Genomic DNA, 230,686 nt, shown 5'->3' with positions numbered 1-230,686 from the left:
CATGGTAAGACAATATCGTAATGCACCAGAACGTTATACCCTTGAAATACCCGCAGGCGGTTTAAATGGAGCAGAAGACCCAATGCTAGCAGCGGCAAGAGAACTAGAAGAGGAGACTGGATTTAAGTCGAATAAAGTAGAGCATTTAATAGATCTATATACAACCGTAGGATTTTGTAATGAATTAATTCATATATATTATACAAACGAATTATTACCATCTAAACAACATTTAGATGAGGATGAATTTGTTGAGGTTGAGCGTTATAGCCTAGATACTTTAGTTCAAATGATCTTAAATGGCGAAATTCAAGATGCGAAAACAATCTCTGCAATTTTAGCTTATAAAAGTAAAATGAATTTGTAAAATAGAAGGTAATAATATAAGCTGGTAAATGTCGATATTGTTGATTTTACAGGCAATTCACCATTTTTCTTTACGGCAGATCTGGCACATATATTGGAATAAATCAATACGTTTTGGCTTATTAAAGTAGAAAAACGGTATTAAATATCGTTTATCTACTTTAATAAGCCTTTCTATATCTTTGTCGAAACAGTGCCTTGGTTATTTTATATTCTTTCGTAATTTTCTATAAAAGATTACTCGGATTGTATTTTTTTCAATAAGAAGCTGCAAAATACAATTGATATTAATAGAATAGCAAATAAAGGTATTAGATTACCTAAATAATGTCCGTCGTTTACTAATAATTTATATCCCCATGCCGCAGGAAATACCATTCCTATGGATTTTAGTACTTTCGGGAGCAAATCCACTGAAAACATAATTCCTGATAACATAATAGAGGGTAAAAATACTAATTGAGAAAACATAGTTAATTTCGCTTGATTTTTTACCAATAAACCTAAGATACTGCCAATGCTTAAGGATACAGCAATAAAAATAGCAACTGAGCTAAAATATAAAAGTAAATTTGACGGAAGTTTTGCATCAAAAACAATAGGAGCAACAGCCAGTATAATAATGCTCATAATTAATAAATGGATAAAAGTCGATAAAATAATGGAAGTCAGACCTTGAAAAAGAGGTACTCCATTTGCTTTATACATTTTCTTCATATCACTTCCATATATCTCTACAAGAGAGGGCGGTAAACCTATTAATGCTCCCATTGATATGCCCATTACAGTCATGGATTGTATCAGTGTATATTTATCTTCAGGCATTAGAGATGTGAATATGCCACCCATAATAGCAAAAAATAAAAGAGGAACTACGTAACAAGTGATTAACAGAGTTTTACTACGTATATCTAATTTAAATTGCAATCGTATTCCATATAAAAAGGCACTCATTTTTGTTCCCCCTTTGCGATATCAATAATATGTTGTTCAAGTGTTCCTCTATTTATCTTTATATCTAGCACAGCAATGTTTCTTTTTTTATAATCTTCAAGTAATGTGAGCATGGCGTCTCCAATATTTTCTGCTTCAAAGTTTTCTTCGCCTTGGTCGCTTATAATTTTAATATTATAACATCTTCCAATTTTTGTAGTTAGTTCGTTAACAGTGCCTAAAAAGGTAATGTTACCTTCATTAAGAATCGCAATACGGTCACATAAAGTTTCAACTTCTGCCATATCATGGCTTGCTAAGATGATTGTCTTCCCTTGTGCTTTTAACTTACGGATTTGGTTATGCAGCGATATTCGTCCCTCAACATCAAGTCCAGCAGTTGGTTCATCAAGAAATATAATATCTGGGTCACTGATTAAAGCAAGTGCCAAATGTAAACGTCGTTTTTGTCCCATTGACATATCTTTATAATATTTTTTTTGCAATTCATCGATGCCTAGAGCGTTTAGCATATCAGTGTCTATTTTCGTTTTATTCCATTTAGAAAATAGTTGTATCGCCTCCATTGGTTTGATATGAGCAGGAAGAGAAGATGATTGTAATTGAATGCCCATTCGTCCGTTTACCACGATACTACCACTGTCATATTTTCTTAATCCCTCAATACATTCAAGAGCCGTAGTTTTACCTGCACCGTTAACGCCAAGTAGCGCAAAAATTTCGCCTTTTATGACGCTAAAATCTAAACCTTGCAACACGATATGATTACCATAACTTTTCTTTAGTTTCTCAACTTGTATCGCATAATTCATATTAATCCCCATTCTCGCGCACGTTCTTTATACATAACAAGTTTGTGGTGCGCAAGCACAAACTTGCGTTTGAAAGTTGATATTTATTTTTACTCTATTTCTTCTTTATTTCTCCTCAAATGGATTCACATTTAATTTTGCAAAATAAATATTTAAGGCTGATTCAATATAAGCAGTAACAATTTTTTGCTTTTGTACCCATTCATTATCCATACCATCAAAGCGTCCTAGTTCCATAAGATTAGGAAGCATACTCATATCCCCACCTGTAAACTCCATGATCATATCCCAGTAAGCTTTCGCTATATTTTGAGCTTCTTCACTTTCGGGTGGTATGTTATTTTCTTGAAGTTGTATTACTTTATCACATAATTGATTAAAGGTATCCATAAAAGCTAAACCACTTTCTTTATCAAAACGACCACGAATATAGTCTAGGGTTTTATCATCAAAATGCTTTATCAGCCAATAAAATTCATTTTTCATTTGCAAATTTACAATAATATCAGCATATTTTCTAAAATCCACAGATTGCATTTGCATGACTTCTGCTTTTAACGCTTCAATTTCTTTTAAAGATTCTGATAGGCTTACAATTTTTTCTTGAATCTCATTGATTTGCTCCGAAAGGGCATTGGCAACATCAGCGGGTGTATCAAGAGAAATCAAACGATTTTTTATATCATCTAAGGAAAATCCTAAAGATTTTAACGATAAAATTTGATGAAGCTTAATCATATCTTTGTAAGAATAAAGTCTACGTCCACCGTTACTTTCTGAGGAGGGGGATAGCAAACCTTCCTTATCGTAATATTGTAACGTACGAACAGTAGTACCCATTTTTTTTGCAAGTTCTCCTACTGTCATATATTCTTTTGGTATCGCATTATTTTTCTTCATGTTCTTAACCTCCTGATTATATTATAATTCATTACGTTACGTCATAAGCAAGTGTTATTTAAAAAATATTACAGTAAAGGGAAATTCTAGTTATTTAATATTGATGGACTGTGTCTATGGCTTGAAATTGCTTCAAAACCACGACGTATCAAAGCCTATTTATAAGTAGTAAATAAGGTATTTTGTTTTTATATTCCTAGGAGGTGCCGTTAGATAGAGTGATTTAAAGAATAATCAGATTCTTTTATAGCTATTAAAATAAATATGAATTGTTTGGTATCTAAATCATAAATATCGTTTTTCTTACATATAGTATTTTTAAAGGAAGGCTTGACCATATTTAGTGGAAATAAGAGTAGCATTTCGAAAGAATACTTATGTTGGAGGGGCGTATGAATAAGATTAAATTCAAACTACAAAATAAAGAGCCATTGGTCGTTGCCTTGGTTCTTTTTGTGTGCAGTTTTATTATTGGTATTTTAGTATCAAAACTAGGTTCTAAGCTATTAATGGAGGGGTTTGATAATTTAAATCAAAATTACTTTAATCGAATTACGGATATGGATATTGCCTATGGGGATCTATTCCGGTATATCATTTTTTCTAATTACAAGAAGTTTATCATATTCTGGCTGCTTTGCATAACAATACTTGCTGTACCGTATATGGGACTTAGCATTATCAAGCAGGGATTTCAAGTTGGATTTTTATTATCCGCTTTGATTATGCAATACCATTTTAAAGGTTTTATACTAATGCTTGTCTACATATTTCCTCAGGGACTTATCTATATTCCAATTATGTTATATTGTTTAAAGACTGGATACGATATTTCCTTTCAAATCCGTACGAGTAATAATTCGGATGGGTTACATAATATATTCATATTGCGAAATTATAGAAAACTAATTATACTATTAATAATAGGTATTTTCATCGGCGCTATTATTGAAACATTTATTGGGAGCTTTTTATTAAGAAGGGTTCTTACATTATTTTAAATGTTGTTATTTATAATAGCTTTTTTAGATATTTTTCAATAGGAACTTAAGAAAAGTTTTCTCGGTTATTATTGAAATGGAACGTTTTATAAGTAAGAGTGCTGTAATTTAGGGTTGAAAGTTTTTATTATTAATTTCTATGTTGTTTAAGGACATTGGAGAGGGGGATATGATGGAACAATTAATGACGGAATATATCAATTATTTAAAAGAAATCAAGCGAGCATCGAAAAATACAATTGATTCTTATGTAAGCGATTTAAAACAAGTTATTACTTATTTAGAGGGACTGGGGATTCAAAACTTTGACAGTGTCTCAGAGACCAATATTAATTCATATCTCTTAAATATGGAAAAGCAGGGAATGTCATCTGCTAGTATCAATCGAAAATTAGTTGCAATACGAAGCTTTATTTTATTTGGCATTAAAAGAGGTTATATTCATCAAGATGTTACTGAGCGAATTACACCGCCGAAGTTTGAAAAAAAACATCCAAAGGGAATTACGGTTGAACAAATGGAGGCGTTATTAAATGCACCAGATTTGAGTACTTCTCGTGGTAGAAGAGATAAGGCAATGTTAGAACTTTTGTATGCAACAGGGATGAAGGTATCCGAACTTATATCTTTACATATTGAAGATGTAGTATTAAAGCTAATGTATGTTGTTGTAAAAGAAAAAACAGGAGAGCGTTTGTTGCCTTTTGGACATGCAGCAAAGGAGGCATTAATTAAATATGTAGAAGATCGAATAAGTGCAGATAATAAAAATGCAGATAATATAAATGAAAACGATAAAAATGAAGACAATAAAAATGAAAACAATAAAAATGCAGACAATAAAAATGAAGGCAATAAGAATGGAAGCAATTTAAGTGCTGTCAATAAAAACGTTATAGATTCCATAGAGAAAATAAAAGACGAACCGTTATTTTTCAATCGTTTTAGAGAGCCCTTAACTAGGCAAGGATTTTGGAAAATTCTAAAGGAGTATGCGAGAAAGGTTGGAATCGAGGAAGAAATAACTCCACAAGTGATTCGTAATTCCTTTGCAATACATATGCTTGAAAACGGAGCGGATGTCTATAGTTTGCAAGAACTGTTAGGGCATGGAGATGTTAGTATTACACAAAGATATACAAGTCAATCTGCTGGAAAAACAAGAGAAGTTTATTTAAGAACCCATCCAAGAGGAAAATAAATTCTGAATGAAGCATAGGTAGATTAGATAAGTATAGACAAACCTTATTAAAAGGAGGTTCACGATATGAAATACCTTAAATATATAGCTGGCTCAATCCTCATCATTATAGCTATAGTAACGATTGCTATTTTAATAAAACCCAATAATTCTTATAATACAGAGTCCTATGGAGAATTTGTAGATGAATTAGAGCGTAATGGTTATAAAATAAAAGAAGAGGATGTAAATAAGGATATTTTTGCAGGTCAACGGAAATGGTTAACCGTTAATGATAACGAACATATTTCTGTATACATCTATAAAAATAACAAAAGTATGGAAAAAGATGCAGGCTATATCTCTCCAGACGGTTTTTCATATGATACTTGGAAGAATCACACAAGTATTGACTGGATTTCGGTACCTCACTTTTTTAAAAGAGATAATATAATAGTTTTATATGTTGGAGAAGATAAGCAGATTATTAATCTTTTAGAAAGCCTATTGGGAAAGCAATTTGCAGGTTCATAATAGGAATAGAAAGCTTATGTAAATAAGGAGAAAACAATTAAGATGAATTCTATATCGGGTAAAATAACAGAATTAAATGATCTTTTCAATCAAGAAGAGGAGATTTCAAAAAGATCTAAACTAGTTACAGTGACAGATGAGAAAAATGGTTCTAATAGATTTGTAATATCAAATGATTCCTTATGTATAACAGGTGGTTCAATTGACAAATTAAATGTTGGAGATAATTTTTTAGGGTTTTATGACGAGAGTTTACCTGTAATTTTGATTTATCCTCCGCAATATGCTGCTGTTGCTTATGCGGTAAATTTCCCAGACACAAAGAATATCAAAATAGATGTATTTAATGAGGATTTAACAAGCCCTGATCATCAGCTAACATTAAATGTATCTGAGGAAACTGAAATTGTTATGAAAAATGGAGAACCTTATACGGGCGAATTAATAGGAGAAACGTTAGCTGTGATTTATACATTTACCACAAGAAGTATTCCAGCGCAAACAACTCCTGAAAAGATTATAGTAATGAATAAAAATGTGTAACATGCATGCACTTATTAAGTTAAGTCATGTTAATAGAAAATAGGCTGTTGCATTCATACTGTGCCCCCATAAATTAGACCAAAAATCTAATTAGGGGTCAGCTCATTTATGCAACAGCCTATTTTTTAACAAGTTAAAGCCAGTTTTTCTTCTGCATACTCATCTAGCATATACACACTGCCAATGGATGATACTTTACTGGTCAAATCTACGCCCATATCCTGATTTAAGTTAACAATTAACTTTCCACCAGGCATATGCACCGTAATATTAGAATCAATCATACCTAATTTATACACAACACCAGCGGAAGCAATGGCAGCATCAACGGATGCTGATTGATAACCAATACCTTGCTCATAGGCTTCAATCTGGATATTTTTTTTATCAAGTACCTTAACAATTTCAAAAAACATTGGTTTGGTAAAATAATTTTTATGTTCTGAATTTTTACCAATGCTTCTGATTTTATCACTGGATACTTCCTGCATTGGTATTACACAATGAGGGCGGTCTGTATAAACACAAGTGCTCCAATACTCTCTACCGCCAAAATAAAGTGGAATATTAATCATTTCACCTGTTAAAGTATTCATACCAACTTTTTCACTATCGAATGATAACGCACCCATGGAAATTGTAATCATATGACCTGCCTCCTTCAAATTCGTTATAATTTCGCTTATGTAGCTATCCTTTAATTTCATATCAGTAGATTGAATATAACCAGCATCTTTTAAATATTGAAAGAAGATAGCTCTTTCAATCTTATTGTTCTCTACTTGGACACCCCGTGGATTATAAACTTTAAAATGGTATTTATTATTTATCTTATAAGGACCAGCAATAATTCCATTGCAACCAAGTCCTAAGTTACCTCTATATAAGGATCGAATTACATCTGTATGAAATATTTTTTTATTCTTATTTATATCATAGATTAAATACTCATGATAAAATCCTTGATATTTTGAAAAGATTAGACTCATATGAAACCTCCATGCGCCTATAAAAGTAGAACCCTGTAGTTCTAATGGAATAATATTATTTATTTATGCGTTCTTTTTCTCTTATCTTAATCATATACAACATTAAGGTATAAAAATATGAATATTGTGCTATGTTTATTGCAGATAGTGCTGTATAATAAAAAAGAGGTGATTTCATTGGAAACGAATAAAAAAATGGGATATTTAAATAGTGATTTTAAAATATTTCATATCATTGATAAAGAGCAGAAAGAATTTAGTTACCATTATCATGATTTTATTAAAATAAATATATTTATTAGTGGGAATGTAAGCTATTTTATTGAAGGTAAATCCTATCAATTAAATCCCTATGATATCGTTTTAGTAAATGCAGGTGAAATTCATAGACCAGTGATTCATGATACCACACCTTATGAGAGAATTATTATTTACATTTCACCTAGCTTTTTTGATGACTATAAAAAAGAAGATTATGAGCTGGATTATTGTTTTAATCAAGCAAACCTTCATCATACAAATGTATTACGTATTAATGAGGTGCAAAAAAATCGAATTCTTAATGTAATAAATCGCTTAGAGCAATCTTTTAATGCAGTAGGATTTGCAAATAGCTTATATCAGAAAATTCTATTTCTAGAATTTATGATTTTTATAAATCAGGTCGTGATAGATCAGGGCGTTTATTATTTGGACACAAGCACTTCGAATGTAAAAGTGCTTGAAATTATGAAGTATATCAATGAACATCTAAATGAAGAACTAAATATTGATGTAATAGCAAATGAGTTTTATTTAAATAGATCGTATTTAATGCATTTATTTAAAGATAATACTGGTTATACCATTGGTAAATACATTACAGAGAAGCGATTATTTATGGCAAAAACCTTAATTCAAAATGGAACTTCAGTTACAGAGGCATGTTTTGAATGTGGATTTAAAAATTATGCAACTTTTTTTAGAGCATTTAAAGACAAATTCCATATATCACCAAAGGATGCGTCGGAAATCTTATAAAATGCCTGAATACTGTTATAAAATAACTGAAATTAATTGCATATTTATAAAAAATGTGTTAACATTTTCAGAAGAATAAACAAAAAGCCTATGTAAATGCAGCGTTGCATGTATATAGGCTTTTATATTGAATGAGTTGGAGGAAATTTAGTGAAGAAGTCATTGTTTTATGGAATACTGGCCTCGTTCTTTTTTGCATTTACGTTTATTTTAAATCGTAGCATGAATTTGGACGGTGGCTATTGGATGTGGAGTGCCAGTTTACGGTATATTTTTATGTTGCCTATTCTTTTTGTAATCTTAATATCTACAAAAGGAATTAAGATGACACTGGTACATATAAAAGAAAATCTTGTTTCATGGATTGTATATAGCTCCATTGGTTTTGGTATTTTTTATACATTTATCACACTTGGTTCTGTCTATGGAAATTCATATTTTGTTGCTGCAACTTGGCAGATTACGATTGTAGCAGGAATCCTATTAACACCCTTATTTCACAGTAAAATACCAGTAAAGAATCTACTATATAGTATTTTAATAGTTATTGGCGTATTTATCTTGCAACTAGAGAATATGGAAGGATTAAGTTTAGGGAATACATTACTACCTCTTGCAATTATTTTGGTTGCTGCCTTTGCCTATCCACTAGGGAATCGTAAGATGATGTCTTTATGTAAAGATTCATTAAGCACTCTAGAAAGAGTTTTTGGTATGACACTTTGTAGTATGCCTTATTGGATTATACTTTCAATAATAGCTTACAGCAAAGAAGGATTACCAAGTAAGAGTCAAGTTGAAATGTCAGTTCTCGTTGCCTTATTCTCTGGTGTTATAGCAACATTGTTATTCTTTAAAGCAACAGATATGATAAAGAACAATCCAAAACAGTTGGCTATTATTGAAGCCACACAATCAGGAGAAGTTGTATTTTCATTGCTTGGAGGAATTATTATATCTGGTGATCCAATTCCTTCAATCGTTGGTTTTATTGGACTTGCATTTATTATTATTGGTATGGTGATCAATAGCATGGCGAATAAGTAAGACGTAGCAGGTATAAAGATTTTATTATATAATAATGGTAGAATATTAGATAGTCTGATATTGATAGACGTATGTAGGATTGTTGCGTAATAATACTCTGATATTGATAGACATATATAGGATTGTTGCGTATTAGATAGTTTGATATTAGATAATATGATAAAGGCATATTGGTTTTTACATCTGAAACAGCTTGATATTAAATACTCACATACAAAATTGTCAAATAAAAATGCTTATATGAATGCTTTGTGCATTTATATAAGCATTTTTTGTATATTAATTTAAAGTTTCCATAATATTTACAACAAAATAGTTAATTAAATAACAAAATTGCAATTTGTTTTTAAGTGTGTTACAATAGCATCATCAAAAAGAAGTTATCACACAATTACAAGATAAATTTGATAAATACAAATTATTGTACAAATGGAGGATTATTATGAATATACAATTACAGAACAAATATCAACTATATATTAATGGTGAATGGAAAGATGCATCCGATGGTGCGACAATTAAAACTTACAATCCTGCAAATGGAGAATTTTTAGCAGAAATTGCAGATGCTTCTAATAAGGATGTAGATGAAGCAATTGCAGCTGCGAGAGAAGCATTTAAAACATGGGGAAAAACAACTCCTGTAGAAAGAGCAGCGATTCTTAATAAAATCGCAGATATTATAGATGAAAATGCAGAATTTTTAGCAACTGTAGAAACAATGGATAATGGTAAACCAATTCGTGAAACAACTGGAGCAGATATTCCATTAGCATCCGATCATTTTAGATATTTTGCAGGTGTTATTAGAGCAGAAGAGGGCACATCTACTATGATAGATGAAAATACATTAAACCTTATTCTTAGAGAACCAATTGGTGTAGTTGGTCAAATTGTTCCATGGAACTTCCCATTCTTAATGGCAGCTTGGAAGCTTGCACCAGTGCTTGCAGCAGGCGATGTATCCGTGTTTAAGCCATCCAGTACAACTTCACTTAGTGTATTAGAGTTAATGAAACTCATTGAAGGGGTTGTGCCAAAAGGAGTTATTAATATTATCACTGGTAAGGGTTCAAAGAGTGGTGAGTACTTACAACATCATAAAGGTCTTGATAAATTAGCATTTACAGGATCTACAGAAGTTGGTAGAGAAGTTGGAATCTCTGCAGCAGAAAATCTTATTCCTTCCACACTTGAACTTGGTGGTAAATCTGCAAACATCTTCTTTAGTGATGCGGATATGAACATAGCATTAGAAGGTATTCAATTAGGTATTTTATTTAATCAAGGTCAAGTTTGCTCCGCTGGCTCAAGAATCTTTGTACAAGAAGATTTCTATGATGAATTTGTAGAAAAAGCAGTGGCTGCCTTTGAAAAAGTAAAAGTAGGAAATCCTCTTGATCCAAATACTCAGATGGGTGCACAAGTAAGCGAACAACAATTAAATAAAATCTTAAGCTATATTGAAATTGGTAAGAATGAAGGAGCAAAAGTTGCTACCGGCGGTGAAAGATTTGTAGATGGCGATGCTGCAAACGGTTACTTTATGAAACCTACTCTATTAGTCAATGTAACTAACGATATGAGAGTTGCTAGAGAAGAAATCTTTGGACCAGTTGGTGTTGTTATTAAATTTAAGACAATTGATGAAGTAATTGATATGGCAAATGATAGTGATTACGGTCTAGCTGGTGGTGTATTTACAAAAGACATTAACAAAGCAATTCGAGTTGCTAGAGGTATTAGAACAGGACGTATTTGGGTAAATACTTATAATACTTTCCCAGCAGGTGCATCCTTTGGTGGTTACAAAGATTCTGGTATTGGTAGAGAGACTCACAAGGTAATTCTTGATCATTATAGTCAAATGAAGAACATTATAATCAATCTTTCTGAAAAACCAGGTGGAATGTATGTGAAATAATAATTTGGAACTAAATTATTATTAAAAATATAGTTATAAGCGGAGTATTTCATATTGAGTGCTCCGCTTTTTTCTGATTTATATGAAATTCATTTACAAAGGGGATTCTAATAGTCCTTGAAGATTTATAACTTTGTAGTAAAATAACGGGGGAACACCGTTTAAATACAGGAAGAAATATAAATATAGATAAAAGGATTATATAAAAAATGATACATGAGGTAAAAAGTCTTTATTTACCTCATGTATCATTTTTTATTCGCCCGACAAAATTACATTACAAACCTTACGAAAGAAGAATGGGGGGTAAAGATTCATGAAGCGACATATGGAGAACCTTAGTATATCTTAGTCGAATGTGAGTACCCTAGTGATGATTTGCCAAGGATGGCAAATCAAGATGTCACTGAGCCATGGATGGCGAATTGACATCGGTCACGATCACTCGGAATAACTCCCCATTCGTCTTAGATATCCTTAGGTTCGTAACTTGAGCCGAATGAATCTTTACCCCCTATTCTTCATCTAAAAACCTATCATGTAGTTTTGTCGGGCGAATCAACCTATTATAAATGAAACTAAATATTATCAGCAATCGTATAAAGTAAACGTTCTGTTTCATTCCAACCAAGGCAAGCATCGGTTATTGATTTACCATAAATATGCTCACCAACTTTTTGGCTACCTGGTTCGATATAACTTTCAATCATGACACCCTTTACTAACTTAGCGATATCAGGATTTACTTTACGACTATGAAGCACTTCTTTTACAATACGTGGTTGTTCGGAATACAATTTATTTGAATTCGCATGATTTGCATCCACTATTGTAGCAGGATTTAAAAGCTGTGGCTTTTCATTATACATATTAAGTAATCTTACTAAATCTTCATAATGATAATTTGGAATGGATTGTCCATGCTTATTCACTGCTCCTCTTAAAATTGTGTGAGCAAGTGGGTTACCATCTGTGTTTACTTCATATGTACGATAGATAAATGTGTGCTGTGCTTGTGCAGCAATACAAGAATTTAACATAACGGATAAGTCGCCAGAGGTAGGATTTTTCATTCCTGCTGGAACATCTAAACCACTAATTGTTAATCTATGTTGTTGATCTTCAACGGAACGAGCGCCAACTGCTACATAGGAGAGCATATCATCAAGGTAAGCCCAGTTTTCTGGATAAAGCATTTCATCGGCAGCAGTTAAACCAGTTTCATTGATTGCACGAAGGTGTAATTTACGAACCGCTAATAATCCTTCATGTAAATCTGGTTCCGCTTCTGGATCTGGCTGATGAATGATTCCTTTGTAACCTTCGCCAGTAGTTCTTGGTTTATTAGTATAAATACGTGGTATTATTATTAATTTATCGGAAACTTTTTCAGATACTTTTGCAAGACGGCTTATGTAATCGAGTACAGCATCTTCATTATCAGCAGAACATGGACCTACAATAACTATAAATTTATCTGAATTACCCGTAAACACGTCTTTAATTCTTTCATCGCGTTCTTTTTTAATTTGTTTTCCAAAGTCAGTCATAGGAAATTGGCACTTTAATTCTTCGGGTGTTATAATATTTCTTACATAATGAAAACCCATAATCTTACCAGCCTTTCTTTTGTCAAATTTGTCGTTATATAATAATGAAGTATGTTAGTAATAAGAAAATAGCAGGTATATAAAACCTTTAAAACAAATAGTTGTAATCCAATTACGTACTTTAAATGTATTATTATAAACGGGTACATGTATTCTATAACTTTTTAAAGGGATTTGTCAATGAACTTTATTAACATAATTTAGTATCCATTATAACATAAATTCGTGTATAACGTGGGCAATACCATCATTATCATTGGATAAAGTGATAAAATTAGCAGCCTCTTTCACTACGTCCCTTGCATTTGCCATAGCAACGCCCATTCCTGCATATTCTATCATTGTTAAATCATTATAACCATCCCCGCAACTTATCATTTGCTCTTTTGATAATCCCAAGTGATCAAGTAATTTTCCAAGGGAATAAGCTTTATCGATATTTTGAGGCATGATTTCAAGAAAGAATGGTTCAGAACGGTATACATTTAGTGTGTCTTTATAACGTTCCCTTATAATAGGTTCAATTGTTTCAAGGTATGTTCCATCTGCTGTCATAATGCATTTATTTACATCAAAGTTCATATAATCGATAAAATTATCTACTTTTTTAATTGGTATATTGTTTATCCTAGATTCAAGCTCCATATATTGATCAATTGGTGTACCGGCTATAATGTAGTCATTTTCATAGGACATGATACCAATATTATGTTCAATTGCATCATGATAAAGACTTGGAATTAAGTCCTTGTTTAAAAGTTTTTGATATATGATTTCATTTGTACTGCAATTTATTATTTTTCCACCATTGTAAGAAAGAATAAAACCATTGTAGTTTGATAATTTAAGCTCATTTGCTAACCTAGTAATACCAGGGGTTGGTCGTCCAGAAGATAAAACAACCGTATGGCCTCGTTCTTGAATTGTTAGAATTGCCTCTAGTGTTTTTGGTGAAATTTCTTTCTTTGAGTTGGTTAAAGTACCATCAATGTCGAGAACTAATATTTCGTATGCCAATGCAAATACTCCTTTATTTTTAATTACTATATAGTATCCTTATTTAAAGCTTTTTGTCAAGTTTTAGGGATAGTAACATTTGTTAAAATATGAAATAAGAAATTTATTTGTCACCTTGTTATACTTCTATATTTTATGTATACTAAGGTATCATAACGTTACATTATGGATATATTTCGGTAAAGGAGAAGAAGCATATGAGAATGTATGATTTAATTTATAAAAAGAAGAATGGCGAAGAACTCACAGAAAGTGAAATTGAGTTTATTGTTAATGGATATACAGATGGTACAATTCCAGATTATCAAATGTCAGCATTTTTAATGGCGGTTTGCTTAAAAGAGATGAATACAAAAGAGACAATTGCACTTACAATGGCTATGGCACATAGTGGTGATATGTTAGATTTATCAGGAATTCATGGAATTAAAGTGGACAAACATAGCACAGGTGGAGTCGGCGATAAAACATCTCTAATTATAGGACCAATGGTAGCAGCACTTGGGGTGCCAGTTGCCAAGATGTCAGGCAGAGGACTTGGCCATACTGGTGGAACGATAGATAAGTTAGAAAGTTTTAAAGGATTTTCAACTTCCTTATCAGAAGAAGAGTTTATTAATAATGTAAATCAGTTGAAATTAGCGATAAATGGACAGACTGCAAACTTAGCACCAGCGGATAAAAAGATTTATGCACTAAGAGATGTTACGGCGACTGTTGATAATATTTCATTAATTTCTAGTTCCATTATGAGTAAGAAGTTAGCATCTGGAGCAGATGTAATCGTTCTTGACGTAAAAACAGGAAGTGGCGCCTTTATGAAGACATTTGAAGGCAGTCTTGAATTAGCTAAAACAATGGTTGACATTGGAAATGGAGTAGGAAGAGAAACCTATGCAGTGATATCGGATATGAATCAACCACTAGGTATCTCTGTTGGTAACAATCTTGAAGTAATTGAAGCAATTGAAACATTAAAGGGCAATGGTCCAGAAGACTTGCTAGATGCATCTTTAACGTTAGCTTCCTACATGCTAATAGGAGCAAAACGTGCAAGCTCAGAAAAAGAAGCAAGAGAATTGCTACTTGGAACAATAGCGGATGGATCTGCATTAAATAAGTTTGCTGAGTTTGTAAAAGCACAAGGTGGAGACGAAAGAGCTGTATTTGACACCGATCTATTTGAAAAGGCTAGCCTTACTTATGAGGTAACAGCAAAAGAAGCTGGATATGTTACGAACTTCCACACCGATGAAATTGGTATGACTTCCTTAATATTAGGGGGCGGACGTGAAACGAAAGATAGCGTAATTGACCTAAGTGTAGGTATGAAGATACACAAAAAGATTGGTGATCGTGTAGAGGTTGGAACAAAGATCGCAACCCTTTATGCCAACGATGAAGAAAAGTTAAAAGCCGCAATTGAACGTTTTGAAAATGCATATACAATTTCAAAAGAAGCAATAAAAGCACCAAAACATGTGTATGGAGTTGTATCAAGAGATGGCTATAGACCATATGGTTTAGATTAGATTAAAAACAGACTTAAAAAGCAGACTTAAAAGCAGACTTAAAAACAGACCTAAAATAGACCTAAAAACAGACCTGAAAAAGACATAAAAAAGACCTCTTTCCTAGGATAGCTTATGTAATTAATTCTAAGTTCTAATTTTATATTGAGATATTCGTTAAATTACAAAATATATGAATTAATAAATGGATGTATTTTTATAAATTCAAAAGAATTCAATTGGTTACATCATAATTTTTAATCATCAATTTATAAAATATTGTTAATTGTTTATAAAAAACTAATTTGCTGTTTTAAAATGGCTTTGCTATAATATGCTTAGATAAAGGATTTTTAGAATTTTAAATGTTATAAACAATTATACGAAATACAAAATTTTGGTATTGTATGAAAGCTCTAAGGAAAGAGGTTATTATTATGTCATCTTATGTAAGTGTAAGCGAGGTTAAAAAAAGTTATAAAATGGGCGAAGTAGAGATACATGCCTCAGACGGAATAAGTTTTGATATTGAAAAGGGAGAATTTGTTGTAATTGCAGGTCCAAGTGGAGCTGGTAAAACAACGGTTCTTAATATCCTTGGTGGTATGGATTTTTGCGATACTGGTTCTATCATTGTAGATGGAGAAGATATCAGCAAGTATAATGAAAAAAGACTAACCACCTACCGTAGAAATGATATTGGATTTGTATTTCAATTTTATAATTTAGTACCAAATCTAACAGCAAAAGAAAATGTTGAGTTAGCACTTCAAATATGCAAAGACCCGTTGGATGCAGAAAGTGTTTTAAAAGATGTTGGTCTTGAGGAAAGAATGAATAATTTCCCAGCTCAATTATCTGGTGGAGAACAGCAAAGAGTATCCATTGCAAGAGCATTGGCAAAGAATCCAAAGTTGTTATTATGCGATGAGCCAACAGGTGCACTTGATTATAACACAGGAAAAGCAATTCTAAAATTATTACAAGATACATGCAGAAAACAAGGTATGACCGTTATTGTAATCACACATAACTCTGCAATTGCGCCTATGGCTGACCGAGTGATACGAATTAAGAATGGTAAAGTGTCAGAATGTGTTAAAAATGAACACCCAGTGGATGTACAAACCATTGAATGGTAGTTTCGTAAGTTACATTAGAAAGAGGTTGTCATGAAGAAGAGTGCATTGCATAAGGATTTTTTTATTGAGATTAAAAAAACATATAATCGATTTATTTCTATATTATTAATTGTTGCATTAGGAGTCGCATTTTTTGCTGGTTTACGTGTATGTAGAAGCGATATGGAATTAACTGCGGATACCTATTATGATGACATGAACATGATGGACTTTCGTGTTATTAGTACCTTGGGATTAACTAATGGTGATATCGAGGCTATAGCAAAAGTTGATGGTGTCAAAGAGGTTGAAGCTGCACATACCAAAGATGTGTTACTTAATTTAGGTGATAGTGAAATCGTTGTAAGAACTTACTCAATGAATGACTCTATAAATCTATCATATTTAGTGGATGGTAGAATACCAACAGCAAATAATGAATGTATCGTTGATACTATGTTTTTAGAAAACACAGGATTTCAAATTGGGGATAAAATAACGATGGAATCGGGGGATGAGTCTGATTTATCCGATACCTTTAATGAAGTGGAACTTATAATTGTTGGTAGTATTAAAGATTCTAGATATCTAACTTTTTCTAGGGGAAATGGTACCATTGGCAATGGTAAGATTAATAGTTTTATCGTTTTACCGAAAGAAAATTTTGTTTCTGATACATATGAAGAAGCATACGTAACTATTGATGGTAGCAAAGAATTCATGACTTATTCGAAAGAGTATGAAGATTTTATTGAAGAAGCAAAAGTTAAAATAGAAGCAATTGCAGATGCTCAGCTAGATATACGATATCAGGAACTTGTAGCAGAGCCATTACAAGAAATAGAAGATGGTAAAAAAGAGCTTGAGAATGCTAAGAACACTTTTTATAAAGAAAAAGAAGATGCGTTACAAGCATTTGATTCGGCAAAAGAGAACTTGGCTAGTTTTGAAAGTACAGTAAAAGACTTAAGAGATGCCTTAGAAGAGAAGAAAGCAGAGCTATATGCTATTAGCTATAGTGAAGCGGATGTAAATCGTTTATTAGCACCTCAAGAAGCTCAGATAAGTGCGCAAGAAGCGGAATTAGAGAAACAAAAAACACAACTAAATGAAAAAATAGACGAAGCAAATAAGGAATTTGAAAAGGCAGAAGCAGAACTTCTAGAAAAAGAGACAGAATTAAAAGATGCGGAGGATCAATTAAGCAAATTAGAAAATCCAGAATGGTATGTTCTAGATCGTAATACAATTGAGTCCTATGTTTCCTATGGAAGTGATGCAGAACGTATGCAAGCAATTGCAGAAGTATTCCCTGCAATTTTCTTCCTTGTAGCAGCACTTGTTTGTCTTACAACAATGACACGTATGGTAGATGAACAGCGTGTACAAATAGGAACATTAAAAGCATTGGGATATAGTAAATCATCCATTGCAGCTAAATATATTTTATATGCGCTTTTGGCAACAGTTACTGGAAGTATCATTGGTGTATTAATCGGACAAAAAGTATTTCCATACATTGTTGTTACTGCATATAAAATTTTATATAGTAATTTACCATATGGAATTTATCCATACAGAATTGGAAATGCAATTTTGGCTGGTGGTATTGCAATCTTTACAACAACAATTGCTACTTATTTCGCATGTTATAAAGAATTAAGATCAGAACCTGCTAAATTAATGCGTCCAGTTGCTCCAAAAGTGGGCAAGAGGATTCTATTAGAACGCGTGCCTTTTATTTGGAAACGTTTAAATTTCACTCAAAAATCAACCCTTAGAAATCTATTTCGTTATAAAAAACGTTTGCTAATGACAGTCATTGGTATTGCAGGCTGTATGGCATTGTTGCTCGTAGGTTATGGTGTAAAAGATTCCATAGGAGTTATGGCAGATGTTCAATATGGACAGCTTTTGAAGGCGGATGCTACAGCAACTTTAAAAAGTGATTTAAGTGATGAAGATAAACAAACATTTATACAAAATATTCGTAACAATGAAGCAATTGATAATGCTGCATTATCCTTAGAGAGTGTTGTGGATCTTTCCAAGGAAGATATCACAAAATCGGCTTCTTTAATTGTACTTGATTCTACCAATGATTTTGAGACATTTTTTATCTTTAGAGACCGAGTAAGTAAGGAACAGTACCATATTTCAAATGATGGGGTTATCTTAACTGAGAAACTTGCAAAAGTATTGGATGTTTCAAAAGGTGATACGATTTCTCTTAGCATAGATGAATTTACTAAGGTGGATATTACAGTAGATGCTATCACTGAAAACTATATAAACCACTATATTTATATGACACCTGAGTTATATGAAAAGGTTTATGGAAAAGAAGTTAGCTATAATGAGGCTTTTATCATGCATAGTTACGCAGATGAAAATCAGGAAGAACAATTGTTTACAAAATTGCTAAATGAGAACGAGTCAATCGTATCAATATCATCCATTCGTTCCCTTCAACAAAGAATTGATGAAATGCTTCAAAGCTTAAATATTATCGTATATGTATTAATCATTTGTGCTGGTTTATTAGCATTTATCGTACTTTATAACCTTAGCAATATTAATATTAATGAAAGAAAGCGAGAGCTAGCTTCCTTAAAGGTTCTAGGTTTTTATGATAAAGAAGTGAATTCCTATGTCATGCGTGAAACGATACTTCTTACTTTGATTGGTATCTTGTTTGGTATCGTACTTGGTGTTGTACTGCATCGATTCGTTATCGTGACATGTGAAGTGGAAGAAATGATGTTTGGTAGATTGATAAAAGGTGTTAGTTTCCTTTATAGTGGGCTATTAACATTACTATTTTCAATTATAATTTCAATTGTAATGTATTTTAAATTAAAGAAAATTAATATGATTGAATCATTAAAGAGTGTAGAATAACAGCGAGAAATAAAATAATGTGTGAAATCAATAATGATTGCATATAGTAGAGTAAGACGTACAATGTTAAGTAGGGATTACTTTGGGAAAATCAGAAAAGATATTCGGGAATGTTTTTCGAATTATCATAATTGGTCTCATTATACTTGTACTAATGAAATATATCATTCCAAGGACTTCGATTTATTATCGTGCCAAGCTCTATTACCCTGTATTCGGCAATTATTTAAACGATTATGATTTGGTGCTTATAAAAGGTGAAAGTAAACGAATCTACGTCAAGAATGTAAACGTACGTGTTAATTATAAATCTACTGATTTCAAGGTGGCATTTGTAAATGATCTTGGGAAAGTTACAGCGAAAAGGCCTGGACTTTGCTTTATTAATGTTCATGTAAAGGGGAAAGTATTAAGGTGTAGAGTTCGTGTCATTTCGCTGAATTATTCCTCCTTAAAATTATCCGTAGGCGATAAGAAGTGGTTAAATGTTAGAGGTTGTGTTTTAAAAGAACGTTATTATAGCAGTAATACGAGCGTTGTAAAGGTATCACGATTTGGAAAGCTTACTGCTGTTAGTAAGGGAAGTGCCACCATCACTGTTAAGGCCTATGGGAGAGAGATGAAGTGTAAGGTTGTTGTAAGATAGTGGAATGAGAAGTTATAGTAATACAACTATAATTTTGTATACATGTTTCTGCTATTACTTGTCATAAAATTACGACTACTTGACTAAAATATTAGTAATTAAGTTGCGTTGGGTGGTTTATGAAACACTTCATTAAAAGATATGTTAAAGTAGCTTTGGCTTTGTCATTTACCTGTGTGTTACTTCTTATGAGTTGCATGGAAGTATTTGCTTCTACGATTCAATATGAAATCTCAAATACGGATGTGACGCCAATTGCGAATGAATCTGAAATTGATATAACAGCACAAGCGGCTGTATTAATGGAAGGTTCCACTGGTAAAGTCATTTATTCAAAGAATGCAAATCAAGAATTACGACCAGCAAGTATTACTAAGATTATGACTTTATTGTTAATATTTGAAGCAATTGAATCGGGGCAGATTACCTTAACGGATTCTGTACCAGTTAGTGAACATGCTGCTTCTATGGGTGGTTCTCAAGTATACCTTGAACCATTTGAAACACAGGATGTAAATACAATGATAAAATGCATTAGCATTGCGAGCGCAAATGATGCAAGCGTAGCTATGGCTGAGTTAATCGCAGGTTCTGAAGAAGCTTTTGTGAAAAAGATGAACGAACGCGCCAAAGAACTTGGTATGATGAATACGAATTTTGTAAACTGCTATGGACTAGATACGGATAATCACTATACAAGTGCTATGGATGTTGCATTGATGTCAAAAGAATTAATTATGAATCATCCGCAGATCAGTAATTATTCAACCGTATGGATGGACACTTTTATACACACTACAAAAAAAGGTCAATCCGAATTTGGACTTACCAATACAAATAAATTAATTAAATCCTATCAAGGAATTACAGGATTAAAAACTGGATCTACAGGTCTAGCAAAATATTGTTTATCCGCAACAGCTAGAAGAGATAATATGGACTTAATTGCAGTTGTAATGGCTGCGCCTGATACAAAAACTCGATTTGCAGAAGCTACGAAACTATTAAACTATGGATTCGCAAATTGCAGTATTTATAAGGATACGGGAGAAGGTCTCGTTTTCCCTAACGTATTCGTTAAAAAAGGCGATATCGATGAAGTGCCTACAAAAGTGAATGGAACTTTTTCTTACTTATGTACAAATGGCATGAATCCAGCAGATATTACAAAGGATATAAAAGTTATGCCTGAATGCATCGCTCCAATTAAAGAAAACGATGTGGTAGGGCAAATTACATATTATTATAATGGTAATGAAATTGGAACTCTTCCATTAGTAGCTTCTTCACCTGTAGGAAAAGCCGGATATGTAGATTATTTTATGAAACTTATATTTAAATACTTCTAAAGGAGAAAGAATGGGGCTAATCATAGGAATCCTAATCGTTATTGCGATTGGCATTGTATATTTAATCTTTGAAAATAAAAATCTCGCAATTACAAACTATTTAATCGAGCAGGAAAAGGTACCAAAAGCATTTGATGGTATGAAATTCGTCTTCTTAACCGATCTTCATAATAATAGTTATGGTAAGGATAATAAACGATTGCTTGCTCATATCCATGCATATAAACCTGATGCGATATTAATAGCAGGAGATATGATCATAGCGAGGGAGCCTAAGAAGCTGGATACAGCGTTAAACTTATTAAAAGAACTAAGTGATAATTACCCAGTGTATTATGCTCCTGGTAATCATGAGTTAAAATTGGAAATTTTTGAATCGAACCATACGGATTTACAAGGAACTTATAAATTTTCTAATTATTTATCCGATATAAAAAAGCAAGGTGTTTGTTACCTTGACAATGATAGTATTATCATAGAAAAGGATAAGGATAAGTTACAAATTACAGGATTAAATCTACCACTTATGTTTTATCATAAGGGTGGGAAACCAGTTCCTTTAGATAAACGTGATATGAATGAGCTTGTTGGACCAGCAAGTAGCAAAGGATATCAAATACTACTTGCACATATGCCAAATTATTTTGAAACCTACGCAGAGTGGGGAGCAGATTTTGTTTTATCTGGTCATGTGCATGGTGGTATTATGCGTATCCCTTATATAGGTGGAGTAATCTCGCCACAATATGAGATATTTCCAAAGTATGATGCGGGTATATTTACTCATAATAAGTCGATTATGTTATTGTCCAGAGGCTTAGGGACGCATACAATACCGGTGCGAGTATTTAATCGCCCTGAACTTATCTGTATGCAATTAAAGAAAAAATAGTGTTCACAAAATAAAAAGAGTGGTATAATAATAGTGTTATGCCAAAAAAGAATGTCCCGGAATCGTTTTGGTTCCAGGACATTCTTGTGTATACTAAAGCAAGAAACAGTTAGTTATTGAGGAAGAAAAAAGAAAGGTTACTTAATTCATGAGAGAAATTCTAATTGTATTAGTTGCAAGTTTATTCGCAGGAATTGTAATAATGATTTTACACGAATTCCCTAAGGCTTTTCTATATCAATTATTAGATAAGAAACAAAAAAGCATAGAAGATCAAACATTAGAACAAAAATCACAATTACCAGCCCAGAAAATATGGAAGCTACATCAATACATTGACCCAATCGGACTTCTTTTTTGTGGTATTTTGCATATTGGATTTTCTAAGCCATATTACTATCGAATCAAAGATAAGAAAGTAAGTCGTATTTTAGGCATTACTGGGTTATTGTCCTTATTATTACAATTTTTAATAAGTACCAGTATATTAAGATTTGGATTTGGGTTAAATTCTAAACTAATAATTTCTGCAAAATCATCATTCGCGTTCGAATTTTTAATCTATTTTTTGTCTTGCTATGCTATAATAAGCATTGGAATGTTATTAACCAATTTATTTCCAATCGTTGCATTCGATATGGGATTATTAGTTGCGGCAGCATCACCAATAAAGTTCTTCACGATTATACGTGCGGATTATTTAATTAAAATGGTTTGGTTATTTACAGTGTTACTTGGATTAATGAATGCAGTCAGTTCCACTATATTTGGATTATTTATGGGATAGGAGATATATATGGGAATTCCTGTTAAGTTAGAAGCTTTTGAGGGTCCACTTGACCTCTTACTTCATTTAATTGATAAAAATAAGGTCAGTATTTATGATATACCAATTGTTACAATCACGGAACAGTACATAGAGTATATTCGTGGTATGGACGAAAAAGATTTAGATGTCATGAGTGAATTTTTAGTTATGGCAGCAACGCTTCTTAGAATTAAATCACAAATGCTTCTTCCTGCACCGAAAAAGGAAGAGGAGGAAGAAGAGGTTGACCCTAGACAAGAACTTGTAGAGCGCTTACTGGAATATAAAATGTTTAAGTTCATTTCATATGAACTAAAGGACAAGCAATTAGATGCAGAACTTATGTTATTTAAAGAAAGTTCGATTCCAGAGGAAATTGCGGATATAAAGGAAGAAGTAGATATCCCTTCTTTATTGTCGGATTTAACTCTTGCAAAATTGCATGCAATTTTTAAATCTGTAATGAAAAGGCAAGAAGATAAGATAGATCCGATTCGAAGTAAGTTTGGTAGAATCGAGAGAGAAGAGATTAATTTAGCAGAGAAGATTCTTGAAATACAAGAATATGGTCTAATACATAAGACCTTCAGCTTTCGCAGTCTTCTTGAACGTCAAGCGGATAAGATGGAAATCGTTGTTACCTTTCTAGGAATTCTGGAGTTAATGAAAATGCAACGAATTGAAATTGTTCAAAAAGAGCTATTTGATGATATTTACATTGAATATCTTGCAGATGATGTTGCATCCGTGGACGAATTTTCTATGGAATAATTTACGATTAAGTAATTTACTATAAAGTAATTTACTATTTAGTAAAGGAGTAATTCTTTTAAGAAAGGTTAGGATTACGTATGGAAATTGAAAGATTAGAAGCCATGATAGAAGCAATTTTATTTACTATGGGAGAAGCCGTAGAATTAGAGAGAATTGCCTCTGCATTGGAACATGATGAAGATACCGTGAGAAAAATTATTCGAAATATGATGGATAAGTATGAGGCATATGATCGTGGTATTCAGATTATTGAATTAAATAATTCATTTCAACTATGCACGAAGGCTTCTATGTATGAGACCCTTGTTAAAATAGCGCATGTTCCTAAAAAACATGTATTAACTGATGTTTTATTAGAAACACTTTCTATTATAGCTTATAAACAACCAATTACGAAACAAGCTATTGAAGGGATTCGTGGAGTTAAGAGCGACCATGCTGTCAATAAGTTAGTCGAGTATAATTTAGTTTGTGAAGTTGGACGTATGGATGCACCTGGTAGACCGATTTTATTTGGTACCACCGATGAGTTTTTAAGAAGCTTTGGTATTACTTCGTTAGGGGATTTACCGATGATAAACCCTGAAAAAGTGGAAGACTTTAAGTTAGAAGCAGAGGAAGAAGTTCAACTTAAGTTAGATATTTGATAACATAATAAGAAAATAATTTGAGTGATAATTAATTTATACATTTACTATGATAGAGTGGAATATTGTTTTGCTCTCTAATCAAATTTAACTTAAATCTTTATTAAAATTGTGTAAAAGTACTAGACTATAGTCCTTTAACTGCTATAATAAATAAAGCACATATCACGGAGGGACGAATGTTTGGCTATATTAATATAAATAAACCAGAATTAAAGGTAAAAGAGTATTACGAATATAAAGCTTATTATTGTGGTTTATGTAATACGTTAAAAGATCGTTTTGGACGTTTTGGTCAGATGACGTTAACTTATGATATGACATTTTTAATTATTCTGCTAAGTTCTTTGTATGAAAGTGAAACAACTTGTGAAAAACACCGTTGTTTAGCGCATCCAACGACAAAACATGCGATGCTTCAAAATGAAATAACAGAATATGCTGCAGATATGAATATTGCTCTTAGTTATCATAAGATGTTAGATGATTGGAATGACGACAAAAATGTTCTTAAAAAAACGGGAGCAGTTTTGCTTCAAAGAGACTACAAGCGTGTAGAGAAAAACTATGAGCGGCAATGTAATGTAATTAAACAATGTTTGCAGCAGTTAAGTATTTGTGAAAAACAAAAGGAAACGAATTTAGATATTGTTTCACGCAGCTTTGGTGAATTGATGGGTGAAATGTTCGTATATAAGGAAGATCATTTTAGTAATACATTAAGAAAAATGGGATTTTATTTAGGTAAATTTATTTATCTTATGGATGCATATGAGGATTTGCCGAAAGATGAGAAGGATGGTAGTTATAATCCACTCTTATCTATTTCAAAGCAAGAGGATTATGAGGAAAAAATATTAGAAATACTTACTATGATGATGGCAGAGTGTACGAAGGAATTTGAAAAATTACCTTTGTTACGTGATGCGCAAATACTTCGGAATATATTATATGCAGGCGTTTGGTCAAAGTATGATAAAATTCGCCAAAAGTGTGTGAAGGAGTAAACTTCTTCATTATAATTTAAATATTATATTTTAATATCGTAAACGGTATTATTAGAAAGATAAGAGAAAGGGACGAACCGTATGATAGCTGATCCATATCAGGTACTTGGAATTTCAAGAAATGCATCCGATGAGGAGGTTAAAAGAGCATATCGCGATTTAAGTAGAAAATACCATCCAGATTCTTATATTGATAACCCACTTGCGTCTCTTGCAGAGGAAAAGTTTAAAGAGGTGCAAGAAGCATATGACCAAATCATGAATGAACGACAAAATGGCGGAGGTTATTCAAGCACTACTTCCAATACCTATTACAATCAAGGAAGTGATTCCGGAGAGTTTGCACAGGTATATAGTTATATTAATGCTAGAAGATTTACAGATGCTGTACAACTTCTTAACAATATATCAAGTAGAAATGCGAGATGGTTTTACTTAAGTGCTATTGCTAACGCTGGACTTGGAAATAATATATTGGCTTTAGACCATGCTAGAACCGCTGTTTCTATGGAACCAATGAACCGCGAATATGTTAATTTTTATAATCAGTTGCAATATGGCGGAGCTCGTTACAATACTACAGGGCAAACATATGGTAGAACTGGTATGGATACTGGTGACTTATGTTGTAATCTATGTATTGCAGATACTTGTTGTGAATGTATGGGAGGCGATCTGTGCACATGCATCTAAGCACAAAGCATTTATCGTTATTAGGTCTATTATTAGCATTTAGTGTTGTACTTACTGTTTTAAGTGGAATTATTGAAACCAGTACCTTGTTTTTGCTAGCGGCAGCATCCTTCTTTGTTGGAATTGCCTTTCGTGAGACAAATAAGTTACTAGGTGTTGCATTTTATTTAGCAAGTGTATTCTTAAGTTTTATTCTTGCACCTAATAAAATGTACTGCATTACCTATGGGGCAATTAGTCTATATATTGTGTTAATAGAATTGCTAGGTGGGAAAGTGATAGGGAAGGAGAACAGAGAAAATATTTCAAGAATAAAAAGACTTCAACTGATAGCCTTGAAGTTTGGTTTATTTAATATAATTTTTGTTCCGATTCTTATATTCTTTCCACAACTTATTATTGCAAGAGACTTAAATTTATTACTTTCAATTGCGTTTTTTTTAGGTGGACAAGTTGTCTTTTTTATTTATGATAAAGCATATGATTATTTTATGATTCATTATTGGTTGAAATTTAGAAGGAATTTCTTTCGTTAAATTTATTAAAAGCTCTATTTCATAGTGTGTGGGATATTACGTTGACGCACTACTGATGATAGAGCTATTTTTATGTTTTTGGCCTATTAACAATTCTGAAACAATTCTCAAACAATGGATTAATAATATGAGTGTAAAATATGCTGGTACATAGTTTAAAACTAATGGAGCGTACATATGAAACACAAAAAGTATAGAAGAGTAATTCAATATGCGAAAGAGACAAGCAATTTATTCGCGAGTCAATATGGAAATAAATTGAGTCGTTCACTTAAAATAACTGGAGCAGCGGTAACGGCAAGTACATTGATTGCAGTAGGGAAGCTTATAATGGGGATTTTCTCATTGTCATTTTTTACATGTGCAAGTTCATTTTATTCTTTTGGAATGATTGGAGCAAAATGTATCGCATTGCTAGGAATTCGAAAAGCGAAGAATAAAAATGAACAATATCAATATTATTTATGTTCTGGTGTAGTATTGATCGTATCCAGTTTACTATACATTATTTATTCGATACGATTATTTAGCTATCCAATTACAAGTTCGTATCATTTGTATGTAGCGATTGGAATTGCTGCCGTGACATTTGCAGAAATCGGTTTAAATATTAAAGGGGTGATTGTAACAAGACATAACCATACATTATTAATTCACAGCATAAAAATGATTAATCTATCAGCTTCACTAATTGCACTTGTTTTAACGCAGACGGCGCTACTGTCAGTTACAGCAGAAGTAGATTCCATAGAGATTTCAAAAGCGAATGGAGTGACTGGCATATTAATGGGTACGGTCGCAATATTGTTAGGAAGTTACATGATTTACAGGGCAAAGAGACTAAAATGTAGTGAGTACTTTTTGATTGAAGATTAGTAATATTGATAGATTTGCAGTTAATAGAAAACTTGTAATATTTACGGGATAAGCAGGAGGAATAAAAATGGTAAACATATTAGTAGTGGAAGATGATGCAGAATTGAATAGAATTGTCTGCACTTATTTAAACGACAGCGGTTTTCAGGCCAAAGGCTGTCTAACTGCCAATGACGCATATGATGAAATGTATAACAATCTGTATGAGCTAATAATATCCGATATAATGATGCCAGAAGTTGATGGATTTGAGTTTGCGAAAACAGTACGTCAGGTGAATAAAACAATACCGATTATTTTTATGTCAGCTAAGGATGAACTGTCATCAAAGCAGAAAGGATTTCAACTTGGTATTGATGATTATATGGTAAAACCTATTGAATTAGGTGAGTTATTGCTACGTGTTAGAGCACTTTTGCGTCGTGCCAATATTGAAATGGAGCGAAAAATAACCATAGGGAATCTTACACTGGATGCAGATGCTATGAGTGCTACAATTGACGATGAAGAAATAACAGTTACGACTAGAGAATTTAATATCTTATATAAGCTGCTTTCCTATCCGAAAAAAACATTTTCTAGAGCACAGCTTATGGATGAATTCTGGGGGATTGACACAGATACAAGTCTTCGTGCAGTTGATGTGTATATAACAAAATTAAGGGATAAGTTCTCTAGGTGTGATGGATTTAAAATAGTCACAGTAAGAGGAATTGGATACAAGGCGGTTTTGTCATGAAAATAGATGGTAAAACGGATTTAAAAAGAAGAAATTATTGGAATGGATTAATGATTTTTATTCCTACGTTGATATTTTTCTGCTTTATTACTACTGCACAGTTCATTATTTTAGGAGAATACATAGACTACAAAAATGTAGCAACGATCCATATCATAATGATACTTTTTTTCTGGTTTTTGTGTGCATCAGTATTTACCTATATCACATTCCATCAGATAAATCGACGTTATGAAAAGCCAATGAAGGATTTTGCAGCCGCAACGAATCAAGTAGCCAACGGTGATTTTTCTGTCTATGTGCCTCCAATTCATTCTGCGGATAAGCTGGATTATTTAGATTATATGTTTCTTGATTTTAATAAGATGGTAGAGGAACTTGGTAGCATTGAAACATTAAAGACGGATTTTATTTCAAATGTGTCTCATGAAATAAAAACACCAATTGCAGTGATTCAAAATTATGCAGAATATTTGCAAAATGAAGTTATCTCAAAAGAACAAAGATATGAATATGCAAAAGCAATAGAAGATGCTTCGAAACGCTTAGCAAATCTGATTGCAAATATTTTAAAGTTAAATAAACTTGAAAATCAGAAGATACAACCAGAAGTTTTTCCTTATGATATTAGTAGACAGTTAAGTGAATGTGCAATTCAATTTGAAGATGCATGGGAAAAGAAAAATATTGAATTTGAAGCAGACTTGGAAGATAAGGCGATAATATGTGCAGATGAAAGTCTTATGGAATTAGTATGGAATAACTTGTTATCAAATGCGATTAAATTTACGGAAAATGGTGGGACTGTAACGTTAAATCAAACATCGACAAAGGATTATGTCATAGTATCTGTTTCTGATACAGGTTGTGGAATGAGTGAAGAAACTATGAAGCACATTTTTGATAAATTTTATCAGGGAGATACTTCACATTCAAAAGAAGGAAATGGACTAGGCCTAGCTTTGAGTTTACGAGTGCTGCAATTGCATGGGAGCAGAATTAGCGTAAACAGTATAATTGGTAAAGGAACTACCTTTACAGTTACCATTCCAACTTATAATGAGAACACTATGGAATATGAAAACAAACGTGAGGAGATCTATCTATGAGTGATATAATTAAAGATAGCCATTCATTTGTGGGTTATGAGTATAAGGAAGTAATTACAAATAAAGAAAAAATTTCATTTCTAATTGATAGTTATAAGAATTTTGGTTGGGTAGTCGATGATAATCTAAGTTCTGAAATATCTAGTAATTTACCAAATTCCCATGCCAATGTTGTACTACGTTTAAAGAGAGATCGTAAGATTATAAATAAAATGGAACTTACCAGATTACAGAGAAATTTTGAATTTTGTATAAAAGAAATAGATCGTTTGGAAAAGTCAAAAACTTCAAAAGCTACCATGTATGCACTTATCGTAGGAATTATAGGAACAGCTTTTATGGCAGGTTCTGTATTTGCGGTAACGGCTACGCCACCAATGATCGTATTATGTATCATTTTGGCTATACCGGCTTTTGCAGGTTGGATATTACCTTATTTTATATATAAGAATGTTGTAAGAAAAAGAACTGAAAAAGTTACTGCATTAATTGAAGAAAAACAGGATGAAGTTTATGAAATTTGTGAAAAAGGAAGTAAGCTTTTACACTAATAGGTAACGTCACATTATGTTATAAAGGACACATAGCTAAAAATATTTGGCTTGTGTCCTTTTTTTATCACAATCATAAAAATAAATTACTAGCTATATGAAGTGAATCCCTTTCATTAGGTTTCTGTCTAACAAAAGGGGTATGTTTAGGTCGGTGGTCATGATTGTAGTTGAAGTTACTTTTAATAAATGAATTAGATACACAATGATATTAGATTTGATACACAAAAGATGAATTAACGTTTCTTAAACAAAATTTAAATATTGCACAAACAATTCGTTGGTAATATATGAACATCGAATGAAACATAAACAAATCAATTTAAAAAGGAGATAATAATATGGCAAAATCAAAACTTGTAGAAGTAAATAAGAAGATTGAGGAATGTGTTGTAGGTGGTTATAAAAAAATTGAAAATGGTGTTGTAGGTGGCTATAAAATGGTTGAAAATGGCGTTGTAGGAGGATTTAATAAAATATCAGACAGATTCGTGGATAACTATCTTACAAAAGATGGAGAAACTGTAGAAGAGGCGAAGGAAAGATTGGCAGCAGAGCATAAGGCTCGTGAAGAAAAAAGCAAGAAAGAAATGGAAGAAAGAATGCAGTCTCAGCAGGAGATTTTAGCAGAAAATAAAAGAAGAACAAAGTTACATAATTATTAAAAAGATAAAATAGGGAGATGATTGGATATGAAGAAAAGTAGTTTGGTAGCGATGGTTTTAGGAACACTAGGAGGAATTTTTCTGGCACTTGGCATGTGTATGTGCCTACTACCAGAATGGAATGCATTTAAGCCAGGTGTTGCAATGGGGGGGCATTGGTTTAGTAGTACTTTTGGTTATGTTAATTACCTGGAGAAAGATGGAGAAGAAGGAGCCGATAAAGCTCTCAAGAAAAACAGTTGGTACTGTTATAATTGCAATTATTGGATCATTGCTATTTGGCATTGGTATGTGTATGACTATGGTGTGGAGCCAAATGGTAATTGGAATTGTTATTGGTATCGTCGGAATCGTTGTATTACTTTGCTTGATTCCTTTCGTAAGGGGGATAAAGTAAAGCTACGGAAAAGTAGATAGATTTTACAGTTTAACCCGACACTCTAAATGATGATAGTTGGAAAATTGTTGGATAAATGACTAAGGTGTGCATTTCTCGTATGGGATTTGCACGCCTTTAATTTTGTATAAAATGAAAATCTTTATGAAATCTTCAAGAATGCTTTGTATTCTATATCTGAACTTAAAGAAAGGATATTAAAATTATGAATATGATATTGAAAACACGCAATCTTTGTAAAGAATTTAATCAACAAAAAGCAGTACAAAATGTATCATTAAACATTAGAAAAAACTGTATATATGGTCTTTTAGGACCACTGAAAACATTGGAACGCTTATTGCAATGCCACCATTATATGAAAATTTAACAGCTTTTGAAAATCTGAAAGAGTTGCTTTGATAGCAGTATATATGTGGGGCAATCGATGGGAGGAAAGAAGAAATTATGAGTAAACCATTAAAAAGAGGATTTATTATTGTATGCTTTTTATGTATAAGCAGTGTTATTTCTGGGTGTTCCTTAATTAGAAATAATACAGAATATCAAGAAACAAAAGAGAAAGGTTTCGTTAATGAAGAAGATATCACACGATTTACTTATAATATGAATGATTATGTAATACTTAACGATACAGTCGCAAATTCGGATTTAGGCGAATGGGTGGGATATATTCATAAATTGCTTGTTGTTGATGAACAGGGAAATCTTTTGGAACAAATAGATTCGGATAAAAAACTAGCTAATGAAATTGTGAAGATTTCTCAAAAATATACTAGTGAGGTCTATACTGTGTCTTATCTCAACATTTATAATACTAAGGATAATGACCTTGATTCATTGATTATTGATGTAAATGGTGGTTTTCATAGGGCAGTTCTGGTAAACAAGATTACTAAAAACGATAATCTTATCCAATTTTCTAATATAGGAAATTCACTCCATAGTCAGAAGTTTACCATCAGTAAAGAAAACTGTACCCAGTTAATAAAAGGAGACATTGTCTATCAGATTACAGATGAAATTATATCTTCTGATCAGTTAGGAAGTTATTTAGATATACTGGCAGAAAGTATATTGTTTGATATGAATACGAAACAGCCTATTTCTAAAGAAGAGCAAAATAGAATTGATTGGACTGGAGAAAACAGTAAACATATCCAGCGTATAAATTGGGTCTATAAAACTATTTATACAATCAATAGAACAGACCCCGAAACAGCAGTTGCTGTTAATATCAATAATGAGTATCATGTAGCAAAAGCTATCTCTTGTGAAGAATAGTAATCCATGAGGGATTATATATAGCAAGTACGATTGTAAAACAATATGGCGGATGAACAAGGTCAGTCTGTTCCAATAAGAAAAACCGACGTGAATCCCGTAAAATCAAGGAAAACCAGGAATTCACAATTTTTTCACAAACAAATTAGCACTCACCTATTGACAGTGCTAATAATGTGTGTTATAGTACAAGTATAGCAGATGAGGATTATAAATAATCCAATTAACTAGAAACACATTGTTAGGTGTCAACATATTGTGAGAATAAAAAAGGAGGAATGACTTATGATGATGCCAAGTATTTTTAGAGGAAGTTTATTTGATGATTTCATGAGTAACCCATTTGATTCAATGTTTTCAACGGATCGCGATCTAATCTTTGGTAATAGGAATTCCAATCTTTTAAAGACCGATGTAAAAGAAAAAGACGGTAATTATGAATTTGATATTGATCTTCCAGGATACCAGAAAGAAGATGTAAGCGCAAAATTGGAAGATGGCTATTTGACAATCAGTGCTTCTCGTAATGTAAATAATGATGAGAAGGATGAAGATGGTAATTATATCAGACGAGAAAGATATACTGGACATTGCCAGAGAAGCTTCTTTGTCGGAAAAGGTGTTAAACAAGAGGATGTAAAAGCAAAATTTGAAAATGGTATTTTACATCTAACGGTGCCAAAAATAGAGGAACAGAAATTAGTTGAATCTGAAAAAAGAATTGAAATTGAAGGGTAAGCAATTAATTTAAAAACATTAAAAAGAGAATACTAAGAATTAAATAGAGAAATAAGGAATAACAAAAAATGAAATAAAAAGAAGTTGCCTTACAAAAGGAAGTTGTATTGTAGGGCAACTTCTTTTTTTGTAATTCTTATGGATTTAAAGTTTATATATATTAAAAGGAATATATGAAAGGCATATATGAAAAACATCAAAGTTCGACATTTTATGTACCATTAAATAAAAAAACATGGTAAAATATGATAATAAAACAAGAGGATAATTATTAAGGGTTCATAGTTACTTTGTGATAAAACGTACATAGAAAGGATAGATAAGAGAATGTATAAGATTATTACTGATTCAGCATCGGATTTACCAAAAGAGATAATTGAAAAATATGAATTGCATGTGATACCAACACCTGTTGTTATTGATGATATTGATTATTTGGATGGTAAAACTCTAAAAACAAAAGAATTCTATGAAATATTAGATGATACAAAAAGAGATGTAAAAACATATCATATAAATCCTGCTATGTTTGAAGAAGCTTTTTTGCCTTATGCAAAGAACAATGATTCTGTTATTTACTTATGTTTTTCAACAGGGATTGCAGGGACCTATAATGCAGCCAGCATTGCAAAAGAAAACATTTTAGAACAATACCCTGAGTTTGATTTAACAATTATAGATTCAAAATGCGCTTCTGTGGGTTTTGGTTTATTAGTGTATAAATTATTACAAATGCAAAGCAATGGTGCATCAAAAGACTTAATTATAGAAGCTTCTAAGTTTTATATTGAACATATTCGTCATATTTTTACGGTAAGCACACTTAATTATCTAATCAAGGGTGGAAGACTTTCAAAGTGGAAAGGAAATATAGCTGAAACACTTGATATGAAGCCGATTATTACTGTTGATGAAAATGGTGCACTCAAAGTTTTACGAACCGTTCGTGGGCGCAAACGTTCATTAAAAGAACTGGTGCAGTTTGTGAAAGAGAATGGCGTGGATGTAGAGAAACAAACCATCGCATTTTGTCATGGCGAAGATGAAGAAGCACTTCATTTTGTGCTACAGCAATCAGACGAATTGTTGCACCAAAAAGATTCATTAATTACGGTGGTAGGATGTGCTATAGGGGCACATACTGGACGTGGTATCATTGGAATTTGCTTTTTAGATGCGAAAGAAACTGCCTATGAGCAATATTTAGATTAAATATTTATATCAATTATATAGATGTATCAATTATAGATGTATCAATTATATAGTTGTATCAATCAGATAGTGTAAAATATTTTGTGTAAATAAAAATAGAGAAGTTCCATCTGACATGGTAAAATGTTTAACGACGAAGAAAAACATAACCAAGAAAGAAGGACTTCCCTATGACTAATAATAACAAAAATCAAAAAGAAAATCTAGACTTAAACTCTTTTTTTGAAGAGTATATTCTTGGTCTATTAAAACAAACCATGGAAACCTTGATGAAGGAAGAACTCACTAACATTCTCCAGTACAGTAAATATAGCTACGAAGGACATGGTACTGGCAATTCACGCAACGGATACTATACCCGTAATTATGAAACCAAATACGGTCTGATTGAGAATCTTAAAATTCCTCGTGACCGTAATAATGAGTTTGAACAACAACTCATTCCACCATATGCAAGAAGAGATGATTGGCTAGAAACCATGATCATCCGCATGTATGCAAGTGGAGTATCTACACGTGAAATTGCTAACATCATTGAAAAACTTTATGGAAATTCTTATAGTGCGGCTACAGTAAGTAATATCACTGATGTTGCTCTTGAAGAAATTGAACAGTGGCATAAGCGTCCTCTAAAGAAGAGGTACAGTGTCATTTATATTGATGCTTTACATCTTAAATTAAGAAGAGATACAGTATCAAGTGACGCCGTTTACTTCATTTTAGGTGTCGATGAAGATGGATACCGTGAAGTATTAGACTTCTTTATCGGTGTAAATGAAAGCGCTTATGTTTGGGAGGATAATCTTCGCCAGATAAAAGAACGAGGCGTAGATGAAGTTCTCCTCTTCGTCATGGACGGTCTCTCTGGACTTGACGATGCTGTTCATAGAGTATATCCAAAAGCGGATATTCAACGATGTATTGTCCATAAAGTTCGTAATGCAATTCGTAGTGTTCGTAAGAAAGATATCAACGATTTTACAGCTGATTTAAAAGTTGTATACGAATCTCCAAACCTAGAGCAGTGTAGAGCAGCTTTAGACGAATTTGCTGTTAAATGGAGTAAATCTTATAAACGTGTAGTGGAATCCTGGTTAAATGACGAGGACTTATTCACATACTATAAATACCCTGTTTCTATGCGAAAATCCATCTATACAACGAATTGGATCGAGCGCTTTAATAAAGAAGTACGTCGTCTTGTAAAAACTAAGGATGCACTACCCACAGAAGACGCATGTAGTAAACTCGTTTATTATAAAGTGATTTCTTATAATGAATCATGGTCTACAAGAAAGCTTAGAGGCTTTGCTTGTTCATCAGATAAACTTCAGGATATGTTTACCGAAAGGTACGCATAAACTATTTACACAAAATTATTGACACTACCATCAATCATGTAGTTGAAAAAATCACTTTTCGTTACTATTTTATCTTTAATATTAGAGTTATGTATGGATTGGTGTCTATGATATTAACATAAACAAATACTCTAATAGTAGATAAAACGGTAATGTAAAAGTGATTTTTTTGAATACGTTTCTAATTACGGAGACGGCATTATACTCTCTAGAAGCAATTCAGATTCACTCACTTCTATGCCATTAGAGTTTAATAAAATATAGGCATTTCTAATCGTTTCACTCTCAAAATATCAGTGATAAATACCCAATATTCAAAATTATAAAGAAAATCTTTAGAATTTCTTTCGTTTTTTCTGTAATGCCTCTTTCGTTCTGTTTTTTATAATAATCCCATAGTAACAAGCATGCATAAATAAATCATAAAAAGCCATGTTTTGATATATCGTTTATTTGGTTTTACGAAACAAAAGAATGTATAGGAGTTGTGGGAGAGAAAATGGATGTAAATTTTGTAATGGAATACTTAAGTAAATACGGTGCAATCTTTTTATTTTTAATTATTCTACTAGAATATATGAATTTACCTGGATTCCCAGCGGGGATTATTATGCCAGTTGCAGGAATCTTATCAGCCAATGGTAGATTAAGTTTAATCATGACATTACTTATTTCATTGTTTGCTGGACTTGTAGGAAGTTGGATTTTATATGGTGTTGGATTTTTTGGTGGTGAACTTTTTTTAACTAAGTTTATGAAAAAGTTTCCAAAGCAGCAAGAAAAGATTACATCGTTAATTCAGTGGGTAGGAAGTAAAGGTTGTATTGGAATCTTTATAGCTAAATTAATACCAATGATACGTACCCTAATATCTATACCTGCGGGTGTAGCTAAAATGAATTTTATGAAATATACATTATTTTCAGCACTTGGTATTTTTGTTTGGAATTTTATTTTCATTGGTGCTGGATATATTTTTGGAGATGCGGTGTTTCAATATTTAAAATGATGGGAGGAGACGTTGTTATGCGAATTGCAATGCTAACTATTAATTATTTGCCATTTGTAGGTGGAGTACCAATCTCGATACAAAGACTCTCGCAGGGGCTTAGAAGCTTAGGTAATGAAGTATATATATTTGCACCTACTTATGAAAATGAAGTTGAGGAAGATTATGTTATAAGATATCGATCCTTTGATAAAAGAATTGCAAACGGATGTGTTATTCCTAATTGTATGGATCCTGTAATTAAGAAGGCATTTGAGGAGAATTCCTTTGATCTTATCCATGTACATCATCCGATGCTTATTGGAAACACAGCCCTGCATTTAGGTAAAAAATATGGAATTCCAGTTGTATATACATACCATACAAGATATGAACAGTATTTACATCACTTAAAACCATATCATAAGCTTTTGTCTCATTATGAAAATGAGGAAAATAAAGTTATAAAACAAATCGAAGAAAAGGTAATTGATTTTAGTGAAAATAAATTCATTCCTTACTATATTAAAAGATTTACAAAGCAATGTGATATGGTCTTTGCACCAACCAAATTAATGAAATATCATCTTATAAATCAAGGAGCAACGACTGATATCGAGGTACTTCCAACTGGACTTAACGAAGCGTTTTTTCAAAAGAATCAAGTACTTGCAAATGAGATAAGAAAAACTTACGGTGGGAACGACAAATTTTTATTATGTACGGTAAGTCGTTTAGAAAAAGAAAAGAATTTATCCTTTTTATTACAAGGAATGATACGATTAAAAGAAAAACTAGGTGAGCATTTCCATTTATTAATTATAGGGGATGGAACAAAGAGGGCTGAATTAGAACAAAGTGTAGCCAGATTAGGGTTAGACCATCAAGTAACCTTTGTTGGAACAATCCCACAAGAAGAAATTTCTCATTATTATGAGGCATGTGATTTGTTTGTTTTTTCTTCGAAATCGGAAACACAGGGGATTGTATTATTAGAGGCAATGGCAGCAGGCCTTCCTGTGGTAGCAATAAAAGCAAGTGGTGTAAATGATATCGTAAGGAATCATGTTAACGGATATACGACAAATGAGGATGTAGAAGAATTCTCAGAGGAGATACGAAAGCTATTACTTGACAAAGAAAGATATGAGATTGTTTCTTCTGGTGCGAATAAGACGGCAAATGAGTACCGATTAATCTCGGTTTCTAAAAAGGCAGAGGAATTTTATAAAGAAGCTATAGTTATGAAAGGAGAGAGCTATGCAAGTAAGCGTCTACAAAAGAAGCAAGAGAAGAAGGATCTTGTATCATATCATTCACTCATATCTTAATTTTGTTGATTGTACATCAACCTTTGAATTTATCGGAAAGGAGAAGATTCATAATAATCAAATGGTTGGTTATTGGCATTCGGATAGTTATCCAATGCAACTTTTACTAAAGAAGATACAATATGATTACAAATCTATTTCAGTCATTGTAACGGCAGACACTAGAGGGGACTATATAGAGGATATGATTGAATCTTTTGGAGCGAATGCTTTAAGGGTAAGAGATGGATTAAAGATGAAAGATAGTTTCTCCAATATGCTACTTGAAGCGAAAAAGGAGGGGAAAATACTTGCAACAGCTCTAGATGGCCCATTAGGTCCTCTACATAAACCAAAGAGATTATTATTTTTATTAGCAAAACAAGCGGATAAAGAGATGGTTTATATTTATTTTACGTATAGCAGATGTATACGACTAAGGCACAGATGGGATAATTACGTAATTCCGCTGCCATTTACAACAATAAAAGCAAATGTTGAAACGATTGGAAATATAACGAATATGCATTTAAATGGTATTAAAAATGAAACCTTTAAATTAAAATATGAATAAAATTCGATTCAGTTGAAAAAAACAACTTGTATGTGTAAAATGATATGAGATTAGTTGTATGCGAAAAATTAAAATGTCTAAAAACACATACTTGTTGTATAAATAGGAGGAGTAACGTGAATCAGTATCATATTTTAGTTGTTGAAGATGACTTACAAATACAAGAAGGTTTAGCAATTTATTTAAGAAATCAAGGATATAAGGTATTTGCTTGTTCCAACGGAATTGAGGGACTTGAAATAATCGATAAAGAAGAAATACATTTAGCAATCGTTGATATCATGATGCCGAAAATGGATGGCATAAGCATGACAATGAGGCTAAGAGAAAAATATGACTTTCCAGTGATTATGCTATCTGCAAAATCAGAAGATATTGATAAAATCACAGGTTTAAATATAGGTGCAGATGACTATGTAACGAAGCCATTTACTCCTATGGAATTGTTAGCAAGAGTAAATTCTCAGTTAAGGAGATACTCAAAATATCTGCAGGCAATTGAACAACATAATGAGAAAAAAGAAAATACCATAGTGATTGGTGGATTAGAATTAAACGAAGATACCGTAGAGGTAAGCGTTGATGGTAGTTTAATTAAAGTTACACCTATGGAATTTAAAATTTTGCAACTATTAATGAAAAATGCTGGCAAAGTATTTTCCGCGGAGGAAATATACGAACGGGTTTGGAATGAACGTGCAGTAAATACTGATACAATCATGGTACATGTGCGTAACATTCGTGAAAAAATAGAAATTAACCCGAAAGAGCCAAAATATTTAAAGGTGGTATGGGGAATTGGATACAAAATCGAAAAGCAGTAGAATTGTTGGAACCATAATCGCATGGATATTAATACTTATTACAGCAGTCTGTGTTGTTAATGCATATCCACTCGTATGGGATAAAGAAAAAGATAAAGAAAAAGAAAACTTATACGAATCATATGAAATGGTGGAACTACTTACTAAAATGAATTATGCGTTCTATATGGATGTAGCAGAAGAACGAGCACAGAAAACACTTACACCATTTGAAGTATTTGGAGTTGAGGAAAATTTAAATACTCAAGATAATAATACACAAACCGATAATGGAAAGGTCAATAATACTCAAGACAATAACACACAAGGCAATAATGCTCAAGTAAATAACAAGCAAAATAGTTCTGTGAATGACACTGAAGAAGAGACTGTAAATGAAGAGGAATCTATAAATGCAGATGAATTTCCATATGATGAAGAAACTGATTATGTAGACGAATATGACTATGAAAATGAATATGTAGACGAGTACGACTATGAAACTGAATATAAAAATGCGATAAATTATATTAATGAAAGGGTATCCTATTGGGAAAGACTTGTACGAAGTAATGTAAATTTAGATTATGTAGTAATTGATGACTTAACGAATAAAGTTGTAACTTCTAGTTCGGAGAAATTTGCTAATTTAGATTTATCAACTCTAGATTTATCAAAGTATGCATTCAGTGTAAAGCTTACTTATAATGCGTATGGAAAGGTTGAAGTAAATAACGTTAATGGAGCAAATGAAAGGAATATTTCGAACCTTTTTTCTAATTATAATTACGATGATTTTATCTATGATGTCGAATCTTTTGACAATAACATTTCATTTTCTATGCCAAAAAATATGACGGTTATTTATGCCGCTCCTGAAAATATGACGATTCAGGATGATTTTTACTGGAGTGTTTATAGATACGAACAGAATTATTTTATGAATACAGGTTTCGTATTTATTAGCATTGTAAGCATTGGTTTTGTTATTGCGTTAGGAATAATATTTACAATGTTAAAGCCACGTCAAATGGCACAGGGACTGTCATCTAAAATACCTTTTGAAATTGTTCTTATTGGAGCATTTTGTTTGATTTTTCCAATAGGAGAATTGGGAAGATTTGCGTATGACTGGATTGGTGGATATAATAGTATTACCATTTTTGAAAACTTACCAGAGGTAGATAGATATTACGCTAATTTTGCAACTCATACCTTAGTGTGGTTTCTTGTCTTAGGTGCTGCTTTTATGATGACACTGTCCTTGTTACAGGTTTTTGTAATCGGTTTTAAGCGTTATTGCAAAGAAAAAGTATTAACAATCCGATTATGTTATTGGATAAAAGGAAAATGTGCGAAATTTTATAACAAATTAATATCTTTTGACTTATCCGATAATACAAATAGAGTAGTATTTAAATTAGTTGCTTGTAACTTTATCATATTATTAATCCTATGTAGTATATGGTTTTTTGGAATTCCAATTCTATTTATTTATTCAGTCATCATATTTGTTTTACTTGTAAGATATTTAAATAATATAAAGGATAAATATTCTTATCTTTTAAAAGCAACCAATCGCATGGCACAAGGCGATTTAGAGGTTGAAATTGAAGAGAATTTAGGATTATTTGAACCATTTAAAGATGAAATTAAGAAGATACAGACTGGCTTTAAAAAGGCAGTGGAACAGGAAGTAAAAAGTCAACAAATGAAAACAGAGTTAATCACAAATGTTTCTCATGATTTAAAGACACCATTGACTGCAATTATCACATACATCGATTTATTAAAGGATGATTCAATTACGAAAGAGGAAAGAGATTCTTATCTTCAAACATTAGAACAAAAATCTTACCGACTTAAGAATCTAATCGAAGATTTATTTGAAGTTAGTAAAGCTACAACGAAAAATATTGAAGTTGCAAAAGAAGAGGTAGATATTGTTGCTCTTATAAAGCAAGTACTATTTGAGTTAAAAGATCAGTTAGAAACAGCAAAGATTGAAGTACGTACCCACTTACCAGAAGATAAAGTGATATTAACCTTGGATGGTCAAAAGACCTATCGTATTTTTGATAATTTGCTTGTTAATATCAGTAAATATGCATTAGAAAATACAAGAGCATATGTGGATTTAGAGGAAAAAGAAGATCAGGTTATTGTAACAATAAAAAATATTTCAGCAACGGAACTTGATTTCTTAACAGAGGACATCACAGAGCGATTTGTAAGAGGAGATAAGTCAAGAACTACAGAAGGATCAGGTCTTGGTTTGGCTATTGTGAAAAGTTTTATGGAATTACAAGGCGGGGATTTTTCAATTGTAGTAGATGGAGATTTATTTAAAGCAATCTTATTATTTCGAAGATAAAAATGGCAATGAATTCACGATTATGGTATAATAAAAGCAATGTGAAGTTTAATAGCTTATAGATACCAATTAAGTAGAACATAAACGATGTTTGTTCAGGTTCTGAAAGCAAAATCGTGTATTTGCAAGCTAGCGGAAAAGCGATTGTAGCAACAAGAGTGTGAATAGTTTTATATTTAAGATATCATATATAATAAAAACTTCGCGGGTAGTATGAATCTACTACTGCGAAGTTTTTTATTTTGAATTCATTAAGGCGGTCTTACAGCTTTTCTCAAAGAGAAAACTGATAGCCCCTTATTACAATCGTTTTTGAATCGAGAGAAGTACTACAAAGTGGTAATATGGATATTAATAAGTAACATAAATGGATAGTGAATATCCACTAAATATTATGATTATAAAGGAGTGTTAATCATGTTTGAACAAGATTATATTATGAGATTAATTCGTGAAATGGTAAGAACTATGACTAAACTAGTTTTTAAAGTAGATATCGATGATCCGAACCAAATTGACTTTGAAAATGAAGACTTAGAAGAAGAATATTATAATCTGATAGCCATGATTAATTCAGGGATGGTAAATGAAGCGGAAAACATGTTATTAGATCAACTTGATTTATCCGATAAGAAAGCATTTGAAATGTCTCTTATGTTTTATTCCTATTTGAATGAAAAGAATGATGATTTTCTTGAAACACATAATTATTCAAGAAGGGAAGTTGTGGATGGAATAAAAAGCGTGTGTGATAAATTTGGATACAGTGGTTTCACAGAATCCTTTTTAGGTGATATGATTCCATAAATTATAGGTTAATAGAATGTAAGAAAACGGATTTTATATATCCGTACTAATTGAAAAGGAATAGAAAATGGCTTGGAGTAAAACAAAACAACAGTTAGAAAGTTTTTTATGTGAATCATTAAAAAAGAGAGTTGAATACCGTGCAACTGCATATCGTTATTCACCTGACAAATCAGGAAAATGTTATATATCAGTTGATAAAAAAGAAGTATTTGATATGAGCGAACAAAAAGCTTTTGTTAGATGGTATAAATCAGAGCAAGAAATAAAGAATGATACGAGTATATTTCTTCCAATAGATGAGAATGATATGAAAACAGTGCGCGAAGAAGGTGGGAATAAGATTCCAGAAGAACGCATCCAAGTAATTGCAAGAAATAAAAAGATAGCGGATTATGCAAAGAAAATGATGAATGCTCAAACGCTACTAAGTAAGTCTGACTTTTATACAGTTGCAAATACTTTTTTATCGAGCAATGTAAATCAATGTCTCGCGTCTGAAGATATTCTTTTAAATATATTAGCCTTAGTAGATCGTAGGGTTGGTAAAAAGCGACTTAGGGATATGCGTGAAACCATTTTATTAAAACATCCAATTGTACAGTATTTCTATAAGCTTCGTTGCGAAGAAGAAGGAATCCTTTAAATTTTCAATTTTCATTGTTGAATTTTCGGTAGAATCTAAATAAATTAGGACATCCACATATTGCCATAAAAACAACATAAATTCCTTGTAAGATTATGTTATTATATGGAATAAGTAATCATATGTCATTGCTAATGACTGGGAGAGGAGAATTTATGGAAAAGATACGGAAGGAAACTTATAAAACTAAAATTATTATTATGTTTTTATTGGCATTTGCATTCATTGGATGTTTTCTTTTACGGGCAAAAACTGTATATGCATCTGATTTGATGTCTGGATACCAGAATCCAGAAGATATCATCATCACGACTCCGAAAGACAAATTTTCAACTAAGGCTAGCAAGATAAGTATTTTAGGAGCAAGTGACTATGATTATCCTCTTTATCTGAATGGGGAAGAAATTGAGACAACCTTATATGGATTTTTTACGGTATATGTTGATTTAGAAGTTGGTGAAAATGAATTTGTTTTCGAGAATAATGGTAAGCTAAAAACTTTAACCGTCACTAGAAAAAAATCAGCAGCGAGTTCTTCTAACTCATCTGGTGGTTCATCTACACCAACGACAACACCAAAAGAAACATACAAGAAATATGAGACCGATACCTATGGTGTAGTTACTGCTAATTATACCATGCCAAGAACTAAAATTAGTGCCTCTGACTTATCGCTTATGCCAATAACCAAGGGAACTACATTTCGTATCTTAGGAGAAGACGGTAACTATTATAAAATAGTGGATGGTACGTATGTTAGTAAATCCAGTGTGAAAACCTATAAGAAAACGTTAGGGAATAATAAGATTTCAAAAGCAGTAGTAACGGATAATAAGAAGACCAATGTACTTGTAACAAAGCTTACCATGGATATCAATACAATGTATTCTGTTACAATGAATGAAAAATCAATAGAATTGACACTATATGATACAGTTACAGTTAAAAAACCTACGGTTATCAGTAATGACACCGTACGTGCGGTTTCTGTAAGTGTTGATAAAAAGAAAAAGACTGCGACTTATGAATTTTCGTTATATGATGATGCAACCGTTTGTGGTTATGATGTAGATTTTAAAGATGGTGCAATGTTTTTTGAATTAAAGAAAGCACCACACCTTAAGTTTGAAGGCTCTTTAGAAGGAGCAGTTATTTATCTAGATGCAGGCCATGGTGATACGGATAATGGTGCACTTGGACCTTTATCAACCTTCGGGCCAACGGAAAAAGATATTAATTTAGCAATTACGATGTATACAAAAGAGTATTTAGAGGAGCTAGGTGCTACAGTTGTATTAACAAGAAGTGATGATACATTTTACAGTTTATCCAATCGAGTAGCAGCGATTCGTAACTTAAAGCCAGACATTTCGGTTTCGATTCATGGTAATTCCATTGACTTAACGTCTGATTATTCCAAATCCAGTGGTTTTATAACGTATTATAGTTATAATTTACTTCAAGATGTTCCGTTTATAATGAATGAGAGCATATCAAATGCTTTAGAGTTTTCATCAAGAGAGCCAAGAAGTAGCAGTTTATCCTTAACAAGACTTACAACTTGCCCGGCTGTACTATTAGAGACGAAGTTTTTATCAAATCCAGAAGATTATGAATATCTGATACAAGATGCAAATCAACAGCTTTTTGCTGAGGCAATCGGAAATGCTATCAAAGAGTATATTGAAGAAATAGCTGTATATGAAGGAGAAACAATTATTCATATCGTTCAAAAAGGAGAAACATTATCAGCGATTGCTAAAAGCTATGGGGTATCCTTAAAAGATATACTTAAACTAAATAGAATTGATGATGTAAATCATATTATTTCAGGACAGAAAATAAAAATACCGAGATAATTTGTGAGCAAATCTAAGTTACTAAGTTTAAGTAACTATTTCTAAGTAACTAATTCAAGGTTACTAATTCTAAGTTACTAAATTTATGTACTAAATAAGTTATCTATTTAAAAATGCGAAACTCTTAGTTTAAATTTAAAGTTTGACTATTAGGAGTTTCGCATATTTTATTGAAAAATTACAGTAGAAAGAGGATTAAATTATATAAATGAAAAAGCTTATCACATTCTTTAAATATCTACGAATATTATTGAAAAGATATAATAAAATGAAATGAGATGAAAAAAATGGGATGAGTTTTTGAAGAAAGAAAAACAATGGAAGATTCTACTTGTTGCGTTACTTTTTGCTGTTACTGCTTATTGTTATAGAGGGCTAGAAACAAGCGTGAATGCTATTGAGTGGTATGCAAATTATACTAATTTCACAATAAATACGGCAACAAGTCATATGGAGTCATTAAGACCTTTTGTAGATGAGGATAAAGCAAGTTTAAAACTTTATGCTCTTTCTGCCTGTTTAATGGATGCATCAACTGGACGTGTACTCTATGAAAAAGACGGTTACAATAAGATGTCTATGGCTAGTACAACTAAAATTATGACTTTAATTGTAGTTTTAGAGAATGCAAATTTAGACGATATCGTAACAGTTTCTTCAAATGCTGCTAGACAACCAGATGTTCAATTAAATATTAATACTGGGGAGCAGTATAAATTAAAAGATTTGTTATATCCATTAATGCTAGAATCCCATAATGATGTAGCAGTTGCTATTGCAGAACATGTAGGTGGTAGCGTTGAAAATTTCTGTAATATGATGACAGCAAAGGCAAAATCAATTGGGGCAAAAAACACTCAATTCAAAACTCCGAATGGCTTGGATGCGGAGGGACATTTTACAACTGCAGCTGATTTGGCATTGATTGGTAGTTATGCGATTAAAAACAAAGATTTTCGAGATATTGTTGCCACAACATCGTATTCCTTTAAAGAAATAACTAAAAACCGTAATTTTAACGTTACAAATAAGGATCGATTCCTTTATATGATGGATGGTGCAATTGGGATTAAAACAGGATTTACAGGAAAAGCAGGATATTGTTTTGTTGGAGCAATTGATATCGAAGGTAGAACATTTGTAAGTGTAGTTCTTGGATCCGGGTGGCCACCAAATAAGAGTTATAAATGGGCGGATACACAAAAATTAATGAAATACGGACTGGACAATTATACGGTACACCGTTTACTTGATGACCTACATATCCAACAACCTGACTTTGAAGTTCCATCTAAAATTGCAATCTCCAATGGAAGACAGACAGAGGGAACTCTTTATATGAAAGAAAATATTAAAAATGAGGAGCTTTTATTAAAAGAAGGCGATATGGTGCAAGCGAAAGCAAATATTAAAGCCTATGTTGAAGCCCCTGTTCTTAAGGATACGATTGTTGGTAGTATCGAATATTATGTGAATGATACATTATATCGTGAAGTACCTGTTTATGTGAAAGAAGAAGTGAAAAAAATTAATTTTCCGTTTGTTTTAAGTGAAGTATTTAAGTTATTTTTTAACTAGAATTAGGGTGTCACAAGTTATTTTTAGATTTATCGATGGAAATGTTTTTATAATGGACTGTTGCAAAATAGAGTTTTGGACATGGAAAAACTTATATTTTGTGGTAGTCCCTTTTTATGTATTGAATATCCATTTTTTTCTTCGTAAAAAAGAATAAATATTGATTCCCTTTGAAGATATCTTTGTGCATTTAGAAAAAAGTTTAAATAAATGTACACATTTTGTGACTATTTATCGATTTTGTGGTATAATATCATGATAGCTAATCTTATTTGATACAAATGTGTGCTTTGGAAGGAGCTTTTACTATGCTACGTTTATCAAGAACCGGAATTAGGAATTTAGCTGCGAGTGATATAGTTTTTTCACGAGGGCTACAGTATTATAAGGGAAATCGTATTGTTAATGCTGCATTTTCTAAATCATCGAAACAATACCGGTTTATAGTGAAAGGAAGTTACAATTATAATGTTGTGATAACAGAAGGAGAAGATGGTAATTTTGATTATACCTGTAATTGTCCTACTCATTTAAAAGAAAAAGGGGCATGCAAACATGTAGTTGCATCTTTACTCTTTTTACTAAAATACCAAGAGAAATCTCAGATGAAAGAACCAAAAAGTCCAGAGGAAAAAAGGGCATTTCAGGTTCTTGACTATTTTGCGAACCAAGATGAAACGAAAGCCGTAGGGGAAATATTTCATATAGAAGCTACGATTACGATTCCTGCAATATTACGAGCAGACTCGGGATATGCGTTTTTGACGTTATATGCAGGTAGTAATCGCATGTATAAAGTGCAATCATTAAAGAAATTTTTACTTGATTATATTACTAAAGAAAATATCGTATTGGGAAAAGATTTTAAATTCGTGGCAGGAGAGAGCGAATTTGATAAAGCTTCCGTGAATTTACTAGATTATTTGTTAGAAATATATGAGATACAAGAAGCAATTGATAAAGTTACAAACACGAAATTGTTTAATAAGTCTCAATTGCAGTTATCGAAGAATATGCTGGTAAAGTTATTAAAAACAATCGGTAAGAGTTCTTTTAATTTGGAACTTTATCAAAAAAAATATGAGGATGCAAAATTTATACAAGGAAATCCAAACATAAAATATGAGTTGGATATTTTTGAGGATTCCATATTATTAGATTATAAAGATAGAGAACCTGTAATACCAATCTCTGAAGATGGTGGATTATTCTTTTTTAATGGTTTTATTTATTTACCAAATCCAAAGTTTATACGTAATTATGTACCATTTTATAAGACACTTGGAAAAGAAAAAAAAGCATTGGTATTTCGAGGAGATAACAAACAACGCTTTTTAGAAGAGGTACTCCCAAAACTTCACGATACAATGGATATAGCAATTCCTGAAAGTTTAAAGAGTAGATATCTAGATTTAGATTTAAAGGCTCGTGTTTACTTTGACAAATACAAAAATAGCATAAAAGCAGAACTTAGATTTTGCTACGGAGATTATGAATTTAACTGCTTTGAGGACCCTAAGTCGGATTCTTATATTATCATTCGTAAAAAAGAAGAAGAATATAAGATCATGCAATTATTTGATGATTTAGATTTTGAGGCACATAGCAGTTTTTATTTGCTAAAAAATGATAATAGTATTTTTGAATTTTTAACAGGTAGAATTGATGAATTATCACAAGTGTGTGAACTTTATTATTCCGATGCCTTTAAGAATATGGGAATACGATCCACTGGTAATTTCACAGTTGGTATTAAAGTGAACTCAGAAATTGACTTACTTGAGTTAGATATCAATTATGAAGATATTTCAAAGGATGAACTAAAGAATTTATTCCGTTCTTACCAGTTAAAGAAAAAGTACTATCGATTAAAAGATGGAAGCTTTATAAATTTAGATGATGCTGGAATTGAAAAAATTAATGATATTCTTGATTCTTTAAATGTATTACCTAAAAACATGGAAGAAGATAGCATTAAATTATCGAAAAGCAGTGCCTTTTATTTGCAAGATGCGCTTCAAGATAGTGAATTTATCGTTAATACAGATGAGGAATACCATAAGCTCATTGACTCAATTCTTTCACCAGAAGGGAATACTTTTGAAGTTAGCAAAAATATTAATGCTGAGCTTAGACCTTACCAATTGGTTGGTTATCGCTGGTTAAGAACACTTGCAAAAAGCAGTCTGGGTGGAATATTAGCAGATGACATGGGTCTAGGAAAGACTCTTCAGTCCATCACTTATATGGCATCTGTCCTTGATGAGCATAAGGAAAAAGCCGATAAAAATGAAAAGATTCATTTTCTAGTTGTTTGCCCAACTTCTCTTGTATATAATTGGTTAGATGAAATTGAGAATTTTGCACCAAATTTACGTGCTACAGTTGTATCTGGAAATCCGCAAGAAAGACAAGAGATGATTGAGCGTGTTGATGATTTTGATGTATTTATTACTTCCTATCCACTGATTCGAAGAGATATTGTACATTATCAGAAATTATCATTTGACACAGTATTTATTGATGAAGCTCAATTTATTAAAAACGCAGCTTCTCAAAATGCTCAATCTGTTAAGTTAATACATTCTAAGCATAGGTTTGCATTAACAGGTACACCAATTGAAAACTCATTATCTGAGTTGTGGTCAATCTTCGATTTTATAATGCCGAATTATCTTATGAGCCATTCAAAATTCGTAAATCGATTTGAAAAACTTATCCTTAAAGATGATAAGGAGGCAATGGAGAATTTAAATCGTAGAATTCGTCCTTTTGTATTACGAAGAATGAAAAAAGATGTTTTATCTGAACTTCCAGATAAGATTGAAGAGAAGATTTTAACTGAAATGACAGATGAACAATGGAAAGTATATATGACTTACTTAGAAAGTGTTCGTAGTGATCTTTACTCTGATATTTTAACTGGTGGTTTGGAACAAAATCGTATGAAGATTTTAGCAGCATTAACAAGACTTCGTCAGATTTGTTGTCATCCAGCTACCTTTATTGATAACTATAAAGGCGGTAGTGGAAAATTAGAATTATTACTGGAAGTAGTTGCTGATGCAATCGCTAATGAACATCGTATTTTAATTTTCTCACAGTTTACTTCGATGTTAAAAATTATTGAAGAAGAGTTAAAGAAGAAACAAATTGAGTATTTCTATCTTGAGGGCTCTACTAATATAGCTGAGAGAAATGATTATGTAAAACGCTTTAACCAAGGAGAAGGACAGGTATTTTTAATTTCCTTAAAAGCAGGTGGTACAGGTCTTAATTTAACTGGTGCAGATACGGTTATTCATTATGATCCATGGTGGAATCCAGCAGTAGAGGAACAAGCAACAGATCGTGTATACCGTATTGGTCAGAAAAATAACGTTCATGTGATTAAATTATTAACTAGAAATTCAATTGAAGAAAAGATATATAAGCTACAAAAAAGAAAGAAACAATTATCCGATTCAATTATCACGTCCAAGGAAGTCTTTATTAATAATTTAACCAAAGAAGAACTAGAAGAGTTATTTCGATAATAACTTATGTACAAGTTAATTTAAGTTAATTTGATGATAGTTAGTATACGATTCATTTTAAAAATAGTAGATAAGTAAGTGGTTTTAATAATAGTTAGAGGCTGAATATTTTAAGAATAATTAGCGAAGAAACAATTACGATAATCGTTAATGAATAAGTTGACTTTTAAAGTGTTTTTAATTATAATTAAGTTAAATTAGCTTAAATTAATCTAAAACTCAGATTACTTCAATGGAAAGGTGAGGTTAACGATAAATGGGAAAGTCGGTTAAATTAGCGGATATTGCAAAACAGCTAAATGTAAGTACAGTAACAGTATCAAAAGCATTGGCTGGAAAAAGTGGTGTAAGTCTTGAGTTAAGAGATAAAATTAAAGAATTGGCGAATGAGTTGGGCTATAAACGCCCAACCATAGCCTTAACTGAAACGAATACCTATAATATAGGAGTTCTTGTATCTGAACTTTACTTAGAGAAAAACACATCTTTTTATTGGGAACTATATCAAAATGTTGTTACCCATGCAGCAAAAAAAGATTGTTTTACGATGTTAGAAGTACTAAGTTTAGAGGATGAGAAAAATTTAGTAATTTCTAGAATGGTACGAGAAAAGAAAACAGATGGAATTATAGTGATTGGAAGAATCAATAAGCAGTACTTAACTTTATTAAAAGAAAATTGTGATGTACCGCTGATATATCTCGACTTTTATTATGACAGTCCAAATGATGATTTTATAATTTCAGATAGCTTTTATGGAACATACATAATGACAAATTATTTATTTGACATGGGTCATAAAAACATAGGTTTTGTTGGAACCGTATTGGCTACAAGTAGTATTACAGATCGCTACTTTGGCTATTCTAAATCCTTATTAGAGCATGGGTTAAAGCCAAGAGAAGACTGGATTCTTGATGACCGTGATTCCATTACTAAAGATCTAAAAATAGAGCTACCAGAGGAATTACCTAGCGCTTTTGTTTGTAATTGTGATCGTACGGCATATGAATTGATGCGTATTCTTGTGAAAAAAGGTTATAGAGTACCAGAAGATATTTCAGTAGTGGGCTTCGATAATTATTATATTCCTGTTGTGTCTGATGTTGATGTAAGATTAACAACTTACGAGGTTGATATGAAAGAAATGGCAAGAAAGAGCATTCATATCATGCGAAAGAAACTTCACAAAGAGCAATATAAGTCTGGAATTACAATGGTTCAAGGAAGAATTGTAATTAGAGATAGTGTTAAAAAGTTAAATTAAGTAAGTTGATTGATGGAATTAATTATTCAAATTTATTAATGAAATAAATTAGTTGATGAAATTAATTGACTGAGTTAAAAAGTAAATTTAATTGATCAATTTAATCACTACTTGAATTACGAAAAAGATAAAATAAAAAGCTTATAAAAATCATTTACTATGTTAATAGAACTAAGAATTTAGTAATGATTTTATAAGCTTTTTTTAATTATCAAATCAAAGTAACTAAATTAAGGTCAAATTAGATTATCAAATAATCTTTCTTTGATGCTGATTGCGATAAGTAAGGGGAGTAACACCTGTTTTTTTCTTAAATGTTGATATGAAATGATTGGTATTTTCCATACCGATGGAAATTCCAATATCATGGATCATATCGTCTGTTTGACAAAGCAGCTCTTTCGCATTTTCAATTCTTCTACAGATTAGATATTCTATGGGGGAAATGTTCATGTACTTTGTAAAGTCTCTTGATAGTTTATACTTGCTACGATGAAATGTTTTTGCGATTGAATCAAGGGTATGAACTTCGGAATAGTTATTATCAAACAATTCTTTAATTTTTAGGATATAGCTTGGTATGATTTCTGTTTTATATTGTGAATTGTTTTTTTCGATTATAATTTCCGTCAATAAATCCGTAATTAGCTTGGAATGAACGGCTTCATCTTCGATTGACTTCGTAACTATGCTTCCTTCTAATTTTTTTATAATGAATGGTATGTTTGAAATATTTGAAATAGGTAACAAAGAAAGTCCATCAGTTGTACATAATTCATAATACGAAGTAATATTATTTCCATTCAGTAGGATGAAATAAAAGTTCCAAGGCTTCATTTCTTTTGCATGAATATGACTTAATAGTTTCATATCTATAAAGAGTATACTACCAGATGGTAATGTATAATCTTGTCCATTGTATTTGATAATACCTTCTCCTTGATCTGTGTATAGCAAGCAATAATCTGCATTTGATTTAATCCCATAATAGTTTAAGTTAGATATCATGCATCTTTTAAAAAATGTAATATAAAAAAAAGCTTTTTTAGCTTGCTCAGATACTGTGTAAAAAGTAGGTTGATATGTATTTAGTTTGCCTGGTAATAAAATAGCCTCTTCTGTAATTAAGTTTTGAAATAAATCACTGGGAGAATTCATAGTTTACTCCTTTTTTTATGTTAGGATAGATAAGTAGTTATGATGTATGAGTGTCAAAAAAAAGTAATAAATTTCCTATTCAGTATACACTAATACCATACATATTTCAACAATTACTTACAATGTCAAATAAACATAGGCTAATAAATCACTTAAAAACACTTAAAAAATTAGTTACTATTAAAATATCAGTATTTGAATTTACAATATAAGTATAAAGACCTAGAAGATATGCATAAAAAATTCTCTTTATATAAAAATAAATGTTAAATTTATACAAAAAAGACAAGATATTGGTATTCTTAGCAAGATAGTTTAATGACTAATTTAGAATTATACTATATAATTAATTTAAGTTAAAAATAATTAAATTAACTTAATTGAAAAATAGGAGGATAAGAGATGAGATTTATGAAAAAGTTATTTAGTCTTGCTTTAGTTCTTGTACTTGTTATTTCTCTAGTTGGTTGTGGCAATAAGGACAAAAACACAGGTGCTACAAAAGATGGTATTCCAAAGATTAATGAAATTAAATTGGGTGAAGATTACAAAGATATTAAAACAACAATTAAAGTATTAACTCACAGAACGGATCTTGTAGATAATGTGTTTAAAGATTATGTTACAAAATTCAACGAAGTATATCCGAATATTAATGTGGAATATGAAGGTGTTACAGATTACGCATCCGACGCATTGATTCGTCTTACATCCGATAACTGGGGTGATATTATGATGATTCCAGCAGTAGATAAAAATGAACTTAGTCAATATTTTGTTTCCTATGGAGATTTTAATACTCTAGATGGAATCTATAACTTTGCAAATGGCTGGGAGTATGGAAAACAGGTATATGGAATTCCATCAACAGGAAATGCTCAAGGTATCGTTTATAACAAAAAGGTATTTGAAGCAGCTGGTATAACTGAACTTCCAAAAACTCCAGAGGATTTTATTGCTGCACTTCAAAAAGTAAAGGATAGTACAGATGCGATTCCGTTATATACAAATTATGCTGCTGGTTGGACAATGGGAGCATGGGATGCATATTTAGGTGGATCAGCAACTGGTGATACAAATTACATGAATCAAGTACTAATACATGAAGCTGCTCCATTTTCAAATCGTTCGGATGGTACACACGCATATGAAGTATACAAGGTATTGTATGATGCAACTAAAAATGGCTTAATTGAGGATGATTATACTACAACCGACTGGGAAGGTTGTAAAGGAATGATTAATAATGGTCAAATCGCTACAATGGTTCTTGGCTCTTGGGCTATTATACAAATGCAAGAAGCAGGCGATAATGCTGCAGATATTGGATATATGCCATTCCCAATCACAGTAAATGGTAAACAATATGCATCTGCTGGTGGCGATTATAACTATGGTATCAATGCAAAAGCATCAAAAGATAATCAAATTGCATCTAAGGTATATGTAAAATGGCTAACAGAAGAATCTAATTTCTCTTACGATCAGGGTGGTATTCCAATTGCAAAAGGTGATAAATATCCGGATACATTATCTGCTTTTGATGGAATAGAACTAGTTGCCGATGCATCTGCATTAGAAGGTGAAGAAGACTTTTTAAACAAATTAAATGCAGAATCTGAATTAAATATTAATGCAGGTGGAAATTCAAAAGTTCAAGGGATTATTGAACATGCATCCAATGGTGATATGTCTTATGACGATATTATGGCAGAGTGGAATCAAAAATGGTCAGATGCCCAAACAACTTTAGGTATTGATCAAAAATAATTACATAGTATTTATAATAAGTTTGAGCCAAGAGGGGAAACTTCTTGGCTTAAACTTAGAAAAAGGGAGGATTATATGAATAAGGAGCCAAGGCAGTCTTTTCAAATCATAAAATGGTTTAAAAGTAGAAAAGGGCAACAAGCAACCATTATAGTTACCTTTATGTTAATACCACTTATATTGCTATTTGTTTTTACATATCTTCCATTTTTTAAAATGTTTGAATTTAGTTTTTATAGAATGAAATACATTGGAGAACGTACCTTCGTTGGTTTAGATAATTACAAAGCTGTTTTTACAAGAGATGATTGTTTTAAGGCTCTTTGGCTAAGTTTATATTACATGGGTGGATCAGTTATTCAGCTTTTTATATCTTTGTATTTAGCAACAATTTTAAGCTATAAGGCAAAAGGAGGTAGCTTTTTTAAGGGCGCAATGTTTTTCCCTTTTTTGATTAACGGAATTGCAGTAGGATTTATTTTTAAATTCTTTTATACAAGAGGATTTGTATTTGACACGGTACTGCAGTGGATTGGATTTGACCTTGAAAATCTTCCGTACTGGTTGAAAAACCAAAGTATTAATAATATATCTTTGGTTGCTGCTTCGATTTGGAGGTATTTTGGACAGAATATGGTGCTGTTTCTTGGTGCTATTATGTCCGTAGATGCTGAGTTATACGAAGCGGCTAGCTTAGACGGTGCAAATAAATGGCAACAATTTAAGTACATAATATTACCAAGTATTAGAACCATTATTCTCCTAAATGTTATTTTATCTATAACAGGATCCTTAAGTGCATTTGAAATCGCCTATGTTGTTACCACTGGTGCCAATGGTACTGCTACGTATTTTGTTAAAATGCATGAAATTGCACATAAAAGCCAAAAGGTTGGCTTAGCATCTGCAATGGCAGTGGTATTATTGGTGATAATTACCTTTGCGGCAATTCTACAAAAATTATTCTTTAAATATGTCTTTAAAGAAAATGAGGATAATGATTTACGACGTAGAAAATTAGAGAAAAAAAGACAAGCGAAGGAGGTAAATGGTTAATGAAGAAACTATTGAATTTCATTTTAACATTTATTAAATATGCTTCGCTAATATTCTTTTCATTTATAGCAGTTTGGCCAGTGGCTTCCTGTGTAATTACAGCTTTTAAAACAGAAGCCGAATATAAACAAACCAATGTCATGGAAATGCCGGGAAGTTGGCTTTATTTTGATAATTTTATCACCGCTTTTCAAAAGGCGGATATGGGGATTGCATTTCGAAATTCGGCGATTATTTTATTCTTTGTTTTGCTTGGCTCCATAATGATAGGTTCAATGCTAGCGTATATTCTAAATCGTTTTAAATTTCCGGGGAATGGTTTAATAAGAAACCTATTTCTATTTGCCACATTAATTCCTGGTATCGCAACACAGGTAACCGTTTATCGAATTATGACAGTTCTAAATTTAGTAGATTCGATGCCTGGCTACATTTTATTAATGATGGGAACAGATGTAATTTCTATTTATATTTTCCTTCAGTTTTTTGAGAATATATCGGTTTCCTTAGATGAATCTGCAATTATGGACGGAGCTAGTTATTTTGGCGTGTTTTTAAGAATTTTGTTCCCCTTATTAAAACCAGCAATTATTACCGTTATGATTTTAAAAGGTGTCGGTACGTATAATGAGTATTATATGGCTAATTTATATTTACAAACAAAATCTAAATTAGTAACGGTATCAACTTCGTTATATAAGTTTACTGGTCCTCTTGGAAATCAATACAATTACATATGTGCAGGCGTTATCATTACTTTAATACCAGCATTAATAATTTTTATTCTATGTCAAAAGCAAATTTATAGTGGACTTACCCAGGGGGCCGTAAAAGGGTAATTTTGAAAGAGTTAATTAGATAGAAAAAGTAAGGTATAAAAGAGAGGTAGAAAGGATTAGGAAGACTGGTAATTTAGAAAGAGTAAGGCAGGAAGGGCAATGAAGAAGGGCAATAAAGAATGGTAAGGTAGAATGAGCAATGTAGAAAGAGCAGGTGGGAGATTTGCTGATTGAGGAAGTTAGAGACCATTTAATAGATAAGATTATTCCTTTTTGGAAAAGCATGAAAGATAGCACCTATGGTGGCTACTATGGCTATATGGATTTTGATTTAAACATTGATAAGTTGTCAGTGAAAGGTTCTATTTTAAATAGTAGAATACTTTGGTTTTTTTCAAATGCATATATGATTTTAAAAGATAAATCCTTATTGAATGATGCAAAACATGCTTTTACATTTTTAAAGAGTTACTGTTATGACATTACAAACGGGGGAATTTACTGGTCATTAAACTATGATGGAAGTGTTAACGATAGTACAAAACATACCTATAATTTAGCTTTTGCAATTTATGCATTATCCTCTTATTATGATGTATCGAAAGAGGAAGAGGCGCTAAGGATAGCAAAAGATATTTTCCATACGATTGAGCATAAATGTAAGGATGAATATGGCTATCTTGAAGCCTTTGATGAGAAATTCATACCAGTATCTAATGAAAAGCTTTCTGAAAATGGTGTCCACGCAGAAAAAACGATGAACACATTGCTACATGTGATGGAAGCTTATACAGAACTGTATCGTGTAACAAAAGAAGATGAGGTAAAGAAATGTCTGGAATGGATTCTTAATACTATAGCAGAAAAAGTCTATAATCCTTTACTAAGTCGTCAAGAAGTATTTTTTAATAAAACCTATCAAAGCATTCTTGATTTGCATTCTTATGGCCATGATATCGAAACCGCTTGGCTTATTGATAGAACCTGTGAAATTCTAGGTAATAATGAACTTACGAAGCATTTGGGGAAAATCACGTCCGAGTTAGAGAGAAAAATTTTTACGACCGCTTATCATAAGCATTCCCTTTGGAATGAATGTGATAGAGGAGTTGTTGATAAATCGAGAATATGGTGGGTTCAAGCTGAAGCTTTGGTTGGATTTTTAAATGCTTATGAAAAAGATACGAGTAAACAAGAATACTTACAAGCAGTAAAAGATATATGGAATTACATAAAAGAAAATATCGTTGATAAACGGGCAGGCTCTGAGTGGTTTTGGAAAGTAGATGATGAAGGAAAACCAAGTAGCAGACAACCAATTGTTGAACCGTGGAAGTGTCCATATCATAACGGAAGAATGTGCTTTGAAATCATAAGGAGGAACATAGATGCTTCATAAAAATTACTACATTGAACTTGAAAAATATAAAACCACAATAGAAAGAAAGAATCAAAAATCTGATTTTTATAATGGTATCTATGATCGTTGGCAAAATCCAGTACTTACAAGGGAACACATTCCAGTAACTTGGAAATATGATTTAAATATGGAAACGAATCCATATTTTATGGAGCGTCTTGGAGTAAATGCAGTTATGAATTCAGGCGCTATAGAGCTTAACGGTAAGTTCTATTTAGTTGCTAGAATTGAAGGAAATGATAGAAAATCCTTTTTCGGAATTGCGGAAAGCGACAGCGGTGTTGAAGGGTTTGAGTTTAAAGAAGCACCTATTTTATTTGAAGATGTATGCAAAGAAGAAACCAATGTTTATGATATGAGACTTACAAAACATGAAGATGGTTATATTTATGGAGTATTTTGTTCAGAACAAAAGGATTTTAGTGTTAATAACCTATCGGCAGCCATAGCAAGCGCAGGCATTGTAAGAACCAAAGACTTAAAACATTGGGATAGACTTGATAATTTAGTAACCTTAAATTCGGCTCAGCAAAGAAATGTAGTGTTACATCCGGAATTTGTAAATGGGAAATATGCATTTTATACAAGGCCAATGGATGATTTCATTGATACTGGTTCTGGTGGTGGCATTGGTTTTGGATTATGTGATGATATTATGCATGCTGTGATTGATGAAGAAATTATCACGAGTAAACGTAAGTATCACACAATTACTGAGGCAAAGAATGGAGCAGGAGCTGTTCCAATTAAAACGGATCGGGGATTTATTCATATTGCACATGGTGTTAGAAATACCGCCGCAGGACTACGTTATGTGATTTATGCATTTGCTACCGATTTAAATAAACCTTGGGAAGTGATTGCTGAGCCATCTGGTTATCTCATTGCTCCAATTGGGTATGAAAGAGTGGGGGATGTCTCGAATGTAGTTTTTACGAATGGAGCTATCGTTGCAGAGGATGAGACCGTGTATGTTTATTATGCATCCTCGGATACAAGAGTTCATGTTGCAACTACAACGATTGAGAAGTTGAAAGACTATGTATTTAAAACGCCAAGTGATCCATTGCGTTCGGTAGAGTGCGTTGCACAAAGACGTGAGTTAATTGAGAAGAACTTAGAAATTCTAAAAAAGTATAATATTTCTAATGAAACAATAACAGAGATTTAAATATGAATTTAAAATAATAAGTCGATTTCGTACTCTGAATCGCTACTTAGCATACTATAATATCATAATAACTTATGTTGATGAGGGTGAATGTTTATGGTATCGTTATTGATTTTCTTTATAATAGTTTTCATTTGTATTTTTTGTTTTATTAAATTATATTGGAGTAAAATTAAATGAACACAGTTTAAGTTGAATGTGAGGATACACAAAGGACGGATTTTTAATAGAATCAATTATGAATTCAAGGATAACTTCTGATTTTACAGAGGTTATCCTTTTATTTTATGCAGGAACTGAATAAATAAGTGAGTTATTCTGATAAATCGTTAAAATGAAAATTTGTAAAAGTCATTTTTGTAGTTTTATACAATTTATAAAGATATGAGTAATTAGAATTAACAGTTACTTAAAAATTGAAATTGTGCATTTTGTATAGAATAAATAAATATTGAAAATATTTTTAACTATATTGCAATATAATATTGACTAATTTAGGAAATGATGATAATATACAATTATGAAATAAAGATACATAAAATTATTGAATTTATGAAATATAAATACAACATTAATATGAAACAAAGCATAGAACAATGTTAATACGAAACAAAGCATAGAACTATATTATGAATTTGTTTCCTTTATTAATACTGTGTTTATCATTCATATATTTTATGCATCTCAATTCTCATTAGAATAAAATAAAAGGCTTGGAGGAGGTATACAATGAAAAAACTGGTAGCGTTGTTATTAACACTAGCAATGGTTGTAAGTTTATTTACTGCATGTAGTAAAGGTAAGGATTCTATTGATACTGGTTCAAAGGATTCTAGCAAGGGAACAACGAATGGATCAGATAATCAAGATCCAGTAAAAATTAAGATTTATTACTCTGATAATGCGACCTTACCATTTAAGGAAGATTGGCTAACAGTTACTGAAGCTGAAAAAAGATTTAATGTCGACTTTGAGTTTGAAGTAATTCCAATTGCTGATTATGCAACAAAAGTTTCATTAGCTTTAAATACCGGTAATAATACTCCCGACGTAATACTTTATCAAAGTACAAAAGGTGAAAATGCTTCTCTTGCATTAAATGGAGCATTGGTACCAATTAGTGACTATTCAGATCTTACTCCAAATTTTAATGCATATGTTGAAAAATTTGGTTTGACAGATGCCATAAATTCATTGAATTTAGCGGATGGTAAACGTTATTACTTACCAAGCTTATTTGATATACCGTTTTATGATGGCGGCCTTATTTTAAGAGAAGATTTTTTAACTACAGAGGGATTAGCAGCTCCTAAAACATATGATGATTTATATAAGATTTTAAAAGCATATAAGGAGAAAAATCCAGATTCTTATCCACTTACAATCTTAGCAGGACCTCGCGTTTTGTATCGTATGACTATGCCAGCCTTTGGAGTTAGTTTAGGTAAAAACGGAGCTTCAGGTACTAACACTTTAAGTTGGAATTATGAAAAAGGTGAATATTTCACAGGTGCTATTAGTGACGGTTATAAACAGTACATAAGCTATCTAGCAAAATTATATGCAGAAGGGCTATTAGATCCTGAAATGGCTGATCCAATTGATGGTGATGCTTGGTCACAAAAATTAGCGAGTGGTAAATCTATAGCTACGTATGCATATTATGATCAAATTGGTGGTGTAACCGCAGCTTCTGAAATAGATGGCTTTAAACTACAGATGTATCCAGCACTTGAAGGACCAGCTGGTGCTCATCACCAACCAAAGAGTCGTACTGGTTCTGGAATTATGTTCCCAGCAGCAACTGCAGAGAGAAAAGATTTTGAGCGTGTTGTGAAAACTATTGATGAGGTATTTTTCTCAGAGGAAGGCGCTAAATTATGGTGTCTAGGAGTGGAAGGTGTTACTTATACTGAGGAAAATGGGAAGATTACATATTCGGATGAACTAGTAAATTCTGCTGAGGGTGTCTATAAGACACTTCAAGTAAAGTATGGCTGTGGTTCTGATGTTACTCAATTGGTTTGGGTTAATGAACGTGAAATGACAAAATATGATGAAAACTATGCAAGTATAAATAAAGTAGTAGCAGCTATGGGGAATGTAATTCAAGAAATTCCACCAACACCACTATTTGATGATATGACAGCAGAGGATGCTGGGGTTTTACAAACTCCGTTATTGGATGCATTTGAAGTATGGGCAGATGCATTTATAACAGGAAAGAAGAGCGTTGAGAATGATTGGGATACATATGTAAATGAGATGAAAAACTTAAAAATTGATGATTTTTGCAAAATTTACAATGATAATCTGAAATAGGCTTTTCTTTTATGAAAGGCTGTTGCGAATTAGATATTGAAAGCTAATTTTGCAACAGCCTTTTGACTTTATATATAAGGCATTTATCATACTCTTTATTATAAAAAATAAAGGAGGTTTTCTATGTTTCTAGCTAAAAACAAAGTTGAAAGTACGAATGATATAAAGCAGAGAAGTAGTGGAAGAAAGCATCTGAAACGTTATTGGCAATTATATTTAATGATGGTTTTGCCAATTGCTTATTTTATTATATTTAAGTATATCCCGATGTTTGGAAATGTTTTGGCCTTTCGAAGATATCGCCCTGGCATGGGACCGTATGGGGTTTCATGGGTTGGTTTTAAATATTTTGAAGCTTTTACTAAGGATCCAGCATTTTGGAGAGCATTTCGTAATACTTTTATCATATCATTTATGAACTTAATCATTAACTTTCCAATACCGATTATTTTTGCAATTTTATTAAACGAGATTCGAAATGTACGCTTTAAAAAAGTTGTTCAAACAGTTTCTTATATGCCGAGGTTTATTTCTACAGTAGTAGTGATAGCGATTTTGGGAGAATTGCTTTCTCCTAGTTCTGGCTTAGTGAATCAATTTTTACAAAATGTATTTGGTATCGAATCAGTTTATTTTATGAATGAACCTCAGTATTTCCGTTGGTTATATGTACTTACGGATACTTGGCAATTTACCGGGTGGACGGCAATTATTTATTTGGCGGCAATCACAGGTATCAACGCAGATTTATTTGAAGCTGCTCAAATCGATGGTGCAAATCGTTTACAGCAAATTCTCCATATTACGATTCCTTCGATTTTACCAACCATTATGGTAATGCTCATTCTTAATGTTGGACGTATGCTAAGTCTTGGATTTGAAAAGGTTTTATTAATGTATACACCATCAAATTCTCAGGTAAGTGACATTATAGATACATTGGTATACCGTACCGGTCTTGCGAATCAGAATTATTCCTATGCGACTGCAATTGGATTATTCAGTGGCATTATCGGAGTTATTTTAGTTTCAAGTTCCAATGCATTAAGTAAAAAATTTACCGGCGATGGTATCTATTAGGGGGTGCCTTGTGAAAAAATATCGTACCAAAGGTAATATTATATTTGATCTTTTTATCTACATAGTAATGTTTTTAGTGTTGCTTATATGTTTAGTACCATTTATCTATATGCTTGCAATGTCTCTTTCTGATTCAAAAGCTATTATAAATAATAAAGTTACATTGATTCCAATTGGTTTAAATTTCGAAGCGTATAAACAGATTTTTACGTATCCTAATTTTTTTAGAGCGTACGGAAATACAATCTTTTATACCTGTGTTGGAACTTTAATATCCCTGATTATGACGACATTGTTTGCATATCCATTATCAAAACCGAATTTAAAAGGTCAAAAGTTAGCAATGCAACTTGTTGTATTTTCAATGTTTTTTTCCGGTGGATTAATTCCGAATTATTTACTTATCTCTAATTTAGGTTTAACAGGGACTAGATTTGCAATGTTACTTCCTTTTGCGATTAATCAATTTAATTTAATTATTTTAATAAATTTCTTTAAATCAATACCGATAGAACTTGAAGAGGCTGCATTTATCGATGGACTAAGTTATTTTGGTGTATTAAGAAAAATAGTGGTACCTTTATCAAAGGCTGCGTTAGCAACTGTGGGCTTATATACTGCAGTTTTTTTCTGGAATGATTGGTTTAACGGTTTGATTTATTTAAATACAAAACAATATCCAGTAATGCTATTTTTAAGGAATATTGTTAATGGTACTTCTATGGTGGGAGATGCCGCAGGTTCCGCGGATAAAGCAACAATTGCAATTTCTATAAAATCAGCAGTTATTATAACATCTACATTACCAATTATTATTTTATATCCTTTTTTACAAAAGTATTTTGTGAAAGGACTTACTGTAGGTTCCGTGAAAGGCTAATAAGACAGAGAGGTAGAGGCTATGGTAGAATTAAATAATTTAGATACCGAACAAAAAAATGAACGAACTAAAAATATTGATATACTCTCAACAATAGAAGTCTTAAAACTTATGAATGATGAGGATAAGAGAGTAGCATGTGCGGTTGAAAAGGAATTAGAGCAGATTGAAAAAGCAGTAGATTTAATATATGAGAAAATGTCCGTAGGAGGTAGATTAATTTATATCGGTTGTGGCACTTCTGGGCGTATTGGTATATTGGATGCTGTTGAATGTCCCCCAACCTTTGGTACAGAACCAGAATTAGTGCAAGCATTAATCGCTGGTGGAATTATGGCGTTTGTCAAAGCAGTTGAAGGCGCAGAGGATAACGAAGAACTAGGAGCTGTTGATTTAAAGGGAATAGGATTTTCTAGTAATGATATATTGGTAGGGATTGCTGCCAGTGGTAGGACACCATATGTGATTGGTGCTCTAAACTATGCAAAATCCATTGGTGCAAAAACCATTAGCCTTACGAGTTGTTCGAATTCGTTATTAAATGAAATTTCCGATGTTTCAATTAATCCCCAAACTGGACCGGAGGTTATTACTGGATCTACAAGGCTAAAGTGCGGTACGGCTCAGAAAATGGTATTAAATATGCTAAGTACATCTGTTATGATAAAGCTAGGGAAAGTATATGGCAACTTAATGGTTGATTTAAAAGCTACCAATGAGAAATTAGTGGAGAGAGCTGTCCTTATAGTAAGGACCATTACTGGTGTGAATGATTCTGTTGCAAGAGAACATTTAAAAGCATGTGATTTTTCTGCTAAAACCGCTATTGTCATGCTAAAATGCAATCTAACAGCGGCTGAAGCAGAAGAGGCTATTATAAAAGCTGGTGGGCATATCTCTAATATTATTGATAAAAGTATCCGGTGAGTTGTTGCCAGTTATCTTATTGATAAAAGTATCCGGTGAGTTGTTGCCAGTTATCTTATTGATAAAAGCATCCAGTGAAGTTGTGTCCAGTTATACTTTATGGCTGCGACATACTTCAGAACTCTTTTCTAAATATTTTTGAACAGAGGTATAATTTTTATTTGCAAGGCTAGTGAATAATAGATCGACAATTGTTAACTGTGCGATTCTACTACTCATTGCTCCGCTTCGAGAATTAATCTCTGGCGCAGAAATATAGATCGCATAATCAGAATTTAAAAGTAATGGGCTTTTTGTATACTTAGTAATTGCTATGGTTGGACATTTTGCATCTTGTGTTAGATTCATTATTTCAAGCATTTCCTTTGTTGTACCAGAATAGGAAAAAATGATAGCCACATCCTCAGGTCTAGCGTTAGCACCATAAGCAAGTTGCGTATGCATATCATAACTAAAGACAACATTTTTATTGATACGGAGAAGTTTTTTACAAAAGTCATCCGCCACAAGTGCAGAAGCACCAACACCAAATAATTTAATACAAGACGCTTTTGATAGAAGATTTACTACAGTTTTTAATGTGTCATAATCAATGAGCTTCATGGTATCTTCCACTGCTTGAAGCGTTGAATTACGAATTGTGTTACACATCTCTTCTAAGGAACTGTGCTTTTTGATGTCTGAAAAGTCAGAGGTATCGTTTACTTCTGATGAAGCGCTATTTAGTTCCAAAAAAAGACTCTTTTTTAAGTCTTTTAAACCATCAAAACCAATCGCCTTACAAAAACGAATCCATGTTACTTGGCTGACACCAGATTCTTCCGCAAGTCTAGCAATTGGAACTGAGAAAATATTTTCGATGTTATTTAAGAAGTAAGTGGCAACTTTACGTTCGGAGTTATTAAGGGAATCCATAATACTTCGGGTTTTTATTTCGATATTGGTCATATAAGACACCTGCTTTCGTTAAATTGTTATTTTGCCCATTACAACGTTATGGCTTGCGCCAGTAGCAGAAGGGACATTATTGGTGTTACCAAATATAGTTTCGTTAGCTAAGATAGCAAATGCTATGGCTTCCTTTGCATTACTGTTAAATCCAATGTCTTCGTTTGTTATAACGTTGCATTGTGAAAGAGTGTTAGATATGTACTTCATAAGCGTTTTGTTTTGACTTCCGCCACCTCCTACAATAAGTGTATCAGGAAGTTTTGGCAGGTGATTTAATACACTTATTTCAATTGATTTTGCTGTAAACATGGTTGCAGTAGATACGATGTCAGGGAATGAAAGGTTAAGCTCATTTGCTTTGTTAAGTAGTCTTTTTACATAGTCTGCACCGTAGTATTCTCTACCAGTGGTTTTTGGCGGTATTTTATACAGATAAGGATCCGTTAAAAGCCATTGCAGTAATTCCTCATGTATCGTACCAATGGAAGCAATTTTTCCACAATCATCGTAGGTTTGCCTCATATTCGTATGGATAGACACTAAAGAATCAATAATCATATTACCTGGACCAGTATCAAATGCAAGTATATCTTCTAATTTACCATTGGATGGTAGATATGTAATGTTGCCGATACCTCCAATGTTTTGCAAGGCTATTGTTTTATCTTTTTTACTATATAATAAATATTCTGTGTAAGGAACTAAAGGAGCTCCTAAACCGCCAGCTGACATATCACGGACACGAAAATCTGAAATTACCGGGCAATTCATTATTTCACTTATGACAGATGCCTCTCCAATTTGTAACGTTGATGTAACTGTTTGACCATGATAATTCTCTGGTAGCGGTTGATGATAGATTGTGTGACCGTGGCTACCTATAAAATCGATTTCAGATGGTGATATTTTTGCCTTTTCACAAACAGATAAACATGCATTTGCGGATAATTTACCAAGTAGAAAATTCATTTTACTAATTTCATAGCTTCCTCCAAAATCTCCGGAGGAAAGTTGTAAAAGTTTTGAACGAAGCTCAATATCATATGGTATTGTTACAAATTCAATGAATTGAACTTTTGTATGTATGCTAGAACCTTCAATTTGTACTAGTGCAGCATCAATTCCATCTGTACAAGTACCGCTCATTAAACCGATGGCTAATCTTTTTTGCTTAGTTGTAAGTGATAAGAGCTGATTCATAAGACCACGATCCTTTCATGTAATTAAATTACATAATAATTAGAATATTATGTAATTATTAAACTATAAAGAAATGGAGTTGTCAAGAATATGATTTTAAAAGGAGTCGATAATATCAAACCTTACGATGATTACTTTAAAAATAAAAAACTAGGTTTGATAACTTCAATATCAGGAATAGATAATAATTTAAATTCAACGATAGATATTCTACATAAGAAATATTGCGTAACAGCCTTGTTTGCGCCAGAACATGGTGTACGAGGTGATAAGGATGCAGGAGAGAATGTTGATACATATTTAGATACCGAAACAGGCTTACCTGTTTTTAGTTTATACCGAAAAGAGTCAAAACGATTTACGAATGAAATGTTAGAGAATGTAGATGCGATTGTTTATGACATTCAAGATTTAGGGGTTCGATATTATACCTTTATTTCAACTATGATTTACGCCTTAAAAGATTGTGCAAAGTATGGGAAAGAATTAATTATTCTAGATCGTCCCAATCCTCTTGGTGGAGAAATAATTGATGGAAATGTTTTAGAAGAGGAATATAAAAGCTTTGTAGGGGCATACCCTCTTGCAACGCGTTACGGTTTAACAATAGGTGAACTTGCGAATATGGTAAATGATGAGGAGGATATAGGGTGCCACTTAACTATTATTCCTTGTTTAGGGCTAAAGAGAAATGTTTTATTCCCTGCAATGAAACAAATTTGGATGATGCCAAGTCCTGGGATGCCTAGATTTGATACAGCACTTCTTTATACAGGTACCTGCTTATTTGAGGGGACAAATGCATCAGAAGGAAGGGGGACTTCTTGTCCATTTGAAATCATAGGTGCGCCTTATATCGATGCAAATCAATTAGTTCAGCATATGAGGAAGCAAGATTTATCAGGGGTTGCATTTACTCCAGCTTACTTTAAACCTACAAGTTCAAAGCATAAAGGAGTATTCTGTCAAGGAGTTCATATCCATATTACAGATTATGAAACTTATGAAAGTTATAAAACAGGGTTGATTCTATTAGAACAGATTCGAAATTTATATCCGAAAAATTTTATGTTGTTAGAACCCACAAGTGATAGCGGAAAGCCATTTATCAGTCTATTAGCAGGGAGTAATATATTTGAAAATGAAAACTGGAATAGCAAGGATATTTTAGAAAGAAATAAAATACAGCTAAATCAATTTAAAATTAGAAAGCAAAAGTATCATATATATGATTAAAATTATTCCATAGTCGACGGATGTTTGAAAATTATATGATTAAAATACTCCATAATCGACTAATATTTTGTAATTAGAATACGGCGTTTATGATTGAAAGAGGTGCGGTAATGAATTTATCATTTAGAGAGAAAATCGGACAACGGCTTGTAGTCGGTTTTCCAGGAACAGAGATTGATGAAGAGTTAGAAGAATTGATACGTACTTATAAAGTTGGTAATTTTATTTTGTTTAAACATAACATTAAAGATGCATCGCATTTAAGAAATCTGTGTGAACGACTACAGGAACTTTCACGAAAGCATACTGGACATAGTGCCTTTATTACAGTTGACCAAGAAGGGGGAATGGTTACTAGATTAGGAGAAGACTGTGTTAATATTCCCGGTGCAATGGCATTAGCAGCTCTAAATAACGAAGAGAAGATTTATAAGGCAGGTAAAATAACGGGTGAGCAATTAAAGACATTAGGGATTAATTTTAATTTGGCACCAGTAGCAGATGTGAATTCGAATATGGATAATCCAGTCATTGGAGTAAGAAGTTATGGAGATGACCCAATTCAAGTGGCAAGGTATAGTACTGCTATGATGAAAGGTCTAGTAGATGGTGGAGTTTTAGCTTCTGCAAAACATTTTCCAGGGCATGGTGATACGAATGTGGATTCTCATCTTGGCTTACCTCAAGTCAATAAGACATTAGAAGAGATGAAACAATGTGAATTGGTACCATTTCAAGCGTTGATAGATGCTGGGATACCAGCAATTACGACTTCCCATATTATATTTCCAGCATTGGAAAAGGAAAATCTACCAGCTACTATGTCACGAAGTATTATCACTGGTTTATTAAAGGGAAGTTTGGGATTCCAGGGTTTAGTTATTAGTGATTGCATGGAAATGAGTGCAATTCAAAAATATTATGGAACGATAGAAGGAATCAAAAACGCAATAAAGGCAGGAGTTGATTTAATCTTTGTTTCACATACGATGCATTTAGCTAGAGAAGCATCTGATGTTTTGACTAAAATGCTTGAAGAGGGCGAGCTGGCTGTAGATGAAATGGATGCATCTGTTCGTAAAATATTAGATTATAAGGAGAAATATATAAATGCTAGTTTAGTAATTAACGAAAGCTATGAATCAAGTGAACTCAATGAATTAAGTAGACCACATGAATCAAATGGACTCGAGGAATCAAGTGAACATAATGAATTAAGTAGACCTCATGAATCAAATGAACTCGAGGAATCAAGTGAACACCATGAAACAAGTAGACCCGATGAATCAAGTGAAGTCAATGAATTGAGGAAACCTTATGAAACAAATGTACCTTATGAATTAAGTGAACCTTATGAATCAAGCGAACCTTATGAATCAAATGAACTTGATGAATTAAGTGAACATCATGAATCAAGTGAATTCGATGAATCAATTGAACACCATAAATCAAGTAGAGCATATGAATTTACATCTCATGAATTTAATGCTACCGAGGGGATTAAATATTCAAATCAATTACTTAAAGAAAGTTTAACCCCCGTTCAAATGCCCAAAAACCAAATTCCGAAAATTGATCAAAATACCCTTTTTCTTGGTTGTGTGCCATTTCGAGCTACGAATATCTTGAATCAAGATGAAGGAATGTTTCATTTCGCTGAATATATGGCAAGGTATTTTCATGCTGAAGGAATCCTAACTTCACCGAATCCAACCACTCATGAAATAGAATCCTTAGCGTTAAAGATGGAAGAAGCAAGTTCGGTGGTAATTGCTACATACAATGCTCATTTATATAAAGAACAGTTGCAGTTGGTTAATATGGCAGCACAAAAAAATCAAAATGTTATTGTATTTGCAATGAGAAATCCATATGATTTAAAAGATTTACCATCCAATGTGTTTGGAATAGCAGCATATGAATATACGAGAAAAAGTTTAGAGATATTGGCAGAATACTTAGAAGCACCATTTGATTTAAAAGGTAAGCTACCAATTAAGATGTAGATAAGAGAAAGTACAAAACTAAAAATAATCTTCACACGCAAGTTTGTGTTTGCGCACCATAAACTTGTTATGCATAAATAAACTTGCTATGCATAAATAAACTTGTTATGCATAAATAAAGTTGTTATGTATAAATAAAGGCGTTATGCATAAAAAATGTGCGCTAGAATGGGGAATGAGATGCAATATGTTGTAGGGTTAGACGGTGGCGGAACAAAAACTCAAATGCAAATTATAGATATGACGGGAACGATTATACGAACTGCAAGGGCAGGTTCTCTTAATTATAACAGTGTAAGTAAAGAAGAACTTTCAAATACGATTGAATCATTAATGAATATACTTTGTGAGCTACCAGAAGGAATAAGTAATTGTAAAGGTATTTGTATTTCAACCGCAGGTATTAGCAATAAAGAAGCGATTGAATTTATAACAGAAAATTTAGTAAGCAGAGGGTTAAATTGTGACATTCACATTGTTGGTGATCATGAAGCAGCATTATACGGAGCGTTTGGAAAACCAGAAGGAATCGTGCTAATTAGTGGTACTGGATCTATTTGCTTTGGTATGAATCGTGAAGGAATCAGACACCGAACTGGAGGATATGGACACCTAATTGATGATGAAGGAAGTGGTTATGCCATCGGGCGAGATATCTTAAAAGTTGCAGTACAGACCTATGATAAACGTATATCAGACAGTGTTATATTGGACTTTGTTTTAAAAGAACTAAACTGTAATTCCATTGAAGATATTATTCGTTATACATACAACCCCAATTGGAACAAAGCAAACATAGCTGCACTAGCTCCTTTGTTATTAAAAGCAATGGAAGAAGGCGATGTTCATGCCAATCACATATGTAAGAAGGCTGTAGATAATTTGGTAAATTTGGTCTTGCCTACAGCAGAGATTCTTAATTTAAAAGAGGGTAACCTTGCCTTATTAGGTGGTATTTTAACTCATTATATACCAATTAAGGAAATGCTGATACAGAAGCTTTCAATGGTTTTACCCACATTAAAAATTATTACTCCATTGAATGATAGTGTAACAGGAGCTGCAAAGATTGCGTTGAATCGATACAAACTTAAAAACTAAAGGAGAGAGAAAAAATGCCGGATATGTTAGTGAACTTATTAGCGATTGATGATTATCATGAAGATATCAATCATTTAAAATCTGAAGGGATTGAGATATTTCGTGCTCTATCTCCGGATAAGTTTCGAATTGTTGATTGGGTAAAAGAACATTCAAGTATTAATGCAGCAGGAGAGTGCGATAAATGTTTTTCCAATCAGCCTGTTTCGTGTTTTATCGCAGTGAAAGGGAGTAGTATTATTGGTTATGCCTGTTATAATGCAACTGCTCTGAACTTTTTTGGACCAACTAGAGTACTATCTGAGTATCAAGGGAAAGGAATAGGAAAGGCACTTCTTCTTCGATCGTTACATGCAATGAGAGAGGAGGGCTATGCTTATGCTATAATTGGAGGTGTAGGACCAGTCAAGTTTTATGAAAGATGTGTTCATGCAACTTTAATTGAAAGTTCGAAACAATATAGCATTTATGAGAATTTTTTAGGTGGTAAGAAAAGACAAGAGATGTAAAACAAAATATAATGATTTATTCATATTTGTAAATTTGCAAGACGAATCCCCTGTTAAGTACATCATCCTTATGAGTACTTAACAGGGGATTCTTTATTCACTAACTATTCAAGGCTATCAAAATGCTTGTTATAATATTCTTCTATCACATATTCTAAATAAGAATCATCCATTTCACCAAGTGCTTTCGTTACCATTTCTTTTAAATGATCCATGGTTTTTATAAAATTCACTTCGCTAGAAAGAGAATTATCTTGAATTCTTTGTATATACTCTTCACTAATGTTTTCCTTTAGCCAAGCGTTGATATTTGAGGTTAATTCTTCCTCAAGGATAGCATCTGCAGCAGCTTTTTTGGAGCGAGAGATGGAGTTAATTCCAACGAGGATAAAACCTAAAAATACAAGTGACATTATAATATAGCCAAAAGTTCCATTGATGATAGAAATAGTTCCAAATACGTTTAATGCTACAAATATCAAGCCACCAAAACCAAACAAAAGAAAAGTAATTGCTGTTGACTTTAAGTCTTTATATTGATCGGATTTCTTAACATAGGCAGGTGTTGTAACCTTAATCAGATCATTTTCATCTTCTTTATCATGGAATTTCTTCGAAGTTCCATGATCAGAAACCTCATCCAGAATAAAGTCATCATCAACGTTGGAGTACTCTACATCTGTTGCATTAAAATCATAGGAATTACAGGATTCTAGAGTATCATATGTTTCTTCTAAATCAGTATTCGCAAGATTATCTACAGTATCTTCAGAAATAACCTGGTCATTAAAAGATTCCTCTTCAACTTCTGCAGCATTTAAGCTTTCAAAAATTTCATTGTTTTCATCTGTTTCTGACTCTGTGTTATCTGAAAGACTCTGTAATGGTTCTTCATCTAGAATATAAGAATCTGGAGTGCTACTTTCCATATTCTCTAATTCTACTTTATAAAATGCTTCAAAGCATCGTTTTGCTTTCTTAATTTCTGCATGAGGTGCATATACAGAATAAGCTTTATTTACTTCTGAATACTCAAAATAAGCAGTGACTTGAGAAAAGGTTAGGAATTCAACTAACTTTTTAGCAGTTGTTTCTTCCTCTAATGCAATAACCTCTTCGTAATCATTGGTTTTATCCAATGTTTCTAGTTCCTCAACTAATTCAACATTACAATCAGCACAGGTTGTAAAACCGTCCCGATATTCTGTCTTACATTTTGGACACCATGGCATACTTTAAAACACCCCAATCTTTTATGATAGCTTGAATAAAATAATTCAATTAATCTATTTTAAATAAATGATATACTTTTTTACCTTTTCTTACAAGTAAAGCACCATCAGCATTGAAATCCGCTGGTGTGAACTTTCTTGAAAATTCAGTAACCTTTACATCGTTTACAGAAACGCCACCTTGTTCAATGTTTCTTCTTGCATCGGAACGAGAAGTAGCCATTTTTGCATCCATCATTAATGTAATTAAATCAATGCCTTCTTCAAAGGCTTCTTTAGAATAGGTAGTAGTTGGCATATTTTCGGATAGAACACCACCAGCAAATAAGGATCTTGCAGCTTCTCTCGCCTTTTCAGCCTCTTCTTCACCATGAACGATTTTTGTAATCTCGTATGCAAGCACTTCTTTAGCTTTATTAATTTCAGCACCTTCAAGTGCACCAAGTCTTCTTACTTCATCCATTGGTAAGAAAGTTAGAAGAGCAAGGCATTCTTCAACTTTAACATCTTCGATGTTTCTCCAGTATTGGAAGAATTCATATGGAGATGTCTTTTCTGGATCTAGCCATACAGCACCCTTCATGGTTTTACCCATTTTAATTCCTTCGCTAGTAGTTAGAAGTTTAAAAGTTAAACCATAAGCAGGTTTTTGTTCTTTACGACGAATTAAATCAACGCCACCAAGAATGTTGGACCATTGATCATTACCACCAAGCTCAAGAGTACAGCCATACTTTCTGTTTAATACTAAGAAGTCGTAAGACTGCATTAGCATATAGTTGAATTCAAAGAAAGTAAGTCCTTTTTCCATTCTTTGTTTGTAGCATTCAGCAGTAAGCATTTTATTTACTGAGAAATGCACACCTACTTCACGTAAAAATTCAACATAATTTAAATCAAGTAACCAATCTGCATTATTTGCAATAATTGCACTATCATTATCAAAGTTAATAAATCTTGATAACTGTTTATAGAAGCAATCAGCATTGTGTTGAATGGTTTCTCTTGTCATAATCGTACGCATATCGCTCTTACCAGATGGATCACCAATCATAGTAGTTCCACCACCAAGTAATGCAATTGGACGATGGCCTGCTCTTTGCATATGCATCATTGCCATAACAGTTAAGAAGTGACCAGCAGTTAAACTATCTGCAGTTGCATCAAACCCAATATAAAAAGTTACCTTCTCTTTTCCAAGTAATTCTCTAATTTCTTCTTCATGTGTTGCTTGTTCAATAAATCCGCGCTCTAAGAGTACGTCATAAACATTGTCTGACATAGTCTTTTCCTCCTATTCTATTTGTAACTCAGACTAAAGTTCATTATAAATTAAAAGCGTGGATTTTTCAATGCTGTATCAACCTCTTTTTTATGATTACTATTATTTTATGAATATCCTGTAAAATGTGACATATATTATTGTAAGACATGCTATGAAATGGGGTGTACCTATGGAAGCGGATATCAATACCAAAGAAAGTAATATCAATATGGAAGAAAGTAATATGAATACGATAGGAAGTAATATCAATACGAAAACAGGTAAGAAGAAAAAAAATCAATATATCAAGGGATTATTAATTCGAATCATTATTTGTTGCACGATATTTTTGATATTATTTACAATGGACATGGCAAAGGTTGAAATATTAGACTATGATACACAAAAAATTATAACTATGATTGAAGATAATAGTATAGTTAATTACATAGAAGAAGTCATCTCTAATTTCATAAAAGAATAATATTTAATTTTATTCTTAGTAATCTTAAGTTGGGTGATGATTCATATTGACATACCTACATTTATTTTATATGATATGTAAGTGAGCTGGTGAAAAAAGTAATCAGCTAGAAGATTATTGCCTAAGTATGATGGCGTAATCTTTGATGTTGTAACATTTACGTATAAAATAGGATAAGATACACTACCAAAGTATCAATTCTTCCTGAAAACAAAGGGGGGGTGATATGGCTGGTAGTTTTTTTATGAAAGTAGGTTGATATAGCATGTTTACAGTAGAATCAAACACAAATTCGGTGACTCAAGGTAATAAGTCCTTTATTTTAAAGGGTGATATTTGTTTTAGTAGTGATTTGTCTCATGTAAAGACATATGAAAACCATTATTTAATTTGTGAAAATGGTGTAAGTGTTGGAGTTTTTAATGAGATTCCAGATAAATATAAAGAATTTCCATTGACGGATTACACTGGAAAATTAATCATTCCAGGTCTTGTTGATCTTCATATACATGCCTCCCAGTACCCATATCGTGGGCTAGGAATGGATTTAGAATTACTTGATTGGTTAGAAACACATGCTTTCCCAGAAGAAGCAAAGTATAAAGATATAGAATATGCGAAAAAAGCATATGAAATATTTGTAGAAGATGTGAAGCATTCTGCGACGACTCGATTATGTGCATTTGCAACGCTACATTCTAGTGCAACTACTATATTAATGGAAAAGCTAAATGAAATCGGTGTGAAAGCATTTGTAGGTAAAGTAAATATGGACCGTAATTGCCCAGAGTATTTAAGAGAGGAAAGTGCTTCCCACGCGGCAAAAGATACAGAACAATGGGTTTATGATACCATGAATGCGTTTGAAAATGTAAAACCGATTTTAACACCAAGATTCACACCAACGTGCTCGGATGATTTAATGAGAGAACTTGGAGATGTCCAAAAGAAGACAAAGGTTGGTATGCAATCACATTTATCTGAAAATCTAGGTGAAATTCAATGGGTTAAGGAGTTATGTCCAAATACAGAATTTTATGGAGAGGCATATCATCAATTTGGACTCTTTGGTGGTGAGTGCGATACAATAATGGCACATTGTGTCTATTCTAATGAAGATGAAATGAAACTGATGAAGGACAATAAAGTTATGGTGGCAATTTGTCCTCAGTCAAATACCAACATTGCATCGGGAATTGCCCCTACCAGAAAATACTTAGAATTTGGATTGAGACTTGGACTAGGAAGTGATATTGCTGGTGGTAGTTCCTTATCAATGTTTCGAGCAATGACAGATGCAATCCAGTGTTCTAGACTATATTGGAGATTAATTGATCAATCTGCAGAACCATTAAAAGTAGAAGAAGCCTTTTATCTTGGCACCATGGGTGGAGGAGAATATTTTGGTAAAGTAGGTTCCTTTTTACCAGAATATGAGTTTGATGCAGTTATTATTGACGATAGTTCAATTAAACATCCTCAACCACTTACTTTAAAAGAGCGTTTAGAAAGAGTGATTTATCTTTCTGATGATCGTAATGTAGTTGGAAAATATGTAGCAGGTGTAAAAGTTTTATAGAAAATAATAATTTAAATAAGGTTGCTTTTGAAACAATCTTATCCTTATATATAAATAATATGTGAAGAAGCTGTTATAAAATAGAATTTTATATGTTTTTCTAATTTTTTTGCCTGAAGAAATAAGCTTGTTAATCTTGTATGTAAGGAAGAGTATGTACAAAATATAAGTTTATGCAGTAGCAAAAACAAGAGAAAATCCGTATGAAATATATCTATTTTTAACAGCTTCTTATTTCGTATAAGTTTGTAGTATTAATATATGCAGAGATTTACCATAAAAATGGAGAATACGGTCAAATAAATGGTAAAAAAATCAAAAAATTATCAAAAAACATATTGACAGAATAAAAATGATTCGATATATTAAAATCAAAAAATGATGAAAAAGGTGGAAAAATGTTTCAGAGAAAGTTGGAAAGTAAATCAGGGGCTGCTATGTTAATTGCCTTAATTTTTCTTTTACTTTGTTCCATGGCCGGCTCTGTTGTATTGGCTGCATCTTCTACATCATCAGGTCGATTAAGTAATTTAAAAAAGAATGAACAGTCTTATTATACGTTATCATCCGCTGCGAAATTGTTAAAAAAAGAAATAGAAGGAGAAAAATACTCCAGATATCAGATTTTTTTACAAGATGAAGCGCAACCAATCGATGAGGATTATAATGAGAAACCTCAAAATGAGCTAAAAGATCTTTTACAAAAAGCAGCAGACTACATTTATGACGCGAATGAGAATGCAGTAGATGCTACATATGTTGATACATTAACGATAGAAACTTCTGATACGAACATAAGTGAGGTACAGGCAGAGTTTACGATGGATGCATTTTATAATATTACTATTGTACTATCACTAGAGAATTCTACTTGTATTTACAAGGTTCCAGCAGTTCTTTCTGAAAATCAGAGAGAGACTTTATTTATGGATGAAGTCTTAACAGGAAATGAATACGGAATAAAACGCACAACCACATTAATGTGGACAGGCGGACAAATTGAAATGGATTGATTTACTATAGGTAGGAAAGCTATGAATAAAATAAGTGAAAAGGTAAAGGACGTAAGAGGAGAAACGCTGGCAGAGGCATTGCTTGCTTCGTTACTCGCAGGAATCGCACTTTTAATTCTGGCATCTATGATTATGGTTTCTCATCGCATGATTGATAAGAGTAGCGAAACGATCGAAGCGTTTTATGGTGATATCAATAATATAGAAAAACAAGAGGGACCTTGTAATGAGGGAACGGTTGTTATAAAAAGTAAAAATACTCCGGAAAAGGAGATAAAGATCGAAGTTAAAATATTTAAAATAACAGATGGTAGCCTTGCAGCCTATACAAAATAACAGATTGGTAGTCATGCAGGAAGTGATAAAATGATGAAAAAATTAAAATCACAAGATGGATTTAGTTTATCAGAAATGATGTTGGCAGTATTGATTATTGCACTTACAATGGGGTTTATCGGTGGCGGTATTACAGTAGTTAAAGATGCTTACTTAAGAATTACTTTAAGAGCAGAAGCACAAACACTGTTGTCCACTGCGGTGTCAGCGATATCTGTGGAGCTTAGAAATGCTGATGAAATTCAAGAACAAATTTCGGAATCAGGTGAGAGTACATATTGGACATTTTATAATGTTCAAAGAGGTTATAGAATTTATTTTGAACCCATGCAAGAGACCGTGCAAGATAATATTTACATAAGAACGGTTGAAGATTCTTCCTCTATTATTCCACTATTAACAGAGCTTACGAAAACCAACGGTTTGGTTCCCACAATAAAAAATTTAGAGTATAAAGATCAAGTATTTACATATACAATAATTATTTCTTATAAGAATGAGATATACGCAGAACAAACGATAAATGTACGCCCTATGAATGCAATTTGATGTAATCTATATAGATTATTGTTAGGTTTTATTTAAAGAAGGTGTTATATGAAAAACAAACGTTTAGGAGAAATGCTGATAGATTTAAAGCTAATTACCGAAGATGATTTAACGGAAGCTTTAAAATTGCAGAAAGGTTCAGGAAAAAGGCTAGGAACTGTTCTTATTGAAAACGGTTTCATAACAGAAGGCCAACTAATAGAAATGCTTCGTATGCAGCTAGGTATCGAATTTATTGATTTAACGAAGGTAAATATCGATCCAGAGGTTGTTAATGTTCTTTCAAAGAATTTAGCTAAAAAACATGGGATTATTCCAGTTCGAGTAGAAAAAGATGTTTTATATCTGGCAATGGAAGACCCGCTAAATTTTATGGCAGTGGAAGCAACTAGAGTTGCCACAAGAAAGAAAATTGTGCCTATGATTACAACAGCTGCGGGGATTGCTAGGGCATATAATATTTTATATGAAAATGAAGGTGCTGTTAAGGCTATGGCGCAGATGCGTCAAGAAGGCGGTTTTAATACGAATACGGAAACACAAATTCCAGATCAAGACTTAGATGATGTGAATGCAGCGCCTACTGTACGCCTTGTGAATTCTATTATAGAACGTGCTTTAACAGAAAGAGCCAGTGATATTCACATTGAACCAGGAAATGAAGAGATGAATGTTCGTATCAGAGTCGATGGTAGATTAATGAAAATTCTAACCATCCCGAAGGAACTTCAACAGGTAGTTATCTCACGTTTAAAAGTTATTGGACAGATGGATATTGCTGAAAGGCGTGTGCCACAGGACGGTAGAGCAGCTATGAAAATAAAAGGTCAAGAAGTAGATTTACGTTTGTCTACATTACCTACTATTTTCGGCGAAAAAGTGGTTATCCGTATTCTCCTTAAAGATCAATCAATGCTTACAAGAGAAGGGATTGGTCTTAACAATAAAAACGGAGAAAAATTTGAAAGGTTGTTAAAAAACAACAGTGGAGTAATTCTAATTGTAGGTCCTACAGGAAGCGGTAAGTCTTCTACTATGTATACAATGATTAGTGAGCTAAAATCAGAGGCAGTGAATTTAATCATGCTTGAAGATCCTGTGGAATATCAGATGGAAGGTGTTACTCAGGTACAGATTAATGAAAAAACAGGTATGACTTTTGCAAGTGCTCTACGATCCGTTCTTCGTCAGGATCCAGATATTATCGGTGTAGGTGAGATTCGTGATGGTGAAACAGCTGAAATCGCTATGAGAGCAGCCATGACAGGCCATCTAGTTATTTCTACAATACATACAGAAGATGCTATTTCTGCACTGGATCGACTAAAAGATATGGGTGTAGAACCATATTTGATTGCTGGTGGTGTTAGAGGAATCATTTCTCAGCGTTTGGTAAGAAGGGTATGTGGAAACTGTAGACAAGAAGAAGAACCAACTGACTTACAAAGAGATTTGTTAGGTATTTCTACAACAGACAAACGAATTTTCTATAAAGGAACTGGTTGCCATATGTGCTTTGATAGCGGTTATACTGGACGAATTGGCGTATTTGAGATTTTACAATTAAATCAGAGAATACGTGACTGTATTACAGAAGAAAGACCAAGATCAGAGCTTCGACAAATCATTGCAGAATCTGGTTTTGAATCAATGATGCAAAGTGGTTTAGTCCTTGCAGAAAAGGGAATAACAAGTCTTGAAGAGCTTTGTAGGACAATCAGTATTGTGGAGTGATGAGATATGAGTATAGAAGAACTTATTTTAAAGGCAAAAGAAGATGGCGCATCGGATATTCATCTCGTGTGCGGACTTCCTCCAAAATATAGATTAAATGGAGAATTGGCCAATATGTCTTTCCAGCCACTCTCCTCCTTGGAGTGTGAAACATATGCAAAAGAACTTGCTGGTAAGGAATATGAAAAGATAGAAGAAATCGGAGAACTAGACTTAGCTAGAACCTTAGCAGGAGAGCGTGTTCGAATCAATCTTTTTAGACAGCAGGGAAATGTATCGGCGGTACTTCGTATCTTAAGTAGTAAAATTCCAAGACTAGAGGAATTAGGGCTGCCACCTGCAGTGAGTGAATTTAGCTCATGGAAAAAGGGAATTGTACTCGTAACTGGTGAGACTGGAAGCGGTAAATCAACAACTCTTGCAGCTATTTTAAATGAAATCAATCATACGAGAAATGTACATATTATTACGTTGGAAGACCCAGTAGAGTACATTTATACTCCAGATAAATCGGTTATTAATCAAAGAGAAATTGGGACAGATACTAGAAGTTATGCCGATGGATTACGCGCTATTTTAAGAGAGGACCCAGACATCATATTAATTGGGGAAATGCGTGATCAAGATACGATAGAAATTGCTTTAACGGCAGCAGAAACTGGACATCTTGTATTTGCTACTTTACATACAAATTCAGCACCGGATTCCATTGACCGAATTGTCGGTTCTTTCCCAGGAGAGAAACAACAACAGGTGAGAATGGAACTGTCCACTTGTTTAAGGGCAGTAGTATCCCAGCAGCTTTTACCAAAGAAAATGGGAAAAGGTCGTGCGGCAGCATGTGAAGTTATGATTGTAAATCCGGCAATTAGAAATCTAATTCGTGAAGGAAAAACACCTCAGATGTTTTCAGCTATGCTAAGTGGAGCAGCAGAGGGAAGCGTAACTATGGATAATGCATTGATTAAAATGGTTAGAGAAAGAGTGATTGATACCGAGACGGCATTAGATGCTGCTCATGATCGAGAATATATCAGGAAAAACTTTAGATAAATAACAAATGAAGGGAGGGGCATAAACTGAATACTTATCAGTATAAAGCATTGTCTGCTAATGGTGCAAAAGTGAACGGTGTTGTGGAAGCAATAGATGAATATGCGGCGGTAGCTCAAATTAAAACCACTTGTAGCATTGTTCTTGATATTAAGCCAGTAAAAGAAAGAAAAGGCATTCTTTCTATGGAAATAGGAAAACCAAAAGTGGATTATAAGGCATTATCTGTCATGTGTTCACAGTTTTCTATTATTTTAAAATCAGGTGTTTCTATTGATACTTGTATGTCCTTAATTAGTAAACAAGTCAATAATAAGCTTTTGAAAAAAGTATTGGAAAAGTCTGCAGAAGACGTTTCAAAAGGACATAGCATTGCCTCTAGCTTTGAAAAAAACTGTCCATATCTACCTGCTACATTTATTGAAACTGTTCGTGCAGGTGAAGAATCTGGAACCTTAGAGCATTCTTTTGAAACACTATATAAATATTATGATAAGTCCTTTAAGACGAAACAGAAGATAAAACAGGCTATGTCCTACCCAATTTTCGTATTAATTGTGGCAATCATTGTACTGGCAGTGGTAATGGTCCAGGTTATTCCTACTATAGCATCTACATTTGTTGAATTAGATGGTGAAATGCCTGCTATGACTAAAGTATTGATAAACTTATCTGAATTTACTAGAAAGAATATCTGGTGGATTGCACTTGTTATATTATTTATTGTAATATCATTAAAATTATATTTTAATACGGAAAAAGGAAGAATCCTTTGGAATAAAATCAAGTTAAAGGCTCCAGTGATTGGAAACATTGCTTTATTAAGCGGAGCAGGTCAGTTCGCTAACACGATGACCACGCTTTTAGCCGCAGGACTTAGTGTTAGTCGTTCCCTAGAAGTAACCGGAAAAGTTATGGAAAATTATTTGATGCAACAAGAAATATCTAGAATGACAGGAAGCATTGAAGAGGGAAAGCGACTTGGTGATTGCATGAAGAAAAGTGAGTATTTTCCAGATGCACTTACGGAGATGTGTGCCATTGGTGAAGAGACCGGTGAATTAGAGCTAACACTTGAAACTATTGGTACTTATTATGATAACGAGGCACAGTATGCCACGACAAAAGCGATACAAAAGCTTGAGCCAACTATTTTGATATTAATGGCATTGTTTGCTGGTTTTATTGTTATTGCGATTTATCTACCAATGTTTACTATGTATGATTTAATGTAAGGTGTAGATAGAAAGATAAATGTTATTTAGAATCAATGAGTGGTATATTGCAACCCGTACTGCTCTTGAGATAGATATATAGATACATAGATTCATATGAAGAAAGGATGATTTATATGCTAAAGAATAAATTAAAAGATACATTAAAGAATAAGAAAGGTTTTACACTTGCAGAGTTATTAATTGTAGTTGCAATTATTGCTATTTTAGTGGCAATTTCTGTGCCAATATTTACTGGTAAGTTAGAAAGTGCCAAACAATCAACGGATAAGGCAAATGAAAGAGCAGCTAAGGCAGCGGCAGTAAATAAATATTTAGATAATCAGGAAAAAAATACTTATTATTATGATGCAGAGAATGGAATCTTAGTTGGAAAAGAAAAAAAAGACACTATAAAAGCTTATGGTCAATCAGCTAAATATCCAGAAGGTACGGATGGAAATACAGCTAAAGGAAATATTATTGAAGTAAATATAAGCGCAGAAGGTGAAGTTAAAATCACATGGGTTACTCCAGACAGCAGTGCTACATCTACACCTACACCTACACCTGGTCAATAGTTATAATAATTAATTCAATATATAAATTTATTACAAAATAGAGACATATAATATTCCAAAATCAAAAGGAAAACTTGATTATGTCCAATAAATTCCTTGTGATTTAGGCCATAGGGTTGCGGCCTAATCACAAGAAAAAAATATTTGAATTTTTCCTGATTGCCTGTCAAACGGACAATCAGGAAAGTTTCAAATGAGGGGAATTAATTAATAACAACATTTTTCAATAAATGAAAGTGAGATGAAAGTATTCATTAAATACAATCGATGAAAGGATTCGAATCAAATGCTACATATGGATGTTTTTATTACAGTTTATATTTTATTCATAACAGCAGCGTTTGGAGCTGTATTTGGTAGCTTTATTAACTGTATGGCGTGGCGTATTGTTCATAAAGAGAATGTATTAAAAGGAAGAAGTCACTGTACGTCATGTGGACATGAATTGCGGATGGCTGATATGATTCCCGTTTTTAGTTATATATTACTAAAAGGGAGATGCAAATACTGTAAATCAAAAGTCTCCGTGCGATATATGTTAACGGAGATTTTTCTAGCTCTAGTTTTTGTTAGCGTTGTGTTAAAGTATGATATTAGTATCTTAACGCTACGATATCTTGTTCTTGCATGTATCTTATTAGGTTTATCATTAGTAGATTTAGATAGTTATGAGATTCCAAACGGATTTATTACTGCTGGTATATTCTGGTGGTTGGTTACGCTACCATTTTTAGAAGAGTCTATTACAAAACAATTAGTAACAGGATTGATTGGAGGAACTGCAATCGGTGGAGGCATTCTTCTCCTCTCTCTTATGATGGATAAGGTGTTAAAAAAAGAGAGCATGGGTGGAGGAGACATTAAGCTATTTTTTATGCTAGGGCTTTATATGGGGCCTGCCTTAAGTCTTTTAAATCTGATTATTTCTTGTTTTGTTGGATTAATTTTGGTTGTACTTTTAAGAAAGAATAAGATTCCTTTCGGACCAGCCATTGCAGGGGCCTCATGGGTTACATTGTTATTTGGAACGGATATTGTAAGCTGGTATCTGGGATTGTTTGTATAAGTATCTGTTGGGAAAGGAAGTAGTAAATGATAAAAACATATTTAGGAATTGAAATAGGAAATTTCGTAATTAAATTTGCAGTATGTTCAGATAATAAGGTAAAAGACTTTGTGGTTGAACGGTTGCCAGATAATATTGTAAGAGATGGAAATATTGTATCCTGGGAAGTAATGACCGATTTTATTAAAGAAAATTTGAAAAAGCATCGTATTTCTTGTAAATATGCTGCAGTCGTATTGCCTGAGAGCAGTACATATGTTAGAAGAATTCTCTTACCATATATGACCGTGGATCAATTACAATTTAATCTACCTTACGAATTTCATGATTTTATTACTGAAGAAAAAGATCAATATTTTTATGATTATGCCGTTGTTGGAATGGTAGAAGAGGAGAAGAACGGGAAAATATCAAAAAGTATGGATCTTATGGCCGCGGCAGTATCAAAAGAAACTATTGAAAAATACAGGTATATGTTAAAACGTTGTGGCCTTAAATTAAAGGTGGCAGCACCAGAATCTTCCGCTTATCAAAATGTTATTAGGAAACACTTAGAACATACTAAGCCAGAAAAACCGGGAGATTATGCATTACTTAATATTGGTCATGATGCTGTATCTCTATGGATTTTTACAGATGGAATATACGAGACAGGAAAAAAGATTGAACTAGGTCTTGGAGCTGTTACTAAGGTAATTGCAGAAACTCTTGGAGTGGATGAACATATAGCCGAAATATATAAGCATGAAAATCATAACAATGTGATATATTCAGAAGAATGTGTTGCTATTTATGGTCAGATTGCTTGGGAAGTTATGCGAGTAATTAACTTCTTTAATTACAATCATCCAAGTAATACACTGGATACTCTATATTGTTGTGGCGGTGGAGTAAAGATTGAGCCTTTGATGGAAATACTGGGTGATACATTGGACTTAAAAGTAAAAAGTATTGATGAGTTATTTGATGGGATCATTGAAAATAAAGATGCAATGGTGCTTGGTGCAGCAGCAGTGGGAATTACATGGAATTAGGAGGGTGTAAGTGTGATACAAATTACAAAACCAAAATATCCAGTGAAGCAGACAATAAACCTTGCAATACAGAAGAAAAATAGGTTGAAAACAAGCATTCAGCTTGGAAGCTTTGTATTATTTCTTTTAGTTCTTGCTGTTTTTGTAAAATTTGCGGTGATTGATAGAATAAATGCTGCAGTTGAAGCAGAACGTCTTTACAAGGAAACTCAAAAGCAGATTGAGTTATTGCAAGAGAAAACAAAAGAGTATGACGAAGTTTTAAAAGCATATCGTATTTATACAAATGCATTTTATAATGAATCAGAGGCTGCGGAGTTAGATCGTTTGGATATTATTAGCTTTGTTGAAAATTGTGTTTTAGACAAGGCGGACATTCGAAATATTAATATAGCAGACAGTATGCTTACCATTGCTCTTGAAAACACAAACTTACCTTCTGTGTCTGAGATTGTAGCAGCAATTGAAGAAGATGAAAGGGCAGTTTATGTAACCGTAACTACTGCTGCAAATGGTAATAATCAAAAACAAAATAAAACCGTTTCAGCTAATATAGTGATAAGGCTGAAATCTGGAGGTGAAGAATAAATGAGCAGAAAATTTACGGTAAAGGAAAACATTCTTCTGCTGATATGTGCATGCTTATTTCTTGGAATCTTTTATTACCAAGCAGTATGGAAAAGCACTGCGAAAATGATGGAAACGTACAATGTGATTAATTTAGAAGATGAGCTTTTGGCAGTGCAGTTAAAGGCACAAAAATTGATACAGATGCAAAAAGTGCTAAAGGAAAACGAGGGACAATCTGGCGGACTCCTTTTAGATTATAATAATCTTGAAAATGAAATAACAGAAATAAATAGTATTTTATCTAAGGCTAAAACGTTTAATTTAAACTTTGATAATGCGACAACGGATGGAAGTATTGTACGACGCAATATTAATATCACCTTTACGACTGGAGATTATGATACAGCAAAAGAAATGATTCAATCTTTGAAAAATTGTAAATATAAATGTTTGATAAGAGATGTTAATCTGTCAGCGACAGAGGGCGGATTACAAACTTCGAAGAATATTAATGTAAGTTTACAAGTGACATTCTTTGAAGGTGTGTCTGATTCAGTATCAAGCGCAGGTCTACAAGAAATAAAGTCAGAGAATTAATAATAGATAAAAGCTTACAGCACAATCTAAGTGCAGTTAGTGGAGGTTATATTATTGATATACATAAAAAATAAGAACGAAATGAAATGTAAAAATAAAAAAAATGCAGGATTTACCTTAGCTGAACTGCTGATTGCAGTAGGGATTCTATCTATATTGCTATCTATAGGAATGGTTGGTGTTGCGCATTACCAGAAAAGCCTTAAGCTTATGGAAATGGATGCTACCGCACGTGAAATATTTGTAGCAGCTCAGAATCATATGACAGCATCAAAAGCTTCCGGAACATGGAAAAGTCTTGAGAAACAACATGACGATAATGCAGATGGATATTTTGGGAGTAAGATGACGGAAAAACCATCTGATTATCCAGCAGGAGAAGTATGGGCTGAAAATGATGGGCTACATGAATACTACTACATTGTATACGATGGTGAAAAAGATAGTTTGAAAAATACTATTTTAGAAACTATTTTACCCTTAGGTGCAATTGATGAAAAAGTTCGTAGTGAAGGATTTTATGTTATCGAATATGATTATCTAACAGCAACGGTGTATGGCGTATTTTATACAGACGACCTTAATAAATGCACTTATGAAAATGATATCATGGGAGCCAACGGACTTGATAAAACAAATGGCCGTGATAATTCTTCCACAGGAAAGCAAATAAGAAAGAATTATAAAAATGAACATGGTAATGTAATTATTGGATATTATGGTGGAGCAATCACAAAAACATTAAGTTCTACAGAGCTTGATCCCGTTGAGATTCAGGTGGATAATGCAGATGTGCTTAAAGTTACAATAACTGACTCGAATTATTGGAAAAGAGTGAATGGACAGGAAGTTAAGAGTCAAATTTCTGTAACAGTAACAGGTGAAGAGAGTCAAGCCTCTGTGACAAAATCCTTTGAGTATGACGAGTTAGGAACGGGCTCTATTTCACGAGAAGAATGGTGGTCCGCTAAAAAGGAAAATGATAAGGTGAAATATACCCTTATTCTAGATGACATTACTAGACAAGGTGGACATTTTGCTGATATTTTCCCTGATTTAATTCCTGGTGAAAATATTATTATAACAGTAGAGGTTTTTAGTAACCAAGTATTATGTAAAGCTGTTAAATCCCAGGCATATACCAATAGTCTGTTTGAAGCAAATTATGAATATACAGTGAACGGAAAAACTGCTTCTAAAGTGACAATAGGAAACGTTAGACATTTACAAAATTTAAGTCCGGAAGTTTCTAATTTACCTAGTAATCTAACGCTTAATAACAACAAAAATATAAATAGAATTGTAGATAGGGCAGAACAGACATCATCCATTGATTGGAATTCTTTTATGCCAAATGGTAAAAAAGAAAATATAGTTATTTATGCATATGATGGGAATGTAATGCAACAAAAGGAATTGGCGAGAGATAAATTTTACGGAATTACCAATCTTGCTTTAATTGAATATGAAGGAAATGGTCACCAATTAAGCAATTTTACTCTTATGGAAAATGAAACTGGTAATGTGGGACTATTTTCACAGATTGGAACAGATGTATTGCCACAGACTTTTGCAGCTAAAAATCTTGTTTTGAATAATTTTGTTTCTGTAAATAGCAAAAATGTAGGAAATGCTGGTACTCTTGTTGGAACGGTAAGTGAAGATGGACATTTTACAGGGCAGAATATAACTGTGATAAACTCTACTGTGAAAGCATCTGGTAATGGAATCGCAGGAGGGCTTGTAGGTGAACTTAACAATGGAAATCTAGAAAATTGTGCTATTTATTTAACGGATGATGAAGTTGATGCTACTAAAATTACAGCAGCAGAAAAATATGAGTTAGGTGCTTTTAATCAGAAAAAGAATCAGATCGGTAACAAATTCATGGTTTTTGCTTCAAATGGGGTCGCAGGTGGCCTCGTAGGAAAGACGGTGAATACAAGCATAATAGATTCCTTTGCGTCAGTCCCAGTAGTAGCTGGTGATGGTGGAATATCTGGTGGCTTAATCGGTGTGAATGATGGTGCTACACAAAATGAAACACTAATTAAAAATAGCTATGCAGGAGGATATACAAAGAATGGCCAGTATTCAGAATTCTTTGGAGCAACAGCATTAGGAAGTACAGGGATTGCTGGTGGTTTTATAGGGAAAGATGGGGCTTATAACACAGTAATTATGAACTGTTTTTCAACACTTTCCGTTTATGGTAATTTAACAGGAGGATTCACTGGAAAGATAGATGCTGGAGTGAATACGTATACCAATTGTTATTCCATCGGTAAGGTTGAAGGCATCAGTGGAAATTCTAAAAGAGGTGCGTTTATCGGTAGTGTAGAAACAGCAGCTACAGTTACTGCGAAGCAGTGCTATTTTCTAAAAGACAGCAATAGTGATTTAAAACCAACGATATCAGATGTTTATGGTTATGATTATGATGGAATGATAAACGCTGTATATGATGAGAGTAAATCAGTAGTTTTAAGTGTAAGTGGACGAGCAGGTAATGATAATGAAAATGCTGAAGTTTACAGTTATGATCAAACGCTAGAAGCTATATCCTATCCTTTTAGGCTTGTTAACAATACTGCAGCTAAGAAGGTTGGATCTGAGAAAGTTTATTACGGAGACTGGCCACTTAAGATTGAAAACGCAAATGAGCATGATTTTGATTTTGGAATTATTTATTATGAAAAGTTATTAGATGATTCAACTTTTTATTATCATGGTTGGGTAAGTAAAGAAAGTGACAATCCTGATAATAGAGATAATTATGAAGAAGTAAAAACCCAAAAAGAAGGTCTTAGCAATGGTTTAGAGCTAAGTAAGGGCAAGTATGTGGAAGAGGATGGATATTTGATTTTACTTCCTGAAGATGTAGATTTAGAATCTTTGTACTATACAGATTGGGGAACTTCAATCAAAGAAATTGTGAAAGAAAGAAAAGACTTGAATCTTCCTGAAGAATTCAAGGGCTTCATAGCTTATGAGTTTCTTGGTGAAGCTTCCTTTAATCTTGGTCAGAAGGGAACTTTAAGTTTTTATAGGGGTAAGCAAAATGAACATCCAAAAAGAAAAATTGCTTATTTTTCTTTTACACCATATTTTGCGGATTCAGTACAACCTATGAAAGAGGGAGTAAAAGATACAACATACTATATTCGTTCTACTCGTCAATTGGTAAATTTGCAACAGTTGGAATCATTTACTATTTGGGATCAAGCAATAAATAATTATTTTATTCAGAATATGGATATAAGTTTTATAAAGGTGAGAAATTATCTATTTAGTGATTCCATTAGTAAATTTAGAGTAAAAGAGTATGAATCTCAACATTATCCAGATAATAGTGGAACTTATACAATTCAGGGGATGAATGTAACGATGTTTGGTTATATTTTCCCAAATACAGTAGTAAAAGGTATTACTTTAACTGATGTACAAATCTATTCAACTGATTTAGAGATAGCAGCTTTAGCACGCTTTAATGAAGGAATTATTGAAGGATGCAGTATACGTTCAAGTATAAATTCTCCATCTGGGTATGAAAGTGTTGTAATCGAAGGATATGGTAAAGCTTCTGGTTTAGTTTTTACAAACCAAGGTACGATAAGAAATTCTTATATGACTGGAACAGTTAAGGGGGATTCAGTGAGTGGATTTGTTGATACTAACAGAGGTAGCATTGAAAATTGTTATGTTAATGGAATATTAACAGGAATTACTCAAACATCTGGTTTTTTGAGATATAATAATGGTGGAAAGGTTCTAAACTGTTTTACGATAGGCTCAGTAGAAAGTACTGGAGATTCTAGTATCTCTTATGCATTTGGTAATAACAATGATGAAGGAATAATTGAAAATTGTTATTCCGCATTATTCAAACTTTCAGGGAAACAGATTTATCGATTTGGAACTAGCGGTAAAAATAATCCACTTCGTAATTGTACATGGTTAGACAATAACTATATAGAAGGTGAAGTACAGTTTGGGGATATTTATAATCTTTATGAACAAGGAAAACCAATCGATTATGACGAATTAGCGAAATACGGGACAAGTCCACAAACATATAAGTATTACAGTGGCTATAAAAATGCTGATAATGATAAAAAGAACACTGTATATCCATTCCAATTACTATCCACAGAGGATGCGTATGTCAAAATGCAATTCTGGGGCGATTGGCCGGCAAGGGATACTCAAACAATGGAATACGCGGATGACCAGGAAACGGATAATTCTTCTTTAAACGCCGGGCTAATTTACTACGAGCTTATTGATGGCAAATTATACTATCACGGATATTTGACAGAAGCATGTGCTGATGATGAAACGCCAGAGTACCAAGAAATTTTTACACCTGGTTTTGAATTAACAAATGGTCTGTTGGAAGAAAGTGGTAAATATGTAACGGAAGAAGGTTATATGATTTTAATACCGAAAGATAAAGAGGTTAGTACGCTCGGTATTTCGTTTGGCAATGAGAATACATACAAACTAGAAAACCTTACAGAGAAAGTCAGTGAAGATTTACAGAATCAACTTTCAGAAATTGGTGAATTTGAAGCCTATTACGTTATCCAAGAAAATATACCGCAACACTTATATGAATATCAGGCGGTTTTAGTTCAGATTGGAAATAATCTTGGACAAGCTGATGATATTGTTATTGACTCAAAAACTGCTAGATTAAGTTTTCAACCATTGTATGGGGATACTGTTAAGCATATGGATGCTAAGCAAAGTATCTTTTACATTCGATCTCCAAGGCATTTGAACAATATTGCAAAGGAAGAGTCTAGTGCTTCATATACTTTTATACAAAGTGCAGATATAACATTTGTGAAAGGAAAGGTTCCTTATACGAATAGAGGCAAGAGTTGTGATGATTATATATTCACAGAAAGTATAAATAATTTTAGATCAAATTATGAATCTAAAACATATAAGCTTGAAGATAATACGTATGGATATGTAATTGAAGCATTGGATAAACAATTGTTCCAAACGATTGAAAGTGAGAGTGAAATAAAAGGTATTACGTTAATAAATACAAATGCATCATTTGCAGAAAATAACAAGGGTATCATTGAAAGTTGCTCTATTCGCCCAGATGTAGAAGGAGAAGACGGATATAGTAAAGTGCAGATTAAAAATCAATATGGATTTTTAGCAATTAATCAAGGCATGATCATAAATTGCTATGTCTCAGGAACTGTTATTGGTAACAGAGTCGATGCTGATGTAGAGGGAGAAGAAGAGGCAGTTATTAGCGGTTTTGTCTTTGAAAATTATGGCTTAATTGAATCCTGTTATGCCAATGTGACCGTATCAACTGAAGATGGCGAAGAAGTTAGTGGATTTTGTTATAGAAACTTAGGAACCATCAAAAATAGTCACTCTCTTGGAGTAGCAGCCAGTACAAATACAGTGTATGGATTTCTTGGAGTTGCAGATTCATCAAAAGAAATAAGTAATTGTTATTCTGCAATGCTTAAACTAAGAGGAAATAAGATTTACATGTTTGGAAAGTCCTTGGCTGGTGAAAAAGGTAATATTAACAATTGTAGATGGTTAAAGATAGATCCACAATATATACAAGGTGATGTTCAATTTGAAAATGAGATAGGAACAGAGGCTAGTTATGAGAAATTACAGACTGTACAGACTGACAAAGAAGCGATAACTCATAAGTATAATAATATTAAATATGCAAATACAGATAGATCAAACAAGAGCTATCCCTTTGAATTAATAGCTACAAGTTCAGCTTATTTAAGTCTAGAACATTGGGGAGATTGGCCGATGCAATGGTTAGAAATGATATTTTAGTTCAAAGATATAAGTTTTATTGTGATTCAGACTGTTAATAAAGTAAGGATACAAAGGATAAGGATAATAAAAGAACAAAAGATAAAGAAAAACATAAAGGATAAAGAAAAATACAAAGGATAAAGAAACGTGCGAGGGACAAAGAAAAGAACAATAGGGTAAGAAAAAGCACAAAGGACAAAGAAAAGCACAAAGGACAAAGAAAAGCACAAAAGATAAGGAAAGTCACAACAGATAAAAAAAGAGTTCAAAAGTAATGAAAAACCAAAGATAAAAAAGGACACAAGAGATAAAATCAAAATGAACAAAAGCACAAATGTAAAATGAATAATTTCGCTTAAGTAACACATATTTAGCGAAAGAGATATGGGATAAGTTTCTGTATCAATGAAATAAAAGCTGTGTAAAAAGCTCGATGACAGTAACACTATGTTTTTAGAAGCAACAACTGAGCTTTTAAGTATAAAGTGAAACGAAAGGAAAGTGACCTAGATTGAAAAAAAGATATGAGCTTAAACAGCTACTATTTTCATTATCAATTGTTTTATCTTTAATTGGTGTTGTAATCATTTGCCTTTTTATATTCATGTTTTTTAGAAATAGGGCTATGGATGAAGAAGTTATTGAAAAATTAGAACGAATAACAACGAAATATACTGAGATATTTGAATCTTCAAATACAGAGAATATCGAATACATAAATTCAATCGCATCATTCATAAACCCAGAAGATTCATTAGATGAAATAAAAGATTTTCTAGCCAATGAAATAAAAAGAGACATTTTTTCAAAAATAATCTATGTTCGAACAGACTTAACTGGGGTTTCTGTTGATGCCAATGGCTTTAGTAAAGACTATTCTTATAAGAAACACTTAGACTATTTTGAAAAAATTTTTACTGAGAATCAAACGGTTTATAATGTGTTTGTAGATGATATTACCCAAGAGGGAACCATATGCTATGCTACACCCGTTTATGATAAAGAGAATGTGATCGGTGCAGTGCTAGCAATTGATAACTTAGAAGAATACAAAAATATTGTTAAACGTTTAAATAGTTTAGATGAAACCAATATAATAATTATAGATCGAGATGGTAAAATCGTTATCGATGCTTCGGAAGATGAGAATAATGGCAAACAGATTGAGGATCTTTATAATCTTGAGGAATTAAATTTAGAAGTTCAGGATTTTATATCCCTAGATAATCATATAGTAAGTCGTTCCCTACGTATTCATAATGATTATTATATCACCTCACATGTAATCGATGATAACAATATGTGGTATGCCCTTAGCATGGTTAAGCTATCCGATTATAAAACGTCCCTTAAACCAATAACTATGTTTACTCTTGGTATTATAATATTTATTACTTTATTATTCCTGTGTATGAGCGTATATATGTTAAAGGTTATTCAAAAAAGTAATAAGCGAATGAATCGAATGGCATTTTACAATTCTGTTACTGGAGTAATTAATAAAAATGGATTTATGGAAAAATTGCCGGAGTTATATTTAAATAAAATACTATATTCCTTTGTTGCACTTGATATACATGATTTTAAATTTATTAATTATTCCTTTGGATATCAAATAGGAAATAAGCTTCTTAGACATATAGCAGATGTGTTAAAAGAAGAACTACATGAAGATGAATGTTTTTATCATAGGGAATCGGACAAATTTGGAATTCTGTTACATACTCAAGAATCTAGTAAAATAGCAAAAAGAGTTGAAGAAATCATGAATAAGATTTCGGATTTTGATTTATTACCCCAACAACGCTATCCAATAAATTGTCACTGTGGAATCATCTTATTCGATACTTTTTCTTATGATTCTGATATAAATTTAATGATAGATCGAGCATACATTGCTAAAAAGAAAATAAAAGATTTACATGGAAATCAGTACGCTTTTTATGACGATGTCATGTATAGAGAAGCAGAGAAAAAAAATGACATCGAAAAACGTATGAAGGATGGTATAGTGAATAAAGAATTTAAGCTGTATATTCAGCCTAAATATGATTTGGTAAATGAAACCATTTGTAGTGGAGAGGTATTAGTAAGATGGGTTAATAAAGATGGTAAAATTACATTACCAACAGATTTTATACCTATTTTTGAACAAAATGGTTTTATATCAAAGCTAGATTTATATATGTTAGAGGAAACATGCCGCTTTCAAAGTATGATGAGAAAACAGGGGATGGATATTTTTCCGTTATCAATAAATCAATCTCGTATTTTGTTATTTGAAGAAAATTATATAAATAATGTTAGTAATTTACTAAAAAAGTACGCGATAGAGCCCGGGGATATTATTATTGAAATAACAGAAAGTATTCCAGCAGATACATTTAATGAAATTAAAACGATTATTTCAAAATTACATAATTTAGGCATCAAAGTATCCATTGATGATTTTGGCAGTGGATATTCCTCCTTAAACATTTTAAAAGAACTTACAATTGATGAATTAAAATTAGATAAAGAGTTTTTGTCAAATATCAAAGATGCAGTTAAGTGTGAAATTATTATTGAAAGTATTATCACAATGGCGAAAAAATGCAATATTCAAGTTGTATGTGAAGGTGTAGAAACGAAGGAACATGTAGAAATGTTACAAGAAAAAAATTGCGATATTGCACAAGGATATTACTATTCTAAGCCGATATCGGAAGCCGAATTTAAAGAGCAGGTCTATGGACTAAGCGAAGCATAACTTTTCAAATCAATAAAAGGATAGACTGTTAAATATAAGTATGAACAAAAGTTACCTACTTGAAGTTCTTCCCTAAAATGTATATAATACTTTAGGCTTTACTTATTGAATTGATAATGTTAATGTTTATTATATGTATTTTACAAGAAGAAAGGAAAAAAATGAGAAAGTTAGCTTTAGATGATGCAGTTTTATTAAAAATTGATAAACCAGCAAGATATATTGGCAATGAAGTCAATATGGTTGTGAAGGATCTTAATAATATAGATATACGTTTTTGCATGTGTTTCCCTGACGTGTACGAGGTTGGTATGTCACATCTTGGAATGCAAATTTTATATGATATGTTAAACCAAAGAGAAGATACCTACTGTGAGAGAGTATATTCCCCTTGGGTAGACTTAGATAAAATAATGCGTGAAGAAAATATTCCTTTATTTGCACTTGAATCTCAAGATCCTATTAAGAATTTTGATTTCCTTGGTATTACACTTCAGTATGAAATGTGCTATACGAATATTTTACAGGTGTTAGACTTATCTGGTATTCCTCTATATGCAAAAGATCGAACAGAGAAAGATCCTTTTGTTATTGGTGGTGGACCATGTTCCTATAATCCAGAACCAATTGCAGACTTTTTTGACTTCTTCTATATTGGAGAAGGTGAAACAGTTTATAACGATATCTTGGATATTTATAAAGAACATAAGGCCTCCAATGGGACAAGAATGGAGTTCCTTGAAAAGGTTGCTGAAATTGAAGGAATGTATGTCCCAGCTTTTTATGATGTTACTTACAAAGAAGATGGAACAGTAAAAGCAATCACTCCAAACAATCCTCATGCAAAAGAAAAAGTACTTAAACAAGTAGAAATGGATTTAAGTAATACGTATTATCCGAAAAAACCAATTGTTCCTTATATTAAGGCAATTCAGGATAGAGTTGTTCTAGAAATTCAACGTGGATGTATTCGTGGCTGTCGTTTCTGCCAGGCAGGTATGTTATACCGTCCAATTCGTCCAAGAGATTTAAGCACATTAAAGGAATTAGCAAAGGAAATGATACGTTCTACTGGTCATGAAGAAATTTCTTTAAGTTCTTTAAGTTCAAGTGACTATTTACAACTACAAGAATTGGTTTACTTTTTAATTGATGAGTTTAAAAAGCAGGGAGTTAATATCTCTTTACCATCTTTACGTATCGATGCATTTGCACTTGATGTTATGAGTAAAGTGCAAGATATTAAGAAGAGTAGTTTAACTTTTGCTCCAGAGGCAGGTTCTCAAAGACTTCGTGATGTTATTAATAAAGGCTTAACAGAAGAAGTAATTTTAAAAGGTGCTATGGATGCGTTTATTTCTGGATGGAATAAAGTAAAACTTTATTTTATGCTAGGGCTTCCTACAGAAACCGATGAGGATATTGAAGGAATTGCTATTTTATCGGACAAGATCGCAAGAGAGTATTATACAATTCCTAAAGATCAAAGAGATGGTAAAGTTGCAATTACAACTTCAACTTCTTTCTTTGTTCCAAAGCCATTTACACCATTCCAATGGTCTGCGATGTCTACAACGGAAGAAATTAAGAGAAAACGTCGTGTTCTAAGTGCAAAATTAAAAGAACAATTAAACTATAAGAGCATTCGTTATAACTGGCATGATGGAGATGTAACTTTACTAGAGGGTCTTTTTGCAAGAGGAGATCGTCGTATTGCTTCCTCCATTTATGATGCTTATATGGAAGGTTGTATTTATGATGCATGGTCTGAATATTTTAAAAATGATGTTTGGATGCGTGTATTTGAAAAGAATGGTGTGGATGTAGCATTCTACACTAGTAGAGAACGTACCGAAGATGAAATTTTCCCATGGGATTTTATTGATATCGGTGTAACAAAACAATTTTTATGGAAAGAATACAAAAGAGCGAAGGAAGAAACAATTACACCAAATTGTCGTCAGTCATGTTCTGGTTGTGGTGCAGCAGCATTTAAAGGTGGTGTCTGCGTAGAAGCTAGAAATTAGCAAGATATAAGGAAAGCAAAATGAGGTATTTACAAGCTTTTTTGTGGATACCCATTGGATAAAAATAGATTATGAACGTTTTTTGTTCATGTATATAAAAGTTGAAAGGCTTGAATTAAAATGAATGTAAGAGTTAAATTTTCAAAATATGGAGCCATGAAGTTCATTGGACATTTGGACGTTATGAGATTTTTTCAAAAAGCAATCAGACGTGCAGAGTTAGATGTTGTGTATAGTAACGGATTTAATCCACATCAAGTTATGTCATTTGCATCTCCACTTGGCGTTGGTTTAACAAGTGATGGAGAGTATTTGGATGTTGAATTAAATACAATCGAGGATAAGGAAAGTATGATCCGACGTTTTAATGAACAAATGACGGAAGGATTTTTAATTACAGACCTTAGCGTAATTCCAGATCCATTGCCAAATCAGAGACGTGAAACAGCGATGTCTTTAGTAGCGGCAGCAGACTATTTGGTTTCTGTTAAGGATGGCTACGAACTAAACGAAGATGGAAAGGCTTTAAGTAAAGAAGAATTTGAATTAAAGATAAAAGAATTCTTAGAAAAAGATAGCATTACGGTTTTAAAGAAATCTAAAAAATCAGAACGTGAGTTAGACATAAAACCATTTATCTATGGATTTGGTGTAAATGAATCAGAATTTTTACAAGCTACTGCTAACTTTCCTAGAGAATTAGGTTTAGCCCATGCAGATCGTTATGAGAATGGAAAACGAGTGTTTCTACAATTGTCTGCTGGTAGTGTAACGAACATTAAACCAGAATTAATTATTGAAGCGTTTTGTAATTCTATAGGTGTAGAATACAATCCACTTGCTTACCAAATTCATAGAATGGATATGTTTGCGGATGTTTCAAGACGTGGCATGACACAAGTTATGCTTGAAAAAGCGACTGCAGAAGGAACTTTACCTGAAAGACAATTGATATCTTTGCTAAGCATTAATGAATAAAGTAATCAAGAAATAAATATTAGAAAAACTTAGGTTGATAGAAAAATATTTCTATCAACCTAATTACGCAAAAACATGCGTAAGAATGGATGTCATTATGGGGAAGAAATTAATCATTACAAAGTTGAATCAAAAAATCATTTCCTCACTATTTGAAGAAAATGAATTGATTCAAGTGAATGTAGAAAAAGAAGAAGAGGATTCCTTACTTGGAAATATCTATGTTGGTAAAGTAAAGAACATAGTGAAGAATATCAACGCTGCTTTTGTAGAAATAGAACATGGCAGGATGTGTTATCTTTCGTTAAATGAGGTAACACATCCTATTTATACTCAGGAACATAAAGCAGATCATGTCCGTATTGGTGATGAATTGATTGTGCAAATATCCAAGGAGGATGTTAAGACGAAAGCACCTGTTATAACAACGAATATTAATTTAACAGGAAAATATGTTGTCTTAGTCCATGGAAAGCCTGGAATTGGTGTTTCTAATAAAGTAGAAAACGATAAAGATCGGAAACGTTTAAGAAAATTATTGGAACCTTTTATTTCTGGACAATATGGTTTTATTATTCGAACTAATGCATGCTTTGTATCAGAAGAGTTAATTAAGAATGAAATTGAAGTTCTTCTAGGCCTATATGAAAATATTAAAAATTATGGGATTCATCGCTTGCGTTTTTCTAAAATTTATGAAACACCAAAGGCTTATATTTGTTCCATTCGTGATGGATTATCCCATGAAATAGAGAATTTCATTACTGATGATGCAGATATGTATTCTGAGATGAAGGAATATCTTGAAACTTATCAAAAAGAGGATATTCATAAACTAAAATTATATACCGATCCGATGCTACCTTTGATTAAACTTTATGGTATTGAATCTAAAATAGAGAATGCGTTAAAAGAAAGGGTATGGTTAAAGAGTGGTGGAACACTAATCATACAACCAACGGAAGCTCTAGTAGTAATTGATGTTAATACAAGTAAAGCGGTATCAGGGAAAAAGAATGTGGAAGAAACCTTCTTAAAAATTAATTTAGAGGCAGCAAAAGAAATTGCAAAACAAATTCGTCTTCGTAATTTATCAGGCATTATTATTGTAGACTTTATTGATATGAAAAAAGAAGAGAATAAGGAACTTTTATTAAATACTTTAAACGAATATTTAAGACAAGATCCCGTAAAGACTATGCTTATTGATATGACTGCTCTAAATCTTGTAGAAATTACAAGAAAGAAGATTAGAAAACCACTTTATGAACAAATTAAGTAAACGACAACTATAAAATAGTTTTTTTGTTTGATTTTTAATTTAAGATTAAACAAGTGACTGTTTTGGTTGCCTTTCATAGAGAAAGAAGTATTTGGAGGATAAAGGCATGGTTAAAACAAATGCAATGCGTTTACTTGAACAAGCAAATGTAAATTTTACAACAATAGAATATGAAGTAGATGAAGCAAATCTTTCTGGGACACATGTCGCAGAGCAAACGGGACAACCCGTAGAACAGGTATTTAAAACTTTAGTAACGAAAGGCGAGAAGAAGGGATACATGGTTTTTTGTATTCCTGTAGCCGAAGAATTAAACTTAAAAAAGGCAGCAAATATTGTTGGCGATAAGAAAATAGAACTGATTCCTGTGAAAGATCTGCTTTCACTTACTGGTTATATTCGCGGAGGTTGCTCCCCAGTAGGTATGAAGAAGAAATTTCCTACCTATATAGATGAAACTGCAATATTATTTGATGAAATTATAATAAGTGCAGGTGTCAGGGGCTGTCAAATGGTAGTTAACCGAGAACAAATCGTTAACTATCTAGAGGCTGAACTGGCAGATTTCGTTATGTAACAACTTGAACTTCGTAGTTTTAAAATCAATTCTATACTTGAATAAATTCAGAGAAAAGGTATATAAATTACCATGATTAAAACTTTTACATCGTCGTGAATATAACGATGTAAAAGTTTTAATCATGGCAGTTAGATCATCTGAATTCTGAATTTATTATGTATTCATTTAACTTTTATACTGCGCAGATTAACAAAATAAGAAAAAATAGAATTAATTTTAAAAGGAGTTTTGAAAATGGCAAACAAGGGTATTATATGTACTGTAAACAATGTTGAATATAGCACAATTCGTAAAGCAATGTGTGAGGGTGCACGTACAATAGAAGAAATAGCAGAAAAGACAGGAGTTTGTACTACCTGTGAAGGATGTAAAGAGAATCTTGAGTACATTCAATCTACATTATGCGGATGTAAAAATGTATCCATGCAAACTGTAATTGATGCAGTGAACAATGGAGCAGATACTGTAGAAAAAGTAGTTGAACTTACTGGTGCAGGTAGTCAATGTGGTAGATGTAAAGCATTGATTCAAAATGTAATTGAACTTGGTAGATAAGAAAAAAATCAAAAATTGAAAAATCTTTGGTTTTTAATATAAAAATATAATTGACAATTTATACATACTGTGATAATATATCATAGTGTGCCGCACAACGAGGTTTTAAAGTTCTGTTCTTTGAACAGGCACCAAAGTTGGCGAGTAATGATAATGGGAGGTGCCATATGTACGCGATTATAGCAACAGGTGGTAAACAGTACAAAGTAGCCGAAGGCGATATCATTAAAGTAGAAAAGCTTGGTGTAGAAGCTGGTGCAACTGTTTCTTTTGATGAAGTACTTGTTGTAAACAATGGTCAGTTAGTAGTAGGAAATCCTACAGTAGCTGGTGCTAGTGTTTCTGCAACAGTAGTTGAAGAAGGCAAGAACAAAAAAGTTATTGTCTACAGATACAAGAGAAAGTCTGGATATCATAAGAAGAATGGTCACAGACAGGCTTATACCAAGGTTAAGATTGAAAAAATCAATGCTTAATCAGCCAATGTGAGGTTGATATGGTTAAAGTATCAATTTATAATAATGATGAAGGCAGAATTTACGGATTTTCATGTAGTGGACATGCGGGATATGCTGAATATGGTCAGGATATCGTATGTGCAGCTGCATCAGCTCTTGTAATTAATGCCATGAATTCCATTGATACATTTTCATCGGATACTTATGAATATAACGTGGAAGAAGAAAGCGGAACGGTTGAATTCAAAATTGTCTCTACTCTAAGTTCAGTATCAGAATTGTTATTGAATTCTTTAGTCCTTGGACTCCAAGGAATTATGGAAGAGTACGGACAGGAATATATTCAGATTATTTCATAGGATTGAACTTAATTTTCAATTCTTAAGCCTAGTATATAAAGGAGGTGTAGGTCATGTTTAAGATGAACCTTCAATTATTCGCTCATAAAAAGGGTGTTGGTTCTACTAAGAACGGTAGAGATTCCGAATCCAAGAGACTTGGTGCTAAGAGAGCTGATGGTCAGTTCGTTTTAGCTGGAAACATCCTTTACAGACAACGTGGTACAAAGATTCACCCAGGCGTTAACGTTGGACGTGGTGGTGATGATACATTATTTGCTTTAGTAGACGGAGTACTTAAGTTCGAAAGAAAAGGTAGAGACAAGAAGCAAGCTAGTGTTTACCCAGTAGAAGCAAAATAATTAAGTTTAGCGAGGGGCTGTTATTTAACAGCCCCTTTTTTAGAAAGAACAGGTGATTTTATGTTTGCAGATAGTGCTAATATCTATATCCGCTCAGGCAAAGGTGGCGATGGACATGTCAGCTTTCGAAGAGAGCCATACGTTCCTGCTGGTGGACCGGACGGCGGTGACGGTGGAAAAGGCGGAGATATCATATTTGAGGTGGACGAAGGATTAAATACACTCGTAGATTTTCGTTTTAAAAGAAAGTTTTCTGCTATGGACGGTGAGAATGGCGGCAAACAACGCTGTTCTGGCAAAGACGGTGAAGATTTAGTTTTAAAAGTACCAGAAGGTACTGTAATTAAAGAAACAGAAAGCGGCAAAGTAATTGCCGATATGTCTCATGGAAACCGTCGTGAAGTTATTTTACGTGGTGGAAGAGGCGGAAAAGGTAATCAGCATTATGCTACAGCTACAATGCAGGTTCCAAAATATGCGCAACCAGGTCAAAAACCTCAAGAATTAAACGTGACTTTAGAGTTAAAGGTGATTGCTGATGTTGGATTAGTTGGTTTCCCTAATGTAGGTAAATCAACATTTTTATCTCGTGTTACAAATGCAAAGCCAAAGATTGCAAATTATCATTTCACAACTTTAAATCCAAATCTTGGTGTTGTAGATTTAAACGATACGGAAGGATTTGTAATTGCAGATATTCCTGGATTAATTGAGGGTGCATCCGAAGGGATTGGCCTTGGACATGAATTCTTAAAGCATATTGAAAGAACAAAAGTTATCATCCATCTTGTAGATGCTGCTGGTACAGAAGGTCGTGATCCAGTGGATGATATTAAAAAGATAAATAATGAATTAGTATCCTATAATGAAGAATTGTTGCAAAAACCACAGGTAATTGCCGCAAATAAAATAGATGTGTTATTTGGTGAAGAAGAGGAAGAAGCAATCCAAAGAATTAAGGATGCGTTTGAATCTGAAGGAATTCAGGTATTTCCAATTTCTGCTGTTAGTGGTAAAGGAGTAAAAGAGTTACTTTATCATGTGAATGAAATGCTAAAAGGTATTGAAGAAAAACCAATAGTATTTGAACGTGAATACTTCCCAGAAAACTTAACTCAAAGTGAGGAACCATATAGCGTAACATTTGATGAGGCTGAAAACGTTTATGTAGTGGAAGGCCCTAGAATTGAACGTATGTTAGGTTATACAAATATAGATTCTGAAAAAGGATTTGAATTCTTCCAACGTTTCCTTAAGGACAATGGAATTCTTGATGAATTAGAGGCTCTAGGCATTCAGGAAGGCGATACCGTTCGAATGTATGGTTTAGAGTTTGATTATTATAAATAAAGAGAAGAAAAGGATAAACGCTAAGGGTTATAGAACATTATAATCCTAGTAATATCTTTATATACTTCTTCAATTATTAAGATGTCGATAAGCGGCAACATGGAGGAAATATGACATTAACAAGCAAGCAAAGAGCATATTTAAAAGGTTTGGCAATGAACATTGATCCAATTTTTCAAGTTGGAAAATCAAGTGTTTCGCCAGAACTTACCAATGGGATTAGTGATGCATTAGAAGCAAGAGAATTGATTAAAATATCAGTATTGAAAAATTGTCTTGATGATCCTCGTGAGATTGCAAGTGTATTATCAGAGAGAACAAAATCTACTGTAGTACAAGTAATTGGTAAGAAAATAGTTTTATATCGTGAATCAAAAGATAAGAAAAAGATTGAACTTCCAAAAGCATAATAAAGTGGTACGGAGGTCTTATGAAAAAAGTTGGTATCATGGGCGGAACATTTAATCCGATACATTATGCCCATTTGATTTTAGCAGAGAGCGCTTATGAGCAGTATGATTTGGACGAAATTATATTTTTGCCATCCAATCAGCCTGCTTATAAGTCTTTGCGAGAAATTGTGTCCAATGAGCATAGAAAAAATATGATTCAATTAGCGATTGAAGATAATCCCCATTTTTCTTTTTCAACCGTGGAATTTGAACGAGAAGGAAATACGTATACTGCAGATACCTTACTTCAATTAACAAAAGAATACCCGGATGTCATGTTTTACTTTATTATCGGTGGGGATTCTTTGTTTCAATTAGAACATTGGAATCGGCCAGAAGTAGTTCTCTCTCTAGCGGAGATTTTAGCTGCTGGAAGAGGCGAAAAAACAGAGGATGAAATGTTAATTAAAATAGATGAACTGAATGAAAAATATCAATCTAATATACAGTTTTTAAAAGTACCTACCTTTGATATTTCTTCGAAAATGATTCGTAATCATTTGAAAAAAGGCAATTCAGTGAAGTATTTTCTACCAGAAAAAGTAATATCCTATATTAAAGAAAATAATTTATATAAATAGTTAACGTTTCAAGAATCGAGCCAAACCAATTAAGGGAGTTATATTATGAGCTTACTTAGTATAAGTGCACTGGATGAAATTCAAGAAAGTGTTTCAAGTGAAATTCCAAAGAAACGTTATTATCATACTTTAAGTGTGGCATATTTAGCGGTAGCACTTGCTATGTGCTATGGTGAAGATACAAGTAAAGCTATGGCTGCAGGTTTGTTACACGATATCGCAAAATATACTACTGGTGAAGAGGCTATAAGAGAATGTAGAGAAGCGAATCTTCCAGTTTCTGAAGTGGAAGAGAGAAATACATTTTTACTTCATAGTAAGTTAGGTGCTTATTATGCAGAGCATAAATATGGAATTACGGATTCTGACATTTTAGCTGCAATATCCAATCATACGACTGGAAGGCCTAATATGTCAACACTTGAAAAAATCGTATTTTTAGCAGACTATATTGAGATGCGAAGAAATCAACCAACAACTCCTAGCCTTGCTATTATTAGAGAAACCGCATTTAAACAGCTAGATTTAGCGGTTTTTTATGCACTTGACAATACCTTGCGATATTTATCGAGTACACAAAGGGAAATTGATCAATTAACAGTGACAACATATGAATATTATAAAAAGGAGTTGAATCTATAATGAATCAATCAAAAGAAATGGCATTATTAGCATATAATGCGCTTGAAGATAAAAAATCTGAAGATATTAGAGTAATTGAAATTGGAAATATCTCAGTTATTGCTGATTATTTTATTATTGCCAATGGTAATAGTTCTTCTCAAGTAACTGCCATGGTAGACGCAGTAGAAGAAGCACTTGGAAGAAAAGGTTTTGAACCAAAGAGAATTGAAGGTGTTCATTCTTCTGGATGGGTTTTAATGGACTACGGCGATGTAGTTGTTCACATCTTTTCTAAGGAAGATCGTTTATTCTATGATTTAGAAAGAATCTGGAGAGACGGTAATACTGTATCCTTAGAAGATTTAAAGAAATAATAGAGTAGAATGTGCAATAGAAAAAACTATATGAGTTTAGTTCCTATAGTTTAAGATAAAAGCTGCCATACGTGTAGATTACAGAATAAGAATCTATATGTATGGCAGCTTTTCGTTTAAAAGGTTTAAAACATACGAAATAAACCTATAACTTTACCTAATATTTGAACTTCAGTAACGATGATTGGGTCCATAAAATCATTCTCTGGTTGTAAACGATAATGATCCCCTTCTTTATAAAATGTTTTTACCGTTACAGAATCATCTAATAATGCAACTACAAAGTCACCATTGTTAGCATAAGTTTGCTTTTGTACAAGTATCTTATCGCCATTAAAGATACCTGCATTGATCATACTATCACCCTTTACACGTAACATAAAGGTTTCCTCGTTTGGCATATATTCGGTTGGAATAGGAAAGTACCCATCAATGTTTTCAACTGCTAAGATAGGTTGACCAGCAGTAACGGTACCTACAAGTGGTACATTAACAACTTCTCGACGTGAGATATTAAAATTATCATCGACAATTTCAATTGCTCTTGGTTTGGATGGATCACGTCTTATGTAACCATTCTTCTCAAGTGTTTCTAAATGAGAGTGAACTGATGATGTTGATTTTAAATGAACTGCTTCACAAATCTCTCTTACAGCAGGTGGGTATCCTCTATTTATAATTTGAGCTTTTAAATATTCAAGTATTTCTTTTTGTTTGGAACTTATCTTACCATAACTCATTTATCGTACCTCCGTTCGATTTTATATATTATATCATACCGTCAGGAAAAATGCAAAACTAATGTTCGGTATTTATAGTAAATTATTTATCTTGTTTTATGTAGATTTTAATAGAAGATATATAAAAATAATTCATAGAATGCCAGTATGTTTTAATAGTGTCTATTCAAATGCAAAGGTACAATAAATGAAATGAATTAGTAAAATATTAGTTTACCGGCGTATAGTTTATTTCAGAAGTTTCATCCGTTGCTGTTATTTTAAAGATAACGGGTCTAAGACCGTCGTTACAACTACAAATCGCCACACCTGGTTTATCAATCCAGTCTCCATAATAAAAGATATCACTGCCATGGGAAAGAGCGAATACATATTGGTACATAGCTTTCCACGCTTCGTCACATAATCCTTCCGGTTTTGCGTAATCTCCGTAGAAGACATCGCCTACCTTATGCATAGGACATTTACCTAAGCCTTTGCACCCATATTCTTCAGCTAATTCTTTGTCAAAGGTTGTTTTAAGTACTTCAATTTTACACTTTTTCATAATCTATTCTCCTTTACGATGTTATGCTTTTATTGTACAATAAGTTGAATTACAAAAAAAAGTACGCACTTTTTTGTCACATACTTACGAGAAGGGAAGTGTAAATATGAGTATGAAGGAATTTAAATCTATAAAAAAGCTAGATGACACACCATTTGGCTATACTCTATCTGTAATCGGTGGGAAATGGAAAATGGTTATATTATATTGGTTAATTGAAGTTCAACCAGTTCGATTTAATGAATTACAACGATTAATAGGCACGATATCCTATAAAACTTTAAGTGTACAATTAAAAGAATTGGAAGATGACGGAATCATAATAAGAAAAGAATATCCTCAAATCCCACCTAAGGTTGAATACTCCTTATCACCAAAGGGATTATCTTTATATCCAATTATGGAATCTATGTGCCAGTGGGGAGAGGCAAACAAGATGGGAGATTCTACAAAATAAGAGATTAAAACATAGATTAAAACATAGATTCAACGCATAGTTTAACATATATTAATAAAAGACAATAGACTACTATATAAAAAACCAAAATGTTCTTTAAGGATAAAGTGAACCCCTCTTGTTAGACAAAATCTAACGAAAGGGGTTTTTCTTGTGTAATCGTAATTTCTTGATTTTATGTTCGATATTACATAAGGCTGATATCATTCGTATAAAAAGTATAAGTAATACTTCTTAGCCTTGTAATCCATTTTCTTGACGCTCCATGTTTTCTACAACAATATCGTAGATATCGCCTAGAGTGGAGCAGTACTCCAATACCTTCCATGGGGAATTGGTATGAAAATGTATTTTTATCAAATCTTCATCTCCAACGACAAGTAAACAATCGCCTTCAAAATTTTGTGTAATATATTCATTGATTTTATCTTCCGAAAGATCATGACCTTCGATTAATAATTGAGTATCAAATTTAAATTCAAGCATAATTCCTCTCCTTATATTTAGTTTATTACTGTAGTTACGTAATATATGATGATTTTCTGTATGTAACAACAATTCTATTATACCAGTGTTTAACAAATTTGAAAGTATTTATTTTACTACCTCAATTTTCCTATTAACAAAAATATATATTGACAATCGAATGAATGTTCGATATAATTTAGAAAACATATGTTCGGGAATGTATGTTCGATAACAAAGGAGGTACTATTATGGTTCAGGTAAATCAAAGAAATAATACAATGGATAAAACGATAACATCACTAGAGGTGATTTTTAATCGAAAGGTATTTGGCTTTGTACTTATTGTTTCACTCGTTTTGTTATTATCATCTGTAATGTCACATAATGTTTTTGCTCAAAAATCAGGTGTAAGAAAAAAAACGGTTACATCAATATTAATAGAACCAGGCGATACTTTATGGAGTATTGCAACTAAATATTATACAGAAGAGTATGAAAGTATACCAGTTTACATAGAAGAGATTAAGAAAAGTAATAGATTGTATACCGAAGAAATTCATGCAGGAAAATACATTATTGTTCCTTATTATTATGATGTTAATTAAAAGAGGAAGATGTATTTATCTATCATCATATTAAATTCTATGTTTAATCAAATTTATAAAGATACTAATGAAGTTGTGTGAAAAATGTTATAATATATAAAATTTATATAATAATAGAAACAATATATTTTATAAAAATATAAGTGTTCAAATCCTGCAATTTAAGGTATAATAATCTTATTATACGATAAGGAGAGACTCAAAGAATGCTTAAAACTTTAAAAAAATATGGAAAAATTCTAATCTTGTTGTTTATATTATTTATCTTAACAGAGACAACATTTACGATAAATCGTTTGATTGAAAGAAACTTAGAGCAACAAGAAACAGATACCACATTAAAAAAATTGCAAGAAATGATTGATAAATCTGGTGCGAAAGAAAAGGGCTTAAATGAATATCAAGTTATTTGGGATTATGACCTTCGATTATTAAAGGAAAAGTATCCTGAAGATAATGCAATCTTATTTGAATATATCGATAAAGAAACGTGGAATTCAGAACTTGATACTTTAATCGATGATATTAGCAAAACATTATTAACAGACAACGAGATATTTGAGAGAGTTAAAGAAATTATTCCAGAGAAATTTCAATCCGATGCATTTGATGATTATTTATTATCCATTAAGGTTTTAAACCCTGATCTTTTCAATGAAAATAGTACAACCTAATAAATTTGATATATTTGGACTGTTGTGAATAAGCAACAGTCTTTTTTATTTGTAGAAAAATATCCATTGTATAAAAATGCTAAGATATTGGTCTGATTTATTTATTGATAGCGTCGTGTGTATGCTTGGACTGCGATTTGTTTCTGGTAATGTATATGAAGCTACAAAAAAAGTAAATGATCAATACAAATTAGTAGCATGATACAAATAAATCCAAAATACTACAAAAATAAAGAAAATGACCTATATTTAATAAAAGTATGACACATTTATAACACTTTTTTCAACTATTGTTAGATAGTAAACAAAAAGTTAAGATTAGCAATAGGTGAGTAAAATGAGAAAAAACTTTAAAAACTACAAAAGAATATGTACTTTATTAATCATGAGCTTATTGATTGGTTCAACTCCTGGGTCCGTAACTTATGGTGCGAATAGTCTTAAACTATATAGTTATGAAACCAAAAAAACAACTACATATAAAGATAAACAAATTTCATATGTAATTAATGGGAAAATAATCGATTTAGGCAATACGCCAGGAATTCTAAGTGACAATGGTGTTGCACTTGGCTCTTATATACATGTATTCCAAAAAACTTTAGGATTAAAATGTTCTTTGAACAAGTCTACAAAAAAGATAACCATATCCGATGGAGATACAACTCTTACGATGACCGTAGGAAGTAAAAAAGCATATGTAAATGGAAAGGCAGTCTCAATGAATGCAGCTCCTGTTACATATAAGTACGTTAGTGCGAATAAGGCATTAACTTTAGTACCAACTAGATTTGTTGCAGAGACATTTGGTTATAACTATAATTGGAATAGTTCAACGTCTACTGTTACGATTACAAAGCCATTAAAGCTTAATTATGACAACAAAGATGTTACTTATACTGGCGTAACAGGTAAGGTAGTCGTAGATGGAAAGAATATCAATGTAACGACACTTCCAACGATTCTTATTTCTAACACAGCAATGGTACAAGCATGGAAGGTCTTTGCACAGTCTATGGGAGTTACTTATAAGATTAATAATTCAACTAACGAAATTACATTTACCAAAGGAAATATCACAGTTGAAATGAAATTGGGTAGTACATCAGCAACAATCAATGGTACTGTAGTAGATTGTGGTGTGGCTCCAAGATATGTTACAAATTTAGATAATAATAAAGAATTTGTGTTAGTTCCTGGTCAGTTCCTTGCAAAAGCCCTTGGCTACGATTATTCATGGAGTGACAAAACCCAAACTTCTACAATAACAACAACAAGTTCTGTAGGTGAAAGTAGTAAAATAACTCCAACACCAACAGTAGCACCAACTTTAACGCCAACGCCAACACCTTCCACTGGTGGCTCTGGTAATTCAGGCTCAATTCCAGCTGAGAAAACAAATTATTTTACATGGAGTACAGAGGACAAATATAAAACGGAAGTAGATTTAGCTACGAAAGAAATAGAAAATTATAATGCAGAACAGACAATTACAACAGACTCAACAAATGATACAAGTATTTTAAGTATCTATCGTGATTCTTCAATTCAAGATGTATTTTACGAAACTTTTGTAGTGTCACTTCTTAATGCGCCATCTGCTGTAACTGCAACTAAAAAGGATGACAATATTACCTTAAGTATTAAGAATGCAATTATAAATGAACAAGCTTATTATGTAGATAGTCAACTTGTTTCTAGTGTATCTGTTTCAAGTGACAGCAGTACAAGCGATTTATCAGTTAATTTTAAATTAAATAACTCAGGTTACTTCTATACTATGAAGTTATCAGAGGATGGTACAAGTATTATTGTGACCGTTTATCCAAATTATTTAACAAAAGTAACTGGTGGAAAAGATACAACAGGAAGTGAATTTATATCATTAAATAGTATAAATGATATGAATGTAGAAGTTACTGATGATAATTATTATGTTTATTTAAATATGCCAGACGCTACTAGCACAATGGATGAAATGCAATATGCTACAGATTCCTCAACAGAAGTAAGTTTCGTATTCTTAGAAACTACATCAAAAAATTCTTCACAATTAGTCATTCAAAAGCCATTCGTTGGTGCAGAGTACAGCGTAAAGAAAGATAAAAATCAGTTCTATCTATCTTTTGAAGAAAATCAAACAAGTACAGTAGATTCTGATACAGTTGCCATTTCTCTACCATCTGGAGTAACAGCTAGCAGTATCAGTGATGAAGATCAATATTACAATAAACAAATCGTGATTAGCCTAAGTGGCAATTATGTGGATTACTATAAAGCAAATCCAATTATTACAAATCATGAACGAGTAACCAGTGTATCTGTAAAATACGAAGGCGGAAAAACAAAAATCATTATAAAAACTAGTAAAATTCAAGGTTATGCTTTGGATTATGGTACAAACCAATTGAATGTAAAAATCGCCAATCCAAGTGAAATGTATCAAAAGATAGTAGTATTAGATGCAGGTCACGGTGGAAATGACCCTGGTACTATGAATGGAAGTACAAAGGAAAAAGACATTGTATTTAATATCTTAAACAATTACGCGAAGGATTATTTTGAAAATTCCGATATTAAGATTTATTATACAAGAATTGACGATACAAGAATTGATTTGTATGAGAGAGCAGGTTTTGCAAAACAGGTTGAAGCCGATTTATTTGTAAGTCTACATGTAAATTCAGCTACCAGTACAGCAGCAAGAGGAACCAATGTATATTATACAGCAGCCAATAAAGCAGCATTAAAAAGTGGACTTGATAGTAAAAAACTCGCTACTCTATTGGTAAATAACTTATCTCGTACACTAGGTACGAATAATCGTGGTATTGTTAATGGTAACTTTGTTGTTATTAGTAAGAACTCAGTACCATCCGTACTAATTGAATTAGCCTTTTTATCAAATCCTAGTGATTATCAATTATTAATCAATAAAGATTTCCAGAAAAAGGCTGCGAAATGTATTTTTGATACAATTGATGCTGCACTTAAATCTTATCCAACAGGGCGATAAGCTTATTTTAAGAAAGGGCGAAAAGCTGTATTTTAAGAAAGGGTTATATTGTTCATGAAGAAAAGAAAGTTTAAATTTTTGGCATTATTGTTATTATTATGTAGTTTACTAAGTCCTATTAAGTATGCCAATGCGGCGAGCACAGATACTACAGCAGGACCTATGATATCAAGTACCTATACTGTTATGAATCAAGTAGCAACAGTAAAACTAGATATTTCATCGAAAAGTGATATTAAGAAGCTTATCTATGCTCAAGGAGAAATAAGTAGTGTAGATTCTCCAGATTGGGATATTATCGGTATTGATATTACTGGTGAAACGAGTTTTGAAGTAATTGAATCTGGAATTTATAGTATTTTAGCACAAGATTCAAAGGGCAACTATAGTTTAAGCTATGTAAACGTTGATTTAGAGTTTCGTGCTGTTTGGATTTCATACCTAGAATTTAATAGTACTGGGTATGCAACAGAAGCAGCGTTTCGTAAGCAAGTAGATGAGATGTTTACGAATGTTGTAGATATGAATATGAACGCAGTCGTTGTTCAAATAAGACCTTATAGTGATGCTATGTATAAATCATATTATTTCCCATGGTCAAAGTATGCATCTGGTACTCAAGGGAAAGCACCTACATTTGATCCAATGGAAGTAATGATTGAAATAGCACATGAAAAAGGTTTAGAGTTTCATGCGTGGATTAATCCATATCGTATTACTACAAACTCAACGGATGTAAGCGCACTCGCATCGAATCATCCAGCAAGAAAATGGTTAACTGATAATAACAAAGCGAATGATCGCAATGTTTTAATTTACAATGGAAATTTATATTACAATCCAGCTTCCGCACAAGTACGTGGTCTAATTGTAAAAGGTGTGAAGGAGATTGTTCAAAGATATGACGTTGACGGTATCCATTTTGATGATTATTTTTATCCAGTCTTAGGAAATAATTATAAAACTGTGTTTGATGCAAAAGAGTACGATACGTATAAGAAAAATGCCACAGCAAAAGGAGAAACTGTTTTATCGATTGCTGATTGGAGAAGAAATAACGTAAACACATTAGTAAAAGATGTTTATACTGTAATCAATAAAGTAGATCCTAGCGTTGAATTTGGTATTAGCCCTGCTGGATACTATGATAAATTAATGATGGATGATCGTTATTACGTTGATGTGAATACTTGGTTATCCAATGATGGATATGTTGATTATATTTGCCCACAGCTTTATTGGAGTTTTGAGCATAAAACTTATCCATATTTAGATGCTTTAGAAAAATGGTTGGATTTAAGAACAAGTTCTTCTGTTAAAGTATATGTTGGTATTCCGGTATATAAAGCTGGTTCCAATGAAGATACAGATTTTAAGAAGAATACTGCGATATTAAAAGAAATGGTTGAATGCGGTAGAGACAGTGGCATGGTAGATGGTTATATGTTCTTTCGATATGGTTTCTTTAATAATAAAACAACAAGAAAAGCAGTGAATGTTCTACTTGATTACTTAAGTGAAAATCCTATGTAATATTTGGTATGTTTGAAGCAATTTTATAACGAGTGAATGAAAAACGTGTTATGCAATTAAGCGGTTGCAGTAACACGTTTTTCTTATTTTTTAAATGATAGGAAATAAAAGCATAAATGCTTTATCCTAACATTTAAAATCTCCCGAATGTTGTATAAAGTGAAATTATTATTATTCAGTTGGTAGATAGTGTAAAATAAGTTGTTCTATAGTATAATATTTTAGAGACAGCTTTGTTGGAGGTATTTATAAACTTGTATCATAAAAGTAATGTAGGGGGAAAACTTATGGATAAGAATTGCATCGCTTTAACACCACCAATGGGGTGGAATAGTTGGGATTGCTACGGAGCATCTGTGAATGAGGAACAACTAAGAGGAAATGCAGAGTTTATGGCAAGATATTTAAAAGAATATGGTTGGGAATATATCGTTTGTGATATACAATGGTATGAGCCAACGGCAACATCAACGGAATATCATCATTTTTACCCGTTAGAAATGGATGAATATTCTAGATTATTACCAGCGACAAATCGCTTTCCGTCTGCTGCAAATGGTGCCGGTTTTCGCCCAATTGCTGATTATGTTCATAGTTTAGGTTTAAAGTTTGGAATACATATCATGCGAGGAATTCCTCGTCAAGCGGTACATGCAGCAACGCCTGTTAAAGGGAGTAATGTAACGGCGAGAGATATTGCAAGTAGTTACTCGATTTGTCCTTGGAATACAGATATGTACGGAGTGAATGCAAAAGCAGAAGGAGCACAGGAGTACTATAATTCACTTTTTGATTTATATGCTTCCTGGGGAGTTGATTTTATAAAAGTGGATGACATTTGCAATACGGAATATAAACCTCATGATCCTTATTCAGCAAGAGAAGAAGTTGAATTAATTCGAAATGCAATGGATCAATGTGGTAGAGAAATGGTGCTTAGTCTTTCACCAGGACCAGCAGTACTTTCTGAGGCAGAACATCTTTGTAAGTACGCAAATATGTGGAGGATGACGGGAGATTTTTGGGATAATTGGGATCAGTTATATGCAATGTTTGAACGCTGTAAACAATGGAGCCCATTTGTGGCGGAAGGTTGTTGGCCAGATTGTGATATGTTACCCCTTGGTCATATCGCAATAAATAATGATGATAAAAACAATACAGCTAGGTTTACGAATTTTACAAAAGATGAACAGATAACGATGATGACATTATGGTGTATTTTCCGTTCTCCTCTTATGCTTGGATCGGAACTTCGTGATATGGATGAGTTTACAATGTCTTTATTAACGAATTCGGAAGTTTTAGAAGTACATAGAACAGGAAGTAAACCCAAAGAAGTATTAAGAACTCATGATACTGTTATTTGGAGGAGTGAGAATGCAGATGGAAGTATAAATGTTGCTTTTTTTAATACAGCCTTCGCATCGACATATCCTGAGGTAAACTTTATGAAATTAGGAATTGAATCTGGTACGTATGAAGTACGTGATTTATGGAATAGATGTGATATAGGTGAAGTGAGTGAACGAATAAGTGCAAAAGTTAACATTCATGGAGCAGTTCTTTATCGGTTACATAAAGTAAGATAATATAAATTACACAAGCTTTGCAGTTTCAAAATCGATAGATAGACCTTAGGAGGATTTTATGAATATTTTAGTAATGGGCGGAACTCGCTATTTTGGAGTACATATGGTATCCGAACTACTTAAAAACGGACATCAAGTTACCTTAGCTACCAGGGGAAATACAAAAGACCCTTTTGGTGAGCAGGTACAAAGACTTTTCTTTGATCGTTCAAAAAAAGAAGAAGTTCAAAATGCATTGCAGGGAAAAAGTTTTGATGTTATCTGTGATAATATTGCATATTCTTCAAACGAAGTTGATTATTTGTTAAGTACAGTAACTTGTAAGAAATATATTTTAACTTCTACCATGTCCGTATATAAGAAAATGACATTTGACACAAAAGAAGAAGAATTCTTACCTTTGGTGCATGAACTGGTTTTATGTGACCGCACTGACTTTCCTTATGATGAAATAAAGCGTCAAGCAGAATGTGTGTTGTTTCAAAAATATTCCCATATACCATCGGCAGTGGTTCGTTTCCCATTTGTCATTGGAGAAGATGATTATACAAATCGTTTATATTTTTATGTGGAGCATGTGGTAAAAGGATTACCTATGCATATCGATAATCTAAAAGAACAAATCGGTTTTATTCATTCTATAGATGCGGGTAAATTTCTTGCATGGTTAGCGCAAAATGATGTTACGGGTATTTATAATGCTTATAATGAGAGAACATTTTCACTAGAAGAAATTACAGATTATGTAAGTGAAAAATTGGGCCAGCTCGCAGCTATTTCTACGGACGGAGAAACTTCTCCATTTAATGGGGCGATGTCTTATAGTTTAAATATTGAGCGAGCAAAAGAAATTGGATATTCGTTTCCTACCGCTGATACGTATATGTATCAATTATTAGATAGTTATATAAAACGTGCAGTTGAAAGCAGGTAATTTTATGTTAGATCAAACAAAAGATGTATATAAACATATTAAGATTTTTTGGGATTCTATTTTTAAAAATGAATCTGAGGGTAGTATTGTATTGAAGGATTTTGAAAACAATGCACTTAATAAAGCTACCGATTTTTTATGTGAAAACACGGAATCCGTTCTGGATTTTGGATGTGGAAATGGTAGTTGGCTTTTTAAATGTTCAAAGCGAGGTACTAAATATCATGTTGGAATTGATTTATCAAAAGAAGGCATTGCAATTGCGAACAAATTAAAGGCTCAAGTTACAGATGCTCAGTTTAAATTTTATCAAGGAGGAGTATCCAAACTTGAGAAAATTAAAGATTCGTCAATGGATGCAGCTATTTTATCGAATATACTTGATAATTTAGTGCCAGAAGATGCGAATCAATTAATTTATCAGGTTCACCGAATTTTAAAACCAAATGGTAAAGTAATAATTAAGTTAAACTCATATCTTACACAAGAACAAATTAGTGAATGGAACATTGGTGTAATTGAAGGTAATTTATTAGATGATGGTCTTTATTTGTGGAATCTAACCACGGAGGAATGGAGAAATTTATTTTCACATTATTTTAAAGAAGTCTACTATGAAGATGTGTATTATAAAGAACATGATCAATACAATCGATTATTTTGTATGGTAAAAAAATAGAAATATTAATAACTCAAACTTCGCAGTATAACAGTTAAAGGAATACAGGAAAATTCATTAGATTATATATATTACCATGATTAAAACTTTTCATCTCTGTAAATTTTGTTTGTTAAAGTTCTATTTATGATAGGTAATTAATTTATTCCGGATTATATAAGTTATTAAATACGAAAGCCTAAGGAAGATGAAAGAATGAAGGAAGATGAGGGAATGAAGTTAGAAGAAAGTATGAAGTTAGAAGGAAGAATGAAGTTAATAGCAGATTTACATATGCATACAAAAGGTAGTGATACGTTATTTGATACACTTTCGATAATGACGAGCATAGCAAATAAAAATGGGCTTCGTTATATCGCATGTACGGACCATGCGCCCATTACTTCAAATAAATATACCTCTTGGGATTTTGATGAATGGGAAGACATACCTAAAAAACTAAATGAAGTTCGTATCTTACGAGGAGTTGAAGCGGATATCCTTGATTTTAAAGGGAACTTATCACTGGGAGAAGAGACATTATTTAACCTTGAAATTGTTCTTGCTGCTTTACATACTTATTGTATCAAGCCTGGAACTTTAAAGGAGCATACAGAAGCTTATGAGGCAATTCTATGTAATCCTTATGTGGATATACTTGCACATCCAGGGGAATCGTTTTTCCCATATGATGAAGAATACATTATGAAACTAGCAGCAGAACAAGGAAAAGGAATTGAGTTAAATTCTTTATCTCAAAAGAATGACCCTAAAAGTATTCAAAATCAGATGAATCTTATTAAGTTGTCAAAAAAGTATGGAACTATGTTATGTGTATCTTCGGATGCGCAAAAACCTTCTTCAATAGGAGAGTTTGATACAATACCTGCGATGCTATCTAAGGAATTGATACCAGTTGAACTTGTAATTAATTCATCAGAGGATAATATGGAGAAGTTTTTAGAGCAAAGAAAAAAAGTTAAAGAAAAGAACTATATGTTAAGTCGTAAGGAAAAGGAGTAAGTTTATTTTTCTAGTTTTGATTTTTCTTTTGCAAGACATAGATTCTAATTTGAGGTGATTCGATATTTTACTTATATACCATTTAAAACAAATGGTATATTTATATCATAGTATTTCTATAATATAGTACGACAAAATAATTACTACATGATAGTTATAACTAGACTATATAAAAGCAAGGAGTTATCCTATGATATTGATTCGTTCTCTAAAAACAACAGAAATTCCAGAGGCAATGAGACTTAAAATTGATAGTTGGACAGAAGAGTTAGCAGGGAAAGCTGAGAATACACTTATCTTAAGTGAAGAAATTAACTTTTGGAGTAGATGGGTTAGTAGAGGAAAAGAATTTAATGATATTCGATTGTTACTGGGGGCCTTTGAAAATGGGGAATTGCTTGGCCTTGCGGCAAGTAATATTGCGAAATATGATGATATCCCGGTAAATGGGATAGAACTAAATTTACTTGCGGTTAAACCTAAGCATAGAGGAAGAGGTATATCTATTAGGCTGATTTTGTATATATTGAATTTTTATCAATGTTTGGGAGCGACTAAGGCTGTGATATATAGTCATCACTATGCACCATCCAACGGATTTTATGCTAAGTTTGGAGCTGAGCTACTTAGGAAAGAACTTCAAGAAGATGGGAAACTTGAAGTCGATGTTTTTATTGCAGATATACATTATTTCAAGTGGATGTTAGAAAAATCTTTATTAAAATACTAAAAAAGAGAGTTGGAATATGGACTATAGCAAATGATTCGCTATGGTCCTTTCTTTTTGCTAGATGGAGTTTCTTATATTATAATAAAGTATAATAATTTTATTTAGCAGAATAGATAAAATATAGAGAATTAGATGAGAAAATAGTATAGGGTATCATGCACGTACATTACCTTAATTGAATAATTGGGTTTAAATGAAAGATTCCCGATTATCAGTAAGAAATCCTTGAGTAAAAGTTCAGGAATAAAGAGTTATCAGAAATGAGGTTATGAGATATGAAGTATAAAATATTAATAGTAGACGATGAAAAAGATGTAATTTCTCTTTTAAAAGATTATTTTGAAATGGAAGATTATCTTGTATACACTGCAAAAGATGGAGTAGAAGCAATAAACCAACTGAATTGCAAACCTGACATCATTTTATTAGATATTAATATGCCTAAAATGGATGGCTTTGAAGTTTGCAAACGAATTCGTTCTTTTATTCACTGTCCTATCTTATTTTTGACAGCAAAAATTGAAGATCAAGACAAAATCAATGGATTACTGCTTGGTGGGGATGACTATATTGTAAAACCATTTAGTATAGAGGAACTAGGAGCTAGGGTACTTGCTCATCTACGTAGAGAGGGGCGGAAAAGTGGGAAAGAAGAGGTACAATTTTTCGATGAGTTGATTATTCAATATTCTGAGAGAAAGTTGTTTTATAACCAGGAAGTCATTCATTTAACAAAAACAGAGTTTGATATTGTTGAAATACTAAGTATGAATAAAGGTAGGGTATTTAGTAAAGAAGCCCTCTATGAAAAATTGTGGGGCTATGATAAAGAAGGCGATAGCAATATTATCACAGAGCATATTCGAAGAATTCGAGGAAAAATCGCGAAATCTTATAATCAAGAAGTTATAGAAACCGTATGGGGAGTTGGATATCGATGGATTGGATAGATGGGAAAATTGATGTTATCAGACGGAAAATACACAATATGTCGTTAAAGAGAGCTTTGGGAGCATACATAGTAATTGCTATTATTGTTTTAATCCCGTGTTATTTTGCAATTCTTACTATTTGTAATACATGGAGAACTACGATTATAAGTAAGTATACCAATACTGTAGAACCAGTCTCGGAGTATAATATTATAGACATTGAATTTCAATATAATATAGAAACAATTGATATTAGTGCTTTTGATAAAAAGATACTAACCATAATCGAAATTGCCGAACCATTGTCCATATTTATTCTTGTGGCTTTAGCAATTGCTCTTACCTCACATTTCTATTATAAAAATAAATTGGAAGAACCTATAAAACTCTTAAAAGAAGAAGCAAAATATATAAGTAGAGATGATTTAAGTTATGTCTGCTGGTATGATACATCAGATGAAATGGGTGATATATGTGAAGCATTTGAAAAAATGAGAAAACAGTTAATTTGTAACCAAAAAAACATGTGGGAAAGGATGGAGGAGCAACGAACATTAAATGCCGCTTTTGCACATGATTTACGAACTCCTTTGACCGTGATGCAAGGATATACTGAATTTCTAAATAAATATTATCCAAAAAATAAAATTAGTGAAGAGAAATTAATAGAAACCCTTTCTTTATTAAATGAACAAGTGATTCGATTAAAAAAGTTCTCAGACACAATGAAAAATATACATTCCTTTGATTCCATGGAGATTAAAAAGAAAAGAAAAAACATCACTTTAATACGAGATAAGATTGAAGAAATTACAAATGGCTTGAAAGAACATCATAAAGTTCGAATTACGATAGACAGTCGCTTACCTAAAATTGAAGGTTATTATGATGAGGAAGTCATTTTAGAAGTAGTAGAAAATATATTATCAAATGCAGTAAGATATACGAAATCAAAAATTGACATTTTGTTAGAAATGGAAGAAGAAAAGCTTTTTATCTATGTAAGAGATAATGGAAGAGGATTTTCTAGTGAAGAGTTGTATAAGGCAACCAGTCCCTATTATTCTGATAAAGAAAACTCAGTGGAGCATTTTGGTATAGGTCTATCCATATGTAAAATACTTTGTCAAAAGCATGGTGGAAACATTAGTTTATCCAACAGTACGAACGGTGGAGCTATCGTTTGTACAAATTTCTTTGTTTTGTAGTGAAAATATAGAGATTTGAATTTTATAATGGCTACAAAAGAAAGGAGCAAAGATTGAATAAATGGTATTAATGAATGAAATGGTATTAATGATTGAAATGGAATTATTGATCGAAGTGAAATTAAAGAACGAAGGGGGGACCGGTTCCATGCCAGCACTTTCATTGCTAATAGTGTGGTAGGGGAATGGACATAATTATGGCAACAGAAATCATTTTAAAAAATGTAAATAAGTACTATGGAAAAAATCATGCTTTAAAAGATATCAATTTAACAATTGAGAAAGGTATGTTTGGATTACTTGGTAGAAATGGTGCAGGTAAGACAACCCTTATGAAGGTGTTGGCAACCCTTTTAACTCCAAATAGCGGTGAAATAACGGTCTGCGACATACCGATTGAAATGGCTTCTAATATCCGAAGTATCACAGGATATTTACCACAAGATTTTTCTATGTACGGAAATATGAAAGTGTATGAAGCAATGGATTATATTGGGGTGCTGTCCGGACTTAAGAAGCAGGAGAGAAAAAATAAAATTCCTATGTTACTTGAACAGGTGAATCTACAAAACAATGCTAACACGAAAGTAAAAGCAATGTCTGGCGGTATGAGAAGACGTTTGGGAATTGCGCAAGCTATTTTACATGATCCTAAGGTATTAATTGTGGATGAACCTACTGCAGGGTTAGACCCAGAGGAAAGAGTCCGTTTTCGTAATTTACTTTGTGAAATAGCAGAGGAGCGAATTGTAATTCTATCCACTCATATTGTAGGTGATATTGAAGCTACCTGTGAGAATATTGCTGTGATGGATGAAGGAAATATTATCTATCAAGGAACAGTAGCTTCTCTACTTGAGCTTTCCAATGGAAAGATATTTACCGCAGAAATATCAAAGATGGAGCTTGAGGAAGTGAAACAAAAATATACGGTAACAAGTATGCTTACCATGGGAAATAAAATAAATATCCGGTTTATTAAAAAAGGTAGTAGAGAAATTCCTTTTCCAGGAGCTGTACCAACCTTGCCAAATGTAGAAGATGCCTATATGTATTTGATGCATGAGAAAAGAGGTGTTTAATTATGTTTGGTACCTTATTTTTAAAAGAATGCAAACAGATAAGTAAGAGTATTACATACTATATATTTGTTGCATGTATGGCTATTTTTATTATATCTCAAATGGGTGAATTTGCTGGTGTACATGCACCAAAAAAAGGATTGGACAATTACGGTTATACATATTCTGAAGATGAAAATGAAATCATGCAAATGTCCATAGAAGGTCTAGTGAATGAGTATGTTAGAAACTCATATATCGCTTACCCATTCGGATTTTATAAAAAAGTAATATTAAGTGAAAAGAAGCAAGAGCAAATAGGAGCAATTCTTGAGGCTATAACAGGTATTACAATACTAGAGCTGAATGAGCAAATTATTGATTATTGGAATTTCTTATCTAAAAATGCTTCCAGTGATGGTAATAGTGAAATTAATAATGATGTTGAATTTCCTATAAAGCCAGCAAAGGATCTATCCTATGAACAATTTTTAACTTATATGGACGAAGTTGATGATCTAATAGGGAATGGGAGTAATTATAGTAGAAGTAATATAAAGAGTGTAAACCGTGTTCCAAAGACATATGAACAAGCAGTAAGGGAATATGAAGAGATTATTTATGAAGATCAAGTTACTAGAGCGTTTGCAAGGATTTTTAGTGATTATATGGGAATTGTACTAGGTATCCTACCAGTATTTTTAGCAGTAACAAGGGGATTAAGGGATAGAAGAGCACAGGCAGCAGAAGTGATTTTCTCAAAAAAAGCTACTTCTACAACGATAATATTATCTAGGTACTTATCAACCATAGTAATGATACTTCTACCGTTATTAATTCTTAGTATTTCTCCAACCTTGCAAGGTTTATATAGTGCAAAAGCAGCGGGGGTATCTGGTGATGCATTTGCGTTCCTAAAGGTAAGCTTATGGTGGTTGTTACCTACTGTTTTAGTAAGTGTTTCGGTTGGATTTTTCTTTACGGAATTAACGAATAGTGCTTTGGGGATTTTAGTTCAAGGGATATGGTGGTTTATCAGTTTAGTTCTAAGTATGGATAATTTAGTGGGAAATGTAGGTTGGAATCTCATACCTCGTTTTAATGCAGTTGGAGAGTATACTCTATATAAGGATATATTGCCCGAATTAATAAGAAATCGTTTGTTTTATACTGGAATCAGTATTCTTCTTATAATTGTAACTATCTTTGTATATGAATACAAGCGAAAGGGGGTTTTACATCTTAATGGAAAGAAACTTTCAAATCGCAAAAGTAAGCTTAAAATATAACTTATTACCTCACATTGTTATTTGCTTTTGCTTTTTCCTTGCATCTCCAGCAATGATGGGAATAGAAAATTTAGATGCTTTTCAAACAGCGCAGGTTTTAGAAGTGTTTGTTTCTTTGTTTGGAATCATTCTCTTTATTCCACAGTTTCTACCCGATCAAGATAAGAATATTAGAGATTTATTAGAATCAAAAAAAGAGTCTGTGCTAAAAATACAATGCATTCGTTTTTTTATTGCGTTGCTTAGTGTATCATTTTTTATTCTTATGTTTTTACTTCGCTTAAAATATGGTGGATGTACCTTTGAATTTGGAAAGTTATTTTATGGTACAATGGCAAACTGTATCTTTCTTGGCGGTCTTGGAATTCTGATATATGGATTTGTTGATAATGTTGCAGTAGCATATATGGTCCCAATTCTTTATTATATTTTAAATTATGGTTCAGGGAAGAAACTTGGAAAGTTCTATTTATTTACCATGGCCAGAGGAAGTTCTGATGAAAAATTATATATATTAATTGCTGGTATTATTATGATTGCCTGTGGGATAGGGGTTAGAGTAAAAAAAGTGGGAGTTATAAATAATTAATTATATTATGGCGATAGAAAATCCAAATCATTTATTTCCTTTGAATGATTTGGATTTTTATATTAAAAATTATCATATTCTTTAGTTGAAAAACATCAAAAAGAAATACTCCTCCATTCTTTAAAATAATATTCTTTCAACAATATTTGACAAGAAAATAAAAAAAATTATCTTTTTTGATAAAAAGTAAAGCAAAAATTAAATATTAGAGTATAATATGGTATAAACACTATTACGATAAAGAATAATAAGATAACAATCTCTTAGTTCAATGTATTGAAATAGTTCAAGTAATATGAAAGGCATAGGTGTTATTATGTTTAATCCAACAAAATTATTAAAAATAAAATCCTCATGGGATACATTTACTAAAAATCATCCAAAGTTTCCAGGATTTTTAAAGGCAGTAAGTGCAAATGGAATAGAAGAAGGTACTGTTATTGAAATAAATGTAACATCGGCAGCTGGTAAAACGATTAGCTCGAATGTAAAGCTTACTAGTTCAGATATTGCATTATTTAAAGAACTATCAAACTTATAATAATATTAAAATTGCTTAAGAAGGCATACGCATGTGTTGGCGTATGCCTTTACTTATGCTTTTTTTGCTTTTGGTAGTAAAATTATAAATGCTTTGCTTTGCCCAATAATATAAGGGCGCTCCGTTTAGGATATGTTTGAAAATTCGTTTAATTAGGGAGTTATATATTTCTCATTTCCTTTCCCTTGTAATAGTATTCACTATTTGCTAAAATTATCTTCATAATAGTGATACATTAGAAAAGTGTATAGAGAATAGAGGAAAAGATGGGGAGAATTTTAAAAGGATATTGGGACTGTGATTATTGTAATACTAAAAAAATTGGTGGAGATATTAGAGTTTGTCCCCATTGTGGAAAACCTAGAGGTGAAGATACAAAGTTTTATTTAGATAGCAGTAGTACATATGTGAATGAAAGAGTAGAAGGAGTAGTTAGTAGAAATCCCGATTGGTTATGTGGATTTTGTAATAATTTAAACCCTGATCGAGCAAAAGCATGTTTATCTTGTGGGGCAGTAAGAAATAGTAAGGATATGAACTATTTCCAAAATAGAGAAAAGAAAGAGGCAAGAAAACAAGCCACGAATCAATCACAACCAAGGGTAAGAAACTCAAAGCCAACGGGAAAAGAATATTTTATAACATGTTTAATAACATTAGGAATCATTGCCTTTATCATAAGTGGTTTAATTAAATTGGCTGCGCCTAAATTCGTAGAGGTTACTGTAAATAGTGTTTCGTGGGAAAGAATTATAAACATTGAAGATTATAAAACAGTAAATGAGAGTGGTTGGTCACTTCCTAGTAATGCGAAGTTGTTAAACTCCAATGTTGAGATTCGGACCTACAATCAAGTACTAGACCATTACGAAACAAGAACGAGGCAAGTATCAGAACAGGTTTTGGATCATTATGAAACACAAGTAACTGGTACTAGAGATTTAGGAAATGGATATTTTGAAGAAATTACAATGCAAGTACCAGTATATCGAACAGAATATCGAACGGAAACATATCAAGAACCTGTTTATAGAAACGAACCTGTCTACGGGACAAAATATTATTATGAAATTGATAAATGGATCGTTACAAGAAGTATAAAAACAAATGGAAATGATAAAGAAGCAGTGTGGGGAGAGGTTGTTCTTGTTAACAAAGAAAGAGAGAAAAATCGGAAAGAAGAATATAGGATTGTTTTAGCTGATAATGAGGGAAAAGAATATAAAATGAAGTTAGACTATAGTAGATGGAAAGAAATTGAAATTGGTCAAAAGTTTAAAGCTAGGATATCGTATGGTGGAATCGAAGAATTAATCGATGAAAGTGCAGAAATTACAAATGTAGAACAAGCAAAATGATATATTTATAGAACTTTATTCTGTATTATATTTGGAAATTTTTTATTAATTATATTTATTTAATGTGGATACAAAACAAGTTATATTAATAATTTAAATCTTCATAAGATTATTTATACTTTCTTATAGAGATAAAAAGCCGTTACCAACTATTTGATTCATTAGTTTGGTAACGGCTTTTATAGTAAGTAGCGTTATACTAAATTCTCTTGATATGTAATGTATTATCAAACCATTTCATATAGCCAATTATATAAGATGATATGTGTAACAATATCATTATGAAATAAAAAAATTAAGGAAGAACGTGATGATGGATTTTTGTCATCAAAATAATAAATATATGCAAATTTTTCGTATACTCCATAGTCAAAGTCCGCTTGGTACTCAGCATCTCCATTAAGTTTAGGTCTATCTTTTCTAGTAAGCATGTTATATATCATATTTCCATCTAAAGAAGTAGCAGAGTCATTGATTGAAAATTCCTGAATGTTCGGATAAGTATTCTTAACTTCATCTAATGAATCACCAACTTTAATACCAGAATATGTAGCATACTCCGGTGTGAAAACGTCAATTTCGGATAATAAATAATCACTATCCTCAGCATCCACTGTCATTTTTAGCTGTTTTCCTGTTCTTATTGTGAACCCATCATATTCCATCATACAACGCAGTTCTGCCCATGCTACACCGTTGTATAAATAATAATTTAAATTATGTTTCGGCTTGCCGAGTTTATCAATAATCTGTTTTTCGGTAGCGTTTATAGTCAGACCACATAGTTGATATTCGTCCATGTTAGTATTTTTAATTATTTCAGATTCTTCTACAGTCTGATTAGTTGGATTTTGTTCTATAGATATCGTCGGTGATATCGTCAGTGGTATTTTTATTTCTTTTGTTGGAGCCGTAGTTAATTCATCTGCTGTTATTTGAACTGTATTATGCTTCGAACATCCAATTAGGGTTATTGTAACGAGGAGCAAAAATATAAAATTTAAAATATATTTCATAACAGAATCCTCCATAATTTATATTGTTATATTAACATGTTAAAAATTGGGAATCAACATATTTGCAAAACATAGTGTTTTGATATGGTAATTATCTACCACATTATATATATTTCTTGTATCATTTCGAATGAGCAGGGATTTAAAATGAGCACGACTTTACAAGCTGAAATCACCGTGCTAAGTTAAATATAGAATATTTTACGAAAGGATAAAATGATAATGGACAATACGAATCAAACAAATGACATTATAATTATGGATTTCTCAAGAATTTATGAAAAAGAAGATTTTTTTGATCATGAGAAAATCAAATGGATTGACTGTACGGATATTATAGGTACAAATTGTTATTGCGATGAAGAAGCAGAACGAAATATTAAGGAGCGAATCATAAACTATTCACCAAATGCGTTACACTTTATAGATTCAGGGAATTACCATTATGTCACTGAATTCTGGATGGAAAAAATACAAACAGATTTTGCATTGGTAGTATTTGACCATCATTCTGATATGCAAAAACCAATATTTGAAGACATTTTAAGTTGTGGCTCATGGATATTAAAGGCAATAGAAAAAAATGAGTATCTAAAGAAGATAATATTAGTAGGCTTAAGTAGGGAGCAGGAAGCTTTAATAAGTTCAAAATATATTAATAAGATACAGTGTATTAATTCTGAATCTCTAAAGGAAAGTAATTATTTTAATAAAATGCTGAATCATCTAGGGGATTTACCGATTTATATTTCTATAGATAAAGATGTTTTAAGTAAAAATGTTGTTGAAACAACTTGGGATCAAGGGGATATGACGTTAGGAGATTTAAAAGAAATTTTACATTTTCTAATTAACAATCATCAAATCATTGGTATAGATATCTGCGGTGAATGTAGAAATGATATTACTAAAATTTCTGCAATTAGTAAGGATAATAATATCAACGCAAATTTATTGGAATTTTTGAAAGAAGAAAAGCCCTTATAAAGTATATATAAAGTGATATATTCAGAGTGGCTAAGCATTTTATTTGTTAATTATAACAAATGAAATGCTTAGCCACTCCAAATACTTTAAATATTTATTGAGATTCGTTGTATGCTCCATAAAACTATTAAATAATAGGAAACTTTTATATGCAGATCAATTATTACTTTCGTTTAATTGTAAATGACACTAAGCCATGTTTCACACAGTAAATATATAGTTTTCCACCGGGCATATAAGGGATTCTAACGGTTGCATTTTGCTCAGGATATAAACGATTCAGATAAACTTTATCGCTTTTTACGTAAGCAGCAAATAATATATAATGATCTCTTGTCATTTCATGATCAATTGTTATATAGTAATCGGTATCGCTTACCTCAACTGTTATCTGTGGTGTATGTTCATTTTCAATTGGAGTAAGTTGCTCCATCTTTCTACCACAACAAAATATGGAGGAACTACCGGTACTGAAAAGAATATTATTGCAGGACGGGCACACATAAAATCGGATTTTATTTATATTCCCTTGATCTGGTTGGTTCATGGTTATTTCACCGTCCATCATTTGTTTCATATCAATACCTAAAATTACTGATAAATCGGACCATAAAGAGACATCAGGGCATCCTAATCCACATTCCCACTTAGAAACTGTTTTATTACTGATACTAAGGGCATCGGCGATATTTTTCTGGGTAAGACCTTTTTCTTTTCTAAGTTGAGCAATTAAACGGCCAATTTTTGCACAATCCATAGTTATCCCTCCGAGTCTATAAAGTATCATACCTATTGTAGGTATGATGCAATCATATATATTTTATATATCAACGCCAAATCCTTGACGCATTCTTGTCATTTTCCAAGCATTGTTCACATAGTTCTTCAAGTTCTTTGGAATGATCCGCATGAGGATCTTCATATTTTAATGTCTTTAGCACTGATAATTCGAAACCACGTTCGCCATATTGATTCCAAAGAGAGAGTAAACGTTTATTTGGATGTGAATTAGTTGAAAGTTTACATCGAGTGCTATTAAAATCAGCTTTTGTATCCTTTGATGTACTTAGGAAGACTTCACCTGTTTCGATGCAACGAAACGAAATTATACCCATTTCAGGTTTTCTATTTTTATACTCTTCAAGGAGTTGCTTTTTTCTATTTATATCCATTTTAACCTCCGAATTGCTTAAAATTCTTGAGAAGAAGCAGTTGAGTTGTTTATAGCAAAGGGTTGCTTCTTTCTGAATTAAATCAGATTATATTATATCGAATGGATCTATGAAAAACAATCTACGTACCGTAGATATATAGGTGAGATTGTAGGTCATTATTATTTTTATTCTAAGTTATTGATTACCAAAATATAAAATGGTAATATAAGTAAATAAAGATGGGGAGGTTTATTTATGAAATATGTATTCAAATATATATTTTTGATTTTCATTTCATTAAACTTTATCGGTTGCTCAAAAGATAATTCAAATAAAATTGTTGATAGCTTAATCACTACTATTCCTACCACTGATATTGAGATTATACCAACATTATCGCTAGTTCCAACGAATTTGCCAGAAGAAGAAATTCCTAATGATACCAAAAATACAGATATTGATGAATACTAACTGAGTGGACTCACTATAAATGCTACGGAAGAAAAGATTGTTGATATTCTTGGTAAACCTAAATATGGATTAAACTATTATTTGCATGATGGAGTAGCATGGGCGGAACTACGTTGTATGATGCAATATGTTAAAAGCAATAGAATGGTATGATCGCAAATAGTATAGTTACTTATAAAGCTCCCAAAATATAAAGGTCCTTATCTAAGCCTTACATTTTGAGAGATTTATCTGAATTCTAATATTCAATAATTCTTATAGCTTTGATATATATGCTCATAATAGCTTGGTTACCTAAAAATAGTTAGTTTATAATACTTCCTCCCCATTCTATTAATGTAAATCCCGTTCTTTCAAATTTATCTAGTTGTGGTTCTTCAATCTCAATAAATTCTTCTAATGGCTGAAACACCATATATATTCGAAGAATACTATCAACTTCAGGAGTTATTGTTAATTTTGCATTCTCTGTATAGGTTTCATATTGAAAAGTAATTTTATTATAAGGATTTTCTTTCATAAAAGGTATCCAAAACTCTATAAAATCTTCTAATTCTCTCTGATTTAATCCCATAAAGCTGAGTTTTTCTCTTAAAAATGCTTCTGTTTCATTACCAGGGATACAAAATCCCTTCGACATATCATATTCTATATTACTTATGCCCTCCCAGAACAAGTACGGGTACTCTATACCCATATCATCGATTAATGTTCCATCCGGATATGCTGTTACATTCCAGCCATTTAAGTAACTTGGATACGTGTGAGTTAAGGTACCATTATATTCTAGCGAAACAAAAACCTTTGTATTTTCTGTTGGATAAAGATATATAACAGGCTTGTAAGATACACCTTCTTTTAGTTCAAAATCACTTGGTTCTACTAATTTAGAAATAATTTCAAAAAAATTCTCGCTGGTTTCAACTAATTCTTCATAATAAACGTCTACGTAATCTCCTTCACATAGATCTTCATTCAATGTAGCAATCACTTTATAGTGCATAGGAGATGCCCAAGGATGTGCTGCGTTAAAATATCCATCTTCAATATCAACAATTGTTAGAACAACTTTTTCCAGACCTTCTAACTCTATGATTGGTTCAATTTTTTCATCTTTTTCTTTTTAGCGATCATTTTCACCGCTGGTTACATTTTGTTACCATATATGAAAGCTGAGACAAAGATGTTTTTTAGTCTGAAAGATAATAATAGAACAGTGTATTCTACAACATACGATGGAGTAGTAATTAGAGATTTAATAGGTCGTGCTAGTTTTAAAGATGGTGTTAAAATGGATACAGATGAGATACTTTCATATAAACCAGCTATGTGGATGCGCTATGGTTTTCAAAATGTTTCTGAGTTATTACAAAATGAAAATTTTAATAATATTAGTATTGAACAAGAGAAACAGATACGAAATATTGGTGCATTACCAGAGATAAATAATACCAATGCATCTGTAGATAAATTGTTACCCTCATTTGCTGGTACTTACTATCAAATCGCCCGGATGATTATACGTCATGGTTGGTGGATAGGATTGGTAGTTCTTATTCTTATAAGTTTTATATCATTATATTTAATTAAAGTCAGCCTTCAAATGAAAAATAAACTGGCGTTCATTTTAGCGGTTGGATCAAGTAGTATGTTTATATTACAAATGATAAGTAATGTATTACTCAATTTCGGATTCATGTTCTCTGAACCAATTGCATTTCCAATTGCAGGATATTCCCTTACAATAGCATTAGGAAATGTCTTACTCCTAGGGATTATATTTAGCGCCTATCGATACGATACTGTAATTAGAGATAAATATAGATAGTGATGGTAGATCTAGCCGTTGCCAAACAATTAAAAGATTGTTGATAACGGCTATTATATTTGCATATAAATAATAAAAATGTAACAAATTTTTTCTTATTCATCATAGTCAAAGACTGCTTGGTACTTATAACATCCATCAGGCTTAGGTATAATTTTTCTGGTAAGCAGAACTATTATTTCATCCTACCTCCTTGTTTTCATCCTTTTGTTTTGTTAAAATATAACTGGAAAAAATAACTATATATCGAAAGAGATTTTTATATAAATAGGAGGAAGCACCTTGCCGTCAAATTCACTGGATCTTTTTGATAACTTAACAAAACAATGGTTTACAAAAGCATTAGGTTCACCAACAGCAGTACAGGAAGAAGCATGGCCTGCAATTGCAGCAGGTAAACATACATTAGTTTCAGCACCTACTGGTACTGGTAAAACATTATCAGCATTTTTAGTGTTTATTGATCGGTTAAAGGAAGAAGCTCGAAAAGGTACCTTAAAACAAGAACTTCAATTGATTTATATATCGCCATTAAAATCACTTGCAGGCGATATCCGTGAAAATCTTCGTCGTCCATTAAACGGTATATTTGAAGAAGAGAGAACAGCTAACCCTCATACTACTAGCACACCATATGATATAACGGTAGCAATACGAACAGGAGACACCTCATCTAGTGACAGACGCAGTATGATAAAGACACCTCCGCATATTCTTATTACAACTCCTGAATCCTTATATTTAATGCTTACAAGCAAATCGGGCCAATCCATTCTTAACACGGCAAAGGCAATAATTCTTGATGAATTACATGCAATCATAGATTCAAAGCGTGGTGCTCATTTGATGCTTTCACTTGCTAGACTTGATAAGCTATGTAATAAACCACTGCAACGCATCGGACTTTCTGCTACCATCGAACCTTTAAGTACGGCAGCAGATTACCTATCCCCGGAACTAGTGACTATTGTTGCACCTAAAATGCACAAGCAAGTGGAACTTATTATTACTAGCGCTAAATTAAATTCCCATGAATATCTAAGAAACACAGTGTGGGAGGAAATTGCAAGAACTGTTTATGAGCATTGTTCTGGGACACGCAGCGTAATCGCATTTGTGGAAGGACGTGCCTATGCAGAAAAGCTTGCATATTATGTGAATCAAATCGCAGGAGAAGGCTTTGCTAGAACACATCACGGAAGTTTATCAAAGGAACAACGTTTTATAGTAGAGCAAACATTAAGAGATGGAAGTTTACGACTACTTTGTGCTACTTCATCCATGGAACTTGGAATCGATGTTGGTGATATTGATCAAGTATTTCAGATTGGTGCGCCAAGATCAATCTCAAGTACGATGCAAAGGCTAGGGCGTGCAGGCCATAATCCTGGTCGAGTAAGTGTGATGCATATCTTTCCACGGGAAGCCTCAGAAGGACTATATTGTGGTTTGTCGGCTGAGGTAGTTAGAAATGGTGGGATTGAGTATTCAAAACCCCCTAGGCTGTGTCTGGATGTTTTAGCGCAACATTTAGTTTCCATGGCAGCCTATGGTAGTTATGATTTAGATGAAGTTATGGAAATATTGTCACGAGCATATCCATTTTATGAAGTAACGAAAGAGGATGTGAAAGATGTATTAGGGATGCTAGCAGGAGATTATGAACATCAACAAGAGATACCTGTGAGGCCAAGAATACTTTATGACCGCATTCATGAGCGGGTTGAGGGTGATACTTATAGCCGTATGCTTGCAGTTTCAGCGGGAGGTACGATTCCGGATAAAGGAATGTATACCTTAAGAACGGAAGAAGGTGTAAAAATTGGTGAACTTGATGAAGAGTTTGTTTTTGAAGCTAGAATTGGAGATAAATTTTTACTAGGTACCTTTGCCTGGAAGATAAGGCAGATTCAAAAAGACATGGTAATCGTACAGCAATCTTCGATTACTGGTGCACGTTTGCCCTTTTGGAAAGGAGAAATGAAAGGGCGTAAATTGCAAACAGGATTAGCATTCGGAAGTATATTTCATCGATTATTTAACGCATATGAGGTAGGCACACTGAATGAGGATTTACGTAAGTTAGGACTAGATGACATTGCGGCAAAGAGTGCCGAGGATTTTTTAAAACGTCAGATCGATGCAACGAACGTGTTACCGGATGATAAAACGATAATAATTGAACATTTTTCGGATGAAACAGGAAACCGTCAAATGATGGTTCACTCTATCTTTGGTAGACAGGTGAATGCACCACTTGCTCTATTAACCAGTGTAATTGCAAAACGTTTAACTAACACAAATATTAATTATGTCGATGACGATGATGGCTTTTTGTTATTTCCTTACGAGGGAGTTCCCATACCAGAAGGGCTTTTACAAAGAATAAGTCCTGAAACGGCAGGAGCTATTTTAGAGGCATTACTACCTTCCACACCATTGTATAATATGACATTTCGTTATAATTCTGCTCGTGCTTTAATGATGGGCGTTAAAAATGCAAGACGTCAGCCACTTTGGGTACAACGGCTACGGAGTTCTGAAATGCTTGATAGTTTGTTAAAGGAAGATAAACACCCGTTGATTCGTGAAACAAAGAGAGAATGTTTAGAAGATTATTGGGATTTAGAGGGAGTAGAGTTTGTTTTAAATGGCATTCGTTCTGGAACGATTCAGGTACATGAAATGTATTTGGAATCGCCATCACCAATGTCATTGCCTTTACGAAGACAAACAGAAGCTTCTATGATGTATGATTATGCACCAACGCCACATAGCATTCATCGTTCTACGGAAGAAGCATTACAAAAAGTAGAGTTGGCGCAGGATGAAACCTTAATTTCGCCTGCAGAAGAACAACTGAAACAGCAAATGGAACGAAAAACTCTACCAAAGGACGAAAAGCAACTACATTCTCTGCTTATGATAGAAGGAGATCTTGTTGCCGGAGAAGTTGATGTTCCAATTGAATGGTTTGAATCCTTGGTTAAAAAGGAACAAGTAAAATACATCGAGCCTGGATTGTGGATTGCGGCAGAACATTTTGATTTATATCATGCAGCGTTAATTGATAAGGATATAACAGCTAGAATGAATATCGTTCGCCGCGCCTTGCGGTATCGTGAAGTTCAGTCTTTAGATTTAATTGTAGAACGGTATTTGTTTACCGAGGAAGAGGCACAAAAGGTTTTAGAAACGCTATGTGAGCAGGGAAGTGTTGTAGAAAACAATGGTTTTTATTATCATGCAGAATTATATGACAGAGCCAGAAAAGAAACGGTAAAGAATTTAAGAAGACAGATTCGAACGTTACCACCGCAGCAGTACGCCGCATTAGTAACAAATCGTATCCGTGGTATGGCACCAGCAAAAGAACAACTTGAGAAATCCCTTAAGCTATTAAGTGACCAAGCATTTTCACCAGAGTTGTGGGAAAATGTAATACTTCCAGTAAGGGTTTCGGGATATCGACCAGATTTATTAGATGGATTACTTGCGCAGGGAAATCTATTTTGGAAAATTACTTCTGAAAGGAACCTTAGCTTTCACCTTTATGAAGACATCAATTGGGATTCTGATCTTTTATTCATTCTAGATCGCTTAGAGGATAATGAAAAGATAATATATGAAGCACTTTTAAAACGTGGAGCCAGCTTTGTACAAAGGCTATCTACACTTATCAGTGGTGTATCCCCATATGATATCTTATTAAATTTAGCCGAAAAAGGTCTGGTTTCCGCAGATAGTTTCGTACCAGTACGTCAATGGATGGATAGAGAAAAGCAGAAGAAAAGTACTGCTAGACAAAGAGTGAATGCACGTGTAAAGGCAATGACAGCAGGAAGGTGGGAGGTTTTAAGACCTTTAACTGAGATTTCAATCGAGGAAAAGCTGGAGCGTTTGTTTGATCAAGTAATTATACTAAGCCGTGAAACAATACAAGGAATTTCATGGGGAGTAGCATTAGAGACTTTACGTGTATGGGAATATACAGGAAGAGTACGCAGAGGGTATTTTATAGAAGGGTTATCAGGAATTCAATTTATTCGAGCAAAAGATTTTGAAGGGATTATGACAGAACTTATGCACCCACGCGACCAGGTAATATGGATATCTGCTGTAGATCCTGCACAACCTTGGGGAAAGAGCCTTCCTCACATGAAAGATCGTTCCTTTCTTAATGTAGCTGGTACCACTGTGGCACTTCAAGCTGGTAGACCAGTTGCAGTGTTTGAACGACAGGGTAAAGTACTTCGTGTGTTTGATCATAGCAATTTAGAGGAGGTTTTACGTACGTTTAGCCAGGATTTTAAAGCAAAACGTATTTTACCGACGTTAAAACGGATTACAGTAAAAGAATATCCACCGGAGGCTACAAATCCTTTGGTTGCTGCTGGATTTTTACATGAAATTAAAGATTATGTTTTGTATAAGTAGTGCTGTAAAAACATTTAAGCGAAGTTGGAGAAAATGTAAGGTGGAAAAGAGAGCAATTAGTAACTTCGAGCAATCAATGTGATGACATTGATTGCTTTTCTTAAAGATTTAGAAGCTAAAGCATTAGAATGGTATCATGGTTTAAACTGAATTTTATATATTGTAAAATTAAGTAATAATTAGTATAATATGTCTATATTAATGAAAAGGATGTGGAATGTATGATTAAAGATTTAAGCATTGTTGTTGAGGTGGCATTCGAATAAAGCCAAAGGCTACTTAGCAACATAATAAGTGTACAGCCACCTTTGGTTGTTATTCTTTTGTCACTCTAATTAAGAAATTAAGAGTTCATAAAATAACAACAATTGGAGGTTCGCAATGCGAAAATTTATTTTAAAAGAAAAGTATGAAACACTAATTCAAGAATTAATAGACGACTATAATTTAAGCCATAGCTATCAATATATCATGGGACCTAATGCGTTATGCCTTATAGAGATTTTATGTGAAAAGATGACTCTTAAGCCAGGAATGCGTGTTCTTGACAGTAAAACAAGGAGGACAATTTGGTATTGTAAATCCAAGTCTTTCAAGGGAGTTTAGCGATGGTTTGTCTGAAAACTTAAAACCATTTTGGGAACCTAATATGTTCGCTTGGCATAGCGCTCAGTGGTGGAAGAGCTTATGGCAAAAATCTGGCTTAGTGGAAGTGACTTGTGCTGAAGAAATTCCAGATGGTAAAGAAATTTGGAGACAGACTGCGGATTATGATCTTCATGATGCCGATAATGAAAATTATCTTACGCTAATGCTTATGACAGCAATTAAAAAATAAATTTTAAAATTTATCTTACATATCTAAAAATCCTGAGACCTACTTTAAAAATGGTAGGTCTCTTTTGGATTATTTTAAATTTATAGATATAAGAAGAATGTTAATAAAAAACATTCGAAATATGTTGCCATCCATTCTTTAACGAAAGGAGAATGACATGCAAGAGCTACAACTTTATGAGAAAAAAATAATTGCGGATAGTGAATTCCCAGTTCAAATTTTTGAAAATAATATAAGAGAAGTTTGTACTTATTGTTACGAGCATTGGCATGAACATATAGAAATGCATTTTGTGCTTGATGGAGAGGCGGTATTATATTGCAATCATAAACCTGTTCATATGCATGAAGGCAATTTAATTATCATTAATAGCAATGAGCTTCATAAGGCATTGAGCAAAACTGAAATATTTAATGCACTTGTTATTATATTTGAAATGGATAATTTCTCAAAAGAAATTGTAAACCATAATATGATCTTTCAGACATTAATCGAATCTGATGAACATATCAAAGAGCTATTAAGAGCAATCCATAAAGAGGAAAAAGATAAGAAGCTTGGATATAAATTAGCGCTAAAAGGAAAGATATATGAGTTGCTTACTTACCTTATGAGATTTTACGTGGTAGAGAGTATTTCAAATAAAGAGCATTTGAATAGAAATAAAAATCTAAAACGGTTAAATACCGTATTTCAGTACATACAAAATAATTATACAGAGCCTTTAACCAATATGGAATTGGCAAAAATCATACATCTAAGTGAATATCGATTTTGTCATTTATTCAAAGAGAGTATGGGGCAAAGCCCGTTAGCATATATTAATGATATACGGTTAAAAAAGGCATACCACTTATTACAGCAAAAGGAATTTACTGTATCTGAGGTTGCATTGATGGTAGGATTTCAGGATTTTAATAATTTTGGACGGTTATTTAGAAAAAAATATGGTTTTCCACCTTCAAAGGTTTGGGAAATCTGTGAGAAATGAAACAGTCAAGACCAACGGTTTGCGGTGGCCTTGACTGTTTTTATGTAATATTAATAACTCTTAATTTTTCCCAATATATTAATATGGCTCTCTTCTTCCGAATTCTGCATCTTCTACCCATTCTTCTGGTCTTGAAACCAGTTTTACAAGTTCCTCTAAGATAATACAGTGTTTATCTTCTTGATTAATTAAATATTGGAACACTTTCTTAGACTGCTCTTCAGAAGCTTCAGCATGTAAATCTTGATAAAACTTTAAACTTTGTTGCTCTTTTTCTAAAGCCTCTCTGTAAATATCCAGTTGAGTTGGAATATCATGAAACTCAGACGTAATATGATCCATATCTTTAAAAATTGATTGTACTTCATGAAGAATATTACTGTCTCTTAAAGGTAAAGTGAGTTTATCCGCTTTCGACATTAAAATATTTGCATGATTTTCTTCTTCTTTAGCCAGCATTGTGAACACTACATTTAATGTATTATCTTTGTTCAGTTCTGCTTGTTCCGTGTAAAACTTCTCTAAATCAAGTTCCATTGAAAGTGCTAATTCTAATATTTCCATAGTAATCCCTCCTTTATTGTGAAAAGAATATAAGTCAATCACTTATTTTACAATTATAGCTATCTTATTGTAGAATTGCAAGAAAATTTAGTAAATTAAGGTTGAAATTAATAATAACTACATATTTTATATTTATTTATGGGACATCTATGCATAAAGGAATTAGCATCATTTTTCTTTACTTAGTTATATTTATTGGAGAACATTCAACAATTACTTCTAATAATTTTAGAACGCTTTCATTTTTAATGCTGTTACATTGTGCCTTATGTTAAAAAATTTAAATAGCAAGATTGTATGTATTTATAGCAACAGTTCGATAGTAATAAATATATATAAGAGATATGATAGGTTCATAAAGAGATGATAAAAAATAGGAAAAAAGATTGGTTAAAGTAGTGGGGAACAAATCTAATTATTAGGTAACGATGAGAATCACAAAAAGTAGGAAAATGATAAGGAGGAAGTACTATGAAATTAGGAGTATTTACAGTTGTTTTGGGTGATATGTCACTAGAAGAAGCATGCACGTATTTAGAAAAAAGCGGTGTACAAATGGTTGAAATAGGTTGTGGTGGATATCCAGGAAAGGCTCATTGTGATCCGGATATTTTATTAAACGATGAAACAGAATTAGAAAAATTTAAAGATACGATACGAAATCACAATCTTCTAATAAGTGCGCTAAGCTGCCACGGGAATATGGTGCATCCACGAAAAGAGATAGCAGCTGCATTTGATGATGACCTTACAAAAACGATACTTTTAGCAGAAAAATTAGGCGTATCAGTTGTAAATACCTTTTCTGGATGCCCAGGGGGAAGCAGTGAGGATTTAGAACCTAATTGGGTTACCTGTCCTTGGCCAGAGGATTTTAGTAAGATATTAGAATATCAGTGGAATGAAATATTAATTCCTTATTGGAAGAAAAAAGTGGCCTTTGCAAAAGAACATGGCATACATAAAATCGCATTAGAACTTCATCCAGGATTTTGTGTCTATAACACAAAAACATTATTAAGATTAAGAGAAGCAGTAGGCCCTGAAATTGGGGCAAACTTTGATCCTAGTCATTTGATATGGCAAGGTATGGATCCTTGTGCCTGCATTAGAGAATTAGGAAAGGCGAATGCTTTATTTCATTTTCATGCAAAGGATACGAAGATTGATGTGGCAAACACCAGTATAAACGGTGTGTTAGATACCACACATTATGGAGAAGAGATTAACCGCTCTTGGATATTTAGAGCCGTTGGATATGGTCATGGAGAAGACTATTGGAAAGCGATTGCCTCGGAATTAAGATTGGCGGGATATGACTATGCAATTAGCATTGAACATGAAGATAGTCTAATGTCTGGCAATGAAGGCTTACAAAAAGCCATCCAGTGTCTTAAAAATGTACTTTTATATGAGGATAAAGGTGAAATGTACTGGGCGTAGGAATGGCGCTAGAATGGAGCGATTATGGGAGAAAGTAAAAGAGAAAGTATGAATGTAGGAATTGTTGGTTTTGGTGGAATGGGTAACTGGCACAGAGAAATCATTGAAGAGATTGACGGATTAGAAGTGGCAGGAATATATGATATAAAAGAGGAACGTGTGCAGGTTGCAAAACAGTATCATATTCATACATACGGTAGCTTAGAAGAATTATTAAATGATAAAAACATTCATTTGATACTTATTGCGACTCCAAATGATTTGCATAAGACCATAGCGATACAATCCATGAGAGCGGGGAAACATGTGGTTTGCGAAAAACCAGTGACATTAAGTTCAAAGGACTTACAAGAAATGATTGATGTATCAAACGATACAGGAATGTTTCTTACAGTGCATCAAAACAGGCGCTTTGATGAAGACTTTCTTACAATAAAGAAGATTTATGATGAGAAAAAATTAGGAGAAGTATTTCGTGTTGAATCAAGAGTTCACGGTTCAAGAGGAATTCCTGGAGATTGGAGGCAGGAAAAAGAACAGGGCGGTGGAATGGTTTATGATTGGGGCGTTCATTTGCTTGATCAGATACTTCTAATGTTAGAAGGGGTTAAGCTTCGTACCGTTTTTGCTACTACAACGAATGTAACGAATCAATTCGTAGACGATGGTTTTACCGTGATTTTAACATTTGAAAATGATATAGAGGTGCTGATAGAGGTAGGAACGAATAATTTTATTTCACTACCTAGATGGTATATGTTAGGTCAAAATGGTACTGCTATTATTTATGATTGGGGGTTGCATGGCGAAATTATTTGTGCCTCGGGAATGAATGAAACGGATGTTGTCCCAGTTAGGACTGCAGCAGGTCTAACGAAAACGATGGCTCCTCGTAGGGAGGAAACGATTTATAAAGAGTCATTGCCAGTTGTAAAAAGCGATATTAAAGATTTTTATAAAAATGTCCTTGCAGTTCTTCAAAATGGTGAAGAGTCTCTGATTAAGTTACCAGAAGTTATGCGGGTGATGAGACTCATGGAGACAATTTTTGAATCTGCGAAACAAAATCAAGTGTTAGAGTTTAATGAGTGGTTTTAGATTTAATAGCATTGTTGCATAGTTTAAAAATGCTTAGTAATTTATAATGAATTTAAGTTGTAAATAACATGGAGGAACTTGCTATGGAAAAGTTACCAATCGGACTACAAGTGTATTCTATTCGAGAAGAAGCTGAAACTGATTTTATTAAGGCAATGAAAGCAGTCAAGGACATGGGGTATGACGGAGTAGAATTGGCAGGAATTTATGGGTATCGTTCAGAAGAAATTAGGGATTGGTTAAAAGAAATTGGTTTAATTCCAATATCAGCTCATGTTCCATATAATGAGCTACGTGATAATTTGGAGAAAACAATAGCTGTTTATGCAACAATAGGATGCAACTATATAGCCATACCTTATTTGATAGAAGAGGAGCGATATGGAACTAAGGCATATGAAGAATTCATAGAGTATATTCCGCGGATTGCAGAGGAGTGTAGAAAATATGATATGGTTTTAATGTATCATAATCATGATTTCGAATTTCAAAAGACAGAGAAAAATGAATTCATTTTAGATGATATGTTTCAGCGGATCCCTTCAAGTGTATTACAAGCTGAGATTGATACCTGCTGGGTAAAAGCCTCAAAGGTTGATCCTATTTCTTATATAAATCAATACAAAGGAAGATGTCCTGTGGTTCATCTAAAAGATTTTACAGGAAACTTGCCTGTAGAATTTACACCAATTGGTCAAGGGGTTCAAGATATCAAAGGTATTTTAGAAGCATCCATAACATCGGGTGCCAAATGGGTGATTGTTGAACAAGATAGTCATATCCTAAATTCACCAATGGAAGATTCTAAGCTCAGTATTACTTATTTAAAAAGTTTAGGGTGGTAATTGGATTTTGATATTGGTTTGAGGATTTAATATTTAAAATCTTATTTTAGTATAGTGGTAATTTAAGAAAAGATTGGAGAGGAATCATAATGAAAAAATTGAAAATCGGTATTGTTGGTTGCGGTGGTATCGCTAATAATAAGCATTTACCTGCCATAAAGAAAAATGGTAATTTCGAAGTAGTTGCATTTTGCGATATAATAAAAGAAAAAGCGGAAGAGGCAAAAGAAAAATTTGGTGTTCCAGAAGCAAGAGTGTACACTGACTATTTAGAATTAGTCAAAGAAGAGATTGAAGCAGTATATGTACTGACACCAAATAAATCTCACAGTTTTATTTCAGTGGCTGCAATGAAGGCAGGGAAACATGTTATGTGTGAAAAACCAATGGCAAAATCATATGCGGATGCTAAGTTGATGCTTGATACAGCAAAAGAAACGGGGAAAATATTAACGATTGCTTATCAAAATAGATACCGCGCAGATTCTACATACTTAAAACGTGCTTGTGAAAATGGTGATTTAGGTGAAATTTACTACGCAAAAGCTCATGCCCTTAGAAGACGCGCCGTTCCTACATGGGGAGTCTTTCTTAATGAGGAAGAACAAGGGGGAGGCCCTCTTATCGATATTGGAACCCATGCACTTGATTTAACTCTATGGATGATGGATAATTATGAGCCAGAATCCGTTACAGGATCCGTATATCATAAGCTTTCGGACCAAACTGAAACTGGAAATGAATTCGGAGAATGGGATCCTAAGCAGTTTACAGTAGAAGACTCTGCCTTTGGTTTTATTAAAATGAAAAATGGTGCAACCATTCATTTGGAATCCTCTTGGGCTTTAAATACATTAGATGTGGATGAAGCAAAAACTAGTCTATGCGGTACAAAAGCAGGAGCTGATATGAAGGATGGATTACGCATCAACCGAGTTCAATATAATAAACAATGTATTGAAATTCCTGATCTAAAATCTGGAGGAGTTGCATTTTTTGAAGGAGAAAGCGAAAGTGATGCCGAAGTGGAACAAAGAGTTTTTTATAATGCGGTTGTAAATGGAGAAGATTTAATCGTTAAGCCGGAACAGGCCATTGTGGTGACTAGGATTTTAGAAGGGATTTATGAATCAGCAAGAATTGGAAAGACTATTTATTTTGAGTAATTAAATAACATTAAAAAACGACGATTTGAAAAATCAAATTGTCGTTTTTTAATGTTATTGATATAAGATTATACCAAAAAGAGCAAAGACATCGCCACTTTTTAGTATTTCAAAAAACTTTGCGTATCCGATATCTTTTGCCATCCAGTGAAAAGCAGAGTACATATCGGTGATCGTGTTATTACGCTTAAAGGAAACAGAAGTCTTTTTATTTGATCCTATGATAATGGTTTTAGTGTCGTTTCTAAAAGATAAGCACGTATATAAAGCTGAATAGAAAGCATGGAATAAAGCGCATATATAAAGCTTCCGATGAACTAATTTTTAAGCTTTTCTTTTCGTACCTTCTGTAGGTATCGATATACACTCGATTCGCTGCATTTTAGCTTTGGCGCTATATAGGAGATAGCGGTTTTTATTTCAAATACTTCTTTTTCATCCAGATGTTGTATGATATTTATCCGATCTTCCTGTGTAAAATTCTCTGGTATTTCATTTCCGTAAAGGTTTCTAATAACAGAAGTAAAAGATTCCGCTATACTATTTGTAAACGTTTCTTGTTTAGAATCATGTTCATTTCCAATCAATACTGTCTTTCCGGTCATTGTCAGACCGCCTAAACCAAGAATTAATTCACTTATCTGACTGTAATGGGAAGTATCTAAATTAATACAAAGCATTCCTACAAGTTTACCATCATCTTTTATAAAAAAAGTAGAAGAACGAAGCAGTTTACCGTCTAGTGTTCTCCCTTCATAGCCAGTGATATAATCATACTCTTGCCAATCATTATTTTTAATTATTCGCTTAGCAAGATCAGTCAGTGGGTCACCAACTTTTCTACCACTGATATGTCCGTTTACTATCATATCAATACAGCCTTTGCTGCAATTTTGTAGAACAACCTCGCAGTGTTCCCCTAGTGATTCCCCAATAAAATAAACGAGTTGTTTGAAATCTGAGATTTTCATAGATTCAACTCCCTTCTGGCGGTTTTAAGACGTAGATTTCACGTTGCTATCAATAATTAAAGTTTATCATCTTTTATGACAAAATCAAGCTTTTTTGATAATAAATTATTATTAAACACTAACATTAGAATTTACATAAAAAGGTTGACATTTGTATAAAATATGGTAAAATATATATAAATCAAACAATAAACTATGCATTATTACATAAAACGAGTTAAAGAAATAATAATTAATTATTACGCCGTGAATTGCCGTAATAAAAAATTACAATATTGTATGCTCCAGAAGTTAAAATAGACATGTGTTTCAGATTAATTTTGAAGCGTTATGTACCATTTTATATATATACAAAGGAGGATTTCAATGAAAAAAAGCTTTAAAGCGGTTTACCATGACCGCAATTCTCGCCCCCCCTAATAATAGAAATATCAGATAACATAGTTATGGATATTTTGAAGTTAATGCCCTATCTAAGTAACAGATTATTACTATGACGTACATAAGGCTTAATATTTTTAGAAGGATGAGGAGGAACCTTTTATGAATAATACGCAGGTAACATCATTAATAATTATCTTACTTTATATGGCAGCTACCGTTGCCATAGGTCTCTTAGTTTCAAGGAAAAAATCAAACAAGAGTAATGACGACTTTCTGATGGCCAGCAAATCCTTAGGCCCAATCGTTCTTGCTGGTACACTGTTTGCAGCAAATACTGGTGGTGCAAGTACAACAGGTATTGCTACCAATGTCTATCAATATGGTTTATCATCAAGCTGGTATGTTATTGCTGCTGGTATTGGTTTTATCCTAGTTTCTTTTATTGCTCCATATTTTCGTCGAGCATCCGCTAATACTGTACCGCAAATCATTAGTTTACGTTATGGTAAAGCATCACATATTTTCACTGCTTTTACTTCTATTGCAGCTTTGTTCATGGCTACTGGTGCCCAGATAATAGCTACTGCATCAATTATATCTGTAGTAACAGGTCTTTCCTTTAAGATTGCTGCAATTATTACTACCATCGTAGTTATTGCTTATACCATGATTGGTGGTTTCAAATCGGTAGCTGCAGCTAACATGATGCATGTCCTTTTTATCACTGTAGGTATGACAATTGCTATGTTCATAATGGTCAACAATTCCGATGTCGGAGGATTTTCAGAATTATTTGCAAAAGCTAAAACTGTTACTGATAACACAGGAGCTAATCTGGATTTACTTAGTATGACAAAAATTGGTTTCCCAACCATTATCGGTTATATCGCTATGTATTATATGACTTTCCCAACAGGTCAGGAAATTGTACAAACTTTCTGCTCTGCAAAGGATGGTAAGAGTGCAAAGGTTGGTTCCGTGATTGCTGGTTTAATTTCTTCAGCATATGCTATCGTACCTGCTATCATTGGATTAATAGCTTATACTTGTATCAGTGGTTTTGCTGCAGGCGGATCTCAAAAGAATGCCTTGGCAGAGGCAACCATTCAATTTACCCCATCAATTATAGCTGGTTTAGTACTTGCAGCCATAGTTGCAGCAACTATGAGTAGTGCTTCTGGTAATATGATTGGTACCGCTACTATGTTCACAAACGATGTATTCCGTCCTTATATCAACAAAGGTGAAAAGGATGATGAAAAAGAAGTTTGGATTTCCCGTGTAACTATGGTTATCGTTGGAGCTGTAGGTCTTTTTATAGCACTAACTGCTTCAAATATCATCAGTGTTATGATGACAGCTTTTACTCTACGTAGTGCCGGCCCATTTGCAGCCTTTATCTGTGGCTTATTTTATAAAAATGTAACGAAACGTGCCGGATTTATATCCATTTTAACTGGTACTGCAGTAGCTGCAATCTGGATTTATCTTTTAGATACCCCTTGGGGATTAAGTGCTATAGTTCCAGGTGGTGTTGTTGCATTTATTGTAATTTTTGTAGTATCTGCAATCGATCGAAAGCTTGGTATAAAACCTGCTGCGCCGATTGAGTTTACAAATGACTAATATTTTAAGAAATGGAAGGAGAAGAATTTATGAGTGCTAAAGTATTAATTAAAAATGGTATGATTATCGATGGTACCGGTAATCCAAGGTTTACAGCAGACATCTTAGTAGAGGATAAAAAAATTGTTAAAATTGGAACTATAGCAGACGAAGGTGACGCGGAAGTAATTGATGCAACGGGACTTGTTGTAGCTCCTGGTTTCATCGATACTCACAGTCATAGTGATTTAAGAATTCTTCTTGAACCAGAAGTGGCTCCAAAGGTACGTCAGGGTATTACCACTGAAGTATTAGGCCAAGACGGAATTTCAATGGCTCCACTTCCTGTAGAATATATTAGCCCATGGCGTAAAAATCTAGCTGGTTTAGATGGTGACAGTGACGAAATCAATTGGAAATTCAAAAATACAGAAGGCTACTTAAAAATGATCGAAGAGGTAAAGCCAGGACTTAATGAATGTTATCTAGTACCTCACGGTAATATCCGTATGGAAGCTATGGGCCTAGAAAATCGCCTTCCAAATGATGAAGAACTTAAAAAGATGTGTGATATCACCCGTAGAGAAATGGAAGCCGGTGCTGTCGGACTTTCTACTGGTCTTATCTACATGCCATGTGCTTATTCCGAATCCAAAGAAATTATTGAAATGTGTAAAGTTGTTGCTGAATATGATGGTATTTTTGTAATTCATCAACGTAGTGAAGCAGATACCATTCTTGATTCTATGGAAGAGGTTATCAAGATTGGTCGTGAATCTGGCGTTAAGATTCATTATTCTCATTTTAAGGTATGTGGTAAGAAAAACTGGGATAAGATTGATAAAGTTATAGAACTCCTTGAGAAAGCGGAAGAAGAAGGAATCAAAGTAAGCTTTGATCAGTATCCATATGTAGCTGGTAGTACTATGCTTGGTGTTATTTTACCACCTTGGGTGCATGATGGAGGTACGGATAAAGTTCTCGAACGCCTTGCAGATCCTGAACTTCGTAAGAAAATGGTATATGATATCGAACATGGTATCCCTGGTTGGGACAATTTCGTTGAATTCGCTGGACTTGATCAAATCTTCGTTACCAGCGTAAAAACCAAGAAGAATGAAGATGCGATTGGTTTGAGTTTGGTTCAGCTTGGTGAGTTACGTGGCAAAGATCCATATGAAGCTACCTTTGATTTACTTCTAGAAGAAGAAAATGCAGTTGGTATGGTAGATTTCTATGGTACAGAAGAGCATGTTAAGCTATTCATGAAACGTCCAGAAATGAATGCCTGCACCGATGGTCTTCTTGGTGGAAAGCCACATCCACGTGTATATGGCGCATTTCCACGTATTTTAGGAAAATATGTTCGAGAAGATAAGGCATTCTCTTTGGAAGAAGCTATTTATAAAATGACTAAAAAACCTGCCACAACATTTAATATTGTTAACCGTGGTGAACTTCGTGAAGGATATTTTGCTGATATCACAATCTTTAATCCAGAGACTGTTATCGACAAGGGAACATTCACTGAACCTGCACAATATCCAGAAGGAATTGAATATGTATTAGTTAACGGTACACTTACTGTATCAAAAGGCGAGCATACCGGTAATCGTGCTGGTGTAGTACTTCGTAAGAAGGGAACTGATGTAATGTAGGTGTTCTGTTAAAAACAGCAGATGGGGTTGTCGCATTAGTGATTGAAAAATTACTGATGGGATGGCCCCTTTTTCTATTGTTTTCACAAAAATTACTTTATTTTTGCTTTCATTACTTTTTCTTTACGTTTCAGGGAGTTAAGCATATAATAAAGAAGAGATAACAATGTTAACTAAGACTTGTATTTAGGTATTAGACATGTAAACATATTCGTATCAAAATTTCATATAATGGTATTAATTTAATTTCATAAAATGAAATTTATTACCCTAAAACTCGTGCATTTGATTCAAGAGAATTGAGATGAAAATTATGGACATAAAGAAAATTAAATTAAGTAAGACTGAGGTTTTTAATATCAAAGATGGTACTAAAATTTATTATGGACCAAATCAAGTTTGGTATCCAAAACGATTTCAAAAGTTAGCAGGCTGTGGACCTACCTCTTGTTCTAATATTATATGGTACCTATCTCAGACACAAGAGAAATATAAAGGGCTTTGTCCATATGATGGTACAACTTTGCAAGGTTTTCTAGAACTTATGGAAGATGTATGGCAATATGTAACACCTGGATTTATGGGAGTAAATAAGCTTGAGATGTTTGAAAATGGAGCGATTCGTTATGGCAAGGAGAAAGGATACTTACTATCCTGCGAATCTCTTAAAATACCAGGGAAAAACCATATCAATGAGCTTGAAATTGAAAAAGCCTTTGATTTTATTGAAAATGCACTAAAAGAAGATATACCAGTTGCCTTTTTAAATCTTCACAATGGACAATTGTTAAACTTAGAAAGTTGGCATTGGGTAACAATATATGAGATAGATAGACAAAAGGGCAGTGTATCTATTTTAGACCAAAGTAGATTAGTGGAGATTGATTTAAAACTATGGATGAACACCTCTAGCAAGGGTGGCGGATTTGTTGTGGTTCGTTGATTTAATATAAATTAGCAGAAACGACTTTTTCTTTTACTTTTTAATTCAAGTAGTTTATAATAATTATATTGTTGCATAAGCACCCTGTGATTGTTTGGTAGACTGGCACGGGGTGTTTTTTTAATATCAATTAATAATTAGGATAGCAAACTGTTTTATTCACATACCTTGACGTTAATTATAGAACTTATTATAAAACAAAATAGTGGGGGATTATTCAGTGCTATATTTTTGTACATTATTCTAATATAGCAAATAAGATAAGAAAACTAATATTTAGAAGACAATTCGTAAATCATAGTTACATCAGCGATTATAGTTATGAAAAAAAGAAAAATTATGAAGTAATTATATAGTTTATTACTAATTTAAACATAAGAATAAAGGAGATTATGAACAAATGAAAGAGCAATTTTCAACGAGACAGCCAGACATTATAGGCGAAGAAAAATTCAGACAATACTCTGTATTTGTCCCAATGATAGATATCTCAGGAGTTACTTATTTACTATTTGAAAAGAGATCGAATAAATTAAGACGTCAGCCTGGAGAAATCTGTTTTCCAGGTGGAAAACGAGAAGAAGGTGAATCATTTCAGGATTGTGCCGTGCGTGAAACGGTTGAGGAGCTGTTAATTCAGCAACAACAAATTGAGGTGATTGGACCTGGTGATATTTATATATCGCCTTTTAACTTAGTAATTCATCCTTTTATCGGTGTAATACACAATTATCAGGATACGTTTAGTACGGATGAAGTAGATCAAATCATAAAAATACCATTAGATTTTTTTCGTAATCATCAACCAGAGAAATTTGAAAGTAAATTGATTAATGAACCACCTGAAGATTTTCCATATGAATGGATTCCAGGAGGAATAAAATATCCGTGGGATAAAGGTACTTTTGATATACTTTTTTACCAATATGAGGATTTTAGAATTTGGGGTATGACGGCTCAAATAGCAAATTCAGTGGTGAAATTGATGGAAAAGTATAACATTAGGTAATATACGGATATCTAATCTGCATAATCGAGAGTTTCTTTATAGAAAACTAGACTAGTCATCATGTTAGTGGTTTGGTATAATAACAAGGACTTAGTAGCTAATGAATATTGAATTTAGCAAACTCAGAAGTAGAAAAAAGAAATGGAGAGAATTTATGCCACATTTAAATTTTAAAAATATAGAAAGAAATAAAGTAAAGCAACTTTGTAATGACCTAACTCCTCAATTAGCAAAAGAAATTGAATGTCCAGAGGATTGGATTACCTTTAATCACATAGAGAGTCAGACATTCGTTCAGGGTATTGAGAATGACGAAATCGTATTTGTAAATATTCAATGGTTTCCACGAACTCAGGAAGTGCAGGATAAGGTTGCTTCCATTATACATGAAGGAGTAATAGGAACTGGTGCGAAAGAAGTTGTGATTATATTTAACGACCTTAAGAAAGAAAGTTATTATGAAGAGGGGCAGCATTTTTAATAAATGATGAAAAGGGTGTAGCAAATGATTGGGAAATATGAAATAGAAACTTTTGTGAAAGAAAAGCATGGCAAAGGCGTATATAAATTGTATCAAGCAATTGCCGCTAAGTATAAAAATTGTGTTTACTGGCATCCTGGCAATACGAAAGAAGAGTGGGATAACGTATTTGTCTGTATACACAATGACACAGTGATTGGTAAAGGGCAGGTAATGCTTAATGAGAAACAGGATGCGAATTCCCCTTCATTTGCTGAACACCGTATTTTTATTAATATCAGAGTATTGCCAGAATTTGAGCAGGACGAGGATGCGTTGGATTTACTATATAATGCAGTATGTCAAAAGGCCAATGACATCAAGGCTGGTTTGTGTGAACGTAAATGCCAATTATGTGTAGGTAATAAAGAGGAAGAAGAGGTATATAATCGTTACTTCATAAAAAAAGGATTTCTATCCCATGGGGACATATACTTTATGAGTACTTCAATAAGCAATCGTACATATTTTCAAGAGCAGTATACTTTAGAGGAAAATATAGATTTTCATGAATTTAATCTTAATACATTGGAAGCGAAAATTGATTTTCTTGAACTTGAAGGAAAATGCTTTACGGATGACATTATGAGCCTAAAACATCTAGAAGAATATATGGATTCAGAATTTTTCCTAATGTATGGTGTTTTTGAATCAGATAAGCTAATTGGAGCAGTGATGGTTGTGGAAGATGGTAATTCCTTGCCAGAAATTGAAGATGTGTTTGTTCTAGAAGAATACCGTGGAAGGCATTACGCACGAATTTTATTGGAAAACGTAATGAGCATTCTGAATCATAAGGGATACGAAAGAGTAACCTTATGTGTGCTTACGCATAATGATGCTGCGTTTAGAGTATATCAATCATTGGGGTTTGAAATTGATTGTGAGGAAAAACGTTTTTTAAGATATATATAGAAATCTGAACATTAAAGAGAAATCATTTCTGCGAGAGCCTGAAGCGAGTATTTACTACGATCATTAACCAGTATTTACTACGATAATTAATCAGTATTAACTACTTGACAAAACAGGAATAATATATTAAACTTTGCAGAAGTACGAATTCGTACTTCTGTATTGAAAGGAGAGGTGATGTATGTCGGTATCAATCCGCCAGCAGCTTATGCAGCTTAACCGTTTATATAAAGAAAGTGATGAAATCTATCACGATATTTCCGCTAGTATGGGACTTTCGGATAGTGCTCTTATCATATTGTATGGCTTATGTCATGCGGACCATCCCTGTACGCAGAGTGAATTATGTGAAGTATGGTCGATTAAGAAGCAGACTGTCCGTTCTGCAGTGCATACCCTTCTTCGCAAAGGTTATGTGCTTCTGGAACCGTTACCAGACAATCCCCATATCAAGCAGATTGTACTGACAGAGGCAGGAAAAGATATTATGAATCAAACGGCGATGCCTCTCATTGAAGCGGAAGAAGCTGCTTTCGGGTGTCTTACCACCGAAGAACGCGAAACGCTGTTGGCCTTAACCCAAAAACAGGTGAGCTATTTTCGTAATGAAGCTAAAAATTTATTGCAACGGTACAATATGAACAAAGATTGTACCTCTGTTGGAGGATTAAGATTACATGAAGAAACAGAAAAAGAAAACGGATTATGATATGGTTTTGCTTACCGGAAAGGTGAGTAAGGTTTTTAATAAACAAATTGAGGTTTTGGTGGAGGAAGACACGATTACCTGTATTTTACCAGGGGCTTTACTGGCAAAGAAAAATTCCATTGTTGTTGGTGATATTGTGCAGCTTGGCTTATCTGGATCACGACAATATAAGTTAGTGCAGGTTATGCCGCGGAGAACAGAAGTTTACCGAGGCAACAGGCGATCTCCCGGCGAAGAAATTCTAATTGCCGCAAATGTGGATCAGGTGCTTACCGTTGTAACTGCAGACTATCTGCTCCATCAGGCTGGATATTTTGAAAATGCGGTAATTGCTGCAAGACGGGCAGATTTAGAGATTATTCTTTATATTAGCAAGTGGGATGCCGTCAGTGAACAGGCTCAGGAATTGCTATCGGAGAAAATTGCCCTTTACCAGAAAACAGCAGACAGTGTTTTTGTGGGGACACCGGAATTTCTGGATGACCGTCTGATTGAAGCAGTCACCGAAAAAAGCACAGTTGTGATTGGCGATAGGGCAAGTGGAAAGACAACGTTGATTCGGAAATTTATGAATCGGTTAGGCAGTGGAGAAATCTCCCATGGCAGTCTTTCTAGCACCCATACTAGTAATATTTTTGTTGGCAGCAATGAAACAGTTTTCATTGACACTCCTGGTTTCCGTGATTTTGCCTTACAGAAAATCACAGAAGAAGAACTAGGGACAGCGTTCCCAGAAATCGTGGAAGCGGCGGAAAACTGTGGGTTCAATAACTGCTCCCATACCCATGAGGAAAATTGTGCAGTTGCCAAGGGATTACAGGAACGGAAAATAGGCAGAGAGCGTTTTAGTGTCTATCAAAAACTCTCCGGTGTCGTGACGGTTTCTACTCCTAAAATCGACTACCGGTACAATGCTTGTGAAGAAAGTTTCGTCTGTAAGGTATGTGGCAATCTTGTGACGCCAGACAGCGCCGGGACCCAGCATCGCAATCACTGCCCGCACTGCCTGTCAAGCATCCATGTAGACAACGAACCAGGTGACAGGGCTTCCCTATGTCACGGTATAATGGATCCAATTGGAGTGTGGGTACGAAAGGACGGAGAATGGGCGATTATCCATCGGTGCCGTACCTGTGGGACTTTAAGCTCTAATCGGATTGCTGCTGATGACAGTCCTATGCTTTTAATGTCTATTGCAGTAAAGCCATTATCAAGCCCGCCTTTCCCATTGTCGCAATTAGAAAGTGCAGCAAAATAGGTTTACTCTGAATCCGTTCTGGTCTGGACATTTCTAATTCAGAGTGGATTGTGAAGGAGATAAATATAGAATCAAGTTTAGAAAAAGATGAAGGTTATTTTACTGGGGCGACACTGTGGGGCCGCCCCAATTTCTTATACTGGGAGCGGCGGTGAGGTGATCAACAGATCATAACGATGTTCGAGAGAAACTCGTTTCATGCATCATTATAAATGAGAAGACCATTTACTAGGATTCGTATCATCAGGAATTGTATTATTTACGATTTCTAGATAGTGAGCAGCTTTATTATGTAAATATTCAACACGTTCCTGTGCTTCTTTTAGTTGCTTTTCTGCAATTTCTTTTTGTTCTAAAATTATTTGATATCGTTCTTGAATGGTGGATTCACCTTTTAAGCATAAATCAACATATTCTTTAATCGATTCTATGGACATACCAGTTCCTTTTAGATACTTTATACCTGTTAACCAATTGATTGATATTTCATCAAAAAGACGAATATTGTTTTTATCACGAATAACACTAGGGACTAGTCCTTTATCTGTATAGTACCGAATCGTATGTTCTGTTAGATCTAAAAGCTCAGATACTTCTTTTACAGTATACAAATTTTACACTCCTTTTAAAAAAGTCTTGACTTCGAGTAACACGAAGGTGCTAGAGTAACTATAACACATGAAATATGTGCGTACAACTACTAGTAATTAATTTTACTAATCGGGTCAAGAGTGAAAAAATCACGTTCACTCAAAAAGAAGCCGTTATGAGACTTCTTTCATTAAAATTTGCGCCGATAAAGACGGCGGATTGGGAGGTTATTATGAAAAATGTAACTTTAAATAATGGAGTTGAAATGCCAATCCTTGGATTTGGTGTTTACCAAATTGCAGATGCAAAAGAATGTGAGCAAGCTGTTTATGATGCTTTAATGAGTGGGTATCGATTAATTGATACTGCTGCTGCATACATGAACGAAGAAGCGGTTGGACGAGCAATTAAGAAAAGTGGGATTCCTCGAGAAGAAATTTTTATCACCACAAAGCTATGCATTCAAGATGCTGGATATGAAAGTGCTAAGAAAGCATTTCAAAGGTCTTTAGATCGACTAGACTTAGAATATCTTGATTTATATTTAATTCATCAACCATTTAATGATTATTATGGTGCATGGCGTGCAATGGAAGAGTTGTACAAGGAAGGAAAAATTCGTGCAATTGGAGTTGCAAATTTCATGCCGGATCGTCTTGTTGATTTAATCGCTCATAATGAAGTGGTACCTGCCATCAATCAAGTTGAAGTAAATCCATTTTGCCAACGAGTAGAGGATCAAAAACTTATGAAGGCGAAAAATGTTCAGATTCAATCCTGGGGTCCGTTTGCTGAAGGTAGGAACAACATGTTTGAGAATGAGACTCTAAAAGCGATTGGTGCGAAATATAATAAATCGGTAGCACAGGTAATATTAAGATGGTTAGTTCAACGCGATGTCGTTTGTATCCCTAAATCTGTACATAAAAATCGTATTGAAGAAAATTTCAATGTATTTGATTTTACATTAAGTGCAGAGGACATGGAATTAATAGCTACTTTAGATACAAAACAAAGCTGTTTCTTTTCACATTATGATCCTGAAATAGTGGATTGGCTTGGTAATGTTAGATATGATGTGTAAAGTGAAAAGAAAGTAGAAAAGAATATAACGTATGAGACTAGATTGCAAATTGAGCTTTTATATGTAAGTTGCTAAAAGGACAGATGAATTGCAAGTAGTTATACGAAGGCTTTTGCTAAATATAAAATATTAGGCAAAAGCCTTTATTTGAATATAGCCCATAAGATACAATTTAGTGCCAACCGTTTTATTCTTGAGGTTGGCGCTTTTTTCTATTATTTACTGTCTCTGTTGGTCTGATAACACGTGTAAAGCTAAGCAGATATATGATTTTTCTTTTCTGAATTAGTCATCTACTCGAATTAGGTTACTGATGTAAGGACACTTACCGGAAAGTACATCATCATAGAATCCCTGTTTCCAATCTACATAGGCAACGCAATCATTTAATTCTGCAATAGAAACTAATAGAGCTTCGCGCTTCTTGGCAAGCATTTCTTTACGTTGGGGAATGGTAGATTCACCTTGCAGGCATAAGTTAAGATAGATTTTCATTTCCTGAATACTCATACCGCATTTTTTCAAGCAGACAAGGTCTTTAATCCATTTTACATCCCGCTCATCAAAAATACGGCGATTATTATCATCACGTTTGACATTTGGAATCAGGCCCTCGTTACAATAGTATTTCAGAGCCTGATAGGTCATATTTGTTTCCTCGCAGACCTGCTTCATGGTATACATTACCAATTACCTCCTTGAGATCATAAAATTCAGAAATATTAAAAAATTTTTCAAAAATTCTCTTGACCGGTTGTTACTATCGGTTGATACAATTGCATTGTACAACAGAATTAGGAAAGAAATCAAGAGTACTGCTGAATGAAGTGGCGAGGACTTTGTAGATGTAGTATTTCAAAAGCTTAAAAATGAATAGAAGGAGGTATTTACTATGAACAAATTTACATATTCTTATCCTACAAAGGTATATTTTGGTGAAGGGATAGTAACAGAAGCATTACATGCGGAGCTTGGCAAGATTGGTGAAACTGTTCTGCTAGCCTATGGTAGCGGTTCAGTCAAAAAGAATGGTGTTTATGATGAAATAAAGGCACTGCTTGAGCAGGCAGGTAAAAAAATTGTGGATTTCTCTGGCATCATGCCGAATCCTACCTATGCCAAAGTACAGGAAGGCGCTGGGCTTGTTCGTGAAGAACATGTAGATTTCATTTTAGCGGTTGGAGGGGGAAGTGTGATTGACTGCTGTAAAGTGGTTTCTGCTCAGGCTATGTTGGACGAGGATATTTGGGACATGGAGTATAGTAAAGGTAAACTTCCGGTAGCAGGGATTCCATTGGGTGCAGTTGTTACCGCTTCCGGTACCGGCGCAGAAATGAATGCAGGCGCAGTGATAACTCACGAAGAAAAAATGTGGAAGGGGCCGATTTTTGGATCCAGTCCAGCCTTTGCTGTCCTAGATCCGGCGTATACCATGTCCGTACCGCCTATGCAGGTGCTCTCTGGTGCTTTTGATACACTGAGTCATGGAATGGAAACTTATTTAGGCAGCTCTGATCAGGATAATGTGTCTGATGATGTGGCTCTAGCAATTATGAGGAATACAGTAGTCAATATGCGTCATTTGCTTACGAATATCAATGATATGCAGGCTCGAAGCAATCTGATGTGGGATTCTGCTATGGCGGAAAATGGTATTCTCAAATGTGGTCGCTTGACTGATTTTCAGGCTCATCAGATTGAACACCAGTTGGCAGCTTACACCGACTGCAATCATGGGCAGGGTCTGGCGGTGATTCATCCCGCATATTATCGCCATATTGTGAAGGATGCGCCTGATAAATTTACCAGGTTTGCAAAGGTTGTATTCGGAGTGGATACCGCTGAAGTCGGTATTGAAGCTTTGGCTGACTTTATCAAGGAGTGTGGTTTGCCCACTAGAATGGGAGAATTGAAGTCCAAAGTAGAGATTACGCCAGAGCTATTACGTCAGGTGGCTGATACCACTAATATTATTAGGTGTAATCCCCGTGAATTAAGCCGGGATGAAATTTATGATATTTTGATGGAATGTCTGTAAGGATGGTTCCAATGAAGCAAAAGGGCGGAGTAGCGCCCTTTTGTGTTTCCTATGGATTAGGACAATTGCTGTTAACAAATTATAAGTCAGTATTCTTTTTGATTTTTTACTAAAAAATTGTTACAATATAAAAGGAATACTTACGAAAAGAGGGACAATATGAAAATTGACAATAAAATGATAGAAAAACAGTTAGACCATAGAACAATACGTGAATTTAAGGATGAGCCAATACCAGTAGATATGTTTGAACAAATAATGGAGGTAGGTAGAAGAACAGCAAGCTCTACAGGAATGCAAGCTGCTTCCATCATCCGAATTACTGATAAAAAGATAAAGGAAGAAATCGCAAAAGTATGTAATCAAGAATATGTAGCTAGAGCACCTGAACTATTAATCTTTATTGTAGATCAGTATCGAAATAGTCTCATTGCAAAAGAAAAGAATTGCAACGAGGATGGCTCAAAAGATATGGATCGTTTCTTTTCTGCTTTTACCGATGCTTGTATTATGGCTCAAAATATGGTGAATGCCGCTGAAGCAATGGACCTTGGAACTGTATATTTAGGAAGTATTTTAAATGATAGTGAAAAAATATGTAACATACTTAAACTTCCAAAACTAACATTTCCAGTGGTTGGATTAGGAATTGGATATCCAAATCAGGCACCACAATTAAAACCTAGAATGGATATGAAATTTCGTGTTTTTGAGAATAACTATAAAACATATGAAAATTATTTAGAGGAAATAAGTGAGTATGACGAAGCTATGCAAACTTATTATGACCTTAGAGATGCGAACAGGAGAGTAGATTCTTTTAGCAATCAAGTTGTTACTAGGTTAACGAGCCATATACCAAAACGTGAAGAAATTCTTAATATAATCAGAAAACAAGGTTTTGACTTAAAAATTAATGGGCAATAATATCATATATACATATGCAACAAAGAATATATGTTTTAGGCAAAGATGAAATAAAGGAAACTTTGGAAAATATTTCACCTAGAATATAGCTACATAGCGCTTGTAAGGAGGATATAATGGAAATTAAGCCATATGTTAGAAAAGCACAATATTACGAAACAGATCAAATGGGTATCATTCATCACGCAAATTATATTCATTGGTTTGAGGAAGCTAGAGTTGATTATATGGAGCAAATGGGATTTGGCTATGAAAAATCTGTAGAAGTAGGGATTGATTTTGCTTTATTAGGTATTAGTTGTGAATATCGTTCTATGACTAAATTTAATGAAACAGTAGAGATTTCAGTCAAGATAACGGAGTTGACACCTTTTAAAATGACAATTCAGTATCAAGTTACCGATGCTGTTACCCATGTAGTGCGTGCTGTTGGAGAAAGTAAGCATTGTTATTATGATGGTGTTAGAAAACGTCCAACCTCTTTAAAGAAAGCACTACCAGAGTTATATGATATGTTTATGGATGTATATGAAGCAGGAAATAATGAATTAGAATCAAGGTAATATAAAATTGTGCTTTTAAGGTTACTTATCTTGAAAATATTATGTCTGCAATGTGCAAATTAATTAGCTCATTGCAGACATTTTTATAGTGTGCCCAGCATGGGCGCAATCTAATGGGTTAAAGTCCCTAACACAGCCTAGTAGTGGCAAGTGTATAGCCTAAGACAAGGGTGTCGTTCGTGAGGGCGAATCTGAAGGAAGTCCGTGGGCAAATCTCTGGTCTGACGAACAGAAATCACATACAAGGCATTAATTAAGGATAAGATTGCTATACAAATCGAAGTCCAATAACTACTCGAAATTAATTAATGTAAATGTGGCAGATAGATGGAGAGGAAGATTGCGTTCTTACCTGGGGAGGTCTTAGTGATACGTCATGGAAGTGAACTCTGAAATGACAACCCATGCAGTGATGTATGGCTGAACACTAAGAAGTCAGCAGAGGTCATAGTACCGGAGGTAGTCGACGACCTATGGGAAGGACTGAACAATAGGAGGTTTTGAAAGTTTGAAAGAAACAAAGAAATGTGATGACAGCAGACAACTGAATACAGAATCAGGTCATTTGCAAAAGGATAGAGTGGAACTCGAAAGCTATGCAAAGGCGCCGAGCATTTCTATGACGTCGGATAACAGACAGAACGCCCGAAGAGAATATCACTATGGATTGCTAGAGAAAATCATTAGTAATGAAAATCTAAATGAAGCCTTTAAACGTGTAAAGAAGAATAAAGGAAGTCATGGAATCGACAAGATGGGAGTAGATGAACTTCTACCATATCTAAGAAGTCATGGCGAAGAGCTTAAGCAATCCATAGCAGATGGAAGTTATAAACCGAATCCCGTAAGAAGGGTAGAGATACCAAAGGATAACGGGAAAACAAGACCATTAGGGATACCAACTGTAGTAGACCGAGTGATACAACAGGCAGTATCACAAGTACTAACGCCAATCTTTGAGAAGAAATTTTCAGAGAATAGTTATGGATTTAGACCAAATCGAAACGCGCATCAAGCAATTCTAAAATGTAAAGAATACATGGATGAAGGCTATAAATGGGCGGTAGATATAGATTTAGAAAAGTACTTTGATACTGTCAACCACGATAGGTTAATTGGGCTGATTTATAAAGAAGTCAAGGATATACGAGTAATCGGACTGATAAGGAAGTATCTAAATGCAGGAGTGATGGAAAAGGGATTAGTAAGTGCTACTGTAGAAGGAGTGCCTCAAGGTGGGAACTTATCTCCACTATTAAGTAATATCATGTTGCATGAACTAGATATGGAATTAGAACGAAGAGGACTTAAGTTCTGCCGTTATGCAGATGATTGCAATGTATACGTGAAATCAAAGAAATCAGCAGAGCGAGTTATGAAAAGTATCACGGAGTTTATAGAAAAGGACTTGAAGCTTAAAGTTAACAAAGAGAAAAGTAAGGTAGACCGACCATGGAAACTAAAATATTTAGGATATACCTTTTACAATAAGAAAGGTGAAATGGGAATAAGAGTACATCAAGTTTCTGTTAAGAAGTTAAAAGGAAAACTTAAGAGTATCACTGGAAGAAGTAATGCAATGAGTATGGAACTCAGAGCTATTAAACTAAAACAATTAATTGTTGGCTGGATAAGTTACTTCAAACTAGCAGATATGAAAGGTACTTTACGAGAACTTGATGAGTGGCTAAGAAGACGTTTACGTCTTTGTTACTGGAAACAGTGGAAAAAGATTAAAACGAAACATGATAACTTAGTTAAACTAGGGGTAGAGAATTGGAAAGCATGGGAACATGCGAATACAAGGAAAGGCTACTGGAGAATCTCCAATAGCCCAATCTTAAATTCAACTCTTACCAATAAATATCTTAGAGAACAAGGTTTTATAACACTTAGTGAAAGATATTCGCAAATAAGGTAATCTTATTGAACCGCCGTATACCGAACGGTACGTACGGTGGTGTGAGAGGACGGAAATTCAATTAATGAATTTCCTCCTACTCGATTGATCTTACTATCTTTTATGCCTGTATTTCAATTCGGTTCAGCCACTCTTTAACCAAACATTCAAATAACAGTGGTTGTTCATATTGTAAATTATGGCCAGCGATATCTAAAACTGAAAAAGTAGCTCGTGGATAATCTTCGATTAAATTCCATAAATCATGATATCCAACACTGGTGTCTTGACGTCCAGTAATAAATAGAACTAGCTTATTATATTTTAAATGATGTAGTTTTTCATCTACATCAAAAGTAAATGCATAGTTTTGTAATAAATTCTCTATATAATCTTTATTTGAAATTTCTAACCCTGCCACAACTTCATCTTGAAATCGTTTATATGTATATTGATTAGCGATAACTGCGAATTCACAAAAATCTATTTTTTCATTTTCAGAAAGGGTTGAAAGAAAATCTTCATCCGAGATAAATACATTTTTTACTGGGATATTTCTTTCTCTATGTTCTGGCTTTACTACAGGGCATAATAGCAGTAATCCATTGGTACGATTTGGCATTTGTGATAAAATTCCACGTGCTAAATAACCACCATATGACTCACCCACTAATAGAAAATTTTCATTTGTTAAAGTGTTAATAAAAGAAATTAATAGTTCTAAAATTTTGTCAGAGCTACAAAATTCAATCGGAGCATCAGACTGTCCCATTCCAGGTAAATCAACATAAATCCTTTTATACTCTAACTTATTCGTAAATAATGGTTCCATGCATCCTAACATTAATTTGTGGTCGCAACGTAAACCATGTAATATAAAAATAGGTTTTCCCTCACCGATTACATGATAATGAATTTTAACGTTACAAATAGTAGCAATCATACATAACCCCCTCATTATTTATATATTTAACCGAAAACTTTTAATTAATTATATCGTCAATTTGGTACAACTATCAAGTTAATTATTGGAATTAATAGTAAATAATATAGCTGTATTGAGTATGTATAAACACCGTTTTGTTATGGTTTGATTTAACAAAAGCGATTTTCAAGTGTTGAAATCAAAAATCCATGTATAAAGGGACCATCTATCATAACGGTTGGTGGTATTTTTACATTCATAACAGCTTCTAATGACATAATAAAAAGGCCTGTTAATACCAAGCCTTGTTACCTATTTTTAAATAAAATTAATAATTTAATTTAAAAAACAAAATCCTTGCTATTTTTACAAAATTAACTCACCGTTTGTATTTTTTCGCTCTCAATACGTTTATGAGTCACTCTTAAATAATAACAAACACTGATACATACAAATATTTCAAGTAAGCTACTCACAAACCCTACTAAAGTTAGAGTTATTACGGATACCACGACAATGATTGTAAGTTCCAATCTGGCACGTTTAAACCTAGCTTTATTAATTCTTTCCAGATAAATTTGAAAACAAATGATACTACATAGCAGTAGTAAAGGTGAGCAAAAAGCAAATATAAAATGTAACTTCGCTTGTTGTGGTAACGCATCCGGCATGTAGGGGGTTGTAATAGCAAAAATCAAGCTTATTGTAGCAGCCCAAAGAAACGTAATAGCTAATTTTCCATTAAAGTTAACAATACGAAACAAGTATCTGGAATAAGCATTATAATACCAAGCGGTTAAAAAGCCCCATACTAAAAAAGCAATCTGTTTATTTTTCGCATAAGCAATACTAGAAAAATTGGATGAAGTCCATCCATCCAGACCTGCAAATAAAATCGTAGAGATAGGAATTATATACAAACTAAAGATATCCCAATGCTTTTTGCTGAATTTCTGATACATTATGCCTCCAAAACTTCGATATCATAAAAGTGTAGTTAGAGTTTAGTATTTCACAAATTTATAAGAATTAAAATTACATTGATTTCCATGTAAAATAATAGTAAAATAATTAAATTGGGATAACACTATATCGCTTTCATTTATTTTAAATAAATAACATATATGTTATTTTTGAATATTTATATTTTAGAAGTGATAAAGAGAAAAAAGTAATAGGAGAGGTTGTGTATTATGATAAACAGTAAAACTTATTTGCAAGTTAACGGTGGAAATCCACTGATGGGCGAGGTTGAAGTTAGTGGTTCTAAGAATTCAGTATTAGCGTTAATACCAGCAATGTGTTTAGGCGAGGGTGTTGGTAAATTAACACATGTATCTGGGATATCTGATATAGATGCAATGAAGGAAATATTAAGTGAAATTGGCATTCAGATGATTTGTGAAAATAATAACGTAGAAATCAAAGGTGAAATGGTTTATTCGGAATTAAGCAAACAATATGTTTCAAAAATTAGAGCATCGAATCTATTTCTTGGAGTTTTACTTGCTAAATTTGGTATGGCATCCGTACCACTTCCAGGCGGAGATAAGATAGGCAACCGGCCGATTGATATTCATTTAGATGTATTTAATAAGTTCGGGATTGAGACAGAAATTATCGAAGGTTGTGTGAAATGCAAGGCAACGCAATTTCCTTATAAAGGACAAAAAATATTTTTAAGATTTCCTAGTGTTGGCGCAACTGAAAATGCTATGTTAGTAGCTAGTTCAGCCACTAGTGAAACTATTATCTATAATGCTGCTATGGAACCTGAAATAGTGGATATGGCTACATTATTAAATTCTATGGGTGTCAAAATTACTGGTGCAGGGACACCTGTGATTCATATTATGCCATCGGGAAAAAAATTAAATCGAACCATTCATGAGGTTATACCTGATCGTTTGGAAGTAGGAACCTTTTTATTTATGATAGCGGCATCAAAAGGCTCAGGTATCATTAGAAATACAAATCCAGATCATGTAATGTCTGTAATAACGATTTTATCGGATTCAGGTGCGAAAATAGAAATAAAAGAGAAAGATATTATCGTTGATGCTACAAATTGTGAACTAAAATCAATCAATGTTGATGCATTGCCATATCCTGGATTCCCTACGGATCTACAACCGTTTGCCACCGTTTACGCTATAAATTGTAAGGGAAAGTCATTTGTTAAAGATGTAATCTTCCCTGTAAGATTTAATCATTTATTTGAAATGAGCAGAATGGGGATGTTATATACAAGTATGCCTTCTCAGGTTGCTATTCATGGGATACAAAAGTTAAATGGTACAACAATGGAGGGTACAGACATTCGCATGAGTGCAGCACTGGTTATGGCGGCATTGATTGCAGATGGGGAATCTAAAATCTATGGATTAGAGCATATTTTAAGAGGTTATGATAATTTCTTTCAAAAGTTGCTTGATTTAGGAGCAGATATTACCATTATGAATGAAGAAGATCCGGAAGAAATTCCTGAAGCGAAATGTATGTAATGAAATGAATTAAAATAAAACTTGAATATAGGATGGGAGGGGAGTTATGAGAAGAATATTGCTTCAAATTTACACAAAAAATAGGGAGGAAGCTTTTGAATTTTATAAAAAGGCATTTAACGCAGAACTTGGTTATTGTGATAGAGCTGAGGATGGAACCATTATTCATTCCGAGCTTAATTTTTGTGGACAGAGTATAGCAGTAGGGGAATTGGACGAAAATCAAAGTGAAATGATCGTAGGTAATACGATGCAGTTTTGCTTGCAGTTTGAACCAGGAGAGGAACATATCATTAAGCAGGCATACGAAACAATGAAAGAAGGCGGTAACGTCTTATATCCGCTAGGTTCAAGTTTTTTTAGTTCTTACAATGCAGCACTTATTGACAAATATGGGGTGTATTGGTGTTTATTTATTTAGTAAAACATTATGTATGCAGTACGTTATTTAAATTCTGTATATTCAAAGAGATGAAATAGATATAAAAAAATCCTGTATACAGCATGATGAGATACGCTGTATGCAGGATTTTTCTTATGCATTTTTTCTCTTTTCTTTGTACTGGTTACCCCATTCTAACATTGCATCAAGAACTGGCTTTAGGCTATATCCAGTTTCAGTTAAGGTGTATTCCACCCGTGGTGGGACTTCTGCATATACTTTGCGAGTTAAAAGTCCACTTTCCTCCATAGAACGTAGGTTAGAGGTTAAAACCTTTTGCGATACATTTCCAAGCGATTTCTTTAGTTCTCCAAAGCGTTTAGTTCCCTCTAATAAATCGCGGATAATTAAAACTTTCCATCGATCACTAATTAACATAAGAGTTGTTTCAACTGGACAATTTGGTAATTCTTTATCCATAATAAACCTCCATTTTTCACAATAGTATCTATTTGGTAACTATAGCACAAAAAGGTGCTTACTTTACAATATAGCTGTATGGATTTATTATAATCTCAGAAGCAATAAAAAACAAGTTTTAAATATGAGCTTAAATAACAAGTTAAAAAAACAGCTGAAATAATAACTTAAAGACATTTAAGCGTATTTAGCAAATTGTATCTATGGCTTGGTAATATTTTATAGCCAAACGAAGTTTAAGAAATTTAAAGGAGGAAAATTATATGAAAATAGCAGTTGTATGTGCAAATGGAAAAGAAGGAAGATTGATTGTAAAGGAAGCAGTAGAAAGAGGTCTTGATGTAACTGCAGTAGTAAGAGGAGAGAATAAGAGTGAAGCAAAGCAGGTAATTCAGAAAGATTTATTTGATTTAACTGCAGCCGACTTGGAAGGATTTGATGTAGTAATTGATGCTTTTGGTGCATGGGAACCTGAGAAATTGCCACAACACAGTACTTCTTTGAAACACCTTTGTGATCTTCTTAGTGGCAAGGAAACAAGACTTTTAGTCGTTGGAGGCGCTGGTAGCCTTTATGTGAATCCAGAGCATACTGTGCAGATTATGGATGCACCAGATTTTCCTGATGTATTCAAACCATTAGCTTCAAACATGGGAGTTGCACTTGATAAACTACGTACTAGAAATGATGTTAAATGGACTTATATTAGCCCTGCTGGAGATTTTCAAGCAGATGGTGTAAGATCTGGAAAATATATTCTAGGTGGCGAAGAATTGATATTGAATTCTAAAGGAGAAAGTGTAATCAGCTATGCTGATTATGCGATTGCTATGATTGATGAAGCTGTAGAAGGAAATCATGTTCAGCAGCGAATTTCTGTTGTATCTGAATAATATAAACAATAATATAACCCCTTTGCCTCTAGCTTGGTAAAGGGGTTTTTTCATGTAGAATTATAAGATTATAAAAAAGTCTACAGTAGTAGAAAATATATATGTTAAATTCAATGAAATAGAATATACCAAGCATATTAAGTCTATATTTGTAGAATGAACAAATAACCACAAGTCTACAAAAGTAGAAAACAGTAAAATATAGTCATATTTACAATGTAAAAAAATATGCTAGATGCAAGATATGAATATATTTACCAATAAGCCATTTGATCATGTTTTTAAATATCAGAGCATTTTGTAAAGTAAAAAACTCCACTACGGATACGCATGATATATCAGAATAATACAAACAATATTATTATATGTTTACTATATAGTAGACAAAACATATATTATTTGTTATATTAAATAAAAAAGAATGGAAGTGATACTATGATTTGGAATTACACAATGTCTGAAATATTAGATGGATATGCTGAAAAAGATAATAATTTAGTCTGCGTTATGTGTGGTAGACAATATGAAAAAGGACGAATATACGAAATTGATAATTCTTTATACGACTCGTATGGTGCTATTAGGCAACACATCAAAAATGGCCATGGCAGTATAGCTAGCTATTTATTAAATCAGGAATTAAATATAACGGGAATTTCAGAAATTCAAAGGCAAATATTAAAACGAATCATGGAGGGAAATTCCGACAAAGATATATCAAATGAGCTTGGAATTGCACCATCAACAGTGAGAAATCATCGTTTTAAACTTCGAGAAAAGGAAAAACAAGCAAAATTATTCTTAGCACTCATGAGTTCGTTGGAGAAAGAAACTAGTAATACAATTGAAAAGAGCGATACTGGTGTTATTGAAGATATTCATATGACGGCTACTATGGTAGATGAACGTTATAACATAACAGATAAAGACCGTGAAAAGACAATTGCTACATATATGGACGAGAACGGTGCATTAAAACAATTTCCAGCGAAAGCAAAGAAAAAGATTATTTTAATTGGTGAAATTATGAAGAATTTTAAAAGAAATGTTGAGTATTCAGAGGCAGAAGTAAACAGGGTTTTAAAACGAATATATGAAGAAGATTATCCAACCATTCGCAGAGCTTTGATTGAATATGGTTTTATGGATAGATCTGCGGACTGTGAAGTTTATCGTGTGAAGGAGTAGTGATAAGTATGTTATCTTTAGTGATTAATGCAATTTTATGAGGTGATTAGTGTGGAAATTGATTCTTTATCTAAAAGGTTTTATGTACGTAAATTAGATAGAAATGATGTAGAAATGATATATGATATGAGTTGCAAAAATCATATTTTTTATCAGTATCATCCTCCTTTTGTTACAAAGGAAAGTATATTAGAAGACATGGAAGCATTACCGCCAGGAAAAAGTTATGATGATAAATTTTATATTGGTTTTTTTAAAAGTGATTCTTTTGTTGCAATTATGGATTTAATTCTCGATTACCCTACAAAAGAAACAGCTTTTATTGGATTGTTTATGACAAATGTACAGTATCAAAATAAAGGTATTGGTTCAAAAATTATTAGAGAAATCGTAGCGTATTTAAAATCATTAGGTTTTAAAAAAGTACGTCTTGGAGTTGATAAAGGCAATCCGCAAAGTTATGCTTTTTGGTCAAAGAATAAATTTAACACCATTAATGAAGATGAGTATATTCTTATGGAATTGATAATATAAATTTCAATTTGTAGGATAAAAAAGGAGAACGTAGTAGACAGTAAAAAGTTTCAAAGAAGTTAAGAATGTTTATTTTATAATACTTTGCTACATATTATACAGTCTACTACTAAAAATAAGATATGGATTATAGAGAGTTATTACAAAGGTACTTGACAGAGAATGGTAAATTAAAACAGTATCCTTCTAAAAAATCATTAAGAATGGTGGCTCTGGCTTATATAACAGAGCACTTTGAAAGGAATAAAAAGTATAAAGAAAAAGAAGTAAATGAAATCATTATGAATTGGTTATCCTTTAGTGACCATGAATTAATTCGTAGAGAGTTAATTGTATATGGTTTTATGAATCGGATGAGAGATGGATCTGCATATTGGGTGGAGGAAATACAGCCCGATGTGAAAATGGGATAATACAATTGAAAGATGGTATTCATTGGGATATAATTACCTCAGCTATAAATGTAAATTTAAGGAGTTTATATGAAGAGAAGTAGTTTATCTTATGAGGAATGGACATGCATTCAATCAAAAAAAATAACGGGTATTACGGTGAATAATAAGTTATTGAATGGCTACATAGGTTTAATTGATATTGAAGAAGTGGATGAGCCACAGATATGGAAGTTTAACGGAGAAGAAATTATTGTTTGCGATAAAGGATTAAAATGGTTAACTATTTTGCCTAAGAATGATCATTACTGTATTACCGCAATGATGGATGAAAATTCAGAAATATTATTATGGTATATCGATATGATAGCAAGTCAAGGAATGGAAGATGGTATCCCATATTTTGATGATTTATATTTGGATTTAGTGGTTTATCCAAATGGAGATATTATCGAAGATGATATGGATGAGCTAATACAAGCTTTGAAAGAGAATGATATTAATAGTAAACAATATCAATTGGCAATTGATACGAGTGATAAATTAAAGAGTGGTTTAATATCTAATGTAAACAGCTTTAAAGAATTTACATATGCTTGTTATGAAATTATAAATAGCGATAGGTAGATTTTTAGGACAATTTGTTTTTTTAGCTTAACATTACAAAAAGAATTTAGAATAGATTTGATATCAGGATAATAAACTATAACATATCTCCGCGAAATCTTTGAATGGATTTAATAGTACATTGAAAGATTCACGGAGTATTTTATTTTGAATAATAAAAGTATCAATGATTTATATTTTAAACGCTCCATTAAAGATGCATATGACATAAAATCCATAAGCAGATTGAAATTCCCCATTTGTTTCTATAGCGTAAAATTATCCATCTCGATTTTCTTTACGGATGTTTTGGGATAAAATAATTGTGTTATAATGCAAGTGTTTAAGTGTTTAAACAGATAGAGGTGAATGAAAGATTTGAATACAATTGAAGATATCGAACGATTAAGGGAAGAACTTCAAGCTTGTCAGAAAACTCTACTAGCTATGGGAGATGAGACGAGGCAACATTTACTTTTAATTATGCTTAGTAGCGAATGTAGTGGTATTCGAGTAGTGGACTTAGCTAAAAAAACTAATCTTTCAAGACCAGCAGTATCTCATCATATGCAGATATTAAAAGATGCTGGGATTGTAAAATCACGTAAAGAAGGAACATTAATTTATTACTATTTAGACCCAGAAGACATTGAAATTGATAAGATGATACGTCTTTTTAATGATATAAAAAGAATTATGAAGAATGTTCCAGACAGGAGTGGTGATGATTAAAATTCATATATTACAAACAGGGCGGGTATCTGTAGATATTGGAGTGCCCTTAAAACAGAAGAATCCATTCGCTGTAACAGGATTTTTTAGAAGTGCCAAACATCGAGTTTGGTTACCTGTAACAACTTACCTGATAGAGCATCCCGATGGGCTGGTATTAATTGATACTGGATGGCATACAAGCAAACGAAATATTACAGTGAAACGTAAATTTGGTTTGCTACCTATTAGCTATGCAGACTTACCAAAAGGCATGGCAATCAATGAGCAGCTAGATAGGTTAGGATATAAAACGTCTGACCTTGATTATGTATTCATTAGTCACATGGATGGTGATCATATCGATGGATTAAGGCTTGTAAAAGATGCAAAAAATATTATGGTATCCCGTGAGGAATGGCAAGATAGTCAGATGAAAAGATATAGTTTTCGATATCATCCCGAATTATGGAATGGTGTAGAAGTTGGTACATTTGAATTTACAAACAAGGGTATCGGCCCTTTTGGTAAAAGTTTTGATGTATTTGGGGATGGAAGCATACAATTAGTAAGTACTCCAGGGCATTCTCATGGACTATTTACTACACTAATCCAAGGAAAAGAAAAATTTATTGCTATTATTGGTGATACAGGTTATATGAAAAAGTCATGGGAAGAAATATGGATACCAGGACTTACTGTCGATAAGGATGCAGCAATACGTTCTCTTAAGTGGGTTCAAAATATTAGTAGGAAGCAGACTTGTGAAGCAATTTTAGCAACTCATGATCCGAGTATTAAGCCGCACACAATAGAAATATAGGGGGATTATGTATGGAAATTTTAGAAGCAATGAGAAAGAGACATTCTGTACGTTCATATGATGACAGAAAAATTACTGGAGAAACAAAAGAGAAATTACAGCAAATGATAGCAACTTGCAATAAAGAAAGTGGCCTTCATATGCAATTAGTTTTAAATGAAGAGAAAGCATTTGATGGGTTTATGGCTCACTATGGTAAATTCTCTGGTGTAAAAAACTATATAGCACTGGTTGGAACAAACAATTCTGAATTGGAAGAAAAATGTGGATATTATGGCGAAAAGATTGTCTTATATGCACAACAACTTGGACTTAATACTTGCTGGGTTGCTCTTACTTTTAGTAAAATTAAAGATGCATTTATCGTTGAAAAAGGTGAAAAACTATGCGTTGTGATTGCCATTGGTTATGGAAAGACTCAAGGAGTGGAACGTAAGTCAAAGTCTTACGAGGATGTGTGTAAAGTAAATGGTGCTGCACCAGATTGGTTTAGAAAAGGAATTGATGCCGCATTACTTGCTCCAACTGCAATGAACCAGCAAAAGTTTAAATTTATTTTAAATGAAAATAAAGTGAAGGCAAAGGCAGGAATAGGTTTTTATAGTAAAATAGATCTTGGAATAGCGAAGTACCATTTTGAAATTGGTGCCCAAAAAGAGAATTTTATATGGGAATAGATATTGGGTTACCACATCTCGGGGACATTTGTAATGAATGTTACCGTTTGTTCTAAGACTTATTAATAAATCTTGTTGTTCTCGTTTAAAAGACTATCTTATAGTGTGTATACATTATGAGGTGGTCTTTTTTTATATGATGAAAAGGAAGTCTATAGAAAGAAGGGATATATCATATGTAAATTTTATGTGACACATCCTTTCAATCAATTTTACACATATTTTTATTATAATTAATATTTTAGCTTAAAAATGTTTCTAATCAGTTAAGCATGGAAATTAAACAAACGCATTTTTTTTACTGTCTCGTCAATAGTGATACATTCTGCGTATCTACCTTTCCACATGAAGTCATTGTAATATTGATAGCTTTGTTCAGCTGACATAAATTGATTATTTACTGTTGTATTTGCATATGCAGGAACGATAATATGAAAACCATGTTCAAACCCGCATTTAATTGTTGCATCAATACAAAAATCCGTTTGTAGCCCAACGATAATTATATCGTTTTCTCCTTTTTCTCTTAAGTATTCTAATAAGCCGCTTTCTTTAAAAGCACTGTTAACCGTTTTATCAAATATCTTTTCATCGTTCATTGGTTGGAATTCTTCATAGATTTCAAAGCCAACCATTCCTTTTGTTAGTTCATTTCCAATACCATCATCGTGGCGAACATAGATTACTTCAATACTGTGTTCCCGTGCTTCATGTATCAGATCCTTTACATTAGAAACAAACGTATTGAACTTATATAAGTTTTCATTTGTGATTAACTTTTGTGTATCAACGACTAATAGAACCATTTTAATCTCACTTTCAAATAATATTTTTTAATGAATGATTATATCACTACTTTGATGAAATGGAAAGTTAAATAATTATGATTTTAAGGATGAATAAAGTGGGATAATATGGTATTATTTCAAATATAAAGTCAGAAGTATTATTAAGTACATTTTAAGTGGAAGAGGTGAACTATTATTGTTGCCAACAAGAAAGGAAGCGGAATTAGAATTGCAATTAGCGAATGAATTAAATCCTGGTCCGTGGATTAATCATTCTAAAAATGTAGCAAAAGCAGCAGAAACGATAGCGCAATTATGTAATCTAGACGCAGATAAAGCGTATATTTTAGGATTACTTCATGATATAGGAAGAAGAAATGGTCCTTCTGCCGTAAAACATACTATAGATGGATATCGTTATATGTTATCGAAAAATTGGAATGAAGTCGCAGGTATTTGTTTGACGCATTCTTATCCAACAAAAAATATATATCAGGATATTGGAAACATGGATATTGATCAAGAAGATCAAAAAGAGATGGAGAGATTTATTAGTAAACATAACTATACTGATTATGATAAGCTGATTATTTTATGTGACTCTTTGGCATTACCAGATAGATTATGTATTCTAGAACAGCGTTTTGTTGATACCACAATAAGATATGGTGTATTTCCGTTTACTGTTTTACGATGGATAGCTACTTACGAATTCAAAAGCTATTTTGAAGCTAAAATGAATTGTTCTTTATATGACATACTTCCGGAAATTAGAGAATCAATACAATAAATAGAATGAATAACAAAAATTATTATGAGAAGTGTTTAAAGATATTTTTATATAATAGAGAGCTTAAATCTCTTTTACATTAATAATCTTAATAGCGAGAAGTTAAGTGCAATAAATTAACTAAATATAATATAAAGGGAAAAAAATATGGATAAGAAGGCTAAAATAATAATTCTTAGAGGTAACTCGGGAAGTGGTAAAACTACAGTAGCAAGATTGTTGCAGAAAAAATTTGGTCACGGTACATTACTAATATCACAAGATGTGATACGAAGGGAAATTCTATATGTAAAAGATGGGATAGAAACAAAGGCACTTCCATTACTCATAGAACTTGTAAAGTATGGTAAGGAAAATTGTGATATTGTTATTCTGGAAGGAATTTTAAAAGCGGACTGGTATAGAGAACTATTTGAACAAATCAAAATGGAATTTGGTCAAGAGATTTATGCATACTACTACGAAGTACCTTTTGAGGAGACGCTAAAACGCCATCAAACTAAGCCAAATTGCAATGAATTTGGAGAAGAAGAAATGAAACGTTGGTGGAATGAAAAAGATTACATTGATATTATCCCAGAAAAGATAATAACTACAGAATTTAGTTTGAATAAGACTGTGGATATGATTTTTCAGGATGTAGTGAATGAATTATTTTAACGTTAAGTTGCTAAGTGAATACAAGTTAATCAGAATTATATGTATTTTAGAGGAGAAGTAAATTGTATGCTATTATTTTTAAGTATACTAATAATTTTTGGAATATATTTTTCTAAGAATAACCGATTCAAAAAAGGAAGCTACTATAAGATAACTCATAATCCATTTTTGTTTACAATATTTGATGCGGGTCGGAATGGGGAATACCAGATTTATAATCGACTTCGTAATCATGAAAATATGGGAGGGAAATTTCTGTTTAACTGTTATCTACCAAAGGAAAATGGAGAAACAACAGAGATTGATGTACTTCTTATTAATTCCAACGGAATTTATGTTTTTGAAAGTAAAAATTATAGTGGTTGGATTTTTGGAGATGAAAAAGCAAAAAATTGGACACAGGTATTACCAAAGGGGAGAGGCCGGTCCCATAAAGAACGTTTCTTTAATCCTATCATACAGAACAAGGTACATATTAAATGGTTGCGTAACATAGTGGGAGAGGAGATTCCAGTTTATTCTATCATTGCATTTTCCGAAAGATGTACATTAAAAAAGATTAATGTAACTAGTCAAGACGTACAGGTGATAAATAGACATATGATATTAAGTGCTGTTAATAAGGTAGAAAACACACAGAGTAGGAAATTGAGTATGGAAGAAATTAATGAATTATATAATAAATTATATCCATTCACACAGGTGACTGAAGAACAGAAACTTCAACATGTTCAAAACATAAAAAAGAATTATAAAACTCCTAATTTAGAGAATGATGACGTAAGCATTAATAACGCAACGGATGAAAATATATCAGCAACCCCGATATGTCCTAAATGTGGCGCGCAGTTAGTATTACGAACAGCTAAAAAGGGAATGAATGCAGGACAACAATTTTATGGATGTTCGAATTATCCTAAGTGTAGGTTTATTCGTTAAAATAATCTATAATACCAAAGTTTTATGGGATGTACCAAGAATATATAAATTTAAAAATTTAGTTTTAATAGATGAATTCATATCTTGGAAAGAACATCCTTCATTAAGATGTTAAAGTAACTTCAAAAAATTAATTTAAGAGTTTAAACGATAGTTAAGTTAGACATTACAGAGAAAAAACATTTAATTAAAACATTAATAATGGTATAATATTACCAATAAGTATAATGGTAGTTTATAGAGGATTTTGTAGCCATCAATAAGAAAAAAAGCAAGTTTTATATACAAAAGAGGTGAGCCAATGAGCGTTTCAAAAGAGGAATTACAAGAAGTAGAAATAGGGGCAGCGACAGCTAGCAATGTTTCAAATAATTACAAGCCCATTCAATGTAATGACTATAATGAATTGAATAAAACAGACGAAGAAGCATTACAGAACTTTCTACTAGATATTGAATGTTTGGATGAATTAAGTCCTTGGACAAGCAAGCTTAATATATTTGACGTACTTAAAGTCTCAAAAACAGAAATTCGTCATAGCAATATGCTTTCATGGCTTTTGAATCCAAATGAAAATCATGGTTTAGGAGATCTGTTTATTAAAGGTGTTGTGCAACGAATTGTAGAGAATGATGTGGAAGGTAAGTATAATATTTTTCAATTGTTGTTAATGGATTTTTATAGTTTTATTATCTATAGAGAGTGGAAAAATATAGATTTACTTCTTGTATCAGAGGACGATCGTATCTTGATTGCAATAGAAAATAAAATTGGTTCTCGTGAGCATAGCAATCAGTTGAATCGATACAGAAATATTTTAGAAAAAGAATATCCTGAATATCAACGGATATATATATATTTAACACCAGATGGAGAAGAACCAAGTGATGTTGAAAATTGGAGTATATTAACTTATACTGATATAGTTGAAGTATTGGAAGCTACAAAAAGGAAGATAAACTTATTACCTGATGTAGAATTAATTATTAAAAATTATTTAGATACTTTGAGGAGAGATATTGTGCAAGACGAAAGGCTAATTGAAATTTGTAATAAAATATATCAAAAACACAAGAAGGCTTTGGATTTAATATATGAATACCGTGTTGATGGAAGAAGCCAAGTTTCAGAGTGTATTATGAAAGTGTTGAAAGAACAGGCAGAGCGTAATGAACTGATATTTGATTCATCTATTTGTTCTAACAGTTTTCTTAGATTTAATACATATTTTATGGATCAATACCTTACTCCTATTTGTGAGAAAAATAGTTCATGGAATACACAGCAAATTTATTTCTATTGGTTCGATATAAAAGAGGATAGATTTCGAGTGGTTTTTGAAGTGGGCGGTTTAAATGTTCCAAATAATCAAATGGAAAATATGCAAAAAATAATTAGTATCTTAAAACCTAACGACAAGAATAAAAACAATTTTAAATATAAACGCTTATTTAGTACAAAATGGTTCAAATTTGATGATTTAGATAACAACGAAGAGGATATTACAGAAAAGACCATATTAGCATTAAAGGATATTAAAAAATTTGAAGAAAAATTGTCTACTGAGTTAATAAATATTAAAAGAAGACGGAGTATTAGTTGATAACTTAAAAGATAAACCATTTTTAGAATGGAAGTACCATTATGAATGTTGATGAGGTGTTTATTTATAAAAAATTATGTAAATATGAACGTGAGTGTATTAATGGTAAAAACTTAAATTGGGATAAATTTATTAATCTTATTGATAGATTAATAACCGAATATGCAGATTTGGATGCAATAGAAGAAATTTATGTGTATCATTTAGCACGTCACTTTTCAGAGCCAACAGAGTTATTCCCATTAAGAGATCTATTATTATGTGAAAATCCTCTTTCTTGTTTTCTTAAAGAAAATGGTATTGAGTTCAAAGAGAAAGAAGGAAATCTTGAGTTTTACTATAATACAAAAATTATTACACCTCAGGAAATACTATCGAAAAGGCATTTTCATTTGTTATCAAGACGATTAGGTTATTTAGATGAAAACGATTTTTGTGTTAATGGTTTTGCATTCTGGCCTGATATTAAAGAAACTTCAGACGGCTATTATGATGACCTTCAGCGAGGACCAGAGGTGATTGAAAATATAGGAAGATTCATTGGAAAGGATTTGTGGAGAAAATTTAAGGATAACTCAAAATATTACGGCGTTGTTTTTCGAGTTCCTATTGAAAAAGCTATCTTTGATAATAAAGATGGTATAGGATGTAAAGCAAATAAGGTTCGATGCTTTTTAAAACATGCGATATTAACAATGTATGGTTACTATAATCAATGTCAGTCAAGTGGAAATAATATAATGTTACGAATTAAGGATGATGCTAGAGTTAAGGTTGATCATTGTATCTTGATTGATGAATGAATCTCATTCAGTTAGATCATTATTTAAAGTATAATAGTTCATGCCAAAAGCCTGGACTTTTTTTACGTATAATAATTGAGGAGATGTGGTATGTTGATAAATTTAAGCGTCTTTAAATGTTATGACTTAAAGGCTAAAATTAGCGTAACGTAGATCATTAAGTTTCTAGATGACTTATGTAGAATTTACTTATTAATTGTAAAAATTTATGATAAATGTTACAATTACATCAACAATTATTATATTAAGAAAAACTTGTTAGATAATAGATAGGAGAACTAAAATGGCAACAGGAACGACAAATGTGGGTTTTGAAGATAAACTATGGTTAGCTGCAGATAAGTTACGTGGAAGCATGGATGCTGCTGAGTACAAGCATGTAGTACTTGGACTTATCTTTTTAAAATATGTATCTGATTCTTTTAATGAAAAACATTTGGAGCTAGTAAAAGAAGGCTCTGGTTTTGAAGAGGATAAAGATGAATATACTGCTGAAAGTATCTTTTACGTACCACTAGAGGCTAGATGGAGTACAATTGAAGCATATGCTACTTCACCTGATATTGGTAAGGTAATTGATCGTGCAATGGAATTAATTGAAAAAGAAAATAACACTCTAAAGGGTGTATTAAATAAAAACTATTCTAGACCTGAACTTGATAAAACTAGATTAGGTGAACTAGTCACACTGTTTGCCAATATTGAAGTAGGTACGGATATTGCAAAAGAACGAGATGTATTAGGAAGAGTTTATGAATATTTTCTTAGCAAATTTGCCAGTGCAGAAGGAAAATTAGGAGGAGAATTCTATACTCCTTCTTGTATTGTACGTACATTAGTAGAAATCATAGAGCCTTATAAGGGTAGAGTATTTGAAATTAAGACTCGCTATTTAATACAAAGAAATGCGGCATAGGCACAAGGGTGTCGGGGTGTCGTTTAGGGTGTCGGTTTTAGAACCGGCTCTTTTTTTATGCCTGCAAATGTAACATTTTTATTAACACTACATTTTAATACTACAAAACACTTGTTAATGCTACATTTTTGTGATATACTATGTTCAGTTAGGAAGGAGGCGATGGCGTGAAAACCTATAGCGTAAAAGAAATCGCTGAAATGCTGAATACAAATCCTGAAACCGTGCGTCGATGGATTCGTGACAAAAAGCTCGATGCGACAATAGAATCGAAAAAAGGTGGACACATTGTCTACGAAGCGGCGCTTCATGAGTTTCTCAAATCTTCACCGAAATATGCAGCTGCGGCAAAAGCCTCATTAGCAGGTGCAGTGGTTGGAGCTGCCGTACTGCCGACCGTTATGGTGGGAGGTCTGGTTGCGCAGAAGCTAATTGATGCAGAACAGCTGAAGAAGGCCCGCATTTCTAACAAAGATGTTATCAACTTCCTCCGTGGTGAAATCCAAAGATATACTGAGGCCATCAAAGCGAAGGAAGATACTATTCATCAGCTTCAAAAGCAAATTGAAGCCGACCGGTCGCAAATCACAGAATTTCAAAAACTGATTGATAGCCTATCTGGAGAGAAGGAGGACGCTCATGATTGACGATATTTTAGAACAGCTGATTGCACAATTACCTGAATCGCCTACCTTGCTGGATAAAGCCAATACAAAGAAAATCCATGAATATATTCCTGTCCCAACAGATCATAAAATCAGATGGGCAGATATTTCGAGTTTTGGAGGATATCCGGCAGGTATCGTGATTACAGACCGTGGTTTGATTGTAAAGGCTACACGTGATGAAGTTAAGCATAATAATGACCTTGCCAAAGAACAAAAGAAGCAGAGCGGTTCAAAAGAAAAGGCTAACACGGTGAAGGTAATATATCAAATTATTCCGTGGGAGTATTATTCTCCAGAGGATTATGAGGTTGTTGCTTTCGATGCTGGTAAAGGAAAAACACGGTATACATTGAAAGCTGGAAAGACGGAACTGGCACAATTTGAAAGCGCAGCGTTATTTCAGTTTTTCCGAAAATACAAAAAGCTGGCTATTGAGCGGAGAGAGCTTGCCGAAGCTACCGTCGAAAATTCAACATTCAGTGCTATAAATACTGTAAATGTTGAAGGTGTCATGTTCAATGCAGCGTATGGAGCTGATCAGACAAAGACTGGCCACGGCATTTATGCAGAAGAAGCCGGAACGATTCTGGACCGTTTAGCGGGTGAACAAGCAACTGTTGTAGGACGTGATAACGCAAAGAACGGTCCCGATAAAATTGTTGATGCTTCACCCATCCAGTGCAAGTATTGTAAAACAGCATATTCGTCTGTTAATTCTTGTTTCAAAAATGATCCAACGACAGGAACGAAAACATTCCGCTACTACGATTTGTCTGGTAACGCAATGAAAATTGAAGTTCCTGCGGACCAGTATTCACAGGCCATTGAATATATGAAAACAAGAATTAGCAACGGACAGGTGCCGGGAGTTTCTGATCCGAATATGGCCTATGACATCATTCGAAAAGGAAAACTTACCTATAATCAAGCACTCAACCTTGCAAAGGCCGGAACTATTGAATCAATTACATTTGATGTGGCTACCGGCGCAGTGACCTGTTTGTCGGCATTTGGTATATCTGCAGTTGTAGCTTTTGCTCAAGTTTTTTGGGTAACCAAGGACTATAAGAAAGCTGCAAAAAGTGCATTGTACACAGGAATACAGGTTTATGGTCTTGCTTTTGCCGGAGGTATCATCGCATCCCAGATTTCTCGTACCAGTTTAGCTGCTTCACTGAATCCTTTGGCCACGGAAATTAGTAAGAGTTTGAGTCCGCAATTAGTTCAGGAAATTGTGAATGCATTCAGAGCGTTGGCTGGAAAAAAGGCAATTTACGGGGCAGCAGCACAAAAAAGCTTTGCAAAATTTTTAGGTTCTACTGCTATAACGCAAGGTATCATGTTTTTTGTTTTTACGGTGCCTGACACATATAAGGCGATTAGTGGAAAAATCTCCGGTTCTCAATACTGGAAGAACATGACATCACTTGCGGCTTCGTTTATGTGTAGCATAGCAGCGACTACTGCCGCAGGTGCAGCACTTGGAAAGACAATCGGAGAAAAAGTAAATAAAAAGGTTGGCTCTGCAATCGGTCTTGTTGCGGGTGTTGTAGGAGGCGCACTCGGTGGTACGGCAGTAAAAGCTATCGGAAACCTTCTGCATGAGGATGATGCCATTATAACAGCTCGCCTTTTTAATGCGGTACTACTCAATCAGTTTATCGATTATATGTTGACTCCTGATGAGCAGGATATGATTATTTCTATGTTAGATGACGACGAAGATAATCTGCGAGATTTGCAACAGGGTCTTCTGAAGTCAGACCACCAAGAAAAGGATGTTGTAGATTATCTTGAGCCGAAAATTCGTAAAATCATTAAGAAACGCCATGTAATTGGTGCGGATGAAGAAGCAGAAATGGGTAGTTCTATAAGCAGTATAGTCTTGGAAGGAGGATTAGCATATGGTATGTGATTGCTGTGGAAGAAAGAAAAAACTGTTTGAGTCCTTTGCTGCAGTAAAGACAAAGGACGGTCAGCTCAACTTCTGTGTTGACTGCAATGATCTTGCGTACAAAGTTAGAGATGACGCAAACGAGATGAATAAAGATGCTTACATCTTGCATCTTGAACAGTGGAGGCAACGTGCCAAGAAACCATCAAAGCAATTTGTTGTATGGAAAGAAGCATTCATTGCTCCTCTCGAAAAGAAAATAAAATCAAGCGATGAATAAAAAAAGCGCCTCACTACCGGAATCAAATCCAGTGGTGAGGCGTTTCTGCGTCTATGGGGTTATGCCTTTATTTCCTGTCCGTGCTTGAAGGTGATGCGAATATCGTCTGCACTGTAGACGGTGGCGTAATCCACCAGCGCATGCCAGTTTTCAGCGCTAAACTCGGTGAGTGTGTCCGGCAGCTCCTTAAAGGACTGGAGGAAAGTTTCAATGTCGGCTCGTTGCAGCTGCATCTGCTGGAGCTGGGCCATGACCGTCTCCAAGCGCTCCTTTGCAGTATCGAATCGATGCGTCAGGCTGTCATAGCGCTTCTGGTATTCCGCTTGGTCGAGGGCAACATGGGCATTCTCGTAAATGCTCTGCTGTACCATATCCGAAATCAGCTGCGTTTCTTCCAGCAAGGTGGTCTGTTCCGTTTCCAGCTCGGAAGTGTCAAAAAGCAGTTCCACCATCTCGTGACCGTTGGCGATGACCTCGTCTTTGGTGGCCAGCAGCTTGTTTGCCGCCGACAGGAAAGCGTTCTGGATGTCCTCATCCGTCAGATGCGGCGTGGTGCAATGTTCATCGTTGTCGAATTTGTGATTGCACTGCCAGACGGTCTTGCGGTATTTGCTGTTGGAGTGCCAGACCTTTGAGCCATACCAGCATCCGCACTGACCGCAACGGATCTGCGAGGAGAATGCGTGTACGCTGCTATGATAATTCTTGCCACGACCACGCTTGGCCATTTCACGCTGGACCATTGCGAAAACATCCGGTGAAATAATGGCTTCGTGGTTTTCCTCTACATAGTATTGTGGGATTTCGCCCTCGTTGACTTTGGTCTTTTTGGTCAGGAAATCCACGGTGTAGGACTTCTGCAGAAGTGCGTCGCCTTTGTACTTCTCGTTGCTGAGAATGCTGCGGATAGTGGAAATGCTCCATTTATCCTTGCCGCCGGGTGTAGGAATTCCGTCGACGGTCAGTTGCTTGGCGATGCCGTGGTAGCTTATTCCCTGCAGGAACATGGCGTAAATGCGCTGCACGATAACTGCCTGCTCCGGGTTGACTACCAGATTTCCGTCCGGGCCACGGTCGTAACCGAGGAAGCGGTTGAATGGAACGGTGACTTTACCGTCTGCAAAGCGCTTTCTTTGACCCCAAGTGCAGTTCTCGGAAATGCTGCGACTTTCTTCCTGCGCCAGTGAGGACATGATGGTCAAGAGCAGTTCGCCCTTGCCATCAAAGGTCCAGATGTTTTCTTTTTCAAAATAGACCTCGATGCCTTTTTCCTTGAGCTGTCGAATGGTAGTCAGGCTGTCGACGGTGTTACGGGCAAATCGGCTGACCGACTTGGTGACAATCAGGTCAATCTTTCCGTCCAGAGCGTCGGCGACCATGCGCTTGAAGCCTTCACGACGCTTGGTGCTGGTTCCGGTTATACCTTCGTCGGTATAAACATCGACAAACTCCCAATCGTCACGGCCTTTGATGTAGTTGGTGTAATAATCAACCTGCGCAGCGTAGCTGGTGAACTGGTCATCGTGGTCGGTGGAAACACGGGCGTATCCGGCCACACGGCGTTTTTTCTGCTGGTTGATTGGCGTTGCTGTAAATCTGGTCAGCGTCGCCGGTATTGTGGTTACTTTCTTTTGGACGACCAATGTTTCTCACTCCTTATCCGTTTCATATTTTCGCTCATGGCCTGTCGGCGCTCCTCGGTATATTTGCCTTGCATAGAAGATTTGAATTTCTCACGGCGCTCCGGTGTCCATGCTGTGCCTTGGCGCTTGGTGTTGTACTGGATGCTTTCTTCCCGGCCATCAAAGAAGTGGAAGGTCAGAACCATACCGGCAGCGACCGAAATGTACTCGATCTGCGCTTTGAAGGCTTCCGCATCGTGTTCGGCAAGGCCCATCACCGAAGCGGTCAGTTCCTTGAGCCTGTCCTCACGAATGCCGGTAGTAACGCAGTCGCCGGAAGTCGGGCAGCGCCAATAATGCATCTTGCCGCCGTCGGCTGACTTGCTGGGTTGCGTATTCCTGCGGAAAGTGCTACCGCAGTTATCACAGCGGATTCTGGTGGTGAATTCCGAATAGCGGCCATCTGTAGCGTTCGCCATGTAGTTGCGCATCCACTCACGCTGGCGGTCTTTGTGTTCATCCGTCCAGCAATCTTTCTTGGCTGTGGATACCCATTCAATCTGGGAAACAGTGCCGTCGTAGAAATGAAACTCCAGAACCTGACCGTCCAGCACCTGAATGGTGTCAACACGCTCAAGGAAAATATCCTCGTCGAAGTCCTCAAGGTCCAGTGCAGCAGCGCAGGCTTCTCGCAGCACACGCTCCGGAATGTCCTTGTTGGAGCAGCGGCCACCTTTTTTCTTCTGAGTGCCGCATCCCCAAACCACAATCGTATCGTCGTAGGTGGAAGTGTGCTTGGTTCGGTTGGCTCTCTGATTACGCACATAACTGCATCCGCAGCGACTGCATTTGAGCTTGCTGGTAAAGCAGGTAATATTCAGGGATTTGTTTGCGAAAGCGCCCAGCTCTTTGCGTCTTGCCATTTCAGCTTGCACATAGTCGAAGGTCTCTTTGTCGATGATGGCTTCATGGGTGTCCTCCACATAGAACTGCGGCAGCTCGCCACGGTTCTTTTTTCGCTTTTTGGTAAGCGGGTCTTCCACATATTCTTTCTGCAGGAGCAGGTTTCCGGTGTAGGTTATATTGCTGAGAACCACTTTGATGTTGGAGTCCACCCAGCGGCATCCGTCTCTGGTGGTGATGCCCTCGGCGGCAAATTCTCGCTCGGTTTCAAGGCGGGACTTGCCATCAAGGAAGTTCTGGAAGATGCGTCGAACAATGGCTGCTTCCTCCGGGACAATAACCAGCTGGTCGCCTTCCCAGCGGTAGCCGTACACTCTAAAGTGGCCGTTAGGGATGCCTTGCTCCATGCGCTTTCTGGTTCCCCATTTTACATTGTTGCTCAGGCTGATGATTTCTTCCTGTGCAAAGGAAGCCAGCAGCGTCAGCATGACCTCGCCATCGCCGGACAAGGAATTGATGCGCTCCTTTTCAAAGCGGACCTCAATGCCCAGCTCCTTTAAGTGGCGGACGGTTTCCAAAAGGTCTACTGTATTTCTGGCAAAGCGGGAGATGGACTTGGTAAGAATAATGTCGATTTTCCCGGCCTCGCAGTCAGCAAGCAGTCTCTGAAATTCTTCTCGGTTTGTCTTAGTGCCTGTGATGCCGTCGTCAGCATACACACCAGCATATTCCCATTCCGGGTTGCTCTGTATCAGTTCGCTGTAGTAGCTGACCTGAGCTGATAAAGAGTGCTGGAGGCGTTCACTTTCCATTGAAACTCTGGCATAGGCTGCGACCTTTTTGCGGGTCGGTAGCGCAGGCATCAATGGCTCTATTTTGTTGATTTTTCGCATAAAATCAGCTCCTTTCCGCTACTATATATCACTCTAAAAGCGACTATTATCAAGTTATTTCTGCGAATAATGTACCCAATAATGGCCTGTAATTTTCCAGCATTTTTGTATCAATTATGGCGTATTGCTCCTCGGTGATGAGGTCCTTTTCCAGCATACTTTTGAAGAGATTCATGCTGGCCTGATACAATTTTTCACGCTCGAATTGCTCCTCAGTCATGGCAATCACCACCTTTGAAGCGGTCCACGATGTAACAGTTGTGGGAGCAGTATTTTCTGTGGCTGTTCCCGTAGGCCGTGAAAGGTTTCCCGCAGCAGGTGCAGGTAAAGGAATAAAAGGCTTTGCGGTTGACTTTGTCCAGATGGGCGTTCCACCAGTGAGTACGGCAGTCATCGCAGCAGAACTTCACAGGCTTGCGTCCCGATGTCTGTGTCAGAGGCTTGCCGCAGTTACGGCAGCAGTTCGGCTCCGGCTTTTCTTCTATATGCACAGCCGCTTTGGTGCCGGTCAGATTGCTTCTGCGGCAGAAGGCGGATACTTGGTTTTTCGTCAGGCCCAGAGAGGAAGCGATGGTAGCATACCCGTATCCGTCCTGTCGCAATTTTATGATTTGCTGTTTCTGTTCGTTTGTCATAGCGACCTCCATTTCTGAGGTCCCAAAGGGTTATCCTCACTCTCTTTTGGAGATGGGAGAGCCGTTTTGACGAACTTAGGCATAAAAAAACAGGGCCTGCCGGAAGAAATCCAACAGACCCTGCACGAGCTTATATGATTTTTGCGTAGTCAAGGGAGATCCAGCCAGCGCCGGATTTCAGCTTGCCCCATTTGGTAGCGCCTTCGCCATCAGATTCTGCAATGATGGTGAACACACCAACACCGGTGAACTGGCCGGTTTTGTTGTAGTTGGTGCCGGGACCCTTACGGATGTTCAGATTGGCGATGCCGATGCGGACACGGTAAGGTTCAAAAGAAGCAGTCTCGGTTTTGGTTTCCGCCTTGGCAGCAGAAGGAGCGTAGACCACATTCCCGTCATTGTCGAAAACGGAATAGCCCGTGTTTTCATCGGCCTTTGCTTTGGCATTGGCCAGAACACGGTAAGCACCCAGCTGGGATTTGCTGTCCTTCCATGTTTTACGCACACGGTAATAACCAGAGGTCAGCTTTTCAGGATAGCTGACAGTGTCGCTTTCCGGCTGTGCAGTCTCGATTCCCATAGCAACTTTGACTGCCTGTCGGAAACCGTCCATTGTGTAGCCGGTGTTCAGCTGCTTCCAAAGATGTTCCGGGTCACCATGATTGCTGGCGATACCACGCTTGTAACCCTCCGCATGGCTGATGATCACGCCATCAGCGGTCGGGTCGAGGTTGTATTCCTTGCAGAGAAATGCAAACAAATCCACAGCCGCCTCATAGGTGCGCTTGGCCACAGCCTTTGCAGTTGCCGTATCGGAGCAGGTAAATGTAGCGCCGCCGGTGTACTTGATGCAGGCAGGCTCACACATCTCCACGCCGATGTGGGTGTTGTTGGAGCTGCCGCCACCATGCCAGCCACGATGGTTCCAAGGCAAGGTCTGGTAGACAGTGCCGTCATTGCCATCAATGAAGCCGTGGACGCAGGCACGATCGTAGCTTTCGCTGTTCCAGTTCTTAATGAAAACAGTAGCGTTGGGCTGAGGACAGCCAACGGAGTGGAGCATCAGACCCTTTACGGTGATTTTCTTCCCGGCTTTGTAGCATGGGTTCTTTGTCAAAATCGATTCAACCAACTTCATATTATTTGTCCTCGCTTTCTATATTTTCTGCTCGGTCGTGGAGCTGCTTCAAGATGTCCTTCAATTTTTCCGGGATAGGCAGGCCAAGGTGTGCCGCATTCTCCAGAAGGGATACACCTTCATTGGAAAGGTAAAAGAAAATGACTGCGGTTCTCAAAACGGAACCTGTGCCGACCACTTCCACATCGATGATGTTGGCAATGCCCACAAGGGTGAAAATCAGAACCTTGCGACAGATGCCTTTGAAGCCGACGGAGCTGGATAGGTTCTTGTCCACAATGGCGCACATAACGCCGGTGAGATAGTCCACCACTACAAAGGCAAGCAGTGCGTACAGAAGTCCATCACAGCCTCCTAAGAAATAGCCGAGCCAACCGCCAATGCCAGCAAAGATGAACTGAATAGTTGTCCAGAATTCTTTCATAGTGAAAATCCTCGCTTTCATAAATTTTTGAAAAACAAAATGGCTGCCCAATCGGACAACCATCTGTTGATAAAGTATTTAAGGCCGTTCATCCTCAATATTTGTGATTTTGGCCATGTAATAAACCTGTCTGAGCGTTCTTGGAAACAGCACATCAGGATTGTTGATAATAAGATAGAGCCACGCAGAAGATACAACACTCTCCCAAACATGAAACTCCCACGGAAGTGTACCGTAGGTGGCAGTGGTATATATCACTCCTCCGGAACTGCCGTTGCATTCCTGCAGGCGAATACACTCATCCACATAGAACTTTGCCTCATCCGCGCGTCCTAACATAAGAGCAAGTGCAGCATATCCCAAAGTGCCCTCTGTCCACACAATGTCCGGTGCACCTGCATAATCAGCTGTTCTGTCACTGTAAGGCTTGAAACCTGAAAAAGTGCCATCGGATGAATAGGTCATGTTGTAATAGTCCGTTTCGGAACTCATGACGATTTTCTTATCCGTGGTAAGATAAACCTCGCAGGCTGTATCAAGGCAGGTTTTGGCACAATCCGAATGCACTACAGAAAAAATGAGCATTCCTGCCCAAGTTGTGCAGTCCAATGCCCATGCCTCATCCGGTTTGCCGCTGTTGATGCCTTGATAAAATCTGCCGTTCTCAGCGTCATAGCATTTTAAGAACAACTGGTCACGAACCAGTTCCGCTGACTCTTTGTATTTCTTCTTTTTCAACACAAGGGCGCAACCTTCCAATGCCTGCAGAGAGGAGCATTGATGCTCTACCGAACACCACTCAATCTCAGCATCGGTATAATTGTAATCGTTGTCATACACACCATAGCCGCCTCGGAGCAGACCGTAACGCGGGTCATCCTTGTTGGTTACTTGGCGTGATAACAGCCAACTGCCGCCTTTTTCTAACATTTCAAACCATTCAGAGGTTTTGTCTTTTCCGTCAGTTCTTGTGAGTAAAGCATAACAAATCCCCCAGACAACCCATCCCATTGCTCCGGTACGAACATAATCGTGAAACAACTTCCCGATATAAATGTCATAGGAGAAATTCCAACTTCCGTCTGTATTCTGGTCTAACATCAGTCGGTGTAGCATTTCATCCACGATATCCCAGTCACCTGAAGTGGCAAACACCAATAGTGCAAGACCTACATCATATGCCCATGTACGGGAGTTCAGCATATATCCGTATGCGCCGAGAGCAGTGTTACCTTCTTTACTGAACTGAGGGTCACCATCCGGTATCAGAAACGAGGCCGGGTATCGATACCACGCATCATAACCACTGCCCGTTGCTCCCACTGTGATTTCAGTATTTACATCATGAATGCGAACAATTTTCTTCCCTGTAAAAGACTGCGGAAACGCAATATATCCCATAAGCATCACCTCCCGATGGAACACGAATCAAGCGTTGTTCCTTCATAATCATAGGTAGTCAGCGTAATCTGATTTGCGGTAACATCCATGACCGTATACATTGGTTCTTTCTGCTCTATGACAACCTCATTCCATTCGGCAGAAGGATTATCCGGCACATGGTATTTTGAACCTGTGCAGGTAGGTGCTGTAAAGAACAGTTTACCAGGATAAGTGGTTCGGCTGAGATGATGTTCGTGTCCTGCCAGAACCATACAGATATCCGTCTGATTCACAATAAAATCGGTCAATCCCTCTCGCAGCGTATTCACATTATCTGAAACACCGGACTTGCTTGCAGAATACAAACTATGGTGCATAAGGAGTATCGACCATGTGTATTCATGCTCTGCCAAAGTCTTTGTAATATAGTCCATGTGAAACTGGCAGTTTGTATTATTTGTATCAATAGCAACAAAAAGGACTCCCTTATGCAGAAAGGCGAAATTTCCTCCATCTGCATTTGGAAGTCCATAATGACCGAAGAAATGCTCGTTTTTATCGTGATTTCCTCGTACTGTGGCAATCGGAACGGAATGTCGCTCCGTAAACATATGATACTGTGATGTCCTTGTTAGACCATCTGTGATAGCGTCCACCTGATCACCCATACTGATGATAAGCGTCGGTAACGGGTCAAGAATCGTCTGTACACGATACCAGTTCTCAGCAGAATCTTCCGCAATAATCTGAGGGTCACCTGCAATGAGAAATCTCATATTATCCGGCACTACAAAACTCTTGGTAAGTGTTACACCGTTTTTCCCTTCAATGGTGTAGGAATACTCACCGCCAAGAGGTGCTTCTACCACAGCATGAAAGGTGTAATATCCGTCAACGATATCCTCGCAGGAAACCTGCTGCGAAGTGCCGTTTACAGTTATCGTACAAGCATCTGTAAAATTAGTAATCCAAGTGATGATAAACTTTCCCTCAGAGGTATATGGCTGAACGATGGCATCCCTTATAAACGGCACAGGTTCATCTGGCAGAATAATCGGATTCTCCGGCAAGTCAGCAAGCGTGACAACGCCATCATAATAAATGTCCGTAGTAAACGCATCATACTCAACGTCTGCAAAAATATAGAGCGTTGCCGTGTAATCTGCATACCTCGGTACGGCATTATCTAATATAGTATCGTCAACCAACTGAGGACGCAGGGTATATGTTTCGGCGTATAAAAATCCCTCTTTGGGTGCTGTTTCTCCCTCCGGTACATCAAAGATTTCCTGATTAAACAGTTCCTCGACCATACCGGGGAGATTGTCCACATCTATTACCGTGCCATCCTCGTCAAGCCAATCATAATATTTTAAGGTAAATCCTTTGATACCATTTGAACCGACCTCATTGATAATGACATCCTGTCTGTACCAATAGGTCTGTTTCTTTGTTACCGTTCCGTTTACTCCATAATAATCCGTTTCCTTAAAATAGAGTTCACTGTGCCACGTCCCATCATCGTGAAGGGCGCAGATATTGGAACGATACTGCATATCCGTGTAGGTTGTTATCTCTACACCCATCTTTTTTGCTGCCGTACCGAGGTTTTGATGCTTTCCACTGCAAATACCTACATAGGTTTCATCGTAGAACTGGTCGCAGCAGATATAATTCGGATAATTGACTATAGCATCCTCCGGAATATCAACAGCAGCAAGCACACGGCCTGTATGCGCATCCGTATAATCTTCTTTCAGCACCGGATGAAGGGTATAGTTATTTACATTCATCTGCCTTTTGATAAACTCAATAGCCTTATCAGATGAAATCTTGTATTTCTCATCATTAAAAATACCTGCCATAAATACTCCTTTCCGGTTATTCTTCATCTGTTGGGACGGTACAGTAGAAAACAAGCAGCGTTGATGTAGTAGTATCAACTCCCGAAAGCGTTGCTCCCACATACGAACCAAATTCACTACCACCGCTACGATTAAGCGTGATGACACCTTCACTTCCATCACTCGTATGAATATGAAAGTAGGGTCTGTCATGATAGGCACGGGTAAAATAAAAAGTGCCATTCCCGATCATCTCACCAAATTCTACGGTGTATTTTGCCGTAGTATCGCGGATGTTCTGCACGGCATTGATATATTCATAAAGCGAATTGTTCAAGGTGGGGATGTACGCACCGATTGTGATTCTTACTTCCTTATGGTTAAATGGATTCCAATCCATACCAACAATTCTGCTCTCCGTCTGGATTGCCATAGGTTTGAACGTCACAATCAGTTCATCGCCGAGTTCGAGAGAACCCTTTTTATATAGCGAAATCTCATAGTTCGTAGTCTTATCAGAAACACTGTATGAGAAGCTGATATCCTGAACGGAGGCCTTCTTTACAATATCAATTGGCGTTTCGTTTCCCACATGGCCGCGAATACCAATGGTGTATCCGTAATACTCGATTTCTCCCTTGGCAAGTGCTAAAAGCTGCATAATGGCAGCACGGCGGGTGCATTCCTTGTTAATTCGAAGAGTGACCTCTTCCTCAATATCAACGATACCCACATTGAATGGTGTTCCCATCAAAAGAGTTTCTAAGATGCTCTTTACCGTACCGGATTGTTCAAACGCCGTAACCTTGTACTCATCGTTATTGAGAATATATGTGATGTGTTCTCCCGTAAACTGCGTATAACATATGCCGCCGGAAATGTTTTTCTTAAGTCCTGTAATATAGAACACAAGTCCATCCAATTCCAATCTACTGTTCACATCAACATACCCTTCCGTGGTTCTGGTAAGAAGGCTCACATCAATCGTACATTCGCCACTTAACTTCTGCACGATGCTACAGGAATTTACTGCTCGGTAGCTTTTAATCAAATCACCGGAAGAGTTGTCATCTGCCGGTGCATAGAACTTCAGCACCGGACTTGGTGGTATTTCACGATACAACGGTTTCAAAGTACGATCAGAGTCAATATTTCTATAGGATGAACTCCACCCAAGGAATATCATTCCTTTTATTTTTTCCGGTGTCGGAGGAATGGCATCTCCGCCTTTATCCACATACTGGACAGACAAAAGGTCATCCTCGGCATAATTTAAGAATCGCACTGTGAATCCCGTAACCTCATACACAGGATTGATAGTCAAATCAGATTGCACATTGGTGTAATCAGTATCCCACTCAACAAACGTCTTACCACTGACAACTTCCGGTTCAGGAGGCACTGCATCATATGTCTGCTCGACTGTTTGTGTAGACATAGCTGCAGTGCCATCGTGATTCATGAATATTACCGTGTACAGATTATGGTAGAGGGGTCTGACCGTCTTGTCATTCACAATATTGGTAATATCTCGATTCCACCCGATAAACACCATAGTTTCAAACACTTCCGGTTCCGGTGCATACGGTGTAGCATCGCCGCCCTCCGGCACATCGACAGTGCCGAGGAGGTCATCACCATCATAATTCAAAAATCGAACGGTGTAATATGTCACACCATCAAGAACATAAGACATAGGGACCTCCTTTAAACTGTACCAAGGTTACGAATGGATGCTCGGCCCTGGCTATACTGAATTTGGGAAACGATAGTTGTGATGATTTTTCCATCAATCATCAACGGCTGATTTAAGGTAAAACTTGCTGGGTTATTTGTGAATTCCATTGGCGTATGTTTATCCGCCGTGTATCCGACATCGGCAGAAAAGTCAAAGTCGGTAGGCAGTGCAGTATTCATCTCTGCTGCCAAGCCATGCATAACGCCGTTGATGTCTTCTGCCATGTGCTGTGCAGATTTTACTGCATCTTTACCGCTTGAATCAATGGCACCGGACAATCCCTTTACAAGCATTTCACCGACCCACGCCATTTCATCGGACGGAGAATGGATACCAAAGAAATCACAGATGCCGTCCCAGATGGAAGAGATCCAGCCGGACACCTTATCCCATAACCATGAGGCGAGGGACTGGATACCTTGCCATAAACCACGAACAAGGTTACCACCGACCTCTGCAAGCTGACCGACACCTTGACCGAATGCAGATACAAGACCCGCTATAATCTGTGGAACGGCTTTCACAATTTCCACGATAATAGTAGGCAGATTTTGCACCAATGCAATGAGAAGTTTTACACCTACTTCGATTATCTGCGGAATTGCGCCAATGAAGAAATCCACAAGACCCAAAATAATCGCAGGCAGCTGTTCAATCAGTATCGGGAGTGTTGCAAGCAAGCCTTCTGCAAGTCCCATGATAAGTTGTAGCGCCGCATCTAAAATCATCGGTAAGTTTTCGATAAGGCTCTGAACAATCGTAATCACAGCCTGTACTGCTGCAGGGATAAGTTCCGGAAGAGCCATACCAATACCTTCTACCAAAGACACCACCAACTGCACGGCAGCATCCACCAAAAGAGGAAGGTTATCAATCAGTGCCTGGACAATGGTCATAATAGCACTGACCGCCGCGGGAATCAGCTGTGGCAGCAAGGTTAGAATCGTATTCAGTAATTGCGAAAACAACTCTGTCACCGTTTCAAGCAGTGTAGGTAAAAGGTCTGCAAGGGCATCAAGCAATGCTCCCGTTACCGTAGGCAGAACCTTGACCATGTTTTCAATGACCGGAGTAATGTTGGTAATCACATTTTGGAGTGCATCCACCATGTTTTGGCAAAGCATATCCATATCCGCATTGGCATCACCGAAGCCGACAAGCATATTCTGTAATGCCGCCTGCAACGCATTGATAGAACCGGAAATCGTACCTTCCGCCTCTGCTGCTGTTGCACCCGCAACACCCATACTTTCCTGAATAACATGGATGGCAGATACAACATCAGCATAGGAACTGATGTCGTATTCAATACCGGAAATTGCCTGTGCATCGGCAAGCAGACGTTCCATTTCTGTCTTGGTGCCTCCGTAACCGAGTTTCAAATTGTCCAGCATAGTATAGTTCTGCTTGGCAAATCCCTGGTATGCCGTCTGGATGGTTGCCATATCCGAACCCATCTTATTGGCGTTATCAGACATATCCGTAATGGCCATGTCTGCATATTTTACCGCTGCCTCAGTATCACCACCCAGAGACTGGATAAGTGAAGCAGAGAACGATGTGACCGTTTCCATGTACTCATTGGCAGACATACCTGCCGTCTTATATGCATTGGCAGCGTAGGTCTGGAGTTCTTGCGAGGATTCCTTAAAGAGGGTGTCAACGCCGCCCACCAGCTGTTCGTAATCGGCGTAAGCGGCAATGACCTCTTTGCCGAGGGACACTGCCGCCGCACCAGCCGCCACAGCAACGGCACCCATTGCGGCACCGATGCCTTTTAAGACGCTGCCGAACTTTTCAAATTTGCCGGAGGATTTATCTGCGGCATCACCGGCCTCGTCGATTTCTTCTTCCAGATCATCAGCGCTGTCGGCGGCATCGTCCATTTCACGTTCGGCTTCATCCAAAGCCGTATTGTTGCGGTCCAATTCACGCTCCATGTCATTGAGGGCCGCAGTTGCATTGTTCAGCTGAATCTGCCAATTCTGAGTACGGCGGTCATTTTCACCGAAGGACTCAGCGGCATTGGCAAGGGCTGCACGGAGCGTTTCAATTTTCTGTTTTTGTGCCTCGATTTCCTTATTCAGCACTTGATTCCTTGCAGTCAGTGCCTGTACGGAATTGTCGTTTTTATCAAACTGCGAGGACACCACTTTCATTTCCGAACCGAGGACTTTAAAGGACTGGTTGATTTCGGACAGCGCTTTCTTGAATTCCTTTTCGCCTTCCAGTCCAATCTTGAGACCAAAATTATCCGCCATCAAACCACCTCCTTAGATTCCGTCCGGGATAATGTCGTCGATATACATTTCACGCTTCGGTTTTGCCATGCCGTGATACTGCTTATGGCATTCCCAAAGGTCCAGTAATAAGCCAAACGGCATCAACCACACCTCATCCTGTGACAGATGCAGGTGGGCGATGCCGTAATATAAAAGTCGAGTAAATAACTCTTCGTCACTTACTCGACCACTGCGTTTTTTGAATTGTCCTCGCTGACCACATTGCGCTTGGTTCCCTTATACAGGGCCTCGGTGATAGCCACCTTATAGCCAGCCAGATCCAGAGGAGAAGTCAGAAGCTCGACAATATCCTCTGTCAGCAAATCACGCTGATTTTCCTTGTTCTTCAGATTGTGAATGAGGATGGACTGGTTTGCCATCAAAGTAATGAGCCAGACGATTTCGCCGATGGCCATTTCAAAGTTCTCACTCTTCATGAGCTTTTCACCTAAGTTCTCAAGGCCACCGTAGCGGCCAGCGATTTCCTTGGTAGCTTTGGTAGTGAGGATAAGCTCATATTCCTCACCGCCGACAGTAATCATTGCGCTGCGTTCCTTATCCATCGATTAGCCCTCCTCTGTAGTCGTGATAACAGGTTCATAAACGGAAGAGTACCAGTTTTTAATGGTATCCGCAGAAACGCCGGTGTCACCCTCAGTGACTTCTGCTTTCCAAGGATGCTTGCCGCTGGCATCTGCCTTGTTTCTGGTAAGGACTGTGCCTTCGATGGTAGGAGTGGAGAAGGTAATGCTGTCACCCTTGGTAGCAAGGTTTGTAGCAGGGATACCGAACTTCACACGGTACAGCCAGTAATACTTGTATTTGCCGTTGGACTTCTTTGCTCTGAAGCCGATAGCAACAGGAGTGCCGCCGTCCTCGCCGCCGGAAATCAGCACCTTGTTATCGTCGATGGTAGCGCCCGTAAGAACGGAAGCCGCAGTCGAGCCGATATCGTCGATGCCAAGGGAAAGTGTGCCGGACTTAAACTCCTTCACGATTTCCGCAGCGCCATCATCGGCATAAAGAGTTGCCTCTGCCAGCTCCACAGAGAGTTCTGCCGAGATTGCTTTTGCCAGCTGGACAGGAGTGTCATAGGTTTCTTCGCCAGCTTCATCCTCGACAATGGATGCGTAGTACAATTTATCAAGACCAATCGTAGCCATAATCAATCCTCCAATTCATAGATTTTCGCCACATCAATGGCGTAGTGGTGGTACCCGGTGTCGTTTTCACGCTCGATGTACCTTCGGTCTGTAATGGTAAAATCCGAAGCCAACAGGCTACGGACGATACTGTTTTTAGTTTTTGTGTAGTTGCCCTTTGAAAAGAGCGAGAGCCTTGCCTCCTGAACATCACAGCCGGGAGCATTATCCGCATGGAGGTCGAAGGTGTCCGTCAGTGGTACGATGACCACATACATCTCTGGCGCTGTGCCTTCAAAGACACCTGTTTCCACAGGAATGGAGAGGCCCTCAAGCAGTGTTTTGGTTTCTGATAACACATTCAAAGTTTCTCCACCTCCGATTCAAAGGCTGTTTTCATAGCCTCAACACACTGTTTTTTCGATGCAGATTTGGCAGGTTTCAGAAACGGTTTTGCAGGCTGACCGCTTTTGCCGTATTCGATGATATTGGCAAGCTGGGCATTGCTGCCACCGTCAGATCTCGGTTCGGAAAAGCCGACCTTGATATTGAAGTTGCCGTTTCGGTCCATCTTTACAGAAGTCAGGCCCAGCGAGGACTCCAGTTCACCGGTGGCTCTGGAATCATACTTGGTGCCGCTTCCGATGACTGAGGAGAGGTTGCTTTGCGTTTTTGCCAGCACCACCTCGCCACCTGCCTGCAGCACAGTTTCTGCAATGGAATCGAAGTTACTGCCAAGGCGGGACATGCGCTCCAGAAATTCATCAGGCATTTTTACATCAACTCGTGCCACTGGAAACGACCTCCTTTGCCAGAACCTCAATATACATTCCACGGCCTTTCACATCCTCAACAGAGGTGATTTCAAATCGGCTGTCAGCGCAGATAATCACCATCGCCGTAGTAACGGTCAGTCCGGGAATGACACGGAAACGGAAAAGGTCGGCGGCATCAGTAAATGTGCTGCGGTTGGCCCATTTCTCGTTGCCGTGCCGACCTTCCCTGTAGGCCCTGACCGAAGCGAGGACCACATCCGTTACTGTAGAAAATCCCTCATCATCCAGAACTTTCTGCTTTTCCATGATTTCGATAAAGGTGTTCATTTTGCCAAAGCTCATATCACACCTTCCAATCTCGGTCGAGGCAGAGCAGTAAATTTACGGTGTTCCAGACCTGCTGTCCGGCCTGAACATTATCCGCAAAGAAGCCGCCTGTGGAACCGTCTCTGGATTCATAGAAGTGCGATGCCAGCATAATCACTGCCTGTTCGGTAGTGGCTGGCATCGCATTTTCCGTATAATATCCTGCTGTAATGTGCTGATAGCTTTCCGCATAGGAGACAGCGGCAGTGATGAAGCGCTCGATCAGCGCATCGTCAGCCGAATGCTCCAGAATCAGATTTTCTTTGACCTTAGTCAAAAGTTCGCTCATCACTGCCACCTCCTATCTTAGGCACCCATCTTGAGAACCTGTACGGCTTCAGGAAGGACCAGCTTGCCGTCCACACGTTCCTTGGCCACGAAACCGACCATACCGTTACCGGCATAGAGTTCACGAAGCTCGGCAAAGGAACGAGTGCCGCGGTCACCGATGTTGTAGTAGCTGAAATCACCAAAGGCGATGACAGGCTTACCAGCCTCGATGGTAGGCACGAAAGGAGAAGTCAGCACATCGTAACCGAACAGCTTACCCGGCTCACCGGCCTGATTGGAAGGCTGCCACAGATACTGGCCGTTTTCGTCCTTGAGCTTGCGGATTGCAGCAATGGTCTGGTCGTTCATGATGAACTTGGCGCTCTTACGGTAAGGACGCTTCAGAGCGTAAACCAGATTGATGATTTCATCCGCAGTGATTTCGGTAGCGCTGGCAGCAGTAACTCCGATTTCAGCGCCGCCGGTAGTAGCGAAGATGCCCAGAGGCTTGCCAACACCATCGCCGTTGAGGAAGGCGTCCTCTTCGGCATTGGCCAGAGCCTTACCGAACTGCTTGATGATGTAGTTTTCCAGACCGAAGGCATTGTCGTACAGGAGTTCCTCGGTAACCTTCACAGCAACATGGAGCTTGTGGGCATCCAGATTGATCTGGCTAAAGGTAGCGTCACCGAAGGTGAGTTCGCCGCCTTCCTCAATCCACGCTGCAGCAGGCTTGGCACCGGCGATGTTGATTTTGTGCTGGCCGCTGGTAGTGATAACATTGGCAAGACCACGGAAGATGTTCTCCTCAGTCAACACGTCGATGAGGCGGGAATCGTACTCTTCAGGCACAAGGTAGCCACCGTTCTCATCGATACCCTCGGAAAGGACATCCGTGATAGTGCGGAAGTTGCTGCGGAGCGCCTTGAGCATACCGGCTCTGTAGGCATCGGATGCACGACCGGACTTAGGCTTACCATCGCCGGTATCCTTGCCGCCGTTCATAGGCTTGTGAGTGATAGGAGTGTTCACAGGCTTGTTGAGTTCGGCTTCCATAGCCTCCATAGACTGCATACGCTCGATTTCAGAGGTGTAGTTTTGCACCTTCTGTTCCATTTCGGCATAGGTCTTAGCATCCTCCTCGGAGAGCAGGCCGTCCTTATCACGCTTGGTCTCCACGAAAGCCTTAGCAGCTTCCCATGCCTTGTTACGCTTTTCTCTCAGTTCCAAAATAGTCATAATGAATTACCTCCAATTTTTGATAAGATTGAGCCTATCCATCAGGGAATCGGCTTTGATTTTGGTTTCTGTGGTTGTGGGTTTTGCGTCGATTTTGCACTTGGAAGCAATGCGCTCCATCAGGGAGTTCACCACTTCGGTGCGGGAAAACATCATGCTGACCTGCGGCACAGGGACTTCGTCTGTAATTGCAGAGCGCTGCATGATTTCGTCGGCAAAGCCAAGTTCAATGGCCTTGTTTGCATCCATCCAAGTTTCCGCATCCATCAGGTGGGAGAGCTTGGTACGGGAGAGGCCGGTTTTGATTTCGTATGCGTTTAAGATGGAATCCTTCACGCTGGCCAACATATCAATGGCTTTCTGCATTTCTGCAGAGTTGCCGAAGGCCACGGTCATAGGATTGTGAATCATCAGCATAGAAACCGGAGATACCAGCACCTTGGTACCGGCCATCGCAATAACGGATGCTGCGGAAGCTGCGATACCGTCGATTTTTACGGTCACGCTGCCTTTGTAATCCATCAGCATGTTGTAAATCTGCGCTGCCGCCACGCAGTCGCCGCCGGGAGAGTTGATCCAGACGGTAATGTCACCGGTGCCGGAGTTCAGCTCGTCTTTGAACAGCTGCGGAGTGACATCATCGTCAAACCAGCTTTCCTCGGCGATGGTGCCGTTTAGAAACAGAGTCCTCTCCGTCACCGCCTCCTGCGTCTCCTGATTGGTCACTGTCTGGGTCTTCCAGTTCCAGAATTTCTTCATCCTGCGTTTCCTCCTTTCCTGCGAAAATGCCCGCATCCTTGAGCTTGGTCATGTTGCCGTTGATGAGATATAAATCGCCGCCTTCCTCAGCCGGGATACGGTCCAGATTTTCAAGTTCACGGATGTCGTTTGCGCTCATCCAGCCGTTCTGCCTGCCGATGGCATAACCGTTCATACGGCTCTGGTAATCGCCACGGAGCAGACCGTCCACATTGAACTTGATAAAATAAGCAGCCTTCTCGGAATTGGAAATAAGCGCTCGAATCATCGATTGCTCCCACCTTACGAGCCAAGGCTCCAAGGTGTATTTCACAAATTCCAAAGACTGCTGCTCAATATTAGAAAAGCTCGACTTCTCAAGGTCGCCGACCATGTGAGGCGGGACTCTGAAAATTCGAGCAATTTCATTGATTTGGAATTTCCTCGTTTCGAGGAACTGTGCCTGTTCCGGTGAAATGGAGATAGGCGTGTATTTCATGCCTTCTTCCAGAACAGCCACTTTATTGGCGTTGCCACTGCCGCCGAATGTGTTCTGCCAGCTTTCACGGACACGCTGCGGGTCTTTGATGGTGCCGGGATGTTCCAAGATGCCGCCCGGTGTGGCACCGTTGGCGAAGAACTTCGCACCATATTCCTCGCAGGCGATGGCCATGCCGATAGCATTTTTCGCCATAGCGATAGGACTGTAGCCGACAAGACCGTCAAAGCCGAGGCCCGGAATATGCAGCACATCGGATGGCTGCAAAATGACTGCCGTATCCTTGTTACGGATGGCTTCATCGTTGCCTCGGTAGTAGGTGTAGTAGAGGTGGCCGTTTTCGTCACGGTCAACCACCATACGATTTGGCATCAGCGGATACAGAGCCACAACTTCACCTTTGCCGTTGCGAATAATCTGTGCATAGGCATTTCCCCACAGAAGCAGATGCGTCATAAGGGTTTCCCTAAACACAAAAGAGGTCATTTCCGGGTTTGGCTCATCGTGAAGCAGTACATACAGCGGATGGTCGATGGCTTTTTCCTTGCCGCCGGTATCGGTGTAGCGATAGAGGTGGAGAGGAAGTCCGGCCACAGCCTCTGCCAAGATACGCACACAGGAATACACTGCGGTCATCTGCATGGCAGAACGCTCGGTCACCGCTTTGCCGGAGGTGGTGCCGCCGAACAGAAAACGGTAGGCACTACCGGCAGTGGCATTGCTGGGCTTGTCTCTCGCCTTGAATATTCCAGATAAAATTCCCATAGGAATCACGCTCCCTTCTTAAATGAAAAGTATGCCACGCTCGTCATAGACGCTGGCAGAGTTATTGTTGCCACAGCGGATCGCACGGTCGAGGCCCATGATAGTAGCAACGGCACCGTCGATTTTCTCTGTGGATTTTTCCTTGTCTGCTTTGATGTTACCGGCAGGGTCTGTGCGGACGAAAATGTTGTCCATCATCCAGCGCAGTACCGGGTGACCACCATGAGCGATTTTTTGCTCTAAGGTCAGCTTCATCAGTTCTTTGGTCGGAGGCGACATATCCTTGAAGCCCTGACCGAAAGGCACTACCGTAAATCCCATGCCCTCAAGGTTCTGCACCATTTGCACAGCGCCCCAGCGGTCAAAGGCGATTTCACGGATATTGAATTTTTCGCCCAGTTGCTCGATGAATTTTTCGATGTAGCCATAGTGGACCACATTACCTTCGGTGGTCTGCAGGAAGCCTTGTTTCTCCCAGACATCGTATGGAACATGGTCACGGCGCACTCGAAGCTCCAGCGTATCTTCCGGTATCCAGAAATACGGGAGGACCACATATTTGTCATCCTCGTCCAGTGGCGGGAACACCAATACAAAAGCCGTGATGTCTGTGGTGGACGAAAGGTCCAAGCCACCGTAACATACACGGCCTCGTAGGGATTCTTCAGTTACTTTGAATGCACAGGCATCCCATTTGTCCATTGGCATCCAGCGGACAGCCTGCTTTACCCATTGGTTCAAGCGCAGCTGCCTGAAAGCGTTCTCCTCAGCGGGATTCTGCTGGGCCGATTCACAAGCGGCCTGCACTTTGTCAATGCCCACTGTAATACCGAGAGAGGGATTGGCTTTCTTCCAGACCGCCGGGTCCGTCCAGTCGTCGTTCTCATCAGCGCCATAAATGACAGGATAGAAGGTCGGGTCAATTTTCCTTCCTTCCAGAATATCCTTTGCTTTCTGGTGGGTTTCGTAGCAAATGGAATTGGTGTCGGTACCGGCAGTGGTGATCAGGAAATACAGAGGCTGCATTCGGGCATCACCGGAGCCTTTGGTCATAACATCAAACAGTTTTCTATTTGGCTGCGTGTGCAGCTCATCAAATACAACGCCGTGGATATTGAAACCGTGTTTGCTGTAAGCCTCTGCCGACAGCACCTGATAGAAGCTGTTGGTCGGCTGGTACACGATTCGTTTCTGGGATGCCAGAATTTTGACACGGCGATTCAGCGCAGGACACATACGCACCATATCGGCAGCAACATCAAAAACGATGGTTGCCTGCTGGCGGTCAGCTGCACAGCCATAGACCTCGGCACGTTCTTCGCCGTCACCGCAGGTCAGCAGAAGTGCCACCGCAGCGGCAAGCTCGGACTTGCCCATTTTCTTGGGGATTTCGACATAGGCTGTCGTAAATTGTCGATAACCGTTGGGTTTGATGGTGCCGAAGATGTCTCGGATAATCTGCTCCTGCCAGTCGATAAGCTCAAACGGCTTACCGGCCCATGTGCCTTTGGTGTGGCAAAGGCATTCTATAAAATTGACTGCGTAATCCGCCAGTTCTTTACTGTAGGTGGAGTCCGCAGCCATAAATTTCGTTGGTGTGTAATTTTCCAGTTTTCGCAAGTGCCGCTTCCTCCTTTCAAAAGGGCATAAAAAATACAGCCCGTCGGCTGCACTACGAGAGAAAGAGCTTTGCAGCTCAGTCTCAGGGCTATTTTATTAGCATAGGTTTAGTAATTGTTGCTGTGAATCAGAAGCTCAAGCGCAAGTTCGGTGTCCGGGTCGTTTGGTCTGATGTCCCAGCCTCTATCGTAATTACATACGATTTTGCCGTTCCTCTTGAGCATCAGTTTGCTGATTTTTCCACCGTTGATTCCGTACTGAGATGGCTCTTCAAATACCTTCATCCAGTAGTGGAAGATGCTGTCGTATACTTTCAGGGAACCTTCGTGCCACATACTCTGCACCTCCTTAAACGCTCATCATGCGGATGGCCGGGATTCTGGCTCTCTGGTTGGTTTGCCAGTCGGTGTAGTTGGCGTTGACCTCGGTGATGCCATCCATCTTGAAGCCGTGCTTTTCAAAAGCTGCAAGGGTGGGAATCAGGCTGGAGAAGGTGCTGCTGATGGTAAATTCAGCGATGCCGTTTTCTTTCATGCAGGCGGCGATGGCTTCAATGTCCTCGTCCCAAATGACCTCATTAAAATCAATCAGGTCGTTGCCTGCGTCGAGGCTCTTGCGGTAGGCCCAGAACATGGTGCCGTTAATACCGTATTCCTTCAGGCTTCCGGCCTGCTCTGCAATGGCTCTTTCAAAAAGTTCAATTTTCTTCATGGTGTTGTTCCTCCGTAAAATGTGTTTTCCCTTTCGGTGTACACATATTCGCTCTAAAAGCACATAATAGCAAGTCATTTCTGCGATATAAATCGTAGAATACTGCACGATGTTTTACCGGTATATTTGTGTAGATTATTTCGACACTTTTCGACAAACATCGACGCCGTAGACCACATTCAGGCCAGAGCCGTTGTCCCAATGCACCATGATGGAGCCAGTGTCATCCACGCCCCAGACGGTTCCAAGTGTGCCGACCGGAGGAGCCTGCGCATCGTCCATCTGGACCAGCTCCACACGAGTGCCAGCAGGATACTGGCTGCGGATTAAATCCACTGTTGCCTTATTCGGAAATCTCATCGCTGGACACCTCCTTCTTAGCGCTGCTTTTGAATGCGGAAGATCCGGTCAGGTTATTCAAGAGAATTTTTCGTTCGGTTTTGTATTCGTTGCCGATGAAGCCGAGGCGGAGCAGGAAGCAGCGGAAAGCGTACTTCTCATTGTCGACCTGCTTTTCGGTACCGTTTACACGCTTCTGGTTTCGGGCCATTTCGCAGAGCTTGCAGATAAAGGTGTCATAAGCCTTCACGCTGTCTGCATCCGGCTGGCCGGGGAACCAAGGGAAGGAAACCTTTGTGTCGGTAATCTCCAACGGCAGGTCGTCTGTACCCAGCGCCTTGCAGATAAGACTGCGCTTGGCGGCAATGATGCCTTTCAGGTTTTCGAGGTTAGCATCGGTGAAAATGCTGCGAGGCATGGAAATGCAGATGCCGGTGATTTCATCTTCCGGTGTTGCGTATGCCAGAGGGCAATCCTCCAATGGTTCCTCGCCGTCGATGACCGGTTCCTGCTGTTCGCTGGCGTATTCGGTGGACTCAGCGATGAAGCCTTTCTGGGCCAGTGCTTCGATGAGCTTTTCGATTTCCTCGCTGTCAGCCATATCGTCAAACTCAAGGTTGCCTTCACGGTTGACCGTAAAGTAGTCGATTTGGTAAGCGTAGGTCGGAGTTTTCAGGTAGACCGGCTTTGCTCCGGTGAACTCGCTGATGGCTTTGACCAGCGGTTTGCGGTCGGTTGCGTTGTAGTAAATTGTCATGGTGTATGACCTCCTTTAATTTTGGTAGTCACATATTCGCTCTAAAGGCACAGAATAGCAAGTTATATTTGAGAAATATATGTACCAAATAGGAGCCGGGATTTTTGTGGTTATTTGTACTTCATATCGAGATACAAAGCGACCTCCGGAAACAGGCGCTCAAAGTCAGCAACATACCGGTAGCAGGCGCTATCCAGACCGTTGCAGATGGCAAATTCACGCAGGCTTTTCTTTTTGAAAAAGCTCGGCTGATTGCACCAGCGGGCAATGGTGATATACATACCACGGTAGGGACTTTCTGTATATCTGGCAAAGCGCATCACATACGGCAGGCAGCGGTTTCGTATCAGAACTTCAATGCGGAAGAGCAGGTCGAAGATGTCCCTTTTCCAGAAATCCGCATCCCAGCGGTCGTTACGGTCAAAGCCGCAGAAGCAGTAGAACTTCATCACTGCATCGGTATATTTTCTGGCCAGCTGAATTTTGTTTTCAATCAGCTGTGCGTCAGCCACATTATCAAAAGCAAAAATGTAATCGCCATCGTACTTGCTGGAAAACAGCGCAGCGCATTTATCATCTGTCAGCAGGCGTTCATCCAATCCCTGCTTGAACTGAAATGGCTTCCCGGTAGATTGCAGCTCCAGAAGCAAATCCCTCCAGCAGGGTGTACCGAAGAAGTTATCATCCAACAGGCAGATTTTTGGCCTTGCCGGATCGTGGAACTCGGCCAGAGGACTGTGAACAGAGACACGGTCGTAATTCTTGTTGACGCAGAAGTCGCACTTGCGGAAACAGCCACGGGTCAGAAAGCCAATGGAATAATCCGTGTAGTAGGAGTAGTCACGAGGCTTCCCGTCGTGCAGCAGCTTGTCGGCCACCCATGCATCATACAGATGATAGTCAGGCATCTGGTGTTCGATAGAAGCAGGAAGGCACGGTGCCTTATCGTAATAAAAGCCCGTGCCTCCATAGGTCACATTATCCAGTTTCAAAACTTCTGCCGGGACAGGTGTGTCAGTAAAGACCTTTGACAGGTAAACGGCATCAAAAGAATCGAGGCCATCATAGTCAGTCTTTAACATCACCGTGTCACCGGCAGCTTTGTGGTGCGCAGATATTTTCATACAGGCCAGATTGGGAAAACGGTGTCGCTTTCTGCCAATGAGGTCTGCGTCAATGATTGCTATCTTCATGGGCCACCTCATCATAGCGATAGGTCAGGCCATCACGGACAACAGTTACATTTGCAGCGGAACCGACCTGCTCGATGTAGCGCTTCACGATAACATCGCAGAATTTTTCGTCCAGCTCAATGGTGTAGCAGATACGGTTGGTCTGTTCACAGGCGATAAGTGTGCTGCCGGAACCACCGAACGGGTCCAATACCAGCGAATTAGCCATGCTGGAATTCATAATCGGATACGCCAGAAGCGGGATAGGCTTCATGGTCGGATGGTCGGCGTTTTTCTTAGGCTTATCAAATTCCCAAATGGTCGTTTCCTTACGGCCTGTGTACCATTGGTGTTTACCGGCTTTCTTCCAGCCAAACAGTACAGGCTCATGCTGCCACTGGTAAGGACTGCGACCCAGCACCAGAGATTGCTTCTTCCAGATGCAGGTGCCGGACAAGTAAAATCCCGCATCGGCAAATGCCCTGCGGAAGTTCAGTCCTTCAGTATCAGCGTGGAAAACATAAATGGAAGCGTCCTCAGCCATAGCAGAGTGCATCTGCGTGTAGGCATCCAGAAGGAACTGGTAGAAGGCGCTGTTTTCCATATTGTCGTTTTTGATTTTACCGGCGCTGCCTTCGTAGTTCACATTGTACGGAGGGTCTGTTACCACCAGATTGGCGACCTTGCCGTTCATCAGGATGGCATAGGTTTCAGCCTTGGTGGAGTCACCGCAAACCAGACGGTGTTCGCCCAGCTGCCAAAGGTCACCGGACTTGGAGAAGGTCGGCTGCTTCAGCTCGGCATCCACATCGAAGTCGTCATCGTGGACACCTTTCTTGGTGTCCTCACGGAACAGGGACTCCAGCTCCGCAGGCTCAAAGCCGGTCAGGGATACATCGAAATCGGTGCCCTGCAGGTCAGCGATCAGGAGGGCCAACTTGTCATTGTCCCATTCGCCGCTGATTTTATTGAGCGCCACATTCAGCGCTTTTTCTTTTTCATCGGAAAGCTCCACCACAACGCAGTCCACTTCGGTCATGCCCATGTCGATTAGAACCTTTAAGCGCTGGTGACCACCGACAACACGGCCAGTGGTTTTATTCCAGATGACCGGTTCCACATAGCCGAACTGCTCAATGGAGCGCTTCAGCTTTTCATATTCCTTGTCGCCGGGTTTCAAATCTTTACGAGGGTTATAGTCAGCAGGCAGAAGTTCTGCTGTGTTCTTTTTCTCAATCAGCATACTTTTCCACCGCCTTTTTCAGTTCTTTGGTCTTATCCAAGTTCTCCCAAGAACCTTTATAACCGTTGAAGTGGCCGTAGGCAGCGGTCTCGGAGAAGTAAGGACTGCGCAGATGCAACAGAGAGATGATTGCAGCGGGACGCAGGTCAAAGACCTCCATCACGGCCTTGCGGATAATTTCCACATCGACCTTTTCTGTACCGAAGGTGTCAATCTCAACGGCAGTAGGTTCCGCCTTGCCAATAGCATAGGAGATAGAAACCTGACAGCGGTCTGCAAGCCATGCGCCTACGATGTTACGGGCGACAGCTCTGGCCATGTATGCGCCGCTGCGGTCAACCTTAGTGGCATCCTTGCCGGAGAAGGCACCGCCGCCGTGTGCAGCAAGACCACCGTAAGTATCCACCATGAGCTTTCTGCCGGTGAGACCTGTATCGGCAGCAGGACCACCTTCCACAAAACGACCGGAAGGATTGATGAGGATTTCCGCTTCCTTCGGGAAGTGGTAGCGACTGAGCAGAGGATAGATGATTTCAGTGATAATTTCACGGCGAAGCTCATCCAGATCCTTGTTTTCCTTATGCTGCACAGAAACGATGATGTTCTTTGCACGGACAGGTTTGCCATCGTGGTATTCGATGGTTACCTGCGCTTTCCCGTCAGGACCAATATCACGGATGGTTCCGTCATGCATTGCGTCGTCCAGACGCTTGCACAGGTCGTTGGCGAAAAGGACAGAAGTAGGCATCTTTGCCCATGTCTCGTTGGTGGCATAGCCATAAACAGTGCCCTGATCACCGGCACCGATGGAAGCAAAGATATCGTCGGTATCTACTTCACGGGTTTCCAGCGCTTTGTTTACACCACCGGCGATGTCAGCGCTCTGGCGATGCACATATACAAAAATGATGAACTTCAAAGGATTGTATCCGACCTTGGCAAGGGTCTGGCGGACCACCAAGCGGATGTCGATTTTCTTGGAGCAGGTAATCTCACCACACACAAAGATTTTTCCTTTTGTCGCCATAACCTCACAGGCCACACGGGAATATCGGTCCTTCTTCAGGCACTCATCCAGAATAGCATCGGCGATGAGGTCGCATAATTTATCCGGGTGTCCAGCGCAGACACTCTCGGCAGTTTTATAAGAAATGTTCATATCAAATTCCTTTCCTTGCCATCAGAAGGCGTTCCATCACATCATCCTGTGGAGTAGCGCCGCCGTATTCTGTGGCACAATTTTCTTTTACGATTTGGTAGATTTCCATCCAGAGCCTGTTGGTCTGACTCATGAAGTTCTGACTCATGGCCACATAAGGCGACTGGATTGCATTGCCCGTAGTCGGATGCTTTGCCAGAAAACCAAACTCGGTGATGGCCTCCTCACACTGAATCCAACGGGCCACGCTCATGGAGTAACGCTCCAGAAGCTGCGGAGACACAAGTGCTGCGCAGCCACGCTCGTGAAGCCAGTCCCATGTCTTTTTGTAAATATCAGCTGCGACCAGCTTTTTGCCATCCTTCTGTTTGGCGGACAGGAGCTTGGATGGCTTGGGCATCGCTTGACCTTCCAAATCGACCGATTGGTTATCGAAGTCAATGACAGTCAATGTGCGTTTGCCCGGATTGCCCTCAGCGATTTTGTCAGCTAAGGGTTTCTTTTTAGCTCCTGCGCCCATTCGAGCGCCGCCACGGTTGGTACCGTCCTTAGCCAATTACAACACCTCCTTTGGCAGGGCCTATATACCCTGTTTGAAATTGCGAATTTGTGCGTGAGACCCCACGCCCGTTGCACGGCATAAAGGTCACAGAGATTTCGACCGCCCCTACCGGTCATGGTTGTGCCAACGATCACCTCGCTCGGCATGGATTCTGGCATGGCACGGCTTGCAAAGAGCAATCAGATTTTCTCTTGCGTGTGTGCCGCCTTCCGAAAGCGGGATGCGATGGTGGACCTCTTCGGTAGGAACAATCAGACCTTTCTCTTGGCACTGCTCACACAAAGGATGCAGCTGCACATAGCTGTCACGGATACGCTTCCATGCACGGCCATAACGACGGCGTACAGCAGGGTCTCTGTCGTACTTCTCGTAGCGCTTGTTCTCCAGCTTTTCATGTTCCTCGCAGAACCTGCCATCCGTTAGCTTGGGACAGCCGGGATAAGAACATGGTCGCTTCGGTTTCTTAGGCATCGGTTCACCTCCTTCAGGGCATAGAAAAAGCCCTGCGGGATTGCTCCCACAAGGCTCGTTCCTGATTTTCGCTATTATAATAATATCATAGGAAGCGGGTATCATTCTATGTCTTTAGGTATCACGTTTCAGGATACCGTCGCAAATATCCAGCGCCTGATTATGGAGCTTATACAGGTGGTGCATGCTGTAGCCCATGTCCACGGCGATGATTTCCCAAGACTGGAAGCAAAGATAGCGTTTTTCAAGTAGGGTCTGAAGCTCAGGACTTGGTACCGCTTTGATGGTGGAGGAAATCTCTTTTTTCAGATCCACCAGCTCATCAATGTCACGGTTGATTTCTGCCTGCAGGTCCACAATCTTTGCAACGGCATCGGCCATCTTGGAAGTGGCCTTGTTGGGATTGCGAGGCATACCCGTTAGCACCGAACTGGCGCTGGTAGCAAGGTCATTCAGTGCCTCGACCTGCTGAATTTTGGAATTGATACGCATATCCAGAAACTTGGCTTGCATTAAATATTCTTTTGCGGTCATACTGTACCTCCGAAAAATTTTATTCCTCGGATTGTCGTAGATTGTCATAGATTGGCTTTTACGGCATCTATAAGTGCATTCTGGGTTAGCTCCTTGCGGGAGAGAGCCTTTAAGATGCGCTCGTCGATAGTGCCTTTTGTGATGATGTGCTGTATCACCACGGTTCTGTCGGTCTGTCCCTGTCGCCATAGGCGGGCATTGGTCTGTTGGTACAATTCCAAGGACCATGTCAGGCCGAACCAGATGAGAGTGGAACCGCCGGATTGAAGGTTCAAACCATGACCGGCAGAAGCAGGATGAATGACTGCAACAGGAATTTTGCCGTTGTTCCAGTCCTCAATGTCCTTACTGGATTTCAGTTCTCGCACAGCAAAGCGCTTTTTGATACGCTGCAGGTCGTGCTTAAACCAGTAGGCCACCAGCACGGGTTTCTCATTTGCTGCTTCAATCAAATCCTCCAAAGCATCCAGCTTTCGGTCATGGAACTCCAAAATATCGCCGGTGTCGGTGTAAATGGCACCGTTGGCCAGCTGCACCAGTTTTCCGGTCAGTGAAGCGGCATTGGCAGCAGTGATTTCCTCATCAGAGAGGTGCAGGACAAATTCTGCTTTCAGTTGCTCGTAGCGCTCACGTTCCTCCTCGGAAAGCTGCACTTCATATTGGGAAGACACCAGCTCCGGCATCTGCAGATAGTCGGTACTTTTCATAGAAATCGTAATATCCGAAATCTGCCTGTAGATGGCTTCCTCTGCATAGGGCAGTGGCTTGTAGGAATAGATGATTTGGCCATTGCGCTTGTCCGGCATAAAGTAGTTGTTACGATACTGTGTAATGAACCTGCCAAGGCGCTGGCCCATATCCAGCAGTCGGAACTCAGCCCATAAATCCATCAGGCCATTGGAGCTTGGTGTTCCGGTCAGGCCGATGATGCGTTTGATCTTCGGGCGCACCTTGGATAATGCCTTGAAGCGTTTTGATTGGTGATTTTTGAAGGAGGACAGCTCATCGATAACCACCGTATCGTAGATGAACTGCATACCGCTGTCCTCAATCAGCCACTGCACATTTTCACGGTTGATAATGGTGATGTCGGCTCCGGCCATCAGCGCAGCTTTTCGTTCTGCCGGTGTTCCCACCGCAACAGCGAAGGTCAGGTGATTTAAGTGGGACCATTTCTTCAGCTCTGCAGGCCAAGTATCACGGGCCACTCGCAGCGGAGCGATCACCAGAATGCGATGAGCCAGAAAACTGTCAAACAGCAGGTCGGCGATGGCGGTCAGGGAGATGACCGTTTTACCAAGACCCATATCGAGGAGAACTGCGGATACGGGATGGGTTTCAATATAATCAATGGCGTAGGTCTGATAGTCGTGTGGCTCGAAGTTCATCCAGCATCCCTCCAATCTGTTCTGGCTTATCTATCACATAGACCTTGAATCCCAAGGAACGCAGCAGCCGGTGTCGTGATTCTTGCAGTGGGCGTGGGCGCTTGCCGGGAGCCTTCAGTTCCGCGAAGGCGATAAGGCCATCAGGTAGTAATACAAGACGGTCGGGCATTCCTGCGAAACTCGGAGACACGAACTTCACGGCGATGCCACCAGCCTTTTTAACCATCATGGTTAATTTCTGTTCTATGGTTTTTTCTAACATCGCTTACCTCCGTCAGCGTTAATTTTGGTAGAGTGGGTAACCTCCCTGAATGTCAATTACATAACTTCTTCTTATTCAGATTTTTTTAGTCCTTAGAGAATTTTTGTATATGACCTTAATGGAGGTTACCCACATGGTTTTGTCAGTTCAGGAAATCTTCATCAGCGCTATCATCAGCTCTCAGGCGCAGGCCCTTAAAGTAGCGCTTGTTATGGACCTTGATACGCTCGAAGCCTGCCTTCTCCAGCGCAAAGTAGAAGTCAGCCGTGCTGCGGATATACTCGTTGCAGTCCATAGAGTAGTTGCGGTATGCCTGATACAGTGCAGAGGAGCTTTCTTTATAGGAGTCATCCACCTCGCACTTGTCCGCAAGGAAATGGCCGAACCAGTCATTCTGATTGCGATATTCATCGATGGCCTTCTGGACGCAAGCGGGAACCGGAATCTGGTAGTCCAGCTCGATGACCTTTTTGGCACCTTCGATGACCCACGCCAGAATGCTTTCACCGGCATTATCAAACAGGTACTCACCGTAATTTTTGATGTCGCTCTTGCCGGTGATTTTCGCATTGAACGGAATGACGATCAGACGACGCCAGATACCATCATCGGACGCACTGACACGAGGCAGGTGGTTGGTGTACAGAACCAGCGTGTGACAAGGCTTGAAGGAGAAAGGGTCCTTATACTTTTTCTCCGCAAACACATCGTCGGTGGAGCAGAGCTGCTTGACGGTGGAGTCGTTTAAGCGGGAGCCTTCCTGCATTTCCGCTGCAATGAGCAGACGCTTGCCTTTGACCTCGGCCATTTCCGGCTTGATATTTCTGCGACATCCAACGGTCAGGGTGTCAGCGGAGATGTTGCCGCTGTAAAGGCCCAGCACACGGGAGACTGCATTCCAGAAGGTGGACTTACCGTTTCGGCCATCGCCGTAGGCAATAATCAGCGCTTCCACATAAACCTTACCGATAGCGGCCAGACCACAAATCATCTGCACATAGTCAATCAGGGACTGGTCACCTTGGAAAATCAGGTCCAGACAGTCCAGCCAAATCTGCTGACCTTTCTGGCTCGGAGATACAGAGGTGATTTTGGTAATGAAGTCCTCTGGCGAATGTTCTCTTGCTCCGGCCATGCCGTTACGCAGGTCGAAGGTCGCCTCTGGTGTACACAGTGCAAACGGGTCAGCGTCCAAATCTCTCGGAGAAATCTCTAAGATAGGATGGGACTCACGCAGCGTTGAGGTGATGTTTTTGGAATCACGGCGCTTAATGGCGAATGCCTGATATGCCTTCGCTGCCAGAAAATCCTGATAGGCTTCCAACTGCTGGTCGTTCATCAGCTGTTCAGCTTTGGACTTGGAGGTGCTATCCAGAATGGTCTGTGCGCCGGTATTCTTCATTTTGGTGAGCGCTTCCACAAGGTCATTTCCGGCTTCCTTCAGCTGGCGGCGGGTCAGCTCATGGGCAACAGCCTGTGCGCCCGGTTCGGATTCCTGCCAATAATGGTCGGAGTAGCGGATAAAATGTGTGGCAGGAGAATAGCGCAGTTCGCCGGAGAAGTATTTTCCAAGGACCTCTGCCTGTCCGACATCAGAGTAGTCCTCCGGCTTGTAACAGGAGGGGTCGTTGTAAACCTCCGGTGCCACATATCCGTCCTGCTGGGAGAGCTTCGTATAAAAGCGCTGCGCAGAATGCCAGATGGTGGACAGTTCTGAATTATCCAGAGGCGGTACACATTTGGCGGCTTCCTCCAAGAAGGTCTGATATGCCTTCTCGGTGTCGCCGTACTTCTTGATGACACGACCGGCAAAACGGCTCATGGTAGCATTGCGGCTTCCTTCCGGGATAACAGAGGTGTCGAAGTTTCCCTGCGGCAGATATTCATCGAACAGGTCCTCGTTTAGAAATTCCGTCAGGTTCATGCGTCCGGGATACAGAGCGACCTCGGCAGCAGCAGTGCCGAAGAAGAAACGTGCCGCATCCAGCGCCTGCGTATCAAAATACGGGAAGATGGAATTGACCAGCTTCTTCATATCACTGTACAGAGAAGCGTCGGTGCAATATTCAATAGGAAACAGCACATGGAACTTAGGTCTTGCCGACTTGCCGTTCTTCTCACGATTGTGGAAGCGGCTGTAGTGGATAGCAAAGGTCACTCCGGGAAATGCCTGCATCACATCGTCTGGTGTCATCCAGTCCGCAGGATTTTCAGAGTGGTCGTTATCACAGTCCACCGGCAGACAGTCACTGCCGATGAAATTGTCGCCATTACGGTAGCTGTTGCGGTATTCGGCGCAGACATAGTCACGATTGATTGCGGCCTTCAGGCTTGCCTCATCCAGAATCACATGTTTGTGAGGATAGGAGCAGTTGCCCGGATTGCCGGTTACATCAGCGGAATAGATGGTGAACATTAGTCATACACCTCCTTGGATTCATCCTCCAGCACCTTGGTGATGAACTTGAGCGCACGGATCGTGGTCTCCAGTTCGCAGTCGCCGCCGAGGAACACTTCAAAGCCATTACAGCCGTGTCGGTCCACAAAGGTGCGGACTTCCATGTCGGTGCTGCCGCAGTCGCTGATACGGAAATAGGTGCGTCCGCCGTGACCGCTGTCGCCGCCCATATAGCCTGTGGTGCCTGCTTCCACTTCGAGAATGTTGGCGCTGACTACTTCACGGGTATAGGTGGAAATCTCAGTGCCGTCCGGCAGCAGTTTTCTTTTTTCGATTACTTCATACATAGGGTTAAGCCTCCTTCAAATTTTCGGTGAAATAGCGTAAGCGGTAGTTCTTCCACTTGGCTCTTTCGATTTCTGCTTCCATGCCCGCTGAGATGCGACTGCCAAATACCCAGACTTCGGAGCATTTGCTCATCAGGGCATTTCCGAAGAAGAGACCAAGCTGGCGTTCCTTCGGGTCCGCATCATTCAGGAACTGCGGAAATAACAAGTGAGGTGCGATGGGAATGTATCCCTGTTCCACGGCAAAGCGGCTGTAGCGTCTGGCCGCATCCACATTTGCTTCGATGTCTCCGGCATAGGGAGAGCAGATGTATACGATGGGTCTGAACGCACGAAGAGAGCGTTCCTCACGGTCGATAACAGACAATGCGCCGTAGGCAGTAGGGTCAAAATATCCCTCGCTGTTGTATTTGCTGATACTCAAAACACGAATCCTCCTTTCCGGTGGGCATAGTAAAAGAGCGTCCACCTCTAATACCCTTTGGAGATGAACGCTCCGTTTTGACGAAGACTTTTTAATCTTTTTTATAAAATGGTGTGGTATATCCGTCGGCACGAAGCAACAGCCCTGTCGCCCACGGAGGAGTGCGACCCATCTGTTCACATACGGCATCCAGCGACATGCGTGGATCTGCTTCAATGACAACTTCGTCGTGGATATGCATGACAATGCTGCAGCAGCGCAGGGTCTGCATGGCATAGCAGAGGATGTCCCTTGCTGTGGCCTGCACAATGTTTTCGACAAATTTCGGGCCATAGGAATCAAGGCGTTCCCACTTCTTAGTGCTGCCGACACCTTCGTAGGTGATACATTCGCCGCCGAACTTGTTAATGCCGACCTTCGGCTTTACATAGGCCAAGCATCTGCCGGAAGGGAGCGTGATAAACAGCATTCCGCTTCTGCAGGAGAAGGTCAGACCGTACAGGCTGGTCGTATGCTTATATTTCACGGCCTCCATAACAGCACGGTCCACGGCCCACCAAAATTCGACAATTTTCGGGTTAGCCTGTCGCCATGCATCCACCAGCGAAGGCAGCTCATCTTCGGTCAGGCCCATTTCGATAGCGCCCATTGCCTTCAAAGCGCCGACGCTGCCGCCGTAGCCCAGCGCCAGTTCTGCGATTTTACCCTTCTGGCGCAGGTGGCCGTTGATGCCATGCTTCTCCACAGGAACCTTAAACATCTGGCTGGCAGAAGCGCAGTAGATGTCGCCGCCTTGTGCAAAGACCTTCTGTCGCCAGCTTTCATCAGCGTACCAAGCGATAACACGGGCCTCGATAGCGGAAAAGTCTGCCACAAGGAACTGAGCGCCATCTCTGGGGATGAAGGCAGTACGGATAAGCTGGGAGAGGGTGTCGGGGACATCTTCGTACAGCAGTTCTACGGCAGAAAAGTCACCGCAGCGGACCAGCGCACGAGCTTCGGCCAGATCCGGCAGATGATTCTGCGGTAAATTTTGCAGCTGAATATTACGACCGGAGAAGCGACCGGTACGATTGGCACCATAGAACTGGAACATTCCTCTGGCACGACCGTCAGCGCATACGGTGTTCTGCATGGCCTGATATTTTTTGACGGAGGACTTTGCCAGCTGTTGACGCAGCATCAGGACATCGGCCAGTTCCGGTGGGGCCTTTTTCAGAAGCTCGTTTACAGCCTTTTTATCAAGACTGTCGGTTTCCATGCCGTTGTCCGCCAGCCACTGCTTCATTTGCTGCACACTGTTTGGATTTTCCAATGCAGTCATGTGCTTCATGGAAGCGGTCAGCTTCTGGCGGGACTGCGTATCCATTTCAATGGCCTGTGCCACCAGTTCCATATCCAAGCGTACACCAGTGTCGTTGATTTCTTCGCTCTGGTGGTATTCCTCCCAGACAGTAGCGGATACCGGGAATTTAGCCAAACGCTGCTGGATGCCCATTTCGGTTTCCACATCTCGCAGGTTGTAGTTCTTGAAAGCGGCCCACTTATCCGGTGCGTGGAAGGGTCTGTTGCGTGTGCGCTGGCCGTTTGATTTCGTAGGAGCGCAGGGCTGGCAGAAGTATTTAATCAGGTCTTTGCCTTCAGTGAGCTTTTGCTTCTCAAGGCCCAGAACGGCACCGACACCTTCCAGTGACAGAGGCAGTCCCATCGTAGCGGCCCAGATCATGGAGCAGCGCCAGCTTTCGTGATTTAGATAATCGCCGGTTGGATAACCTAAGAAGCGGGAGAGGCAGATTCGTTCAAAGGTGGCATTGAAGGCCCATTTGATCACAGCATCATCTTCCAGAGCCAGAAGGACTTCCTTGGGGATATGTTCGCCGCAGGCAAGGTCGACCACCTGTACCGGGCCGGAATCCACGCTATAGCCAAACAGGAGAATTTCAAAATCATCAGCTTCCACATAACGGTACACACCAGATTTTTGCAGTGGAGCGCTGCTGTAAGTTTCAATATCGATACTCAATGTTTTCATGAATTGTCACATCCTTTCCATACCCAAACAGGGCGACAGATTGCTCCGTCGCCCTGCCGGGAAATCAGGTGATTAGTCGAGGAAATCCTCGTCTTCATCTGTATTGAAGTCGGACTCAGCACTTGCCTTGCCGCCGAGAGGCTCACCGTCACGAATCTTCTGCAGATTGTTGAGGCCGCAGGCGATTCCCTTGTTGCCGGAGCTGTTGAAAGCATAGAAGGTAATGCTGGCACGACCGTACACACCGGAGTAAACTTCGGAACGGCTCATGATAGGATTACGGTCTGCGTCCACAATGCCGGGAGCAGTGGTTGCATTGGCGTTGACGAAGTAGGCGTTAGCGTAAGCGGCATCGTCAGGTCTCTCCAAATCGCCATCACGAAGAGGAGTCTTCAGAACGGAGAGTGCAGGGACGGTCTTGCCGTTACCCTTGAGCTTGGCTTCGCCTTCCTTATAGGCAGCTTCGATAGCAGCCTTAATCTTGGCTACGGTGCGGGTGTCGCTCTTAGGGATAATCAAGCTGACGCTGTACTTAGGAGTGCCACCGTTGATGGACTTAGGCTCCCAGACATTTGCGTAGCTCCAGCGGGTTTCAGGGCCAGTGATGACCTTCATGGGATTTACAGGTTTTACATTCTTACTCATAATCGTTTTCCTCCATAAAATCAGTTTTTGCATTATTCATGACCGGGCGTTTGTCGCTTTCCGGTACAAGTGTGGGTTTGCCCTGCGGCTTTTCGATGTAAGCGGACAGGAGTTCTTCAAAGCGGCTCTTACCGAGCAGCTTCTGCATGGCAGTGATGCCGAGGAGCTTGCGCTCATACGGGTCAAAGCCAGCGTTGGTAACAACTTGTGTTACAGCGGTCTCATCGGTATATCTGCGATTGCTGCGACCTTCAACCAGCTTGAAGCCGGTCCAGTCTTTACCGGAGATGGCCTGCTGAAGCGCATATTCCTTGATGTCGTTCACCCAAGAGACCAGCTGATCTGCACGGGAGAGGATGACCTCGATTTCCGAATCCTCCAACAGCGGAGGTAGCTTGAAATCGTACTGTGCAAGGAGCAGATTGGCTTCGGCTCTGGCTCTGCATTCATGCTTGGCCTTACAGAAACCGCACCACTCACCGCAGAGGAAGTTTCCATCCCCAGCGAAGGCCAGCTCTGCAGTTGGCTTCAGGACTTCTTCGGCCCAGCGGTACAGGTCGTCCTTGGACATTTCAAAGGTGGATACATTCTGGCGTCTTGGCTGGTACACGGTCATTGCGACAGAATCGATGTCATAAATTGCGTCGAACAGCTCCAGTGCGCCGAGAGCGTAGCACATCATCTGGGGATTGTTATCCGCTTCGACCAAAACGCCAAGGCCGTGTTTGTAGTCGATGACACGGAGCGTTCCGTCTGCGATGATGATGGCATCTGAGGTTCCGAAGCCCTGTTCCACCCAGCGGGAGAAATCGACACGCTGTTCGATAAGGACCACTGGATCGGCACAGGTCTCTTTTGCGGCTTCCACCAGCTCCATGATGTAGGTTGCATACCCGTTGGCGCAGTCCTCCATCTCTTCGTTGTGCCAAGTCAGGTGTTCCGACGGGTCAACAGCGCCCATACCCAGCGCTTTGCGGAGCTTGTATTCACAGAGGCTGTGTGCGTCGGTACCTTCGGCAGCGTAGTTGGAGCCTTTGTCCTCGTAGGTCTCGCAGAGTCTTGCCGAAGGCGGACAGTTGAGCCAGCGGTGAGAAGAGGACGCTGACAGGATGGCGTGTGCTTTAGGTGGCATTACCAATCACCTCCGCATCACGAAGCAGCGCTTCATAATTTGCAGGGTCTACCTGAGAGAGCTTGCTGGCACCATATTTCTGGAGCAGCTCACGGACGCCTGCCGTGTGACCGGCACGGGATTTCTCAGAAAGAACTGCTCGTACCTGTTCCAGCGTCAGGGCTGGCTTCTGGGTCGGAGCCTTCTTTTCCGGTTGTTCCTCGACAGCGTTGCCGGAGAACATCTCGGCCAGATAGTTGGCTACATCAGTAATGGCAGCGGCAGCATTGCGCAGCTCTTCGATGGTCATAGCCATGTCGCTCATTTTGCTCATGATGTTTTCCTCCTTCCTCGGATTGTCTTGCGGCAAGAATGCTGAGTCGTCTTGCCATTCGTGCGGATACATGACTGATAGCAATGAGGATTTCAATTACCTCGGCATCGGTATCCACGGTGCGGCTGTGGGCCTGAGTCATTTCGTTCACCTCCTGTTCGTGGTGGAGCAGCTTGTTTTCTGCTCCTTACACTCCCTTTTGGAGATGAGCGATGCCGTTTGACGAAGGATGGAGAAAAATTTTTGAAAAAAGTTCTGACCGCCGGTTTTCCCAGCGGCCAGAGTGGATGTACTACATATTAGAAGAAGTCAGGGTATTCCTTCTCTAACTGTTTCTTGGCAGCTTTGATACGGGACAGGAAGGTAGTGCGAGGAATGCCGATGGACTTGGCGATTGCTTCATCGGAAAGGCCCTGCATACGCAGCTTTCCAATATCAGCAGCTTCCGGCATCAGGTCAGCGAGGCGCTTGAACAGCTGCTCCAAAACGATACGGTCAGCAGCAAGTTCGGAAACGGCCACGCTGTCATCAGCGATGGTATCCATCAGAATCAGGTCATCATCTTCCTCACCAATTGGTGAATCCAGCGATGCGATAACGTCTGCGTTGCGATATTCGCAGGTCAGGCAGTCGGCATCACAGACCCACCATTTATTGCGAGGACAGCAGCAGAGGCCACGGTCCTGCATTCTGTGACGGTAGGTGTCATGGAAGCGGGTGTGTTCCTGATAGATTTCTTCGGGTACTTCCTGCCAGCGGCGCTGGCTGCGGATGTAGATACGACGGGTGTTGTTTTTACTCTGGTTTTCGTTGATTGCCATTCGATTTTCTCCTTTCGGCTGTTAAACCGAAGCGGAGATAACCGGTATGGCTGCCAGTTCTGATTGTCATAGATGGTCACCTCATGCGGATTTCTCCGCTTCATTCCGGTGACCAGCCGTTCGCAGCTGGCACTCTATTCATTTGCATCGCCGCAGCAGCAACTGCGAACGCACCTCCGTGGCCACAGAGAAGGTGAGTTGATGCTGCGACAGACCTTTTTTGTCATGTCTGGGACAAATTTTTTGTGAATGACCGATGTATTTTCTCCGAATGCCTTGTTTTATTCACATTTGAAGAGTATAATAAATAGGAATAAGTATGGATTGGCCAGATTGAAGGCGAATTCAAATAGGCAAATATGAGATAAGTACACTGGTGCTTGTCCACATTTATATTGTAGTCCCGGGGCGAGATTTTTTCGTGGACCGGCAGATGGACATGCCTTGGACAATACAGGACAAATTCCGGACAAGATGGACAGAAGATAAACAGGGAGGATACTGAATGAAGTTAAGTGATTTTTGCGCTCCTTTTTACTCGACAACTAAATCTAAATGCGGCATCAAAGGAAAAGCATCGCAGCCCTCTATAGCAGAGTTCTTTGTAGCAACTGCACTGGGTGATTTCGCAAAAATTGAGCTTGTTTTCTCTGATGATCTGTTTCGTAAGTGGTTCAAAGGAGAAAGAGAACCGAAAGCAGAATTGTGGGCGAAAGTTGCGGAGGTATATGATGAAACTCGCTTTTCAAGAGCTGTATCCTCAAAGCTGAATGAAGAAGTTCTTTCCGATTTGCTGGCTGCATTTGGGATAGATCTGGATGAGAAAGGTGTTGCTGATAAATTTGCATTTTCTGCTGCACTGACGAAGCAGTTCGGTGCTATTGCCAGAGGAAACGGCGAAGCAGACGATATAGTCAAAGAAATCTATGTTCAATATTTGAAGGTTAAGGATTTTCCGGATTATGTGACTAAGTCACAGGGAAAATACTCAAAATTAAAGACGCTCCTCTATTCATCAGAGGAACGCCTGTTTGAAGAATTTTTTGTATGTAATACTATTAGTAGGGTGCCAGCAAGATATCATCGCCTTCGGGATGATATGAAAATTGAAAATGTCACACTTGAAAAGCTGGAAAAGACATCATCCTTCACAATGCTGGTTGGTATGGGCGGTATTGGCAAGTCTATGATGATGCGCCACCTGTTCCTCACATCTATTGGAAAGTATGCGCAGACCGGAAAACTTCCAATTCTCGTAACATTGAGAGAGTTTGGGCAGGATAACAGTGACCTATTTAATGTGGTCGTTGACTCTGTACATAGATTTGATATTACCTTTTCAGCAGCGCATGTTCATAAGCTCATGGATGAAGGTAAGTGTCAGCTGTTGTTGGACGGTCTCGATGAAATTAAGGCCAGTGATATGGACGCATTCCAGCGCCAGCTCGATGCACTTATAGACAGACATCCTAAAAATCAGTATGTGATGTCTACACGAAAGTTTTCCTCCTTTGTGGAGTTATCACGATTTACGGTGTTGTTCATTATGCCGTTTAATAACGATCAGGCATTAGAATTGATTGATCGTCTGGAGTATTGTCCTGAAGAGCCGAAGCTGAAACAGCAGTTCCGTGACCGCCTTGTCAGTGATTACTTCAAAAGCCATGCAGAGTTCGTAACCAATCCACTGCTTCTGACCCTGATGCTGATGAGCTATCATCGTTTTGCAGATGTTCCTGAAAAGAAGTATTTGTTCTACGATCAGGCATATCAGACACTGTTGCAAAGACACGATTCTGACAAGCTGGCATATAAGAGAGTATTCCATAGCGTAAAGGATCCGTCTGATTTTACTTTGGTGTTCCGAGAATTCTGCGCTAAGTCTTACCGAAAAGGCGATTATGAGTTTAGTCATGGAAAATTTGATGGGTATTTTGGTAAGTTGAAATCTTTGTCCCGTATGGACCCAGACATGATGAAACTGGACAACTTCCTATTTGATGTGTGCCACAGCGCTTGCCTTATGTATGAGGAAGGCCAGAATTATCATTTTCTGCATAGATCTTTTCAGGAGTATTTCTTTGCAGATTACTACTCCCGTCAGGATGATACCACGCTGATGAAGCTGGGCAGCTATATTGATACGGCAGACCAGATTCTCTTTGATGAGGGCAGTGCATTCGATATGCTGTATGACCTTGCGCAGGACAAAGTTGAGCGCTTTATCATCATGCCGTTTTTGGCCTCAATCTATGATAATGAAGGTGACGAGGATAAATACTGGCTGTTCCTGACAAAGGGATACGATTTCTGGGTATACCAAATCTACAGAGATGATGTTATTGAAGATGCAAAAGCAAAATATAACATTCATGAGCGTCATGGAATGATTCGTTATGAGAATTCTCCGTCTTCGGTGATTCTGTCATTGATTTTGAAAGTTATTGGTGCTGATCTGCAGTTTAAAACAGAAAAGCCCGGAACTGACTTAATGTACGATGATTTGATTTGTGAAAGGCTTTATGGGGAGCTTTTAAGAGGTGGTGGCGGTAGTGGAAATACAGTCATCATGCCTCTGATGCGTGTCCCTGAAGAATTTGTTAAGGACCCAGAGAAGTTTAAAGAGTCCAATCTTGGAGAACGATTGGTTCTTGACGAGGATGGTAATCCTGTCGAATTCGGTTATATTTACGCTTTCAAGTACGAGTTCGGTCTTACTGAACCAGATAAATATCCTGCGATGAAGGCGTTCTGGGAGAAGGATACATGTCCGGCTCGTAAGATTTATGATGATGTTGGCAAGTATTATCAGCAGTTGAAAGAAAAGTACGAACACGCAAATGAACTGGACGATGATGATTTTTAATAGGAGCGAGGTGCCACATGGAAGCAAATAAAACAGCAGAACTGGAAAGATGGTTTAGTCTTGAGGAAATCTCAAAGCATTTGGGAGTAAGCAAGGACACTATCCGTGGCTGGATTAAAAAAGAAACAATCCCATATTATAAAGTGGGACGACAGTATAAATTTAAAGTATCAGAAGTTGATTCGTGGATTCACAGCGGTGAAAGCGCAGATGCAGACAAATAATTCTTTTATATAGAAGGAGACCGAAAATGGGCAAAATTATTCATTCCCGCTCGGTGTCCGGCTTGGAATACGCAGGACTACTAAAGCCAATAATATATTGTTGCCCAGACAAAGCAACGGTTGATAGTGCAGTGCCGCTGAATCATGCTCTGGCCGAGAAACTATCTGCATTGAAGCCAAAGCGACGAACAATGCGATTAGCCGCTTGCTTTGAGGAAATCCTGAAAACACTGCCGGACAATGCGGTGATAAAAGATTTTGATGTGATGTTTAACCCGGATTACAAAGTAGATGTACTGAAAATCATGGTAGATGCATGTAAGAGAAAGCCGTTCAGTATCATCTGGCCCGGAAAATGTGAGGATGGCAGGCTGTTCTACGCTGAGGATGGCTACCCGGATTTCAAAACATTCAGCGTAGAAGAATATGATGTGACATGCATCATCCAAGGAGGAAGAAAACCATGAAATATTCTCAATTGATAAGCTTCAATCCAATTGAAGATGTTATCCAGCTTGTAACGGCTGGAAATAAGGATAAGGCTCGTGAATATGTAAAAACCTATGTTATGTCCGATACGATGGCGGATGCTCTGCAGGCTCCGTTGATTGATCAGCTGCAGATGGATGAAGTGGTAGATAATAAAGGCGTTCTTGTTGTCGGTAACTATGGTACCGGTAAATCTCACCTTATGTCTGTTATTTCTGCTATCGCAACGGATGCAGATAACCTGCAGTATTTGCAGAATCATAAATTCGCAAAACAGATGGAGCCAATCGCAGGTAAATTTGAAGTTCTGCGCATCGAGATTGGCGGCGTTGTCATGCCTTTGTATGATGTCATCATGGGTTATATTCAGGAGGACTTCGACAACCGTGGCATTGACTATGAAATTCCTGACTATGGTAGCGTTAAGAGCCTGAAGACCGTTATTCAGGAAATGATGATGGCCTTTTACGAAAAATACCCGGACAAGGGCTATCTGATTATTGTCGATGAGTTCCTTTCTTATCTGTCTTCCCGTGATGAGAGAGAAATCGTTCTCGATCTTGAGTTTTTCCGTGCACTCGGTGAAATGTGTTCCAAGTCCAAGCTGCGTGTCGTTTTTGGTATGCAGGAGAAGATTTTCGACAATCCGCGATTCAGCTTTGTTGCCGATACTCTGAAACATGTTAGTGACCGTTTTACCCAGCTCATCATTACAAAGGAAGCTACTTCCTATGTTGTGTCCGAGCGTATTTTGAAGAAGACACCAGAGCAGAAAGCGATGATTCGCAAGCACCTCGAACAGTTCTGCGGCCTTTATACCGGTATGTCTTCCCGTCTGGAGGAATTCGTGGACCTGTTCCCGATTCACCCTTCTTATATTGATGTATTTAATAAAATTTATTTGATAGAGAACCGCCACATCCTGAAGAATATCTCGGTGACCATCAAGGGCATTTTTAATACCGAGGTTCCTCAGAATGCACCGGGCATCATTTCCTTCGATGATTATTGGCCTGCAATCAAGTCCAATGGCCTACTGAAGAGTGATGTGACCATTAGCCGTGTTGTGAATGCCAGCCAGCAGCTGGAAGATATCATCAACCGTGCATTCCCTAAGCCTGCGTATAAGCCTCTGGCGACAAAGATTATCTATGCCCTGAGCGTACACAGACTTACCACCAACGGTCTGGATGTGCAGTTTGGTTTGACTGCCGAGAATATGAAAGACGATCTCTGCTTGCATCTGCCGATGCCGGAAGAGGATGCTGACTTCCTGTTGTCTCTGGTAAAGACCACGCTGCGTGATATTATGACCACCGTTTCCGGCCAGTTCATTATTTACAACGATGCAAACAGCCAGTATTACATCGACGTGGATAAGGTCGTTGACTATGACGAGAAGATTAAGCAGAAGGCTTCCATCATGGCAGACGGTGAACTGAACCGCTATTTCTATGATGTTGTGTATCGCTGCTTGGAGTGGGATGCAAAGCAGTATGTTACCAACTTCAATATTTACGAATATGACCTGAACTGGGATTCCCATAGCATCTTCCGTGAAGGTTACCTGTTTATGGGCCTGCCGGGAGAGCGTAGCACTGCACAGCCGGAGCGTGATTTCTACATCCACATCATGCCTCCGTATGACGAAAACGGCAGTCGTGTGCAGAATCTCCCTGACGAAGTATACCTGTACTTCAAGTCTTCTGACGAGTTCCGTGAATTCATGGGTCTCTATGCTGCTGCACAGAGCCTCGCACAGATTAGTGAAGGCAAGGATAAGGACGCATACCTGAACAAGGTAAATATGCTCCGCAAGCGCCTGATCAAGTATCTGAGCGAAAACAAGAACACTTGCTTCGATGTGCTGCACAAGGGCCAAAAGCGCCAGATGATCGAAGTTCTGAGAGGCCGTTATAACCGTGATATGACCTTTAAGGACACTATCGACCTTGCAGCTTCTCTGTGCTTTGATGAGTATTTCTGTACCAAGTACCCGGACTTCCCGGTTATGAAGACAAAGATTACCCGCCGCAATATGGCTGACTGCGCTCGTGCAGCTTTCGACCATTTTGCAGGCAGAAAGACTCAGCAGTCCACCCTGATGCTTCAGAGCTTCGGTATTCTGGATGGAGACAAGATTCGTCCGGAAGGCTCCAAGTATGCGGCTTACTACATTGACCAGATTCGTCAGCTGCCGCCGCAGGGTGTTCTGAACTACTCTGACATCTTCCAGCCTCGTTTTATGGAGATGTACATTGACAAGAAATTCAAGATTGAGTTCATCTTTACGCCTATCATCTTCTTGTCTATGGTATATGGCGGATATGCTGTTATTACCACTAAGGACGGAAAGACCATCACAGCTTCCAATCTGGACCAGATTCCGAAGACCAGCGTTATGGACTTGTACGAATTTAAGTACCTGTCCAGACCGGCTCAGATTTCTATGGCCGAGCTGAAGAAGTTGTTTGAAGTGCTGGATATCAATCCTGCGCTGTTGGACAATCCGAACGACCGTGAAAAAGGTGTGGCCCAGCTGCTTTCCAAGGCACAGGAGCTGGCAAACTCTGCGGTGCTTGCTGCAAATAAGCTGAACAACAGCTTCGACCTGTGGGGCGAGCCTCTGGCAAACGCAGCAGAAGTAATGATGCTGCAGAAGGCTTGCACCGCCGTAAGAGACGAATTCAGCAACTATCAGGCGAAGTTCAATACTCCTGCCAAGCTGAATAATTTCAGTCTCTCTATGGAGCAAGTTGATACACTGGCCGGTCAGATTGCGCAGATGATGAAGATTCCGCAGTTCTTGGACTTCAAGTCCGGCTGCGCTGACATCGTTTCTTATATCGCAAATATTGAGTATATTGATTTGGGCGAAGCATTCAAAGCCGAATTGGACGCAGCAAAGGCTGAATTCCGTTCCATCCGTGATAGCATCATGGACGGTGTTTCCGGCGAAACTGCTGCCCAGAAGGTTGATGTAATCCTTTCTAAGGTGAAGGCAAAATACATCGACATCTATTTTGAAAACCACAAAAAGAAGAGACTGGACATCACCGATGCCCAGCGCAGAGGAAAGATTCAGGAAGGCCGTGCGCTGGCCAGCCTGCGCAAGCTGCGCTCCATTGAAATCCTGTCTGCTGCCAAGCTGACTGATATCGAAACTGAAATGTCTGGTATCAAGGTTTGCTACGAGCTGACACCGGAAGAACTGAAATCTACTCACATTTGTCCTCACTGCCGTTACCACCTCGACGATAAGGTAAAGAATGTCTACGGTGTGCTGGACAATCTGGAAATTCGCATTGATGATTTGCTGGCTGAGTGGACTAAAACTCTGCTGGATACCATCTCTGACCCGATTGTGGCAAGCCAGAAGAAGTTCCTGTCTGCAGAACAGCAGCAAGCAATCGATGATTTTATCGCCAGCGGCACTCTGCCGAACCGTGTGGATGACTTCTTTGTTAAGGCAATCAACGCACTGTTGAAAGGCTTTGAACCGGTGGTTATCGACACCGACGATCTGATGGCAAAATTGGAGCAGATGCCGCCTATGGATGAAGCGTCCTTCAAGGCAAAGGTAAACGAGCTGATTTCTTCCTACACCAAAGGCAAGGATGCTGGTAAACTGCGTATCGTTGTGAAGCGCAAAGAAAGTGAGGTTTAAAAATGGAACCGAGAAAACTAACGAAAGCGGACCTCGATAAGGTCCGACATATAGAGGGATTTCCTATAGCCGAGGACGAGAACATTATTTCCCTATCTAATCCACCTTATTATACAGCTTGTCCGAATCCTTTCATCGAGGAGTATCTTCGTGAAAATGGAACTCCTTACGATGAGGAGACCGACGACTATCATAGAGAGCCTTTCGCTGCGGATGTAAGTGAAGGAAAGAGTGATGCAATATATAATGCTCACACTTATCACACGAAGGTTCCTTATAAGGCCATTATGCGATACATTCTGCATTACACAAATCCTAATGATATCGTTTTGGATGGATTTTGCGGTACTGGCATGACTGGCGTTGCGGCCAATATGTGTGCTCACCCTGAAGCGATTTTCAGAGCAAAGATTGAGGCAGATATGCCGTATGTTCGTTGGGGAAAAAGATTTCCTATTTTAAATGATCTTTCTCCAGCAGCTACTTTTATTGCACAGAACTATAATGCTGATGCTGATGTTACAGCATTTACAGAAGAAGCGACAAGCATTATGCGTGAGGCTTATAAAGAATGTGCATGGATGTTTGAAACAAATCCTGATGAGGAGATTGCAGGACGACTTCTTGTTGATTGTAAGGGAACTGTCAATTATACCGTTTGGTCGGATGTTTTGATTTGCCCTCATTGTGGCGAAGAAATTGTTTTTTATAATGCCGCAGCTGATCCTAAAAGCGGAAAAGTTAGTGACAACTTTATTTGTCCGAAGTGTCAAGTCAAACTGAAAAAAGGTGATTGCGAGAAAGCATTTACTCCAGTATTTGATGCTGCGCTCAACAAAACAATCGACATTATTAAACAGAAGCCTGTTCTTATCAATTATCAGTATGGTAACAAGCGATATGATAAGAAACCCGATGAGTATGACTTGGAAGTATTAGGTAGAATTGATGCGTTGGCCATACCATATTGGTTCCCAACTGACAGATTGTGTGAGGGGCGTGAGAGCCGAAGAAATGATAAGATCGGCTTGACCCATGTTCATCACTTTTTCTACAAGAGAACGCTATATGTATTAGCAAAACTTTTTGATTTGATTGAAAAGGCAGAAAATGCTGATTTGCTGAAAATCATGTTTACAAGCCAGATTATCAACATCAGCAAAATGAATCGTTTCCGTCCGCAGGTATCCTTCCCGTATAATCCATTAAGCGGAACAATGTATGTTTCGTCGATGATTTGTGAGGCTAATCCTTTTAATGCCTATGAAGGGAAAGTCAAAAAGTTTGCTGAGGCGCTGAAAATGAACACAGGAAATGTATGTAACATTTCTACAGGATCAACTACTCAGTTGCTTATACCGGACAATTCATGCGACTATATTTTCACAGATCCTCCATTCGGCGATAATTTGAATTACTCTGAATTGAGTTTCCTTTGGGAAGCATGGCTGAGAGTGGTGACAAACAGTAAATATGAGGCTATTGTCAATACAGCTGTTGGAAAAGCCTTACCTGAATATCAACATCTTATGACTCAGTGTTTTTCTGAGTATTACAGAGTGTTGAAACCAAATCGCTGGATGACAGTAGAATTCCACAATTCAAAAAATGCCGTTTGGAATGCAATTCAAGAAGCACTACAGAAATCTGGATTCATCGTTGCGGACGTTCGTACTCTTGATAAGCAAGGCAGCAGCTTTAAGCAGGTAACAACTGTAAATGCTGTAAAGCAGGACTTGGTTATTTCTGCTTATAAGCCGAAGGAAAGCTTTAAAAAGCGCTTTTTCCAAAATGCGGGAACCGAGACTACAGCGTGGGATTTTGTCAGACAACACTTGGAGAATATACCGGTTGTTGTTATTAGTAACGATAAAATTGAACTAATTGCAGAGCGTCAGGCATATTTGTTATTTGACCGTATGGTAGCTTATCATATTATGAACGGTATTCCGGTTCCGTTGGATTCGGTTGATTTCTATCGTGGACTTGATGAGAAGTTTGTTAAGCGTGATGGTATGTATTTCTTGGCTGACCAAGTTAATGAATATGACACAGCAAGAATTAAAAATGATGTCGAAAATATTCAGTTCAGCTTGTTCGTCACTAATGAAAAGACCGCTATCTCTTGGTTGTATCAGCAGCTGAGTGATGAGTTTGGCGGTCCTCAGACCTACGCTGAATTGCAGCCTAAGTTCATGCAGGAAGTAAAATCCGTTGATAAGTTCGAGGCTATGCCTGAACTGTCTGTTCTACTGGAAGAAAACTTCTTGCAGGATGAAAAGGGCCGCTGGTACATCCCGGATACCACCAAAGAAGGCGATGTGGCCAAACTGCGTGAGAAGAAGCTGTGGAAGGAATTTGAAGGTTATATGAATTCCAAGGGTAAGCTGAAACTGTTCCGTTCGGAAGCTATCCGTGTCGGCTTCTCTCGCCTCTGGAAGGACAAGAACTATCAGGCGATTGTTACTATCGCAGAGCGCCTGCCTGAGAAGACCATTCAGGAGGACGCAAACCTGCTGATGTACTACGATATCAGCTTAAGCAGAGTATAAACAAAAGAAGGTGTACAGAATGCTAAATACCGGCGATTTCGCTTTTGATACAGTAGCTAGCGCCAATGTGCAGATACTGGAGAGAATTGAAATGTGGGGATATACTTCCTACAAGGTTTTCAATCCTGCTACGGGCCGTGTGTATAAGGCAACGGAAGAACAATTGAATACAAGCGGCAATACGATCCAGTACGATGAGAACTACCTACGCTATGTGACATTGCTCTCAAAAATCAAAAACGAGACCGCTGGTGGCTTTCTGTCTGCGCTGACAAGCGGAGTCATCCCGCTGCCGCATCAGCTTCATGTGCTGAACCGTGCAATGGAGACGAACAATATTCGTTACATACTTGCTGACGAAGTTGGTCTCGGTAAAACCATCGAGGCCGGTATGATCATCAAGGAATTAAAGAGCCGTGGTCTTGTGCAGCGTGTTCTGGTTGTCTGCCCGACCGGTTTGGTTACGCAGTGGGCATCGGAAATGCAGGAGAAGTTCCACGAGAAATTTCATGTGATTCTACCGTCAGATTACGACACCATTCGACGCTTGACGGACGCAGATGATGTCTATGGCCAGTATGACCAAGTCATCTCCCCGATGGATTCCATCAAGCCTATCGAAAAACACGCTGGTTGGACGGATGAGCGTGTGGAAAAATATAACGAGGAACGCATCTATTCCATCATCAACAGTGGCTGGGACCTTATTATCATTGATGAGGCCCACCGTGTTGCCGGTTCATCCGGTGAGGTTGCCAGATATAAGCTGGGTTATTTGCTATCGCAGGCAAGCCCATATCTGTTGCTTCTGTCTGCAACACCTCACAACGGCAAGACTGAGCCGTTCCTGCGCCTTGTGCGACTGCTGGATGAAGATGCATTTCCTAACTCCAAGTCTATCGTAAAGGAACAGGTGGCTCCGTACCTGATTCGTACAGAAAAGCGTGAGGCCATCGATAACAACGGCAATTTGCTATTTAAGAATCGCATCACGCACCTTGTAGAGCTGCAGTGGGACGAGCGTCACACATTCCAGCGAGAATTGTATAAGTTGGTCAGCTCCTATGTTTCAACTACCTATGACAAAGCGAAGCGTAATCGCAAAAAGAATATGTGCCTTATTTTCCTGTTGATTATCATGCAGCGCATGGTAACCAGCAGTACGGCAGCAGTGCGCCAGAGCCTTGAGCGCCGCTTGGAGGCGTTGAAATCTCAGAATATACGCATTGGTTCTCTGAACGAAGCGGATCTGGCTGAAATGGAAATTGAGGACGATGTTGCTGAAGCACTCGAAGCAATGTCCCTCAATCTGTCTGAGGAAATTGCAGAGCTAGAGCATATTATTGCTGTGGCAAAACAGGCCGAGTTCCAGCACCCTGATGTGAAGGTGGAGCGCCTTGTAGACACCATTGACGAAATCCTCAGCGAAGACCGGAACCAGAAGATTATTATTTTCACTGAGTTTGTTGCCACACAGAAGTATCTGCAGCAGCTTCTTGAGAATAGAGGCTTTACTGTTTCCGTGCTTAACGGTAGTATGAATATCGATGAGCGCAATGAAGCGCTACAGGAGTTCAAGACCAAGACTAGCATCTTTATTTCCACAGATGCTGGTGGAGAAGGTCTGAACTTGCAGTTTTCCAATATTATCATCAACTATGACCTGCCGTGGAACCCGATGAAAATCGAGCAGCGTTGTGGCCGTGCAGATCGTATTGGTCAGCAGCGCGATGTTCACATTTATAATTTTATTGTTGGCGATACGGTTGAGAACCGTGTCCGTGAAGTGCTGGAGCAGAAGCTCTCTGTCATCTTCAAAGAGCTGGGCGTTGATAAGTATTCCGACGTTCTGGACAGTGAAGTGGCCGAGCTGGACTTCAACGAAGTTTACATGAATTCCATCGGAAGACCTTCTTCTGTAGAGCGCAATATGTATCCGGTTGAGTCAGAAGTAAAACAGCAGGTAGCCAATGCTCAGAAGTACAAGAATATTATCCGTGAGGAGAAAGACTTGACACGGCTTGTCGGCACAGAGTCCAGTTTTGATGTTGACGCTGCACTCAGACAGATGTTGGCCTACTATGAAAGCTGGAAGGGCCGTGATATTCAGCTGATTGACCGCATCGGCATTAACGATGAGGAAATCATCCAGCACCTGCGTACTGAAATCATGCAGGACAAGACCTCGCAGCTGATGTCTGTCGACATCAAGAACTTTCCGAATGAGGCTGGTTATTTTATGCTGTGGGAATTATCCATCTCTGAAGAAAAAAGTGGAAAGCGCATTATTCCGATTTTCGTCAATGAAAACTTCCTGCTTCGTCCGATGGCCGGAAAGCGTATCATGGATGTTTTCCTTGATGGTACCAGCGGTTTGACTGTGGGCGCTGCACCGAATATTACAGAGGCAGAATACCAGCAGCTCGAAAAGCTGAGTATGGACTTTGCTTATGACACTTTCGTTGAATTGAAAGAGAAGCAGATTCAGATCAATCAGGAAAGCTACAACAAGTATATGTATGCCCTGAAGCTCCGTGAAGAGGCAGCAGGACATATTGGAATTGAAAATATCTGTCGTTCCAGACTGGCAAAACTGGCACGAGAGAAGGCTTCTATTGAGGCCGAATATAAAAAAGGAAGCCAGATTTATCCTGACTTCCGCTTGATGATTCTTGTAAGATTGGAGGCGTAAGCGATGTTCGGAGACTATGTGTTTGAGAAATCTTCTGCGCAATACACAGATAAAATCCTGCTTCTGGATGACGAGAATCTGAACAGCCGAGCGAATTATATATCTGCGTTCTCTGCACATGGTTTTGAAATCGTAAGATACACTGACGATCTTGCCTTCAGAATTGAGTACGAGGAGAAACTGAAAACTCCCGGTGAGAAAATGGCTGTTATTGCCCACACCGAGCAGTACATTCCTTACGATGTGCGTCGCAGACTTTCTGCCTATATGGTTTCGTTGGAGAGGCTGTTCCCGAAACTGCATCCGACAATGTTGAAGGATATGGATAAGGCTGGTCTTGACTTGCTGTGCGCAGTCTATCCTACAAATTACGACGACCTTCGACAAAAGCATGATACAGAAATGTTCCTGCGATTGAAGGTTTATGCCAGAGCTAATGTGAAGGCATATTTGAAGAAAACAGCCAATGGTCTTATTGAAAAGGCCAAAAGTATCTCACGATACAGCGATTGGTTTTCCATCGCAGAGGAAAAGGCTCAACTGGACGTAATGGCAGTTCAATACGATGTTGATGTTGACACGCAAGAAATTAACCGGCTGTTCCAACAATATGCACTGGAGCAGTTCGGAAAGTTATCACAGAATATTGACAAGGCATCACCGGTGCTGGTCAGCAAAGCAATGGACTATATGCACGGCCACAGCGATAAGTTCGTCGTGATCATCATGGACGGTATGTCTGAATTTGACTGGAAGATTATCTCCAGTTCGTTTGCGGGCCTGCCGTATGAAAAGTCATCGATGTTTGCGATGATACCAAGCACCACCTCTGTTTCCCGACAGTGTCTGCTGTCCGGTAAATATCCAAGTCAGCTGCTGGAGCCGTGGAAGCAGAGCAAGGAGAAAACAGAGTTTGTAAAGTGTGCAAAGGACCTCGGCTATTCCGATACGCAGATTGGTTATGAGCGAGGCTATGATGCGCAGTTCGGTTCCTTCGTAAGATGCGGAGCCGTAATCATAAATGATGTGGACGATATGGTTCACGCACAAACACAAGGCCGACTCGGAATGTTCAATGACATCACCGTGTTGGCGAATCAGAAAAAATTACTGGAGATGACGCAGCGTTTCATTTCTGCTGGATATGATGTATATATTACAGCAGACCACGGCAACACTACCTGCACCGGCCTTGGAAAACTTATGGGAACCGGTGTTGAAGTAGAAACAAAGAGTCGTAGAATGGTGGCACTGAAGGACTTTGCTGACAAGGCCGGACTGATTGAAAAGCACGGACTTGTCGAATATCCGAAATATTATCTCCCAAAGGAATATGATTACCTGATTTGTGATGTTGGCGATTCTTTTGACGCCAAGGGTGACGATGTAATGACGCATGGCGGCATCACGTTGGATGAGGTGGTTGTACCTTTCATTAAAATAAAGGCGGTACAGAAGAATGGCTAAAATGGTAGGATTGTCCCGAAACCTGAAACTTCAATGGCTGAATAAGGTCGTCGAACTGGTTTTAGAGGGACATACAGAACAAGAAATAAAGGACCAATTGAATGAGTATTTGAGCTTTGAAATTGAGAGTCCTACAAACACTCGTAAGACCAGAGAAATCCTTATGAACATCTGGGTTTATGATAATGAGCTGTCTGGCAAAATCAAGGAACCAGCTCTGGAACTTATCAAGGCGTATCCAGAATACGATTTGGTGATCCACTGGTGCATGATGATGGCGGCATATCCTGTTTTTGTAGATATGTGCAAGCTTATCGGTAAGATGTCGGAATTTCAGGATGAAATCACTCTGGCCCAGCTTAAACAGAAATTATTTGATGAGTGGGGTGAGCGTACAACGCTGTTCCATTCCATTGATAAGCTGGTTGCTACATTGAAGGCGTTTGATGTAATGGTATGCGATAAGCCGGGTAAATACCATGTGAATACGCATAGAGTGAGTAATCCGAAAATCGTCGCATTCATGGTGTACGCTATGATGCTTGTTGACGATAGTGGTTACTACACTTTTACTGACATCAATTCGTCCACATATCTTTTCCCGTTTGAATACAAAATGGAAAAGGAAACTTTGTTTGAGGACGGCAGATTTGCAATGAACAATTTCGGAGGAGAATTATCTATCTTCTTGAATGACTAAATGATTAAGCAAGGGGGTTTCTCTGATGGCATACGGAAAATCAATAGAGCTGTTCCTTGTAAATGGTACAGCTGACAGTTTAATAACAGCGGAATTATCCAATTGGAATGGCAAGGCCATAAAGATTCCTCGCATCGAAGTGGCTGCATGTAGTCGTGACGATATTATCCAAGCGGGTGTTTACTTCTTGTTTTGCAAAGAGGATGATGGCACTGATTCTGTTTATATTGGCGAGGCTGAAAATGTAAAAGAGCGCCTCGTGCAGCATCTGCGTGATTACCAGTCTGAAAAAGAAAAGTATTACTGGAACACTGCTGTAATTTTTGTAGGTAGAGACCTTAACAAGGCTCTTATCAGATACCTTGAAAATCGCTTTGTCGAGATTGCGAGAAGCTGTAAGCGTTATGTGGTACTGACAAAGAATACATATCGCAATACGGTAATGAAAGAGTCCCAAGTTGCAGTAATGGAAGAGTTCGTTGATAATGTCAAAATTCTTATAAATGCGTTGGGCTATAAAGTTTTAGATCCGCTGCTGCAAACTGGCTCTGATACCACTACCTCCGAAGAGGAAGAATTGTTCATTAACATCGGTAGCACATCTGCCACCGGCATGGTGACTTCTGAGGGATTCGTGGTTCTTAAGGGAGCCGTGGTGAATGAAAAAACATCAGCAAAATCACTTAGTGCCGGAATGAAGGAACTCCGAGACAAGATTTTTGCAGATGGCAAAGTTGAAAACATGACCACCACGGAAGATATCCTGTTCTCCAGTTCCTCCGCAGCTGCTGATTTTGTACTTGGTTATAGTGCAAGCGGTCCACGCACATGGAAAACCAAAGATGGCCGTACCCTTAAGGAAATTGAGGACAGCGCAACGGTGGACTAAACCTTTTAATTTTGGCATACTTTTTAATTTTACCTTTACCGGGTCTGTCGGAACGACCTCCGGCACCGTCCGAGGCGGGTGAAAAACACTGACAATAGAATAAATGCTGGGCTTCCACAGACGGCAACTACCGTGAAAGTCCAGCAAAATCAAGCCTTTTTCGGTATTTTCACACCGGAGAAGGCTTTTTTCTTTGTATCAAACATAGCGTCTTGATAGACCCTGCCTGCGGTAGCGGTGGTATGTTCTGTCAATCAGCGAAGTTTGTAAAGGAACATCAGGGTAATATTCGAAACATTTCAGTATACGGTCAGGAGAGTAACCCAACCACTTGGAAATTGGCTAAAATGAACCTTGCATTAAGACAAATCGATGCTGATTTAGGACTCCATAATGCAGATTCTTTTCACGAGGACTTACACAAAGCGCTTAAGGCAGACTTTATCTTAGCAAACCCACCATTTAATATCTCAGACTGGGGTGGTGAGCGATTACAGGAAGATGTTAGATGGAAATATGGAACTCCACCAGTTGGAAATGCAAACTATGCTTGGTTGCAGCACATGTTACATCATTTAAACCCTGCAGGAGGTGTATGTGGAACTGTACTTGCAAACGGTTCTTTAAGCTCGAATACTTCGAACGAGGGTACAATTCGTGCAAATATGTTACGAAGTGACGTTGTGGAATGCATTGTAGCTATGCCAGGTCAGTTATTTTATTCAACGGGTATCCCAGTTTGCTTATGGATTATGCGAAAAGGTAAGTCAAAAACCACAGAAAATAAAGTGTTATTCATTGATGCGAGAAACCTTGGACATATGATTGATCGAAGAGTGCGCGAGTTGAGCGAAGAAGATATCATGAAAATTGCGAACACCTATCATTCTTGGAGAAATGATGATGGATATGAGGATGTTCAGGGATTTTGTAAAGTTGCAACAATCGATGAAATATCAGAGAATGATTAC

General features: G+C 36.6%; 216 protein-coding genes and 3 pseudogenes (2 of these 219 only partly in view). 153 read left to right on the top strand and 66 right to left on the bottom strand.

Annotation, left to right across the window (positions count from 1 at the left end; genetic code table 11):
* Positions 1-367, top strand: the 3' portion of a protein-coding gene (locus tag BN4220_RS17510; RefSeq protein WP_066719574.1) for an NUDIX hydrolase. Its footprint begins 167 nt before the window's first position; only the last 367 of its 534 coding nucleotides appear in the window; the start codon falls outside the window, past its left edge; the stop codon is at positions 365-367.
* A 236-nt stretch (positions 368-603) separates the two neighbouring features.
* Here BN4220_RS17510 and BN4220_RS17505 read toward each other — a convergent pair whose 3' ends face one another.
* The 3 genes from BN4220_RS17505 to BN4220_RS17495 form a co-directional block, all read right to left on the bottom strand.
* Positions 604-1,320: an ABC transporter permease gene (locus BN4220_RS17505; RefSeq protein ID WP_066719571.1), complete on the bottom strand. Its 717-nt coding sequence runs from the start codon at positions 1,318-1,320 to the stop codon at positions 604-606.
* Positions 1,317-2,132 carry an ABC transporter ATP-binding protein gene (locus tag BN4220_RS17500; protein WP_066719568.1) on the bottom strand — a complete coding sequence of 272 codons (816 nt, stop codon included), beginning with the start codon at positions 2,130-2,132 and terminating at the stop codon, positions 1,317-1,319. The genes BN4220_RS17505 and BN4220_RS17500 overlap by 4 nt, the downstream gene beginning before the upstream one ends.
* Positions 2,133-2,237: 105 nt before the next feature.
* Positions 2,238-3,032 (bottom strand): MerR family transcriptional regulator, encoded by a 795-nt coding sequence (locus tag BN4220_RS17495; protein WP_066719565.1) that lies wholly within the window; start codon positions 3,030-3,032, stop codon positions 2,238-2,240.
* A 392-nt stretch (positions 3,033-3,424) separates the two neighbouring features.
* On the opposite strand from BN4220_RS17495, the gene BN4220_RS17490 reads away from it, so the two are divergent.
* The 4 genes from BN4220_RS17490 (at position 3,425) to BN4220_RS17475 (ending at position 6,290) form a co-directional block, all read left to right on the top strand.
* Positions 3,425-4,033, top strand: coding sequence for a stage II sporulation protein M (locus BN4220_RS17490; protein WP_066719562.1), 609 nt, complete (start codon positions 3,425-3,427; stop codon positions 4,031-4,033).
* 169 nt (positions 4,034-4,202) lie between these two features.
* Entirely contained in the window at positions 4,203-5,234 is a 1,032-nt protein-coding gene (locus BN4220_RS17485) for a tyrosine-type recombinase/integrase (protein WP_066719559.1), read from the top strand.
* Between the two features lie 66 nt (positions 5,235-5,300).
* Positions 5,301-5,747, top strand: coding sequence for a hypothetical protein (locus BN4220_RS17480; protein WP_066719556.1), 447 nt, complete (start codon positions 5,301-5,303; stop codon positions 5,745-5,747).
* A 42-nt stretch (positions 5,748-5,789) separates the two neighbouring features.
* The gene (locus BN4220_RS17475) at positions 5,790-6,290 is read left to right on the top strand and encodes a hypothetical protein (RefSeq protein ID WP_066719553.1); all 501 of its coding nucleotides are present in this window, start codon (positions 5,790-5,792) and stop codon (positions 6,288-6,290) included.
* A gap of 125 nt (positions 6,291-6,415) precedes the next feature.
* On the opposite strand, the gene BN4220_RS17470 is transcribed toward BN4220_RS17475, so the two are convergent.
* Positions 6,416-7,279, bottom strand: coding sequence for a hypothetical protein (locus tag BN4220_RS17470; RefSeq protein WP_066719550.1), 864 nt, complete (start codon positions 7,277-7,279; stop codon positions 6,416-6,418).
* 177 nt (positions 7,280-7,456) lie between these two features.
* Here BN4220_RS17470 and BN4220_RS17465 point away from each other — a divergent pair, with 177 nt between their 5' ends.
* The 3 genes from BN4220_RS17465 to BN4220_RS17455 all read left to right on the top strand — a co-directional run bounded on the left by BN4220_RS17465 (position 7,457) and on the right by BN4220_RS17455 (position 11,270).
* Complete coding sequence (locus BN4220_RS17465) at positions 7,457-8,299, top strand: AraC family transcriptional regulator (RefSeq protein ID WP_066719547.1); 843 nt, start codon at positions 7,457-7,459, stop codon at positions 8,297-8,299.
* A gap of 150 nt (positions 8,300-8,449) precedes the next feature.
* Positions 8,450-9,346 carry a DMT family transporter gene (locus BN4220_RS17460; protein ID WP_066719543.1) on the top strand — a complete coding sequence of 299 codons (897 nt, stop codon included), beginning with the start codon at positions 8,450-8,452 and terminating at the stop codon, positions 9,344-9,346.
* Positions 9,347-9,788: 442 nt separating this feature from the next.
* Entirely contained in the window at positions 9,789-11,270 is a 1,482-nt protein-coding gene (locus BN4220_RS17455) for an aldehyde dehydrogenase family protein (protein ID WP_066719540.1), read from the top strand.
* 578 nt (positions 11,271-11,848) lie between these two features.
* Here the strand turns inward: BN4220_RS17455 and BN4220_RS17450 are convergent.
* Together BN4220_RS17450 and BN4220_RS17445 are read right to left on the bottom strand one after the other, a co-directional pair.
* The gene (locus BN4220_RS17450; protein ID WP_066719537.1) at positions 11,849-12,880 is read right to left on the bottom strand and encodes a 3-deoxy-7-phosphoheptulonate synthase; all 1,032 of its coding nucleotides are present in this window, start codon (positions 12,878-12,880) and stop codon (positions 11,849-11,851) included.
* Between the two features lie 210 nt (positions 12,881-13,090).
* Positions 13,091-13,897 carry a Cof-type HAD-IIB family hydrolase gene (locus BN4220_RS17445; protein ID WP_066719530.1) on the bottom strand — a complete coding sequence of 269 codons (807 nt, stop codon included), beginning with the start codon at positions 13,895-13,897 and terminating at the stop codon, positions 13,091-13,093.
* 197 nt (positions 13,898-14,094) lie between these two features.
* On the opposite strand from BN4220_RS17445, the gene BN4220_RS17440 reads away from it, so the two are divergent.
* The 34 genes and pseudogenes from BN4220_RS17440 to BN4220_RS17280 all read left to right on the top strand — a co-directional run bounded on the left by BN4220_RS17440 (position 14,095) and on the right by BN4220_RS17280 (position 51,456).
* Positions 14,095-15,429, top strand: a complete 1,335-nt coding sequence (locus BN4220_RS17440) for a pyrimidine-nucleoside phosphorylase (protein ID WP_066719528.1) — start codon at positions 14,095-14,097, stop codon at positions 15,427-15,429.
* Between the two features lie 416 nt (positions 15,430-15,845).
* Positions 15,846-16,550, top strand: a complete 705-nt coding sequence (locus BN4220_RS17435) for an ABC transporter ATP-binding protein (protein WP_066719522.1) — start codon at positions 15,846-15,848, stop codon at positions 16,548-16,550.
* Positions 16,551-16,580: 30 nt separating this feature from the next.
* Entirely contained in the window at positions 16,581-19,430 is a 2,850-nt protein-coding gene (locus BN4220_RS17430; protein ID WP_066719519.1) for an ABC transporter permease, read from the top strand.
* Between the two features lie 82 nt (positions 19,431-19,512).
* On the top strand, positions 19,513-20,076 hold the full coding sequence (locus tag BN4220_RS17425; protein WP_066719515.1) for an Ig-like domain-containing protein: 564 nt from the start codon (positions 19,513-19,515) through the stop codon (positions 20,074-20,076).
* 119 nt (positions 20,077-20,195) lie between these two features.
* On the top strand, positions 20,196-21,425 hold the full coding sequence (locus BN4220_RS17420; protein ID WP_082812376.1) for a D-alanyl-D-alanine carboxypeptidase family protein: 1,230 nt from the start codon (positions 20,196-20,198) through the stop codon (positions 21,423-21,425).
* Between the two features lie 10 nt (positions 21,426-21,435).
* The gene (locus BN4220_RS17415; RefSeq protein ID WP_082812375.1) at positions 21,436-22,317 is read left to right on the top strand and encodes a metallophosphoesterase; all 882 of its coding nucleotides are present in this window, start codon (positions 21,436-21,438) and stop codon (positions 22,315-22,317) included.
* A 148-nt stretch (positions 22,318-22,465) separates the two neighbouring features.
* Complete coding sequence (locus BN4220_RS17410) at positions 22,466-23,104, top strand: hypothetical protein (RefSeq protein ID WP_066719512.1); 639 nt, start codon at positions 22,466-22,468, stop codon at positions 23,102-23,104.
* A gap of 9 nt (positions 23,105-23,113) precedes the next feature.
* Positions 23,114-23,896, top strand: a complete 783-nt coding sequence (locus tag BN4220_RS17405) for a segregation and condensation protein A (protein ID WP_066719510.1) — start codon at positions 23,114-23,116, stop codon at positions 23,894-23,896.
* Positions 23,897-23,976: 80 nt separating this feature from the next.
* Complete coding sequence (scpB, locus tag BN4220_RS17400; RefSeq protein ID WP_066719508.1) at positions 23,977-24,546, top strand: SMC-Scp complex subunit ScpB; 570 nt, start codon at positions 23,977-23,979, stop codon at positions 24,544-24,546.
* Between the two features lie 179 nt (positions 24,547-24,725).
* Entirely contained in the window at positions 24,726-25,553 is an 828-nt protein-coding gene (locus BN4220_RS17395) for a DUF5685 family protein (RefSeq protein ID WP_066719504.1), read from the top strand.
* 81 nt (positions 25,554-25,634) lie between these two features.
* Positions 25,635-26,246: a J domain-containing protein gene (locus BN4220_RS17390; protein WP_066719502.1), complete on the top strand. Its 612-nt coding sequence runs from the start codon at positions 25,635-25,637 to the stop codon at positions 26,244-26,246.
* The gene (locus BN4220_RS17385; protein ID WP_066719500.1) at positions 26,237-26,782 is read left to right on the top strand and encodes a hypothetical protein; all 546 of its coding nucleotides are present in this window, start codon (positions 26,237-26,239) and stop codon (positions 26,780-26,782) included. Before BN4220_RS17390 ends, BN4220_RS17385 begins: the two co-directional genes overlap by 10 nt.
* A gap of 177 nt (positions 26,783-26,959) precedes the next feature.
* Positions 26,960-27,658: a hypothetical protein gene (locus BN4220_RS17380; protein WP_066719498.1), complete on the top strand. Its 699-nt coding sequence runs from the start codon at positions 26,960-26,962 to the stop codon at positions 27,656-27,658.
* A 67-nt stretch (positions 27,659-27,725) separates the two neighbouring features.
* Positions 27,726-28,397, top strand: coding sequence for a response regulator transcription factor (locus BN4220_RS17375; protein WP_066719491.1), 672 nt, complete (start codon positions 27,726-27,728; stop codon positions 28,395-28,397).
* Positions 28,394-29,506: a HAMP domain-containing sensor histidine kinase gene (locus BN4220_RS17370; protein ID WP_082812374.1), complete on the top strand. Its 1,113-nt coding sequence runs from the start codon at positions 28,394-28,396 to the stop codon at positions 29,504-29,506. The genes BN4220_RS17375 and BN4220_RS17370 overlap by 4 nt, the downstream gene beginning before the upstream one ends.
* Positions 29,503-30,057, top strand: a complete 555-nt coding sequence (locus BN4220_RS17365) for a hypothetical protein (RefSeq protein ID WP_066719489.1) — start codon at positions 29,503-29,505, stop codon at positions 30,055-30,057. Before BN4220_RS17370 ends, BN4220_RS17365 begins: the two co-directional genes overlap by 4 nt.
* Positions 30,058-30,398: 341 nt before the next feature.
* A complete protein-coding gene (locus BN4220_RS17360) occupies positions 30,399-30,722 on the top strand; it encodes a hypothetical protein (RefSeq protein ID WP_082812373.1) in 324 nt (107 codons plus the stop codon).
* Between the two features lie 27 nt (positions 30,723-30,749).
* Positions 30,750-31,139 (top strand): hypothetical protein, encoded by a 390-nt coding sequence (locus tag BN4220_RS17355; RefSeq protein WP_347477125.1) that lies wholly within the window; start codon positions 30,750-30,752, stop codon positions 31,137-31,139.
* Between the two features lie 185 nt (positions 31,140-31,324).
* Positions 31,325-31,509, top strand: a pseudogene (locus tag BN4220_RS20565) (lantibiotic ABC transporter ATP-binding protein); the annotation flags it as partial.
* 57 nt (positions 31,510-31,566) lie between these two features.
* Positions 31,567-32,403, top strand: a complete 837-nt coding sequence (locus BN4220_RS17350) for a NisI/SpaI family lantibiotic immunity lipoprotein (protein WP_066719488.1) — start codon at positions 31,567-31,569, stop codon at positions 32,401-32,403.
* 285 nt (positions 32,404-32,688) lie between these two features.
* Positions 32,689-33,141: an Hsp20/alpha crystallin family protein gene (locus BN4220_RS17345; protein ID WP_066719486.1), complete on the top strand. Its 453-nt coding sequence runs from the start codon at positions 32,689-32,691 to the stop codon at positions 33,139-33,141.
* A 327-nt stretch (positions 33,142-33,468) separates the two neighbouring features.
* Positions 33,469-34,353: a DegV family protein gene (locus BN4220_RS17340; RefSeq protein ID WP_066719480.1), complete on the top strand. Its 885-nt coding sequence runs from the start codon at positions 33,469-33,471 to the stop codon at positions 34,351-34,353.
* Positions 34,354-34,523: 170 nt separating this feature from the next.
* Positions 34,524-35,714 carry an IS256 family transposase gene (locus BN4220_RS17335; protein ID WP_066713149.1) on the top strand — a complete coding sequence of 397 codons (1,191 nt, stop codon included), beginning with the start codon at positions 34,524-34,526 and terminating at the stop codon, positions 35,712-35,714.
* A gap of 499 nt (positions 35,715-36,213) precedes the next feature.
* A complete protein-coding gene (locus tag BN4220_RS17330) occupies positions 36,214-36,723 on the top strand; it encodes a DedA family protein (RefSeq protein WP_066719478.1) in 510 nt (169 codons plus the stop codon).
* Positions 36,724-36,740: 17 nt separating this feature from the next.
* Positions 36,741-38,033, top strand: coding sequence for a glycosyltransferase (locus BN4220_RS17325; protein ID WP_066719470.1), 1,293 nt, complete (start codon positions 36,741-36,743; stop codon positions 38,031-38,033).
* Positions 38,005-38,586 (top strand): hypothetical protein, encoded by a 582-nt coding sequence (locus BN4220_RS17320; RefSeq protein ID WP_066719463.1) that lies wholly within the window; start codon positions 38,005-38,007, stop codon positions 38,584-38,586. The genes BN4220_RS17325 and BN4220_RS17320 overlap by 29 nt, the downstream gene beginning before the upstream one ends.
* Positions 38,587-38,702: 116 nt before the next feature.
* Positions 38,703-39,410 carry a response regulator transcription factor gene (locus tag BN4220_RS17315; protein ID WP_066719460.1) on the top strand — a complete coding sequence of 236 codons (708 nt, stop codon included), beginning with the start codon at positions 38,703-38,705 and terminating at the stop codon, positions 39,408-39,410.
* Positions 39,385-41,763 carry a sensor histidine kinase gene (locus BN4220_RS17310; protein ID WP_066719458.1) on the top strand — a complete coding sequence of 793 codons (2,379 nt, stop codon included), beginning with the start codon at positions 39,385-39,387 and terminating at the stop codon, positions 41,761-41,763. The genes BN4220_RS17315 and BN4220_RS17310 overlap by 26 nt, the downstream gene beginning before the upstream one ends.
* A 417-nt stretch (positions 41,764-42,180) precedes the next feature.
* Entirely contained in the window at positions 42,181-42,570 is a 390-nt protein-coding gene (locus BN4220_RS17305) for a DUF6483 family protein (RefSeq protein ID WP_066719457.1), read from the top strand.
* Positions 42,571-42,637: 67 nt separating this feature from the next.
* On the top strand, positions 42,638-43,216 hold the full coding sequence (locus BN4220_RS17300; RefSeq protein ID WP_066719454.1) for an SF0329 family protein: 579 nt from the start codon (positions 42,638-42,640) through the stop codon (positions 43,214-43,216).
* A 155-nt stretch (positions 43,217-43,371) separates the two neighbouring features.
* A complete protein-coding gene (locus BN4220_RS17295) occupies positions 43,372-45,075 on the top strand; it encodes an N-acetylmuramoyl-L-alanine amidase family protein (protein ID WP_066719452.1) in 1,704 nt (567 codons plus the stop codon).
* Between the two features lie 300 nt (positions 45,076-45,375).
* Complete coding sequence (locus BN4220_RS17290; protein WP_066719450.1) at positions 45,376-46,653, top strand: D-alanyl-D-alanine carboxypeptidase family protein; 1,278 nt, start codon at positions 45,376-45,378, stop codon at positions 46,651-46,653.
* Between the two features lie 308 nt (positions 46,654-46,961).
* Positions 46,962-50,189 carry a DEAD/DEAH box helicase gene (locus BN4220_RS17285; protein WP_066719445.1) on the top strand — a complete coding sequence of 1,076 codons (3,228 nt, stop codon included), beginning with the start codon at positions 46,962-46,964 and terminating at the stop codon, positions 50,187-50,189.
* A gap of 256 nt (positions 50,190-50,445) precedes the next feature.
* Positions 50,446-51,456: a LacI family DNA-binding transcriptional regulator gene (locus tag BN4220_RS17280; RefSeq protein ID WP_066719439.1), complete on the top strand. Its 1,011-nt coding sequence runs from the start codon at positions 50,446-50,448 to the stop codon at positions 51,454-51,456.
* 249 nt (positions 51,457-51,705) lie between these two features.
* On the opposite strand, the gene BN4220_RS17275 is transcribed toward BN4220_RS17280, so the two are convergent.
* Complete coding sequence (locus BN4220_RS17275; RefSeq protein WP_066719436.1) at positions 51,706-52,614, bottom strand: AraC family transcriptional regulator; 909 nt, start codon at positions 52,612-52,614, stop codon at positions 51,706-51,708.
* 402 nt (positions 52,615-53,016) lie between these two features.
* Between BN4220_RS17275 and BN4220_RS17270 the strand changes: the two genes are divergently transcribed.
* From BN4220_RS17270 to murQ, 9 genes are all read left to right on the top strand, one after another.
* A complete protein-coding gene (locus tag BN4220_RS17270; RefSeq protein WP_082812368.1) occupies positions 53,017-54,384 on the top strand; it encodes an ABC transporter substrate-binding protein in 1,368 nt (455 codons plus the stop codon).
* 75 nt (positions 54,385-54,459) lie between these two features.
* Positions 54,460-55,440, top strand: a complete 981-nt coding sequence (locus BN4220_RS17265; protein WP_066719433.1) for a carbohydrate ABC transporter permease — start codon at positions 54,460-54,462, stop codon at positions 55,438-55,440.
* On the top strand, positions 55,440-56,279 hold the full coding sequence (locus BN4220_RS17260) for a carbohydrate ABC transporter permease (RefSeq protein ID WP_066719430.1): 840 nt from the start codon (positions 55,440-55,442) through the stop codon (positions 56,277-56,279). The genes BN4220_RS17265 and BN4220_RS17260 overlap by 1 nt, the downstream gene beginning before the upstream one ends.
* A gap of 154 nt (positions 56,280-56,433) precedes the next feature.
* Complete coding sequence (locus tag BN4220_RS17255) at positions 56,434-57,618, top strand: AGE family epimerase/isomerase (protein ID WP_066719427.1); 1,185 nt, start codon at positions 56,434-56,436, stop codon at positions 57,616-57,618.
* A complete protein-coding gene (locus tag BN4220_RS17250) occupies positions 57,608-58,810 on the top strand; it encodes a glycoside hydrolase family 130 protein (protein ID WP_066719424.1) in 1,203 nt (400 codons plus the stop codon). The genes BN4220_RS17255 and BN4220_RS17250 overlap by 11 nt, the downstream gene beginning before the upstream one ends.
* A gap of 729 nt (positions 58,811-59,539) precedes the next feature.
* Complete coding sequence (locus tag BN4220_RS17245; protein WP_066719422.1) at positions 59,540-61,132, top strand: extracellular solute-binding protein; 1,593 nt, start codon at positions 59,540-59,542, stop codon at positions 61,130-61,132.
* Between the two features lie 123 nt (positions 61,133-61,255).
* Positions 61,256-62,212 (top strand): ABC transporter permease, encoded by a 957-nt coding sequence (locus BN4220_RS17240; protein WP_066719419.1) that lies wholly within the window; start codon positions 61,256-61,258, stop codon positions 62,210-62,212.
* A gap of 10 nt (positions 62,213-62,222) precedes the next feature.
* Positions 62,223-63,092 carry a carbohydrate ABC transporter permease gene (locus tag BN4220_RS17235; RefSeq protein ID WP_082812367.1) on the top strand — a complete coding sequence of 290 codons (870 nt, stop codon included), beginning with the start codon at positions 62,223-62,225 and terminating at the stop codon, positions 63,090-63,092.
* 21 nt (positions 63,093-63,113) lie between these two features.
* Positions 63,114-64,019 carry an N-acetylmuramic acid 6-phosphate etherase gene (gene murQ, locus BN4220_RS17230; protein ID WP_066719408.1) on the top strand — a complete coding sequence of 302 codons (906 nt, stop codon included), beginning with the start codon at positions 63,114-63,116 and terminating at the stop codon, positions 64,017-64,019.
* 90 nt (positions 64,020-64,109) lie between these two features.
* On the opposite strand, the gene BN4220_RS17225 is transcribed toward murQ, so the two are convergent.
* Positions 64,110-64,967 carry a MurR/RpiR family transcriptional regulator gene (locus tag BN4220_RS17225; protein ID WP_066719405.1) on the bottom strand — a complete coding sequence of 286 codons (858 nt, stop codon included), beginning with the start codon at positions 64,965-64,967 and terminating at the stop codon, positions 64,110-64,112.
* An 18-nt stretch (positions 64,968-64,985) separates the two neighbouring features.
* Positions 64,986-66,170 (bottom strand): anhydro-N-acetylmuramic acid kinase, encoded by a 1,185-nt coding sequence (locus BN4220_RS17220; protein WP_066719402.1) that lies wholly within the window; start codon positions 66,168-66,170, stop codon positions 64,986-64,988.
* A 90-nt stretch (positions 66,171-66,260) separates the two neighbouring features.
* On the opposite strand from BN4220_RS17220, the gene BN4220_RS17215 reads away from it, so the two are divergent.
* From BN4220_RS17215 to BN4220_RS17200, 4 genes are all read left to right on the top strand, one after another.
* Entirely contained in the window at positions 66,261-67,406 is a 1,146-nt protein-coding gene (locus BN4220_RS17215) for a DUF1343 domain-containing protein (protein ID WP_066719399.1), read from the top strand.
* Between the two features lie 110 nt (positions 67,407-67,516).
* Entirely contained in the window at positions 67,517-69,412 is a 1,896-nt protein-coding gene (locus BN4220_RS17210; RefSeq protein WP_066719396.1) for a glycoside hydrolase family 3 protein, read from the top strand.
* Positions 69,413-69,592: 180 nt separating this feature from the next.
* Positions 69,593-70,513 (top strand): N-acetylglucosamine kinase, encoded by a 921-nt coding sequence (locus BN4220_RS17205; protein ID WP_197467953.1) that lies wholly within the window; start codon positions 69,593-69,595, stop codon positions 70,511-70,513.
* A 14-nt stretch (positions 70,514-70,527) separates the two neighbouring features.
* Complete coding sequence (locus BN4220_RS17200) at positions 70,528-71,022, top strand: GNAT family N-acetyltransferase (protein ID WP_066719391.1); 495 nt, start codon at positions 70,528-70,530, stop codon at positions 71,020-71,022.
* 104 nt (positions 71,023-71,126) lie between these two features.
* On the opposite strand, the gene BN4220_RS17195 is transcribed toward BN4220_RS17200, so the two are convergent.
* On the bottom strand, positions 71,127-72,254 hold the full coding sequence (locus BN4220_RS17195) for a hypothetical protein (RefSeq protein WP_066719389.1): 1,128 nt from the start codon (positions 72,252-72,254) through the stop codon (positions 71,127-71,129).
* A 49-nt stretch (positions 72,255-72,303) separates the two neighbouring features.
* Positions 72,304-73,536, bottom strand: coding sequence for a tyrosine--tRNA ligase (tyrS, locus tag BN4220_RS17190; protein WP_066719386.1), 1,233 nt, complete (start codon positions 73,534-73,536; stop codon positions 72,304-72,306).
* Between the two features lie 154 nt (positions 73,537-73,690).
* On the opposite strand from tyrS, the gene BN4220_RS17185 reads away from it, so the two are divergent.
* From BN4220_RS17185 to rsfS, 28 genes are all read left to right on the top strand, one after another.
* Positions 73,691-74,002, top strand: coding sequence for a hypothetical protein (locus BN4220_RS17185; protein WP_066719383.1), 312 nt, complete (start codon positions 73,691-73,693; stop codon positions 74,000-74,002).
* Between the two features lie 265 nt (positions 74,003-74,267).
* Positions 74,268-75,581 (top strand): amidohydrolase family protein, encoded by a 1,314-nt coding sequence (locus BN4220_RS17180; RefSeq protein ID WP_066719381.1) that lies wholly within the window; start codon positions 74,268-74,270, stop codon positions 75,579-75,581.
* A 398-nt stretch (positions 75,582-75,979) separates the two neighbouring features.
* Positions 75,980-76,594, top strand: a complete 615-nt coding sequence (locus BN4220_RS17175) for a hypothetical protein (protein WP_066719378.1) — start codon at positions 75,980-75,982, stop codon at positions 76,592-76,594.
* Between the two features lie 21 nt (positions 76,595-76,615).
* A complete protein-coding gene (locus BN4220_RS17170; protein WP_066719376.1) occupies positions 76,616-76,930 on the top strand; it encodes a hypothetical protein in 315 nt (104 codons plus the stop codon).
* A gap of 30 nt (positions 76,931-76,960) precedes the next feature.
* Entirely contained in the window at positions 76,961-77,479 is a 519-nt protein-coding gene (locus BN4220_RS17165; protein WP_066719374.1) for a PulJ/GspJ family protein, read from the top strand.
* Between the two features lie 48 nt (positions 77,480-77,527).
* Complete coding sequence (locus BN4220_RS17160; protein ID WP_066719373.1) at positions 77,528-79,213, top strand: GspE/PulE family protein; 1,686 nt, start codon at positions 77,528-77,530, stop codon at positions 79,211-79,213.
* 6 nt (positions 79,214-79,219) lie between these two features.
* Entirely contained in the window at positions 79,220-80,266 is a 1,047-nt protein-coding gene (locus BN4220_RS17155) for a type IV pilus twitching motility protein PilT (RefSeq protein WP_066719367.1), read from the top strand.
* Between the two features lie 50 nt (positions 80,267-80,316).
* Positions 80,317-81,501, top strand: a complete 1,185-nt coding sequence (locus BN4220_RS17150; RefSeq protein WP_066719362.1) for a type II secretion system F family protein — start codon at positions 80,317-80,319, stop codon at positions 81,499-81,501.
* Positions 81,502-81,617: 116 nt separating this feature from the next.
* A complete protein-coding gene (locus tag BN4220_RS17145; RefSeq protein ID WP_066719360.1) occupies positions 81,618-82,061 on the top strand; it encodes a type II secretion system protein in 444 nt (147 codons plus the stop codon).
* 286 nt (positions 82,062-82,347) lie between these two features.
* Positions 82,348-83,127, top strand: a complete 780-nt coding sequence (locus BN4220_RS17140; protein WP_066719354.1) for a prepilin peptidase — start codon at positions 82,348-82,350, stop codon at positions 83,125-83,127.
* A 26-nt stretch (positions 83,128-83,153) separates the two neighbouring features.
* The gene (pilM, locus tag BN4220_RS17135) at positions 83,154-84,161 is read left to right on the top strand and encodes a pilus assembly protein PilM (RefSeq protein ID WP_066719349.1); all 1,008 of its coding nucleotides are present in this window, start codon (positions 83,154-83,156) and stop codon (positions 84,159-84,161) included.
* Positions 84,162-84,173: 12 nt separating this feature from the next.
* On the top strand, positions 84,174-84,749 hold the full coding sequence (locus BN4220_RS17130; protein WP_066719346.1) for a hypothetical protein: 576 nt from the start codon (positions 84,174-84,176) through the stop codon (positions 84,747-84,749).
* Positions 84,750-85,328 carry a hypothetical protein gene (locus tag BN4220_RS17125; protein ID WP_066719343.1) on the top strand — a complete coding sequence of 193 codons (579 nt, stop codon included), beginning with the start codon at positions 84,750-84,752 and terminating at the stop codon, positions 85,326-85,328.
* Between the two features lie 54 nt (positions 85,329-85,382).
* The gene (locus BN4220_RS17120) at positions 85,383-91,166 is read left to right on the top strand and encodes a prepilin-type N-terminal cleavage/methylation domain-containing protein (RefSeq protein WP_066719340.1); all 5,784 of its coding nucleotides are present in this window, start codon (positions 85,383-85,385) and stop codon (positions 91,164-91,166) included.
* A gap of 493 nt (positions 91,167-91,659) precedes the next feature.
* A complete protein-coding gene (locus tag BN4220_RS17115; RefSeq protein ID WP_066719334.1) occupies positions 91,660-93,897 on the top strand; it encodes a bifunctional diguanylate cyclase/phosphodiesterase in 2,238 nt (745 codons plus the stop codon).
* Between the two features lie 161 nt (positions 93,898-94,058).
* Positions 94,059-95,924 carry a TIGR03960 family B12-binding radical SAM protein gene (locus BN4220_RS17110; RefSeq protein WP_066719324.1) on the top strand — a complete coding sequence of 622 codons (1,866 nt, stop codon included), beginning with the start codon at positions 94,059-94,061 and terminating at the stop codon, positions 95,922-95,924.
* Positions 95,925-96,044: 120 nt separating this feature from the next.
* Complete coding sequence (locus tag BN4220_RS17105; RefSeq protein WP_066719320.1) at positions 96,045-96,902, top strand: TIGR03936 family radical SAM-associated protein; 858 nt, start codon at positions 96,045-96,047, stop codon at positions 96,900-96,902.
* A 97-nt stretch (positions 96,903-96,999) separates the two neighbouring features.
* Complete coding sequence (locus BN4220_RS17100) at positions 97,000-98,184, top strand: ribonuclease E/G (RefSeq protein WP_066719316.1); 1,185 nt, start codon at positions 97,000-97,002, stop codon at positions 98,182-98,184.
* 106 nt (positions 98,185-98,290) lie between these two features.
* Positions 98,291-98,761 (top strand): Cys-tRNA(Pro) deacylase, encoded by a 471-nt coding sequence (gene ybaK, locus BN4220_RS17095; RefSeq protein WP_066719311.1) that lies wholly within the window; start codon positions 98,291-98,293, stop codon positions 98,759-98,761.
* Between the two features lie 237 nt (positions 98,762-98,998).
* Positions 98,999-99,319: a (2Fe-2S)-binding protein gene (locus BN4220_RS17090; protein ID WP_066719308.1), complete on the top strand. Its 321-nt coding sequence runs from the start codon at positions 98,999-99,001 to the stop codon at positions 99,317-99,319.
* 167 nt (positions 99,320-99,486) lie between these two features.
* The gene (gene rplU, locus BN4220_RS17085; protein ID WP_066719306.1) at positions 99,487-99,795 is read left to right on the top strand and encodes a 50S ribosomal protein L21; all 309 of its coding nucleotides are present in this window, start codon (positions 99,487-99,489) and stop codon (positions 99,793-99,795) included.
* Between the two features lie 20 nt (positions 99,796-99,815).
* A complete protein-coding gene (locus tag BN4220_RS17080) occupies positions 99,816-100,136 on the top strand; it encodes a ribosomal-processing cysteine protease Prp (RefSeq protein WP_066719303.1) in 321 nt (106 codons plus the stop codon).
* 53 nt (positions 100,137-100,189) lie between these two features.
* The gene (gene rpmA / locus BN4220_RS17075) at positions 100,190-100,477 is read left to right on the top strand and encodes a 50S ribosomal protein L27 (RefSeq protein WP_066719293.1); all 288 of its coding nucleotides are present in this window, start codon (positions 100,190-100,192) and stop codon (positions 100,475-100,477) included.
* 60 nt (positions 100,478-100,537) lie between these two features.
* Entirely contained in the window at positions 100,538-101,827 is a 1,290-nt protein-coding gene (gene obgE, locus BN4220_RS17070) for a GTPase ObgE (RefSeq protein ID WP_066719290.1), read from the top strand.
* A 110-nt stretch (positions 101,828-101,937) separates the two neighbouring features.
* Positions 101,938-102,237: a ribosome assembly RNA-binding protein YhbY gene (gene yhbY, locus BN4220_RS17065; protein ID WP_066719288.1), complete on the top strand. Its 300-nt coding sequence runs from the start codon at positions 101,938-101,940 to the stop codon at positions 102,235-102,237.
* 20 nt (positions 102,238-102,257) lie between these two features.
* Positions 102,258-102,860, top strand: a complete 603-nt coding sequence (gene nadD, locus BN4220_RS17060) for a nicotinate-nucleotide adenylyltransferase (protein WP_066719285.1) — start codon at positions 102,258-102,260, stop codon at positions 102,858-102,860.
* Positions 102,861-102,905: 45 nt separating this feature from the next.
* Positions 102,906-103,502, top strand: a complete 597-nt coding sequence (gene yqeK / locus BN4220_RS17055) for a bis(5'-nucleosyl)-tetraphosphatase (symmetrical) YqeK (protein WP_148401762.1) — start codon at positions 102,906-102,908, stop codon at positions 103,500-103,502.
* The gene (rsfS, locus tag BN4220_RS17050; protein WP_066719282.1) at positions 103,502-103,858 is read left to right on the top strand and encodes a ribosome silencing factor; all 357 of its coding nucleotides are present in this window, start codon (positions 103,502-103,504) and stop codon (positions 103,856-103,858) included. The genes yqeK and rsfS overlap by 1 nt, the downstream gene beginning before the upstream one ends.
* 125 nt (positions 103,859-103,983) lie before the next feature.
* On the opposite strand, the gene lexA is transcribed toward rsfS, so the two are convergent.
* Together lexA and BN4220_RS17040 are read right to left on the bottom strand one after the other, a co-directional pair.
* A complete protein-coding gene (gene lexA, locus BN4220_RS17045) occupies positions 103,984-104,598 on the bottom strand; it encodes a transcriptional repressor LexA (RefSeq protein ID WP_066719278.1) in 615 nt (204 codons plus the stop codon).
* 208 nt (positions 104,599-104,806) lie between these two features.
* The gene (locus tag BN4220_RS17040; protein WP_066719276.1) at positions 104,807-105,145 is read right to left on the bottom strand and encodes a TIGR04076 family protein; all 339 of its coding nucleotides are present in this window, start codon (positions 105,143-105,145) and stop codon (positions 104,807-104,809) included.
* Positions 105,146-105,251: 106 nt separating this feature from the next.
* Between BN4220_RS17040 and BN4220_RS17035 the strand changes: the two genes are divergently transcribed.
* Positions 105,252-105,602, top strand: a complete 351-nt coding sequence (locus BN4220_RS17035) for a winged helix-turn-helix transcriptional regulator (RefSeq protein WP_066719274.1) — start codon at positions 105,252-105,254, stop codon at positions 105,600-105,602.
* Positions 105,603-105,836: 234 nt separating this feature from the next.
* On the opposite strand, the gene BN4220_RS17030 is transcribed toward BN4220_RS17035, so the two are convergent.
* Positions 105,837-106,088: a kinase to dihydroxyacetone kinase gene (locus tag BN4220_RS17030; RefSeq protein ID WP_066719273.1), complete on the bottom strand. Its 252-nt coding sequence runs from the start codon at positions 106,086-106,088 to the stop codon at positions 105,837-105,839.
* Positions 106,089-106,318: 230 nt separating this feature from the next.
* On the opposite strand from BN4220_RS17030, the gene BN4220_RS17025 reads away from it, so the two are divergent.
* The 16 genes from BN4220_RS17025 to BN4220_RS16950 all read left to right on the top strand — a co-directional run bounded on the left by BN4220_RS17025 (position 106,319) and on the right by BN4220_RS16950 (position 123,813).
* Complete coding sequence (locus tag BN4220_RS17025) at positions 106,319-106,675, top strand: LysM peptidoglycan-binding domain-containing protein (protein WP_066719266.1); 357 nt, start codon at positions 106,319-106,321, stop codon at positions 106,673-106,675.
* A gap of 206 nt (positions 106,676-106,881) precedes the next feature.
* Positions 106,882-107,349: a hypothetical protein gene (locus BN4220_RS17020; protein ID WP_066719264.1), complete on the top strand. Its 468-nt coding sequence runs from the start codon at positions 106,882-106,884 to the stop codon at positions 107,347-107,349.
* 337 nt (positions 107,350-107,686) lie between these two features.
* Positions 107,687-110,365 carry an N-acetylmuramoyl-L-alanine amidase gene (locus BN4220_RS17015; protein WP_066719262.1) on the top strand — a complete coding sequence of 893 codons (2,679 nt, stop codon included), beginning with the start codon at positions 107,687-107,689 and terminating at the stop codon, positions 110,363-110,365.
* A 54-nt stretch (positions 110,366-110,419) separates the two neighbouring features.
* Positions 110,420-111,898 (top strand): glycoside hydrolase family 10 protein, encoded by a 1,479-nt coding sequence (locus BN4220_RS17010; protein WP_066719260.1) that lies wholly within the window; start codon positions 110,420-110,422, stop codon positions 111,896-111,898.
* Positions 111,899-112,185: 287 nt separating this feature from the next.
* The gene (locus BN4220_RS17005; RefSeq protein ID WP_066721110.1) at positions 112,186-113,490 is read left to right on the top strand and encodes a glycoside hydrolase family 27 protein; all 1,305 of its coding nucleotides are present in this window, start codon (positions 112,186-112,188) and stop codon (positions 113,488-113,490) included.
* A gap of 58 nt (positions 113,491-113,548) precedes the next feature.
* On the top strand, positions 113,549-114,424 hold the full coding sequence (locus tag BN4220_RS17000) for an NAD-dependent epimerase/dehydratase family protein (protein WP_066719257.1): 876 nt from the start codon (positions 113,549-113,551) through the stop codon (positions 114,422-114,424).
* Between the two features lie 4 nt (positions 114,425-114,428).
* Positions 114,429-115,103, top strand: a complete 675-nt coding sequence (locus BN4220_RS16995) for a class I SAM-dependent methyltransferase (protein ID WP_066719254.1) — start codon at positions 114,429-114,431, stop codon at positions 115,101-115,103.
* 195 nt (positions 115,104-115,298) lie between these two features.
* The gene (locus BN4220_RS16990; protein WP_066719252.1) at positions 115,299-116,105 is read left to right on the top strand and encodes a PHP domain-containing protein; all 807 of its coding nucleotides are present in this window, start codon (positions 115,299-115,301) and stop codon (positions 116,103-116,105) included.
* Positions 116,106-116,295: 190 nt separating this feature from the next.
* A complete protein-coding gene (locus tag BN4220_RS16985; RefSeq protein WP_066719249.1) occupies positions 116,296-116,835 on the top strand; it encodes a GNAT family N-acetyltransferase in 540 nt (179 codons plus the stop codon).
* Positions 116,836-117,110: 275 nt separating this feature from the next.
* Entirely contained in the window at positions 117,111-117,785 is a 675-nt protein-coding gene (locus BN4220_RS16980; RefSeq protein ID WP_066719247.1) for a response regulator transcription factor, read from the top strand.
* Positions 117,773-118,975: a sensor histidine kinase gene (locus tag BN4220_RS16975; protein WP_066719246.1), complete on the top strand. Its 1,203-nt coding sequence runs from the start codon at positions 117,773-117,775 to the stop codon at positions 118,973-118,975. The genes BN4220_RS16980 and BN4220_RS16975 overlap by 13 nt, the downstream gene beginning before the upstream one ends.
* Positions 118,976-119,160: 185 nt before the next feature.
* Complete coding sequence (locus tag BN4220_RS16970; protein ID WP_347477121.1) at positions 119,161-120,057, top strand: ABC transporter ATP-binding protein; 897 nt, start codon at positions 119,161-119,163, stop codon at positions 120,055-120,057.
* A 2-nt stretch (positions 120,058-120,059) separates the two neighbouring features.
* Positions 120,060-121,325, top strand: coding sequence for an ABC transporter permease (locus BN4220_RS16965; protein ID WP_066719239.1), 1,266 nt, complete (start codon positions 120,060-120,062; stop codon positions 121,323-121,325).
* The gene (locus BN4220_RS16960) at positions 121,282-121,914 is read left to right on the top strand and encodes a hypothetical protein (protein WP_066719236.1); all 633 of its coding nucleotides are present in this window, start codon (positions 121,282-121,284) and stop codon (positions 121,912-121,914) included. Before BN4220_RS16965 ends, BN4220_RS16960 begins: the two co-directional genes overlap by 44 nt.
* A 316-nt stretch (positions 121,915-122,230) precedes the next feature.
* A complete protein-coding gene (locus BN4220_RS16955) occupies positions 122,231-122,455 on the top strand; it encodes a hypothetical protein (protein WP_066719233.1) in 225 nt (74 codons plus the stop codon).
* A gap of 266 nt (positions 122,456-122,721) precedes the next feature.
* Positions 122,722-123,813, top strand: a complete 1,092-nt coding sequence (locus BN4220_RS16950; protein WP_066719231.1) for a zinc finger Ran-binding domain-containing protein — start codon at positions 122,722-122,724, stop codon at positions 123,811-123,813.
* Positions 123,814-124,040: 227 nt separating this feature from the next.
* On the opposite strand, the gene BN4220_RS16945 is transcribed toward BN4220_RS16950, so the two are convergent.
* Positions 124,041-124,829 (bottom strand): hypothetical protein, encoded by a 789-nt coding sequence (locus tag BN4220_RS16945; RefSeq protein ID WP_066719229.1) that lies wholly within the window; start codon positions 124,827-124,829, stop codon positions 124,041-124,043.
* A 216-nt stretch (positions 124,830-125,045) separates the two neighbouring features.
* Here BN4220_RS16945 and BN4220_RS16940 point away from each other — a divergent pair, with 216 nt between their 5' ends.
* Entirely contained in the window at positions 125,046-125,816 is a 771-nt protein-coding gene (locus BN4220_RS16940; RefSeq protein WP_242867813.1) for an arginase family protein, read from the top strand.
* A 163-nt stretch (positions 125,817-125,979) separates the two neighbouring features.
* Here the strand turns inward: BN4220_RS16940 and BN4220_RS16935 are convergent, their stop codons facing one another.
* Complete coding sequence (locus BN4220_RS16935) at positions 125,980-126,573, bottom strand: helix-turn-helix domain-containing protein (RefSeq protein ID WP_066719226.1); 594 nt, start codon at positions 126,571-126,573, stop codon at positions 125,980-125,982.
* 70 nt (positions 126,574-126,643) lie between these two features.
* The gene (locus BN4220_RS16930) at positions 126,644-126,988 is read right to left on the bottom strand and encodes a GIY-YIG nuclease family protein (RefSeq protein ID WP_066719223.1); all 345 of its coding nucleotides are present in this window, start codon (positions 126,986-126,988) and stop codon (positions 126,644-126,646) included.
* A 237-nt stretch (positions 126,989-127,225) separates the two neighbouring features.
* Here BN4220_RS16930 and BN4220_RS16925 point away from each other — a divergent pair, with 237 nt between their 5' ends.
* On the top strand, positions 127,226-127,441 hold the full coding sequence (locus BN4220_RS16925; protein WP_066719219.1) for a hypothetical protein: 216 nt from the start codon (positions 127,226-127,228) through the stop codon (positions 127,439-127,441).
* 304 nt (positions 127,442-127,745) lie between these two features.
* On the opposite strand, the gene BN4220_RS20560 is transcribed toward BN4220_RS16925, so the two are convergent.
* Positions 127,746-128,444 carry a hypothetical protein gene (locus BN4220_RS20560; protein ID WP_066719217.1) on the bottom strand — a complete coding sequence of 233 codons (699 nt, stop codon included), beginning with the start codon at positions 128,442-128,444 and terminating at the stop codon, positions 127,746-127,748.
* 180 nt (positions 128,445-128,624) lie between these two features.
* Here BN4220_RS20560 and BN4220_RS16915 point away from each other — a divergent pair, with 180 nt between their 5' ends.
* The 5 genes from BN4220_RS16915 to BN4220_RS16895 all read left to right on the top strand — a co-directional run bounded on the left by BN4220_RS16915 (position 128,625) and on the right by BN4220_RS16895 (position 135,535).
* Positions 128,625-129,269 (top strand): hypothetical protein, encoded by a 645-nt coding sequence (locus BN4220_RS16915; RefSeq protein WP_066719215.1) that lies wholly within the window; start codon positions 128,625-128,627, stop codon positions 129,267-129,269.
* Positions 129,270-129,551: 282 nt separating this feature from the next.
* Positions 129,552-133,706, top strand: a complete 4,155-nt coding sequence (locus tag BN4220_RS16910; protein ID WP_066719213.1) for a DEAD/DEAH box helicase — start codon at positions 129,552-129,554, stop codon at positions 133,704-133,706.
* A 381-nt stretch (positions 133,707-134,087) separates the two neighbouring features.
* Positions 134,088-134,312: a hypothetical protein gene (locus BN4220_RS20330; protein ID WP_066719212.1), complete on the top strand. Its 225-nt coding sequence runs from the start codon at positions 134,088-134,090 to the stop codon at positions 134,310-134,312.
* A complete protein-coding gene (locus tag BN4220_RS16900) occupies positions 134,251-134,544 on the top strand; it encodes a hypothetical protein (RefSeq protein WP_148401761.1) in 294 nt (97 codons plus the stop codon). Before BN4220_RS20330 ends, BN4220_RS16900 begins: the two co-directional genes overlap by 62 nt.
* A 157-nt stretch (positions 134,545-134,701) precedes the next feature.
* Complete coding sequence (locus BN4220_RS16895; protein ID WP_066719205.1) at positions 134,702-135,535, top strand: AraC family transcriptional regulator; 834 nt, start codon at positions 134,702-134,704, stop codon at positions 135,533-135,535.
* A gap of 78 nt (positions 135,536-135,613) precedes the next feature.
* Here the strand turns inward: BN4220_RS16895 and BN4220_RS16890 are convergent, their stop codons facing one another.
* Positions 135,614-136,099: a ferritin-like domain-containing protein gene (locus BN4220_RS16890; RefSeq protein WP_066719202.1), complete on the bottom strand. Its 486-nt coding sequence runs from the start codon at positions 136,097-136,099 to the stop codon at positions 135,614-135,616.
* Between the two features lie 471 nt (positions 136,100-136,570).
* On the opposite strand from BN4220_RS16890, the gene BN4220_RS16885 reads away from it, so the two are divergent.
* From BN4220_RS16885 to BN4220_RS16870, 4 genes are all read left to right on the top strand, one after another.
* Positions 136,571-137,542: a sugar phosphate isomerase/epimerase family protein gene (locus BN4220_RS16885; RefSeq protein WP_066719199.1), complete on the top strand. Its 972-nt coding sequence runs from the start codon at positions 136,571-136,573 to the stop codon at positions 137,540-137,542.
* A 24-nt stretch (positions 137,543-137,566) separates the two neighbouring features.
* Positions 137,567-138,640, top strand: coding sequence for a Gfo/Idh/MocA family protein (locus tag BN4220_RS16880; RefSeq protein ID WP_242867812.1), 1,074 nt, complete (start codon positions 137,567-137,569; stop codon positions 138,638-138,640).
* Positions 138,641-138,723: 83 nt separating this feature from the next.
* Complete coding sequence (locus tag BN4220_RS16875; RefSeq protein ID WP_242867811.1) at positions 138,724-139,485, top strand: sugar phosphate isomerase/epimerase family protein; 762 nt, start codon at positions 138,724-138,726, stop codon at positions 139,483-139,485.
* 89 nt (positions 139,486-139,574) lie between these two features.
* Positions 139,575-140,651: a Gfo/Idh/MocA family protein gene (locus tag BN4220_RS16870; RefSeq protein WP_066719196.1), complete on the top strand. Its 1,077-nt coding sequence runs from the start codon at positions 139,575-139,577 to the stop codon at positions 140,649-140,651.
* 317 nt (positions 140,652-140,968) lie between these two features.
* Here BN4220_RS16870 and BN4220_RS16865 read toward each other — a convergent pair whose 3' ends face one another.
* A complete protein-coding gene (locus tag BN4220_RS16865; RefSeq protein WP_066719193.1) occupies positions 140,969-141,622 on the bottom strand; it encodes a helix-turn-helix transcriptional regulator in 654 nt (217 codons plus the stop codon).
* A gap of 543 nt (positions 141,623-142,165) precedes the next feature.
* Here BN4220_RS16865 and BN4220_RS16860 point away from each other — a divergent pair.
* The 8 genes from BN4220_RS16860 to rsgA all read left to right on the top strand — a co-directional run bounded on the left by BN4220_RS16860 (position 142,166) and on the right by rsgA (position 150,623).
* Positions 142,166-143,632 (top strand): sodium:solute symporter family protein, encoded by a 1,467-nt coding sequence (locus tag BN4220_RS16860; protein ID WP_066719191.1) that lies wholly within the window; start codon positions 142,166-142,168, stop codon positions 143,630-143,632.
* A gap of 11 nt (positions 143,633-143,643) precedes the next feature.
* A complete protein-coding gene (locus BN4220_RS16855) occupies positions 143,644-145,269 on the top strand; it encodes an N-acyl-D-amino-acid deacylase family protein (protein ID WP_066719189.1) in 1,626 nt (541 codons plus the stop codon).
* Positions 145,270-145,582: 313 nt separating this feature from the next.
* Positions 145,583-146,212, top strand: a complete 630-nt coding sequence (locus BN4220_RS16850) for a hypothetical protein (RefSeq protein WP_148401760.1) — start codon at positions 145,583-145,585, stop codon at positions 146,210-146,212.
* A 400-nt stretch (positions 146,213-146,612) separates the two neighbouring features.
* Complete coding sequence (locus BN4220_RS16845; RefSeq protein ID WP_066719185.1) at positions 146,613-147,221, top strand: NUDIX hydrolase; 609 nt, start codon at positions 146,613-146,615, stop codon at positions 147,219-147,221.
* Positions 147,222-147,375: 154 nt separating this feature from the next.
* Entirely contained in the window at positions 147,376-147,702 is a 327-nt protein-coding gene (locus BN4220_RS16840) for a DUF1904 family protein (RefSeq protein WP_066719182.1), read from the top strand.
* 24 nt (positions 147,703-147,726) lie between these two features.
* On the top strand, positions 147,727-148,656 hold the full coding sequence (locus tag BN4220_RS16835) for a GNAT family N-acetyltransferase (protein ID WP_066719179.1): 930 nt from the start codon (positions 147,727-147,729) through the stop codon (positions 148,654-148,656).
* A 181-nt stretch (positions 148,657-148,837) separates the two neighbouring features.
* Positions 148,838-149,365 carry a MarR family winged helix-turn-helix transcriptional regulator gene (locus BN4220_RS16830; protein WP_066719176.1) on the top strand — a complete coding sequence of 176 codons (528 nt, stop codon included), beginning with the start codon at positions 148,838-148,840 and terminating at the stop codon, positions 149,363-149,365.
* Entirely contained in the window at positions 149,334-150,623 is a 1,290-nt protein-coding gene (rsgA, locus tag BN4220_RS16825) for a ribosome small subunit-dependent GTPase A (protein WP_082812361.1), read from the top strand. Before BN4220_RS16830 ends, rsgA begins: the two co-directional genes overlap by 32 nt.
* 206 nt (positions 150,624-150,829) lie before the next feature.
* On the opposite strand, the gene BN4220_RS16820 is transcribed toward rsgA, so the two are convergent.
* Entirely contained in the window at positions 150,830-151,234 is a 405-nt protein-coding gene (locus BN4220_RS16820; protein ID WP_066719173.1) for a MerR family transcriptional regulator, read from the bottom strand.
* 212 nt (positions 151,235-151,446) lie between these two features.
* On the opposite strand from BN4220_RS16820, the gene BN4220_RS16815 reads away from it, so the two are divergent.
* On the top strand, positions 151,447-152,298 hold the full coding sequence (locus tag BN4220_RS16815; RefSeq protein ID WP_066719170.1) for an aldo/keto reductase: 852 nt from the start codon (positions 151,447-151,449) through the stop codon (positions 152,296-152,298).
* Positions 152,299-152,583: 285 nt separating this feature from the next.
* Here BN4220_RS16815 and BN4220_RS16810 read toward each other — a convergent pair whose 3' ends face one another.
* Positions 152,584-152,982 (bottom strand): MerR family transcriptional regulator, encoded by a 399-nt coding sequence (locus BN4220_RS16810; RefSeq protein WP_066719168.1) that lies wholly within the window; start codon positions 152,980-152,982, stop codon positions 152,584-152,586.
* Positions 152,983-153,190: 208 nt separating this feature from the next.
* Here BN4220_RS16810 and BN4220_RS16805 point away from each other — a divergent pair, with 208 nt between their 5' ends.
* The 4 genes from BN4220_RS16805 to ltrA all read left to right on the top strand — a co-directional run bounded on the left by BN4220_RS16805 (position 153,191) and on the right by ltrA (position 157,747).
* Positions 153,191-154,336: an iron-containing alcohol dehydrogenase gene (locus tag BN4220_RS16805; protein ID WP_066719166.1), complete on the top strand. Its 1,146-nt coding sequence runs from the start codon at positions 153,191-153,193 to the stop codon at positions 154,334-154,336.
* Between the two features lie 159 nt (positions 154,337-154,495).
* The gene (locus BN4220_RS16800; RefSeq protein ID WP_066719162.1) at positions 154,496-155,263 is read left to right on the top strand and encodes an NADPH-dependent oxidoreductase; all 768 of its coding nucleotides are present in this window, start codon (positions 154,496-154,498) and stop codon (positions 155,261-155,263) included.
* A gap of 116 nt (positions 155,264-155,379) precedes the next feature.
* Complete coding sequence (locus BN4220_RS16795) at positions 155,380-155,826, top strand: acyl-CoA thioesterase (protein ID WP_066719157.1); 447 nt, start codon at positions 155,380-155,382, stop codon at positions 155,824-155,826.
* Between the two features lie 508 nt (positions 155,827-156,334).
* Positions 156,335-157,747: a group II intron reverse transcriptase/maturase gene (ltrA, locus tag BN4220_RS16790; protein ID WP_066713335.1), complete on the top strand. Its 1,413-nt coding sequence runs from the start codon at positions 156,335-156,337 to the stop codon at positions 157,745-157,747.
* Between the two features lie 100 nt (positions 157,748-157,847).
* Here the strand turns inward: ltrA and BN4220_RS16785 are convergent, their stop codons facing one another.
* Positions 157,848-158,669: an alpha/beta fold hydrolase gene (locus BN4220_RS16785; protein ID WP_066719154.1), complete on the bottom strand. Its 822-nt coding sequence runs from the start codon at positions 158,667-158,669 to the stop codon at positions 157,848-157,850.
* A 356-nt stretch (positions 158,670-159,025) separates the two neighbouring features.
* The gene (locus tag BN4220_RS16780) at positions 159,026-159,613 is read right to left on the bottom strand and encodes a hypothetical protein (RefSeq protein ID WP_066719152.1); all 588 of its coding nucleotides are present in this window, start codon (positions 159,611-159,613) and stop codon (positions 159,026-159,028) included.
* A gap of 231 nt (positions 159,614-159,844) precedes the next feature.
* Between BN4220_RS16780 and murA the strand changes: the two genes are divergently transcribed.
* Together murA and BN4220_RS16770 are read left to right on the top strand one after the other, a co-directional pair.
* A complete protein-coding gene (gene murA / locus BN4220_RS16775; protein ID WP_066719150.1) occupies positions 159,845-161,155 on the top strand; it encodes a UDP-N-acetylglucosamine 1-carboxyvinyltransferase in 1,311 nt (436 codons plus the stop codon).
* A gap of 46 nt (positions 161,156-161,201) precedes the next feature.
* Positions 161,202-161,576, top strand: a complete 375-nt coding sequence (locus BN4220_RS16770; protein WP_066719147.1) for a VOC family protein — start codon at positions 161,202-161,204, stop codon at positions 161,574-161,576.
* Between the two features lie 114 nt (positions 161,577-161,690).
* On the opposite strand, the gene BN4220_RS16765 is transcribed toward BN4220_RS16770, so the two are convergent.
* Positions 161,691-162,017 (bottom strand): winged helix-turn-helix transcriptional regulator, encoded by a 327-nt coding sequence (locus BN4220_RS16765; RefSeq protein ID WP_066719142.1) that lies wholly within the window; start codon positions 162,015-162,017, stop codon positions 161,691-161,693.
* 263 nt (positions 162,018-162,280) lie between these two features.
* On the opposite strand from BN4220_RS16765, the gene BN4220_RS16760 reads away from it, so the two are divergent.
* The 8 genes from BN4220_RS16760 (at position 162,281) to BN4220_RS16725 (ending at position 167,841) form a co-directional block, all read left to right on the top strand.
* Positions 162,281-162,910 (top strand): NAD(P)-dependent oxidoreductase, encoded by a 630-nt coding sequence (locus BN4220_RS16760; RefSeq protein WP_066719140.1) that lies wholly within the window; start codon positions 162,281-162,283, stop codon positions 162,908-162,910.
* A gap of 435 nt (positions 162,911-163,345) precedes the next feature.
* Positions 163,346-164,098 carry a DUF2087 domain-containing protein gene (locus BN4220_RS16755; RefSeq protein WP_066719137.1) on the top strand — a complete coding sequence of 251 codons (753 nt, stop codon included), beginning with the start codon at positions 163,346-163,348 and terminating at the stop codon, positions 164,096-164,098.
* 51 nt (positions 164,099-164,149) lie between these two features.
* On the top strand, positions 164,150-164,632 hold the full coding sequence (locus tag BN4220_RS16750; protein ID WP_066721096.1) for a GNAT family N-acetyltransferase: 483 nt from the start codon (positions 164,150-164,152) through the stop codon (positions 164,630-164,632).
* Positions 164,633-164,754: 122 nt separating this feature from the next.
* Complete coding sequence (locus BN4220_RS16745; protein WP_082812360.1) at positions 164,755-165,045, top strand: DUF2087 domain-containing protein; 291 nt, start codon at positions 164,755-164,757, stop codon at positions 165,043-165,045.
* A 69-nt stretch (positions 165,046-165,114) separates the two neighbouring features.
* Positions 165,115-165,651: a DUF402 domain-containing protein gene (locus BN4220_RS16740; RefSeq protein ID WP_066719131.1), complete on the top strand. Its 537-nt coding sequence runs from the start codon at positions 165,115-165,117 to the stop codon at positions 165,649-165,651.
* 348 nt (positions 165,652-165,999) lie between these two features.
* Positions 166,000-166,362, top strand: coding sequence for an ArsR/SmtB family transcription factor (locus BN4220_RS16735; RefSeq protein WP_066719128.1), 363 nt, complete (start codon positions 166,000-166,002; stop codon positions 166,360-166,362).
* A complete protein-coding gene (locus BN4220_RS16730; RefSeq protein ID WP_066719125.1) occupies positions 166,355-167,164 on the top strand; it encodes an N-acyl homoserine lactonase family protein in 810 nt (269 codons plus the stop codon). Before BN4220_RS16735 ends, BN4220_RS16730 begins: the two co-directional genes overlap by 8 nt.
* A gap of 11 nt (positions 167,165-167,175) precedes the next feature.
* Positions 167,176-167,841 carry a nitroreductase family protein gene (locus BN4220_RS16725; RefSeq protein ID WP_066719122.1) on the top strand — a complete coding sequence of 222 codons (666 nt, stop codon included), beginning with the start codon at positions 167,176-167,178 and terminating at the stop codon, positions 167,839-167,841.
* Positions 167,842-168,107: 266 nt separating this feature from the next.
* Here the strand turns inward: BN4220_RS16725 and BN4220_RS16720 are convergent, their stop codons facing one another.
* Positions 168,108-168,647: a cysteine hydrolase family protein gene (locus BN4220_RS16720; protein ID WP_066719120.1), complete on the bottom strand. Its 540-nt coding sequence runs from the start codon at positions 168,645-168,647 to the stop codon at positions 168,108-168,110.
* Between the two features lie 181 nt (positions 168,648-168,828).
* On the opposite strand from BN4220_RS16720, the gene BN4220_RS16715 reads away from it, so the two are divergent.
* The 9 genes and pseudogenes from BN4220_RS16715 to BN4220_RS16675 all read left to right on the top strand — a co-directional run bounded on the left by BN4220_RS16715 (position 168,829) and on the right by BN4220_RS16675 (position 177,182).
* Complete coding sequence (locus tag BN4220_RS16715; RefSeq protein ID WP_242867810.1) at positions 168,829-169,419, top strand: HD domain-containing protein; 591 nt, start codon at positions 168,829-168,831, stop codon at positions 169,417-169,419.
* 147 nt (positions 169,420-169,566) lie between these two features.
* Entirely contained in the window at positions 169,567-170,079 is a 513-nt protein-coding gene (locus BN4220_RS16710) for a kinase (RefSeq protein ID WP_066719115.1), read from the top strand.
* Between the two features lie 66 nt (positions 170,080-170,145).
* Complete coding sequence (locus BN4220_RS16705) at positions 170,146-171,018, top strand: NERD domain-containing protein (RefSeq protein WP_066719112.1); 873 nt, start codon at positions 170,146-170,148, stop codon at positions 171,016-171,018.
* A gap of 301 nt (positions 171,019-171,319) precedes the next feature.
* A complete protein-coding gene (locus BN4220_RS16700; protein ID WP_066719108.1) occupies positions 171,320-172,621 on the top strand; it encodes a PDDEXK-like family protein in 1,302 nt (433 codons plus the stop codon).
* A 41-nt stretch (positions 172,622-172,662) separates the two neighbouring features.
* Complete coding sequence (locus tag BN4220_RS16695) at positions 172,663-173,424, top strand: hypothetical protein (protein ID WP_066719099.1); 762 nt, start codon at positions 172,663-172,665, stop codon at positions 173,422-173,424.
* A gap of 283 nt (positions 173,425-173,707) precedes the next feature.
* Positions 173,708-174,301: pseudogene (locus BN4220_RS16690) on the top strand (class I SAM-dependent DNA methyltransferase); the annotation flags it as partial.
* A gap of 206 nt (positions 174,302-174,507) precedes the next feature.
* Positions 174,508-174,987 carry a helix-turn-helix domain-containing protein gene (locus tag BN4220_RS16685; protein WP_066719094.1) on the top strand — a complete coding sequence of 160 codons (480 nt, stop codon included), beginning with the start codon at positions 174,508-174,510 and terminating at the stop codon, positions 174,985-174,987.
* Positions 174,980-176,923, top strand: a complete 1,944-nt coding sequence (locus BN4220_RS16680; RefSeq protein ID WP_066719087.1) for a hypothetical protein — start codon at positions 174,980-174,982, stop codon at positions 176,921-176,923. The genes BN4220_RS16685 and BN4220_RS16680 overlap by 8 nt, the downstream gene beginning before the upstream one ends.
* Positions 176,913-177,182, top strand: a complete 270-nt coding sequence (locus tag BN4220_RS16675; RefSeq protein ID WP_066719085.1) for a hypothetical protein — start codon at positions 176,913-176,915, stop codon at positions 177,180-177,182. Before BN4220_RS16680 ends, BN4220_RS16675 begins: the two co-directional genes overlap by 11 nt.
* Before the next feature lie 59 nt (positions 177,183-177,241).
* Here BN4220_RS16675 and BN4220_RS16670 read toward each other — a convergent pair whose 3' ends face one another.
* The 40 genes from BN4220_RS16670 to BN4220_RS16480 all read right to left on the bottom strand — a co-directional run bounded on the left by BN4220_RS16670 (position 177,242) and on the right by BN4220_RS16480 (position 214,169).
* Entirely contained in the window at positions 177,242-178,825 is a 1,584-nt protein-coding gene (locus BN4220_RS16670) for a recombinase family protein (RefSeq protein WP_066719082.1), read from the bottom strand.
* Complete coding sequence (locus BN4220_RS16665) at positions 178,804-180,600, bottom strand: recombinase family protein (protein WP_066719080.1); 1,797 nt, start codon at positions 180,598-180,600, stop codon at positions 178,804-178,806. The genes BN4220_RS16670 and BN4220_RS16665 overlap by 22 nt, the downstream gene beginning before the upstream one ends.
* A gap of 49 nt (positions 180,601-180,649) precedes the next feature.
* Positions 180,650-180,820, bottom strand: coding sequence for an SHOCT domain-containing protein (locus tag BN4220_RS20325; protein ID WP_197467952.1), 171 nt, complete (start codon positions 180,818-180,820; stop codon positions 180,650-180,652).
* Positions 180,813-181,235 carry a helix-turn-helix domain-containing protein gene (locus BN4220_RS19940; RefSeq protein WP_082812359.1) on the bottom strand — a complete coding sequence of 141 codons (423 nt, stop codon included), beginning with the start codon at positions 181,233-181,235 and terminating at the stop codon, positions 180,813-180,815. The genes BN4220_RS20325 and BN4220_RS19940 overlap by 8 nt, the downstream gene beginning before the upstream one ends.
* A gap of 130 nt (positions 181,236-181,365) precedes the next feature.
* Positions 181,366-182,373, bottom strand: coding sequence for an N-acetylmuramoyl-L-alanine amidase (locus BN4220_RS16655; RefSeq protein ID WP_066719073.1), 1,008 nt, complete (start codon positions 182,371-182,373; stop codon positions 181,366-181,368).
* Position 182,374: 1 nt separating this feature from the next.
* Entirely contained in the window at positions 182,375-182,797 is a 423-nt protein-coding gene (locus BN4220_RS16650) for a phage holin family protein (RefSeq protein ID WP_066719069.1), read from the bottom strand.
* Between the two features lie 78 nt (positions 182,798-182,875).
* Positions 182,876-184,198, bottom strand: a complete 1,323-nt coding sequence (locus tag BN4220_RS16645; RefSeq protein ID WP_066719065.1) for a hypothetical protein — start codon at positions 184,196-184,198, stop codon at positions 182,876-182,878.
* 5 nt (positions 184,199-184,203) lie between these two features.
* The gene (locus BN4220_RS20150) at positions 184,204-186,045 is read right to left on the bottom strand and encodes a metallophosphoesterase family protein (RefSeq protein ID WP_066719063.1); all 1,842 of its coding nucleotides are present in this window, start codon (positions 186,043-186,045) and stop codon (positions 184,204-184,206) included.
* Between the two features lie 16 nt (positions 186,046-186,061).
* The gene (locus BN4220_RS16635; protein WP_066719060.1) at positions 186,062-187,720 is read right to left on the bottom strand and encodes an InlB B-repeat-containing protein; all 1,659 of its coding nucleotides are present in this window, start codon (positions 187,718-187,720) and stop codon (positions 186,062-186,064) included.
* An 11-nt stretch (positions 187,721-187,731) separates the two neighbouring features.
* Positions 187,732-190,023, bottom strand: a complete 2,292-nt coding sequence (locus tag BN4220_RS16630) for a phage tail protein (protein ID WP_066719059.1) — start codon at positions 190,021-190,023, stop codon at positions 187,732-187,734.
* Positions 190,024-190,223: 200 nt separating this feature from the next.
* A complete protein-coding gene (locus BN4220_RS16625; protein WP_066719056.1) occupies positions 190,224-190,607 on the bottom strand; it encodes a hypothetical protein in 384 nt (127 codons plus the stop codon).
* 3 nt (positions 190,608-190,610) lie between these two features.
* Positions 190,611-191,207 (bottom strand): major tail protein, encoded by a 597-nt coding sequence (locus BN4220_RS16620; RefSeq protein ID WP_066719053.1) that lies wholly within the window; start codon positions 191,205-191,207, stop codon positions 190,611-190,613.
* 2 nt (positions 191,208-191,209) lie between these two features.
* Positions 191,210-191,551 (bottom strand): hypothetical protein, encoded by a 342-nt coding sequence (locus BN4220_RS16615; protein WP_066719050.1) that lies wholly within the window; start codon positions 191,549-191,551, stop codon positions 191,210-191,212.
* Positions 191,548-191,979 carry an HK97-gp10 family putative phage morphogenesis protein gene (locus BN4220_RS16610; protein WP_066719048.1) on the bottom strand — a complete coding sequence of 144 codons (432 nt, stop codon included), beginning with the start codon at positions 191,977-191,979 and terminating at the stop codon, positions 191,548-191,550. The genes BN4220_RS16615 and BN4220_RS16610 overlap by 4 nt, the downstream gene beginning before the upstream one ends.
* The gene (locus BN4220_RS16605; RefSeq protein WP_066719046.1) at positions 191,966-192,304 is read right to left on the bottom strand and encodes a phage head closure protein; all 339 of its coding nucleotides are present in this window, start codon (positions 192,302-192,304) and stop codon (positions 191,966-191,968) included. Before BN4220_RS16605 ends, BN4220_RS16610 begins: the two co-directional genes overlap by 14 nt.
* 1 nt (position 192,305) lies before the next feature.
* Positions 192,306-192,617 (bottom strand): head-tail connector protein, encoded by a 312-nt coding sequence (locus BN4220_RS16600; RefSeq protein ID WP_066719043.1) that lies wholly within the window; start codon positions 192,615-192,617, stop codon positions 192,306-192,308.
* Positions 192,618-192,634: 17 nt separating this feature from the next.
* Complete coding sequence (locus BN4220_RS16595) at positions 192,635-193,837, bottom strand: phage major capsid protein (RefSeq protein ID WP_066719041.1); 1,203 nt, start codon at positions 193,835-193,837, stop codon at positions 192,635-192,637.
* A 6-nt stretch (positions 193,838-193,843) separates the two neighbouring features.
* A complete protein-coding gene (locus BN4220_RS16590; RefSeq protein WP_148401758.1) occupies positions 193,844-194,596 on the bottom strand; it encodes a head maturation protease, ClpP-related in 753 nt (250 codons plus the stop codon).
* Positions 194,481-195,839 carry a phage portal protein gene (locus tag BN4220_RS16585; RefSeq protein WP_066719039.1) on the bottom strand — a complete coding sequence of 453 codons (1,359 nt, stop codon included), beginning with the start codon at positions 195,837-195,839 and terminating at the stop codon, positions 194,481-194,483. Before BN4220_RS16585 ends, BN4220_RS16590 begins: the two co-directional genes overlap by 116 nt.
* Before the next feature lie 18 nt (positions 195,840-195,857).
* Positions 195,858-197,459 carry a terminase large subunit gene (locus tag BN4220_RS16580; RefSeq protein ID WP_197467951.1) on the bottom strand — a complete coding sequence of 534 codons (1,602 nt, stop codon included), beginning with the start codon at positions 197,457-197,459 and terminating at the stop codon, positions 195,858-195,860.
* Positions 197,460-197,566: 107 nt separating this feature from the next.
* Positions 197,567-197,794 carry a DUF7678 domain-containing protein gene (locus BN4220_RS16575; RefSeq protein WP_066719035.1) on the bottom strand — a complete coding sequence of 76 codons (228 nt, stop codon included), beginning with the start codon at positions 197,792-197,794 and terminating at the stop codon, positions 197,567-197,569.
* A gap of 13 nt (positions 197,795-197,807) precedes the next feature.
* Positions 197,808-198,170, bottom strand: coding sequence for a DUF7698 family protein (locus BN4220_RS19935; protein WP_082812357.1), 363 nt, complete (start codon positions 198,168-198,170; stop codon positions 197,808-197,810).
* A 135-nt stretch (positions 198,171-198,305) separates the two neighbouring features.
* Complete coding sequence (locus BN4220_RS16565) at positions 198,306-198,530, bottom strand: DUF4314 domain-containing protein (RefSeq protein WP_066719029.1); 225 nt, start codon at positions 198,528-198,530, stop codon at positions 198,306-198,308.
* The gene (locus BN4220_RS16560; RefSeq protein WP_066719025.1) at positions 198,514-199,266 is read right to left on the bottom strand and encodes a hypothetical protein; all 753 of its coding nucleotides are present in this window, start codon (positions 199,264-199,266) and stop codon (positions 198,514-198,516) included. The genes BN4220_RS16565 and BN4220_RS16560 overlap by 17 nt, the downstream gene beginning before the upstream one ends.
* 110 nt (positions 199,267-199,376) lie before the next feature.
* Positions 199,377-200,459 (bottom strand): hypothetical protein, encoded by a 1,083-nt coding sequence (locus BN4220_RS19930; protein WP_082812356.1) that lies wholly within the window; start codon positions 200,457-200,459, stop codon positions 199,377-199,379.
* The gene (locus BN4220_RS16550) at positions 200,440-201,681 is read right to left on the bottom strand and encodes a site-specific DNA-methyltransferase (protein WP_066719020.1); all 1,242 of its coding nucleotides are present in this window, start codon (positions 201,679-201,681) and stop codon (positions 200,440-200,442) included. The genes BN4220_RS19930 and BN4220_RS16550 overlap by 20 nt, the downstream gene beginning before the upstream one ends.
* Positions 201,671-202,840, bottom strand: a complete 1,170-nt coding sequence (gene metK / locus BN4220_RS16545; protein ID WP_066719017.1) for a methionine adenosyltransferase — start codon at positions 202,838-202,840, stop codon at positions 201,671-201,673. Before metK ends, BN4220_RS16550 begins: the two co-directional genes overlap by 11 nt.
* Before the next feature lies 1 nt (position 202,841).
* A complete protein-coding gene (locus BN4220_RS16540) occupies positions 202,842-203,396 on the bottom strand; it encodes a P27 family phage terminase small subunit (RefSeq protein WP_066719005.1) in 555 nt (184 codons plus the stop codon).
* A 111-nt stretch (positions 203,397-203,507) separates the two neighbouring features.
* A complete protein-coding gene (locus BN4220_RS16535; RefSeq protein ID WP_066719001.1) occupies positions 203,508-203,873 on the bottom strand; it encodes an HNH endonuclease in 366 nt (121 codons plus the stop codon).
* Between the two features lie 114 nt (positions 203,874-203,987).
* Positions 203,988-204,407 carry a DUF1492 domain-containing protein gene (locus tag BN4220_RS16530; RefSeq protein ID WP_066718997.1) on the bottom strand — a complete coding sequence of 140 codons (420 nt, stop codon included), beginning with the start codon at positions 204,405-204,407 and terminating at the stop codon, positions 203,988-203,990.
* A gap of 44 nt (positions 204,408-204,451) precedes the next feature.
* A complete protein-coding gene (locus BN4220_RS16525) occupies positions 204,452-205,795 on the bottom strand; it encodes a DEAD/DEAH box helicase (protein ID WP_066718993.1) in 1,344 nt (447 codons plus the stop codon).
* On the bottom strand, positions 205,755-206,057 hold the full coding sequence (locus tag BN4220_RS16520; RefSeq protein WP_066718990.1) for a VRR-NUC domain-containing protein: 303 nt from the start codon (positions 206,055-206,057) through the stop codon (positions 205,755-205,757). The genes BN4220_RS16525 and BN4220_RS16520 overlap by 41 nt, the downstream gene beginning before the upstream one ends.
* Positions 206,058-206,199: 142 nt before the next feature.
* On the bottom strand, positions 206,200-208,473 hold the full coding sequence (locus BN4220_RS16515) for a phage/plasmid primase, P4 family (RefSeq protein WP_066718987.1): 2,274 nt from the start codon (positions 208,471-208,473) through the stop codon (positions 206,200-206,202).
* Positions 208,473-208,802: a hypothetical protein gene (locus tag BN4220_RS16510; RefSeq protein ID WP_066718985.1), complete on the bottom strand. Its 330-nt coding sequence runs from the start codon at positions 208,800-208,802 to the stop codon at positions 208,473-208,475. The genes BN4220_RS16515 and BN4220_RS16510 overlap by 1 nt, the downstream gene beginning before the upstream one ends.
* A gap of 4 nt (positions 208,803-208,806) precedes the next feature.
* Positions 208,807-209,226 (bottom strand): DUF7768 domain-containing protein, encoded by a 420-nt coding sequence (locus BN4220_RS16505; protein ID WP_066718982.1) that lies wholly within the window; start codon positions 209,224-209,226, stop codon positions 208,807-208,809.
* Positions 209,227-209,317: 91 nt separating this feature from the next.
* On the bottom strand, positions 209,318-211,258 hold the full coding sequence (locus tag BN4220_RS16500; RefSeq protein ID WP_066718980.1) for a DNA polymerase: 1,941 nt from the start codon (positions 211,256-211,258) through the stop codon (positions 209,318-209,320).
* Between the two features lie 72 nt (positions 211,259-211,330).
* The gene (locus tag BN4220_RS16495) at positions 211,331-211,903 is read right to left on the bottom strand and encodes a DUF2815 family protein (RefSeq protein WP_066718978.1); all 573 of its coding nucleotides are present in this window, start codon (positions 211,901-211,903) and stop codon (positions 211,331-211,333) included.
* The gene (locus BN4220_RS16490; RefSeq protein WP_066718976.1) at positions 211,896-213,035 is read right to left on the bottom strand and encodes a DUF2800 domain-containing protein; all 1,140 of its coding nucleotides are present in this window, start codon (positions 213,033-213,035) and stop codon (positions 211,896-211,898) included. Before BN4220_RS16490 ends, BN4220_RS16495 begins: the two co-directional genes overlap by 8 nt.
* Positions 213,025-213,348, bottom strand: a complete 324-nt coding sequence (locus BN4220_RS16485; protein WP_066718974.1) for a DNA ligase — start codon at positions 213,346-213,348, stop codon at positions 213,025-213,027. The genes BN4220_RS16490 and BN4220_RS16485 overlap by 11 nt, the downstream gene beginning before the upstream one ends.
* A 299-nt stretch (positions 213,349-213,647) precedes the next feature.
* Positions 213,648-214,169, bottom strand: coding sequence for a hypothetical protein (locus tag BN4220_RS16480; RefSeq protein WP_066718971.1), 522 nt, complete (start codon positions 214,167-214,169; stop codon positions 213,648-213,650).
* 505 nt (positions 214,170-214,674) lie between these two features.
* Between BN4220_RS16480 and BN4220_RS16475 the strand changes: the two genes are divergently transcribed.
* The 10 genes and pseudogenes from BN4220_RS16475 to BN4220_RS16425 all read left to right on the top strand — a co-directional run.
* A complete protein-coding gene (locus tag BN4220_RS16475) occupies positions 214,675-217,035 on the top strand; it encodes an NACHT domain-containing protein (RefSeq protein ID WP_066718968.1) in 2,361 nt (786 codons plus the stop codon).
* A gap of 17 nt (positions 217,036-217,052) precedes the next feature.
* A complete protein-coding gene (locus BN4220_RS16470) occupies positions 217,053-217,259 on the top strand; it encodes a helix-turn-helix domain-containing protein (protein WP_066718964.1) in 207 nt (68 codons plus the stop codon).
* A gap of 26 nt (positions 217,260-217,285) precedes the next feature.
* Positions 217,286-217,726, top strand: a complete 441-nt coding sequence (brxF, locus tag BN4220_RS16465) for a BREX-3 system P-loop-containing protein BrxF (protein WP_066718962.1) — start codon at positions 217,286-217,288, stop codon at positions 217,724-217,726.
* Positions 217,723-221,415, top strand: coding sequence for a DUF6079 family protein (locus tag BN4220_RS16460; protein ID WP_082812355.1), 3,693 nt, complete (start codon positions 217,723-217,725; stop codon positions 221,413-221,415). Before brxF ends, BN4220_RS16460 begins: the two co-directional genes overlap by 4 nt.
* A gap of 2 nt (positions 221,416-221,417) precedes the next feature.
* Positions 221,418-223,967 (top strand): DNA methyltransferase, encoded by a 2,550-nt coding sequence (locus tag BN4220_RS16455; RefSeq protein WP_066718960.1) that lies wholly within the window; start codon positions 221,418-221,420, stop codon positions 223,965-223,967.
* A 19-nt stretch (positions 223,968-223,986) separates the two neighbouring features.
* Positions 223,987-226,659, top strand: a complete 2,673-nt coding sequence (locus BN4220_RS16450; protein WP_066718953.1) for a DEAD/DEAH box helicase — start codon at positions 223,987-223,989, stop codon at positions 226,657-226,659.
* A gap of 3 nt (positions 226,660-226,662) precedes the next feature.
* On the top strand, positions 226,663-228,126 hold the full coding sequence (locus BN4220_RS16445; RefSeq protein WP_066718951.1) for a PglZ domain-containing protein: 1,464 nt from the start codon (positions 226,663-226,665) through the stop codon (positions 228,124-228,126).
* Positions 228,119-228,826 (top strand): hypothetical protein, encoded by a 708-nt coding sequence (locus tag BN4220_RS20555; RefSeq protein ID WP_242867809.1) that lies wholly within the window; start codon positions 228,119-228,121, stop codon positions 228,824-228,826. The genes BN4220_RS16445 and BN4220_RS20555 overlap by 8 nt, the downstream gene beginning before the upstream one ends.
* Before the next feature lie 25 nt (positions 228,827-228,851).
* Positions 228,852-229,715: a GIY-YIG nuclease family protein gene (locus BN4220_RS16430; protein WP_066718945.1), complete on the top strand. Its 864-nt coding sequence runs from the start codon at positions 228,852-228,854 to the stop codon at positions 229,713-229,715.
* 212 nt (positions 229,716-229,927) lie between these two features.
* A pseudogene (locus BN4220_RS16425) lies at positions 229,928-230,686 on the top strand (N-6 DNA methylase); its annotated part runs 171 nt beyond the window's last position; the annotation flags it as partial.

Origin of the sequence: Clostridium sp. Marseille-P299 (genome assembly GCF_900078195.1) — a bacterium.
Taxonomy (GTDB): Bacteria; Bacillota; Clostridia; order Lachnospirales; family Lachnospiraceae; genus Lachnoclostridium.
This window is presented reverse-complemented; position numbering and strand designations above follow the sequence as displayed.

Bases quoted from the DNA above. Each gene is read 5' to 3' on its own strand.
- BN4220_RS17435 (WP_066719522.1), top strand. From the start codon at position 15,846: ATGTCATCTTATGTAAGTGTAAGCGAGGTTAAAAAAAGTTATAAAATG.
- BN4220_RS16855 (WP_066719189.1), top strand. From the start codon at position 143,644: ATGGAAGGAGAAGAATTTATGAGTGCTAAAGTATTAATTAAAAATGGT.
- BN4220_RS17340 (WP_066719480.1), top strand. From the start codon at position 33,469: ATGTATAAGATTATTACTGATTCAGCATCGGATTTACCAAAAGAGATA.
- BN4220_RS16665 (WP_066719080.1), bottom strand. From the start codon at position 180,600: ATGCGAAAAATCAACAAAATAGAGCCATTGATGCCTGCGCTACCGACC.
- BN4220_RS16840 (WP_066719182.1), top strand. From the start codon at position 147,376: ATGCCACATTTAAATTTTAAAAATATAGAAAGAAATAAAGTAAAGCAA.
- BN4220_RS20330 (WP_066719212.1), top strand. From the start codon at position 134,088: ATGCGAAAATTTATTTTAAAAGAAAAGTATGAAACACTAATTCAAGAA.
- BN4220_RS17270 (WP_082812368.1), top strand. From the start codon at position 53,017: ATGAGATTTATGAAAAAGTTATTTAGTCTTGCTTTAGTTCTTGTACTT.
- BN4220_RS16630 (WP_066719059.1), bottom strand. From the start codon at position 190,023: ATGGCGGATAATTTTGGTCTCAAGATTGGACTGGAAGGCGAAAAGGAA.
- BN4220_RS17165 (WP_066719374.1), top strand. From the start codon at position 76,961: ATGATGAAAAAATTAAAATCACAAGATGGATTTAGTTTATCAGAAATG.
- scpB (WP_066719508.1), top strand. From the start codon at position 23,977: ATGGAAATTGAAAGATTAGAAGCCATGATAGAAGCAATTTTATTTACT.
- BN4220_RS17280 (WP_066719439.1), top strand. From the start codon at position 50,446: ATGGGAAAGTCGGTTAAATTAGCGGATATTGCAAAACAGCTAAATGTA.
- BN4220_RS17210 (WP_066719396.1), top strand. From the start codon at position 67,517: ATGAATTTATCATTTAGAGAGAAAATCGGACAACGGCTTGTAGTCGGT.
- BN4220_RS16700 (WP_066719108.1), top strand. From the start codon at position 171,320: ATGAGCGTTTCAAAAGAGGAATTACAAGAAGTAGAAATAGGGGCAGCG.
- BN4220_RS17285 (WP_066719445.1), top strand. From the start codon at position 46,962: ATGCTACGTTTATCAAGAACCGGAATTAGGAATTTAGCTGCGAGTGAT.
- BN4220_RS17125 (WP_066719343.1), top strand. From the start codon at position 84,750: ATGAGCAGAAAATTTACGGTAAAGGAAAACATTCTTCTGCTGATATGT.
- BN4220_RS17250 (WP_066719424.1), top strand. From the start codon at position 57,608: ATGCTTCATAAAAATTACTACATTGAACTTGAAAAATATAAAACCACA.
- BN4220_RS17455 (WP_066719540.1), top strand. From the start codon at position 9,789: ATGAATATACAATTACAGAACAAATATCAACTATATATTAATGGTGAA.
- yhbY (WP_066719288.1), top strand. From the start codon at position 101,938: ATGACATTAACAAGCAAGCAAAGAGCATATTTAAAAGGTTTGGCAATG.
- BN4220_RS16980 (WP_066719247.1), top strand. From the start codon at position 117,111: ATGAAGTATAAAATATTAATAGTAGACGATGAAAAAGATGTAATTTCT.
- BN4220_RS19940 (WP_082812359.1), bottom strand. From the start codon at position 181,235: ATGACAAACGAACAGAAACAGCAAATCATAAAATTGCGACAGGACGGA.
- lexA (WP_066719278.1), bottom strand. From the start codon at position 104,598: ATGAGTTATGGTAAGATAAGTTCCAAACAAAAAGAAATACTTGAATAT.
- BN4220_RS17360 (WP_082812373.1), top strand. From the start codon at position 30,399: ATGGCAAAATCAAAACTTGTAGAAGTAAATAAGAAGATTGAGGAATGT.
- murQ (WP_066719408.1), top strand. From the start codon at position 63,114: ATGGTAGAATTAAATAATTTAGATACCGAACAAAAAAATGAACGAACT.
- BN4220_RS16635 (WP_066719060.1), bottom strand. From the start codon at position 187,720: ATGTCTTATGTTCTTGATGGTGTGACATATTACACCGTTCGATTTTTG.
- pilM (WP_066719349.1), top strand. From the start codon at position 83,154: ATGATAAAAACATATTTAGGAATTGAAATAGGAAATTTCGTAATTAAA.
- tyrS (WP_066719386.1), bottom strand. From the start codon at position 73,536: ATGTCAGACAATGTTTATGACGTACTCTTAGAGCGCGGATTTATTGAA.
- BN4220_RS16870 (WP_066719196.1), top strand. From the start codon at position 139,575: ATGAAAAAATTGAAAATCGGTATTGTTGGTTGCGGTGGTATCGCTAAT.
- BN4220_RS16460 (WP_082812355.1), top strand. From the start codon at position 217,723: ATGAAATATTCTCAATTGATAAGCTTCAATCCAATTGAAGATGTTATC.
- BN4220_RS16515 (WP_066718987.1), bottom strand. From the start codon at position 208,473: ATGTTCACCATCTATTCCGCTGATGTAACCGGCAATCCGGGCAACTGC.
- BN4220_RS16955 (WP_066719233.1), top strand. From the start codon at position 122,231: ATGTTTAATCCAACAAAATTATTAAAAATAAAATCCTCATGGGATACA.
- BN4220_RS17000 (WP_066719257.1), top strand. From the start codon at position 113,549: ATGAATATTTTAGTAATGGGCGGAACTCGCTATTTTGGAGTACATATG.
- BN4220_RS16930 (WP_066719223.1), bottom strand. From the start codon at position 126,988: ATGGATATAAATAGAAAAAAGCAACTCCTTGAAGAGTATAAAAATAGA.
- BN4220_RS17035 (WP_066719274.1), top strand. From the start codon at position 105,252: ATGAGTATGAAGGAATTTAAATCTATAAAAAAGCTAGATGACACACCA.
- BN4220_RS16805 (WP_066719166.1), top strand. From the start codon at position 153,191: ATGAACAAATTTACATATTCTTATCCTACAAAGGTATATTTTGGTGAA.
- BN4220_RS16760 (WP_066719140.1), top strand. From the start codon at position 162,281: ATGAAAATAGCAGTTGTATGTGCAAATGGAAAAGAAGGAAGATTGATT.
- BN4220_RS16890 (WP_066719202.1), bottom strand. From the start codon at position 136,099: ATGGAAATATTAGAATTAGCACTTTCAATGGAACTTGATTTAGAGAAG.
- BN4220_RS17295 (WP_066719452.1), top strand. From the start codon at position 43,372: ATGGAAAAGATACGGAAGGAAACTTATAAAACTAAAATTATTATTATG.
- BN4220_RS17490 (WP_066719562.1), top strand. From the start codon at position 3,425: ATGAATAAGATTAAATTCAAACTACAAAATAAAGAGCCATTGGTCGTT.
- rsgA (WP_082812361.1), top strand. From the start codon at position 149,334: ATGAAGAAACAGAAAAAGAAAACGGATTATGATATGGTTTTGCTTACC.
- BN4220_RS16585 (WP_066719039.1), bottom strand. From the start codon at position 195,839: ATGGGAATTTTATCTGGAATATTCAAGGCGAGAGACAAGCCCAGCAAT.
- BN4220_RS16470 (WP_066718964.1), top strand. From the start codon at position 217,053: ATGGAAGCAAATAAAACAGCAGAACTGGAAAGATGGTTTAGTCTTGAG.
- BN4220_RS20555 (WP_242867809.1), top strand. From the start codon at position 228,119: ATGGCTAAAATGGTAGGATTGTCCCGAAACCTGAAACTTCAATGGCTG.
- BN4220_RS17470 (WP_066719550.1), bottom strand. From the start codon at position 7,279: ATGAGTCTAATCTTTTCAAAATATCAAGGATTTTATCATGAGTATTTA.
- BN4220_RS16655 (WP_066719073.1), bottom strand. From the start codon at position 182,373: ATGAAGTTGGTTGAATCGATTTTGACAAAGAACCCATGCTACAAAGCC.
- BN4220_RS17480 (WP_066719556.1), top strand. From the start codon at position 5,301: ATGAAATACCTTAAATATATAGCTGGCTCAATCCTCATCATTATAGCT.
- BN4220_RS17395 (WP_066719504.1), top strand. From the start codon at position 24,726: ATGTTTGGCTATATTAATATAAATAAACCAGAATTAAAGGTAAAAGAG.
- BN4220_RS16795 (WP_066719157.1), top strand. From the start codon at position 155,380: ATGGAAATTAAGCCATATGTTAGAAAAGCACAATATTACGAAACAGAT.
- BN4220_RS16695 (WP_066719099.1), top strand. From the start codon at position 172,663: ATGAATGTTGATGAGGTGTTTATTTATAAAAAATTATGTAAATATGAA.
- BN4220_RS16990 (WP_066719252.1), top strand. From the start codon at position 115,299: ATGAAGGAAGATGAGGGAATGAAGTTAGAAGAAAGTATGAAGTTAGAA.
- BN4220_RS17330 (WP_066719478.1), top strand. From the start codon at position 36,214: ATGGATGTAAATTTTGTAATGGAATACTTAAGTAAATACGGTGCAATC.
- BN4220_RS16500 (WP_066718980.1), bottom strand. From the start codon at position 211,258: ATGAAAACATTGAGTATCGATATTGAAACTTACAGCAGCGCTCCACTG.
- BN4220_RS17225 (WP_066719405.1), bottom strand. From the start codon at position 64,967: ATGACCAATATCGAAATAAAAACCCGAAGTATTATGGATTCCCTTAAT.
- BN4220_RS16510 (WP_066718985.1), bottom strand. From the start codon at position 208,802: ATGTATGAAGTAATCGAAAAAAGAAAACTGCTGCCGGACGGCACTGAG.
- BN4220_RS17430 (WP_066719519.1), top strand. From the start codon at position 16,581: ATGAAGAAGAGTGCATTGCATAAGGATTTTTTTATTGAGATTAAAAAA.
- BN4220_RS17365 (WP_066719489.1), top strand. From the start codon at position 29,503: ATGAGTGATATAATTAAAGATAGCCATTCATTTGTGGGTTATGAGTAT.
- BN4220_RS17220 (WP_066719402.1), bottom strand. From the start codon at position 66,170: ATGAATCAGCTCTTATCACTTACAACTAAGCAAAAAAGATTAGCCATC.
- BN4220_RS16995 (WP_066719254.1), top strand. From the start codon at position 114,429: ATGTTAGATCAAACAAAAGATGTATATAAACATATTAAGATTTTTTGG.
- BN4220_RS16535 (WP_066719001.1), bottom strand. From the start codon at position 203,873: ATGCCTAAGAAACCGAAGCGACCATGTTCTTATCCCGGCTGTCCCAAG.
- BN4220_RS16850 (WP_148401760.1), top strand. From the start codon at position 145,583: ATGGACATAAAGAAAATTAAATTAAGTAAGACTGAGGTTTTTAATATC.
- BN4220_RS17005 (WP_066721110.1), top strand. From the start codon at position 112,186: ATGGATAAGAATTGCATCGCTTTAACACCACCAATGGGGTGGAATAGT.
- BN4220_RS17080 (WP_066719303.1), top strand. From the start codon at position 99,816: ATGGTTAAAGTATCAATTTATAATAATGATGAAGGCAGAATTTACGGA.
- BN4220_RS17325 (WP_066719470.1), top strand. From the start codon at position 36,741: ATGCGAATTGCAATGCTAACTATTAATTATTTGCCATTTGTAGGTGGA.
- BN4220_RS17100 (WP_066719316.1), top strand. From the start codon at position 97,000: ATGGGGAAGAAATTAATCATTACAAAGTTGAATCAAAAAATCATTTCC.
- BN4220_RS17240 (WP_066719419.1), top strand. From the start codon at position 61,256: ATGTTTCTAGCTAAAAACAAAGTTGAAAGTACGAATGATATAAAGCAG.
- BN4220_RS17300 (WP_066719454.1), top strand. From the start codon at position 42,638: ATGGCTTGGAGTAAAACAAAACAACAGTTAGAAAGTTTTTTATGTGAA.
- BN4220_RS16490 (WP_066718976.1), bottom strand. From the start codon at position 213,035: ATGCCACCTAAAGCACACGCCATCCTGTCAGCGTCCTCTTCTCACCGC.
- BN4220_RS16530 (WP_066718997.1), bottom strand. From the start codon at position 204,407: ATGACCGCAAAAGAATATTTAATGCAAGCCAAGTTTCTGGATATGCGT.
- BN4220_RS16810 (WP_066719168.1), bottom strand. From the start codon at position 152,982: ATGTATACCATGAAGCAGGTCTGCGAGGAAACAAATATGACCTATCAG.
- BN4220_RS16985 (WP_066719249.1), top strand. From the start codon at position 116,296: ATGATATTGATTCGTTCTCTAAAAACAACAGAAATTCCAGAGGCAATG.
- BN4220_RS17305 (WP_066719457.1), top strand. From the start codon at position 42,181: ATGTTTGAACAAGATTATATTATGAGATTAATTCGTGAAATGGTAAGA.
- BN4220_RS16940 (WP_242867813.1), top strand. From the start codon at position 125,046: ATGATAATGGACAATACGAATCAAACAAATGACATTATAATTATGGAT.
- BN4220_RS16885 (WP_066719199.1), top strand. From the start codon at position 136,571: ATGAAATTAGGAGTATTTACAGTTGTTTTGGGTGATATGTCACTAGAA.
- BN4220_RS17160 (WP_066719373.1), top strand. From the start codon at position 77,528: ATGAAAAACAAACGTTTAGGAGAAATGCTGATAGATTTAAAGCTAATT.
- BN4220_RS17175 (WP_066719378.1), top strand. From the start codon at position 75,980: ATGTTTCAGAGAAAGTTGGAAAGTAAATCAGGGGCTGCTATGTTAATT.
- BN4220_RS17040 (WP_066719276.1), bottom strand. From the start codon at position 105,145: ATGAAAAAGTGTAAAATTGAAGTACTTAAAACAACCTTTGACAAAGAA.
- BN4220_RS16935 (WP_066719226.1), bottom strand. From the start codon at position 126,573: ATGGATTGTGCAAAAATTGGCCGTTTAATTGCTCAACTTAGAAAAGAA.
- BN4220_RS16950 (WP_066719231.1), top strand. From the start codon at position 122,722: ATGGGGAGAATTTTAAAAGGATATTGGGACTGTGATTATTGTAATACT.
- BN4220_RS16975 (WP_066719246.1), top strand. From the start codon at position 117,773: ATGGATTGGATAGATGGGAAAATTGATGTTATCAGACGGAAAATACAC.
- BN4220_RS17105 (WP_066719320.1), top strand. From the start codon at position 96,045: ATGAATGTAAGAGTTAAATTTTCAAAATATGGAGCCATGAAGTTCATT.
- BN4220_RS16675 (WP_066719085.1), top strand. From the start codon at position 176,913: ATGGTATGTGATTGCTGTGGAAGAAAGAAAAAACTGTTTGAGTCCTTT.
- BN4220_RS16495 (WP_066718978.1), bottom strand. From the start codon at position 211,903: ATGAGTAAGAATGTAAAACCTGTAAATCCCATGAAGGTCATCACTGGC.
- BN4220_RS16755 (WP_066719137.1), top strand. From the start codon at position 163,346: ATGATTTGGAATTACACAATGTCTGAAATATTAGATGGATATGCTGAA.
- BN4220_RS16960 (WP_066719236.1), top strand. From the start codon at position 121,282: ATGGAAAGAAACTTTCAAATCGCAAAAGTAAGCTTAAAATATAACTTA.
- BN4220_RS17265 (WP_066719433.1), top strand. From the start codon at position 54,460: ATGAATAAGGAGCCAAGGCAGTCTTTTCAAATCATAAAATGGTTTAAA.
- BN4220_RS17500 (WP_066719568.1), bottom strand. From the start codon at position 2,132: ATGAATTATGCGATACAAGTTGAGAAACTAAAGAAAAGTTATGGTAAT.
- obgE (WP_066719290.1), top strand. From the start codon at position 100,538: ATGTTTGCAGATAGTGCTAATATCTATATCCGCTCAGGCAAAGGTGGC.
- BN4220_RS16720 (WP_066719120.1), bottom strand. From the start codon at position 168,647: ATGGTTCTATTAGTCGTTGATACACAAAAGTTAATCACAAATGAAAAC.
- BN4220_RS17180 (WP_066719381.1), top strand. From the start codon at position 74,268: ATGTTTACAGTAGAATCAAACACAAATTCGGTGACTCAAGGTAATAAG.
- BN4220_RS16595 (WP_066719041.1), bottom strand. From the start codon at position 193,837: ATGACTATTTTGGAACTGAGAGAAAAGCGTAACAAGGCATGGGAAGCT.
- BN4220_RS16745 (WP_082812360.1), top strand. From the start codon at position 164,755: ATGGATTATAGAGAGTTATTACAAAGGTACTTGACAGAGAATGGTAAA.
- BN4220_RS20325 (WP_197467952.1), bottom strand. From the start codon at position 180,820: ATGACTGAGGAGCAATTCGAGCGTGAAAAATTGTATCAGGCCAGCATG.
- BN4220_RS17385 (WP_066719500.1), top strand. From the start codon at position 26,237: ATGCATCTAAGCACAAAGCATTTATCGTTATTAGGTCTATTATTAGCA.
- BN4220_RS16560 (WP_066719025.1), bottom strand. From the start codon at position 199,266: ATGACAATTTACTACAACGCAACCGACCGCAAACCGCTGGTCAAAGCC.
- BN4220_RS16520 (WP_066718990.1), bottom strand. From the start codon at position 206,057: ATGTTAGAAAAAACCATAGAACAGAAATTAACCATGATGGTTAAAAAG.
- BN4220_RS17380 (WP_066719498.1), top strand. From the start codon at position 26,960: ATGAAACACAAAAAGTATAGAAGAGTAATTCAATATGCGAAAGAGACA.
- BN4220_RS19935 (WP_082812357.1), bottom strand. From the start codon at position 198,170: ATGAAGAAAATTGAACTTTTTGAAAGAGCCATTGCAGAGCAGGCCGGA.
- BN4220_RS16620 (WP_066719053.1), bottom strand. From the start codon at position 191,207: ATGGCTACGATTGGTCTTGATAAATTGTACTACGCATCCATTGTCGAG.
- BN4220_RS17475 (WP_066719553.1), top strand. From the start codon at position 5,790: ATGAATTCTATATCGGGTAAAATAACAGAATTAAATGATCTTTTCAAT.
- BN4220_RS17030 (WP_066719273.1), bottom strand. From the start codon at position 106,088: ATGCTTGAATTTAAATTTGATACTCAATTATTAATCGAAGGTCATGAT.
- BN4220_RS19930 (WP_082812356.1), bottom strand. From the start codon at position 200,459: ATGAAGATAGCAATCATTGACGCAGACCTCATTGGCAGAAAGCGACAC.
- BN4220_RS16445 (WP_066718951.1), top strand. From the start codon at position 226,663: ATGTTCGGAGACTATGTGTTTGAGAAATCTTCTGCGCAATACACAGAT.
- BN4220_RS16550 (WP_066719020.1), bottom strand. From the start codon at position 201,681: ATGCTGATTGAGAAAAAGAACACAGCAGAACTTCTGCCTGCTGACTAT.
- BN4220_RS17185 (WP_066719383.1), top strand. From the start codon at position 73,691: ATGAAATGGGGTGTACCTATGGAAGCGGATATCAATACCAAAGAAAGT.
- rsfS (WP_066719282.1), top strand. From the start codon at position 103,502: ATGAATCAATCAAAAGAAATGGCATTATTAGCATATAATGCGCTTGAA.
- BN4220_RS17015 (WP_066719262.1), top strand. From the start codon at position 107,687: ATGAGAAAAAACTTTAAAAACTACAAAAGAATATGTACTTTATTAATC.
- BN4220_RS17375 (WP_066719491.1), top strand. From the start codon at position 27,726: ATGGTAAACATATTAGTAGTGGAAGATGATGCAGAATTGAATAGAATT.
- rplU (WP_066719306.1), top strand. From the start codon at position 99,487: ATGTACGCGATTATAGCAACAGGTGGTAAACAGTACAAAGTAGCCGAA.
- BN4220_RS16925 (WP_066719219.1), top strand. From the start codon at position 127,226: ATGAAATATGTATTCAAATATATATTTTTGATTTTCATTTCATTAAAC.
- BN4220_RS17405 (WP_066719510.1), top strand. From the start codon at position 23,114: ATGGGAATTCCTGTTAAGTTAGAAGCTTTTGAGGGTCCACTTGACCTC.
- BN4220_RS17345 (WP_066719486.1), top strand. From the start codon at position 32,689: ATGATGATGCCAAGTATTTTTAGAGGAAGTTTATTTGATGATTTCATG.
- BN4220_RS16475 (WP_066718968.1), top strand. From the start codon at position 214,675: ATGAAGTTAAGTGATTTTTGCGCTCCTTTTTACTCGACAACTAAATCT.
- BN4220_RS17140 (WP_066719354.1), top strand. From the start codon at position 82,348: ATGCTACATATGGATGTTTTTATTACAGTTTATATTTTATTCATAACA.
- BN4220_RS17485 (WP_066719559.1), top strand. From the start codon at position 4,203: ATGATGGAACAATTAATGACGGAATATATCAATTATTTAAAAGAAATC.
- BN4220_RS16845 (WP_066719185.1), top strand. From the start codon at position 146,613: ATGAAAGAGCAATTTTCAACGAGACAGCCAGACATTATAGGCGAAGAA.
- BN4220_RS17110 (WP_066719324.1), top strand. From the start codon at position 94,059: ATGAGAAAGTTAGCTTTAGATGATGCAGTTTTATTAAAAATTGATAAA.
- murA (WP_066719150.1), top strand. From the start codon at position 159,845: ATGATAAACAGTAAAACTTATTTGCAAGTTAACGGTGGAAATCCACTG.
- BN4220_RS16430 (WP_066718945.1), top strand. From the start codon at position 228,852: ATGGCATACGGAAAATCAATAGAGCTGTTCCTTGTAAATGGTACAGCT.
- BN4220_RS16680 (WP_066719087.1), top strand. From the start codon at position 174,980: ATGATTGACGATATTTTAGAACAGCTGATTGCACAATTACCTGAATCG.
- BN4220_RS17245 (WP_066719422.1), top strand. From the start codon at position 59,540: ATGAAAAAACTGGTAGCGTTGTTATTAACACTAGCAATGGTTGTAAGT.
- BN4220_RS17450 (WP_066719537.1), bottom strand. From the start codon at position 12,880: ATGGGTTTTCATTATGTAAGAAATATTATAACACCCGAAGAATTAAAG.
- BN4220_RS16725 (WP_066719122.1), top strand. From the start codon at position 167,176: ATGGAAATTTTAGAAGCAATGAGAAAGAGACATTCTGTACGTTCATAT.
- BN4220_RS17170 (WP_066719376.1), top strand. From the start codon at position 76,616: ATGAATAAAATAAGTGAAAAGGTAAAGGACGTAAGAGGAGAAACGCTG.
- BN4220_RS16565 (WP_066719029.1), bottom strand. From the start codon at position 198,530: ATGAGATTTCCGAATAAGGCAACAGTGGATTTAATCCGCAGCCAGTAT.
- BN4220_RS16830 (WP_066719176.1), top strand. From the start codon at position 148,838: ATGTCGGTATCAATCCGCCAGCAGCTTATGCAGCTTAACCGTTTATAT.
- BN4220_RS17415 (WP_082812375.1), top strand. From the start codon at position 21,436: ATGGGGCTAATCATAGGAATCCTAATCGTTATTGCGATTGGCATTGTA.
- BN4220_RS17155 (WP_066719367.1), top strand. From the start codon at position 79,220: ATGAGTATAGAAGAACTTATTTTAAAGGCAAAAGAAGATGGCGCATCG.
- BN4220_RS16575 (WP_066719035.1), bottom strand. From the start codon at position 197,794: ATGTGGCACGAAGGTTCCCTGAAAGTATACGACAGCATCTTCCACTAC.
- BN4220_RS17145 (WP_066719360.1), top strand. From the start codon at position 81,618: ATGCTAAAGAATAAATTAAAAGATACATTAAAGAATAAGAAAGGTTTT.
- BN4220_RS16590 (WP_148401758.1), bottom strand. From the start codon at position 194,596: ATGAAGAAATTCTGGAACTGGAAGACCCAGACAGTGACCAATCAGGAG.
- BN4220_RS17020 (WP_066719264.1), top strand. From the start codon at position 106,882: ATGCTTAAAACTTTAAAAAAATATGGAAAAATTCTAATCTTGTTGTTT.
- BN4220_RS17090 (WP_066719308.1), top strand. From the start codon at position 98,999: ATGGCAAACAAGGGTATTATATGTACTGTAAACAATGTTGAATATAGC.
- rpmA (WP_066719293.1), top strand. From the start codon at position 100,190: ATGTTTAAGATGAACCTTCAATTATTCGCTCATAAAAAGGGTGTTGGT.
- BN4220_RS16645 (WP_066719065.1), bottom strand. From the start codon at position 184,198: ATGGGATATATTGCGTTTCCGCAGTCTTTTACAGGGAAGAAAATTGTT.
- BN4220_RS17390 (WP_066719502.1), top strand. From the start codon at position 25,635: ATGATAGCTGATCCATATCAGGTACTTGGAATTTCAAGAAATGCATCC.
- brxF (WP_066718962.1), top strand. From the start codon at position 217,286: ATGGGCAAAATTATTCATTCCCGCTCGGTGTCCGGCTTGGAATACGCA.
- BN4220_RS16860 (WP_066719191.1), top strand. From the start codon at position 142,166: ATGAATAATACGCAGGTAACATCATTAATAATTATCTTACTTTATATG.
- BN4220_RS17260 (WP_066719430.1), top strand. From the start codon at position 55,440: ATGAAGAAACTATTGAATTTCATTTTAACATTTATTAAATATGCTTCG.
- BN4220_RS17350 (WP_066719488.1), top strand. From the start codon at position 31,567: ATGAGTAAACCATTAAAAAGAGGATTTATTATTGTATGCTTTTTATGT.
- BN4220_RS16735 (WP_066719128.1), top strand. From the start codon at position 166,000: ATGAAAGATTTGAATACAATTGAAGATATCGAACGATTAAGGGAAGAA.
- metK (WP_066719017.1), bottom strand. From the start codon at position 202,840: ATGAACATTTCTTATAAAACTGCCGAGAGTGTCTGCGCTGGACACCCG.
- BN4220_RS16605 (WP_066719046.1), bottom strand. From the start codon at position 192,304: ATGAGCTTTGGCAAAATGAACACCTTTATCGAAATCATGGAAAAGCAG.
- BN4220_RS17010 (WP_066719260.1), top strand. From the start codon at position 110,420: ATGAAGAAAAGAAAGTTTAAATTTTTGGCATTATTGTTATTATTATGT.
- BN4220_RS16525 (WP_066718993.1), bottom strand. From the start codon at position 205,795: ATGAACTTCGAGCCACACGACTATCAGACCTACGCCATTGATTATATT.
- BN4220_RS17335 (WP_066713149.1), top strand. From the start codon at position 34,524: ATGACTAATAATAACAAAAATCAAAAAGAAAATCTAGACTTAAACTCT.
- BN4220_RS17205 (WP_197467953.1), top strand. From the start codon at position 69,593: ATGCAATATGTTGTAGGGTTAGACGGTGGCGGAACAAAAACTCAAATG.
- BN4220_RS17275 (WP_066719436.1), bottom strand. From the start codon at position 52,614: ATGAATTCTCCCAGTGATTTATTTCAAAACTTAATTACAGAAGAGGCT.
- BN4220_RS16915 (WP_066719215.1), top strand. From the start codon at position 128,625: ATGTTTTTTAGTCTGAAAGATAATAATAGAACAGTGTATTCTACAACA.
- BN4220_RS20560 (WP_066719217.1), bottom strand. From the start codon at position 128,444: ATGCACTATAAAGTGATTGCTACATTGAATGAAGATCTATGTGAAGGA.
- BN4220_RS17440 (WP_066719528.1), top strand. From the start codon at position 14,095: ATGAGAATGTATGATTTAATTTATAAAAAGAAGAATGGCGAAGAACTC.
- BN4220_RS16965 (WP_066719239.1), top strand. From the start codon at position 120,060: ATGTTTGGTACCTTATTTTTAAAAGAATGCAAACAGATAAGTAAGAGT.
- BN4220_RS17025 (WP_066719266.1), top strand. From the start codon at position 106,319: ATGGTTCAGGTAAATCAAAGAAATAATACAATGGATAAAACGATAACA.
- BN4220_RS16835 (WP_066719179.1), top strand. From the start codon at position 147,727: ATGATTGGGAAATATGAAATAGAAACTTTTGTGAAAGAAAAGCATGGC.
- BN4220_RS16815 (WP_066719170.1), top strand. From the start codon at position 151,447: ATGAAAAATGTAACTTTAAATAATGGAGTTGAAATGCCAATCCTTGGA.
- BN4220_RS16780 (WP_066719152.1), bottom strand. From the start codon at position 159,613: ATGTATCAGAAATTCAGCAAAAAGCATTGGGATATCTTTAGTTTGTAT.
- BN4220_RS16875 (WP_242867811.1), top strand. From the start codon at position 138,724: ATGGAAAAGTTACCAATCGGACTACAAGTGTATTCTATTCGAGAAGAA.
- BN4220_RS16970 (WP_347477121.1), top strand. From the start codon at position 119,161: ATGGACATAATTATGGCAACAGAAATCATTTTAAAAAATGTAAATAAG.
- BN4220_RS16785 (WP_066719154.1), bottom strand. From the start codon at position 158,669: ATGATTGCTACTATTTGTAACGTTAAAATTCATTATCATGTAATCGGT.
- BN4220_RS16600 (WP_066719043.1), bottom strand. From the start codon at position 192,617: ATGAGCGAACTTTTGACTAAGGTCAAAGAAAATCTGATTCTGGAGCAT.
- BN4220_RS16765 (WP_066719142.1), bottom strand. From the start codon at position 162,017: ATGGATAAAGAATTACCAAATTGTCCAGTTGAAACAACTCTTATGTTA.
- BN4220_RS20150 (WP_066719063.1), bottom strand. From the start codon at position 186,045: ATGGCAGGTATTTTTAATGATGAGAAATACAAGATTTCATCTGATAAG.
- BN4220_RS16455 (WP_066718960.1), top strand. From the start codon at position 221,418: ATGGAACCGAGAAAACTAACGAAAGCGGACCTCGATAAGGTCCGACAT.
- BN4220_RS17200 (WP_066719391.1), top strand. From the start codon at position 70,528: ATGCCGGATATGTTAGTGAACTTATTAGCGATTGATGATTATCATGAA.
- ybaK (WP_066719311.1), top strand. From the start codon at position 98,291: ATGGTTAAAACAAATGCAATGCGTTTACTTGAACAAGCAAATGTAAAT.
- BN4220_RS17370 (WP_082812374.1), top strand. From the start codon at position 28,394: ATGAAAATAGATGGTAAAACGGATTTAAAAAGAAGAAATTATTGGAAT.
- BN4220_RS16880 (WP_242867812.1), top strand. From the start codon at position 137,567: ATGGGAGAAAGTAAAAGAGAAAGTATGAATGTAGGAATTGTTGGTTTT.
- BN4220_RS17215 (WP_066719399.1), top strand. From the start codon at position 66,261: ATGATTTTAAAAGGAGTCGATAATATCAAACCTTACGATGATTACTTT.
- BN4220_RS17195 (WP_066719389.1), bottom strand. From the start codon at position 72,254: ATGCCATGGTGTCCAAAATGTAAGACAGAATATCGGGACGGTTTTACA.
- BN4220_RS16650 (WP_066719069.1), bottom strand. From the start codon at position 182,797: ATGAAAGAATTCTGGACAACTATTCAGTTCATCTTTGCTGGCATTGGC.
- BN4220_RS16450 (WP_066718953.1), top strand. From the start codon at position 223,987: ATGCTAAATACCGGCGATTTCGCTTTTGATACAGTAGCTAGCGCCAAT.
- BN4220_RS16770 (WP_066719147.1), top strand. From the start codon at position 161,202: ATGAGAAGAATATTGCTTCAAATTTACACAAAAAATAGGGAGGAAGCT.
- BN4220_RS16740 (WP_066719131.1), top strand. From the start codon at position 165,115: ATGAAGAGAAGTAGTTTATCTTATGAGGAATGGACATGCATTCAATCA.
- BN4220_RS16945 (WP_066719229.1), bottom strand. From the start codon at position 124,829: ATGAAATATATTTTAAATTTTATATTTTTGCTCCTCGTTACAATAACC.
- BN4220_RS16705 (WP_066719112.1), top strand. From the start codon at position 170,146: ATGCTATTATTTTTAAGTATACTAATAATTTTTGGAATATATTTTTCT.
- BN4220_RS17355 (WP_347477125.1), top strand. From the start codon at position 30,750: ATGAAGAAAAGTAGTTTGGTAGCGATGGTTTTAGGAACACTAGGAGGA.
- BN4220_RS16730 (WP_066719125.1), top strand. From the start codon at position 166,355: ATGATTAAAATTCATATATTACAAACAGGGCGGGTATCTGTAGATATT.
- BN4220_RS17505 (WP_066719571.1), bottom strand. From the start codon at position 1,320: ATGAGTGCCTTTTTATATGGAATACGATTGCAATTTAAATTAGATATA.
- BN4220_RS17495 (WP_066719565.1), bottom strand. From the start codon at position 3,032: ATGAAGAAAAATAATGCGATACCAAAAGAATATATGACAGTAGGAGAA.
- yqeK (WP_148401762.1), top strand. From the start codon at position 102,906: ATGAGCTTACTTAGTATAAGTGCACTGGATGAAATTCAAGAAAGTGTT.
- BN4220_RS16865 (WP_066719193.1), bottom strand. From the start codon at position 141,622: ATGAAAATCTCAGATTTCAAACAACTCGTTTATTTTATTGGGGAATCA.
- BN4220_RS16895 (WP_066719205.1), top strand. From the start codon at position 134,702: ATGCAAGAGCTACAACTTTATGAGAAAAAAATAATTGCGGATAGTGAA.
- BN4220_RS17410 (WP_066719512.1), top strand. From the start codon at position 22,466: ATGAGAGAAATTCTAATTGTATTAGTTGCAAGTTTATTCGCAGGAATT.
- BN4220_RS16800 (WP_066719162.1), top strand. From the start codon at position 154,496: ATGAAAATTGACAATAAAATGATAGAAAAACAGTTAGACCATAGAACA.
- BN4220_RS16625 (WP_066719056.1), bottom strand. From the start codon at position 190,607: ATGGATAAGGAACGCAGCGCAATGATTACTGTCGGCGGTGAGGAATAT.
- BN4220_RS16480 (WP_066718971.1), bottom strand. From the start codon at position 214,169: ATGGCAATCAACGAAAACCAGAGTAAAAACAACACCCGTCGTATCTAC.
- BN4220_RS17420 (WP_082812376.1), top strand. From the start codon at position 20,196: ATGAAACACTTCATTAAAAGATATGTTAAAGTAGCTTTGGCTTTGTCA.
- BN4220_RS16710 (WP_066719115.1), top strand. From the start codon at position 169,567: ATGGATAAGAAGGCTAAAATAATAATTCTTAGAGGTAACTCGGGAAGT.
- nadD (WP_066719285.1), top strand. From the start codon at position 102,258: ATGAAAAAAGTTGGTATCATGGGCGGAACATTTAATCCGATACATTAT.
- BN4220_RS16485 (WP_066718974.1), bottom strand. From the start codon at position 213,348: ATGAGCAAAATGAGCGACATGGCTATGACCATCGAAGAGCTGCGCAAT.